General features: G+C 57.1%; 232 protein-coding genes, 2 tRNA genes and 5 pseudogenes (2 of these 239 only partly in view). 108 read left to right on the top strand and 131 right to left on the bottom strand.

What is annotated here, in order from left to right; translation table 11 throughout:
* The 6 genes from RHM56_RS09495 to RHM56_RS09470 form a co-directional block, all read left to right on the top strand.
* Nucleotides 1–496: the final stretch of a sugar ABC transporter ATP-binding protein gene (locus RHM56_RS09495; protein WP_322240823.1), read on the top strand. Its footprint begins 1,070 nt before the window's first position; only the last 496 of its 1,566 coding nucleotides appear in the window; its start codon lies beyond the left edge, outside the window; its stop codon occupies nt 494–496.
* Between the two features lies 1 nt (nt 497).
* The gene (locus RHM56_RS09490; RefSeq protein WP_322241739.1) at nt 498–1,514 is read left to right on the top strand and encodes an ABC transporter permease; all 1,017 of its coding nucleotides are present in this window, start codon (nt 498–500) and stop codon (nt 1,512–1,514) included.
* Between the two features lie 32 nt (nt 1,515–1,546).
* A complete protein-coding gene (locus RHM56_RS09485) occupies nt 1,547–2,602 on the top strand; it encodes a substrate-binding domain-containing protein (protein WP_322240821.1) in 1,056 nt (351 codons plus the stop codon).
* A gap of 128 nt (nt 2,603–2,730) precedes the next feature.
* A complete protein-coding gene (locus tag RHM56_RS09480) occupies nt 2,731–5,115 on the top strand; it encodes a TonB-dependent receptor (protein WP_322240819.1) in 2,385 nt (794 codons plus the stop codon).
* Between the two features lie 120 nt (nt 5,116–5,235).
* The gene (locus RHM56_RS09475; RefSeq protein WP_322240817.1) at nt 5,236–6,606 is read left to right on the top strand and encodes an APC family permease; all 1,371 of its coding nucleotides are present in this window, start codon (nt 5,236–5,238) and stop codon (nt 6,604–6,606) included.
* The gene (locus tag RHM56_RS09470; RefSeq protein WP_322240815.1) at nt 6,603–7,049 is read left to right on the top strand and encodes a DUF3574 domain-containing protein; all 447 of its coding nucleotides are present in this window, start codon (nt 6,603–6,605) and stop codon (nt 7,047–7,049) included. The genes RHM56_RS09475 and RHM56_RS09470 overlap by 4 nt, the downstream gene beginning before the upstream one ends.
* A gap of 3 nt (nt 7,050–7,052) precedes the next feature.
* Here the strand turns inward: RHM56_RS09470 and RHM56_RS09465 are convergent, their stop codons facing one another.
* From RHM56_RS09465 to RHM56_RS09395, 15 genes are all read right to left on the bottom strand, one after another.
* A complete protein-coding gene (locus tag RHM56_RS09465) occupies nt 7,053–7,517 on the bottom strand; it encodes a DUF3574 domain-containing protein (protein ID WP_322240813.1) in 465 nt (154 codons plus the stop codon).
* Nucleotides 7,518–7,774: 257 nt separating this feature from the next.
* Entirely contained in the window at nt 7,775–8,959 is a 1,185-nt protein-coding gene (locus RHM56_RS09460; RefSeq protein WP_322240811.1) for an acetyl-CoA C-acyltransferase, read from the bottom strand.
* 2 nt (nt 8,960–8,961) lie between these two features.
* Entirely contained in the window at nt 8,962–11,088 is a 2,127-nt protein-coding gene (locus RHM56_RS09455) for a 3-hydroxyacyl-CoA dehydrogenase NAD-binding domain-containing protein (protein ID WP_322240809.1), read from the bottom strand.
* 76 nt (nt 11,089–11,164) lie between these two features.
* The gene (locus RHM56_RS09450; RefSeq protein ID WP_322240807.1) at nt 11,165–11,602 is read right to left on the bottom strand and encodes a thioesterase family protein; all 438 of its coding nucleotides are present in this window, start codon (nt 11,600–11,602) and stop codon (nt 11,165–11,167) included.
* A gap of 73 nt (nt 11,603–11,675) precedes the next feature.
* A complete protein-coding gene (locus RHM56_RS09445) occupies nt 11,676–13,178 on the bottom strand; it encodes a 3-hydroxyacyl-CoA dehydrogenase (protein ID WP_322240806.1) in 1,503 nt (500 codons plus the stop codon).
* Nucleotide 13,179: 1 nt separating this feature from the next.
* The gene (locus tag RHM56_RS09440) at nt 13,180–13,965 is read right to left on the bottom strand and encodes an enoyl-CoA hydratase (protein ID WP_322240805.1); all 786 of its coding nucleotides are present in this window, start codon (nt 13,963–13,965) and stop codon (nt 13,180–13,182) included.
* A 67-nt stretch (nt 13,966–14,032) separates the two neighbouring features.
* Nucleotides 14,033–15,295, bottom strand: coding sequence for an MFS transporter (locus RHM56_RS09435; protein ID WP_322240804.1), 1,263 nt, complete (start codon nt 15,293–15,295; stop codon nt 14,033–14,035).
* Between the two features lie 305 nt (nt 15,296–15,600).
* Entirely contained in the window at nt 15,601–16,671 is a 1,071-nt protein-coding gene (locus RHM56_RS09430) for an LLM class flavin-dependent oxidoreductase (protein WP_322240803.1), read from the bottom strand.
* Nucleotides 16,672–16,896: 225 nt separating this feature from the next.
* Nucleotides 16,897–17,691 carry an enoyl-CoA hydratase-related protein gene (locus tag RHM56_RS09425; RefSeq protein WP_322240802.1) on the bottom strand — a complete coding sequence of 265 codons (795 nt, stop codon included), beginning with the start codon at nt 17,689–17,691 and terminating at the stop codon, nt 16,897–16,899.
* Entirely contained in the window at nt 17,682–17,978 is a 297-nt protein-coding gene (locus tag RHM56_RS09420) for an enoyl-CoA hydratase (RefSeq protein ID WP_322240801.1), read from the bottom strand. The genes RHM56_RS09425 and RHM56_RS09420 overlap by 10 nt, the downstream gene beginning before the upstream one ends.
* The gene (locus tag RHM56_RS09415; RefSeq protein WP_322240799.1) at nt 17,975–19,531 is read right to left on the bottom strand and encodes a glucose 1-dehydrogenase; all 1,557 of its coding nucleotides are present in this window, start codon (nt 19,529–19,531) and stop codon (nt 17,975–17,977) included. The genes RHM56_RS09420 and RHM56_RS09415 overlap by 4 nt, the downstream gene beginning before the upstream one ends.
* 22 nt (nt 19,532–19,553) lie before the next feature.
* Nucleotides 19,554–20,105 (bottom strand): flavin reductase family protein, encoded by a 552-nt coding sequence (locus RHM56_RS09410; RefSeq protein WP_322240798.1) that lies wholly within the window; start codon nt 20,103–20,105, stop codon nt 19,554–19,556.
* Between the two features lie 128 nt (nt 20,106–20,233).
* A complete protein-coding gene (locus tag RHM56_RS09405; RefSeq protein ID WP_322240797.1) occupies nt 20,234–22,348 on the bottom strand; it encodes an acetate--CoA ligase family protein in 2,115 nt (704 codons plus the stop codon).
* Nucleotides 22,345–23,259, bottom strand: a complete 915-nt coding sequence (locus RHM56_RS09400) for an SMP-30/gluconolactonase/LRE family protein (protein WP_322240795.1) — start codon at nt 23,257–23,259, stop codon at nt 22,345–22,347. Before RHM56_RS09400 ends, RHM56_RS09405 begins: the two co-directional genes overlap by 4 nt.
* A 174-nt stretch (nt 23,260–23,433) precedes the next feature.
* On the bottom strand, nt 23,434–24,189 hold the full coding sequence (locus RHM56_RS09395; protein WP_322240793.1) for an SDR family oxidoreductase: 756 nt from the start codon (nt 24,187–24,189) through the stop codon (nt 23,434–23,436).
* 164 nt (nt 24,190–24,353) lie between these two features.
* On the opposite strand from RHM56_RS09395, the gene RHM56_RS09390 reads away from it, so the two are divergent.
* Nucleotides 24,354–25,133: an IclR family transcriptional regulator gene (locus tag RHM56_RS09390; RefSeq protein WP_322240792.1), complete on the top strand. Its 780-nt coding sequence runs from the start codon at nt 24,354–24,356 to the stop codon at nt 25,131–25,133.
* 80 nt (nt 25,134–25,213) lie between these two features.
* Here RHM56_RS09390 and RHM56_RS09385 read toward each other — a convergent pair whose 3' ends face one another.
* From RHM56_RS09385 to RHM56_RS09370, 4 genes are read right to left on the bottom strand one after another with little or no spacing between them, the layout of a single operon-like run.
* Complete coding sequence (locus tag RHM56_RS09385) at nt 25,214–26,368, bottom strand: acyl-CoA dehydrogenase family protein (protein ID WP_322240791.1); 1,155 nt, start codon at nt 26,366–26,368, stop codon at nt 25,214–25,216.
* On the bottom strand, nt 26,368–27,144 hold the full coding sequence (locus tag RHM56_RS09380; RefSeq protein WP_322240790.1) for an enoyl-CoA hydratase/isomerase family protein: 777 nt from the start codon (nt 27,142–27,144) through the stop codon (nt 26,368–26,370). Before RHM56_RS09380 ends, RHM56_RS09385 begins: the two co-directional genes overlap by 1 nt.
* 17 nt (nt 27,145–27,161) lie before the next feature.
* Nucleotides 27,162–28,268 carry an acyl-CoA dehydrogenase family protein gene (locus tag RHM56_RS09375; RefSeq protein ID WP_322240789.1) on the bottom strand — a complete coding sequence of 369 codons (1,107 nt, stop codon included), beginning with the start codon at nt 28,266–28,268 and terminating at the stop codon, nt 27,162–27,164.
* Nucleotides 28,246–29,934 (bottom strand): long-chain fatty acid--CoA ligase, encoded by a 1,689-nt coding sequence (locus RHM56_RS09370; protein WP_322240788.1) that lies wholly within the window; start codon nt 29,932–29,934, stop codon nt 28,246–28,248. Before RHM56_RS09370 ends, RHM56_RS09375 begins: the two co-directional genes overlap by 23 nt.
* Before the next feature lie 274 nt (nt 29,935–30,208).
* Between RHM56_RS09370 and RHM56_RS09365 the strand changes: the two genes are divergently transcribed.
* Nucleotides 30,209–30,733 (top strand): nuclear transport factor 2 family protein, encoded by a 525-nt coding sequence (locus tag RHM56_RS09365; RefSeq protein WP_322240786.1) that lies wholly within the window; start codon nt 30,209–30,211, stop codon nt 30,731–30,733.
* A 91-nt stretch (nt 30,734–30,824) separates the two neighbouring features.
* Entirely contained in the window at nt 30,825–32,147 is a 1,323-nt protein-coding gene (locus tag RHM56_RS09360) for an OprD family outer membrane porin (RefSeq protein WP_322240785.1), read from the top strand.
* A gap of 227 nt (nt 32,148–32,374) precedes the next feature.
* Here the strand turns inward: RHM56_RS09360 and RHM56_RS09355 are convergent, their stop codons facing one another.
* From RHM56_RS09355 to RHM56_RS09325, 7 genes are all read right to left on the bottom strand, one after another.
* On the bottom strand, nt 32,375–33,139 hold the full coding sequence (locus RHM56_RS09355) for an SDR family NAD(P)-dependent oxidoreductase (RefSeq protein WP_322240783.1): 765 nt from the start codon (nt 33,137–33,139) through the stop codon (nt 32,375–32,377).
* Between the two features lie 157 nt (nt 33,140–33,296).
* Nucleotides 33,297–34,619, bottom strand: a complete 1,323-nt coding sequence (locus RHM56_RS09350) for an allantoin permease (protein WP_322240782.1) — start codon at nt 34,617–34,619, stop codon at nt 33,297–33,299.
* A 29-nt stretch (nt 34,620–34,648) separates the two neighbouring features.
* Nucleotides 34,649–35,647, bottom strand: coding sequence for a biotin-dependent carboxyltransferase family protein (locus RHM56_RS09345; protein WP_322240780.1), 999 nt, complete (start codon nt 35,645–35,647; stop codon nt 34,649–34,651).
* On the bottom strand, nt 35,644–36,516 hold the full coding sequence (locus RHM56_RS09340; RefSeq protein WP_322240779.1) for an allophanate hydrolase subunit 1: 873 nt from the start codon (nt 36,514–36,516) through the stop codon (nt 35,644–35,646). The genes RHM56_RS09345 and RHM56_RS09340 overlap by 4 nt, the downstream gene beginning before the upstream one ends.
* Nucleotides 36,513–37,886, bottom strand: a complete 1,374-nt coding sequence (locus tag RHM56_RS09335; RefSeq protein WP_322240777.1) for an acetyl-CoA carboxylase biotin carboxylase subunit — start codon at nt 37,884–37,886, stop codon at nt 36,513–36,515. Before RHM56_RS09335 ends, RHM56_RS09340 begins: the two co-directional genes overlap by 4 nt.
* 9 nt (nt 37,887–37,895) lie before the next feature.
* Nucleotides 37,896–38,141 carry an acetyl-CoA carboxylase gene (locus tag RHM56_RS09330; protein ID WP_322240776.1) on the bottom strand — a complete coding sequence of 82 codons (246 nt, stop codon included), beginning with the start codon at nt 38,139–38,141 and terminating at the stop codon, nt 37,896–37,898.
* A gap of 56 nt (nt 38,142–38,197) precedes the next feature.
* Nucleotides 38,198–38,956 carry a 5-oxoprolinase subunit PxpA gene (locus RHM56_RS09325; protein WP_322240774.1) on the bottom strand — a complete coding sequence of 253 codons (759 nt, stop codon included), beginning with the start codon at nt 38,954–38,956 and terminating at the stop codon, nt 38,198–38,200.
* A gap of 125 nt (nt 38,957–39,081) precedes the next feature.
* On the opposite strand from RHM56_RS09325, the gene RHM56_RS09320 reads away from it, so the two are divergent.
* From RHM56_RS09320 to RHM56_RS09310, 3 genes are all read left to right on the top strand, one after another.
* Nucleotides 39,082–39,999 carry a LysR family transcriptional regulator gene (locus tag RHM56_RS09320; protein ID WP_322240772.1) on the top strand — a complete coding sequence of 306 codons (918 nt, stop codon included), beginning with the start codon at nt 39,082–39,084 and terminating at the stop codon, nt 39,997–39,999.
* 276 nt (nt 40,000–40,275) lie between these two features.
* Nucleotides 40,276–41,958 carry a pyridoxal-dependent decarboxylase gene (locus RHM56_RS09315; protein ID WP_322240770.1) on the top strand — a complete coding sequence of 561 codons (1,683 nt, stop codon included), beginning with the start codon at nt 40,276–40,278 and terminating at the stop codon, nt 41,956–41,958.
* Between the two features lie 77 nt (nt 41,959–42,035).
* Nucleotides 42,036–43,160, top strand: coding sequence for a nitrilase-related carbon-nitrogen hydrolase (locus tag RHM56_RS09310; protein ID WP_322240766.1), 1,125 nt, complete (start codon nt 42,036–42,038; stop codon nt 43,158–43,160).
* A gap of 536 nt (nt 43,161–43,696) precedes the next feature.
* Here the strand turns inward: RHM56_RS09310 and RHM56_RS09305 are convergent.
* A complete protein-coding gene (locus RHM56_RS09305) occupies nt 43,697–43,918 on the bottom strand; it encodes a hypothetical protein (protein ID WP_322240764.1) in 222 nt (73 codons plus the stop codon).
* A gap of 352 nt (nt 43,919–44,270) precedes the next feature.
* Nucleotides 44,271–45,167, bottom strand: a complete 897-nt coding sequence (locus tag RHM56_RS09300) for a LysR family transcriptional regulator (RefSeq protein ID WP_322240761.1) — start codon at nt 45,165–45,167, stop codon at nt 44,271–44,273.
* Nucleotides 45,168–45,262: 95 nt separating this feature from the next.
* Here RHM56_RS09300 and RHM56_RS09295 point away from each other — a divergent pair, with 95 nt between their 5' ends.
* The 6 genes and pseudogenes from RHM56_RS09295 to RHM56_RS09270 all read left to right on the top strand — a co-directional run bounded on the left by RHM56_RS09295 (nt 45,263) and on the right by RHM56_RS09270 (nt 53,226).
* The gene (locus tag RHM56_RS09295; RefSeq protein WP_322240757.1) at nt 45,263–46,675 is read left to right on the top strand and encodes an MFS transporter; all 1,413 of its coding nucleotides are present in this window, start codon (nt 45,263–45,265) and stop codon (nt 46,673–46,675) included.
* A 104-nt stretch (nt 46,676–46,779) separates the two neighbouring features.
* Nucleotides 46,780–47,930 (top strand): IS3 family transposase gene (locus RHM56_RS09290; RefSeq protein WP_322238188.1). Its coding sequence is split into 2 segments (ribosomal slippage): nt 46,780–47,023 and nt 47,023–47,930, totalling 1,152 coding nucleotides; the frame shifts between segments, so codons are not numbered across the junction.
* Between the two features lie 18 nt (nt 47,931–47,948).
* Nucleotides 47,949–49,544, top strand: a pseudogene (gene traD / locus RHM56_RS09285) (type IV conjugative transfer system coupling protein TraD); the annotation flags it as partial.
* Between the two features lie 12 nt (nt 49,545–49,556).
* Nucleotides 49,557–50,312, top strand: a complete 756-nt coding sequence (locus RHM56_RS09280) for a TIGR03747 family integrating conjugative element membrane protein (protein ID WP_322240755.1) — start codon at nt 49,557–49,559, stop codon at nt 50,310–50,312.
* Nucleotides 50,313–50,560: 248 nt separating this feature from the next.
* Nucleotides 50,561–52,021, top strand: a complete 1,461-nt coding sequence (locus RHM56_RS09275; RefSeq protein WP_322240753.1) for a DUF2599 domain-containing protein — start codon at nt 50,561–50,563, stop codon at nt 52,019–52,021.
* A gap of 32 nt (nt 52,022–52,053) precedes the next feature.
* Nucleotides 52,054–53,226, top strand: a complete 1,173-nt coding sequence (locus RHM56_RS09270) for a hypothetical protein (protein WP_322240750.1) — start codon at nt 52,054–52,056, stop codon at nt 53,224–53,226.
* A 437-nt stretch (nt 53,227–53,663) separates the two neighbouring features.
* Here RHM56_RS09270 and RHM56_RS25940 read toward each other — a convergent pair.
* Together RHM56_RS25940 and RHM56_RS25935 are read right to left on the bottom strand one after the other, a co-directional pair.
* A pseudogene (locus RHM56_RS25940) lies at nt 53,664–53,855 on the bottom strand (transposase); the annotation flags it as partial.
* Nucleotides 53,836–54,240, bottom strand: a complete 405-nt coding sequence (locus RHM56_RS25935; protein WP_416194909.1) for a helix-turn-helix domain-containing protein — start codon at nt 54,238–54,240, stop codon at nt 53,836–53,838. The gene RHM56_RS25935 and the pseudogene RHM56_RS25940, both read right to left, overlap by 20 nt.
* A 272-nt stretch (nt 54,241–54,512) precedes the next feature.
* On the opposite strand from RHM56_RS25935, the gene RHM56_RS09255 reads away from it, so the two are divergent.
* From RHM56_RS09255 to RHM56_RS09195, 13 genes are all read left to right on the top strand, one after another.
* Nucleotides 54,513–54,824, top strand: a complete 312-nt coding sequence (locus tag RHM56_RS09255; RefSeq protein ID WP_416194894.1) for an RAQPRD family integrative conjugative element protein — start codon at nt 54,513–54,515, stop codon at nt 54,822–54,824.
* On the top strand, nt 54,821–55,060 hold the full coding sequence (locus RHM56_RS09250) for a TIGR03758 family integrating conjugative element protein (protein WP_123749957.1): 240 nt from the start codon (nt 54,821–54,823) through the stop codon (nt 55,058–55,060). Before RHM56_RS09255 ends, RHM56_RS09250 begins: the two co-directional genes overlap by 4 nt.
* Before the next feature lie 18 nt (nt 55,061–55,078).
* Complete coding sequence (locus RHM56_RS09245) at nt 55,079–55,417, top strand: TIGR03745 family integrating conjugative element membrane protein (protein ID WP_322240748.1); 339 nt, start codon at nt 55,079–55,081, stop codon at nt 55,415–55,417.
* 12 nt (nt 55,418–55,429) lie between these two features.
* Entirely contained in the window at nt 55,430–55,810 is a 381-nt protein-coding gene (locus RHM56_RS09240) for a TIGR03750 family conjugal transfer protein (RefSeq protein ID WP_322240744.1), read from the top strand.
* Entirely contained in the window at nt 55,807–56,460 is a 654-nt protein-coding gene (locus tag RHM56_RS09235) for a PFL_4703 family integrating conjugative element protein (RefSeq protein ID WP_322240740.1), read from the top strand. The genes RHM56_RS09240 and RHM56_RS09235 overlap by 4 nt, the downstream gene beginning before the upstream one ends.
* Nucleotides 56,457–57,335: a TIGR03749 family integrating conjugative element protein gene (locus RHM56_RS09230; RefSeq protein WP_322240738.1), complete on the top strand. Its 879-nt coding sequence runs from the start codon at nt 56,457–56,459 to the stop codon at nt 57,333–57,335. Before RHM56_RS09235 ends, RHM56_RS09230 begins: the two co-directional genes overlap by 4 nt.
* Nucleotides 57,325–58,803: a TIGR03752 family integrating conjugative element protein gene (locus RHM56_RS09225; RefSeq protein WP_322240736.1), complete on the top strand. Its 1,479-nt coding sequence runs from the start codon at nt 57,325–57,327 to the stop codon at nt 58,801–58,803. The genes RHM56_RS09230 and RHM56_RS09225 overlap by 11 nt, the downstream gene beginning before the upstream one ends.
* Nucleotides 58,781–59,212 carry a TIGR03751 family conjugal transfer lipoprotein gene (locus tag RHM56_RS09220; protein ID WP_322240733.1) on the top strand — a complete coding sequence of 144 codons (432 nt, stop codon included), beginning with the start codon at nt 58,781–58,783 and terminating at the stop codon, nt 59,210–59,212. The genes RHM56_RS09225 and RHM56_RS09220 overlap by 23 nt, the downstream gene beginning before the upstream one ends.
* The gene (locus RHM56_RS09215; RefSeq protein ID WP_322240731.1) at nt 59,212–62,133 is read left to right on the top strand and encodes a conjugative transfer ATPase; all 2,922 of its coding nucleotides are present in this window, start codon (nt 59,212–59,214) and stop codon (nt 62,131–62,133) included. The genes RHM56_RS09220 and RHM56_RS09215 overlap by 1 nt, the downstream gene beginning before the upstream one ends.
* Nucleotides 62,130–62,423, top strand: coding sequence for a hypothetical protein (locus RHM56_RS09210; RefSeq protein ID WP_322240729.1), 294 nt, complete (start codon nt 62,130–62,132; stop codon nt 62,421–62,423). Before RHM56_RS09215 ends, RHM56_RS09210 begins: the two co-directional genes overlap by 4 nt.
* 38 nt (nt 62,424–62,461) lie before the next feature.
* Nucleotides 62,462–62,722, top strand: coding sequence for a hypothetical protein (locus tag RHM56_RS09205; RefSeq protein ID WP_322240727.1), 261 nt, complete (start codon nt 62,462–62,464; stop codon nt 62,720–62,722).
* On the top strand, nt 62,674–63,639 hold the full coding sequence (locus RHM56_RS09200) for a hypothetical protein (protein WP_322240725.1): 966 nt from the start codon (nt 62,674–62,676) through the stop codon (nt 63,637–63,639). Before RHM56_RS09205 ends, RHM56_RS09200 begins: the two co-directional genes overlap by 49 nt.
* A gap of 401 nt (nt 63,640–64,040) precedes the next feature.
* Nucleotides 64,041–64,313, top strand: a complete 273-nt coding sequence (locus tag RHM56_RS09195) for a DUF3077 domain-containing protein (RefSeq protein WP_322240722.1) — start codon at nt 64,041–64,043, stop codon at nt 64,311–64,313.
* Between the two features lie 65 nt (nt 64,314–64,378).
* Here the strand turns inward: RHM56_RS09195 and RHM56_RS09190 are convergent.
* Nucleotides 64,379–65,215 (bottom strand): annotated as a pseudogene (locus RHM56_RS09190) (DUF4113 domain-containing protein); the annotation flags it as partial.
* A 285-nt stretch (nt 65,216–65,500) separates the two neighbouring features.
* Here RHM56_RS09190 and RHM56_RS09185 point away from each other — a divergent pair.
* Nucleotides 65,501–68,263, top strand: a complete 2,763-nt coding sequence (locus tag RHM56_RS09185; protein ID WP_322240720.1) for an RHS repeat domain-containing protein — start codon at nt 65,501–65,503, stop codon at nt 68,261–68,263.
* Nucleotides 68,264–68,438: 175 nt separating this feature from the next.
* Here RHM56_RS09185 and RHM56_RS09180 read toward each other — a convergent pair.
* Nucleotides 68,439–68,690 (bottom strand): annotated as a pseudogene (locus RHM56_RS09180) (transposase domain-containing protein); the annotation flags it as partial.
* Between the two features lie 211 nt (nt 68,691–68,901).
* On the opposite strand from RHM56_RS09180, the gene RHM56_RS09175 reads away from it, so the two are divergent.
* The 5 genes from RHM56_RS09175 to RHM56_RS09155 are packed head-to-tail and all read left to right on the top strand — an operon-like array spanning nt 68,902 to nt 73,578.
* Nucleotides 68,902–69,333 (top strand): TIGR03757 family integrating conjugative element protein, encoded by a 432-nt coding sequence (locus RHM56_RS09175; protein ID WP_322240717.1) that lies wholly within the window; start codon nt 68,902–68,904, stop codon nt 69,331–69,333.
* A complete protein-coding gene (locus RHM56_RS09170) occupies nt 69,330–70,262 on the top strand; it encodes a TIGR03756 family integrating conjugative element protein (protein WP_322240714.1) in 933 nt (310 codons plus the stop codon). The genes RHM56_RS09175 and RHM56_RS09170 overlap by 4 nt, the downstream gene beginning before the upstream one ends.
* Before the next feature lie 34 nt (nt 70,263–70,296).
* Nucleotides 70,297–71,673 carry an integrating conjugative element protein gene (locus RHM56_RS09165; RefSeq protein WP_322241737.1) on the top strand — a complete coding sequence of 459 codons (1,377 nt, stop codon included), beginning with the start codon at nt 70,297–70,299 and terminating at the stop codon, nt 71,671–71,673.
* Nucleotides 71,666–72,046 carry a hypothetical protein gene (locus tag RHM56_RS09160; protein ID WP_322240712.1) on the top strand — a complete coding sequence of 127 codons (381 nt, stop codon included), beginning with the start codon at nt 71,666–71,668 and terminating at the stop codon, nt 72,044–72,046. The genes RHM56_RS09165 and RHM56_RS09160 overlap by 8 nt, the downstream gene beginning before the upstream one ends.
* Entirely contained in the window at nt 72,043–73,578 is a 1,536-nt protein-coding gene (locus RHM56_RS09155) for a conjugal transfer protein TraG N-terminal domain-containing protein (RefSeq protein ID WP_322240710.1), read from the top strand. Before RHM56_RS09160 ends, RHM56_RS09155 begins: the two co-directional genes overlap by 4 nt.
* Before the next feature lie 28 nt (nt 73,579–73,606).
* Here the strand turns inward: RHM56_RS09155 and RHM56_RS09150 are convergent, their stop codons facing one another.
* Entirely contained in the window at nt 73,607–74,026 is a 420-nt protein-coding gene (locus RHM56_RS09150; RefSeq protein WP_322240707.1) for a hypothetical protein, read from the bottom strand.
* A gap of 422 nt (nt 74,027–74,448) precedes the next feature.
* On the opposite strand from RHM56_RS09150, the gene mobH reads away from it, so the two are divergent.
* Entirely contained in the window at nt 74,449–76,266 is a 1,818-nt protein-coding gene (gene mobH / locus RHM56_RS09145) for a MobH family relaxase (protein ID WP_322240705.1), read from the top strand.
* A 407-nt stretch (nt 76,267–76,673) separates the two neighbouring features.
* Here the strand turns inward: mobH and RHM56_RS09140 are convergent.
* From RHM56_RS09140 to thrS, 9 genes are all read right to left on the bottom strand, one after another.
* Nucleotides 76,674–76,750, bottom strand: a tRNA-Pro gene (locus tag RHM56_RS09140).
* A gap of 89 nt (nt 76,751–76,839) precedes the next feature.
* Nucleotides 76,840–77,196 carry a MerR family transcriptional regulator gene (locus RHM56_RS09135; protein WP_322240703.1) on the bottom strand — a complete coding sequence of 119 codons (357 nt, stop codon included), beginning with the start codon at nt 77,194–77,196 and terminating at the stop codon, nt 76,840–76,842.
* A complete protein-coding gene (ihfA, locus tag RHM56_RS09130) occupies nt 77,177–77,479 on the bottom strand; it encodes an integration host factor subunit alpha (protein ID WP_002553164.1) in 303 nt (100 codons plus the stop codon). Before ihfA ends, RHM56_RS09135 begins: the two co-directional genes overlap by 20 nt.
* A gap of 3 nt (nt 77,480–77,482) precedes the next feature.
* The gene (pheT, locus tag RHM56_RS09125) at nt 77,483–79,861 is read right to left on the bottom strand and encodes a phenylalanine--tRNA ligase subunit beta (protein WP_322240700.1); all 2,379 of its coding nucleotides are present in this window, start codon (nt 79,859–79,861) and stop codon (nt 77,483–77,485) included.
* 26 nt (nt 79,862–79,887) lie between these two features.
* A complete protein-coding gene (pheS, locus tag RHM56_RS09120) occupies nt 79,888–80,904 on the bottom strand; it encodes a phenylalanine--tRNA ligase subunit alpha (RefSeq protein WP_322240698.1) in 1,017 nt (338 codons plus the stop codon).
* Between the two features lie 108 nt (nt 80,905–81,012).
* Nucleotides 81,013–81,369 (bottom strand): 50S ribosomal protein L20, encoded by a 357-nt coding sequence (gene rplT, locus RHM56_RS09115; protein ID WP_003442184.1) that lies wholly within the window; start codon nt 81,367–81,369, stop codon nt 81,013–81,015.
* Between the two features lie 29 nt (nt 81,370–81,398).
* Nucleotides 81,399–81,593, bottom strand: a complete 195-nt coding sequence (gene rpmI / locus RHM56_RS09110; RefSeq protein WP_002553160.1) for a 50S ribosomal protein L35 — start codon at nt 81,591–81,593, stop codon at nt 81,399–81,401.
* 60 nt (nt 81,594–81,653) lie between these two features.
* Entirely contained in the window at nt 81,654–82,205 is a 552-nt protein-coding gene (infC, locus tag RHM56_RS09105; protein WP_169835808.1) for a translation initiation factor IF-3, read from the bottom strand.
* Complete coding sequence (gene thrS, locus RHM56_RS09100) at nt 82,205–84,127, bottom strand: threonine--tRNA ligase (RefSeq protein ID WP_322240696.1); 1,923 nt, start codon at nt 84,125–84,127, stop codon at nt 82,205–82,207. Before thrS ends, infC begins: the two co-directional genes overlap by 1 nt.
* A 363-nt stretch (nt 84,128–84,490) precedes the next feature.
* On the opposite strand from thrS, the gene RHM56_RS09095 reads away from it, so the two are divergent.
* Entirely contained in the window at nt 84,491–84,802 is a 312-nt protein-coding gene (locus RHM56_RS09095; protein WP_322240694.1) for a hypothetical protein, read from the top strand.
* A 280-nt stretch (nt 84,803–85,082) separates the two neighbouring features.
* Nucleotides 85,083–85,295: a cold-shock protein gene (locus tag RHM56_RS09090; protein ID WP_003179963.1), complete on the top strand. Its 213-nt coding sequence runs from the start codon at nt 85,083–85,085 to the stop codon at nt 85,293–85,295.
* 71 nt (nt 85,296–85,366) lie between these two features.
* Here RHM56_RS09090 and RHM56_RS09085 read toward each other — a convergent pair whose 3' ends face one another.
* Together RHM56_RS09085 and RHM56_RS09080 are read right to left on the bottom strand one after the other, a co-directional pair.
* Nucleotides 85,367–85,678 carry an I78 family peptidase inhibitor gene (locus tag RHM56_RS09085; protein WP_322240692.1) on the bottom strand — a complete coding sequence of 104 codons (312 nt, stop codon included), beginning with the start codon at nt 85,676–85,678 and terminating at the stop codon, nt 85,367–85,369.
* 162 nt (nt 85,679–85,840) lie between these two features.
* A complete protein-coding gene (locus tag RHM56_RS09080; RefSeq protein ID WP_322240689.1) occupies nt 85,841–86,146 on the bottom strand; it encodes a hypothetical protein in 306 nt (101 codons plus the stop codon).
* A 162-nt stretch (nt 86,147–86,308) separates the two neighbouring features.
* Here RHM56_RS09080 and RHM56_RS09075 point away from each other — a divergent pair, with 162 nt between their 5' ends.
* The 4 genes from RHM56_RS09075 to RHM56_RS09060 all read left to right on the top strand — a co-directional run bounded on the left by RHM56_RS09075 (nt 86,309) and on the right by RHM56_RS09060 (nt 89,214).
* Entirely contained in the window at nt 86,309–86,509 is a 201-nt protein-coding gene (locus tag RHM56_RS09075; protein ID WP_322240687.1) for a hypothetical protein, read from the top strand.
* Between the two features lie 474 nt (nt 86,510–86,983).
* Nucleotides 86,984–88,063, top strand: a complete 1,080-nt coding sequence (locus RHM56_RS09070) for an asparaginase (protein WP_322240684.1) — start codon at nt 86,984–86,986, stop codon at nt 88,061–88,063.
* A gap of 205 nt (nt 88,064–88,268) precedes the next feature.
* Entirely contained in the window at nt 88,269–88,520 is a 252-nt protein-coding gene (locus RHM56_RS09065; protein ID WP_322240682.1) for a DUF1654 domain-containing protein, read from the top strand.
* 4 nt (nt 88,521–88,524) lie between these two features.
* Nucleotides 88,525–89,214 (top strand): endonuclease I family protein, encoded by a 690-nt coding sequence (locus tag RHM56_RS09060; RefSeq protein ID WP_322240680.1) that lies wholly within the window; start codon nt 88,525–88,527, stop codon nt 89,212–89,214.
* A gap of 105 nt (nt 89,215–89,319) precedes the next feature.
* Here RHM56_RS09060 and RHM56_RS09055 read toward each other — a convergent pair whose 3' ends face one another.
* Complete coding sequence (locus tag RHM56_RS09055; RefSeq protein ID WP_416194893.1) at nt 89,320–89,895, bottom strand: GNAT family N-acetyltransferase; 576 nt, start codon at nt 89,893–89,895, stop codon at nt 89,320–89,322.
* 246 nt (nt 89,896–90,141) lie between these two features.
* On the opposite strand from RHM56_RS09055, the gene RHM56_RS09050 reads away from it, so the two are divergent.
* The 5 genes from RHM56_RS09050 (at nt 90,142) to lpxO (ending at nt 95,468) form a co-directional block, all read left to right on the top strand.
* Nucleotides 90,142–90,855 carry a GntR family transcriptional regulator gene (locus RHM56_RS09050; protein WP_322240678.1) on the top strand — a complete coding sequence of 238 codons (714 nt, stop codon included), beginning with the start codon at nt 90,142–90,144 and terminating at the stop codon, nt 90,853–90,855.
* On the top strand, nt 90,852–91,856 hold the full coding sequence (locus tag RHM56_RS09045) for an ADP-ribosylglycohydrolase family protein (RefSeq protein ID WP_322240676.1): 1,005 nt from the start codon (nt 90,852–90,854) through the stop codon (nt 91,854–91,856). The genes RHM56_RS09050 and RHM56_RS09045 overlap by 4 nt, the downstream gene beginning before the upstream one ends.
* A 92-nt stretch (nt 91,857–91,948) precedes the next feature.
* Nucleotides 91,949–93,412 (top strand): purine-cytosine permease family protein, encoded by a 1,464-nt coding sequence (locus RHM56_RS09040; RefSeq protein ID WP_322240674.1) that lies wholly within the window; start codon nt 91,949–91,951, stop codon nt 93,410–93,412.
* Nucleotides 93,405–94,349, top strand: a complete 945-nt coding sequence (locus tag RHM56_RS09035) for a PfkB family carbohydrate kinase (RefSeq protein WP_322240672.1) — start codon at nt 93,405–93,407, stop codon at nt 94,347–94,349. Before RHM56_RS09040 ends, RHM56_RS09035 begins: the two co-directional genes overlap by 8 nt.
* Nucleotides 94,350–94,568: 219 nt before the next feature.
* On the top strand, nt 94,569–95,468 hold the full coding sequence (gene lpxO, locus RHM56_RS09030; RefSeq protein ID WP_322240670.1) for a lipid A hydroxylase LpxO: 900 nt from the start codon (nt 94,569–94,571) through the stop codon (nt 95,466–95,468).
* 64 nt (nt 95,469–95,532) lie between these two features.
* Here the strand turns inward: lpxO and RHM56_RS09025 are convergent, their stop codons facing one another.
* The 3 genes from RHM56_RS09025 to copC all read right to left on the bottom strand — a co-directional run bounded on the left by RHM56_RS09025 (nt 95,533) and on the right by copC (nt 98,221).
* Entirely contained in the window at nt 95,533–96,903 is a 1,371-nt protein-coding gene (locus RHM56_RS09025) for a gluconate:H+ symporter (protein ID WP_322240669.1), read from the bottom strand.
* Between the two features lie 93 nt (nt 96,904–96,996).
* Nucleotides 96,997–97,842, bottom strand: coding sequence for a copper homeostasis membrane protein CopD (gene copD / locus RHM56_RS09020; protein ID WP_322240666.1), 846 nt, complete (start codon nt 97,840–97,842; stop codon nt 96,997–96,999).
* Between the two features lie 4 nt (nt 97,843–97,846).
* Nucleotides 97,847–98,221: a copper homeostasis periplasmic binding protein CopC gene (gene copC, locus RHM56_RS09015; protein ID WP_322240664.1), complete on the bottom strand. Its 375-nt coding sequence runs from the start codon at nt 98,219–98,221 to the stop codon at nt 97,847–97,849.
* 135 nt (nt 98,222–98,356) lie between these two features.
* On the opposite strand from copC, the gene RHM56_RS09010 reads away from it, so the two are divergent.
* Entirely contained in the window at nt 98,357–98,908 is a 552-nt protein-coding gene (locus RHM56_RS09010) for a histidine phosphatase family protein (RefSeq protein WP_322240662.1), read from the top strand.
* Between the two features lie 236 nt (nt 98,909–99,144).
* Complete coding sequence (locus RHM56_RS09005; RefSeq protein WP_322240660.1) at nt 99,145–99,696, top strand: cysteine hydrolase family protein; 552 nt, start codon at nt 99,145–99,147, stop codon at nt 99,694–99,696.
* On the opposite strand, the gene bkdR is transcribed toward RHM56_RS09005, so the two are convergent.
* On the bottom strand, nt 99,697–100,185 hold the full coding sequence (bkdR, locus tag RHM56_RS09000; protein WP_322240658.1) for a Bkd operon transcriptional regulator BkdR: 489 nt from the start codon (nt 100,183–100,185) through the stop codon (nt 99,697–99,699).
* A gap of 206 nt (nt 100,186–100,391) precedes the next feature.
* On the opposite strand from bkdR, the gene RHM56_RS08995 reads away from it, so the two are divergent.
* From RHM56_RS08995 to lpdA, 4 genes are read left to right on the top strand one after another with little or no spacing between them, the layout of a single operon-like run.
* Entirely contained in the window at nt 100,392–101,624 is a 1,233-nt protein-coding gene (locus tag RHM56_RS08995) for a 3-methyl-2-oxobutanoate dehydrogenase (2-methylpropanoyl-transferring) subunit alpha (protein WP_322240656.1), read from the top strand.
* Nucleotides 101,625–101,628: 4 nt separating this feature from the next.
* Complete coding sequence (locus tag RHM56_RS08990) at nt 101,629–102,684, top strand: alpha-ketoacid dehydrogenase subunit beta (RefSeq protein WP_322240654.1); 1,056 nt, start codon at nt 101,629–101,631, stop codon at nt 102,682–102,684.
* Nucleotides 102,685–103,962, top strand: a complete 1,278-nt coding sequence (locus RHM56_RS08985; RefSeq protein WP_322240652.1) for a dihydrolipoamide acetyltransferase family protein — start codon at nt 102,685–102,687, stop codon at nt 103,960–103,962.
* Nucleotides 103,963–103,964: 2 nt separating this feature from the next.
* Nucleotides 103,965–105,353 (top strand): dihydrolipoyl dehydrogenase, encoded by a 1,389-nt coding sequence (lpdA, locus tag RHM56_RS08980; protein WP_322240650.1) that lies wholly within the window; start codon nt 103,965–103,967, stop codon nt 105,351–105,353.
* 89 nt (nt 105,354–105,442) lie between these two features.
* On the opposite strand, the gene RHM56_RS08975 is transcribed toward lpdA, so the two are convergent.
* On the bottom strand, nt 105,443–107,086 hold the full coding sequence (locus RHM56_RS08975; RefSeq protein ID WP_322240648.1) for an ABC1 kinase family protein: 1,644 nt from the start codon (nt 107,084–107,086) through the stop codon (nt 105,443–105,445).
* 184 nt (nt 107,087–107,270) lie between these two features.
* Here RHM56_RS08975 and RHM56_RS08970 point away from each other — a divergent pair, with 184 nt between their 5' ends.
* Nucleotides 107,271–108,656: a uracil-xanthine permease family protein gene (locus RHM56_RS08970; RefSeq protein ID WP_322240645.1), complete on the top strand. Its 1,386-nt coding sequence runs from the start codon at nt 107,271–107,273 to the stop codon at nt 108,654–108,656.
* Between the two features lie 155 nt (nt 108,657–108,811).
* Entirely contained in the window at nt 108,812–109,072 is a 261-nt protein-coding gene (locus RHM56_RS08965; protein ID WP_322240642.1) for a helix-turn-helix transcriptional regulator, read from the top strand.
* Between the two features lie 9 nt (nt 109,073–109,081).
* Here the strand turns inward: RHM56_RS08965 and RHM56_RS08960 are convergent, their stop codons facing one another.
* The 5 genes from RHM56_RS08960 to RHM56_RS08940 are packed head-to-tail and all read right to left on the bottom strand — an operon-like array spanning nt 109,082 to nt 113,516.
* Nucleotides 109,082–109,849, bottom strand: coding sequence for an ABC transporter permease (locus tag RHM56_RS08960; RefSeq protein ID WP_322240639.1), 768 nt, complete (start codon nt 109,847–109,849; stop codon nt 109,082–109,084).
* Nucleotides 109,846–111,045: an ABC transporter substrate-binding protein gene (locus RHM56_RS08955; protein WP_322240636.1), complete on the bottom strand. Its 1,200-nt coding sequence runs from the start codon at nt 111,043–111,045 to the stop codon at nt 109,846–109,848. Before RHM56_RS08955 ends, RHM56_RS08960 begins: the two co-directional genes overlap by 4 nt.
* Nucleotides 111,011–111,859: an ABC transporter ATP-binding protein gene (locus RHM56_RS08950; protein ID WP_322240634.1), complete on the bottom strand. Its 849-nt coding sequence runs from the start codon at nt 111,857–111,859 to the stop codon at nt 111,011–111,013. The genes RHM56_RS08955 and RHM56_RS08950 overlap by 35 nt, the downstream gene beginning before the upstream one ends.
* Nucleotides 111,856–112,926 carry an acyl-CoA dehydrogenase family protein gene (locus RHM56_RS08945; RefSeq protein ID WP_322240632.1) on the bottom strand — a complete coding sequence of 357 codons (1,071 nt, stop codon included), beginning with the start codon at nt 112,924–112,926 and terminating at the stop codon, nt 111,856–111,858. Before RHM56_RS08945 ends, RHM56_RS08950 begins: the two co-directional genes overlap by 4 nt.
* Before the next feature lie 32 nt (nt 112,927–112,958).
* On the bottom strand, nt 112,959–113,516 hold the full coding sequence (locus RHM56_RS08940; RefSeq protein WP_322240630.1) for a carboxymuconolactone decarboxylase family protein: 558 nt from the start codon (nt 113,514–113,516) through the stop codon (nt 112,959–112,961).
* Between the two features lie 101 nt (nt 113,517–113,617).
* On the opposite strand from RHM56_RS08940, the gene RHM56_RS08935 reads away from it, so the two are divergent.
* Both RHM56_RS08935 and RHM56_RS08930 read left to right on the top strand, forming a co-directional pair.
* Nucleotides 113,618–114,529, top strand: coding sequence for an AraC family transcriptional regulator (locus RHM56_RS08935; protein WP_322240627.1), 912 nt, complete (start codon nt 113,618–113,620; stop codon nt 114,527–114,529).
* Between the two features lie 58 nt (nt 114,530–114,587).
* Nucleotides 114,588–114,923, top strand: a complete 336-nt coding sequence (locus tag RHM56_RS08930; RefSeq protein WP_322240624.1) for a DUF6388 family protein — start codon at nt 114,588–114,590, stop codon at nt 114,921–114,923.
* A 79-nt stretch (nt 114,924–115,002) separates the two neighbouring features.
* Here RHM56_RS08930 and RHM56_RS08925 read toward each other — a convergent pair whose 3' ends face one another.
* Genes RHM56_RS08925 through RHM56_RS08905 form a run of 5 tightly spaced genes read right to left on the bottom strand, consistent with a single transcriptional unit; the run spans nt 115,003 to nt 119,758 of the window.
* On the bottom strand, nt 115,003–115,608 hold the full coding sequence (locus RHM56_RS08925) for an ATP-binding cassette domain-containing protein (RefSeq protein ID WP_322240621.1): 606 nt from the start codon (nt 115,606–115,608) through the stop codon (nt 115,003–115,005).
* Nucleotides 115,601–116,407 (bottom strand): ATP-binding cassette domain-containing protein, encoded by an 807-nt coding sequence (locus tag RHM56_RS08920; RefSeq protein ID WP_322240619.1) that lies wholly within the window; start codon nt 116,405–116,407, stop codon nt 115,601–115,603. The genes RHM56_RS08925 and RHM56_RS08920 overlap by 8 nt, the downstream gene beginning before the upstream one ends.
* Nucleotides 116,407–117,213, bottom strand: a complete 807-nt coding sequence (locus RHM56_RS08915) for an ABC transporter permease (RefSeq protein WP_322240617.1) — start codon at nt 117,211–117,213, stop codon at nt 116,407–116,409. Before RHM56_RS08915 ends, RHM56_RS08920 begins: the two co-directional genes overlap by 1 nt.
* Nucleotides 117,210–118,157, bottom strand: coding sequence for an ABC transporter permease (locus RHM56_RS08910; RefSeq protein ID WP_322240615.1), 948 nt, complete (start codon nt 118,155–118,157; stop codon nt 117,210–117,212). The genes RHM56_RS08915 and RHM56_RS08910 overlap by 4 nt, the downstream gene beginning before the upstream one ends.
* A gap of 20 nt (nt 118,158–118,177) precedes the next feature.
* The gene (locus RHM56_RS08905; protein WP_322240613.1) at nt 118,178–119,758 is read right to left on the bottom strand and encodes an ABC transporter substrate-binding protein; all 1,581 of its coding nucleotides are present in this window, start codon (nt 119,756–119,758) and stop codon (nt 118,178–118,180) included.
* 273 nt (nt 119,759–120,031) lie between these two features.
* Here RHM56_RS08905 and RHM56_RS08900 point away from each other — a divergent pair, with 273 nt between their 5' ends.
* Nucleotides 120,032–120,523 (top strand): hypothetical protein, encoded by a 492-nt coding sequence (locus RHM56_RS08900; RefSeq protein ID WP_322240611.1) that lies wholly within the window; start codon nt 120,032–120,034, stop codon nt 120,521–120,523.
* Here RHM56_RS08900 and RHM56_RS08895 read toward each other — a convergent pair.
* A complete protein-coding gene (locus RHM56_RS08895) occupies nt 120,495–121,277 on the bottom strand; it encodes an HNH endonuclease (RefSeq protein ID WP_322240609.1) in 783 nt (260 codons plus the stop codon). The genes RHM56_RS08900 and RHM56_RS08895 overlap by 29 nt on opposite strands.
* A gap of 102 nt (nt 121,278–121,379) precedes the next feature.
* The gene (locus tag RHM56_RS08890) at nt 121,380–122,270 is read right to left on the bottom strand and encodes a DMT family transporter (protein ID WP_322240606.1); all 891 of its coding nucleotides are present in this window, start codon (nt 122,268–122,270) and stop codon (nt 121,380–121,382) included.
* Between the two features lie 131 nt (nt 122,271–122,401).
* On the opposite strand from RHM56_RS08890, the gene RHM56_RS08885 reads away from it, so the two are divergent.
* Nucleotides 122,402–122,839, top strand: coding sequence for an Lrp/AsnC family transcriptional regulator (locus RHM56_RS08885; RefSeq protein WP_322240604.1), 438 nt, complete (start codon nt 122,402–122,404; stop codon nt 122,837–122,839).
* 22 nt (nt 122,840–122,861) lie between these two features.
* On the opposite strand, the gene RHM56_RS08880 is transcribed toward RHM56_RS08885, so the two are convergent.
* Nucleotides 122,862–124,193, bottom strand: coding sequence for a PLP-dependent aminotransferase family protein (locus RHM56_RS08880; RefSeq protein ID WP_322240601.1), 1,332 nt, complete (start codon nt 124,191–124,193; stop codon nt 122,862–122,864).
* 98 nt (nt 124,194–124,291) lie between these two features.
* Between RHM56_RS08880 and RHM56_RS08875 the strand changes: the two genes are divergently transcribed.
* Entirely contained in the window at nt 124,292–125,188 is an 897-nt protein-coding gene (locus tag RHM56_RS08875; RefSeq protein ID WP_322240598.1) for a DMT family transporter, read from the top strand.
* A gap of 19 nt (nt 125,189–125,207) precedes the next feature.
* Here the strand turns inward: RHM56_RS08875 and RHM56_RS08870 are convergent, their stop codons facing one another.
* Nucleotides 125,208–126,086 (bottom strand): hypothetical protein, encoded by an 879-nt coding sequence (locus RHM56_RS08870; RefSeq protein ID WP_322240596.1) that lies wholly within the window; start codon nt 126,084–126,086, stop codon nt 125,208–125,210.
* A 538-nt stretch (nt 126,087–126,624) separates the two neighbouring features.
* Here RHM56_RS08870 and RHM56_RS08865 point away from each other — a divergent pair.
* Entirely contained in the window at nt 126,625–127,431 is an 807-nt protein-coding gene (locus RHM56_RS08865; protein ID WP_322240595.1) for a lipopolysaccharide biosynthesis protein, read from the top strand.
* Nucleotides 127,432–127,698: 267 nt separating this feature from the next.
* Here the strand turns inward: RHM56_RS08865 and RHM56_RS08860 are convergent, their stop codons facing one another.
* Entirely contained in the window at nt 127,699–128,775 is a 1,077-nt protein-coding gene (locus tag RHM56_RS08860; RefSeq protein WP_322240594.1) for a hypothetical protein, read from the bottom strand.
* Between the two features lie 765 nt (nt 128,776–129,540).
* On the opposite strand from RHM56_RS08860, the gene RHM56_RS08855 reads away from it, so the two are divergent.
* From RHM56_RS08855 to RHM56_RS08840, 4 genes are all read left to right on the top strand, one after another.
* Complete coding sequence (locus RHM56_RS08855; protein ID WP_322240593.1) at nt 129,541–130,062, top strand: 2,4'-dihydroxyacetophenone dioxygenase family protein; 522 nt, start codon at nt 129,541–129,543, stop codon at nt 130,060–130,062.
* Nucleotides 130,063–130,074: 12 nt separating this feature from the next.
* Nucleotides 130,075–130,893: an SDR family NAD(P)-dependent oxidoreductase gene (locus RHM56_RS08850; RefSeq protein ID WP_322240592.1), complete on the top strand. Its 819-nt coding sequence runs from the start codon at nt 130,075–130,077 to the stop codon at nt 130,891–130,893.
* A 10-nt stretch (nt 130,894–130,903) separates the two neighbouring features.
* The gene (locus RHM56_RS08845; RefSeq protein ID WP_322240591.1) at nt 130,904–131,914 is read left to right on the top strand and encodes a zinc-dependent alcohol dehydrogenase; all 1,011 of its coding nucleotides are present in this window, start codon (nt 130,904–130,906) and stop codon (nt 131,912–131,914) included.
* A 63-nt stretch (nt 131,915–131,977) separates the two neighbouring features.
* Entirely contained in the window at nt 131,978–132,361 is a 384-nt protein-coding gene (locus RHM56_RS08840) for a VOC family protein (protein WP_322240590.1), read from the top strand.
* Nucleotides 132,362–132,419: 58 nt separating this feature from the next.
* On the opposite strand, the gene RHM56_RS08835 is transcribed toward RHM56_RS08840, so the two are convergent.
* Together RHM56_RS08835 and RHM56_RS08830 are read right to left on the bottom strand one after the other, a co-directional pair.
* On the bottom strand, nt 132,420–133,712 hold the full coding sequence (locus tag RHM56_RS08835) for a carbohydrate porin (protein WP_322240587.1): 1,293 nt from the start codon (nt 133,710–133,712) through the stop codon (nt 132,420–132,422).
* A gap of 175 nt (nt 133,713–133,887) precedes the next feature.
* Nucleotides 133,888–135,657, bottom strand: coding sequence for a sigma 54-interacting transcriptional regulator (locus RHM56_RS08830; RefSeq protein ID WP_322240586.1), 1,770 nt, complete (start codon nt 135,655–135,657; stop codon nt 133,888–133,890).
* Nucleotides 135,658–135,913: 256 nt separating this feature from the next.
* Between RHM56_RS08830 and RHM56_RS08825 the strand changes: the two genes are divergently transcribed.
* Complete coding sequence (locus tag RHM56_RS08825; protein ID WP_322240583.1) at nt 135,914–137,173, top strand: MFS transporter; 1,260 nt, start codon at nt 135,914–135,916, stop codon at nt 137,171–137,173.
* A gap of 197 nt (nt 137,174–137,370) precedes the next feature.
* Here the strand turns inward: RHM56_RS08825 and RHM56_RS08820 are convergent.
* Nucleotides 137,371–137,556: pseudogene (locus tag RHM56_RS08820) on the bottom strand (late control protein); the annotation flags it as partial.
* Nucleotides 137,557–137,730: 174 nt separating this feature from the next.
* Between RHM56_RS08820 and RHM56_RS25930 the strand changes: the two are divergent.
* Nucleotides 137,731–137,931 (top strand): type II toxin-antitoxin system RelE/ParE family toxin, encoded by a 201-nt coding sequence (locus tag RHM56_RS25930; protein WP_416194891.1) that lies wholly within the window; start codon nt 137,731–137,733, stop codon nt 137,929–137,931.
* On the opposite strand, the gene RHM56_RS08810 is transcribed toward RHM56_RS25930, so the two are convergent.
* The 4 genes from RHM56_RS08810 to RHM56_RS08795 form a co-directional block, all read right to left on the bottom strand.
* The gene (locus RHM56_RS08810) at nt 137,928–138,125 is read right to left on the bottom strand and encodes a tail protein X (RefSeq protein WP_322241735.1); all 198 of its coding nucleotides are present in this window, start codon (nt 138,123–138,125) and stop codon (nt 137,928–137,930) included. The genes RHM56_RS25930 and RHM56_RS08810 overlap by 4 nt on opposite strands.
* A gap of 46 nt (nt 138,126–138,171) precedes the next feature.
* Nucleotides 138,172–138,558 (bottom strand): hypothetical protein, encoded by a 387-nt coding sequence (locus RHM56_RS08805; RefSeq protein ID WP_322240581.1) that lies wholly within the window; start codon nt 138,556–138,558, stop codon nt 138,172–138,174.
* Nucleotides 138,555–139,904, bottom strand: coding sequence for a hypothetical protein (locus RHM56_RS08800; RefSeq protein WP_322240579.1), 1,350 nt, complete (start codon nt 139,902–139,904; stop codon nt 138,555–138,557). The genes RHM56_RS08805 and RHM56_RS08800 overlap by 4 nt, the downstream gene beginning before the upstream one ends.
* A 455-nt stretch (nt 139,905–140,359) precedes the next feature.
* Nucleotides 140,360–140,450 (bottom strand) — tRNA-Ser (locus RHM56_RS08795).
* Between the two features lie 174 nt (nt 140,451–140,624).
* Here RHM56_RS08795 and RHM56_RS08790 point away from each other — a divergent pair.
* From RHM56_RS08790 to RHM56_RS08755, 8 genes are all read left to right on the top strand, one after another.
* Nucleotides 140,625–141,296: a Bax inhibitor-1/YccA family protein gene (locus RHM56_RS08790; protein WP_322240574.1), complete on the top strand. Its 672-nt coding sequence runs from the start codon at nt 140,625–140,627 to the stop codon at nt 141,294–141,296.
* A gap of 111 nt (nt 141,297–141,407) precedes the next feature.
* A complete protein-coding gene (tusD, locus tag RHM56_RS08785; protein ID WP_322240572.1) occupies nt 141,408–141,800 on the top strand; it encodes a sulfurtransferase complex subunit TusD in 393 nt (130 codons plus the stop codon).
* Between the two features lies 1 nt (nt 141,801).
* A complete protein-coding gene (gene tusC / locus RHM56_RS08780) occupies nt 141,802–142,164 on the top strand; it encodes a sulfurtransferase complex subunit TusC (RefSeq protein ID WP_322240571.1) in 363 nt (120 codons plus the stop codon).
* Nucleotides 142,164–142,463, top strand: a complete 300-nt coding sequence (gene tusB, locus RHM56_RS08775; protein ID WP_322240570.1) for a sulfurtransferase complex subunit TusB — start codon at nt 142,164–142,166, stop codon at nt 142,461–142,463. The genes tusC and tusB overlap by 1 nt, the downstream gene beginning before the upstream one ends.
* On the top strand, nt 142,460–142,795 hold the full coding sequence (locus tag RHM56_RS08770) for a TusE/DsrC/DsvC family sulfur relay protein (protein ID WP_322240569.1): 336 nt from the start codon (nt 142,460–142,462) through the stop codon (nt 142,793–142,795). The genes tusB and RHM56_RS08770 overlap by 4 nt, the downstream gene beginning before the upstream one ends.
* 14 nt (nt 142,796–142,809) lie before the next feature.
* Nucleotides 142,810–143,793, top strand: a complete 984-nt coding sequence (locus RHM56_RS08765) for a glycosyl transferase family protein (RefSeq protein WP_416194908.1) — start codon at nt 142,810–142,812, stop codon at nt 143,791–143,793.
* Between the two features lie 88 nt (nt 143,794–143,881).
* On the top strand, nt 143,882–144,874 hold the full coding sequence (locus tag RHM56_RS08760) for a glutathione S-transferase family protein (RefSeq protein WP_322240557.1): 993 nt from the start codon (nt 143,882–143,884) through the stop codon (nt 144,872–144,874).
* A 99-nt stretch (nt 144,875–144,973) separates the two neighbouring features.
* Nucleotides 144,974–145,201: a YheU family protein gene (locus RHM56_RS08755; protein ID WP_322240555.1), complete on the top strand. Its 228-nt coding sequence runs from the start codon at nt 144,974–144,976 to the stop codon at nt 145,199–145,201.
* On the opposite strand, the gene csrA is transcribed toward RHM56_RS08755, so the two are convergent.
* Both csrA and RHM56_RS08745 read right to left on the bottom strand, forming a co-directional pair.
* Nucleotides 145,198–145,401, bottom strand: coding sequence for a carbon storage regulator CsrA (csrA, locus tag RHM56_RS08750; protein WP_322240552.1), 204 nt, complete (start codon nt 145,399–145,401; stop codon nt 145,198–145,200). The genes RHM56_RS08755 and csrA overlap by 4 nt on opposite strands.
* A gap of 175 nt (nt 145,402–145,576) precedes the next feature.
* Nucleotides 145,577–145,909 (bottom strand): YnfA family protein, encoded by a 333-nt coding sequence (locus RHM56_RS08745; protein ID WP_322240549.1) that lies wholly within the window; start codon nt 145,907–145,909, stop codon nt 145,577–145,579.
* A gap of 194 nt (nt 145,910–146,103) precedes the next feature.
* On the opposite strand from RHM56_RS08745, the gene RHM56_RS08740 reads away from it, so the two are divergent.
* On the top strand, nt 146,104–146,256 hold the full coding sequence (locus RHM56_RS08740) for a DUF3309 family protein (RefSeq protein WP_322240546.1): 153 nt from the start codon (nt 146,104–146,106) through the stop codon (nt 146,254–146,256).
* Between the two features lie 67 nt (nt 146,257–146,323).
* Here RHM56_RS08740 and RHM56_RS08735 read toward each other — a convergent pair whose 3' ends face one another.
* From RHM56_RS08735 to RHM56_RS08715, 5 genes are all read right to left on the bottom strand, one after another.
* On the bottom strand, nt 146,324–148,405 hold the full coding sequence (locus RHM56_RS08735; protein ID WP_322240542.1) for an LTA synthase family protein: 2,082 nt from the start codon (nt 148,403–148,405) through the stop codon (nt 146,324–146,326).
* 325 nt (nt 148,406–148,730) lie between these two features.
* Nucleotides 148,731–149,606: a polyamine aminopropyltransferase gene (gene speE, locus RHM56_RS08730; protein WP_322240539.1), complete on the bottom strand. Its 876-nt coding sequence runs from the start codon at nt 149,604–149,606 to the stop codon at nt 148,731–148,733.
* Between the two features lie 206 nt (nt 149,607–149,812).
* A complete protein-coding gene (locus RHM56_RS08725; protein ID WP_019407854.1) occupies nt 149,813–150,004 on the bottom strand; it encodes a PLDc N-terminal domain-containing protein in 192 nt (63 codons plus the stop codon).
* A gap of 84 nt (nt 150,005–150,088) precedes the next feature.
* Nucleotides 150,089–150,619 (bottom strand): hypothetical protein, encoded by a 531-nt coding sequence (locus RHM56_RS08720; RefSeq protein WP_322240534.1) that lies wholly within the window; start codon nt 150,617–150,619, stop codon nt 150,089–150,091.
* Between the two features lie 70 nt (nt 150,620–150,689).
* The gene (locus RHM56_RS08715) at nt 150,690–151,211 is read right to left on the bottom strand and encodes an ankyrin repeat domain-containing protein (protein WP_322240531.1); all 522 of its coding nucleotides are present in this window, start codon (nt 151,209–151,211) and stop codon (nt 150,690–150,692) included.
* A gap of 327 nt (nt 151,212–151,538) precedes the next feature.
* Here RHM56_RS08715 and RHM56_RS08710 point away from each other — a divergent pair, with 327 nt between their 5' ends.
* Nucleotides 151,539–151,817 (top strand): DUF3509 domain-containing protein, encoded by a 279-nt coding sequence (locus RHM56_RS08710; RefSeq protein WP_322240527.1) that lies wholly within the window; start codon nt 151,539–151,541, stop codon nt 151,815–151,817.
* A 130-nt stretch (nt 151,818–151,947) separates the two neighbouring features.
* On the opposite strand, the gene mtnC is transcribed toward RHM56_RS08710, so the two are convergent.
* From mtnC to aroC, 5 genes are all read right to left on the bottom strand, one after another.
* Entirely contained in the window at nt 151,948–152,631 is a 684-nt protein-coding gene (gene mtnC, locus RHM56_RS08705; RefSeq protein WP_322240524.1) for an acireductone synthase, read from the bottom strand.
* Nucleotides 152,632–152,640: 9 nt separating this feature from the next.
* On the bottom strand, nt 152,641–153,186 hold the full coding sequence (locus tag RHM56_RS08700) for an acireductone dioxygenase (protein WP_322240522.1): 546 nt from the start codon (nt 153,184–153,186) through the stop codon (nt 152,641–152,643).
* 103 nt (nt 153,187–153,289) lie between these two features.
* On the bottom strand, nt 153,290–153,910 hold the full coding sequence (locus RHM56_RS08695; RefSeq protein ID WP_322240520.1) for a methylthioribulose 1-phosphate dehydratase: 621 nt from the start codon (nt 153,908–153,910) through the stop codon (nt 153,290–153,292).
* On the bottom strand, nt 153,907–155,055 hold the full coding sequence (locus tag RHM56_RS08690; protein WP_322240518.1) for an MFS transporter: 1,149 nt from the start codon (nt 155,053–155,055) through the stop codon (nt 153,907–153,909). Before RHM56_RS08690 ends, RHM56_RS08695 begins: the two co-directional genes overlap by 4 nt.
* A 34-nt stretch (nt 155,056–155,089) precedes the next feature.
* On the bottom strand, nt 155,090–156,181 hold the full coding sequence (gene aroC, locus RHM56_RS08685) for a chorismate synthase (protein ID WP_322240516.1): 1,092 nt from the start codon (nt 156,179–156,181) through the stop codon (nt 155,090–155,092).
* A 142-nt stretch (nt 156,182–156,323) separates the two neighbouring features.
* Here aroC and RHM56_RS08680 point away from each other — a divergent pair, with 142 nt between their 5' ends.
* Entirely contained in the window at nt 156,324–157,322 is a 999-nt protein-coding gene (locus RHM56_RS08680; protein ID WP_322240515.1) for an alpha/beta hydrolase, read from the top strand.
* A gap of 59 nt (nt 157,323–157,381) precedes the next feature.
* Nucleotides 157,382–158,173 (top strand): hypothetical protein, encoded by a 792-nt coding sequence (locus RHM56_RS08675; RefSeq protein ID WP_322240513.1) that lies wholly within the window; start codon nt 157,382–157,384, stop codon nt 158,171–158,173.
* A gap of 29 nt (nt 158,174–158,202) precedes the next feature.
* Here RHM56_RS08675 and RHM56_RS08670 read toward each other — a convergent pair whose 3' ends face one another.
* Both RHM56_RS08670 and prmB read right to left on the bottom strand, forming a co-directional pair.
* On the bottom strand, nt 158,203–160,083 hold the full coding sequence (locus tag RHM56_RS08670) for a glycoside hydrolase family 3 protein (protein ID WP_322240511.1): 1,881 nt from the start codon (nt 160,081–160,083) through the stop codon (nt 158,203–158,205).
* Between the two features lie 155 nt (nt 160,084–160,238).
* On the bottom strand, nt 160,239–161,147 hold the full coding sequence (gene prmB, locus RHM56_RS08665; RefSeq protein WP_322240509.1) for a 50S ribosomal protein L3 N(5)-glutamine methyltransferase: 909 nt from the start codon (nt 161,145–161,147) through the stop codon (nt 160,239–160,241).
* A 273-nt stretch (nt 161,148–161,420) separates the two neighbouring features.
* Between prmB and RHM56_RS08660 the strand changes: the two genes are divergently transcribed.
* The 5 genes from RHM56_RS08660 to RHM56_RS08640 all read left to right on the top strand — a co-directional run bounded on the left by RHM56_RS08660 (nt 161,421) and on the right by RHM56_RS08640 (nt 164,356).
* A complete protein-coding gene (locus RHM56_RS08660; RefSeq protein WP_322240507.1) occupies nt 161,421–162,011 on the top strand; it encodes a cysteine hydrolase family protein in 591 nt (196 codons plus the stop codon).
* Between the two features lie 148 nt (nt 162,012–162,159).
* Nucleotides 162,160–162,480: a hypothetical protein gene (locus tag RHM56_RS08655; protein ID WP_322240505.1), complete on the top strand. Its 321-nt coding sequence runs from the start codon at nt 162,160–162,162 to the stop codon at nt 162,478–162,480.
* Between the two features lie 63 nt (nt 162,481–162,543).
* Nucleotides 162,544–163,101 carry a Smr/MutS family protein gene (locus RHM56_RS08650; protein WP_322240503.1) on the top strand — a complete coding sequence of 186 codons (558 nt, stop codon included), beginning with the start codon at nt 162,544–162,546 and terminating at the stop codon, nt 163,099–163,101.
* A gap of 77 nt (nt 163,102–163,178) precedes the next feature.
* A complete protein-coding gene (folE, locus tag RHM56_RS08645) occupies nt 163,179–163,724 on the top strand; it encodes a GTP cyclohydrolase I FolE (protein ID WP_003442011.1) in 546 nt (181 codons plus the stop codon).
* Nucleotides 163,725–163,984: 260 nt separating this feature from the next.
* Complete coding sequence (locus RHM56_RS08640; protein ID WP_322240501.1) at nt 163,985–164,356, top strand: glutathione S-transferase N-terminal domain-containing protein; 372 nt, start codon at nt 163,985–163,987, stop codon at nt 164,354–164,356.
* Between the two features lie 65 nt (nt 164,357–164,421).
* Here RHM56_RS08640 and RHM56_RS08635 read toward each other — a convergent pair whose 3' ends face one another.
* Complete coding sequence (locus RHM56_RS08635) at nt 164,422–165,030, bottom strand: glutathione S-transferase family protein (protein WP_322240499.1); 609 nt, start codon at nt 165,028–165,030, stop codon at nt 164,422–164,424.
* A gap of 10 nt (nt 165,031–165,040) precedes the next feature.
* Nucleotides 165,041–166,207 (bottom strand): PLP-dependent aminotransferase family protein, encoded by a 1,167-nt coding sequence (locus RHM56_RS08630; protein WP_322240497.1) that lies wholly within the window; start codon nt 166,205–166,207, stop codon nt 165,041–165,043.
* An 82-nt stretch (nt 166,208–166,289) separates the two neighbouring features.
* Between RHM56_RS08630 and RHM56_RS08625 the strand changes: the two genes are divergently transcribed.
* Both RHM56_RS08625 and RHM56_RS08620 read left to right on the top strand, forming a co-directional pair.
* Nucleotides 166,290–166,724, top strand: a complete 435-nt coding sequence (locus RHM56_RS08625; RefSeq protein WP_322240495.1) for a MarR family winged helix-turn-helix transcriptional regulator — start codon at nt 166,290–166,292, stop codon at nt 166,722–166,724.
* A 93-nt stretch (nt 166,725–166,817) separates the two neighbouring features.
* Nucleotides 166,818–167,444 carry a LysE family translocator gene (locus tag RHM56_RS08620; RefSeq protein ID WP_322240493.1) on the top strand — a complete coding sequence of 209 codons (627 nt, stop codon included), beginning with the start codon at nt 166,818–166,820 and terminating at the stop codon, nt 167,442–167,444.
* Nucleotides 167,445–167,604: 160 nt separating this feature from the next.
* Here RHM56_RS08620 and uraH read toward each other — a convergent pair whose 3' ends face one another.
* The gene (gene uraH, locus RHM56_RS08615) at nt 167,605–167,958 is read right to left on the bottom strand and encodes a hydroxyisourate hydrolase (protein WP_322240491.1); all 354 of its coding nucleotides are present in this window, start codon (nt 167,956–167,958) and stop codon (nt 167,605–167,607) included.
* 376 nt (nt 167,959–168,334) lie between these two features.
* On the opposite strand from uraH, the gene puuE reads away from it, so the two are divergent.
* From puuE to RHM56_RS08575, 8 genes are all read left to right on the top strand, one after another.
* Complete coding sequence (puuE, locus tag RHM56_RS08610) at nt 168,335–169,264, top strand: allantoinase PuuE (protein WP_322240489.1); 930 nt, start codon at nt 168,335–168,337, stop codon at nt 169,262–169,264.
* Nucleotides 169,261–169,776, top strand: coding sequence for a 2-oxo-4-hydroxy-4-carboxy-5-ureidoimidazoline decarboxylase (uraD, locus tag RHM56_RS08605; RefSeq protein WP_322240486.1), 516 nt, complete (start codon nt 169,261–169,263; stop codon nt 169,774–169,776). The genes puuE and uraD overlap by 4 nt, the downstream gene beginning before the upstream one ends.
* A 61-nt stretch (nt 169,777–169,837) precedes the next feature.
* Nucleotides 169,838–170,833: an allantoicase gene (gene alc, locus RHM56_RS08600; protein ID WP_322240483.1), complete on the top strand. Its 996-nt coding sequence runs from the start codon at nt 169,838–169,840 to the stop codon at nt 170,831–170,833.
* 117 nt (nt 170,834–170,950) lie between these two features.
* Entirely contained in the window at nt 170,951–171,487 is a 537-nt protein-coding gene (locus tag RHM56_RS08595) for an ureidoglycolate lyase (protein ID WP_322240481.1), read from the top strand.
* Nucleotides 171,488–171,769: 282 nt separating this feature from the next.
* Entirely contained in the window at nt 171,770–173,056 is a 1,287-nt protein-coding gene (locus RHM56_RS08590; protein ID WP_322240478.1) for a urate hydroxylase PuuD, read from the top strand.
* An 82-nt stretch (nt 173,057–173,138) separates the two neighbouring features.
* Nucleotides 173,139–174,503: a nucleobase:cation symporter-2 family protein gene (locus RHM56_RS08585; protein WP_322240475.1), complete on the top strand. Its 1,365-nt coding sequence runs from the start codon at nt 173,139–173,141 to the stop codon at nt 174,501–174,503.
* Between the two features lie 84 nt (nt 174,504–174,587).
* Entirely contained in the window at nt 174,588–175,373 is a 786-nt protein-coding gene (locus RHM56_RS08580; protein WP_322240472.1) for an outer membrane protein OmpK, read from the top strand.
* A gap of 361 nt (nt 175,374–175,734) precedes the next feature.
* On the top strand, nt 175,735–176,520 hold the full coding sequence (locus RHM56_RS08575) for an outer membrane protein OmpK (RefSeq protein WP_322240470.1): 786 nt from the start codon (nt 175,735–175,737) through the stop codon (nt 176,518–176,520).
* Nucleotides 176,521–176,571: 51 nt separating this feature from the next.
* On the opposite strand, the gene RHM56_RS08570 is transcribed toward RHM56_RS08575, so the two are convergent.
* Nucleotides 176,572–177,174, bottom strand: a complete 603-nt coding sequence (locus tag RHM56_RS08570) for a TetR/AcrR family transcriptional regulator (protein WP_322240467.1) — start codon at nt 177,172–177,174, stop codon at nt 176,572–176,574.
* A gap of 136 nt (nt 177,175–177,310) precedes the next feature.
* On the opposite strand from RHM56_RS08570, the gene RHM56_RS08565 reads away from it, so the two are divergent.
* Nucleotides 177,311–178,516, top strand: coding sequence for an MFS transporter (locus tag RHM56_RS08565; protein WP_322240464.1), 1,206 nt, complete (start codon nt 177,311–177,313; stop codon nt 178,514–178,516).
* On the opposite strand, the gene RHM56_RS08560 is transcribed toward RHM56_RS08565, so the two are convergent.
* Nucleotides 178,513–179,454 (bottom strand): DUF808 domain-containing protein, encoded by a 942-nt coding sequence (locus RHM56_RS08560; protein ID WP_322240461.1) that lies wholly within the window; start codon nt 179,452–179,454, stop codon nt 178,513–178,515. The two genes, RHM56_RS08565 and RHM56_RS08560, sit on opposite strands and share 4 nt — an antisense overlap.
* Nucleotides 179,455–179,587: 133 nt before the next feature.
* On the opposite strand from RHM56_RS08560, the gene RHM56_RS08555 reads away from it, so the two are divergent.
* Complete coding sequence (locus RHM56_RS08555; protein WP_322240458.1) at nt 179,588–180,193, top strand: TetR/AcrR family transcriptional regulator; 606 nt, start codon at nt 179,588–179,590, stop codon at nt 180,191–180,193.
* Nucleotides 180,194–180,288: 95 nt separating this feature from the next.
* Here the strand turns inward: RHM56_RS08555 and RHM56_RS08550 are convergent, their stop codons facing one another.
* Nucleotides 180,289–180,729 carry a heme-binding protein gene (locus tag RHM56_RS08550; protein ID WP_322240456.1) on the bottom strand — a complete coding sequence of 147 codons (441 nt, stop codon included), beginning with the start codon at nt 180,727–180,729 and terminating at the stop codon, nt 180,289–180,291.
* Between the two features lie 268 nt (nt 180,730–180,997).
* Here RHM56_RS08550 and gcl point away from each other — a divergent pair, with 268 nt between their 5' ends.
* The 7 genes from gcl (at nt 180,998) to RHM56_RS08515 (ending at nt 189,761) form a co-directional block, all read left to right on the top strand.
* The gene (gene gcl, locus RHM56_RS08545) at nt 180,998–182,773 is read left to right on the top strand and encodes a glyoxylate carboligase (RefSeq protein WP_322240453.1); all 1,776 of its coding nucleotides are present in this window, start codon (nt 180,998–181,000) and stop codon (nt 182,771–182,773) included.
* A 56-nt stretch (nt 182,774–182,829) separates the two neighbouring features.
* Complete coding sequence (hyi, locus tag RHM56_RS08540; protein WP_322240450.1) at nt 182,830–183,612, top strand: hydroxypyruvate isomerase; 783 nt, start codon at nt 182,830–182,832, stop codon at nt 183,610–183,612.
* Nucleotides 183,613–183,724: 112 nt separating this feature from the next.
* Nucleotides 183,725–184,615, top strand: coding sequence for a 2-hydroxy-3-oxopropionate reductase (locus RHM56_RS08535; protein WP_322240448.1), 891 nt, complete (start codon nt 183,725–183,727; stop codon nt 184,613–184,615).
* Between the two features lie 135 nt (nt 184,616–184,750).
* On the top strand, nt 184,751–185,659 hold the full coding sequence (locus RHM56_RS08530) for an urea transporter (RefSeq protein ID WP_322240446.1): 909 nt from the start codon (nt 184,751–184,753) through the stop codon (nt 185,657–185,659).
* A 39-nt stretch (nt 185,660–185,698) separates the two neighbouring features.
* A complete protein-coding gene (locus tag RHM56_RS08525; RefSeq protein ID WP_322240442.1) occupies nt 185,699–186,520 on the top strand; it encodes an ion transporter in 822 nt (273 codons plus the stop codon).
* 93 nt (nt 186,521–186,613) lie between these two features.
* Nucleotides 186,614–187,609 (top strand): sulfate ABC transporter substrate-binding protein, encoded by a 996-nt coding sequence (locus RHM56_RS08520; RefSeq protein ID WP_322240440.1) that lies wholly within the window; start codon nt 186,614–186,616, stop codon nt 187,607–187,609.
* A 214-nt stretch (nt 187,610–187,823) separates the two neighbouring features.
* Entirely contained in the window at nt 187,824–189,761 is a 1,938-nt protein-coding gene (locus RHM56_RS08515; protein ID WP_322241734.1) for a DNA topoisomerase III, read from the top strand.
* A 15-nt stretch (nt 189,762–189,776) separates the two neighbouring features.
* On the opposite strand, the gene RHM56_RS08510 is transcribed toward RHM56_RS08515, so the two are convergent.
* The 11 genes from RHM56_RS08510 to ccmA form a co-directional block, all read right to left on the bottom strand.
* The gene (locus tag RHM56_RS08510) at nt 189,777–190,619 is read right to left on the bottom strand and encodes a PhzF family phenazine biosynthesis protein (protein ID WP_322240438.1); all 843 of its coding nucleotides are present in this window, start codon (nt 190,617–190,619) and stop codon (nt 189,777–189,779) included.
* Nucleotides 190,620–190,740: 121 nt separating this feature from the next.
* Nucleotides 190,741–191,136 carry a hypothetical protein gene (locus RHM56_RS08505; RefSeq protein WP_322240435.1) on the bottom strand — a complete coding sequence of 132 codons (396 nt, stop codon included), beginning with the start codon at nt 191,134–191,136 and terminating at the stop codon, nt 190,741–190,743.
* 136 nt (nt 191,137–191,272) lie between these two features.
* Nucleotides 191,273–192,475: a c-type cytochrome biogenesis protein CcmI gene (gene ccmI / locus RHM56_RS08500; RefSeq protein WP_322240433.1), complete on the bottom strand. Its 1,203-nt coding sequence runs from the start codon at nt 192,473–192,475 to the stop codon at nt 191,273–191,275.
* Complete coding sequence (locus tag RHM56_RS08495) at nt 192,468–192,944, bottom strand: cytochrome c-type biogenesis protein (protein ID WP_322240431.1); 477 nt, start codon at nt 192,942–192,944, stop codon at nt 192,468–192,470. Before RHM56_RS08495 ends, ccmI begins: the two co-directional genes overlap by 8 nt.
* A complete protein-coding gene (locus RHM56_RS08490; protein WP_322240429.1) occupies nt 192,941–193,477 on the bottom strand; it encodes a DsbE family thiol:disulfide interchange protein in 537 nt (178 codons plus the stop codon). The genes RHM56_RS08495 and RHM56_RS08490 overlap by 4 nt, the downstream gene beginning before the upstream one ends.
* A complete protein-coding gene (locus RHM56_RS08485; protein ID WP_322240427.1) occupies nt 193,474–195,462 on the bottom strand; it encodes a heme lyase CcmF/NrfE family subunit in 1,989 nt (662 codons plus the stop codon). Before RHM56_RS08485 ends, RHM56_RS08490 begins: the two co-directional genes overlap by 4 nt.
* Entirely contained in the window at nt 195,462–195,935 is a 474-nt protein-coding gene (gene ccmE, locus RHM56_RS08480; RefSeq protein WP_322240424.1) for a cytochrome c maturation protein CcmE, read from the bottom strand. Before ccmE ends, RHM56_RS08485 begins: the two co-directional genes overlap by 1 nt.
* On the bottom strand, nt 195,932–196,108 hold the full coding sequence (ccmD, locus tag RHM56_RS08475; RefSeq protein ID WP_322240422.1) for a heme exporter protein CcmD: 177 nt from the start codon (nt 196,106–196,108) through the stop codon (nt 195,932–195,934). Before ccmD ends, ccmE begins: the two co-directional genes overlap by 4 nt.
* On the bottom strand, nt 196,105–196,863 hold the full coding sequence (locus RHM56_RS08470) for a heme ABC transporter permease (protein ID WP_322240420.1): 759 nt from the start codon (nt 196,861–196,863) through the stop codon (nt 196,105–196,107). Before RHM56_RS08470 ends, ccmD begins: the two co-directional genes overlap by 4 nt.
* A 92-nt stretch (nt 196,864–196,955) precedes the next feature.
* Entirely contained in the window at nt 196,956–197,624 is a 669-nt protein-coding gene (ccmB, locus tag RHM56_RS08465; protein ID WP_322240418.1) for a heme exporter protein CcmB, read from the bottom strand.
* Complete coding sequence (gene ccmA / locus RHM56_RS08460) at nt 197,621–198,256, bottom strand: cytochrome c biogenesis heme-transporting ATPase CcmA (protein ID WP_322241733.1); 636 nt, start codon at nt 198,254–198,256, stop codon at nt 197,621–197,623. The genes ccmB and ccmA overlap by 4 nt, the downstream gene beginning before the upstream one ends.
* Before the next feature lie 192 nt (nt 198,257–198,448).
* Between ccmA and RHM56_RS08455 the strand changes: the two genes are divergently transcribed.
* Both RHM56_RS08455 and RHM56_RS08450 read left to right on the top strand, forming a co-directional pair.
* Entirely contained in the window at nt 198,449–200,032 is a 1,584-nt protein-coding gene (locus tag RHM56_RS08455; RefSeq protein WP_322240415.1) for a flagellar hook-length control protein FliK, read from the top strand.
* The gene (locus tag RHM56_RS08450; RefSeq protein WP_322240412.1) at nt 200,029–200,346 is read left to right on the top strand and encodes an EscU/YscU/HrcU family type III secretion system export apparatus switch protein; all 318 of its coding nucleotides are present in this window, start codon (nt 200,029–200,031) and stop codon (nt 200,344–200,346) included. Before RHM56_RS08455 ends, RHM56_RS08450 begins: the two co-directional genes overlap by 4 nt.
* A gap of 9 nt (nt 200,347–200,355) precedes the next feature.
* On the opposite strand, the gene RHM56_RS08445 is transcribed toward RHM56_RS08450, so the two are convergent.
* Together RHM56_RS08445 and RHM56_RS08440 are read right to left on the bottom strand one after the other, a co-directional pair.
* A complete protein-coding gene (locus RHM56_RS08445) occupies nt 200,356–201,648 on the bottom strand; it encodes an amidase (RefSeq protein WP_322240410.1) in 1,293 nt (430 codons plus the stop codon).
* A gap of 368 nt (nt 201,649–202,016) precedes the next feature.
* Nucleotides 202,017–202,865 (bottom strand): NmrA family NAD(P)-binding protein, encoded by an 849-nt coding sequence (locus tag RHM56_RS08440; protein WP_322240408.1) that lies wholly within the window; start codon nt 202,863–202,865, stop codon nt 202,017–202,019.
* Between the two features lie 113 nt (nt 202,866–202,978).
* Here RHM56_RS08440 and RHM56_RS08435 point away from each other — a divergent pair, with 113 nt between their 5' ends.
* The gene (locus RHM56_RS08435; RefSeq protein WP_322240406.1) at nt 202,979–203,899 is read left to right on the top strand and encodes a LysR family transcriptional regulator; all 921 of its coding nucleotides are present in this window, start codon (nt 202,979–202,981) and stop codon (nt 203,897–203,899) included.
* 227 nt (nt 203,900–204,126) lie between these two features.
* Here RHM56_RS08435 and RHM56_RS08430 read toward each other — a convergent pair whose 3' ends face one another.
* From RHM56_RS08430 to RHM56_RS08305, 26 genes are all read right to left on the bottom strand, one after another.
* Complete coding sequence (locus RHM56_RS08430; protein WP_322240404.1) at nt 204,127–204,519, bottom strand: DUF2802 domain-containing protein; 393 nt, start codon at nt 204,517–204,519, stop codon at nt 204,127–204,129.
* Nucleotides 204,520–204,999, bottom strand: a complete 480-nt coding sequence (locus RHM56_RS08425; protein WP_019411563.1) for a chemotaxis protein CheW — start codon at nt 204,997–204,999, stop codon at nt 204,520–204,522.
* Nucleotides 205,000–205,064: 65 nt separating this feature from the next.
* Nucleotides 205,065–205,859: a CheW domain-containing protein gene (locus tag RHM56_RS08420; protein WP_322240402.1), complete on the bottom strand. Its 795-nt coding sequence runs from the start codon at nt 205,857–205,859 to the stop codon at nt 205,065–205,067.
* Between the two features lie 84 nt (nt 205,860–205,943).
* Nucleotides 205,944–206,732: a ParA family protein gene (locus RHM56_RS08415; RefSeq protein ID WP_322240399.1), complete on the bottom strand. Its 789-nt coding sequence runs from the start codon at nt 206,730–206,732 to the stop codon at nt 205,944–205,946.
* 49 nt (nt 206,733–206,781) lie between these two features.
* Nucleotides 206,782–207,672 (bottom strand): flagellar motor protein MotD, encoded by an 891-nt coding sequence (motD, locus tag RHM56_RS08410; protein WP_322240396.1) that lies wholly within the window; start codon nt 207,670–207,672, stop codon nt 206,782–206,784.
* Nucleotides 207,673–207,674: 2 nt separating this feature from the next.
* On the bottom strand, nt 207,675–208,415 hold the full coding sequence (locus tag RHM56_RS08405) for a flagellar motor protein (RefSeq protein ID WP_322240394.1): 741 nt from the start codon (nt 208,413–208,415) through the stop codon (nt 207,675–207,677).
* Nucleotides 208,415–209,557 (bottom strand): chemotaxis response regulator protein-glutamate methylesterase, encoded by a 1,143-nt coding sequence (locus tag RHM56_RS08400; RefSeq protein WP_322240392.1) that lies wholly within the window; start codon nt 209,555–209,557, stop codon nt 208,415–208,417. Before RHM56_RS08400 ends, RHM56_RS08405 begins: the two co-directional genes overlap by 1 nt.
* 49 nt (nt 209,558–209,606) lie before the next feature.
* Complete coding sequence (locus RHM56_RS08395) at nt 209,607–211,832, bottom strand: chemotaxis protein CheA (RefSeq protein WP_322240389.1); 2,226 nt, start codon at nt 211,830–211,832, stop codon at nt 209,607–209,609.
* Between the two features lie 65 nt (nt 211,833–211,897).
* Complete coding sequence (locus RHM56_RS08390) at nt 211,898–212,686, bottom strand: protein phosphatase CheZ (RefSeq protein ID WP_322240386.1); 789 nt, start codon at nt 212,684–212,686, stop codon at nt 211,898–211,900.
* Nucleotides 212,687–212,706: 20 nt separating this feature from the next.
* Nucleotides 212,707–213,078, bottom strand: coding sequence for a chemotaxis response regulator CheY (locus RHM56_RS08385; RefSeq protein WP_162939305.1), 372 nt, complete (start codon nt 213,076–213,078; stop codon nt 212,707–212,709).
* 171 nt (nt 213,079–213,249) lie between these two features.
* A complete protein-coding gene (fliA, locus tag RHM56_RS08380) occupies nt 213,250–213,990 on the bottom strand; it encodes an RNA polymerase sigma factor FliA (RefSeq protein ID WP_019411572.1) in 741 nt (246 codons plus the stop codon).
* Entirely contained in the window at nt 213,990–214,820 is an 831-nt protein-coding gene (gene fleN, locus RHM56_RS08375; protein WP_019411573.1) for a flagellar synthesis regulator FleN, read from the bottom strand. The genes fliA and fleN overlap by 1 nt, the downstream gene beginning before the upstream one ends.
* 116 nt (nt 214,821–214,936) lie before the next feature.
* The gene (gene flhF / locus RHM56_RS08370; protein WP_322240381.1) at nt 214,937–216,250 is read right to left on the bottom strand and encodes a flagellar biosynthesis protein FlhF; all 1,314 of its coding nucleotides are present in this window, start codon (nt 216,248–216,250) and stop codon (nt 214,937–214,939) included.
* 11 nt (nt 216,251–216,261) lie between these two features.
* Nucleotides 216,262–218,391, bottom strand: a complete 2,130-nt coding sequence (gene flhA, locus RHM56_RS08365) for a flagellar biosynthesis protein FlhA (protein WP_322241731.1) — start codon at nt 218,389–218,391, stop codon at nt 216,262–216,264.
* 646 nt (nt 218,392–219,037) lie between these two features.
* Complete coding sequence (locus RHM56_RS08360; protein WP_322240379.1) at nt 219,038–219,607, bottom strand: hypothetical protein; 570 nt, start codon at nt 219,605–219,607, stop codon at nt 219,038–219,040.
* 147 nt (nt 219,608–219,754) lie between these two features.
* Nucleotides 219,755–220,891, bottom strand: a complete 1,137-nt coding sequence (flhB, locus tag RHM56_RS08355; protein WP_322240376.1) for a flagellar biosynthesis protein FlhB — start codon at nt 220,889–220,891, stop codon at nt 219,755–219,757.
* A gap of 2 nt (nt 220,892–220,893) precedes the next feature.
* The gene (fliR, locus tag RHM56_RS08350; RefSeq protein ID WP_019409961.1) at nt 220,894–221,676 is read right to left on the bottom strand and encodes a flagellar biosynthetic protein FliR; all 783 of its coding nucleotides are present in this window, start codon (nt 221,674–221,676) and stop codon (nt 220,894–220,896) included.
* Complete coding sequence (fliQ, locus tag RHM56_RS08345; protein ID WP_019409960.1) at nt 221,677–221,946, bottom strand: flagellar biosynthesis protein FliQ; 270 nt, start codon at nt 221,944–221,946, stop codon at nt 221,677–221,679. It lies immediately after the preceding gene.
* A gap of 3 nt (nt 221,947–221,949) precedes the next feature.
* Nucleotides 221,950–222,693, bottom strand: coding sequence for a flagellar type III secretion system pore protein FliP (gene fliP, locus RHM56_RS08340; protein WP_322240373.1), 744 nt, complete (start codon nt 222,691–222,693; stop codon nt 221,950–221,952).
* On the bottom strand, nt 222,693–223,133 hold the full coding sequence (gene fliO, locus RHM56_RS08335) for a flagellar biosynthetic protein FliO (RefSeq protein WP_322240370.1): 441 nt from the start codon (nt 223,131–223,133) through the stop codon (nt 222,693–222,695). The genes fliP and fliO overlap by 1 nt, the downstream gene beginning before the upstream one ends.
* Nucleotides 223,134–223,598, bottom strand: coding sequence for a flagellar motor switch protein FliN (gene fliN / locus RHM56_RS08330; RefSeq protein WP_322240368.1), 465 nt, complete (start codon nt 223,596–223,598; stop codon nt 223,134–223,136).
* A gap of 57 nt (nt 223,599–223,655) precedes the next feature.
* Complete coding sequence (gene fliM, locus RHM56_RS08325; protein WP_322240366.1) at nt 223,656–224,624, bottom strand: flagellar motor switch protein FliM; 969 nt, start codon at nt 224,622–224,624, stop codon at nt 223,656–223,658.
* A gap of 9 nt (nt 224,625–224,633) precedes the next feature.
* Nucleotides 224,634–225,125: a flagellar basal body-associated protein FliL gene (gene fliL / locus RHM56_RS08320; protein WP_322240364.1), complete on the bottom strand. Its 492-nt coding sequence runs from the start codon at nt 225,123–225,125 to the stop codon at nt 224,634–224,636.
* 150 nt (nt 225,126–225,275) lie between these two features.
* Nucleotides 225,276–226,553: a flagellar hook-length control protein FliK gene (locus RHM56_RS08315; RefSeq protein ID WP_322240362.1), complete on the bottom strand. Its 1,278-nt coding sequence runs from the start codon at nt 226,551–226,553 to the stop codon at nt 225,276–225,278.
* Between the two features lie 75 nt (nt 226,554–226,628).
* Nucleotides 226,629–226,994 carry an Hpt domain-containing protein gene (locus RHM56_RS08310; RefSeq protein WP_322240359.1) on the bottom strand — a complete coding sequence of 122 codons (366 nt, stop codon included), beginning with the start codon at nt 226,992–226,994 and terminating at the stop codon, nt 226,629–226,631.
* 31 nt (nt 226,995–227,025) lie between these two features.
* Nucleotides 227,026–228,083, bottom strand: the 3' portion of a protein-coding gene (locus RHM56_RS08305) for a fused response regulator/phosphatase (protein WP_322240357.1). It continues 658 nt past the right edge of the window; 1,058 of the gene's 1,716 nt are visible here — the last part of the coding sequence; the start codon falls outside the window, past its right edge — the gene reads right to left on this strand; it ends in the stop codon at nt 227,026–227,028.

Below are 228,083 nucleotides of genomic sequence, written 5' to 3'. Positions count from 1 at the left end.
CAAAACCCTGACCCTGCCTTTTTTGCAGCACTTTACCCGCTACGGTTTTATCAACACCCGGCTCGAAGCACAGGCGGCGCAAGACGCCGTGACGGCGCTAGGGGTCAAGACAGCCGGCATCGAATTGCCCATGGAAACGTTGTCCGGTGGCAATCAGCAGAAAGTGGTGCTGGGCCGCTGGCTGCTGGGAAGCGGCCGCGTGTTGATACTTGATGAGCCGTTTCAGGGCGTCGATGTGCGAGCCCGTCGCGAAATCGGCCACTTGCTGCGCAACAGTTGCGATGGCCGGGCGACGCTGGTGATTTGTACCGACGTGGACGAAGCCCTGGAGATCGCTGACAGAATTTTGGTGGTTCGTGAAAATGCGGTGGTCGCTGACTTGCCCCGTGCGGGTCTTGGCCGTGCCACGTTGGTGGCGCAGCTTGTCGGCAACGACGACGCACACCCCTCCCCTTTAGCCACTAATGCAACGCCAAGGAGTAGTGCGCGTGCCTGAATTGATTTCCCCTTTACCCAACCAAACCACCAAGCCACAGCGCTTGCTGAACGCGTTGATCCGTTATGGCCTGTTGCTGGTGCTGGCGTTGATTGTGGTGTTTTTCAGCGTTGCAGAGCCCGCGTTTTTGCGGGTCAGCAACCTGTTTATCATTTTGCAGTCGGTGTCGATCGTGGCCTTGTTGGCCCTTGGCGTCACCCTGACCATGGCCGTTGGCGGCCTGGACCTGTCCATCGGGGCCGTCGCGGCGATGAGCCTGATGATTGCCAGCTACGTGATGGTGGTGCTGGGCTGGGGCGCAGTGCCCGCCGTGCTGGTCAGCCTGGCAGGCGGCGCTTTGGTCGGGCTGTTCAACGGGTGGTTGATCGTCAAGATGCGCGTACCGGACATTCTGGCGACGCTGGGCAGCATGTTTCTGGTGATTGGCGTGCAACTGATTCCCACCGGCGGGCGTTCGATTGCCGTCGGCATGACGCTGCCCAACGGCGAGGAAGCCGAGGGCGTTTTCAGCGCGGCTTTTCTGGCGTTGGGGCGCGGTCGGTTGTGGGACACGGTGCCGGTTCCAGTGTTGGTCACCGCTGTCGCGGCGCTGGCGGTCTGGTTGTTTCTGGAGCGCACCCGTATCGGCCGATTGTTTTATTCCATCGGCGGCAACGAGCAGGCCGCGCACTTGGCGGGCGCCCCGGTGCATCGCTACAAACTGCTGGCGTACGTGCTGTCTTCGTTGTTGGCGTCAGTGGGCGGTTTGCTGCTGGCGGCGCGCCTGGGACGCGGTGATGTCAGTTCCGGAAATGGATTGGTGCTGGATGCACTGGGCGCTGCGCTGATTGGTTTTGCCGTGCTGGGCGCGAAGAAACCCAACGCTTTTGGCACGTTGATCGGCGCGTTACTGGTGGCCACCTTGCTCAATGGATTGACGATGCTTAACGCCCCCTACTACGCCCAGGATTTCGTCAAGGGACTGGTACTGGTGCTGGCGCTGATTTTCACCTTTGGTGTCGGACAGCGCGTGCGCTGATCTGCGACGCCCTCAACTCGCAAGGATCCTCTATGTACTCATCAATCAAAGGCACCCTTAGAAAGTGCCTCACAGGCGTGCTGTTTTCAGGCCTGGCCTTGAATGCCCAAGCCGCAGGTTTAGCGGGCGCACCGGCGCCTTTTGACAAAGGCAACGTGCAGATTGCCATGGTCGGTTATCTGTTCTCCGGTGACTTCCCCGAAGCTTACTTGCAAGGCGTGCAAAAACAGGCCGACGCCCTTGGCGTGAAATTGCGGATTTTCGATGCGCGGCAACAGGCGGCCAGCCAGCGTGAAATGATCGAGCAGGCGATTGATCTGGGCGTCGACGGGATCATCGTGCAATTGGGTCTGGCCGAAACCCTCAAGGATTCAGTCGATAAAGCCATCGCCAAAGGCATCAAAGTGGTGGCGTTTGACGTCGACCTGAAAAACCCGCAGGTGACCCAGGTCGAGCAGGATCACCATGCGCTGGCGCGATTGGCGTTGGAGCAAGCAGTGAAAGACAACGGCACGAAGTTTGATGCGGGCTATGTCTACATCAGCGGCTTTACCCCGATGGAGCTGCGCAATGAAATCTGGACTCAGGTCAAGGCGGACAATCCGGGCATCGTCGAGAAGGCTCGTTTCGGCACCCTGAACCCGCCGATTGCCAACTCGGTCGCTGATCAGGCCAGCGCCGTCTTGCGGGCCAACCCTGGAATCAGCGTGATTTTCGCGCCCTTTGACGAGTTCGCCAAAGGCGCAAAAATCGCCGTTGATGAAGCAGGCAGGGGATCAACAGTCAAAATCTACAGTGCCGACATTTCCACTGCTGACATTCAGATCATGAAAGAGCCCGGCAGCGCCTGGGTTGCCACGGCGGCGGTCAACCCGCAAGTGGCCGGAGCGATCAGTGTGCGCAGTCTGGCAATGCTGATTGCCGGTGAAAATCCAGGGCAAAAGGTACTGGTGCCGCCCACGTTGATTACTCGCCAGCAACTGCTGGATCTGGATGTAAAAAACGTGCGCGATCTGGCGCAAAAAGTCCCTGCGTTCGGTGATACATCAGGTATTGCCACTGCACCCTGGATTCCATTGCCCAAGTAACACACTTCAAACACTCGCACTTAAACACTCTTAAATAATAACGACAGAGCAGTACTGCCCCCGCGCTAATGCCGTTGACTCACGTCTGCGGCACTGGACGTGTATTGGCCGCAGTTCAGGAGTTGTATATGCAAAAAAGTTCACTCTCATTTATCGCTGCAGTGATTTCAACGTTCACTCTGTTACCCGCCCACGCTGACGACGTACCCGCTGGCGCCGACAGTGCTGAGCGCCTGGACACGGTGCTGGTCACCGGTACTCGCGGCAAAGCCCGCACCGTGCTGGACTCGCCCGTGCCGGTGGATGTGCTGACCGCCGCCGACCTGAAGGCTGCCGGTGCCAGCGGCGGAGAGTTGGGGCAGGCGCTGCAGACGTTACTGCCATCGTTCAACTTTCCACGCCAATCCAACTCCGGCGGAGCCGACCACATACGGGCGGCGCAATTGCGCGGCATGAGCCCGGATCAGGTACTGGTGCTGGTCAACGGCAAGCGTCGCCACACATCGGCCGTAGTCAACGACTCGTCGAAGATCGGCCGTGGCACAGCCCCGGTGGACTTCAACTCGATCCCTATCAGCGCCATCAAACGCATTGAAGTGCTGCGCGACGGCGCAGGCGCTCAGTACGGCTCTGACGCGATTGCCGGGGTGATCAATATCATTCTGGATGACGCCCCGGAAGGCGGCGAAGTGTCCACCACCTATGGCGCTTATCACACCCACGAAAACGCGACCGGCAAAACCATTACCGACGGCCAGAGCACGCAAACATCGGCCAAGATCGGCACGCGTTTGGGGGAAGACGGCGGGTTTATTCGCGTGGGCACGGAGTACAAAGATCGCAACCCGACCAACCGCGCAGGTTATGACAGCTTCTCGGACACACCGGGTGAGCGCAACTTTGCCATGGGCGATGGCCTGGCGCGGGATGTGAACGTCTGGTTCAACTCTGAGTTACCACTGGCCGATGGCAAGGCTTACTCTTTCGGGACTTACAACCAGCGGCATACCACAGGCTCGGACTTCTACCGTGAGGCCTACGAGCAGCCGCAGTTTTACCCTAACGGCTACTTGCCTCAGTCGCTCGGCGACAACAAAGACGTGTCCGCTACGATCGGTTTCAAAGGCATGCTGGATGATGACTGGGACTTCGACAGCAGCATCACCCACGGGCGTAACCGCTTCGACGGGTCGACCCAACGCACCCTCAACGTCAGCTTGGGTGCCGACTCGCCGACGCGCTTCAACACCGGCGATTATGAGTTTCGGCAGACCACCACCAACCTGGACTTGAGCCGCGAAGTGCGCCTGGGTGATCGCTCTTTCGTGCTGGCGGTGGGGGGTGAATATCGCTACGAGAACTACCTGACGTTCGCGGGCGACCCCGCCTCTTACTTCGGCGATGGCGCCGATGGTTCCAACGGCCTGCGCCCGAGCGAAGAAGTGAATCTGGATCGCAATGTGTTCGGCACCTACGCCGAATTGTCCGGCGACCTCACCGACCGTTTGTTCGTCGACCTCGCGACGCGCTGGGAGCATTACGACGATGCGGGCAGCAAACTCACCGGCAAACTGAGCGGTCGCTACCGTCTGACCGACCAACTGGCACTGCGCGGTGCGGTGTCCAATAACTTCCGCGCACCGTCGCTGGCTCAAGAAGGTTTCCAGAACACCACCAGCAACTATGGTGACAATGGCGTGCTGACCGATATTCGTACGCTGCCAGTCAACAGCCCTATCGCACGGGCCTTGGGCGCGCAAAAACTGGACCCGGAAACCTCGAAAAACTTCAGTCTGGGGCTGACCGCGCAACTGAATGACCGCTTTGATGCGTCGCTGGATGTGTTCCACATCACCGTCAAAGACCGCATCACCTTGTCTCAGCGCATCGGCAGTGACGCGCTGGAGCAGTACATCCAGGATAATTTCGGCATCGCCGGCGTGCATGATGTGAGCTTCTTCACCAACGCCGCCGACACCAGCACCAACGGTGCCGAGTTGGTGCTGAACTACCACCAGCCATTGTTCGATGGCCAGTTGGGCGTGACCACCGCCTACACCTACAACCACACCCAAGTCACCAAGACCCGTGGCACGCCTTCCCAGCTCTCCGGCCTGGGAATCGGCAGCGATGCACTGGTGGGTGTCGAGGAACGCAACACCCTGACCGACGCCGCCCCACGGGATCGCTTCGTCCTGTCAACCAACTGGTCGAATCAGCACTGGGGGCTGCTGGGACGCTTGACGCGTCAGGGCGAAACCACGCGGGTCTTTGACTTCGGTGATTCGCAGCCGACACAAACCTACGGCGCGGTCTGGCAACTGGACGCTGAGGTGCAATACAAATTCACCCCAGCTTTCGACATCGCGCTGGGTGGTAACAACCTGACCGACAAATACCCGGATCGCTCCAACTCGCAAATCAACTACGGCGGCAACCTGCCGTATGACGTGCTGTCGCCGATAGGCAGCAACGGCGCCTATTACTACACCCGACTTACTTACGCGTTTTAAATCCCGGGCGCACTTCAAACGACTGTAGGAGCGAGCTTGCCTCGCGATCTTTTTAAAGATCAAAAGATCGCGAGACAAGCTCGCTCCTACAGGGGGCGGCTTTTTATTTGGAAAACCTTTATGCGCGAAGACGTTTCTGCCATTGCCGGTGTGCAGCGCCATTTGCCTGTTTTCCAGGCATTGCTGGTCACTCTCGGCATGGTGATTACCACCGATATTTTGAAAACCGCTCCCACCGTGGCACTCAATGTGGGCAGCGATCATTTCTATCTGGTGTGGATTCTCGGCGGACTGATCTCCATGGCCGGTGCCTTGTGCTTTGCAGAGATGGCCACCGCGTTTCCCCATCCGGGCGGTGACTATCATTTTTTGCGCCTGGCCTATGGTGAGCGGGTGGGCATGCTGTTTGCCTGGTCGCGCTTCTCGGTGATGCACACCGGCTGGATCGCGCTGTCGGCCTTTATGTTCGCCGATTATGTAAACGCTGTTGTGCCACTGGGGCCTTACGGTTCCGGGCTGTTTGCAGCCTTGGTGATCGTCGCGCTGGTGCTGCTGAACCTAGTGGGCCGAGAGATTGGCTTTCTCACCCAGACCGCGTTGGTGGTGCTGCTCGCACTGGGCTTTTTGAGCATTGCCGCCGCTGGGGGCTGGCTGGCCTGGAAAGGGTTTGAGCCCGTGGCGCCGAGCGTGCTGGCGGTCCCTGAGCAGACCGGGCTGGCGGGCTTTTCAGCGGCCATGATTTTTGTCTTTCTGGCGTTTGGTGGCTGGAGTGATGCCGCGACGCTGTCGGCCGAAGTACGCGATGGCCGTCGCGGCATGTTCATCGCCATGCTCGGTGCGTTAACGCTGTTGCTGACGATCTATCTGGCGTTGAACTGGGCCTTTATCCAGGGGCTGGGATACGAAGGGCTGGCGGCCAGCGACGCACCGGGTGTCGAACTGCTGAATCGGGCTTTTGGGGCGCCCGGTGTCGGTTTGATTCTGCTGGTGGTGGGCATTTCGGCGATTGCCAGTATCAATTCGACCCTGCTGGTCGGTGCCCGAACCACGTTTGCCGCTGCCCGTCAGGTGCCGCAACTGAGCGGCCTCGCCGTTTGGGACAAGCGCCATGGCGTGCCACGTCGGGCATTGCTGGCCATCGGGGCTGTTTCGCTGTTGCTCGTGTTGTTTGGCAGCTTCTCGCACAGCGGCTTCAACGCCATGGTGGAGTACTTGACCCCGGTCTACTGGCTGTTTCTAAGCCTGAGCACTTTGGCGCTGCTGATCTTGCGACGCCGGTTTCCCGATGCGCCAAGGCCGATCAAGGTGCCGTTGTACCCGTTGTTGCCCCTGCTGTTTTTTGCGCTGTGCCTGTACATGCTTTATTCCAGCGTGGTTTTCGTCGGCTATGGCGCGTTACTGGGTATCGCTGTGCTGGCGCTAGGTGCAGTGCTTCTGGCGTTGCTGGGCCGCACGACCATCACACCTTCAGAGGCTGAGGAGCCGGTATGAAAAAATGGGGAATAGTTGGGTTGTTACTGGCAATTGCCGCACTGATTACAGTCGGCGTTGCGTGGGCAAGCAAACCAACGGCCAGTGACTCACACGGCCGCACAATGTTGCGCTCGGAGCTATACTTCGCCGCAGTTGATCGTCAAGCCTGGGATGAGTTTCTGTCTGAAGAGGTCACGCCCAGGTTTCCTGATGGCTTGAGCTGGTACAAGGTTAATGGACAGTGGCGTGGCCCCTCGGGCAAGCCGGAAAAGTTGCCGTCGCGGATCATGATCCTGATCCACGCCGACAACAGCGCCAATCATGAAGCGCTTGCCACCATCGGACGATTGTTTCAGGAGCGCTTCGGTTTTGCGGTACTGCACGTGCAAAGTCCAGTCAGGGCCAGCGACCCGGACTGGACGGCAGAACGCCTGGATGACAATCGGCAACTGTCACATTGAAACTCAGAAAGAAACCTGTGCTGGCTGGGACAGGCGCAGCACTGACAAATCGCCGGTGATGCGCTTCCAGGCCAGGCGAATGGCTTCGATGTCCTGCCCATGCTGCGCAGTGTCTTCATGCAGAATGACGATCACCTTGGTGCCCAGGCGTTCCGGCTCTTTGGCACCATGGTCGCGCCATTGGCCGTAAGCATCCAGCACGCTGAAACCATCGGGGAAGCGTGGGGTGACTTCCTTGTCCAGAAACGCCCGCCACCGTTCAGGGCTGATGACATCAGCACCGCTGCCACCCAACTTGCCCACTGAAAAATACAACTCAGTGCGAAGCCATTGCGCTTGGGCGGGACGCGTCGGGTCGCCGTGCAGCGATGAACTGGCCGGGTCTTTGGTGTGCACCGCAGGAAGAGGTGCGCTCACGCAGCCGGAAATGGCCAAAAACAGTGCAGCAAACAGAAAACGTGACGGCATGTAGCAACCTTCATCTTGTTTGAAATATTGAGAAAGGCCGACACTATAGAGGCCGTTATCACCGGCCATCCAAGACTAAAAGAAGCTTTTTAAATAGCCGTATGGAATAAGAAAATAGGCCACGCCGACTGACGTTCATCGGTATGCACCGCCGGATGCAGCACCGGGCCGCGTACCTGACTTGCAACAGGCACCCCTCCAAGTACCGAACATTGTGAGGCGCCCAAATCAAATCTGAATGCCAGATCCCATTCTTTTCACAGGACTTCAAATAATCCCGCCGCGCCCATGCCTCCTCCCACGCACATCGTGAGAACCACGTATTTTACGCCCCGACGCTTACCCTCAAGCAGCGCATGCCCCACCATGCGGGCACCGCTCATGCCATAGGGGTGGCCAAGGGCGATGGCGCCGCCATTGACGTTCATCCGCGTGTCGTCGATGCCCAACTGGTCGCGGCAGTAAATGACTTGGCAGGCAAACGCTTCGTTGAGTTCCCACAAGCCGATGTCGTCAACGCGCAGTCCATGCTGTTTGAGCAGTTTGGGCACCGCGTGGACCGGGCCGATGCCCATTTCTTCCGGGGCCAGGCCGACGACGGCAACTCCCCGGTAAAGCCCCAATGGCGTCAGGTTGCGTTGCGCGGCCAGACCCGCATCCATCAGCACACACGCGCTGGCGCCATCCGATAATTGGCTGGCATTGCCAGCCGTAATACTGCCTCCTTCGATAACGGGCCGCAGTGCCGCCAGCCCCTCCAACAGGGTCTGGGGCCGGTTGCATTCGTCGCTCAACAGAGTCACGGGTTCGTGCGTGACAATCCCGGTGGCGGGGTCGGTGACGGCTCGATGCGACATGACGGGCACCATTTCACGGTCAAAGCGTCCTGCCTGTTGCGCCGCTGCCGTTCGCAGTTGTGATTGCAGCGCATAGGCATCTTGAGCTTCGCGACTGACTTGGTAACGCCGGGCCACATACTCTGCGGTCTGTAGCATGGGCATATAGGCATGCACGGCGTTGCGGATAACGTGCGGGTCCTGCTCGGCCATGGCCCATTCCATGTAGCGATTCTGAACCAGGCTGATATGTTCCTGACCGGCTGCCAGCGCCACGTCCATGCCATCAACGATGATTTGTTTTGCGGCGGTTGCAATAGCCATCAAGCCCGAGGCGCATTGACGGTCCAGCGTCTGGCCGCTGACAGTCAGAGGCAAGCCTGCGGCGAGCGCGGCCATGCGCCCCACGTTCCAGCCTGCGGTTCCGGCTGGCATGGCGGTGCCGATAATCAGGTCTTCGATTTCATCGGCTTCGATACCGGCGCGTTCAACGGCAGCCCGGATGGCGTAGCTGGCCATGCTCGGTGCCGTCAAGTGATGGAACGAGCCACGAAAAGCCTTGGCGATGGGGGTACGGGCGGTGGAAAGAATGACGGCTTCGCGCATGTTCAAATGTCCTTGGCGGTGAGCGTTTCGATGCGGGTATGGCCAGCGGCAACCAGACGTTCGAGCAAGGGCGCGGGCTGTAACCACATCTGCCCATAGGCGCCCAGCGCGTCGCGGTAATGCCGGATGCGCTCCAGGATGTGCGCCAGCCCCAGGCTTTCGGCGTAATGCAAAGGCCCGCCGCGCCAGGCCGCAAAACCGTAACCATTGATCCACACCAGGTCGATGTCGCTGCTGCGCTGAGCAATACCTTCGTCAAGCAGTTGAATGCCTTCGTTTATCAACATGAACAGGCAGCGGTCATGCACTTCCTCATTGCTGATCACCCGGCGCACAATGCCCAGCTCGTGAGCGATACGTTCAGCCAGAGGGATGAGCTCGCCGTCTTCGCGCCGCTGGCGACCTTCGTAAAGGTAGAACCCACGGGCAGTCTTCTGGCCATAACGCCCTTGTTCGAAAAGAACGTCGGCGATTCGACAATAACTGCGGTCATGGCCGATCACGTCGCGACGCGATTCGCGTATCAAGTAACTGACGTCAATACCCGCCAGGTCATGCATCGCCAGCACGCCCATCGCCATACCCAAGTCAGTTAGCACCCGGTCGATTTGCGCCACGCTGGCGCCTTCGAGCAGCAACCGATGGGCTTCACGCGAGTAAGGTTCGAGCATGCGATTACCAATGAAACCGAAGCAGACGCCTGAGACCACCGCAACCTTGCCGAGACGTTTGGCAATCGCCAGCATCGTTGCCAAGGTATCAGCCCCAGTGTCACGGCCACGTACCACCTCCAGCAAACGCATAACGCTGGCCGGGCTGAAGAAGTGCAAACCGATCACATCCCCCGGGCGCCGCGTAACGGAGGCAATGGCGTCAATATCCAGGGTCGAGGTGTTACTGGCTAGAATCGCGCCAGGCTTGCAGACCTCGTCCAGCGTCCTGAACACCTGCTGCTTGATTGGCAGACTCTCAAAGACCGCTTCAATGACCAGATCGGCATCCCCGATCTCGGCATAGTCGAGGGTGCCGTGCAGCAGTTCCATGCGCTGCTCCATCTGAGCGGTTGTCAACTTGCCGCGCTGTACGCTGATTTGGTAGTGGCTGCGAATCTGCATCAGGCCATGCTCAAGTGCCTGGGCCTTGAGCTCCAGCAGAGCCACAGGAATGCCCGCATTGGCAAAGCACATGGCGATCCCGCCGCCCATGGTCCCTGCGCCGATAATCGCGACTTTACGGATAAGCCGAATCGGTGTATCGGCGCTGATACCCGGCAACTTTCCAACATTGCGCTCGGCAAAAAACACATGGCGCAAAGCGGCCGACTGGCTCGACGCTTCAAGTGCCTTGAACAGTTCGGCTTCCAGCGCCAGTCCGTCGGTCAAAGGCAGTGTGCAGGCTGCTTCGAGTGCTTTGACGACACTCTGCGGGGCGAGTTGCCCTTGCCAGCGCGACTGCTGAGCCAGGCGATACTGGCTGAAGAAATCATCAGGCAACCCGCTGCCAGGAAAGCGCCATCGCGGTTCTGGAAAGGCCGGGGCATCTCTTTCAAGCAATTCATGGGCGAAGGCACACGCCTCGTGCAGCAAGCTTTGAGCACTTTTGCTCAGGCCATCCAGCAAGCCCAGCTCAAGGGCGTGTCGAGCGTTGATCATTTGCCCACTGATCATCATGTCCAGGGCCGCTTGCACACCGATCAAGCGCGGTAAACGCTGAGTCCCACCAGCACCGGGTATCAACCCCAGTTTGATTTCCGGCAAGCCGAAACAAGCCGTCGGCTCGCCAATGCGATACCCGCAAGCGAGAGCCAACTCCAACCCGCCCCCTAAAGCCACACCCGACAGCGCAGCAATGACGGGTTTGTTCAGTTGTTGCAACCTAAGCAGCAGCGCCCGTAAATGCGGGGCAGCGACAGCACGGGGTGTACCAAACTCGTGAATATCCGCCCCGGCACTAAAAGGCAGGCCCTCACCGTGAATAATGATGGCGTCTACCGCAGGATCGGCGTTGGCACGTTCAAGGGCTTGCAGTAACTCACGGCGCAGGGCTTGGCCCAATGCGTTGACCGGTGCATGGACCAGGCCGATAAGCGCTAGCCGATGCTCTGCGCGATAGTTAATCAAGGCACTCATGGGACCTCCTTTAAAAGGGATGTAACCAGTGGGGCGAGTCCCGCGCCCGGCGATCGCTGCGGGATCAATAGGCGATTCACGCCATCAAGCGGCCCAGTACGTCGCGAATGGACGCTGGGATCGGGACGGGGTCGTTGGCGCTGCGGTCTACATACACATAGGTCATTTGCACAACCGCCGACGCCTGTTGTTCATCGTTGCGAAACAGCGCCAGCTCGTAACGCATGCTGCTGGTCCCCAGATGCGTCACCTTCATGCCCACCGTGATCAGATCGGGAAAAGACACTGAGGCATGGTAGGTACAGCCAGAACTGACCACCACGCCGATCACCGGGCTGCTCATGATGTCCAGCGCTTCATGCTCGATCAGGTAGGCACAGATGGTCGACTCACAGTACGCGTAATAAACCACGTTGTTGACGTGTCCAAAGGCGTCGTTATCGCCCCAGCGCGTCTGGATGGCCGAGAAATGCGAGAAGGCTGAGCGAACGGGACGCTCGGTACGACTGTTCATAGCGTCTCCCGAAAAATCGCGGTAGTTGCACCCGGCCCCATAAGCCGGGCTGGCGTAGTTCGAAACCCCAGGTTCAGCATGCGGACCTCTCAAAACCGAGTGAACAACCCAAGCCAACCCGGCGACGCAACCAAGGGCTGGGACGGTATCGCGGGTCATGGCTGGTGTCGGCCATGCGCTGCACAATGCTCAGCACACGCCCTGCCCCCAATGCATCGCCCCATGCCAGCGGCCCTGAGGGGTAGCCGAGGCCAATTTGCACGGCTCGGTCTATATCGGCGGGAGTGGCAATGCCTTGCTGCGCCATGTCACAGGCCAGGTTGACGATAGACGCCATCACCCGCTGGCAGATAAACCCCAAGCTGTCTTCGATCAGCGACACCCCGACGGCGTCTTTGGCAAAAATGGCCAGGGCAAAATCACACAGGTGCGCATGAGTCACCGGCGTGCGCATCAAGGTGCGATGACGCTCAAGGCCAGGGAGCAGGTCGATGCACAGGGTTCGCGCCGGGTCGGTGCCAAACGCCTGGGCAGCACCGCAGGCATCGTGTCCATAGGGTGCGAGGAGGCACAGCGAATCGGCACCCGGGGTCGAGGCGTTATCCAGCGTAATCCCCTGCGCCCCAAGCCAATTGGCGAGGGCTCGGTGATCATCAGACGTTTCGGCACCGATCCATACCGGGGGATTGCACGATGGATGCACAGCAGGCTGCTGCGCGTCCTCGGCCCGTGGGTAGCGATAAAATCCGCGAGCGCTCTTGCGCCCTAACCGCCCGCCATTGAGCATTTGGCGAGTCAGCACCGAAGGCCGGTAACGCGGATCTTGATAGTACTGCTCAAAGATCGACTCCATGACCGGGTGCGAGACGTCCAGCCCCGTCAGATCAAACAGTTCGAACGGCCCCATGCGAAACCCCATGGCCTCACGCAGCACACGGTCAATAACCTGCACCGGTGCAACACGCTCACCCAGGATGGCCAGCGCTTCGGTGCCATAAGCCCGACCGGCATGGTTGATGACGAAACCCGGCGTATCGTGGCAGCGCACCGGCCAGTGTCCCAGCCGGTTCACCAACGTCATCAACTGCTCAATCACTGCGCTGTCAGTCTCGAGCCCGGCAATGACCTCGACGACTTTCATCAGCGGCACCGGATTGAAGAAGTGCAGCCCTGCAACCCGCGAAGGCCGTTGGCAACCCTGAGCAATGGCCGTTACAGACAGGGATGACGTGTTGCTGGCCAACAGGCAGTCGGCGCGCACAATCTGTTCAAGCGCCTTGAACAAGGCCTGTTTGACATCCAGCTTTTCGACGATGGCTTCGATCACCAAGTCGCAGTCGTGCAGCTCGCCCAGAGCGTCACTGACCTGCAGGTTGGCAAGGGCCTGCGTGACCTCCCCTGGCGTAAGCCGCCCTTTGCCAGCAAGCGTCTCGAACACGTGTGCCAGCCGCTCGCGAGCCGTGTGCGCAGCACCGGCTTGTACGTCATACAAACGCACTTTGAAGCCGGCCTGCGCGCAGAGTTGGGCGATTCCTGCGCCCATGGCGCCTGTGCCGATAACAGCAATGGTGTGCATCTCACTCTCCCTGAAATTGCGCAGATCGTTTTTGCAAAAACGCCTGCGCGCCTTCTTTCTGATCGCGGGTGTCGAACAACAACTGAAATGCTTTGCGCTCAAGCGCCAAAGCTCCCTCCAGCGGCATCTGCGCCCCCAGCAAAGTCACTTCCTTAATCTGCTCCACTGCCAGGCGCGGCAAGCGTGCAATCTCGGCCGCCAGCGCCAACGCGCGCTCAAGCGTTTTATCGTCGTCGACCACTTCACTGAGCATGCCCATGGCCAGTGCTTCTGCGGCACTCACCTGACAACCGCTGAGCAACATGCGCTTGGCCTGGAACTTGCCAACCGCACGAATCAGACGCTGAGTGCCGCCAGCACCAGGCATCAGCCCCAGCTTGACCTCGGGCTGCGCAAATCGCGCCTGACGACCCGCGATGATGATGTCGCAGTGCATCGCCAGCTCGCAGCCACCGCCCAGGGCAAGACCGTTGACGGCTGCAATCACAGGTTTGGGGCATTGGCTGATGGCTTGCCACAGACGTTCGGTGTGGCGCAGGTACATCTGCACGGGCGTGGCATCAGCGAATTCGCGCACGTCTGCACCCGCGACAAAGCACTGCTCGCTTCCGGTCAACACGATTGCTTTGACGGCTTTATCCGCTGCAAGGGCTAAAAATACACGCGCCAGGCATTGCCGCACGTCGAGATTGAGGGCGTTTTTTACGTCAGGACGATGGATCGACACCAGCGCGACACCATCAGATTGAACCGTGGCCGTGACCACATCAGGAACAGGAGTGGACATTCTCAATACCCTGCCATGCCATAAAAAGAAGGAGGGCTGCCCCGGCCGGGACAACCCTGAACAGGCGCTAGACTGCTTCGCCGGGAAGCATGGCCGCCGGTTTGGCCCGTGGCTCACGCAACAGAAAAAACACCACCACGGCGCCGGTCAGCGAGACGCATCCCGCCATCAGAAAAGCGCTGTCGAACTTGCCTGTCTGCTGAACAATAAAACCGGTGACAACTGGCCCGACCATGCCGGCCAAACTGCCGCACAGGTGCAGGAAACCGGTAACAGAGCCCACCGAGTTCTTGTCGACGTTATCCAGTACAACCGACCAGTAGGAGGGCCCTGCGGTGTAGAGCAGAAACAGCGCCATGGACATCAGCCCCACGGCCGCATACAAGGTGGTCACCGAACCGGACAATCCGACACACAACGCCGCACAGCCCAGGCAACTGACCATCACCAACTTGCGTGCCAGCACCGGTTTGCCGGTTTTGCGCAAGACAAAGTCAGAAAGCACTCCACCGAGGATCATGCCGATGAAGCCGACTACCCAGGGAATCACTGTGGCCAGGGCCATTTCCTTGATGTTCAGGCCGTGGGCCTTCATCAAATAGGTAGGGAACCAACTGAGGAAGAAAAACAGGGTGTAGTTGGACGCGAAAAATGCAAACGAAGTGCCGAGAATGGCCGGGTGTTTGATGTATGACCATAGGGATCGACGGGGCTCAACGCCCCCCTTGAGCGACAAGACTTCTTCACGTTTCCATTGCTCGATCTGGGCTTTTTCAGCCTCGGTCACCCGCTTGCTTTTCTCTGGGGCATCGGCCGCCAGGTAGATCCAGAAACAGAGCCAGACAAAGCCAATGGCGGCAATGATGATGAACGACAGACGCCAGCCAAAGGACACCGCCAGATAGCCGACAATCGGCCCGGCAACGGCGCCACCCAAGGGTGATCCAGCGCACACCAGCCCCACCGCTGTAGCCACTTGGCGCCTGGGGAACCAGGCATTGACCATCTTGTTCGCCGCCGCCGATATCGGGCCTTCAGCCATGCCGAAAAGAATGCGCAGGATCAGCATCGACCAAAACCCCGTGGCGATGGCGGTCAGGCCACAGAACACCGACCATAACGCCACCGCCGCGCCCAACACCCACAGCGAACCAAAGCGATCAGCAGCAATGCCCCCGAGAAAGTTGAAGACGGCATAGCCCAGAAAAAAGGCCCCGAAAATAATCCCGAATTGTTCGGGTGACAAATTAAGGTCAGCCTCAACCAGCGGTAAAACAATCGACAGCGCAACGCGGTCCAAATAATTGATGACATATAAAAGCAACAGCAATAAAACAATCACCCACCTAAGATTTTTTATCATTATTTTTATCTCACTGATTGGTGCAGCGCTAATGAAAGACAATATGCCTTTATTATTTAAATCACCGTCACAAACGCCTGCGTCAGGGTCTGTACGAAATGTTTTCGAGCGAAGGTTAGGCAAGGCGAAAACAGGCGAGGAAGCGGAGTTTACGAGTTGTAAATGAGCATTCCGAGCCTGTTTTCAACGCCGCATAACCGAGCGCAGATACATTCCGTACAGAGCCTAAACGCGGACGTGAGGCAATGTTTGCCCACGCCCGCTAATCATTGTCATGCCGGGACAATCGTGCGGCCACTGCTGGCCAATGCCTTATTGACGGCAGGAATGATGGTCTCGCCCCACACCTCGATCTGACGCAGCATGGTTTTCTCGTCAAAGTCGCCCAACTGTGTTTGCACCGCAATTTGATCGGGCTTGAGCACTTCAATTTCTTCCAGCAGTTTGTCGATCACATAATTGACACTGCCAATCGGCATGTTCTTGCGCATTTGCTCGAACGACAGGTCTTTCTCGGTCGGCATTTCCTGCATCAGATAGCCATCGCTGCTTTGCTGGCGGCGTTTCTGCAAGGCTTCGGAAAGGCGTCGCTGGTAGCGGGCGTTGTCCAGATAACTGTTGATTTCGCTTTCGTTGTCGCTGGCAAAGCAGCACCGCAGCAAGGCGACGCGGGCGTCCGTCACCTGCTTGCCCTCGCTCGCGGCAGCGCTTTCAAGGCTCTCGCGCAGGGTTTGCACCGTTTCCAGGCCGTCATGAAAAGCCGTCACGAACAAGTTGTGACCTTCGCGATAAGCACGGGCCATGCTGCGGGGCGAGCCAGCAGCCAGCCAGATTGGCGGCCCGGGCTGCTGCACGGTGCGTACGGAGATGGCCGTAGGCGGGATTTTCAGGTGCTCGCCGTCATGTTCGAAGATCGGCTGTTTAAGGCCTTTTTGCAGAATATCCAGGTACTCGGAAAACACCTGCGGGGCGTTGTTGACATCGACGCCGAAACGTTCGAACTCAAATTGCTGATACCCCGAGCCCACGCCTAGCTCAAGGCGACCATTGGACACAATGTCGGCAAAGCCGATCTCGGACAGCAAGCGTTGCGGCTGATACAGCGGCAGCACGCACACAGCCGTACCCAGGCGGATGGTACGGGTGAGACCGGACAAGGCGGCCACCATCATCAGGGGTGAAGGAACCAGGCTGTAGTTATTGAAATGGTGCTCGGCGAACCAGGCGGTATGGAAGCCCGCTTTCTCGGAAGCAATGGCCTGTTCTATAGAGTGACGAATCACATGTTCTGACGTTTGGTGATAACCGCGCTGAGCGGCAAGGATGAAGGTTCCAAATTCCATGTGCAGGCCCTTTTATAGTTGTTGGTTGCAAAGATGGACAGTATTAAACGGGAACAAAGTGCAACTTATAGTTCAGGCCCGCGCATCAACTTGCGGACGGTTATTCAGTCCGTTAGTTAATGTTATCAATGGGCCTTAATCGTGAAATAAGTCTACGTGAGCCAGGACGGATTACTCCAATGATTAACGGCACTGTCGCGCAGATTCAGATACGTGATAAAGCGTTTAACGACCGATAAAAACCGGTGGTTCCCCGCATAAAAAGGCACTGACACCAATGGCGTAATCAGCGCTGCGCCCTGCATCGCGTTGCAGGTGCGCTTCAAGGGCCAGTTGCTCCTCCAGGGTATGCGTAGCCGACGCTTGGTAAGCCCGCTTGATGGCTGCCATCGAGCCCGGTGCACGTGTCGTCAATTCAACAGTCAGGTTTTCTGCCGTGCTCATCAGTTCCTCAGCCTCGACCACTTGCCAGATCATGCCCCAGGCATGCGCCTGTTCGGCACTCACCGGTTGAGCCAGTAAAGCAATCGCACGGGCGCGGGCATCGCCGATCAGGCGCGGCAAAAACCAGCTGCCGCCAGCGTCCGGCCCAAGACCAAGGCGGGCAAACGCTTGGATAAAGCGCGCCGTTCGCGATGCCAACACAATGTCGCACGCCAGGGCGATATTCGCGCCCGCACCGGCAGCGACACCATTGACCGCGCACACCACCGGTTTTTCAGCACTGCGGATAGCCTGGATGACCGGGTTGTAATGCTCGATCAATGAGGCTCCCAGGTCCGGCAATTGCCCCGGTACCGGCTTTCGCTCATTCAGATCCTGACCTGCACAAAAGCCACGCCCGGCGCCCGTCAGCAAGACAACACGACACGCGCAATCAGCAAATGCCTCTTGCAACGCCGTCAGCAGTGCCTCAAGCATCGGCACAGTGCAGGCATTGAGTTTCTCGGGGCGGTTAAGGGTGATGACGGTATAACCCGCCGCTTTACGCACGTGTACCACTGGGCAAGTCACGTCCATTGGATATGCGCCTTGATCGCCTGCGTGCCGGGCTCGATCCAGCCGTACTTCGCCGCGGCTTCGAGCATCGCCGTAAACCCTGCGTGCCAGTCGGCACTGCCCCGGATGCCGACGGCCTGAATCACTTGAGCTTGATCAATATAAGCATGCTCATCGGGCAGATAACGAACACCGTTAATGACAGGTTTTTCACCGGGTACGCATCCATTGATGCGCAATTTGAAGGCCTTAAAGTCATCCGGCTCGCGCATCGAAAGACCGCTGTCGTTGTTGAACTCAAGAATCATGCGCTGTGCTCCTCATGGCTCAGAATGGCGGCATCCCCTGCATTGCTGAACGCCGTCCAACCGCCATCTACATACAGGGTGGAACCGTTGATATACGACGCCTCGCCAGACGCCAGAAACAGCGCCGCTTCAGCGATGTCTTGCGGCTGGCCGAAGCGCCCCAGCGGAATACGCCGTCGAATCAGGTTGGCATCGATACGCCCGGCAGCCTCCAGCTCGGCAGTGCCCGCGGTGTGTATGTAACCCGGCGCCAGCGTGACGACCCGCACACCTTGCTCAGCCAGTTCGGCGGCTTGGCAGCGGCTGAGCATTTCAAGTCCGGCCTTTGAAGCACCGTAGGCATGACGTGGAGCAAACGGGCGAAACGAATTGATCGACCCCAGGTTGATAATCACAGAACCGTTACCCGACATGCATTTGAGGGCTTCACGGCTGCAGACAAAGGCAGCGGTCAGGTTGGTGTTAAGGATATTCATCAGGTAGTCGCTGCCCTGCTCTTGCGCAGGCATGAACGTGTCGGCAACCGCTGCGTTATTGATCAGCACATCGATGCGCCCGAAGCGTTCGCCGATACGCTCAAAGGCCTCGCACACAGCCTGTTCCGAGCGCAGGTCGAGGCTCATGTCGCCAGCCTCTCGGTCCAGCACAATCACCTGATCACCATGATCGCGAAAGCTGCGCGCAATTTCGGCACCGATTCCCCGACCGCCACCGGTCACCACCACGACCCGCGGCCTCGCCTCACTGACGTCGCGCCGGTTTTCGGCGACTGGCGGCAAAGGGACACTCGGGTGTGCGTCTCCAGGCTGGTTAAAACACGCCCAGCCGCCATCAACGACAAGCTCGGTACCCGTGATGTAGGCCGCACGCGGCGAAGCCAAAAAGCGCACGGCAGCGGCGATTTCATCAGGGCGGGCAAGCCGCCCCATGGGGATTCGCTGGCGGGCGCGGCTCAGGTCAACTTTGCCGTGACGCTCAAGGTCGGCCACCATCGGTGTCATGACATAACCCGGGGCGACAGCCACAACCCGAATCCGCCGATGAGCCCACTCGCATGCCAGAGAGCGGGTCATGCTGAGCACCGCTGCTTTCGACGCGGCGTAAGCATTGCGCCGGGGGTTGGCAATCAGCCCCGCCAGGCTCGCGACGTTGACGATCGCGCCGCCTGTGTCGCCCATATAGCGCGACACTTCACGGGCCATCAGCATGGGGCCGACCGCGTTCACCGCCAATGCCTGCTCAAAACCCGCGACGCTGGTCTGCTCAGTCGATTCCATGGTGGGCCCAACCGCGGCGTTATTGACCAACACATCGATACGCCCGAAGTGGCTGGCAATGCGACCTACCGATTTGACGATTTGCGTTTCACTGCTCAGGTCGCAGGTGAAACCCTGATGCCCGGCGCCCAATTGCATCATCAGCGCATGCAAGGCTTCGCCGTCCCGATCGACCGCCGCCACGCAGTATCCATCAGCGATAAACCCCTCGCATAACGCCCGGCCAATGCCGCCAGCAGCGCCGGTGATGACGACCACTTTTTCTTGTTCTGTCATAGAGCCCCCGTGCACTGGTGCTTCAGTTGGAGGATTCAAGACGACGGAACGAGCCGTCGCGGTAGAGCAAAATGTCCTGGTCCAACGACCGCGTCGCGATAACCCGGCCGATGTAAAGGTTGTGGCTGCCTGAAGAAATGCACGCCTGCACCACACAGTCGAACGTGGCGACGGCACCTTCCAGAATCGGTGCCCCGGTCACCAGTTCGCTCCATTGCGCCCCGGCAAATCGGTCCTCGGGGCACAGCTTGGGGGTTGAAAACAGTCGAGCCACGCCATGCTGAGCATCCGTCAGCATGTTGATTGCAAACGCGCCGCTCTCGGCGATGGTCTTTTCGGCACTGGCATTGCGATTGACGCACACCAACATGGTGGGTGGCTCCATCGACACCGAACAGATCGAGGTAGCCGTCAGGCCATTGCGCAAACTGCCATGGCGGGTCGTGATGATCCCTACCGGCGAAGCGATCTGGCGCATCGATAGCTTGAAGGCTGAAGGGTCGACATGGGTGTTCAACACGTGCGGCGGCAAACATCCGGCGGCCAAGGCGCGTACTTCCTGATCAATAGACATACAGGCAATCTCCGGTTTTTGAGTGTGTCGGGTTCGCGCCAGGCGTGAACCCAATCTGTCTTTTGTGCTCGCCGATGCAATCAATCCAGTGCCCGGCGCAAGCGATTCATCGAGGTGTTAACGCAACGTCAACGGGCTTTACTGGCGGCGGCCACAATCAGCGCGTCCAGGACCAGCAGCCCTTTGCCCTGCTCCAACACCCGCACAGGATTCAGATCGATGCTTTCAATCTGCTCGGCATGACTGGCCGCAAACTGCGACAGCTGTGCCAACAGTGCGGCCAACGCATGGATGTCCGAGGGCGGCGCACCACGAACCCCTTCAAGCAGTGCGAAGCCGCGTATTTCACGGATCATGCGCAACGCCTCAGTAGAATCAAAAGGCGCCACACGGAAGGTCACGTCCTTGAGAACTTCCACAAAAACTCCACCTAGCCCGAACATCACCATTGGCCCCATGACCGGGTCGATGAACACACCGACAATGGTCTCTACTCCGCCGCTGGCCATGGGCGCCAAGGTGATGCCATCGATATGCGCAGCAGGTGCCTTGGCGCGGACGTCGGCGAGCATGCGCACCATGGCGTCACGCACCTCGTGTTCATCCTTGAGGTGCAGCCGAACGCCGCCCACTTCTGTTTTGTGCGGCAGGTCTGCCGAGGAAATTTTCATGACCAAAGGGAACCCCAAATCGCGGGCCACTGAACACGGGTCAGCGCCAGGCGCAATAAGCACCTCGGGCGGGAAAGGAATCCCTGCTCGGGCCAGCAAAGACTTGGCCTCGTGTTCGCTCATGGCACGCTTGGGGATGTCGATGGCGGGCACTTTGGCAGGCGTCACGTGCGTCTGTCGGGCCAGGTCGAAACTCTTGCGAAAACTCACCAGCGCCCCAAGCGCATTGATCAACGCGCTGCCGTCTTCGTATACAAGAAAACCTTGAGACTCATAGCTGCGCACGACCTCGGCAGGTGCGGACAGGGTCAGGCATTTGAGGCACTCGTTATTGTCCCCGATGGCCTTCTGCATAGCTTGGCGCAGCGAGTCCGCGAACGTCGGGCTGGCCGGACCGCTGCCCAGAATGGCGGTAAACAGGTCATAACCGCCTTGGTCGAGCATTGCCCGAATAAACTCGCTCATCAACGGCAAGTCAGTGAGCGCTTGGGCCGTTGCGTCCACCGGATTATTGGGCGAGGCATAGGGCAACAGCGCTTTGAGTGTTTGCTGTGCTTCGGGCGGCATGGGTGTCACGGCCAGCCCGGCGGCTTCAGCATCGTCGGCCATCTGAATGCCGAAACCGCCCGAGAGGGTGAAGATGCCCAACCGATTCCCCCTGATAAAACGCCCGCGAGCAGCCGCATAGGCCACGTCCAGTTGCTCGGCCGTGGTGTGTGCACGGTAGACGCCATATTGGCGCAGAACGGCATCGAACACTGCGTCCGAACCCGCCAGGGCGGCTGTGTGCGAACTCACAGCATGGGCGCCGACAACCGAACGACCGACTTTCATGAAAACAATCGCGACTTCGTTTTTCCGCGCTGTCTCTAGCGCCGCCAAAAAACGCTCACGATTACGGATGCCCTCTGCGTACGCCATGACCACTTTGACGTCCGGCTGCTCAACGACCCAACTGAGGGCTTCGGCCACATCGACATCGCACTCGTTGCCGGTGGTGATCCAGTAGTTGATGCCCAGCCCGCGCTGACGGGCCAAATGTGCCAGATGAGAACCATAGGCGCCACTCTGAGAGACAATGGCCAGCGGCCCCGGCTGCATGAAACTCGCATCGAAGATGGCCGAGAACGTCCCGTAATAGTTGGCTTGCGCATTAAATACGCCAAGGCAGTTGGGACCCAGAATGCGCATCCCCGATTCTCGGGCAATGGCACTTATTTGCTCCTGGACAGCCCGTCCAGCATCGTCGGCTTCTGCAAAGCCCGCTGAGAATACGATCGCCGAGCCGACGCCCTGCTCTGCGCACTCACGCACGGCCTGCAACGTCGCAGCGGCCGGCACTGCCAATAGAGCAACGTCAGGTACTTGCGGCAGACTGGCAATAGAGGGATAGGCTGCCAGGCCCTGAACGCTTTCACGATTGGGGTTGACCGGGTAGACAGCACCGGCGTAACCGCTCTCGCGCAGGTAGCGCAGCGGACGTCCTCCAATGCGCGTGGGGTCTTGCGAGGCGCCGATAAGGGCGATTGAACGAGGGGCCAGCAGTGCTGATAAAGAAGACTGATTGCTCATACGGATACACTCTCAAAGGGTTCAACCGTAACCGGGCACTGCCCAAATCGCGGTTCAGGCAGGCCCTGTACACCCAGTCCATCGATGGCAAACAGGAAACCACCGTCAGGATGGCGAGATATGGCACGACCCGTGCCTGAGTGTTTGATCGACGTGACGTACAGCGTCGACAGATCGGGGCCGCCAAACGCCAGGCATGAAGGCATGTCCGTCGGGGACTTGATCAGGCGGTTCAGAATGCCGTCCGCAGAGAAGCGCGCGATGCGCCCCACCTGAACCAGTGCGACCCAGATATACCCTTGAGCGTCGACCGTCGCGCCATCGGGTCCAGAGCCCAACACTTCGGTTTCGGTGAAGCGTCGCGGCTCAGTCAGGGGCTGGCGCTCATGCCCATATTTATAAGCGCGGATGGTGCGGTCGAGGCTATCGGCGAAGTACATGGTGTCGCCGTCAGGGCTAAAACACAGGGTGTTGGCAATTCGGATACCGTTGGCCAGCATTTCGCCATGGCCATCCACCGAAACCCGATAGAGTGCCCCCTGCGGATCTGCATGGATGCCCATGGAGCCGCACAAGAAACGGCCGAAACGGTCAGTACGACCGTCGTTGAAACGCACGTCAGGGTTGACCGGAAGCGGACGCAGCAAGGGCGTGAATTCACCGCTGTCCAGCGCCATGCGGTAAATCCCGTCGGCCAGGCCGACAATCAGCGTTCGCCCTTGACCCAGGCCGACACAACCGACCATGGACGGTGCTTGCCAATGACTGAAAACACCGCTGGCCGGTTCATAGCGACGAATTAACTTTGAAACACTGTCGACCCAATATAAACATTGGTTCTCACTGTCCCACACCGGACTTTCTCCGAGTAAATCCGGTAATTCGCCAAGTCGCGTAAACGTAATAGGCATGGCATTCCTTATTTACCCCAACTTCAAGGCGAGCGAATGCGTTGCGCCATAACACTGGCACTCATCGTTCTCGCCCTGTTTATCGGGATAACGAGTGTTCTAAAGCCGTTATTAACGGGTGACCTGTTTTAATGTTTTACGCCAGGGACAACCCGCACGTGTACGTGAGCCGAATCAAGAAAACGCGTAAGTCACTCCGCCGTCGACAAACAGCATGTCTCCGGTAATGAAACTCGACTCTTCACTGGCCAGAAATACCGCTGCGTTGGCAATGTCTTCAGGTGTACCCAGGCGCCCTATGGGCATGCGCTGGCGACGGCGCTCCCAGGCAGCCTCATCGACCACCAGATTGGCCCCATCAGTCGGTGTCGGCCCCGGTGCAATGGCGTTGACACGAATGTTGTACGGGCCGAACTCCGCCGAGCCGGAACGAGTCAGGCCCAACACGGCAGACTTGACCGCGCTGTACATGATGCCATTGCGCATAGCGAGCACCGCAGAAGGCGACGCGATATTGATGATGCAACCACCACCCGCATCGGTCATGCCTTTAAGCACCGCCTGATACCCCCAGACAACGCCTTTAAAGCCCACGTCGATCATGCGTCCGATCAACTCTTCGCTCTGTTCTTGCAAAGGTCCGTAACGGTTCCACATGGCGTTATTGACCAGCACGGTGGGCGCGCCAAAGGTTTCAGTCAGGCTACTGACGGCACGCAGCACATCGTCGCGGCGGGCCACATTCCCGATCAAGGCGACGGCACGGCCACCTTGTGCTTCGATGCGTTGCACCGCCTCACGAGCGACGTCTTCTTTAAGATCAAGAATGCCTACCTGTGCGCCTTCACGGGCGAATGCCTCACTGATGGCTGCGCCAATACCCCGTGCGCCCCCAGTCACTAATGCAACTTTGCCGGCCAATCTGCCCATTTTTTTACCTCTTATTATGAGTGGGACTGCATTCAAATCAGCGCTGGGTAGCGCCTTGACAAAACCATCCTGTCATCCGAATCTGTGGCCAACAACAATAACTACATATGTGCGCATGAGTTTCACAGATGTGAAAAAGATCACCGCACAAGGGGGCGTTTTATATGCAACCGTCACAAGTTAAATCCGCCATGCGAGTGCTTGAAATACTTGAGTTTTTTAAACATGTACGGCAACCGCGGGCCATGTCAGAGATCTCCGCAGCCTTGGGTTATCCGCAATCAAGTACAACGGTTTTGCTCAAGACCCTTATTTCCCTGGGCTATCTAAACTTCAATCGCCACGAGCGCCTGTACTTCCCCACGGTAAAGGTCACTTCACTGGGCGAGTGGGTACCGACCACGCTGTTTTCGTCACCCGGTATCCTGGCCGCGATGAACGATGTCCACGCCGAAACCGGCGAATCGGTGTCCATCAACACCAAAAATGATATTTACGTGCAGTACGTTCAAGTCATCCAGTCCGTGCATGCCCTGCGCTTTCAGGTCAACGAAAGTGAATTGCGCCCCATGACGCAGTCGGCCACCGGGTGGATGCTGATGTCGACGATGAGCGACAAGATGCTCGATAACATTATTCGTCGCGCAAACATCGTCACCCAAAAAAACGGCGAGCGTGTCGACTTGCCAACGATGATGGAGAAGGTGCGCAGTATTCGCAGCCAAGGCTATGCCGCCACTGAGAACATTCCCTTCCTAGGCGGCGCCTCTATTTGCGTCTTGCTGCCGGTCACCATTCAGGGCCAGCCGGCAACCCTTGGGCTCGGCGGAGCGGCTGAGCGCATTCGCCATAACTTCGACCACTACCTGCAGATTCTGCAACGTGCAGCCAAGGCCCTGGAGCCGGTGGAAGGATTTCAAACGCCCATTGAAATCGAGCTCTAACCCAGACATGTAAAAGCCCACGCCTGCAGCGACGGGTCCCCCCGTCGCCACAGACGGCGAGCGCTACAGAGTGCGGCGCCCTACCCCGGCAGGTGCAAGACGGCCTTGGCCAGGATATTGCGCTGGATCTCATTGGAACCACCGAATATCGCCGGAGCGCGCGCATCAAGGAACAGATTCATGGCGTCGATCTGCCCCCCCTCGATCAGCAAGTCATCGTTGTATCGCGCCTCTTCTTGCGCCAGGTTCAACATTTCTTCGGTGATGCGCTGGTACAGCTCGGTGGCGAACACTTTCAGCACCGAAACGTCTGCACCCAACTCCCCACCCGACCGTAAAACCTTGGCGTAACGCTCGTAACTGGAGCCCAGGTCATACAGGTCCAGACGCAACTTGGCATAGCGCGACAGAAACGCCGGATCTTCAAACGCCCCACGGTCAGCGGCGAGCCTGTCCAGACGGTCAAGTGCGTATTCGGCGCGCGTGGGTGAGCCCAGGAAGATGCGCTCATGGCCCAAGACCGACTTGGCCAGGGTCCAGCCATTGTTCAGGTCGCCGACCAGGTTGTGCACCGGCACTCGCACATTTTCGAAGAACACCTCACAGAAATCCGCTTCACCGCGCAGGTTTTCTATCGTGCGCACGTCGACACCCGGCGTGCTCATCTCTACCAACAGCACGGATATACCTCGCTGTGGCTTGGCCTCTTTGTCAGTGCGCACCAAGACGAATATCCAGTTGGCGCAGTGGGCCAAGGTGGTCCATATCTTTTGCCCATTGACGATAAAGTGCTCGCCATCAAGAACTGCCGTTGTGCGCAGGCTCGCGAGGTCTGAGCCTGCATTGGGCTCAGAGTAACCCTGGCACCAGATGTGCTCGCCCGAGAGAATTTTGGGCAGGAATTCGGCTTTTTGCGCTTCACTGCCATGGTGAATCAACAGCGGTCCGGTCAGGCCGATGCCATGATCGGGGATGCGCGGGCATCCCAGGCGCCCCCACTCTTCTACATAGATCATGTGCTTAGCCGGCGACAGGCCCATACCGCCGTACTCGCGTGGCCATACGGGCGACAGCCAGCCCTTTTTCGCCAGTGCCTGATACCAGACTTTGACCTCTTCATAGACCGGTCGCTGCTTGCGCAGGTAACGCAGCTCCATCGGGCAGTTCTCCAGCACCCACTCGCGAAACAGAGTACGGAACGCTTCGTCGGGCAAACTATTGCAGTCCAGAGTCATCAGATTGAGTCCTTGAAGATCGGAGCACGTTTTTCCAGGAACGCGCGCATGGCTTCCTTGGAGTCTTCATGGCGGGTCATTTCGACAGTGAGGTTTTGCTCAAATCGGTAACCGTCCTTGAGCCCCATGGTTTCCACAGTGTTGATCGCACGCTTCGCCAACTTCAGCGCCATTGGGCTTTTACTGGCGATTTCACGGGCGATCTGCATAGTTTCATCCATGAGGCTTTCACGCGGCGTGCAGGCTTCAATAATGCCGCGCCGATACAATTCGGCTGCTGTGACGCGATAGCCCGACAACACCATGCGGCGGGTCAAAGAGTGAGGAAACAGGCGCATGGTGTGACGCACGCCACCCATCAGGCCGATGTCGATTTCCGGTAGGCCAAACACCGCATTTTCACTCGCCAGAATAATATCGCAGCACACCGCCAGCCCCATCCCTGCGCCGAGCGCGGGACCGTTGACCGCCGCGATAACTGGCTTGCTCGACTCCATAATGCAAAAACCCACTTCGCGGGTCCGACGCAGATGCCGGTTGGTGTCACCGGGAACGGCACCGATGTTGCCGCGCGATTTGATATCAGCACCCGCAGAAAACACTTTGCCGGCACCAGTAAGGACAATGACCCGTACCTCGGCAAGGTCATTCAGTTCGTCGAAAACCTCGATCAGCTCTTCGGCGAAGTCCCGCGACTGAGCGTTGACCGGTGGGGCGTCCATGGTGACCACTGCAACATGATCGATCACTTCTACTTTGAGTAAATGGTTCTGCATGCTTTTACTCGCGCAGCCTAAGCAGCACGCTCCTCACGAATGAATTGGATACGCAGGCTTTCGGCCTGACCAAGAGTGGCGCCCAGATTGATGGCGCGCTTGAGGTACAGACCGATGTCGCATTCGTCGGTAAACCCCATGGCGCCAAACAGGTGAATGGCCTGGCGCCCGATAAGCGTTGCTGCATCTGCGGCCCTAGCTTTGGCGGCATAAATTGCCAGGCGCGCTTCGCGAGCGCTGCCCTGCTCAATCCGCTCTACGGCGTTAACCACCGCCGAGCAGGCAAACTCTGCTTCGGCCCACAGGTCGACCAAACGGTGCTGGATCACCTGAAAACCAGCGATGGGCTTGCCAAACTGCACGCGGTCGCAGGTGTAGGTGCGGGTCAGATTGAACGCCTGGCTAGCCAGCCCACACAGTTCGGCTGCAAGGGCTGTTCGCGCCAAGTTGATCGCGGTCTCGATCTGCGTGTTCAGTGCACCACGGGCTAACACGCGTTCGGTCTTGACCAAGCAACTGCTGAATTGCAGAGAAGCAATCCGACTGCCATCTACGGCGGGGCGCTCGTGGTGCTCAAGGCCTTCGGCAGCAGACGGCACACTGACCAGCATGTCTTCTTCACCATAACGGGCTAGAACCAGCAAGTCCGTGGCGGATGCCGCGGCGTCAACAAACTCGCAACGCCCGTCGAGCACGATTGCGCCCTCTAGAAGACGTACCGTCAGGCCGGGCTCTGAAACAGCTACAGCAACAATTGCCTCGCCCTGAATCAGCCCAGATGCCAGACGCCGCTGCTCTGCAGATTCAGGTACTGCGGCCAATAACGCGCTGCTGAGCACCGATGCCGTCGCCATGGGTGAAGGGATTAATGCGCGGCCCAAGGCGAAACTAATCACCACTTGCTCACGGATGCCCAGCCCTGCGCCCCCCAGCGTTTCGGGCAGCATCAGGCCGATCCAGCCGGCCTCCACCATTTCTTGCCATTGCTCGCGGTCCAGGTCGGCTTGGCTGCTGCGCAATTGACGCAGGCTCTGTGGCCCGGGACGGCCTTGGGCAAAAGCGGCGACGCTGTCACGTAACATCTCCAGGACACCATCGGCGTCATCCATTATTAGTTGCGGCATTTACATCACTCCGGGTCGGGGCGGCCTCAGGCCGGTCGCTGCTGAATACGAAGGTTTTGAACTGTTCGCGAAGTTGGGCTTTTTGCAGTTTTCCGGTCGCGGTATGGGGCAGTTCTTCGACAAACACCACGTCATCAGGCAACCACCACTTGGCCACTCGAGTGCTGAGAAATGCGAGGAGCTGCGCGCTCGTTACCTCGATACCGGGTCGAGCCACAACCACCAGCAGTGGTCGCTCCTGCCAGCGCGAATGAGCCAGGCCGATGACGGCGGCTTCTTGTACGGCGTGATGGGCGATGGCGGCGTTTTCCAGGTCGATGGAGCTGATCCATTCCCCGCCGGACTTGATGACATCCTTGGAGCGGTCGGTGATTTGTACGTAGCCGTCCTCGTCGATGCTGGCGACGTCACCCGTGGCGAACCAGCCTTCGGCATCCAGCACATCACCCCCTTCGCCTCTGAAGTAGCCCGAGGCGACCCACGGTCCACGGACCTTGAGATGACCTGCCGCCTTGCCGTCACGGGGTAACTGCTCGCCCTGCTCACCGGCGATATGCACTTCGACGCCATAGATGGGGCGGCCCTGCTTGGCGCGAATGGTGATCTGTTCATCAAGCGACAAAGACCGGTGCTTGGGCAGCAGGTTACCGATGGTCCCCAGCGGGCTTGTCTCACTCATGCCCCAGGAGTGAATGGTGGTAACGCCCAGAATGTCATGCAGGCGTTCGATCAAAGCCCGAGGGGCAGCCGAACCGCCGACAAGGACACGTTCCAGCGTCAGCTTTTCGCTGATCAGGTACGGGTTCTCTTCAATGAACTTGAGCAGGCCGAGCCATACGGTCGGAACGCCGATAGACACACTGCAGCGTTCAGCCCGCAGCAAATTGAACAAGCTTTGGCCGTCTAGCCAGGGCCCCGGCAACACCATCTTGGCGCCACACATGGCCGACGCGTAAGGCACACCCCAGGCATTGACGTGAAACAACGGGACAATCAGTAGCACGCTGTCTTGGCTGGACAGTTGCAACCCATCCATCGAGCAGGCAGTAAAGGAATGCAACACCGTGGAGCGATGGCTATACAGCACCCCCTTGGGGTTGCCCGTGGTGCCGGAGGTGTAACACAGCGATGAAGCCCGAGTCTCTTCAAACTGGGGCCACTGGTAATCATCATCCTCGGCCTCGACCAAGTCTTCATAACACAGGCAATTGTCGAGTCCAGGTGGCTTGTGGGCCCGATCAGTCATGACCACGAAAGTGGCTGTCGATAACAATCTGGGGCGCAGTTCAGTGATCAGCTCGGCAAACGTGATATCGAAGAACAGCACTTTGTCTTGAGCATGATTAATGACGTATTCAATCTGCTCCGCGAACAAACGAGGATTGACCGTATTAAGTACGGCGCCCATCCCCGGCACCGCGTAATACAGCTCTAAGTGCCGGTGTGTATTCCAGGCCAGAGAACCTACACAGTCGCCCTCTTCAACGCCCAACTTTATTAATGCCTTGGCCAATTTCAATGCGCGTGAACGGACCGTTTTATAATCGGTTCTAAGTTCAGTTCCCTCACAGGTACGCGATACGATTTCAACCGTAGGGTGATTAAGCGCGGCATGGTCAATCAAGGTGGATATTAATAATTGTCGCTCTTGCATTAAAGCGCGCATGTAACCTCCGGCGTTCGGTTCTCCATATTCCAGGGCATTGTTTTTATCGCCCGAACGTGACTAAACAATCGCGGTACGAGCAGGCCACTGTCAACGCAAACACAGGTTTGATGCACAACATCATGCATGTGAATTTGGGCGCACTGAGCCTGCTGGAAATGCGCAATTCACAGATGTGAATCAACGCGTGCCGTCGACTTGTGCGTTGACGCCTACAGCGCCTGAAAATACAGTCCAGTGACCCGAGACGGGATGACTTGCAGGCACAATCATTATGTCGACGCTCGAACAACTGCTGGACCGCGAAGCCATTCGCGACTGTTTATATCGCTACTGCCGGGGTATCGATTTAGTCGATGAACAGGCGTTGCGATCTGCCTACTGGGAAGACGCCAGCGATTGCCATGGACCCTATAAGGGATCAGCCAGCGGTTTCATTGAATGGGCGCTTAAAGCGTTGGAAAACATGGACCGTAGCGTGCATCAGATCACCAATATCCTGATTGAGCTGCAAGGTGTGTCCGCGGTGGTAGAGTCGAAGTTCAGTGCCTTCCAGCGCGCCCCTGATCAAGAGGGCGTACTGAAACAGGTGGTGATTCTCGGCCGGTATGCCGACCTGTTCGAAAAGCGCGGCAAAGAATGGAAAATTGCCCAACGTACTGTGATTTACGATTGGGTCGATTATCCACTTACTTCATCGCTGAATAATGCGCAACGATTCGGCCAGCGCCAGCCGGTCGGCTCCCGATGGCCGCATGACGAGGTGTATACGTTATTAAATAATAAACACCCTGAATAAAGACGCACTTTATACCCCTGTGCATTAAGGCAGGGCGACACTTAGTAATGCATCATCACTCTTAAAACAAAAACAATAGAACGAGCATTATATGACCCCCAAAGCATTAGGTTTTCCGTTGCTATGCCTCCTCTCGCCCTCCGTAATGGCCAGTGGTTTTGTTGACGACTCGACGCTTAACTTATCCTTGCGCAATGTGTTTTTCACTCACCATTACGCCGATTATTTTTCGCCGACCAATAAGTTGACCAGCAAGTCGCAAGAGTGGGCTCAGGGATTCAGACTGGACTTTGTGTCGGGGTTTACGCCCGGCATGCTTGGAGTGGGTATTGATGCTAAAGGCATGCTGGCAGTCAAACTCGATGGGGGGGCCGGACACCATCAACGGGGCACGATGATCCCCAGTGACGGAGATACCGGAGTCGGCAGTTGGGCCAGGGCTGCCGCCAACGCCAAAATTAAATACTCCAACACCACGGTTTTCAGCGGAAACGCTATCACCCCAAGCATTCCGATACTGGTGTCTGATGACACTCGGGTCCTGCCACAAACCTATCAGGGCTGGAACTTCGTTTCCAAAGACATCGACAACGTCGTCGCCACAGGAGGACGGCTGACTAAAGCTACCGGTCGTTACTCTTCGGATCGGGCCGGGCTGGCGGCCGCAGGCGGTACTGAAGAAAGTGGCGGTTTCAACTATGCAGGCTTTGATTACACGCCCAATAAAAATATCAAGGCACAGTATTATTTTGGCCAACTGGAAGATTACTACAAACAAGATTTCCTCGGCCTGACCGCCAAACATCAGTTCAACCCCAGCCAGTCGCTGCTCGCCGATTTGCGCTATTTCAGAAGCCGCTCGGATGGCAAAAATGGTGATCCCGGCTACCGGATTTCCGGTTATACCAAAGACGGTACCGGTATTATCGACAACACGACTTGGTCAGCCTCACTGACCTACACCCATACCGCCCATTCATTCATGGCCGGTTATCAGAGCGTGTCCGGTAACAGTAATTTTGCAGCGATCATCCCGTCCTCGTTGCCAAACAAAGAAGCCGGAGTCTTCACTTTCTACCTGCAAACCTCGCGTCTTCTGTATGGTTTTACCCGCGCCGGAGAACAAACCACATTCGCTCAATACACGTATGACTTCACCGCGATGGGTGTTCCAGGGCTGATATTTAATACCTCCTACTGGCGCGGCACCGACATCAAACAGAGTAATGCCAGCAATGCTCAGGAATGGGAACGCGATATTGCTTTGCACTACGCGATCCAAAGCGGCCCTGCCAAGGGCCTGGGTATCTCCTATTACAACGCCATCGGCCACAGCACAGCATCGGCCTATGAGTACAACTACCGCAATAGCGAAAACCGCGTGTATGTGAATTACACCATTCCGATTTTCTGAGCCCGCGCACAAGGAACATGCCTTTGTGACCTTAGTGCTCAAGGGTAAGGAAACCCAATCGGACCTCGACATGAGTTGGCGAGCCGCGCTGGCTGTGTGCAACTTCATCGCCGTGATCGGGATTAGTTGACCACTACACACCCACAGTGGATTGGTGGACCTGTCATGGATCAGCAAGCAACAGCCGTTGCGAACCTTGCCTGCTAATCCCTGAAAAGCACAGGACGTTACGCTGTGGTCGAGCCGCCATTGAGGGCAATCACCTGCCCCGTCAGCCAGGACGCTTCGTCCGAACTAAGAAAGGCCACAGCCGCTCCCACATCGTCTGGCGTGCCTGCGCGACCCACAGCCGTGGTGGCCTTAGCGGTTTCGTCATAGCCAAAGTTGTTCATGCATCCCAGCGACAAGGCGTTGGCCGTAACGCCACTGCGCCCGACTTCATGCGCGAGTTGCCGCATAAAGCCCAGTGCGGCCGCTTTAGCGGCGGCGTAATTGCTCAAACCATAGCTGAGCCCGATACGCCAGGATTCGGAGCTGATAATGATGATGCGCCCGTGCTTGCGCTCGCACATGCCTCCCACGACTAACCGGGTCAGGCCCACAATTGCGCGCAAGTTAAGGTCCAGTTGGCGCTCGAAGTCACTATCGTCCAAGTCTTTGAACTGACGCAACGAGTCAGGCATGCCCGGTGGTACGCCAGCGTTATTGACCAAAATATCGATCTCGCCAAACGTCTCGCGAGCAGTCGCGACGATCTGTTCGCGCACCTCGGCCACGGTGATATCGCCCGGCGCGGCGCATACATCCAAACCTTCGGCTTGCAGGGTTTTGGCACTGTTTTCTGCGCGCTCGGCGTAAAAGTCATTAATGACCACTCGTGCGCCTTGTCGGGCCAAGGCGCGGACTATGCCCAAGCCCATGCCTTGGCCCGACCCGGTGACTAGCGCAACACGACCTGACAGATCAAACAATCGCTCAGCAGAACTGTTCATGTAAACCTCTTCTCATTGTGGGCGGGTAGGCCAAGTGCATGAGGGAGATTTTGTGTCGTGAGCTATGGGCTTACCACCTCCGTTCAGACGATGAAAACAGGGGCTCGGGTCTGATCATCAAGGCGACTGAATAGCCGCAGATTCCGAGCCGCCCCCCCTACTCTAGCGACGCCGTGCCTATCCGGCTGCGATGGGACAAAGCCACCTGCAAGGCAAACGCAACAATTGCCGTCAGCGGTGCGCTAAAGCTGCTCAAACCAGCCCCGGCAAACATCAACCCCAGCCCCAGAGCCGTGGCGCCAAACCAGGCCATCAAGCCCGCCGGGTTGAATGCCGGTACCTGCTCGAGCGCTGCCACGTCACTGCGCCCATAAAGAATCTGCGCCAACGCCACGCCTACCCAGGCCACCACAAAAATACCTTGATAGGCCAGGGCCTTGAGCAAATAGCCAAACACATCGGCGAGCATCAAGACGTATACGATCACCCCCACCACCAGCGCCCACATCAGGTAAGAGCCGCGCAGGCCAAAGCGCGCAAAGAATGCCTGCATGTTCAGTGTTGCCAAGTAGTAATTGGCCGTATTGATCCGAGTTTGCGTGGCCCAGACAAACACCAGCCCCCAGAGGCCCATCAACTGCAAAATCGCCAGCACCACCGAGACCTCGCTCAGCGCGCCGTCATGGGGAATGCTGCTGACCAAATAGATGCCCGCCGCACCATTGAGCAGGAATGTCACGGCATAGAACGGCATGCCGAAGTTCCAGCGGCCATGATACTCAGCGTCTTCAGGCTTGCCGAAACGGGCGTAGTCGAAGGTGAACAGCATCAATATCCACACGCCCATATACGCCACAAAACACTCCCACCAGCCGAAAGCACTCGGTGTTGCCGGGCCGAAATCCAGCCATTGCGGCTGGTAGCCATACCGGCTGACCGACAGCCCCACTGCCACCAGCAACCCACCCAGGTATACCGGCAGCAGTACGCCGTTGAACTTGTCCAGCCAGTGCTGCACGCTGCCCAGAATCAGTGGCACGCTGTAGAGAACCACGATCAGCGCAGCCACTGGATACGCCAGTTGCGGGTACAGGTGATTGAATGCCACCGCGATCACCGAGCCTTCGAACACCGCGTAATAAATCGCAGTCGAGAAGAAGATCAACGTCGCCAGACACGCGCCAGTGCTGCCAAACAACAGGCGCGAAAACAAGGCCACCGATAAGCCGCTGCGGATTGCAAAACGGCTGAGCACGCTGTTGACCAGCCCGTAGCTGATCACCGACAACAGCATCCCGATCAGTGCATTGCGCGTGCCGTGGGACAACGCCAGCGACGCACCAACGACGATATAGAACATCGCGCTGCACACCGCCCACCAGGCCATGGTCAGTGACAATCGGCCCGTGCGTGCTTGAGCGGGTACAGGGTGCTGGGTCGGGTCTTGTTCGGTTTGACTCGATTGCGATAACGCTGCCATAGGGGTGAACTCCAAAACGGATCAAGGGTTCAGGCGCGAGCAACCTCCTCCACGCCACAAGGGAACAGCCTGCTCAGACAACTGAGCTTCTTCTTATAGGAACGCCGCGCTTGCAGCGCTTCTTCGAGGGTCACCGCCACAAAGCGGGCTTTCTGGTTGGGTTGCATCTGGCCGATCAAGTCGAGGTCGGCGCTGATCACTGTGCCGATCATCGCGTAGCCGCCGCCAGATACGGCGTCGCGGTGCAACACGATGGGTTCGAGCCCGGCAGGAACCTGAATCGAACCGATCGGGTAGCAACTGTCGACGATGTTTGATGGATCGGAACCGGCGCCGAACGGTTGCTCACGCGGCACAAAGCTCAGCGCACCGGCGCCCTTGAAGCGATAGCCGATGCGGTCGGCCTCCGAGCCGACCGTCCAGGGTTCGGCGAAAAAACGCTGCGCCGCCGCTTCGCTCAAGCGGTGGTAATACAAACCCGGCACCACGCGCAGGGTGATTTCGCCGCCCAAGGATTGGCGCAACGCCATGGGCAGGCTGGCCCCGGCACAGCTGTTGCCGCTGGCCGTGCCCACCGGCAATTGGTCGCCCGCGAGCAAGCGCCGACCCGCAAACCCGCCCAGTGCGCCGAGGGCATAGGTCGAACGGCTGCCAAGCACCACTGGCACATCAATACCGCCAGCCACAGCCACATAGGTGCGAGCGCCTACAGTGGGGAAATCAAAGCGCAGCACTTGCCCGGCCCTCACCGCGAACGCCGTGTCGGCGTGCATTAGCTCACCATCGAGCCGGGCAGTCATGTTCGCGCCACACACGGCCACCAGCGCATCCTGCGTAAACTCCAGCTCCGGCCCCAACAACGTGCATTCAAGCGCTGCCGCCCCAGGAGGGTTACCCACCAGACAATTGGCGGCGCTCAAGGCGTATTGATCGAGCGCGCCGGAAGGCGGAATGCCCAAGTGGTAATAACCTTCGCGGCCCAGGTCCTGCACCGAGGTGGCGAGACCGGGTTTGAGTACCTTGATCATGCCAATACCTCCTGCAGCGTCCTGGGATAACCGACCGGGTCGGCCAGAAATTCATCCAGCGAAAACTCCACTGGCCGCATCCGCAGATCAAAACGCCCTGCCGCCACCTCGGCCACCGCCTGGTCATAGGCTTCGCGATCCATGGGTCTGAACTGCACGATGTCCCCCGGGCGGAAAAACACCATGTGGTCCTTCAGGTACGCCAGCTTTTGTTCAGGGTCGTAGATCGGGGCTGGCGTGACGCCAAACATCTGATACCCCCCGGCGCCACGCACCGAGTAGATACAGCCAAAACAGCCGCCATGGCCGAGGGTCAATTTCGGCGTGTCCGTGCGAGGCCGCAGGTACTTGGGCACTTGCAATTGACGCTCGCGCTCAACCATCTGGAACATGAACGGCAAACCGGCGACAAAACCGACCATCGAGACAAACCACGGCGCACCGCTGTGGGCCGCGATAAAGGCATCGACATCAGCCAGGCCGTTGATTCGTGCAGCGTATTGCAGATCTGTGGCGGTCGGATCCTGATGCCGATCACGAAAACGCATCAGGGTTTCATGGGTCCAGGGGTCGTTGTAAAGCACCGGAATTTCGATGATCCGCGTGTGCAACGTGCGCTCGGCAACTGCTCCGGCCTCGGCATTTTGCACGGCCTGCAGCAAGGCATCAGGGGCAATGCGATCCGGGTCAAAACGAATCTGGAACGATGCGTTGGCCAGACACACATCCAGTACACCATCGAGCGCCAGTTGCTCGACCGCGCGGGTAACTGCCATACCTTTGAAAAACGCTTCAAGGGACATGCTCTCGCTGACTTCGGCAAACAGGTGCTCGTCGGCACCGAAGCTATAACGGATTGGATGGTTCATGCCTTACCCCCGCCACGGCGTTCGGCCAGCCAGGTTTCCAATGTCCCCGTATTGAAATCGGCACGATGTAACCACGGCTGCTGTAACAGTTCGCGATGTAAAGGCAAGGTGCTGGCCATACCGCTCAGGGTGGTCTGTTCCACGGCCTTGAGCGCCCTGGCCAAGGCTTCAGCGCGATCGGCACCCTGCACGATGAGTTTTGCCAGCAACGAATCGTAGTAAGGCGGCACCCGGTAGCCTGCATACAGGTGCGTATCGACACGAATGCCCGCGCCTTGCGGCCAGATCAGTTCCTCAACCCGCCCTGGGCAAGGAAAAAAATCTCGCTCAGGGTCTTCGGCATTCAGGCGCATTTGCAACGCGGCACCCTTGAGCTGGATATCGCTTTGCTTCAACGCCAGAGGCTCGCCACCGGCAATGCGCAACATGGCCTGGACCAGATCGATACCGGTAACCAACTCACTGATCGGGTGCTCGACCTGAATGCGCGTGTTCATCTCGATAAAGAAAAACTCGCCGGTCGTGTCGTCATACAGGTACTCCAGAGTCCCAGCCCCCGTATATCCCAGTGACTCGGCCAAGCGCACGGCGCTGGTGCACAGCGTTTCGCGTTGCTGCGGATCAAGGGCCGGAGATGGCGCCTCTTCGAAGATTTTCTGCCGACGACGTTGCAGCGAGCACTCGCGCTCAAACAGATGCACCGCACGCTGACCATCACCCAGCACCTGCACCTCAATATGCCGGGCCTTGCTGATAAAGCGCTCCAGATACACCCCGCCATTGCCAAACGCAGCTTGAGCTTCGCGCTGGGCCCGAGGGAACTCATCACGCAACTGCGGGGCGTTTTGCGCTAACCGAATCCCGCGCCCGCCACCACCGGCCGAAGCCTTGATCAACAAGGGATAGCCAACGAACTCGGCGGCCTCAAGCGCCGAGTCGACGTCGACCAATTCACCCGGCGAACCCGGCACTACGGGCACGCCAGCGGCTTGCGCAGTACGGCGGGCCTCGGCTTTATCGCCCATGCGCCGGATGGTTTCGGGGCTGGGGCCAACGAAAATCGCACCTGCCGCGACAACCGCCTCAGCGAAATCGGCATTTTCCGAGAGAAAGCCATAACCGGGATGAACCGCATTGGCGCCTGTGACCTTCAAGGCACCGATCAATGCCTCGATACTCAGGTAACTTTTATCCGCCCGCGCCGGGCCCAGCACATGAACTTCATTCGCCAAGCGTGCCGCCAGGGAATCGCGGTCGGCTTCACTGCACGCCGCAACGGTGGGTATCCCCAGCGCGTGGGCGGCGCGGATTATCCGCACGGCAATTTCGCCACGGTTGGCGATCAGTAATTTGCGAATGCCTTGAGTCATGATCTGGCCTCACTCATCGTCAAGAGTGGCAATGACCTGGCCCGACTCAACCGGATCACCGTCTTGCACCAGAAAGGCGCTGAGGCGCCCGGCCGTTCCAGCGGTCAACTCACAAAACTGCTTCATGACTTCAATCAGGCCAATCACCGTGTCGGCACTGACCAGTGCGCCCACCTCGACGAAGCTCGGCAATTCGGGCGAGGCCCTGCGGTAGAACGTTCCGGGCAATTGGGTGATTACAGTGTGTTCGGCCATGTCTGTTTCTCTTGTAATAGTTTTAGAAAGGCAGGCAAAAAATAAAGCTGTGGACTTCAGCGCGGTGCACGAACCCTGATATCGGCCCCCTCGAGTGCACCGCTGATGGCTTGCCCCAACGCCAGAGCCCCCGGCGTATCGCTGTGCAGGCAAATGGAGTCGAACTCGATCGCCAGATCCTCACCTTCAACTGTGCGCACCACGCCCTCCCTGCAGGCACGCAGCACCCGTGCGGCAACCTGCGCCGGATCGTAGGGGCGCACAGCGCGGGTAAAGACAATCGAACCGCTGAGGTCGTAGTCGCGATCAGCATAAAATTCGCGGATAACCGGTTGGCCCAGCTCCATTGCGATCCGCCAGATCACCGAGCCAGGCATGCAATACAGCAACAGCTCCGGCTCCAGGCGCTGCAGGTTTTGCACCAGCAAACGGGCAGCCTCCTCGTCCCGAGCCAAGTGCATGTAGAGCGCACCATGGGGCTTGAGATGTTGCAGGACCACGCCCTGAACGCGAGCCAGCTCACGCAAGGCCCCCAGTTGGTAGAGGATGTCGTCGACCATCTCCTGGGGCGATGCGTGGATATGCCGGCGGCCGAAACCGACCAGATCGCGAAAGCCCGGGTGTGCGCCGATGGCCACACCCCGAAGCTTGGCCTGCTCGACGGTACGGCGCATGGTGCCGGGGTCGCCCGCATGAAAGCCGGTGGCAATATTGGCCGAACTGATCAGTTCCATGAGCGCATTGTCTACACCGTCGCCGAGGGTCCAAGGGCCGAAGCCTTCGCCCATATCCGAGTTGAAATCCACTGTTTGCATGGCAGTTGCTCCTGGCGCTTGTGACCGCATGCACGCTAAATTAGGTTTCTACTGACCCCATGGAAAGTTCTATTAATCGATAGGATGCCTTCTGAAAAACAGATGGCTGTTCGCCCGGAGTGCTCATGTCACTGACCCTGCGCCAGGTTCGCTATTTCGTCGCCACCGCTGAAATAGGGCAAATTTCCCAAGCGGCGATTCACTTGAACATCTCCCAATCGGCGGTGACCACGGCCATCAAGGAACTGGAAAGCACCGTCGGTACCCTGCTGTTCCAGCGCTCGGTGCAGGGCATGAACCTGACCGATGCTGGCCGACATTTTCTGAACCGCGCCTACGTGATTTTGCGTAGCGTCGATGACGCGTTGAACAGTCCCTTGCCTGACATGCGCGCCAGTGGTGTGTTGCGTCTGGCGGCCAGCTACACAGTGATTGGCTACTTCTTGCCGCACCATTTGCAACGGCTCGAACACTGGCACCCGGACGTGACCATCGAAGTGCACGAACAAGAGCGAACCGCCATCGAACAGGGGTTGCTGGATGGGCGATTCGACATGGCCGTAGTCCTTATCGCCAACCTCACCCACCCGGCTATCGTCTCGGAGACACTGTTCAACTCCGAACGCCGCTTGTGGCTGCCCAGCCATCACCCCCTGTGCGAACGCCCGGCGGTCAGCCTGGCCGACGTGGCCAAGGAACCCTACATCCTGCTGACCGTTGACGAAGCGGAACAAAGCGCGATGCGTTACTGGGCGCAGGCACAGCAACAGCCCAATGTGCGGGTGCGCACCAGCTCCGTCGAGGCGGTGCGCAGCATGGTTGCCAATGGCAGCGGCGTGGCGATCCTGTCGGATCTGGTTCACCGCCCCTGGTCACTGGAAGGTAAACGCATCGAAACCCTCACCGTCACCGACAAGGTGACGCCCATGAGCGTGGGTCTGGCGTGGCACCGCGAACGGGCGTTCAGCCCCGCCATGCAGGCGTTTCGTAACTATTTCCACGATGCTTTTTTGGCGCCGCAGCAGATATCGGCGCGGCGTTGAGGATCACTCCACGCCATGGGGTTGATTCGAGGTATGGCCGTATCGTGTTTAACGCCCCCAACAGTCGGCAATCATTACTCTTTTATATATAGTGCGCAATCAAGAGCAGAACTTATTTACGTAAAGAGATAAGCCACAGAGAGCCCGGAAACTTCTGAAGTTAAGTTCCTCCACACTGTACAAATCAACAAGCACGACTGATATAGCAAGCAACTTTTCTCAGCTTGCAGCGCTCGTCGGATATCAGTCTTTGATTTTTATAGGTGGAGTACGAAAATGGAAAAAGAAATCAAATCTTCTCTTGACGGCAAAACAGTCTCTTCTCTCCAATCAACTATAGATGATCATTTGACACCCACCTATGGCCAGAAAGCATTTTCAGTGGCTATACCATCAGATACCCTTCCTGATTTACCCATGAGCCCACAGGCCGCTCAACGTCTTATAAATGATGAACTGGATATGGATGCCAGAAACTCAGCCGATCTGGGCTCATATATAACCGACTATATGGAGCCAGAAATCGACACCATCATCCATGAAACCTTGGGAAAGGTATTTATCGACAAGTCCGAGTATCCATTAACGGCTGAAATAGGTGATCGCGTCGCTCGCATGATTCAGTCTTGGTACCATGGCACACCCGCGACGACCCCCAACGGATTCATTGGCACTCCAACTATTGGTTCTTCAGAAGCGGTGATGCTGGGCATGATTGCCCACCGCTATGCATGGACAAAGTTGTGGCAAGCCAGGAAAAATAAAACCCCCGAAGGCTACCCACAGGGGTATTACCGCAAAGACAAGCCTTTTTTACTTGCAGCACGTGACATCCATACCTGCTGGAATAAATACTGCCTTTATTACAACACTGATGCACTGCTATTTAATCTGGCAGACAACAAATACACGCTCAGTGAAAAAGATGTCCGTGCGTTTCTAAACACTCCCCTTTCAAACCTGCTCGACCCTCCAAACATAAACCCGGAACACCAAGCCCTTGCACAAATGATTATCGAGGCCTGCGACTTTGATCCGATTGAGGATAAAGCCATCCTCGCGTTAAAAACCCCAGCAGAATTGGTATTTGTGGTGGGAACTGTCGTAGGCACAACCTTTACAGGTTCGGCCGATCCGGTTGCAGCCATCAATGATGTTCTGGTGAGTATGAAGTTAAACACATTTGCAGGTACTCAAGACGCCATCGATATTCCCATGCACGTTGATGCGGCCAGTGGTGGATTCTGCCTGCCTTTCTCAAGCCCAGCGCTCTTATGGGATTTCAGGCTGCCGCAGGTTCGTTCCATCAACGTATCCAATCACAAGTTCGGGCTGGTTTACCCTGGAGCCGGAACACTCGTATTCAAAGATGAGCAGGTTGTGGACCCAGCCCTGATCTATAACGTCACCTACTTGGGCGCCGCGTTCAAAGACTTTACCGTCAACTTTTCTCGCGGCAGTGCAATGGTCATTGCGGCCTATTACAACTTGATTCGTTTTGGAAAAAAAGGCTATCAAGACGTCATCGACAACTGCATGTCGAACGCCAAGTATTTTGCCAATTCGATCAATACTGGTCACGGCTCCCAAGACCACCTGCAGACAATCAGCCAAACCGACTTGTTCCCGATCGTGGTGTGGATCGACAAAAGAGCGGCGCCGTTAGCATGGACATTAACGGATCTATCTCAAGAACTTGAAAAGCGCGGATGGAAACTTCCCTCTTATCACCTGCCTTACACCAGCAGCGAAACCCCAGACGGCCCCCTTGCCATGCGCGTAGTTATCCGCCAAGACTTGTCCTATGACAAGCTGAGCATCTTATACCGTGACATTGCCAAGGCAATCAGCACACTGGATGCCAGAGGCGAGCATGTCGACATGCAGAGCCCTGGCATAAAACAACTTTTGCAAGCAGACAGAGAGCATTACACCTATGCAGGGTACCGCGGTTGCTAGCCACTCTTATCAAGTTCTTTTAGTTACTCGCCGCCGATCACCACAGCCGGACAACCGCTGACACTTGGAATATTTCCATGCGAAAAAATAAAAAACTCAAGCCCTATGCTCCAGTGATTCAAACTTATCTACGCGAATTAAATCCTCCTGCAAAAAACAAGGGAGTCCGCTACTCCATTGCGCAAGGCCCTAGCCAGGTAGCTACAGCAAGCTCCGTTAAAGCAGCCATCACATTCAACTTAGAGACCATGAATACCGCTTGCACATTAGCCGCTAAATTTGACGTTCAACTCATCAGTTTCCCTGAACTATTTTTGTCCGGCTATGAACTGAAATCTGCCGACATTGCCGCAGCCGCTGCCCAATACCTGCTTGAGCATAAATTTCATGAAACAGGAGGTCCGATCTCAGCGTTGGCCTTGAAATACAACATGGCGATTGTTTGCCCACTTCCCTATCAAGGTGTCGACCCCACAGGAAATCCCGGTGTATATGATGCCGCGCTGGTATTTGACCATACTGGCACTTTTCTTGGTGTCCAATTCAAAACACACCTGTGGGGCATTGCAGAATATAGCTGGTTTAGAACCCCAACCTATAACATGCAGAAATCCGTTTACGACCCACTCCAAAACCCTTACCGAACATTTGATATAAATGGATTTCCTGTAGGAATTGCCATTTGTTATGACGCCGAATTTCCTGAAGTCGCTCGTTGCTTGGCGCTAAACGGTGCGCTTTTAACTGTATTGCCAACAGCAGCACCCGCCTCAACGCTTCCAGGGCAAACCGAACCCTACCCTGATATTGCTTTGCACTGCATCCCCGCCAACGCACTTCACAATCAAAATTTCTGCAGTTATGGAAACCGTGCTGACTGGGAATATAGCCTTGAAGGTATTGTCCAGACACAGGTATTGCAGTACACCGGCAACAGCATAATCTGCGACCCCTATGGTTCAGCGCTGGTCCAAGCGGTACGCAATGAAGACACCTTGCTCATTGCCGATTGTATTATCTGCGACTTTCCAAGTACGCAACCTCCCGAAACAAGCTACATCATCAACCGCAGGCCTGACCTTTATAACGTATTGACCGAAACCACAGTCCCCTACCCGGCAGGAGAAACTTATACCTACCAGGTGAACCAGAATGATCCCCCTGCCCCAGCCACCCCAAATAAAAATCGTTGTGACCCATAAGCTGTATTAAAACCAACAAACAAGCGAACCTGCACTACAGCGATCTGATTGATGCTTGTAAGCACGCCATAAAGTTCACTTTCCAGCCGAAACCTGATGAGTGATTCTGTGCTCCCGATTTCTTTCAGGAGCCTGCAATCATGATGCAACCCGACCAACTTTGTAAAAGTGGGATTCATGGAGCGCTTACAATTTACCTAAGTAAAACTGACCAATTCTTTGTCACATCAATGGGTATCTGCCTGAGCTACACAAGGTGACTTCGGCAGACACTTACGCAGACCTCACCATTTACAGTGCGTATTCATGTGTCATCGTTGCCACGCAGTTTTAATGTGCCGACGCGTGCGGCACGCCAAACACTTCTCAGATAGTTAGCTGCTAAGTTTTTGGTATTTTATGCTCTGCTTCATGCGGCGTTAAAAACCTGGAGGGATATAACCAGGAACATAAGGAATATTGAGGCACTTCCCATGAAACACTTTCTCATCCTCAACTCTGAAAAGTACTATTTTTTAGCCTTGTTCACCGTCGCTTCAAGTTTGCAGTCCGAGCCATGACCCACTTTCTCGTAATACTCCGTATAGCATGGAAGGAAGATCGGCGACAAACACAGTATTGTTTTTCCCAGTGCCAACACCGTAAATAAGCCACCAATCGCCAATGGGATCCGCTTTATCAGCAAGCGCTGAAGTCGCGGCCGCCAGCAACGACACCAGCACTATGAGAGGTTTATTGATCTTAAATAACGCTGCCATACGCTTACCGCACCTCCCTAGACTAAAGTCCTAAATCAGAGATCCGTTTATATTTAACCAAACACACCACGCCACCACACTCAAATAGCAACTAAAAACCCAACAACTCTCTTGCAATAGGCATTATACATTTTGCACAGAAGATTCTCGCACCCATTGTTTTTAACGAGGCATTCACACTTCAAAGTAAAGCTACAACATCAGTAGCCTCATCATCAATTAGCACACCCGCACTAATAGTCTATAGCCACAGCTTAATCTTAAGTTCCACGTTCAACATAAACATAGTAAGCAGCCATTAAAAATTTTATTACCACAGGAAGAATAAGGGCCCGTGATTGCGCCAGTACGCTCAAAATGCTGGGATAGGGTGTCCCGTCAATAAGTTCTGCCCGTCAAATTCCCGCCCAATCATTTCAACAATGAATCCCATCACGTCGCGCAGCAGCGGCGAATGCCTTAAATCTGCATGCACAACGAGCCAAATCTCGGGACAAAAACATTCCCCCTCAAAAGGCAAACGCTGCAACTGCGGATCGGCGTCGCCAATGAAGATCGGCAAGCCAGCAACACCCACGCCCGTGCGCGCTGCGGCGTGTTGGGTGGTGATATCACTGACCTCACAAGCGATGACTCGGCCTTGAGCAGTATTGACCATCCATTTCTGATGAGGCATGTCGGCCAACCCCTCTTCATAGGTAATGAATGCCCAATCAGCAGGCGTTGCAAGATGTTCGTAGTCGCAGCTGGCATACAGCGCGAACGGCATGGCACCGAGTTTTCGAATGACATTATCGGGCTCGGTTGGACGGTACAGACGTAGGGCGATATCGGCTTCACGACGGACTAGCGATACGCTTTGCGCCTGGCTGACGATGGAGAGCTGCACCAGCGGGTACCGTTGACGAAACAGTCCCAACGTTCCCGCCAGAAAATTGCTGGCCAGCACCGGCGGAGCACTTAGCGTCACGCGCCCCAAGGTCGGTGACTGTTCAGCCCGCACTACCCGCTCTATCGCGAAGGCCTCTGTTTCCATTTCGGTAGCTAACTTAAGGACTTCCAACCCGATCGGGGTCAATCGGCATGAGCGTGGAAGCCGGTCGATAAGTCGCACCTGCAGATCACCTTCCAGCGCACTCAAACGACGGCTGACAGTCGCATGATCGACCTTCAGCGCCCGCGCCGCGCCCGACAAGCTGCCTGCATGAGCAATAGCCAGAAAGATACGGATACTCTCCCAGTCAAACATCTGTGCATTTTCTCCAGTCTGTAGTGCGCATTTGCTGAATTTTCGCACAGAGCGTCACCTCGTACTATACGACCTTCAAACAGGAGGCAGGTGCTATGCCAGCGATTTCCAGCTCTACATCAAGGCTTGTCCAGTTCGCAACGTGCCTAGGTTTTTTCATGGTCCTCATGGACGTCAGTGTGGTCAACGTAGCCTTGCAAGACTTGCGTCTGACCCTTGGTGCAGACATCACCGGCCTGCAGTGGGTGGTCAATGCCTATGCCTTGGTATTCGCCTCACTGCTGCTCTTGGCCGGCACCCTCGCAGACAAGCTGGGAGCCAAGCGCGTATTCATGCTCGGGTATGGCATTTTTTCAATCGCATCACTCGGTTGTGGGTTTGCCCCGAGTCTCGCAACGCTAATTGCCTGGCGCCTGGCTCAGGGAGTGGGTGCAGCGCTGCTGGTACCCACGTCGTTATCGTTGCTTCAGCAGGCATTCGATGATGACGCTGCGCGTAACCGAGCCGTAGGATGGTGGGGAGCTGGAGGAGGTATCGCACTGGCGGCGGGCCCGGTCATTGGCGGTTTGCTTATTTCCTCATATGGCTGGCGCAGTCTGTTTTTCATCAACCTGCCAATCGGACTCATCGGCCTGTGGCTGACCGCTCGGTATGCGCCCAAATCTCCAGTTCAGCCTGATCGAAGCCTCGATATCCCAGGGCAAATCACAGCCATACTGACCTTGGCCTGCTTCACATTTGCCCTGACTCAAGCAAGCCAACTGGGTTTGGCAAGCCCAACGATCTATAGCGCGATGTTGATGTGCGTGATGCTGGGCGGGCTGTTCGTCTGGCTGCAATCACACACTGCGCATCCGATGCTACCCATGACGCTTTTTCGCGATCCAGTATTAAGCAGCGCAGCCATCATCGGCATGCTGGCGAACCTAGTGTTTTACGGCATGGTTTTCGCGCTAAGCCTTTTTTTCCAAACCATCGAGCACTTCTCTCCTAGGCAGGTAGGAATCGCCTTCCTGCCGATGATGGCTGTATTGATGATGATGAATATCCTGGCTGGCAGGCTGGTGGACCGCATACACCGACGAACATTGGCAACCACAGGGCTGTTGATCGCTGCTTTCGGGTATCTACTGATGCTAGCCGCCCTGACTACCCACACCTATGGTTGGTTGGTTGTACCAATGCTGCTTGCCGGCAGCGGCATTGCGCTGACTATTCCTACTGTCACCAGTGCGACGTTGGCGGCCGTATCAGCCCGTCAGGCAGGCATTGCCTCTGGGTTGCTCAATGCAGGTCGACAAGTCGGTGGCATTGTTGGCGTGGCATTGTTCGGTTACTTGATCAGAGGTGAATCACCGCTGGTATTCCTGCCAGGACTCAATCACGCGCTGGTCATTTCGGTTATAGCATTGGTACTGGCGGCAGGCTTGGCATTTACTGGGCTCAGACCAGCAGGAGGCACCAGAATTTGTGGCACCAAATCTGCTGACAAAGACTTATCAGATTAAGCCGAGTGACTTCCGGCGCATGGGTTTAAAAGCGATTCGTCGTGAATCGCCCCGGGTTTCGTAGACACCTCTTTGCCTTAAACTGAGGCCAATTAGGAGGTGCCATGAGCAACCCACGTTATCCCGAAGAATTCAAAATCCAAGCGGTCAATCAAGTGACCGAAAAGCGGCTGCCTGTCGCTGATGTAGCGGCCCGTCTCGGCGTGTCGACGCATAGCCTATATGCCTGGATAAAGCGCTACAGCAAACCTCAAGAAGAACGGCAGCAGGATTACGATCAGCACGCTGAGCTGCGTCGTCTGCGGGCGGAACTCAAGCGCGTCACTGAAGAGCGAGACATATTAAAAAAGGCCGCCGCGTACTTTGCCAAGGAGTGCGGTTGAAGTACGCCTTTATCAAGCAGCATGCGGGCGACTATTCGATTCGACGGCTTTGCCTGACGCTGAAAGTCCATCCCAGCGGTTATTACGCCTGGCTGTCTGAGCCGCAATCGGTACGCGCCAAAGACGACCAGCGACTGCTGGGTTTGATCAAGCATTCCTGGCTGGAGAGCGGCGGCGTTTATGGCTATCGCAAAATCCATGACGATCTGCGCGAGGTCGGTGAAGACTGTGGTCGCCATCGTGTGGCGAGGCTGATGCGTCTTGAAGGGCTGCGCTCTCAGACAGGGTATCGACGTCGCCCTGGAAAGTACGGCGGTAAACCAGCTGTCGCCGCACCCAATTTGCTGAGGCGCCAGTTCGATGTCGTAGAACCCAACAAGGTTTGGGTCACCGACATCACCTACATTCGCACGTATGAAGGCTGGCTGTATTTGGCAGTGGTGCTGGATCTGTTTTCTCGTCAGATCGTTGGCTGGTCAATGAAGTCGCAGATGACCAGTGATTTGGCCATTGATGCATTATTGATGGCGGTTTGGAGGCGAAAACCGAAGCAGGAGGTGATGGTTCACAGCGACCAGGGCAGCCAGTACAGCAGTTCAGATTGGCGCAGTTTTTTGAAAGCGAACAATTTGGTTGCCAGCATGAGTCGCCGAGGCAACTGTCATGACAATGCCGTGGCCGAGAGCTTTTTTCAGCTTCTGAAACGGGAACGGATCAAGCGGAAAATCTACACCACACGGGAAGATGCTCGTAGTGATGTGTTCGATTACATCGAGATGTTCTACAACGCAAAACGCCGTCATGGTTTCAACAATCAGCTGTCGCCGGTAGAGTTTGAAAAGCGTTACGCAATGAGCTTGCAGGGTGTCTAGATAATCCGGGGCGATTCATTGGGCACTACGCGCGTGGGCAAAACGCGTTTGGCCGAGCTGTTTATCACCCAGGATATTCGACGGACCCGGCCTTCAAAGAGAAAGGCCCCTGCCCAGCAAAACCTCGATCGCGAAGTGGTGATTGTCTTCGACCCCAAGGGCGACGCCGACCTGTTAAAGCGCATGTACATCGAATGCAAACGCGCCGGCCGACTCGACGAGTTCTATGTGTTCCATCTGGGCTGGCCAGATTACTCGGCCCGCTATAACGCCGTAGGCCGTTTCGGCCGGATCTCCGAGGTCGCGACCCGAATTGCCGGGCAGTTATCCGGGGAAGGCAACTCTGCAGCATTTCGCGAGTTTGCCTGGCGATTCGTCAATATCATCGCCCGCGCCCTGGTCGCCCTCGGCCGTCGACCCGACTACGAGCAAATCCTCAAACATGTCATCAACATCGACGCGCTGTTCGAGGAGTACGCCAAGAGCTACTTCGCAGAGCATGACCCCAAAGCCTGGCAAACCATCGTCGAAATTGAAGGCAAGATCGATCGCAAAAACCTCAGTTTCGCCATGAAAGACCGCCCGCTGCGCGTGGTCGCACTCGATATGTACCTCACCCAGCAACGCCTGTCGGATCCCGTCATGGACGGCCTGCGCTCAGCCGTACGTTATGACAAAACCTACTTCGACAAGATCGTCGCCAGCCTGCTGCCCCTGTTGGAAAAGCTCACCACCGGGCGCATCGCCGAACTGCTCTCACCCGACTACATGGACCTCAATGACCCACGGCCGATCTTTGACTGGATGCAAGTCATCCGAAAACGCGCAGTGGTGTACGTGGGCCTTGATGCCTTGTCCGATACTGAAGTCGCTGCCGCCGTCGGCAACTCGATGTTCAGCGACCTGGTGTCCGTTGCCGGCCACATCTACAAATTCGGCATCGATGACGGCTTGCCCGGCGCCACCAGCGGCAAGGTCGCGATCAACGTGCATGCCGACGAGTTCAACGAACTGATGGGCGACGAGTTCATCCCCATGATCAACAAAGGCGGCGGCGCGGGCATGCAAGTGACCGCCTACACCCAGACCATGAGCGACATCGAAGCCAAAATCGGCAGCCGCGCCAAGGCTGGCCAAGTCATCGGTAACTTCAACAACCTCTTTATGCTGCGTGTGCGTGAAACCGCCACGGCAGAGCTGCTGACCAACCAATTACCCAAGGTCCAGGTGCTCACCAGCACCACCGCCAGCAGCGCCAACGATGCAATCACCGGTAAGGCCGCCTTCACCTCCACCACCCACGACCAGATCCAAACCGTCAGCGCGCCGATGATCGAACCGGCGCACGTGGTGAGCCTGCCCAAAGGGCAATGCTTTGCGCTGATCGAGGGTGGCAATCTGTGGAAAATCCGCATGCCGTTACCCGCAAGCGATCCCGATGAAGTCATGCCCAAAGACCTCCAGGCGCTGGCTGAAGGCATGCGCAAGGGTGCGAACGGTAACGGCGAGTGGTGGCAAGCACCGGGGTATCACGTACTGAGCGAGTCGCTACCTGATGACTTGATGGACGACTTTCGGCACATCACCCACATAAAACCCAGCGATCAAGCCTAAGGACGTTGAAGCATGGCTGACATCGCCGAGAAACCCCAACAGCAGCAGGAAGGTCAGAAAACCTTTCTGGGCATCCTTTTATCAACCCCCTTCCACTTCCTTGGCGTGATGTTCGGCTCATTACTGGCCGCCATCCTCGTGGAATGGCTGTGCCTGTATTTCTTCTGGCCCGAGGCGGGCTGGAGACATGCCCAGCAAATGTTTGAGCATGAACTGGGCTGGCTGTCACAAGACATGCTCAACAGCATCGTTATTAAAGAGCCCGGACGAACTGCCACTTTGCTAGCCCATACCGTCTACGACTGGCTGATGATCAAAACCGGCCTGCAAGACACCCTCAACGCACTGACCCAATACGCCCGCAATGCCTCACCCCAACAGATCGCGAACTTCGATCTGCGCTACGAAATCGGTCGAGTGATGATCAAACTGCAAGACTACGGCCTGGCCGCGCTCTACACCGTGCTCACCTTCTGCGTACGGATCGTCATCCTGACACTGACCATTCCGCTGTTTGTACTGGCGGGGTTTACCGGATTGGTCGATGGGTTGGTGCGTCGGGATTTGCGAAAATTTGGCTCAGGCCGTGAGTCGAGTTACCTGTACCACAAGGCCCGGGCAATGATTGTTCCGCTGACAGTTGTACCTTGGACGGTTTATCTGGCACTGCCCGTGAGTGTCAGTCCGTTGCTGATTTTAGGGCCTTGTGCAGTGATGTTGGGGGTGGCTGTTTATGTCACCGTTTCGAGTTTTAAGAAGTATCTGTAGTGGTAACGCGCGCATAGATCTGTTTTATTTAGCTCGAAAAAAAGGGCGCTTGCCGTGCGATTACAATTTTTACCACCGAAACGTCAGTGTAAACAGTGCTCTTATACGCCAAATGCAATTAGACCGCGTATGCACCCACCATTTTTCGATCTCCAATCAGCTGCCATCCTAGGGTCTGTACGAAATGTTTTCGAGCGAAGGTTAGGCAAGGCGAAAACTGGCGAGGAAGCGGAGTTTACGGGGTGTAAATGAGTATTCCAAGCCTGTTTTCAACGCGGCATAACCGAGCGAAGATACATTTCGTACAGAGCCTAATCAAAATAAATAAAGTCGATGCTATTCCAAATTTATCTGAGCACCTGTTATTTGTGACAGTATACAAATTATTAGCCCCCCTTTATAACGGTAGTCCAGAGAATAATAAGCCTGCGGGGGCGTTTGCGATGAAGCGAAAAAACATAAAAGGCATTTCATGCGCTGATGATGAAAAATTGAGTATGGGCACTGCGCGTTATTTGTCTATACGCGCATTGAATCTAATAGCGTTAGCCTTGTTGAGCTCTAGTGCTGTGGCGGGTGTAGGGGAGGATGTTGCTGCTGAGATGAAGCGCTATTATATGGCGATTGTAGACTCGTGTGATGGTGGAAAGCTGCCAGCTTATTATTGCTCTGGATTAATGATAAGAGGCACCTCAACCAACCCTAAGTATTACACGTGGAATCCAAGCCCGGACTCTAAAATCAGCGGTGGTGTTTCATTCGAATATTTGCGTGCCGATACAAAGTTTAAAGATCCCGGCGTGAGTAAAATTAAAGGTTTTGTGTTCCAGCCTTATAGTTATTTGAAGCCGGGAATGCAGCGTACTCCTCAAGTCCTGTGTTCTTTCCCCATTGACTCATGGACCAACAATAGAAATGATCTTGGGTGCGGGGACCATTCGGAAACTGTAAGTCGAGAGACCGCCTGCGAACTAAAAAATGTTCATACCGCTGAACAGTGGGTGGCCGACTATCTACAGGTGGGCGCCAATCATAAAGAACAGTGTGGTTTTCGGCATGTAAGTGCTCGTAATGGAGCCGATGGCGTGGCGCAGTTTTATGCCAGTGTGCGAGCAAGATCATTGTTGATGAATGAATCCGCCCAACTAAAAAAAGACACATTTGAAACTCAGAATGAGTTGCGTCTTGCTACGTGGCCAGACGATTCTACGTCACTGCCAATTATGGCGTTTTTTTATGTTGAAGATCCGCACTTTGGAAGTGGGCTGAAATTCGCTCAACATGACCAACAGGATTGGGTTGTCAAGACCGGCCACAACTATGCACCCATCATAAAAATAATTTACCCACCTACCATTAACGATCATGCTGCATTTGTCTTCAATCCAGCCGATCAAGTCGTGTGCCCTAAGTACTTTGATGCTTCGACATGGTCAGAAAAAGATGGCAAATGGTCCTTGGTCGTCACCCCTAGCGCGTGTGGACGAACAGTAGGCACCTTTGACAGTCAAGCGGCCAGCAAAGAGCTTATGGACCTGCACGGCCAAGACAGCCAGTTTAAGGCGCTGCCATCGGGTGATTCCCTGCCTGTGCAAATTAACTGTCTGGCTTCTAATTACCGTGGTAAATCTCGGTGGTATCTGGAACCGTGGCGCTCAGCCCGAGGTTTGACAGAAGCACAAGTATTAGCCGCGGGTTGTAATCCGTAAGCGTCTGATGATACATGAAGGGGGCATTTCGAGTGAACATTCTCCGTCGTAGCTACTTACTTACAGGGGCTCTACTGTTTCTTAATAACTTGAATGCACAGGCAGGCGTTGGGGAAGACACCGTCCGTGAAATTGAGAGCTATTACGACTCGACAGTAGAATACTGCAACACACCTGATAGACCCGCCTATTTGTGTTCAGGGCTAATGATCCGAGGGACATCGACGTCAGGTAAGTTTTTGCCGTGGCAGCCGAGCCCTGGCACTTCGGCAAGGGGGGGAGTCCCTTTTTCTTACTTGCGCAGCGATACTAAATTTGGATTGGCTTGGGGAATAAAAGGGCTTATTTTGGCGCCTACAGATTATAAAAAATTTGGGATGTCAGACTTGCCGGAGGTACTGTGCTCCTTTCCTTTAGATGCCAATACAGCGATGAGGACAGATAAAGGGTGTGGCGATAATGTTGGCACCCCTGTAGAAGAAAAGTCGTGCGAATCTTTTGGCATTACTACCGCTGAACAGTGGGTAAGTCATTTTGGGGATGTGAGTAAAGCGGAGACTAGACAGTGTGGATTTAGGCAAGTTGGAGCGCAGACTATCCAATCGGCGAGTCATTTCTACGCCAGTGTGAAGGCAAAATCGTTAATCAGAGATGGCTTCTTTAATCGGCATAATGAAGTGCTCTTGGGAACATGGAATGATGCTGAAAATTTACCGATTTTAGCCTTCTATTATGTTGACGGGCCTAATCAAATAAGTGGATTGGCAGCGGCCAAAACAGATCAGTGGAATTGGGTGGTCAACGCAGGTCATACATTTACACCGATTGTTAAAGTAACGTTTCCAGACGGCCCACAAAAAGAAGCAAGGTTTACCTTTAATCCGCAGGATCAAGTGACCTGTTCCCAGTACTTCAGCAATATTCGCTGGGTCTTTAAAGATAATGGATGGTCGCTGGCTGTCACCCCCAGCTCCTGCGCTACGAACCTTATCAATCAAGAGTATAAATCCGCAGCCGTTGAGTTGTTGAGACAGTATCGCGACAGCGTCAGGTTTAACCAACAACCTTACGGTGAGTCTTTAGCCGCACAGATCAAATGCCTTTCTCCATACTTCAAAAGCCCACGGGAGTTTTTTTTAGAACCTTGGCGCACTACTAAAGGTATGACCGATGAACAAATCGCCGCTGTTGGGTGTAATCCTTGAGAGACAGTTCAATCTAAACACGTCGTAGTAGGTATCCCTTTTTGGAATGCCTTAAGGAAGGTATTAAGTAGTCAGCGTTTTTTTATGCTTTCGTTCGTAGAGCTTTAAAAGGACGCTGATTATTTCAGAACTTCTCCAGTGTGCTGTTTTCGAAATAAATTACCCATTGACCTGTGATTCCATTGCCTCGCGAGCGCGCTGAATCTTGCTCAATATTTCCTCACCTTTTGCATTCCAGACCTACCGCGTAGGTTGCGCATTTCGCAGGGCAAGGAACACGGTAATCGAAGCTTCTAGGCTCTGTACGAAATGTATCTGCGCTCGGTTATGCGGCGTTGAAAACAGGCTCGGAATGCTCATTTACAACCCGTAAACTCCGCTTCCTCGCCTGTTTTCGCCTTGCCTAACCTTCGCTCGAAAACATTTCGTACAGGCCCTAGTTCACGCACCGAACTGAAATTGCCCTCACGCAAATACACCGTGATATTTCGAAAAAAACGCTCAACCATGTTCATCCACGAACTGGAGGTCGGCGTGAAATGCATATGGAAACGTTTGTGCTTCTCCAGCCACGCTTTCACTTTCGGGTGCTTGTGGGTGGCGTAGTTGTCAGCGATCAAATGCAATTGCTGAAATTCCAGCCGCCCGTGCCATGCTCCGGCAGCTCCATCTAGGTTCACCTATACACGGTTGAGTGACTTGTTCAAGAACACGGCGCACCGCCTCTAGGGGCAGGAAAGGTTTATGGCCTCGACCTGACTTATCGATCAAGCCTTCCAGGCGCTGAGCTAAAAAGCGCTGGCACCAACAAGTGATAACGGAGAGCGAGAAACCGGTCAGTCGGGCAATCTCAACTCGAGTGCGACCTTCGGCCGCCAACAGAATTACCCGCGCTCGACGACCGTCGCGCTGACTGTTGGTGGCCGAACGTACCTGCTCAACTCGGCGTGTTCTTCTGGATTGAGGGTGATCTTTGGGGTATTCACCGGCGCTTCTCCGAACGTTGGATGACACAAGAAATGTAGCCAAGATCGGAAAAGTGTTAATTCGAGAACAGCACACTAGGATGCGCTTCCGGCAATACTCATGGGTAGCCTGATGTTTTTCAAACACCTCATCTACATCGAACAGCAGGAGCAACACCTTCGGAAGAAATCCCTCCCACTCTAAATATGCTTTTCTTGCGGCGCGCACCTCACTGAAATCGGCACTCTGGCGGCAACACGAATTACCAGAGATCAGCCGTGATCCAGTTTCCGCGACCTACTCTCCTCACCTGCCGCCTTTTGCTGACAGGCCTCATCGCAGCTTGCGGGTGCGGCCTGCCGATCGCTCATGCAGTGGCGACCTCCGCCTCTGAACACTCCAATCTGGCCATCATGATTCGCCAGCTCAACGCCCTGGAAGACTCCGCTCGGCGCAGTGCCCAAGTGGCTGACGAGCCGGGCCAGCGCTACTTCTTTGACTATCCACGTTTGGCTGCTGACATCGAGCGTATCCGCCACGGCCTTGAAAACTATCTGACCCCCAGCCGTGCCCAGCCACGCGATCCAGTTGAGCTGTCGGGGAGTTACTCGGCAGAGGGGCGCAAGCCATGAGCATGAGCGGCGCTCAGGCAGCGGCCTTTCAGGCTGCGGGTGGGTTTCCGGCATCCACCAGCTATCTGTTGTTCGTCGGCTTCACCGTGGCGATCAGTTTTCTATGGGGAGCCTGGGCCTTGTGGAGCTGCTACAGGGGGTGGGCCACCGGGAACCTGGATCGCTCTATTGCGGCGCCTTCGGCGGCTCGCATCATTTTGCTCTGCATGATTCTCACCATTTTTGTTCTCAGTTGACCGTATTGGAGTTAGGCCATGCTTCGTCTCTCTACAGCGCCATCCATCGCAATGGGTGCAATCGCCCTGCCCTCATTAGCCATGGCTGGACTGCCTGCAGCTCAACCGCCTTCGCGTGGCGAGGGCATCAACATGATCCAGACGATGCAGAATTACGCTTATGACGGCTTTCTTCTGCTCGGCCTGATCATCTGCGCGGTGATTTTTTGCGGCGTTGCCTGGCATGCCTTCGGCACTTATCACGAGATTCAACTCGGCAAGAAAAAGTGGATGGACCTCGGGGGGACCGCCGCTGTCGGGGTGGCGATTCTGGGTGTGGCCATCTTCCTGGTGACCAAGGCCACCGCCATTCTTTAACGGGTACGGGCCATGACCGAGCTTTTAGATGACGGCACGTTGGTGTTCCTGCCCGGCAGGCTTAACAGCCAGCCCGTGATAATGGGCGGCCTGACCGCCGATGAGATGTGGACCACGCTAGTGCTCAGCATCGCGGCCGGGTTGGTGGTGGGGATTCCCGCCGCGCTCTTGACGCAAATCTGGGCGTTGATCATTGCCGGAGCCATGCTCGGTGCCGTGCTCGGCCTGGGCATTGCCAGCCGTGTACTGCGGCGCATGAAGCGTGGGCGCCCGGACACGTGGGTTTACCGTCAGATGCAATTGGCACTCGCCCGGCATATCCCTGTCTGGAGCAACGCTCGCCTGATCACGCGCGCGGGTGCCTGGACGTGCCATCGCTCGGAGGTCAAATGACGTATCGCAAACGAGTGGATGCTCAACGGGCCCATATCTACAGCCTGCGCCTGGTCATTGGCCTACTGATCACGCTGGGGTTGTACATGGCTTATGGCTGGCAGAGCGCGCCCCGTGATCTGACCATCCACGTTCCCCCCGACCTTCGCTCGGGCAGCACCCGGCTGTGGTGGGACATACCGCCGGAGTCGGTGTATACCTTTGGGCTGTACATCTTTCAGCAGATGAACCGTTGGCCCACAGACGGGGAGACCGATTACGCGGACAACATTGTGCGCTTGGGCGGTTATCTGACACCGAGCTGCAAAGCCTACTTGCAGAAAGATTTTGAACTGCGCCGCAACAGTGGCGAGTTACGCAAACGCGAGCGCGGGGTTTTCGAAATTCCCGGGCGCGGGATCGATGACAAGAAAGAACCCCATGTGCAGCAGAACACCCTAAATGACTGGACCGTGAACCTGGACATCACCGCCGATGAGCATTACGGCGGCGAGCGGGTCAAGCGGGCTTTTGCCCGATACCCGCTGCACATCATTCGCTCAGACATTGACCCTGAAACCAACCCCTTCGGACTCGCATGGGACTGCTACAGCGGCAATCCGCAGCGGATCGAGGTGTCCGAAGACACCGCTCAAACCGGAGGCCAATGATGAAGCGCTTGCTGCTAATGGCCATCTTGCTGGGGAGTTTCAGTGGGTTCAGCCATGCGGTTGAAATCCAGCGCTGGGAGCGTATCCCGCTGGCCTTGCCGTTGATCGTCAGCCAGGAGCGCGTTGTCTTTGTCGATCAAAACGTTCGGGTGGGCATACCCCGTCATCTGGTCGACAAGCTGCGCGTACAAAGCACAGGAGGCACCCTGTACTTACTGGCTAAAGAACCTATCGAGCCGACCCGCCTGCAACTGCAGGACATGACCACCGGCGAGATCATGCTGGTGGACATCATCGCGACGACAGGCCAGCCAGACCAGCCCGCATTGGAACCGATGAAGATTGTGGCCGGTGACACTACGGCCAAGCGTTATGCACAGGCCAGCTCCAGGCCCGAAATCACTCACGCCGCCGCGCAGAACACCGAAGAACACTCGCCACCTGCCCCGCGCGAAACCCCACTACCCGTAGTAATGACGCGCTATGCCGCCCAGATGCTCTACACACCTTTACGCACCGTTGAGCCGGTGCCAGGCATTGCCCAGGTCAACCTCAAACGTCGTCTGGACCTCACTACCCTACTGCCCGTTTTACCCGTTGAAGCCTCAGCCTTGGGGGCTTGGCGGCTCGACGAGTTCTGGGTGACCGCGGTGAAACTGCGCAACACCAGTACCGAGCATTTGGCACTCGACCCGCGTGACCTGATGGGCGATTTCGTCACCGCCACTTTCCAGCATCTCTATCTGGGTGCCAAGGGCAATGCCAGTGACACCACAACGGTGTACCTGGTGACCCGTGGCCATGGCTTGGCCGAATCGTTGTTGCCCGTCACCCTCGGGCAGATCGATCCGAGAGGAGCGCGCCATGAAGAATAATCCGCTGATCAAGTTTCTGGTCATTCCGTTCGCGATTCTGGCGGTTATTGTCCTGGTCAAGCTGGCCAGTGGCGGTGGCTCTCAACCGGGTGATCAAAGCTCAGGCACGCTCACGCTTAATCCGGGCGAGGCCAAAAAACTTGGCGTCGACGGTGATACGCCTGGCGACACGCTGCGCACGATTGTGGCGGAAAGCCGACAACTCAAAGACCAGGTCAGCGATGCGCTGAAGAACAATGACTCACTCAAGCAGCAAAATCTGGAGCTGCAAAAGCGCCTGCAAAACATCGATAAAAATGTCGAAACCAAACTGCAAAATGCGCAGGAAGTCCTGAAACAGGAGTCGCAACGGCAAAACCAAAGCTTCTTTGACACCCTGCAACAGCAATACAGCACCCTGAGTAAAAAACCGGATACCAGCAGTTCTGCTTCTGATTTGCCGATCGGCTTCGGTGTCCATCCGGGTGATGGCCAAGCCTTTCAAGGCGCACCGGGGTTAGACGTGGTCTGGATTGATCCGCAGGACGCAACGCCCGTGGATCTCAATGGCAAACCCATTGCTGCAGGCTCGAACCAAAAAGCCACTGGTTTCAGCTTTCCGACTTCATTTGGCGAAACCCTGGACCGGGGCCAGCACGCATTAAACGCCGGGGCCCAAGCCGTGACGGGCGAACCCTCATCCCAAGACGCCCGCAAACACGTGCGTAAGGTCTACACCCTGCCGCAAAACTCAACCCTGATGGGCTCGGTAGCCATGTCTGCCTTGATCGGCCGGGTGCCCATCGATGGCACGGTCAATGACCCCTTCCCGTTCAAAGTGTTGATCGGCCCAGACAATCTCACCGCCAATGGTATCGACCTGCCCGACGTGGCCGGTGCGGTGGCCAGCGGCACAGCCTCAGGCGATTGGACGTTGTCCTGCGTACGCGGGCAAATCAAAAGCCTGACCTTTGTGTTCAACGACGGCACCGTGCGCACATTGCCGGCTCCGCAAGATGAAGCGACGGGCAACCAGAACAGTAATAACAGCAGCCAGAGCAGTATTCAGGGCGGCTTGGGCTGGATCAGCGATGCCTACGGCATTCCCTGCATCAGCGGCGAACGCAAAAGCAACGCCTCGCAGTACATCGGCTCACAAGTATTGATCACTGCTGCGGGTGCCGGAGCCGCCTCCCTCATCAAGTCGGACGGCAACACCAGTTCGTTCGTGAACCCTCAAACCGGGACGGTCGGCACCGTCGGGATATCGGGCAGTGAGGCGATGAGCAAGATCATCGGCCAAGGCGTCAGCGACGTTTCCGGCTGGGTCAACAAACTCTACGGGCAAGCGTTTGCCGCCGTGTACGTGCAGCCCGGCGCCAAGGTCGCGGTGCACCTGGACCAGCAATTGACCCTCGATTATGAACTCAAGGGCCGCAAGGTCGACTATCGCTCAGGAGCCCGCCATGTCTCGACTGCGCTTGATTAACATCTCGTTGAAATGGGGAACTGGCCTTGCCATTACCCTTCTCGTCTCAGCCTGCTCCACCAGCAAGGACGAGTTGCTGCCCCATGGCGACAACACGATGATGGACGTGTGGGAACAAGGCACCAGCGGATCAAGCACCAGCACCACAGGCCGATTGTTGACCGTTGCCCGACAAACTCTGCGCAGACCTCTGGAGGCTAATCCGGCGGACACATCCCGCTTCACCCGTACCGTTCAAAACGAGATCTACAGCCAGTTCAAGCGCCTGCCCAACCCTGATTTGGTGATGTATGTCTTCCCCCACCTGGCGGGCTCCGACCCGGCGCCCATTCCGGGCTACTCCACCGTGTTCCCGCTGTATCAGCGGGTGCAATACGCCATGCCCGGCGAACGGACGGAGGACTATTGATGGGACCTTGGGAACGTTTTAAAGCGCGCCAAGGCTCAGAGCCTGACCTTAACGACGCTCACACCTCTGAGGCCTGCGAAGCCGCAACTGCACGCTACTTCGAGCGCCTCGCCGAAACGGGCATTCCCTCGCCGGAGGACTGGCGCAACCCCAAGCAAACACCGGCCACCACCGCCGACGTGGCCAAGCTGTACGAGGTAAATGACTCCTTCGTCGACCTGCTGCCCTGGGTGGATTACTTGCCCGCAGAAAAAGCCATGCTGCTGGAAGACGGCGTCTCTCGCGCCGCGTTCTTCGAGTTAACCCCCATCGGCACCGAGGGCCGCGACCCGCAATGGCTACGCAAAGTCCGTGATGCACTGGAAAACGCACTGCAGGACTCTTTTGACGAGCTGGAAACCTCGCCATGGGTCGTCCAGCTCTACGCTCAGGACGAAACCAACTGGGACGATTATTTACAACAACTGCACGACTACGTTCGCCCGCGCGCCAAGGGCACGGCATTCACCGATCTTTATCTGCAGTTGATGCAACAACACCTGGACGCTATCTCCAAACCCGGTGGCCTGTTCGAAGACACCACGGTCAGCAAACTGCCCTGGAGAGGCCAGCAACGCCGCGTGCGGCTGGTGGTGTATCGCCGCATTCAAGGCGCAGATACAGACGTGCGCGGCCAAGCACCCGGCCCGTACCTCAAAATCATCTGCGATCGCCTGACTGGCGGCTTGGCCAACGCTGGCATTCAAAGCCATCGCATGGACGCTCACGCGATCCGCCACTGGCTGATTCACTGGTTCAACCCTCGCCCTGACCATCTGGGGCCCAGCGATGCTGATATTCGTCGTTTTTTCGACCTGGTCTGCCAACCCGTGCCCGGATTGACGGAAGACGAACTACCGCTGGCCAGCGGCACCGACTTCTCGCAAAACCTGTTCTATCGCGAACCGATGTCCGATACCGACAAGGGCTTGTGGTACTTCGACGGCATGCCCCACCGCGCGATCATTCTTGATCGTTTGCGCGATGCCCCAAAGACCGGGCACCTCACCGGCGAAACCCGCAAGGGCGGTGATGCACTGAACGCCTTGTTCGACAAAATGCCGGAGGACACCATTCTGTGCATGACGTTGGTGATCACACCGCAAGACACGCTGGAAAGTCATCTGGAAAAACTGTCGCGCAAAGCCGTGGGCGACACACAAGCCTCCATCATGACCCGTGAGGATGTGGGCACCGCCCGCCAATTGCTTGGCCGTAAACACAAGCTCTACCGGGGCAGCGTGGCATTCTATCTGCGCGGTCGCGACCACGCACAACTGCAAGAGCGCAGCCTGCAGCTCAGCACCGCCCTGCTGGGCGCGGGCATGGAGCCGGTTGAACCCCGCGATGAAGTGGCACCGCTGAACACCTATTTACGCTGGCTACCCGGCAACTTCGACCCCAACCAACGTCGCGCGCTGGACTGGTACACGCAACTGATGTTCGCCCAGCACATTGCCAATCTGGCCCCTGTTTGGGGGCGCGCCACCGGCACCGGCCATCCTGGCCTGGCCTTTTTCAATCGGGGCGGCGCTCCGCTGACTTTTGATCCGCTGAACAAGCTCGATCGGCAAATGAACGCCCACCTGTTCGTGTTCGGCCCAACCGGCGCCGGTAAATCGGCGACCTTGTGCAGCCTTATCAGCCAATTGATTGCGATGTACCGCCCGCGCTTGTTTATTGTCGAAGCCGGTAACAGCTTCGGACTTATCGGCGACCTGGCCAAACGTCTGGGGCTGACCGTCAATCGGGTAAAGCTGAGTCCGGGTTCCGGGGTCAGCCTGGCGCCCTTTGCTGATGCCATACGTCTGGTACTAAGCTCAGACCCGATCAAAGTACTGGCACCTGATGATGTCGAGTCGTCTGACGCCCACACCAGCAGCCAGGATGAGCAACGCGACATTCTGGGCGAACTGGAAATCGCTGCTCGCCTGATGATTACCGGCGGCGAGCCCAAGGAAGAAGAACGCCTGACCCGCGCCGACCGCAGCGCCATCCGCCACAGCATTCTGGCGGCGGCTAAAACCTGCGCCCATGCTGGCCACTCGGTGCTGACCCAAGACATTCGCGACGCACTCAAAGCCGCTGCACAAGTTGAAGACTCACCTGAAATCCGGCGCAATCGCATGCAGGAAATGGCCGAATCCATGGACCTGTTTTGCATGGGCGCCGATGGCGACATTTTCAACCGTGAAGGGACGCCCTGGCCCGAGGCCGACATCACCATTGTCGATCTGGCGACCTATGCGCGAGAGGGCTACAACGCGCAACTGTCGATCGCCTACATCTCGCTGCTCAACACCATCAACAACATGGCCGAGCGCGACCAATACAAAGGCCGCCCCATCGTCAAACTGACCGATGAAGGCCACATCATCACCAAAAACCCGCTGCTCTCACCCTACGTGGTCAAGATCACCAAAATGTGGCGAAAGCTGGGCGCCTGGTTCTGGCTGGCCACCCAAAACGTCGATGACCTGCCGCCTGCGGCCGCACCGATGCTGAACATGATCGAGTGGTGGATCTGCCTGAACATGCCGCCGGATGAAGTGGAAAAAATCTCCAAATTCCGCGAACTGAGCCTCGCGCAAAAAGCCCTGATGCTGTCGGCACGCAAGGAGAGCGGCAAATACACCGAGGGCGTGCTCCTGTCCAAAAGCATGGAAGTGCTGTTCCGCGCGGTACCGCCCAGCCTCTATTTAGCGCTGGCCATGACCGAGCCCGAAGAAAAGAAAGAACGCTACGACGTGATGCAAAGCCTTGGGCTCAACGAACTGGACGCCGCCATCCACATTGCCGCCCGCATCGACCGGCTGCGCGGCATCGAACCTCACAGCATCACCTTCCCTGCCCCCACCACGGCCTTGGAGCCTCCGGTATGAGAACACTCAACACCCTGACCCAGAACTTGATCGAAAGCCTCACACAGTTGCTTCAACAACCGGGTGAAGACGCTTTGCACACTCTCGAAGTCTGCGCCCCCGTGCTGATCGAGCAATTGCAGGAAGTACTCAACCGAGCCGTTGACCGTCGCGATATTCAAGGCCAATTACGGGCTGTGCTTGAGGCGTGGCTGAAAGATCATCCACAAGCATCCGACGCGCAGAGCGCGTTATTTGAAGCGCTGAGCAGACATGGATTGGTGGGCGCGCGCTGCGATGCTTCGGTTTGAAACAGTTTTTAACCAAATAGCGCTCAGGAGAAAGCCCCATGAAAGCCCCCAAAAACCCGACTCAATGCTTGAATTCGATCGCTCAAAAAAACGCTGAAACCCCTGATAAATCAGGCTGCCCCACGTGCGAAGAAGACATGTTTTTCGCGCTTAAAGACGCTCATCACGAGTTTTCACTGCCACTTACCACCTTGTTGCAGTGCCTGCAGCTCGCAGAACACCATGGAGGCGTTCCCACGCTGCCCGTCGAATGGTGGGTGCAATTGCATCAGCGTTACGAACTCAAGCTGAGGATCTGAAGATGGATGTGTATAAAACCAAGGTGGGCCAAACCACCCGTACAAAAATTACAGTGACAAACTTTGAGCGCGACACACTGAAAGAAGCACCCTACTACCAGGCAGGCAAGCCTGGGAAAGGGTCGTTACACTTTGCGGTGTGCCCGGCCTGCGAGAATCCTATCCAGATCCTCGGCCTCTACAAAAAGCTGGCCCACACACCAGACCCCTACGCCAAGCACTACTCAAAGTCAGTGACTTACCTGGCCGAATACGATCATGAGTCGTATGAGTTTTGCCCTTACTCCAACCCCGACCGAAACCCTGACCGCGATGGCCGGAGAACGCCGGGCTCAAAGATCGCTATCAGTATTTTAAATCTGCTGATCAATCACTTTGACCAAGTGATTTACATGATCGAAGAATCGACAGGGATAAAAATCGGCAACGCCTTTGCCGAACGTATGTTGAACAGTTACCGCGATCATCAAGGGCATCTCTACAAAGCTGCGACCCTGCTCAACATCCCGTGGATTTTCGCCTACATGGCCAATGCCAAATCCATCACCCGGCAGCGGGTTCACAACAATCCAGCTCTGCTGAAGGCATTGCGTGAACACCTGCCTGAAGCGCAGATAGATGCCGAGGGTGGCCAGAAAGGCGTCTTAAGACCGAAAAACGATAAAGACTTCCTGAACATCAATGTGAGCTACATCCACCACACCATCACCAGTACCGACAATGTAATCACCGAGACCATGAAAATGGTCGTTTTCACCCAGCGCAAAAAAGTCAACGTGGAGCTGTATGAGCAGGTGATCACCTTTGATCCCGAACACTTCCTGGCGCTTATTAACGTGTCAGAAGACCGGGCTTATCGCCCTCGTAAAAAGGAACTGGTTGCCATGGCCCAGAAAATTCTGGGTGGCAAGCCGTAGGTGCAAAAAATGAGCTGGAGCAGCACATCCGCACGCGGTTGCACTTTAAGGACCTGAGCGTTACCCTTTCGACGTCGCTGCACATCAGCGAACGGGTTTAGCGGCCCGAGTTCATACAGGCGCACAGCGCCCACCATTGCGATAGCAGGCGCTTTTTTTGTGCCCGCCTATCTGTTTATGGCGGCTGTGTGTGGGAGACCTTCGGGTCTGCCGGGGTCCTGTATGCCCGGTCCGCTAACCTGCGCACAGCTGCCACCCATTTTCGTTTAGCGGCGAACCGTGGCAGCTCCTCACATACAGGAGTAATGCCAGATGCACGCTCTCAATCCGTTCAAAATATGCCCGACGAGTACTGTCGACTTGCCCAACGTCCAGCACCTCGATGCGAAACGAGGTGCCCTATGAACGTCTCACCATTGATCAAAACTGTTGGCGGCGCCACATTCGGCAAATGCAACGCAGAGAACCAGCGCCTGTTCAGCGTCATTGCCGGTGTCTCAGGTGAAGAAGCCCTGCAACATGCCTCTTTGCTGTTGAACTGCGTCAACACGCTCTCGTACCTGGGCGCCATGGACGATGGTCACGAAACCATGCGCTGGGCGTCGCACTACCTCAGCGAGATGGCGAAAGCGATCATTGACGACGTGACCTTGGGGCTGCAAGACGTACCGTAACGGTATGAATTTAGCGTCACCCCATGGGCAGCCCCATCGCTACTGGGTGGGGTTGTGTCCTGCTGCTAATGACACGACAGTCGCCACAACTGATCCAGCCGGGTCGTGTAGCTTTGACTCATCATTTCCCTGCGCATACCCCAATCCGGCTTGCTGGGCACACTGGCAGCGCGTAGCGTGCCTCTGCCCCAGCGCGCGTTAATTTGATCCAGAACGGCCATCACCCTGGTCGCCTCTGCGGGTTGATTGACCGCAAACAGATCATCCGAGAACTCGCCCGGTTGCCGTAGATCCATGAGCAAAACCTCAGCCTTGCTGTATTTGAACCCGGGCTGAAAAACATGGGTGAGCGCTTCGACCGCCGCCTTGGTCAACAGGCGCACATCATCGGTCGGGTATGGCAGCGTCACAATCACGCCCTTGGCGTACTTCGCTTCATCCGGATTGAACATGCCGGTGCGAATGCTGACCCTGACTTTCTTGCAGTAGGATTTTTGCGCCCGCAGCTTTTCCGAGGCGCGCATCATGTAGGTGGCCACGGCTTCTTTGATCGGCGCCAGTTCAGTCAGCCTTTTGCCAAACATGCGGCTGCAACAGATTTCCTGCTTGGGAGGGTCCGGCTCATCGAGTTCCAGGCAGGGGGTGCCGGCCAGTTCGCGAGCGGTCTTCTCAATCACCACACTGAATTTTTTGCGCAACGTCCACGGGTCAGCCTTGGCCAGGTCCATCGCCGTTTTGATGCCCATGCCTTCGAGGTGCACGGTCATACGCCGCCCTACTCCCCATACCTCAGACACAGCCGTATTTCGCAGCACCCAGGCGCGCTCAAAGTCACCACACAGATTGACCACGCCTCCCGTGTGCGCCTGCAGGCGCTTGGCCGTATGATTGGCCAGCTTGGCTGGAGAAGGGATGGGCTTGTGCAAATTTGATTAGCATTGGGTACGGCTCTGCGGCAATCGCGGGCGTCCGGTTCGAGGCATGACTTCGAGGTTGTCCAGGCAGAGGGAGTGGTGAATTTAGTTAATTTTGTCTACACCCTCTTAAACAAAGAAGCCTGCCCATGCGCAGTACTGAAACTGCTGTACACCAGAACACCCCGTCGCTCACGGTGCTCGACAACCGCAGTCTGGCGGTGCGCGATATCGCATTTTTATCTACACCCTCTTAAACAAAGGAGCCTACCCATGCGCAGTACTGAAACTACTGTACACCAGAACACCCCGTCGCTCACGGTGCTCGACAACCGCGGTCTGGCGGTGCGCGATATCTCATACCACCGGCATCCCGCTCCCCCGGATGTGATCGGAGAACGTATTACCCGTCACCGGTATGACGCCCGAGGCTTCCTGGCGCAGAGCGTCGACCCGCGCCTGCATGATGCCGGCCTGGTGAATTTCACGTATTTGACCGACCTTGCCGGCAAGGTGCTGCGCACGCAGGGTGCTGACAATGGCACCACTGTGACCCTCAATGACGCCGCCGGCCGGCCCTTTATGGTGGTCTGCAACATCTTCACCGCTGACGACGACACGGAGAACTGGAGTCAGGCTGTAACCCGCACCTTTCAGTACGAGGGGGATGATATGGCAGGCCGCCTGCTGAGTATCACGGAACAGACAGCTGACGGCGTATCCCGTATTACGGAGCGCTTCGTGTATGCCGGCAATACGGAAGCGGAGAAGGACCTGAACCTCACCGGGCAGTGCGTCAGTCACTACGACAGCGCTGGCCTGCTGCAGAGGGACGGTGTCGCACTGACCGACGTGCCGCTGTCGGTCACCCGACGGTTACCGAGCGAGGCAGACAGCCCGGATACTGTCGCTGACTGGCAGGGAGAAAACGCTTCTGCCTGGAACGGCCTGCTGGCCGCAAAGTCCTACACCACCCTGACCACTGCGGATGCGACCGGGGCAGTGCTGACCAACACTGATGCTGCAGGCAATCAGCAGCGCGTGGCGTACGACGTGGCAGGACTGCTGTCGGGAAGTTGGCTGACGGTTAAGGGCGCAACGGAGCAGGTTATTGTCAAATCCCTGACCTGGTCGGCAGCCGGGCAGAAGCTGCGCGAGGAGCACGGCAACGGCGTAGTGACAGCCTACACGTACGAACCGGAAGGGCTTCGCCTGACAGGGATTAAAACGGAGCGTCCGCCCAGCCATGCCTCCGGAGCAAAAGTTCTGCAGGACCTGCGCTATGAGTACGACCCGGTGGGCAACGTGCTCAGCGTGCGCAATGACGCCGAGGAGACCCGCTTCTGGCGCAACCAGAAAGTGGTGCCTGAAAACACATACATCTATGACAGCCTGTACCAACTGGTCAGCGCCTCCGGACGCGAGATGGCGAGTAGCGGCCAGCAGGGCAGCGGCCTTCCTCCCGTATCCTCCTTTGATAATGTCACGTACACGAACTACACCCGTACCTACAGCTACGACAGCGCCGGTAACCTGACGCAGGTACGCCACAGCGCACCTGCAACCGGTAATAACTACACGACAGGCATTACCATCAGCGAACGCAGCAATCGTGGCGTGCTGAGCACACTGACGGAAAACGCGGCGGAGGTGGAAGCTCTGTTCACCGCGGGCGGCCAACAGATACAGCTGCAACCGGGACAACTGCTTGCTTGGACGGCGCGTAACGAGCTGCTGAAGGTGACACCGTTGGTGCGTGACGGCGGGGCGGACGACGGCGAGAGCTACCGCTATGATGCGGGCAGTCAGCGCGTCCTGAAGGTGGGCGTGCAGAAGACGGCTGGCAGCGTGCTGACGCAGCGGGTGCTGTACCTGTCGGGGCTGGAACTAAGAGCGACCACCAGTGGCGACAGGGTGTTGGAGGACCTACAGGTCATAACCGTGGGCGAGGCGGGTCGTGCGCAGGTACGCCTGCTGCACTGGGAGAGCGAGAAACCGGGCGTCAGCAATGACCAGCTGCGTTACAGCTACGACAATCTCATTGGCAGCAGCTGTCTGGAAGTGGACGGCGACGGAAAAGTCATCAGCCAGGAGGAGTACTACCCGTACGGGGGGGCAGCAGTCTGGATAGCGCGTAGCCAGGCTGAGGCCAGCTACAAAACTGTGCGCTACTCAGGCAAGGAGCGGGACGCAACGGGGCTGTTCTACTATGGTTACCGTTACTACCAGCCGTGGGCAGGGCGCTGGCTGAGCGCAGACCCAGCAGGCACGGTGGATGGACTGAACCTGTTCAGAATGTGCAGGAACAATCCAATTAAATATCAAGATGATAATGGGCTAATGCCAAATAATGCTTTAGCCGGAGCTTCAGCCACAACGGACCGGATTGACGATGATATCAATTTAGTTGATAAAATACGCTCTATCTTTTTACCACTACTAAGAGAAATAGCAATTACAGACATTCCATATAGAAATAACAATGGTTTAACGCAGTATAGACACGATGAGAATCATTCGAAAGTAAGGGAGAGAAGAGTTAAAGTCGCCAGAGAACTTGGCATGTCTCTTGGTGACGCAGTAAATGACAGAGAGTTTCAGTTATCACTCGCTAACAGGGTAGCCAACGAGCGTGATGATAAAAACAAATTATTCGGGCAATGCACAGAGATGGCCTATTTATCCGCCAGCAAATTAGAGGAGGTTGCCAGAGATAAAGCGTACAACGTGTTTACTTTCCAACAACCCGATGCAAATCATACTATCACTCTTTTTTCTAAAAATAACTATAAACCAGGTGAAATGATTAATTGGAAGAAGGAAAAATCAAAAGGCAGCTTGGTAGTTGATTTGTGGCAAGGAGTTCTTTCTCCAGATTCTGCATCAGCACTGGTTAACTACTCGCATGATCACCGCTATACAAATAACAATCCCCGCTCAATTGTTCAAGCAAAAATTTGGGGATTTAGCAATGTAGATGACAATAAGAGTGGAAAGGTTAATATGTTCAAAAAATTGCGAAGCCTTCTCAAGTAAGGCAGCAACATACCTTTGAGTGAAAACAAGCTCAATATCAGGCGTTATGGCTATCTGCTTTCCATAGCCACAGCGCCTGACAGCTCAAACTAAACATACATGACTCACCATGCCACGACCTGTTTTCATCGTAAGCGCCTCATAAAGCCCACATACCAAACGATGGGCTTAATGATTACTGTGGCATCTCAGGTGAGCAGTTCCATGCCAGCAAAGCTTCGAAGTGTTCACTCGAAGCCGCCTGTGGCAAGCGCTCCAGTACGTGGCGCAGCCACGTGTACGGCTCCTGGCCGTTGGCTTTACCTGTTTCGACCAAGCTGCAGATCTGCGCACTGGCGGTGGCGCCCTTGGGCGTATCACTGAATAACCATGCCTTGCGACCGATAACAAACGGCTTGATTGCTCCTTCGGCGGTATTGTTGTGTACGCCCTGACAAGGCGTATGAGTGTTGCCGCTGACCGAAAACTGACCCAGTGGGGGGCGGTAAAAATCTTGGACTACCTGGAGGTAGTTCATGTATTCATACGCTTCTCCCATTACTACCAAGAAAACCATCCCCAGTCAGAAACTGTTTTCCTACTGCACCCATTCACTCTTTCCGGCCACATGCTCCTGAGCCCATCTCAGGTACAGCACCATGCCCACCCGCCAAGCCCTCACCCGCATACCGCTTAATGTGGTGCTGCCACTCGCCTTTATATCCATAACCACATTCACCCAAGCCCAAACCTGGGTCATCACCGACCAATCACACCCCATCACCTCCCCCGGCCCAGCCCGAATCATTCTTTTAGACCAGCAACAACACCTCGAATCCGAGCTATCCCGCACTCTCCCCTCAGACCCACACCAAGCCGCCGCGATCATCCAAAGCCGCCTCAACACTGCCTCTGGCAGACGCTTACAAACCGATCTCGCCAAAGCTCAACAAGACCTTACCGGTGCTTGGAGCCTCGGTATCACCATGATCCCTGCGGTCGTTGTTGATCGCCGCTACGTCGTCTACGGCGAGCCGGATGTAGCCAAAGCCTTGGTCCTCATCAACAACGCTAAAGGCCAACCGCAATGAGCCGCTGCCTGCTCCGCCCGCTATCGCTGGCTCTGATCTGTAGCCTGCCCTTCAGCGCCTCTGCATCGATCACTTCAGCAACGATCATTGCCTCGTCGCTGTCGCCTCAATGCCTGGAATACAAGGTGGTTGGCATTTGCTATTGGCTGCTATGCACGACGTTCGGTTGCAAGGTGAAGACGTCGACCAAGGTGCGGCATTACGTGCCGGATGCGGTGGTGTCGGCGTATTCCAATACCGGGGCTAACCCCTGGGTTGAGATGTCGCCTTTGGGGACGCCAACGCCGTTGTCTCAGGCGGGCAATGACGCTACGACCAATCATGTTGCCGAGAACGCGGCGCTCAAGTTCAAAGAAGCGGATGTGATCGGGCATCCGGGTGGAGCTACGTTCAGCCAGTTTGCCAGCGCTTCCGGTTATGCCTGTCAGGGCGCAACGTTGACCTGGGTGCCTTATTTTCTGAGCACGCTCGATCCTATTGCCTGGCGGTATGGAATTCCTGAGGCGGTGTATCCAGAAGCGCTGATCCCCGGTCGACGTGAGGTCGGCAGCATGGCCGCCGCGGATCTTTGGGGCAACGTTTACCCCCGCAGTGGGTTTCTGCAGCAAACCAACGATTACAAGACCGGGGCAGTCATCGCGCAACGCGCCGGTGACATCACTACGCGGACCGGGCAAGTCCATGTCTATTTGCCCATGCAAGCTTCTGCGCGCGACGGTTATTGGCCTGCAGGTGAGCTTATAGAGGGCGATGCCACTACCGGCAAATGGCAGGAGCTGACGCCGACGCTCAGCCAATCGTGTGCCGTATTCCCGCATTCAACACCACAGGTTCAGGCCGAGGACGGTGGTTACGCCTGGGCGCTGTGGCGTCCATACGCCTGCTGCCAACGTCGTGGCCAGACCTTCCTGGGGAGCACGGACTTTTAATGAGCATCCAGACCAACAGCGATCGGAGCACGTCATGAAAATCACTCCTTGGTTGATCGGGGCCCTCTGTAGCCTCTCCAGCGCGACAGCCTGGTGCGCTGACCCTATCAACGCTTCGTCCTCAGGCAGCGTGATCGGGGATGAGGTGCTTTACAGCATCGGAGGCGGCAGCGCGGTCGCTATGGGCAGTGCTGGCAACATGCAGAGCATTCAGGTGGGTGGCGGCTGGAACAACAATCTGGTCTGCGGAAACATGAGCATGACCAACACGCTCGAAAACCAGTTGAACGGGGCTACCGCCGGTTTTCAAAACATCATGTCGACAGTGGTGCAGAACGCTACAGGGGCGGTGGCCTCGCTGCCGGCGTTGATCCTTCAGCGGGCAAATCCGGCGCTGTACAACTTGATCACCAATGGCATCTTGCAGGCCCGCTTGGACTTTGATCGATCCAAATCTACCTGCCGCGCCATTGGCGAGAAGATGGCTGACATCGCAGGCAATCAAATGGGCTGGGGCAAGCTTGCAGAGGGTCAAGCGATGGCCCAGACCATGACGTCCAACACCGATGCGGTCTCGGCCGTCGAGCAAGTCGAGAAGAAAAGCGGCAACGACGGTGTGACATGGGTGGGAGGCAATCGAGCTGGCGGCTCCGGCCAGAAACCGATTCAGATCGTCGGGGATGTAACCAAGGCTGGGTACAACCTGCTGAACAAACGCGCCGCCGACGACACGTCTTCAATCAGCAAAGAAAGCTGCAACAACGGCATGGTCTGCAATGTCTGGTCTTCCCCTCAGGAAACCAGCGCATTTGCCATTCGTGTTCTCGGGGAACAGCAACAACAGACCTGTGACAGCTGCCCTAAAACCGTGACGTCTGCAGGTGTAGGCCTGACACCGCTGATTCAGGAAACCTACGACACCAAGCTCAAAGCCCTTCAAGACTTGCTCACGAACACCAAAAGCATGACGGTGGAGAACCTCAACGCCGCCAGTAGCAATTCATTACCCATCACTCGCGGGGTAATTGTGGCGCTGCGTGATGAACGGGATCAGGACGTGCTGGCTCGCCGACTGGCCTCTGAGGTCGCCTTCTCCGAAGTACTCGAAAAAGCGCTGGTACTGCAGCGAACGCTTTTAGCCGGAAGCCGTGAACCCAACGTCGCGATCAATGATCTGGCGCTGAACGCCGTCAATCAGCAGAAATCGTCTATGCAAGAAGAGATCGACAACCTGCGCACCGAACTCGACCTGCGTCAGCAGCTCGCCAACAACTCACCGATGACGATTATTGCCAGGAGCAGAGCACGAACCGAAAACTCACGGGGCGTGTTAGAGGGTGATACGGAAACGGATCGGCTGAATCAATTGCAGTCACCGTCCAGAATCCAGCGAGGCATTGATAATGAGTGACGCTCAGAACCCTGTCGCTATGCCAAAAGCCTCAAAAATCCGCCGCGTAGTTCGGGGACTTCTCCTGGGCGTGAGCTTCTTGGTAGCTGTGTCCGCATTGGCGGTACTGTTGAATCAGGGCCTATTGGACATGTTTGAAGATGCCCAAGAGTGGGAAGAATGGCGTACAGAGCATTACTGGGCTCTCCTCACATGGCGGATGATGATTTACACCGTAATGACAGTGGCCTGGCTCAAACTCAAGGCTCATCAGCCGAAGTCTGAGCGCTTGAAAAAACGCAAACGCTTTTCCAAGATCGAGCTTCTGGTAGTGGTATTGATTCTGCTGGTTGAGGTCAGCAAGTTTGTGTTCAAGACGGGGAATGTTCTATGACCCTCTACACCAATGACTACCTGGAGTATTACCTCACTCTGGTCGGCTGGATCATCAACAACGGCATCTGGGCAATGATTGCGGACACTGGGTTGTTTGCCCTGCCCATCAGCATCATCGTGATTCGAGAATGGTTAAAGGTACGCGGGGAAGGTGCAGACGAGGGTAACAAAGGCGTGCTCTCTTTAGCCCGGATCGAGACTAACATTTACGTCGGCTATTTCGTTGTAGCGCTGTGCGGAGTGCCAGCGGTCAATGTGAGTTTCGACTCGCTCGCATTCGATCAAAGCAGGTCTCAGCAATGCCAATACAATCTACCTTCACCTACAGAGACTGGCTGGAATAAAACATTCAGCTCTTTAGCCGGAAAAACCGCTCAGATACCTCTGTGGTGGGCCTTTATGCATGCCTTGTCCAAGGCGTTGACGAGCGGTGCTGTCGCGGCTATTCCTTGTGGCACAGACCTACGGCAACTACGGATGGACGTAGATCGCACGCGCATTAACAACCCCTTGCTAGCTCAGGAAGTTGCCGACTTTACTCACGATTGTTATGGCCCTTCTCGCGCTCGACTGTTTATGCGCAACCCCGAAGTGGTGGCCGAGCAAGACAAAATGGGTGCCTTCTCGGACTTGAGTTGGATTGGGTCACGATACTTTCTAAACACCCCCGGCTATTACGACACCGACTACTCCAAAACCCCCAGAACATCCTGGCCCTACAACCCAACGCGAGATGCGGGGTTGCCGCAGGTTACGGGAGGTGGTGGCTATCCAACCTGTAATCAGTGGTGGAGTGACGGCGGGACTGGTTTGAAAGCCCGACTGGTGGATCAAATAGGCCCAGATACACTGACGCAACTAATCGGGTGGGCGAAGTGGATGTCGCCTGAACAAATAAACGAGTCTTTCGTGCGTCAATTGGTCTCCCCTTCAAATCAAGTTCAAGGCGCCGTGTACTCGGACTACGGTGGGCAAATTGATGGGACTATTTGGAACGGCCTGGCCCGGGCAACGGGTACGCTCGGAGTTGCAGTTGGTTCTCTAGGGTACTTCCCGGCAATGGATATGGTTCGCCAGGCTTTGCCAATGGTTATGGCATTTTTGAAAATGGCTATAGTGATTTGTATTCCGTTGGTGCTTATTGTGGGCGCTTATCAACTCAAAGTTGCAATGACAACGTCCGTGATTTTTTTCGCGCTGATTTTCGTAGACTTCTGGTTCCAGTTGGCCCGCTGGGTAGACAGCACAATTTTAGATGCACTCTATGGCTCTGGATCACCACATCTAAGCTTTGATCCGTTGATGGGGTTAAATACCGCCACTCAAGATGCCATATTGAATTTCGTGATGGGGGCGATGTTTATAATTTTACCAATGTTCTGGATAGGTGCACTTGGCTGGGTAGGAGTGAATGCGGGCAATGCCCTCTCAGGTTTGACTGATGGCAGCAAATCCATACAACAAGCTGGAGGAGCAGCAGGAGGACTGGCCCAGAGCGGAATAAAATCAATCACTTCGGGCAAAGAATAGAGGATTAAGGGGCGTCTACTAAACCCCCTCAGTCTTTTTCACTCAAATTAAAATCAGACTCGTGAAACAGCGAGTTATGAATATTTAATTGAGAGTACGGGTCATTATCTAACTCTTCGCCTTGCCAAAGACTATCTGAGCTATTCGCCCTCGAAAGATTAGTGGCGACTGAAGACTGAGAAAATTCAGGACCTTCAGGCCCATCGAGTTGACCAGAATCACTCAACTTCGCCCACAGTGAAAACCCCAAAAAAAACACTGCAATAGTGACTACTGCACCCGCAAGTACACTGCCTGCATAAGCGATTAAAATTGCTATCACCCCGGCAAAGGCAGCTCTTTTCCCCCAACGAAGCGCCACATTCTTATCTACAAGAAAAAAACGCACACCACGCCCCAGGCCATAGCCTAAGCGGCCAGTAAAGCTCTGAGAGGACTGTGTAGTCATGAGCGCTTCTCCTGTGAAGCATTTTCTGGAGGTCTATGAGGCCAGCTATACGCCCAGACAATATCTTTTGCAAGCCGAGCTCAAATGGCCCAAAGGGTTAAATGGCTCTCAAAAGCCAATGGAAAGGTTCCCAAGGGTAAAAGCCCTACCCGAAAGGGCCTTAAGTGCGAAAAGGCATCCTGCCTCCAACGCATCTCTACTACGGGCATTTAAATCCCTCACAGTCAAAACTGAACCTACCGACGCCAAGTCGAGAAGCAGCCTCTATCTGGAAATATTTAGGAACACCAGTATCTGTTCAACATGGGACGTAATGGCATTTTGCCCCTCGAAATGTGATTGGCCGTCAATATTGATTTCTTATTGAGCCACGCCCATCAGATAGAGGAAAAGCCCGCCCATGATTAATAGTGGAGTTGGCCATGCTTTCTTTCTTTCGATGCAGAAAAATCCCACACGAACAGACCGCTCCCCAGAATGGTTTATGGCAACCCGCGTCCAGCCAATCACTGCTTGCACCTTCGCGACGGCAAAAGCTGCTGGAGAACATCTGGCAACGCGCTTCGCTCTCACGCCAACAGTTTGTCGAACTCTACCGACAACCACTGGAGCGTTACGCTGAGTTGGTCCAGCAACTCCCTGCATCGCAAAACCATCACCATGCTTATCCTGGCGGCATGCTCGATCACGGGCTGGAGATCGTCGCCTATGCCTTGAAGATTCGACAGAGCTACTTGCTGCCCATTGGCGCACCACCGGAGTCGCAATCAGCGCAAGCCGAAGCTTGGACAGCCGCGGCTGCCTACGGGGCACTCATTCATGATCTCGGCAAAATTGCGGTCGACCTGCATGTCGAGCTGGAGGACGGAACAACCTGGCACCCTTGGCATGGACCGATCAACCAGCCCTACCGGTTTCGCCATGTGAAGGGGCGCAACTATCACTTGCACGGCGCGGCCGCGGCATTGATCTACTCGCAGATCCTCACTCCAAACATCCTGGACTGGCTCAGCGGTTTTCCTGAAGCATGGTCGCAGCTGATTTTTATCCTCTCGGGTCAGTACGAGCACGCCGGTATTTTGGGTGAGATCGTGGTCAAGGCCGATCAAGCTTCAGTCGCTCAAGAACTGGGAGGCAATCCTGCGCGAGCACTGGATGCACCCAAGCAGTCGTTGCAACGGCAACTGGCTGATGGACTGCGTTACCTGGTACGCGAGACCTACAAGCTCAATCAGCCTGACGGGCCATCTGACGGCTGGCTGACTCAAGACGCCTTGTGGCTGGTCAGCAAACCTATTTCAGACCAGCTTCGAGCCTATCTGCTGACTCAAGGCATTGAAGGCGTACCGACCTCAAACGCGCCGTTTTTCAACATGCTTCAAGACCAAGGGGTCATCCAAACCAACGCGCAAGACAAAGCCATCTGGAAGGCCACGATCGACAACAACAAGGGTTGGCGCAACACCTTCACCTTGCTCAAGCTCTCACCGGCGCTGATATGGAGCGATCCAGGCGACCGGCCACCGGTCTACTTCGGCACGCTGGAGGTTGAGACTGACGCGTCTATCGAGGAGGTTGCGAACAACGAAAGCTGCGTCAAACACAACCTGCCGGCTTTGGTACTCAGCAAGGCAGTACCGCCCGCCTCTGAAGTGTCCCTGCCCGACTTCTGCAGCCCTACTACTGCTCCCCCTGACGATCTTGACGCTCTCATGGCACTGCTGGGAGGCGACGCACAAGCTCTACCGCCACCATCAGATCCTGTTACAACTGAAGCAGAAAACGACGCTGTGGCTCGCGCTCGGGATGCACTAACGACTGAAGTCGCGGACACGGCCACCATCCAGAAGACTCAGCTTGGTCAGGCCTTTATTGACTGGCTCAAAGATGGCCTGCACTCCAGAAAGCTGATCATCAATGATGCCAAGGCACTAGTGCATACCGTATCGGGTACGGCAATGCTGGTCACGCCCGGGATTTTCAAACGGTTTGTGCAGGAGTTCCCAGTCCTGGAGGCTCAGGCAAAAGCTCAGGAACTTAATGCCTGGCAACTGGTTCAGCGCGGCTTTGAGAAGCTCAAGCTCCATCGCAAAACAGAAAACAGCCTCAACATCTGGACGATCAATGTCGTTGGCCCGCGCAGCAGTAAAAAGCTTCGCGGCTACTTGCTCAATGATCCCTCTACACTATTCAGAGAGGTGCCGTTGGACAACGTATACCTTAGCCATGTGATCGGGTGAAAGAGGTGTAAACCTATTTCGGGACTGGACACTCACGACCTCAGAAGCACAACCAGGATCCTGTATTTATCAAGCGCCCGCCCCTTGTTCAGACAGTCCAGAAAAAAGACATCATCTCCTCCCTGTAACGAACTCTCGCATTAACACTTCGGCTATCAACCTATTCGCGATGGCATACAGCGCATGCGCCAGTGCGGCGGCCGGCATGCCGCGCAAGAAGGCTCGCCCCCTTACCCTTACCTTATTCTATGGCCTGCAGATTTTTCCACACTCGGCTCAGCCCGCAATCATTCGGTACCCGGAATCTTTTTCGGGGTGGCTAAAAAACTGTGGGGGTAAATGTGGGGGTATTTTTCCAGGCATGAAAAAGCCCAACGGATTAGGTTGGGCTAAGTCATTGAAAAATATGGTCGGGACGGAGTGATTCGAACACTCGACCCCTAGCACCCCATGCTAGTGCGCTACCGGACTGCGCTACGCCCCGACTAGGCGTTACATCTATGTTGCGGCTTGCTAGAACGTCGAGAAATATACCTTAAGCTTTTGAAATACGAAAGTATTTTAAAGACAGGTTTATTTGCGAAGTACCAGTAAAACGTCCTCCAGCTCGGAGATCGTTTGGCGAATCAGTTGTTTGTATTGCGTGGTGTCATCTTTGGCTTCATCGCCAGACAATCGCTGGCGTGCGCCTCCGATGGTAAAACCTTGATCGTAAAGCAAAGCGCGAATCTGCCGGATCATCAGCACGTCTTGTCGCTGATAATACCGGCGGTTTCCGCGTCGTTTGACGGGGTTAAGCTGAGGAAATTCTTGCTCCCAGTAGCGCAGCACGTGCGGCTTTACCGCACATAACTCGCTAACTTCGCCAATGGCGAAGTAGCGTTTGCCTGGAATCGGCGGGAGCTCGTCGTTATGACTTGGTTCCAGCATAAGCCTCTACTCGGGCCTTCAACTTCTGCCCTGGACGAAAGGTGACCACACGGCGAGCCGTGATCGGGATTTCCTCTCCCGTTTTCGGATTGCGGCCAGGCCGCTGTCGCTTGTCACGCAAATCAAAATTGCCAAAACCTGACAGTTTGACCTGTTCATTGTCTTCAAGAGCGTGCCTGATTTCTTCGAAAAACAACTCCACCAATTCTTTGGCTTCGCGTTTATTCAGGCCCAGCTCTTCATAAAGACGTTCCGCCATTTCAGCTTTCGTCAGAGCCCCCATACGTCACTTCCTTAACGTGGCGTTCAACCTTTTTTCGAGCGAGGTGAGGATATTTTGTGTCGTGGTGTTCACCTCATCGTCATTAAGAGTGCGCGATGGATGCTGCCAGGTCAAGCCAACTGCAAGGCTTTTTCTATGCGGATCAATACCTTTACCCTGGTAAACGTCAAATAGCCTGAGGTCTGTCAGCCATTCACCTGCATTTTCACGGATTACGTTCAGCACATCGCTGGCTGCAACGTCACGATCAGCCAACAATGCCAGGTCACGGCGCACTTCCGGGAAGCGGGACAGCTCGTGGAATTTCGGCATTTTGCCCGAAGCCACTTCTGCCAGTACCAGTTCGAAAAGGAACACAGGACGGTCAAGACCCAGCGTTTTTGCCAGTTCAGGGTGAATCGCACCCACATAACCGACTTCACGCCCATCACGCTCAATACGAGCAGTCTGCCCAGGGTGCAAAGCAGGATGGCTACCCACTACAAAGGTGAACGCATCAAGTGCACCGGCAAAGCCCAACACCGCTTCTACGTCAGCTTTGACGTCAAAGAAGTCGGCAACATCGCGACCTTGTGCCCAGCCTTCTGGCAAGCGGCTACCGCATACTACACCGGCAAGCATTGGCTCTTGCTTCAGACCTTCCAGTTGCCCGACAAAACGCAGACCACTTTCGAAGAGACGGACGCGATCTTGCTGACGGTTGAGGTTGTGCTGCAAGGACTTAACCAGACCCGGCCACAAAGACGCACGCATTGCTGCCATGTCGTTGGAAATTGGATTGGCCAACAATAGAGGCTTAACGCCCGGGCTGAACAATTCGAATTGCTTCGGATCGATAAAACTGTAAGTTATTGCTTCCTGGTAACCACGAGCTACCAGCAGGCGACGCAACTCTGGCAGTTCGCTACGCGCCTCAGTTTTAGCTTGCGGCGCAAGGCGAGCTTGCGGGTAGCGAACCGGCAGACGGTTGTAACCATAAAGGCGAGCCAATTCTTCGATCAAATCAACTTCAAGGCTGATATCGAAACGGTGGCTAGGCACCTCAACACGCCACTGCCCTACCCCGTCAGCGGAAATGTCCAGCCCCAAAGCACTGAGCAGACGCTCGACTTCAGCAGAATCCATTTCTAGGCCGAGCATCTGAGTGATGCGTGCAGCGCGCAAAGTGATGGGTGCAATCGATGGCAGGTACTGCTCGTTAACAGTCTCTACGATTGGACCAGCTTCACCACCGGTGATTTCCAGAAGCAAGCCTGTGGCACGCTCCATGGCTTCACGCGCCAATTTCCAGTCCACACCACGCTCATAGCGATGCGAGGCATCTGTGTGCAGACCATAGGATCGGGCCTTACCCGCTACAGCGATCTGATCAAAGAAAGCACTTTCGAGGAATATATCGCGGGTTTTGATAGAAACACCGCTGTGCTCCCCGCCCATCACACCAGCAATTGCCAAAGCACGGGAGTGGTCAGCAATCACCAATGTGTCGCTACGCAGGGTGACTTCCTGACCGTCGAGCAGTACCAGTTTCTCGCCCTCGTCAGCCATACGCACGCGGATGCCGCCATTAATCTCGGCGAGATCGAATGCGTGCAACGGCTGACCCAACTCAAGCATCACATAGTTTGTGATGTCGACAGCAGCGTCGATGCTACGAACGTCTGCACGACGCAGGCGTTCAACCATCCAGAGAGGCGTCGGGCGTGACAGATCGACGTTGCGGATGACGCGCCCCAGATAACGCGGGCAGGCAGAAGGTGCCAACACCTCAACCGGGCGAACTTCATCGTGTACCGCTGCAACAGCGGCTACTACAGGACGAGTCACTTCTGCGGCGTACAGCGCGCCAACCTCGCGGGCCAAACCTGCCAAAGACAAGCAGTCGCCACGGTTAGGGGTCAGGTCGACCTCAATGCTGGCATCTTCAAGCCCCAGAAACGTGCGAATGTCCTCGCCTACAGGCGCATCGGATGGCAATTCCATCAAGCCATCATTGCCTTCACCAATTTGCAGCTCTGCTTGCGAGCACAGCATGCCATTGGACTCAAGACCACGCAGCTTGGCTTTCTTGATTTTGAAGTCGCCTGGCAGTTCTGCACCGATCATGGCGAATGGAACTTTCAGGCCGGGCCGTACGTTCGGCGCACCGCAAACTACCTGAAAAGTCTCCGAGCCATTGCTGACTTGACACACGCGAAGTTTGTCGGCGTCTGGGTGCTGCTCAGTGCTGAGCACCTCACCCACGACAACGCCGCTGAATACACCGGCGGCCGGCGTTACGCTATCGACCTCAAGACCGGCCATCGACAAACGAGCAACCAGCTCGTCACGACTTACCTGCGGGTTAACCCAACCACGCAGCCATTGTTCACTGAATTTCATCCTGCTCTCCTAAGAATTCGTTACGACTAGCGAAATTGCGCGAGGAACCGCAAGTCGTTGTCGAAGAACAGACGCAAGTCGTTCACGCCGTAACGCAGCATGGCCAGACGTTCAACGCCCATGCCGAAAGCAAAACCCGAGAACTCCTCCGGGTCGATGCCGGACATACGCAGCACGTTCGGATGAACCATGCCGCAGCCCATAACTTCCAGCCAGCCCGTTTGCTTGCATACACGGCAGCCTTTGCCACTACACATCACGCACTCCATATCCACTTCAGCCGAAGGCTCTGTGAACGGGAAGTACGAAGGGCGGAAACGCACGGCCAATTCTTTTTCGAAGAACACTCGCAAAAACTCTTCGATGGTCCCTTTAAGGTCCGAGAAGTTGATATCGCGATCGACCAGCAGGCCTTCAACCTGATGGAACATCGGCGAGTGAGTGATATCGGAGTCGCTACGATACACACGACCCGGACAGACGATGCGGATCGGCGGCTGCTGCGATTCCATGGTGCGGACCTGTACCGGGGAGGTATGGGTGCGCAACAGCATGTTGGCATTGAAATAGAAGGTGTCATGCATCGAACGGGCCGGGTGATGGCCTGGGATGTTGAGCGCCTCAAAGTTGTGATAGTCGTCTTCGACCTCTGGGCCTTCGGCGATGCCGTAGCCAATATGAGTGAAGAACTGTTCGATACGTTCCAGAGTCCGGGTAACCGGATGCAGACCGCCTGAGGTCTGGCCACGGCCAGGCAGGGTCACATCAATAGACTCGGCAGACAGTTTGGCGGCCAGTTCGGCCTCTTCAAACAGCGCCTTGCGTGCATTGAGAACCTCTGTGACACGCTCCTTGGCAACGTTGATCAGGGCTCCCACTTGTGGGCGCTCTTCAGCTGGCAAATTCCCCAAGGTCTTCATCACCTGAGTCAATTCACCTTTTTTGCCAAGGTACTGAACCCGGATTTGCTCCAGGGCATTAATATCTTCAGCGCTTTGCACAGCCTCTAGTGCTTGAGAGACCAGCGCATCCAGGTTTTCCATGTACAGACTCCAGATACAAAATAGGGGAAGAGCTTGAAGGCTCTTCCCCTATTTAAGACGTTTAGCACCTGAGCCCACAGAGGTGAGCACAAGAACTGTCGGGGGTACTTAAGCCAAGGTGGCTTTAGCTTTCTCGACAATCGCAGCAAACGCCGCTTTTTCGTTCACTGCCAGATCAGACAGAACCTTACGGTCGATCTCGATGGAAGCTTTTTTCAGGCCGGCGATGAAACGGCTGTAAGACAGACCGTTGATACGTGCACCAGCGTTGATACGAGCGATCCACAGAGCGCGGAACTGACGTTTTTTCTGACGACGGTCACGGTAGGCGTATTGGCCTGCCTTGATTACCGCTTGCTTGGCAACACGGAATACGCGTGAGCGTGCGCCGTAGTAGCCTTTAGCCAGTTTCAGAATTTTTTTGTGACGTTTACGGGCGACAACGCCACGCTTTACACGAGCCATGAGTTACTTCCTCTAGTCTTAACCAAAAATTAACGAAGGCGCAGCATGCGCTCGACTTTTGCCACGTCGGACGGATGCAGCAAGCTGCTTCCGCGCAGTTGACGCTTACGCTTGGTCGACATTTTGGTCAGGATGTGGCTCTTGAAAGCGTGTTTGTGCTTGATACCGTTAGCAGTTTTCAGAAACCGCTTAGCAGCACCACTTTTAGTCTTCATCTTTGGCATGTTCGGATACTCCGCATTCAGTTGATAAACATAACCGCAAGGCCTGCCGTGCCCTGGTGGTTACTTCTTCTTTTTCGGGGCGATGACCATAATCAGCTGGCGTCCTTCCATCTTAGGATGCTGTTCGACGGTCCCGTATTCGACCAGGTCAGCTTCAACCCGCTTCAACAGTTCCATACCCAGCTCCTGGTGGGCCATCTCACGGCCGCGGAATCGTAACGACACCTTGGCCCTGTCCCCATCACTCAGGAAACGTACCAGGTTGCGCAGTTTTACCTGGTAATCCCCTTCCTCCGTCCCTGGACGAAACTTGATTTCTTTAACCTGGATTTGTTTCTGGTTTTTCTTCGCTGCGGCAATCTGTTTCTTCTTTTCGAAGATCGACTTGCCGTAATCCATCAGCTTACAAACAGGGGGTACTGCATCAGCGGAAATTTCCACCAAATCCAGTTTGGCTTCTTCAGCCTTAAGAAGCGCTTCTTCGATCGGGACAATGCCAAGTTGCTCGCCCTCAGCTCCGATTAACCGAACCTCGCGTGCCGAGATATTCTCGTTGATCGGGGCTTTCGGTGCAGCTCGTTTATCTTGTCTCATTTCACGCTTAATAATAATTACTCCGAATCATGGCGACCACGCCGGGAAACCGCTTGTGCGAGGAATTCAGCGAATTGCGCGACGGGCATCGAGCCCAGGTCAGCACCTTCACGTGTACGCACAGCGACAGTCTGCATCTCGACTTCCCGATCTCCGATAACCAAGAGATAAGGAACCTTGAGCAAAGTATGCTCGCGGATTTTAAAGCCGATCTTTTCATTTCTCAAGTCAGACTTGGCACGAAACCCGCTCTGATTGAGAGTTTTTTCAACCTCAGCGGCAAATTCTGCCTGTTTATCAGTGATATTCATGATCACTGCCTGAGTTGGCGCCAACCACGCGGGGAACGCCCCTTCGTAATGCTCAATCAAAATACCGACAAAGCGCTCGAACGATCCGAGGATCGCGCGGTGCAGCATAACGGGATGCTTGCGGCTGTTGTCTTCAGACACATACTCTGCGCCAAGACGGATCGGCAGGTTAAAATCGAGCTGCAGGGTACCACACTGCCAGACACGACCAAGACAATCTTTTAGAGAAAATTCAATCTTCGGCCCGTAGAAGGCGCCTTCACCCGGCTGCAAGTCATAAGCCAAACCGGCGCTATCAAGAGCTGAAGCCAAGGCACTTTCGGCACGATCCCACAGCTCATCGGAACCTACGCGCTTTTCAGGGCGAGTCGAAAGCTTGAGTTCGATATCTTTAAAACCGAAGTCTGCGTACACATCCAGCGTCAGCTTGATAAAGGCTGCGGACTCGGCCTGCATCTGCTCTTCAGTGCAGAAGATGTGCGCATCGTCTTGCGTAAAGGCGCGAACACGCATGATGCCATGCAAGGCACCCGACGGCTCGTTGCGGTGGCAAGCACCAAATTCAGCCAGACGCAATGGCAGCTCACGATAGCTTTTCAGACCTTGATTAAACACCTGCACGTGACATGGGCAGTTCATCGGTTTGATCGCGTAGTCGCGGCTTTCCGACTCAGTGGTGAACATGTTTTCAGCGTAGTTAGCCCAGTGACCGGACTTTTCCCACAAGCTGCGATCCACGACCTGAGGAGTCTTGATCTCCAGGTAGCCGTTCTCGCGCTGCACTTTACGCATGTACTGCTCAAGCACTTGATACAGGGTCCAGCCATTTGGGTGCCAGAACACCATGCCCGGCGCTTCTTCTTGAGTGTGGAACAGGCCCAGGCGCTTACCGATTTTGCGGTGGTCGCGCTTTTCAGCCTCTTCTATACGCAGGACATAAGCAGCCAACTGCTTCTTGTCAGCCCAGGCAGTGCCGTAAATACGCTGCAACTGCTCGTTTTTGGCATCGCCACGCCAGTAGGCGCCCGACAGCTTGGTCAGCTTGAATGACTTGAGAAAGCGTGTATTCGGGACGTGAGGACCACGACACATGTCAACGTATTCTTCATGGAAGTACAAACCCATGGCCTGTTCGTTCGGCATATCTTCGATCAAACGCAGCTTGTAATCTTCACCACGCTCAGAGAACAGCTCGATCACGTCAGCGCGCGGCGTCACTTTCTTGATGACGTCGTAGTCTTTTTCAATCAACTGCTGCATGCGCTTCTCGATAGCAGCCATGTCATCCGGGGTAAACGGACGCTCATAGGCGATATCGTAGTAAAAGCCTTCGTCAATAACAGGACCGATCACCATTTTGGCTGTCGGGTACAACTGCTTGACTGCATGGCCGACCAAGTGAGCGCAAGAGTGACGAATGATCTCCAGCCCCTCTTCATCCTTGGGCGTAATGATTTGCAAGGTGGCATCATTTTCGATCAGGTCACAGGCATCAACCAGCTTGCCGTTGACTTTGCCAGCTACAGTGGCCTTGGCCAAACCTGCGCCAATTGAAGCAGCGACCTCGGCAACAGAGACCGGGTGATCGAATGAACGTTGACTGCCGTCGGGAAGAGTAATAGTTGGCATGGCGCCTCCTCTCCTAGTGGTGACCCCTACCAAAGGTCACGTGGGTTGGGATGAGCCAGTACGCGATTCGGTGGTCTACCTGCCTCACAGTGGCAGGAGCCTTGCGGCCAACCGGAAACCGAACCAGAGTGACTGGAGTTCAAAACAAAAAGGTTAATGGCTCTGCTTCGCGGCTCAGGGAGCATGCGCTTACAGAAAACTGCCAAGGGCGGCATGCTAACACAGATGCTTAAGCGCTGCCCCTTCCTCTTTTTTTGCGCATAAACAGCCGGCGAATTTTGCTAAATGATGAACTTGAGCTTCATTATTCCCTCAGATAATGAGTGAAATCATTTCGCAATTAACGATCACAAGGAGCATCACATGCGCATGACTCATCTTTTGGCTTTCGCCGCACCACTGGCACTGTTGCTGCCGCTTAGCGCCCAGGCAGCCTGGCCCAAAGAATTGAAAAAGCAGTTCACGGCCCAATGTGTGCCCGCAGCTGAAAAAACCATCGGTGAAAAAGCTGCCAAAGCTCACTGTGCATGTGGCGCCGACAAAATCGAAAAGAGCTTCACCGAGGCCCAAATCCGGACACTGATGAGCCCAGAAGGCGCAAAAAATCCTCAGCTTCAGCAGGACGCTTTGAATGCAATCGCAGAGTGCAAAGTAAGCACTCAACCCAAGAAATAGGGTTTCGCAAGGCAATAAACAAGGTAAAAACGGCCCAAATGCAGCCTTGAACTAAAAAATACGTCTCATTAGTTGCTTTTTTTTAAAGCCTCTTTCGCCCTGAAAGCCCCATAAAACGGGGCTTTCAGGCTTTTTAAACGCCAGACAAAAGCTAACATTACGTCAATCTGAGGCTCAGGGGGGCTCCCAAACCGCACATTTCGACTATGATAGCCAAGTGTGCCCAGTTGGCCTGAGCAGCACAGTACTACTGAAAATATAAGTTTCTTGGAGATACACCATGTCTAATCGCCAAACCGGCACCGTAAAATGGTTCAACGATGAAAAAGGCTTCGGCTTCATCACTCCTCAAGGTGGCGGTGACGACCTGTTCGTACACTTCAAAGCTATCGAAAGCGACGGTTTCAAAAGCCTGAAAGAAGGCCAGACCGTTTCCTTCGTGGCTGAGAAAGGCCAAAAGGGTATGCAAGCTGCACAGGTTCGTCCGGAGTAAATCTCCCGCGAACAAAAAAAACCCCGTCCATGTGACGGGGTTTTTTATGCCTGAAACAACGCTAGGCGTGCTTAGCCGCAGTTAACACGGGTAATGATTGCGTTGTCATCCGCATTAAGATTCAAACGATCAGAGCGGTACTCCAGGGTCATGACGTCGTGTGGCGACAATATGCGGGCGTTCTGAGCACCCGCTTTGATACGGGCTTGCTCCAGCAGATCGGACGATGCCTTCTGGCCAATTGCAAATGCGGCTGCCTTGGCATCGCAACGTGTGTGACCGGCCTCAGCCACAGGCGCTTTAACAGCCTCGCTCGTGCTGCTGCACCCAGACAGCGCTACGACTGCCAACAATGAACCCAATGACACTAGCTTCCAAGACATGAAGCCTCCTTAAGATGAAAAGTCGTAACCTTTGCGACAGCTTTTCCGCACAGAGGTTGCATGGGGTCTGACAGCAAAATCCGATCAGCCCTAGGGTTCAAGATTTTGCCCGACTGAATACACACTTCGCTCACCTAATCGTGAGCAAATATGTACAAACGATTAATAGACATCAATGTAGTCAAATGGCGGATTAGGCCAGTTTTCTTTCAAGGCATTAAAAATCTGCATGAGCCAGACTTCATCACTGGCCGCAATATTACCGACATACCCCGAACCAGCCGCCCATGTCTCAAGCCTGAACAGCAGCCCATCGATATCGACACCGCCCACCACACCTGAGGAAATATAGGCAATACCCTGCTTGGAGACACGCAACTGAGTGTGCACATCATCACTGGCAGAGGCTAATAATTGGCTAACCGCTGAAAGGGTCAAGCTCTCGGGATTTTTTAAATCAATCTGCATGCAGCCCCTCCGACAAAAAACGCTAGTGTGTCATGCAGCAGCGACTTCTTGCGAAAGTTAAGGCACCGAGTGAGCAATGCCATGATTAATTTTGTTCGCCTGATCGTCTCAGGATGACATTTTGCTAAAATCGCGCTTTCGACACCCCTTCATGAGATACCCATGACAACAGTCACCATCGATGCAGATATCAAAGCCAAATGGCCTCAAGGGCAATGTTCCTACAGCCCGGGTAGCCCTGAAGAGCTAGCCATCATCGGCATTGATCTCCTGGTCAAAGAACTGGGTACAGAGGCCGCACGCGCTTTTGTCAGCCAGGTTTTCGAAAAATACAAAGACACCGAAACCTCAAAGCCGGTTTAAGTACCGCACTGCCCGTACGTGCAATTGCTGTGGTGTGCCGCCCCTATCAGGCACACCCTCGGCGTCACTGTAACTGCGCAACCCTCTCGCCTAACTGCAAAATCAACTGCCCGACCGTTGTAAGCGCCGGTTACACATAGCCGCTTTTCTGTACACCATCAAAGCCAATCACCCACTGCTGCTCAGGCACACGGCCATTGAACTCAGGCGCCGCGCGCAAAAGAGCCGTTGGCCAATCGCGACCCGGTCGAACACCCGAACAGAAAACGCCTCTTGCGTTCGGGAATCCGCACAGGCTCAAATCAAGAAAAAACAAACTCAAAATATTTCATTAAAAATCAATTGGTTAATAGCATTACCAATCATTTCTGACTTTGGCATAAATAGTGCTTTTATTTGGCCAGCACGTGCCCTTGGATGGCATGCGCCGCGCCAATCTGTACGTCTGTGCGCTCACCAATAAGAGAGAAAATAATGAAAACATCTGTCTTGAAAGCTATTGTTCCGGGCGCCTTGGCCCTTCTGCTGTCCTTGCCAACTGTTCACGCTCAAGAAGCCGTCACCAAGCCGAATGTGGTCATTCTGGCAACCGGCGGGACCATTGCGGGCGCGGGTGCCAGCGCTGCCAACAGCGCGACTTACACCGCAGCCAAGGTGGGTATCGATCAACTGATCGCTGGCGTTCCGGAGCTGAGTCAATTGGCGAACGTGCGTGGCGAGCAAGTCATGCAAATTGCCTCCGAAAGCATCACCAACGACAACTTGCTGCAATTGGGCCGCCGCGTCGCCGAGCTGGCTGACAGTAAAGATGTCGATGGCATCGTCATCACCCACGGCACCGACACTCTCGAAGAGACCGCTTACTTCCTGAACCTGGTCGAAAAAACCGACAAGCCAATCATCGTTGTCGGCTCCATGCGCCCGGGCACTGCCATGTCCGCTGACGGCATGCTCAACCTGTACAACGCAGTGGCCGTGGCCGGCAGCAAAGACGCTCGCGGCAAAGGCGTGCTGGTGACCATGAACGACGAAATCCAGTCTGGCCGTGATGTCAGCAAAATGATGAACATCAAGACCGAAGCGTTCAAAAGCCCTTGGGGCCCACTGGGCATGGTTGTTGAAGGCAAATCCTACTGGTTCCGCTTGCCTGCCAAGCGTCACACCATGGACTCTGAATTCGACATCAAAAACATCAAAACCCTGCCAAACGTCGGTATCGCCTACTCCTACGGCAACGTAGACGACACGGCCTACAAAGCTCTGGCACAAGCTGGCGCCAAAGCCATCATCCACGTAGGCACAGGCAACGGCTCAGTCTCGTCTCGCGTCGTTCCGACCCTGCAAGAGTTGCGCAAGGACGGTGTACAAATCATTCGCTCCTCCCACGTAAATAACGGCGGCTTCGTACTGCGTAACGCAGAACAGCCTGACGATAAATACGACTGGGTCGTCGCTCATGACCTTAACCCGCAAAAAGCTCGCATCCTGGCCATGGTTGCACTGACCAAAACCCAAGACAGCAAAGAGCTGCAACGGATGTTCTGGGAATACTAAAACCCTCACGCCAAGCGCTGCCCGGCGCTAGGCATCCCACCACTCATTCGCCCGAATGAGTGGTCTATATTGTTGATTTTCCTCTTGTTCGCGCACTAAACCGAAAAAAAGCAGTCCGATCCCGGCAGTGAGAGACATTCAAAGTGTTGCCAAAACTCTCGCAGTTAAATACTGTATGCGCATACAGCTAACCAAGGATCGCATCATGGCTAAAAAAACGGCGAAAGAACCGGCCCTTCCGAGCCCGTACGAAGTTTTCGGCATGCGCATACAAAAAATCATCAGCTCGCCTAAAGCTCAAAAAGACAGAATGGCGGTGCTGGACCGGCAGGAAGGTGATAACCCGGAATTCTGGGAGCGCTTGCTGGAAGAAATTTCCGAAAACGATAACGTCACCATCGCTCACCGTGATTGCGGCGGCGTCAATGTTTTCTGGACCGTACCAGAGGAAGACTGAGTCAATGAGGGTTCGTTTACTGGCATTTGCCAGCCTCTTTACTGTTTTAAGTGCACACGCTGCGGCCCCGCAGACATTCAGCGAAGCAAAAAAAATCGCCTGGAAACTCTACGAGCCCCAATCGACCGAGTTTTACTGCGGCTGCAAATACTCCGGCAACCGCGTTGATCTCAAAGCGTGCGGTTACGTACCGCGCAAAAATGCCAACCGCGCAGCGCGTATCGAGTGGGAACACATTGTTCCTGCCTGGCAGATTGGTCATCAGCGTCAATGCTGGCAAAACGGGGGACGAAAAAATTGCACCCGTAACGACCCGGTCTACAAAGTCGCAGAAGCTGACCTGCACAACCTGGTGCCGAGCATTGGCGAAGTAAACGGCGATCGAAACAACTTCAGTTTTGGCTGGCTGCCGACACAACCAAGCCAATATGGCTCGTGCCTGACTCAAGTCGATTTCAAGGCTAAAAAAGTCATGCCGCGTCCGCGCATCCGCGGAATGATTGCACGCACCTATTTGTACATGAGCAAGCGCTACAACCTGCGTCTCTCCAAACAGGATCAGCAGTTGTACGCCGCCTGGAACAAAACCTACCCGGTCCAAAACTGGGAGCGCCAGCGCAACCAGGCCGTAGCCTGCGTAATGGGTCGCGGTAACGACTTTGTCGGCCCGGTCAATCTGAAGGCCTGCAGCTAGCTCAGCGCCGCTACATGCCCTACTGGCGGTAGGGCATGTAGCAACGCTTGAGGCAGTTGCTTGAGCAATAGCAGCGCGATTAGTTTGCGAGCGAACTCTGCCTCCTCAAAGCGCCAACTGATAACGGATTTCCTCGAGAGATTGTCCGCCTCGCACAATGCTGCGTTTGGAACCGATCTCAGGCTCCAACCCGGCACGGGTGTAAAAGGCAATAGCGCGATGGTTTCCAACGAGCACCCAAAGGGTCACGCGCTCATAGCGCTGCTGCGCGAGATACTTAATGGCCGCCGACCAGAGTGCTCGACCCATTCCGGTGCCCCAATACTCAGCCAGGACATAAATCGCACGAATTTCTCCGGTCCTTTGCGACTCGACATCATCGCGACTGGCGCCGGGAGAAACCCAGCCAACAATCATCCCGTCGATTGAAGCCACAAATACCGGCTCCTTCGCCTCCTCGATAGATTGTCGCCACCAAGCCTCGCGCTGCCCCACAGTGCTGTCGAGCGAGTGCAAATAATCTGCGGGCAATAAATCAGCATAAGCCTGCTGCCAACTGCGCACGTGAATCCTGGCAATCGCGGCAGCGTCATCAGGTTGAGCAACACGAATCAAGGCATCTTCTCCAGAAATATCAATGGTGGCTGGACAGACCAAGAGCGTGAAGTCATGACTCAACACATTGGGTGGTCGCGCAGAGAACGGCAACAGACATCAGCCCGAGTTTTCCCAAAAGACTGACTGTCGATAGTGGGTTCACACCTTCCTTGAACCGGTGGCAAATGTGACATCAACGTCTACGTTTTGCCTCACAAGAGGACTCAGGGGCATTTTCCACGCGTCAAATCGTTTCTGCCGCGCAAATTGATGAGATTTCATGGCGCTCATTTATTGCCGAACTGCCGAGCCTGAGCTATTACTCTCGGGATGATAAAACAAGCTCGATTTAATAAGAAACAACAGGTAGTCAATGAGCTCGTCCGCCAAATCGAAAACGGGCTTATGGAAGACGGCTATGTCTTGCCCGATGAAGATCAACTGGCTCAAGAACTGGGTGTCAATCGCAGCACATTACGCCAGGCGCTGACAGAGCTGGAACGACGCAAGTACATCGCTCGGCGCACCACAGGAGGGTCTGTCGTGACCTTTGACGGCATACCGCTCGATCAAAAAAATGGTTGGGCACAAGCACTGGCCAGTACTGGAGCGCGCATCCACACCGAGCAGCTCAAACTTGAATCCGTCGAACGCCCGGAGTTAACCCTTCGATTTGGCCTAAGCCATTTCATCATGCTGGAACGTCGTCGGCGCCGCAGCGATGGGACGGCCATATCCCTGGAGCGTTCGTTCATGCCAGCCACCGGCGGGCTTGAAGGGTTGCCACGGGTCGGCATGATTGATGACTCGCTCACCATTACGTTGGCTGCGTATGGGTTTATCGGCGATCACGGCGATCAGTGGATTGGCGCCGAACCACTCAACGAAGAAGATGCGCTGTTGCTCGGACGCCCTGTTGGTACGGTATTCCTTAAAACCTTGCGCACCACCTATGACCGGCATGGGCGACTCATGGAGCATGTCGAGAGCTGGCTTGATCCGACACACTTTCGCATGCATCACTCATTTGGAGCCCCGGCATGAAGCTGGCTGAGCGTGCACTCGGCGCCTTTTATGGCCTGGCATTAGGCGATGCATTGGGCATGCCGACGCAGTCCTTTAGCCGAGCGCACATTCTCACCCGCTTTGGTCCGATCACTTGCTTGATAGACGCGCCAGCCGATCAGCCCATCGCCCCCAACATGCCTGGCGGCTCGATCACCGACGACACTGAGCAAGCCATTCTGGTCGCCCAGCTACTGGTGGACGGCAATGGCACTATCGACCCCAACACCCTGGCGCAGCGCCTGATCACCTGGGAAGCCGCGATGCAGGCCAAAGGTTCACAAGACCTTCTGGGGCCGTCAACCAAACGCGCTATCGAAATGATCCTCGCAGGCCACAGCCCCGAAGAGTCCGGGCGTTATGGCACGACTAACGGCGCGGCCATGCGCATCACACCGGTGGGCATAGCCGCCGATATCAGCCAGCCAGAATCATTCATAAAGGCTGTGGTTCAAGCCTGCCAGGTCACTCACAACACCAGTTTGGGCATTGCCAGCGCAGCCGCTGTAGCCGCGGTGATCTCAAGCGGTATCAACGGCAACAAACTGCAACACGCCCTCAATGCGGGCACTGAAATCGCCTACATGGCAGAACACCACGGCCATTGGGTCGCCGGTGGCCGCATCGGCCCGCGCATTCGCTGGGCCAGACAGGCCAGTCATGAATGCAACCCCGATAACCTCGGCGACTTGCTGTACGACGTAATTGGCACTTCAGTCGCGTCTCAAGAGTCGGTGGTGGCCGCCTTTGCCCTTGCGCAACGGGTAGCCAGCGGCAACCTCAGTAGTTTCGATGCGTTGTGCATCGCCGCCGGTATTGGCGGCGACACCGATACCATCGCCGCTATTCTCGGCGCCATGCTCGGCGCGTGTGCTGGCCTGGAGCACTGGCCGAGCGCACTGATCCAGCAAGTCAAAACAGTCAACAACCTGCAATTGGAACCATTGGTACAACAGTTGCTAACGCTACGCAGCGCATAAAACCCCGCGAAGGACCGCAACACGCCAGGACTTACCCAGAGCCCCACCCTCTGTGCCTGGAAAGACAACATCCGCATCAGGAGCAGCGCCCCATGAGCAATCCCAACGCTGGGCACAGTGCCGGGCAACTGGAAACCCGTGGCATAGAACCCGTCCCCGAAAACGAGTGCAATGGCAACCCGCTGCAACTGTTCTGGGTCTGGTTTGCGGCCAACATCAGCATTCTCGGCTTGCCGCTGGGTGCAACGCTGGTGGCCTTTCACCAGTTGGCCATTTGGCAGGTCATCCTCGTTGCGTTGATCGGTGCTGCGGGTTCGTTCGCGGTGGTTGGCGTGATCTCCATCGCCGGACGACGCGGCCGAGCACCAAGTCTGACACTGTCGCGAGCAATCTTTGGTGTGCGCGGCAACATTGGGCCTACGCTGATTTCTCTGATGTCACGCGTCGGCTGGGAAACCGTCAACACCACAACCGCCGCATTTGTACTGCTGGCATTGTGTGCAATCGTGTTTGGCACGCCCACCGACGCTAAAAATGCGCCACTGCTCACCCTGCTCTTTATCGCCATTTTCACCCTGTTGACCCTGTCTGTTTCGGGACTGGGCCACGCCACCTTGCTGGTCATTCAAAAGTGGGCAACCTACCTGTTTGGTGCACTCAACCTGCTGGTCGGCGGTTTTCTGTGCGCCACCATCGACTGGCAGGCCGTGTTCAACACCAATCCAGCGCCGGTCAGTGCCGTGATTATCGGCATCGGGATCATGGCGGCAGGCACCGGGATCGGCTGGGCCAATGCCGGCGCTGACATGTCGCGCTATCAACATCGCAGCGTCAGTGCGACCCAACTGGTAGCCTCTGCGGCTTGGGGCGCAGGCATTCCACTGATCTTGCTGATCACCTTGGGCGGCTTGTTGTCAGTCGGCAACCACGACCTTGCCTCAGCCACCGACCCCATCGCCGCGATCCGTAACATGTTGCCCGCATGGATGGCCGTGCCTTACCTGCTTAGCGCGTTCGGCGGCTTACTGCTGTCCAATCACCTGTCAGTGTATTCAGCGGGGCTCACCACCCTGACCCTAGGGATAAAAATCAAACGGGTGCAGGCCGTTGTCGTCGATATCGTGGCCATTTTCTGTGGTTCCATTTACTTCATGCTGTACGCCGATAGTTTTTATGGCCCCTTCATCACGTTTATTTCACTGACGGCCATTCCGATTACTGCGTGGGTCGCGATCTTTGTCGTCGACCTCATCCATCGCCAGTACTACAGCCCCAAAGACCTGTTGGATGTCAGCCCCAGCTCCTTTTACTGGTACCACGGCGGTATTGAATGGCGGGCTCTGGGTTCCTGGGCGCTGGCCCTGATTCTGGGCTTTTGCTTTACCCGGGTCGGCAGTTCAGACGCCGACTGGTTCGTCGGGCCACTGGCAGATTCGTGGCTGGGCCATAACGGTCTAGGCTGGATCGTGACCTTTGTCGTCGCAGGCGGGTTGTATGCGCTGCTCGGCGGAGCCAAAGACCGCCGACTGGCTGTACCGGGGCCTGCCAATGCCTAGATTGCTGCACACTGGCCAAGTGATCATTGACCTGGTCATGGCCCTCGACACCTTGCCCCATTCCGGCGGCGATGCATTAGCCAAAAGCGCCAGCTTCCACGCCGGGGGCGGCTTCAATACGATGGCGGCCGCACAGCGCAACGGGCTGAAAACCCTTTACCTTGGCCGTCATGGCCGCGGCCAGTTCGGCGATATTGCCCGTCTGGCCATGCAGGCAGAAGGCATTGAGGTCATCCAACCAATTGATCCAGACAAGGACACCGGGCTCTGTGTGGCACTGACCGAAGCCAATGCCGAGCGAACGTTTATTTCCTGCATTGGCGCAGAAGGTGTTCTGTCAAGCGAGGACCTTGCAACGGTGCATGTCGAACCCGACGACTACCTGTATGTCAGCGGCTATAGCCTGCTGCATCCGGGCAAAGCCACATCACTGCTCACTTGGCTATCCGGGCTGGCGCGCAGCGTCCATGTCACCTTCGATCCGGGGCCATTACTGCAAGATATCGACCCCGCCTTGATCAGCGCTTTATTGCCCCGCCTGAACCTCTGGACCAGCAATCGCAGCGAAGCACAAGGCTTCAGCGCCAGCACCACGATTGCCGACGCCCTGCTCGCCCTGAAATCGCGGCTGCCCGGCGACTGCCTGGTGGTGGTCCGCGACGGCCCGCAAGGCTGCTGGATCAACGACGCTCAGGGCCCGCAACTGATTGCCGGTTTCAACGTTAACGCCATCGACAGCAATGGCGCTGGAGACGCTCATGCCGGGGTCATGATTGCCGCGCTCAGTACAGGCTACACGGCGCCGGATGCGGCCAGACGTGCCAATGCGGCAGCTGCTTTGGCCGTCACCCGTTGGGGGCCTGCCACCGCTCCAAATGCCGACGAAATTGACACGTTTATCCAAAGTGCCCGCTCTCAGGCGCAAAAACAGCATTGAAACAGAGCAAAACACACAAAACTTTACTCGCAACCCGACTAAAGACTGTAGGCAAACAGCCATAAATCTGTAGTCAAAAGCTGGAAAACGCTCAGGCTGCTGTTTTAACCTTACGCTTTGGCTCCCTTCCAGTTACACCAGCGCCCGGCAACTCCTACAGGATGTCGGGCCACTTGCGTGCAGGTCGGGCGGCGCTTCTCTTACTGTGTGACGATCCTTTTGAAATTCATCATTATTGCTGTTTACGTTTTATCCATCGCCTATGTTCATCTGCGGGGCAAGGTTCGCCATAAGCTCGGTCGCCAACTGAGTGACCACTCCAGCTTCCTGGCGCCGATCAACTGTTTCTTGTACCTGTTCTCCAAAGTACCCAGCCAACCTTATTTGAAACCAGCTGACTTCCCGCAATTGCAGGTCCTGCAGGACCACTGGCAAGAGATCCGCGAAGAAGCGCGACGCCTGATGCAGGCCGGTGAGATCAAACGCTCCGAACAGCCGAATGACGTGGGTTTCAACTCGTTCTTCAAGAGCGGCTGGAAGCGTTTCTACCTCAAGTGGTACGGCGACAACCACCCTTCCGCCGGAGAACTGTGCCCCCGCACGATTGAATTGCTCAACAGCATCGGCACCATCAAGGCCGCCATGTTTGCCGAGTTGCCGCCCGGCTCAAAGCTGGTTCGTCATCGCGATCCGTACGCGGGCTCGCTGCGTTACCACCTGGGCCTGGACACCCCGAATGACCCTGGCTGCTACATCAATGTCGATGGGCAGAACTACGCCTGGCGTGACGGCGAAGCGGTGATGTTCGACGAAACGTTCATTCATTACGCCGAAAACAGCACCGATAAAAACCGCATCATCCTGTTCTGCGATGTTGAACGGCCGATGCAATACCGCTGGGCAGCAGCCTTCAACCAATGGTTCAGTCGTACCGTCATGGCCTCGGCCAGCTCACCCAACGATGCCAATGATAAAACCGGCGGCCTGAACCGGGCCTTTACCCGGCTGTACACCATTCGCTTGCGCGGCAAAGCGCTTAAAAAACGCAATCGCACACGCTACTACCTGGAAAAATGGGCGATCTTCGGCGGCTTGCTGGCGTTGTTCCTGCTGATCTAGCGCCTTGCAGAAGCGAGCTTGGCTCGCGATTGTTTGATCGTTAAAAAATCGCGAGCGATAGCCTCTAGACCAGTACCTTCCACAGCAACAACGTGCCCACCAACCCCACCACTGAGACGATGGTTTGCAGCACTGACCACACCCACAGTGTCTGTTTCAGCTCCAGGCCAAAGTACTCGCGCACCATCCAGAAACCCGCGTCGTTGACATGGCAAAAGAACACCGACCCCGCCCCGATGGCCAGCGCCACCAATGAGCTTTGAGTGCCCCCGAGCCCGATGATCAATGGCGCCAGAATACCCGCCGTGGTGGTGGTCGCCACTGTTGCCGAACCCGTGGCCTGACGCAACGCCACTGCAATCAACCAGGCCAGTAACACGAATGAAAGGTGCGCCCCGGTGGCTACCTTGCTGATGGTGTCACTGATCCCGGCTTGCAACAGGGTCTCTTTCAGGCCCCCGCCAGCACCAATCGTCAACAACAGCACGGCAATTGGCGCCAGGCTTTTGCGCAGCACGCCGCCCACCTGATCGCGGGCCATGCCGATGGACCAGCCCAGGCAAATTACCGCCGCAATCACCGCCAGCCCCAACGCGATCAACGGCTCACCCAGAAACTTCAAGGTCACGGCCAGCCCACTCTCTGGCGCCATCGCGACCTTGGCCAAGGTGCTGCCAAGCATCAGCAGTACGGGTAACAGAATAATCAGTAACGACACTGCAAACGTCGGCTTGCGCCGGGTCGGTACCTTGGCCGAGAACAGCGCGCCCAGCTCGGCAGGCTCTACCACATGCATGCGTTTGGACAGCCAAATGCCATACAACGGCCCGGCCAGAATCACCGCCGGAATCGCCAGGCTCAGCCCCAACAACATGGTCAACCCCAAATCCGCGTGCAAGGCACTGACTGCAATCAGAGGACCCGGGTGCGGCGGCATCAAGGCGTGCAACGTGGTCATGCCCGCGAGTGCGGGAATGGCGACCTTGAGCAGCGGCTGCCCCGACTGCCGGGCGATCACAAAGATGATCGGTACCATCAGCACCAGCCCCACCTCAAAGAACAACGGCAAGCCCACCACCATCGCCACCAACGCCATCACCCATGGCAACGCACTGCCCTTGGCATGGCGCAGCAAGGTCGAAGCGATTTGATCCGCTGCCCCCGACTCTGCCATCAAGGCGCCAAGCATGGCCCCCAGGGCAATGATGATCCCGGCTTCGCCCAGGATGCTTCCGGCACCTTTGCTGAAGGCCTTGGCGACCATTTCGGGTGGCAGCCCTGCGCCGATCCCGGCGACAAAGGTACCGATCAGAATCGAAAGAAAAGGCGTGAGCTTACAGACACTGATTAAAACGATGATGGCGATAATTGCCAGCAGGCAGCACACGATCAACTGAGTGTCATGTGCCAGCCATAGCGGGTTTGAAAGATCCAACGACGAGCCCTCTCTTTGTATTTATTTGTTACGAGAAGGCTAAATATAACGGATGACAAAACCGGGCTGGATGAAGATTGAGACAGACGCAACTCAGCGTATGACCAACGGCGGCAAGGTCCCGAGCAATGAAACAGCGGCCACAGCCGACACCCCCAAGCACCACTCAAGCGCCACACTGTTGCGTAACACAGCAAAATGACCGGCACGGCTCATCACGAGATTGAACAAGGCCAACAGCAACATCAGCCCGACCAGCACCACCTTGATCAGCAAAATCAGCGCAAAACCTTCAAACAAAGGCGTAGGCCACAGTGCTCCGGTCAGCACCCGTGTATTGATCAGGCCTGTGAGAATGATCCCGGCCACGAGCACAAACCCTATATTGCTGAAGCGCCGCAGCACCGCATCGACCCCAAGCCCCGCAGGACGCGTGAGTACATGCCACAACATCGGCAGGCCGCCCACCCAGGCCCCGACACAGAGCAAATGGATCAACTGATTAAGGATCAGCAACTGCCCCTGCCAACCGTCCAGCATCGCGCCATGTCCGACAGGGGCCAAGGTGGCCAACAACAGAAAACTCAGCACACAGACCACGCTAAAACGGGCAGTAACGTACAACGCCAGCAGTAACAGCCCGTTAAACAGCAAATGCCCTGCCCACACCTGACCAAAAAAAGTGCTGCCCAGCACCAGTTTTAACGTTGCAGGATTCAGAGTGTCATCCCAGCTACCGGCCATTGAATAAGTGGTCAGCAGCAACCAGGCCACACCACTGACCAGCGCCAGCCATGCCAGCCCGCGATAAACGCCGCGCAGTTGTTGCCTCGATTCAGACGGCAACCCCAGCAATAAAGGCCTGAATACCCAGGCCCCGAACAGCAGCAACACCGCGCTGAAATGCACAAAACGACAGACAACCATGGCGCTGAACATCAACTCAGTTGCTCACCGTGAAACGGTATTGACCCGCACTTTTGTGGGTATCTACAGACACCGCGTTCCATTTCACCTCGTACTGACCCGCTGAAAGAGGCTGCTGCGGCGTCACGATCAGTACCTTTTTGTCCGAAGGCTCAGTGTTCACACTGCTCAGTGCGACAGGCGCGCCGTCATGGCTGATGGCTACTTTGGTAAAAGCTTGTTCTACCCCCTCGCTAAACTGTAAACGCAGTTCTTTGACATCAGCGGTGCTGCTATCGGCAGCCGGGGTTGCCTGCTCAAGGTGCGCGTGAGCAAATGCCGCGCTGGCACCCGCCATCAGTGTCACCAAAGCAGCTGTATTGAGGACTTTTTTCAAGAAAGCAGCAGACATCGTGAAGTACCTTGAGATTGGAATACGCGGCAATAATACTCGCCTAATCTCAATTGAGGAGCGCCCACACGCCACCCATGTGGACTCAACGCGTACCCTCTGCGACTGCAGCGCATCACCCGCAAGGATTTGATAATGCCCATTCGTCTCAGCTTTATTTGTCACGCCCGCACGCAAGCCCAGCGCCTGACGCGCTTCGCACTCGATGAGCCGGCAGAGCCCAAAAGCCTGGAAAAAGCGGCGCTCATGGCCTCGGCACTGAAAAAGCCCGTGCGCATTCTTTGCGCCCCTGAAACCCGGACACTTCAAACCGCTCAAGCATTAAGCCGTGAGATTGAAATTGAAATCGTGCCGCAGCTTGAGGATTACGACATGGGCGACTGGAAAGGACAAAGCCTGCCAGACCTGCAACACAGCATTCCTGAGCGACTCACCGAATGGATCAACAATCCCAACGCGGCCCCGCACGGCGGCGAATCGGTACAAGGCCTGTGCCTGCGGGTCGGAACCTGGCTCGACAGCTTTCGCGAAGAAGGCCACTTTGCCGTGGTGACTCACCCCTTCGTCATCCGTGCAGCCATTTTGCATGCCCTGACAGCCAGCACCGCCTCCTTTAACCTGATTGATGTCGAACCCTTGTCGATCGTCGACCTGCGTTATACCGAACGCTGGCGGCTGCGGGTTTGAGCCCAAAACACCGGTCACAGGTGCAACCCAGTGCTTGCGAAGCCTAAACAGATCAGGGCATGATCGCCCCATGAACATGACCGCGCAGTACCTCACCACAACCACGACCACTACCGCCAATGGCGGGCGTGTGCGGGCTGCGTGAGTTGAACTGACGCAGTCAACAAGGCCCCGCCAGTCATGGACGGGGCCTTTTAGTTCCTGCTCCATGCCTGGCATCTATAAGGAGAGAGCGAATGCTCAAGTTGAATGCCAAGCACTGTGCGCTGTTGATTGTCGACATGCAGGTGGGCCTCTTTCGCGGGCCTGAAAAGCCCTACAAAGGCTCGGAGATTCTGGACACAGTCAACCAACTCATCGCATCTGCCCGTCAAGCCTGCGTGCCTGTGTTCGTCGCTCAACACACCGGCCCGAAGGGATCACCCATCGAACCCCAGAGCCCCTTCTGGCAACTGCTGCCGGAACTGGCGATTGATCCGCTGCTCGACACCCTTTTCAACAAGACCCGCCCCAGCTGTTTCCTGGGCACTGAGCTGGCCGAACAATTAAGCCATCGAGGTATTCGCCAGTTGCTGGTGGCCGGTTTGAAAACCCAGTACTGCATCGACACAACATGCCGAGTGGCCGTAGAGCTTGGCTTTGAACCCCTGCTGATTGCAGATGCCCATACCTGTATGGACACCCCGCAGCTATCGGCCGAGCAGATCATCGAGCATCACAATGCGACGCTTGAAGGCGCCTTTGTGACATTGGTCAACAGCGCCGACGTGAACTTCACCGGGCCTTGATCATTCTTCCAGCATCAGCCCGCCCGGCGGCAACGGCAGTGCGGTTTTGTACCGCACTTGCTTGAGGGCAAAGCTGGAACGGATATTGGCCACGCCGGGCACTTTGGTCAGAAAGTCCATCATGAAGCGCTCCAGCGCCTGAATGCTCGGCACCAGCACCCGGATCAGATAATCCGGGTCGCCCGCCATCAAATAGCACTCCATGACTTCCTGGCGATTTGAAATCGCCGCCTCAAAATGTTGCAGCGCCTCTTCGACCTGTTTCTCCAGGCTGACATGAATAAACACGTTGACGTGCAAGCCCAGCATATCGGCATCAAGCAAGGTCACTTGCTCACGAATCAACCCCAGCTCTTCCATCGCCTTGACCCGGTTGAAACACGGCGTCGGTGACAGGTTGACCGAGCGCGCGAGGTCCGCATTGGTGATCCGCGCATTCTGCTGAAGGCTGTTGAGAATCCCTATATCCGTTCGATCTAGCTTGCGCATGAGACAAAAACACCTGTTTTTTATGTTTATGCAGAATTCTTATCCTTATTGACCTCAAAGCACAACGAACTACAGATAAATATTCTTCACTGTCAGGAATATGATTGTTGTAGGACAAGATTTGGCTTTTAAAACAGCCAGATCTTCGCCGTACACCCTAGCTCCCGCGCCTAATAAACACGACAAGATCGAGCGTAGAGAAAGCCATGACCGACTATGCACCGCTGCGCCTGCACGTTCCCGAACCCTCCGGCCGCCCAGGCTGCAAGACCGACTTCAGCTACCTTCGCCTGACCGATGCCGGCCAGGTGCGCAAACCCCCTATCGACGTAGAACCTGCCGACACGGCTGATTTGGCCAGAGGCCTTATTCGCGTGCTCGATGATAAAGGTCGGGCACTTGGCCCGTGGGCCGAAGGCATCTCCAGCGAGGTATTGCGCACCGGCATGCGGGCCATGCTGAAAACGCGGATTTTCGACACCCGGATGGTGGTCGCGCAGCGTCAGAAAAAAATGTCGTTCTACATGCAGAGCCTTGGCGAAGAAGCCATCGGCAGCGCTCAAGCCCTGGCGCTGAACATTGATGACATGTGCTTCCCGACGTACCGCCAACAAAGCATTTTGATGGCTCGTGATGTACCGCTGGTCGACCTGATCTGTCAGTTGCTGTCCAACGAACGCGACCCGCTCAAGGGTCGGCAATTGCCGATCATGTATTCAGTACGCGACTACGGCTTTTTCAGTATCTCCGGCAACCTCGCCACACAATTCATGCAGGCCGTCGGCTGGGGCATGGCCTCGGCGATCAAGGGCGACACCAAAATCGCCTCGGCCTGGATCGGTGACGGCGCAACCGCCGAGTCCGATTTCCACACCGCCCTGACCTTTGCCCACGTGTACCGCGCCCCAGTCATTCTTAACGTGGTGAACAATCAGTGGGCGATTTCGACCTTTCAGGCGATTGCCGGGGGCGAATCCACCACCTTCGCCGGACGTGGCGTAGGTTGCGGCATCGCCTCGCTGCGGGTTGACGGTAACGACTTCATCGCCGTGTACGCGGCCTCGGTCTGGGCGGCAGAACGCGCGCGCCGCAACCTTGGCCCAACGCTGATTGAGTGGGTGACCTACCGCGCAGGCCCGCACTCCACCTCGGACGATCCATCCAAGTACCGTCCGGCCGATGACTGGAGCCACTTCCCGCTGGGCGATCCGATTGCCCGCCTCAAGCAGCACTTGATCGCCACGGGCAACTGGTCAGAAGAAGAGCACGCCGCCGTCAGCGCCGAGCTCGAAGCCGAAATCATTGGCGCGCAAAAAGAAGCCGAACGTTTCGGCACCTTGGCTGGCGGACAAATGCCCAGCGCGGCGACGATTTTTGAGGACGTGTACAAGGACATGCCCGACCACTTGCGTCGGCAACGTCAAGAGTTGGGGTTATAACCAGATGAACGACAACAATAAAATTCAGATGGAGAACGCCGTGAGCACCAGCACCCTGACAATGATCCAGGCCCTGCGCTCGGCCATGGACGTCATGCTTGAGCGCGACGACAACGTGGTGGTGTTCGGTCAGGACGTGGGTTATTTCGGCGGCGTGTTTCGCTGCACCGAAGGCCTGCAAGCCAAGTACGGCAGTTCACGGGTGTTCGACGCCCCAATCTCCGAAAGCGGCATCGTGGGGGCTGCTGTGGGCATGGGCGCTTATGGCCTGCGCCCGGTCGCTGAAATCCAGTTTGCTGACTACTTCTACCCCGCATCCGACCAGATCGTTTCCGAAGCAGCACGCTTGCGCTATCGCTCAGCAGGCGAATTTATCGCTCCAATGACCCTGCGCATGCCCTGCGGCGGCGGCATTTATGGTGGCCAGACCCACAGCCAAAGCCCAGAAGCAATGTTCACTCAGGTCTGCGGCCTGCGCACCGTTATGCCATCCAACCCGTATGACGCCAAAGGCCTGTTGATTGCCGCCATCGAGAACGATGACCCGGTGATCTTCCTAGAGCCAAAACGCCTGTACAACGGCCCGTTCGATGGCCACCACGAGCGCCCGGTGACGCCATGGTCCAAGCACCCGGCCAGCGCCGTACCTGATGGCTATTACACCGTGCCGCTCGATTGCGCCGCCATCGTGCGCCCCGGCACTGAAGTCACCATCTTGACCTACGGCACCACTGTCTACGTGGCCCAGGTAGCGGCCGAAGAAACTGGCATCGACGCTGAAGTCATCGACCTGCGCAGCCTGTGGCCGCTGGACCTGGACGCCATTGTGACCTCCGTGAAAAAAACCCGTCGCTGTGTCGTCGTGCACGAAGCCACCCGCACCTGCGGCTTTGGTGCCGAGCTGATTGCGCTGGTTCAAGAGCATTGCTTCCACTATCTGGAAGCACCGATTGAACGCGTAACCGGCTGGGACACACCTTACCCGCATGCTCAGGAGTGGGCCTACTTCCCCGGTCCTGCACGAGTGGGTGCGGCTTTGCAACGGGTCATGGAGGTTTAAATGGGTACGCACGTTATCAAGATGCCGGACATTGGCGAAGGCATTGCACAAGTCGAGTTGGTGGAGTGGTTTGTCAAAGTCGGTGACATGGTCAGCGAAGATCAGGTGGTGGCCGATGTCATGACTGACAAGGCGACCGTGGACATCCCCTCCCCCGTGGCCGGTCGAGTAATGGCGCTGGGCGGGCAGCCTGGCGAAGTGATGGCCGTGGGCAGCGAGTTGATTCGCATCGAAGTCGAAGGCGCGGGCAATCTGCGTGAAAGTGCTGCGCCTGTGGCGGCTCCAGAACCGGTGGCAGCGCCTAAAGCGGCGCCGCAAGCCCGGGTTGAAGTGGCGATTGTTTCGGCACCGGCCATCAAATCGGCACCCACCCTGCGCGCAACCCCAGTGGCCCGCGAGGCCAACGAACGCCCGCTGGCATCGCCTGCTGTGCGAAAACGCGCCTGGGATGCCGGGATCGAGCTGCGTTTTGTGCAGGGCAGCGGGCCTGCGGGCCGTGTGTTACATGACGACCTCGACGCCTACCTGGCCCAGGACACCAGCACCAGCGCCGCACCTGCCAGCGGTTACGCCAAACGCAACGATGAACAGCAGATCCCGGTGATCGGCCTGCGCCGCAAAATCGCCCAGCGCATGCAAGATGCCAAACGCCGCGCTGCGCACTTCAGCTACGTCGAAGAAATCGACGTCACCGCGCTCGAAGAACTGCGCGCCCAGCTCAATCAGAAATGGGGCGACAGCCGCGGCAAACTGACCTTGCTGCCATTTCTGGTGCGGGCCATGGTTGTGGCCTTGCGCGACTTCCCGCAGATCAACGTGCGCTACGACGACGAAGCGCAAATCATCACCCGCTTTGGCGCCGCCCACATCGGCGTGGCGGCACAAAGCGATGGCGGCCTGATGGTGCCCGTGGTGCGCCACGCCGAAACCCTGACCTTGTGGGGCGCCGCCGATGAAATCGCGCGTTTGGCGAATGCCGTGCGCACTGGCAAGGCGACCCGTGAAGAACTGAGCGGCTCGACCATCACCCTGACCAGCCTAGGTGCGCTGGGCGGGATTGTCAGCACCCCGGTGGTCAACCTGCCCGAAGTCGCGATTATCGGGGTGAACCGCATCGTCGAACGGCCGATGGTGGTTAAAGGCCAGATCGTGATTCGCAAAATGATGAACCTCTCCAGCTCTTTCGACCATCGCGTGGTCGACGGCATGGACGCGGCACAATTTATTCAGGCCATGCGTGGCTTGCTCGAACAACCTGCCACCCTGTTTCTGGAGTGAACATGCAGCCCACTCAACACACCACGCTGCTGATTATCGGCGGCGGCCCTGGCGGCTATGTGGCCGCTATTCGCGCTGGCCAGCTAGGCATTGCGACTATTTTGATCGAAGGCCAGTCGCTGGGCGGCACCTGTCTCAACGTCGGCTGCATCCCGTCCAAGGCGCTGATTCACGTGGCTGAGCAGTTCCACACCACGCAACGCTACAGCACTAATGCGTCGCCATTGGGGATCAAAACCCAGGCACCGACCCTGGACATCGGCCAGAGCGTGCAATGGAAAAACAGCATTGTTGATCGCCTGACCACAGGCGTGGGCGCCTTGCTGAAAAAGCACGGAGTCAAGGTCATTCATGGCTGGGCCAAGATCCTTGATGGCAAGGCGGTCGAAGTCGACGGTCAACGCATCGAGTGCGAGCACCTGTTGCTGGCCACTGGGTCGCAGACTGTCGACCTGCCGATTCTGCCGATTGGCGGCGCAATTATTTCGTCCACCGAAGCCTTGGCTCCGACGGCTATCCCCAAGCGCTTGACCGTGGTGGGCGCCGGTTATATCGGTCTGGAGCTGGGCATCGCCTATCGCAAGCTGGGCGCTGAAGTGACGGTGGTGGAAGCCCGTGACCGAATCTTGCCGACCTACGACAAAGAACTGACGTTGCCAGTGGCCGAATCACTCAAGGCGCTGGGCATCACGTTGTACCTGGAGCACAGCGTTGAAGGCTTCCAGGCCAGCAGCAAAACCCTGTCGATGCGCAATCGCATGGGCGAAAGCCAAACCCTGGAAACCGATCAGGTGCTGGTTTCAGTCGGTCGTCGCCCACGCACCCAGGGCTTCAACCTGGAAACCCTGGCGCTGGGCATGAACGGCCCGGCGATACGCGTCGACAACCGCTGCCAGACCAGCATGCGCAACGTGTGGGCCATTGGTGACCTCACCGGCGAGCCGATGCTCGCGCACCGAGCGATGGCGCAAGGTGAGATGGTGGCCGAGATCATTGCCGGCAAACACCGCGAGTTCAGCCCCACCGCGATTGCGGCCGTGTGCTTCACCGACCCGGAAATTGTCGTGGTCGGCAAAACCCCGGCCGAAGCAGAGGCTGCCGGGCTGGACTTCATCAGCGCCAGCTTTCCGTTCAGTGCCAATGGCCGGGCCATGACCCTGGAATCCAAAAACGGGTTCGTGCGGGTGGTTGCGCGGCGTGACAACCACTTGATCGTGGGCTGGCAAGCCGTGGGCGCCGGGGTTTCGGAATTGTCGACAGCGTTTGGCCAATCGCTGGAAATGGGCGCGTGCCTGGAAGACATCGCGGGCACCATCCACGCGCACCCGACCTTGGGTGAAGCGGTGCAAGAAGCGGCCCTGCGGGCGTTGGGGCATGCGTTGCACTTGTAACGACAGTTACAGCCCCTTGTAGGAGCGAGCTTGTCTCGCGATCTTTTGATGGTTAAAAGATCGCGAGGCAAGCTCGCTCCTACAGATCATTACGGGCCTTTAAACAGGCTCCATAAAAACGCCAGCAAACCTCCCAACGTGGCAATCCCGGCCAACCAGCCGACGGCCGACAAGCCTTGCCACACGGGCCCGGCGGCAGCGATTTGCGGGCCGAAGGCAATCAGCAGCGCGCTGATCAGCAACGCCAGCGACAGTCGGGTCGACGCCAGTCGCAGGGAACGCTCCAGACGCTCCAGCCCCGGCATATCAACCTTAAGGTCGAGCACGCCATGTTTGAGCCGGTGCACCATCAAGCGCGTCAGTTTTGGCAAGTCCGCCAATAACCCTTGCCCCACTTGCAGACCCTCGATGCCTAAGCGCTTGGCGGCCTTCCAGTCGAACTGTTCACGCAGCATTTTCTCGACCGCAGGCTTGGCCGTCGCCACCAGATCAAGGTCCGGGTCCAGTTGGGTCAACACGCCATCAGCGGTGATCAGCGCTTTGAACAACACCAACAAATCCGCGGGCAGTTGCAGGCGGTAATCACGAATCAACCCCAGGAAATCAGTAATCAAGGCGCTCATTTTCAACGGCCCGCCCGTATGGCGCGCCATGTATTCGCGGGCGGCCTGTTCGATCAGCGACAGGTCTTGCACCCGCTCGCCGCTCCAGTCGATCAATACGCCAATCAGGGTCTCGCTGCTGCCCTCGGTCAAGGCCCGCATAAAGCTCATGACTTCGAGCCGACGCCGCTCGTCGAGGCGTCCGACCATACCGAAGTCGATAAAGCCGACACGGTTATCGCTCATTGCCCGCAAGTTGCCGGGGTGCGGGTCGCCATGAAACAGGCCATCTTCGAGCAACATTTTGATAAACGCCTGCGCCCCACGCTGGGCCAGCAGGCTCGGGTCAAGCCCTTGGGCAATCAAGGCGCCACGCGCCAGCGGCGTATAACTCGGCAGAAATGCCTGTACCAGCAAGCGCTGACTGCTGAAAGCCCAGTAAATGCGTGGAATCACGATGTGCGGGGTCTGCGCAAAATGTTGCGCCACGCTGTCGCAGTTTTGCCCTTCCTGGGTGAAGTCCAGCTCTTCGAGCATCGCCCGGGCCAATTGCCGGACCATCTGGCGCGGTTGATACAGCGCCAGCGCCTCGTTCTGCTCAACCAACTGCGCCACGCTTTCAAGCAACTGCAAGTCGGCGGTCATTTGTCTGCGCAAGCCGGGGCGCTGAACTTTGACCACCACGGCTTCGCCGCTGAGCAGGCGCGCTCGATACACCTGCGCCATCGAAGCGGCCGCCAAGGGCTGGGTGTCGAATTCGGCAAAGACCTGATCCAGCGCGCAGCCCAAATCCTCCAGCACCTGCGCCTCCAGCTCAGCCCACGGCAAGGTCGAGGCCTGACTGTGCAAGGCTTGCAACTCATCAACCCACTGCGCCGACAAGATGTCACTGCGGCTCGCCAGTATCTGCCCGCACTTGATAAACGTTGGCCCCAGTGTTTCCAGTGCCATGCGCACCCGTTGCGGGACAGTGGCGGGCAACGACTCGCCGGGCTCGGCATTCACCTCCGCCAGCAAGCGCCCCAAACCGAGCCGGATTAACACATCCTGCGCGCCAAAGCGCACCAGGGTCGCCACAATGTGCTGTAGCCGGCGGTGATGTTTCAAGGCAGTCCAGGTGGGTTCAAGCATGAATAACGTCCTTTTAAAGTGCTGCTGTGTGCCCGTTCGAGCCTTTAACTGCGACAGCAGCAGGCCCTGATCATTCGATTGATTTAAGTTCGCCTGCGCTCACAACGAAAGCCTGTGCAAGCAAACACTGGGCGTGGTGGCCTAACACCAGTAGAATCGCGCTCTTTTTTCCAGGGCGCTCGCCATGACCTCTCCCAACACACCGCATGAAGCCGAGTCCCAGACCAGCGAACTGGTCTTTGGCCTTGAAGATCGTCCCAAGCCGTGGATCGGCTTTCTGGCAGCGCTGCAACACCTGCTGGCCATCATTGTGCCAATCGTCACGCCCGGCCTGCTGATTTGTCAGGCGCTCGGGGTGTCGAGCCGCGACACCAACCTGATCGTGTCGATGTCGCTGGTAATTTCCGGCATCGCCACCTTTGTTCAGTGCAAGCGTTTCGGCCCGTTCGGCGCCGGGCTGTTGATTGTGCAGGGCACCAGTTTCAACTTTGTCGGCCCACTGATCGCAGGCGGCGCGTTGATGGTCAAGCAAGGCACGCCGGTTGAAGGCGTGATGGCAGCGATTTTCGGCGTGGTGATTGCGGGCTCGTTTGTCGAGATGGGTATCTCGCGGGTCTTGCCGTTTGTAAAACGCATGATCACCCCGCTGGTCACCGGGATCGTGGTGCTGATGATTGGCCTGACGCTGATTAAAGTCGGCCTGATCAGCATGGGCGGCGGTTTCAGCGCCATGGCCAACGGCACCTTTGCCAATGGCGAAAACCTGATGCTGTCTGGCGTGGTGCTGGCGATTATTGTGGTCCTCAATCGCATCCCGCTGGTGTGGATGCGCAGTTGCGCCATCGTCATCGCTCTGGCCGTCGGCTACGCGCTGGCGGGCTATCTGGGCCGTCTGGACTTCACCGGCATGCATCAGGCTGAAGTGTTTCAGGTGCCCATGCCCCTGCACTTTGGCTTGGGCTTTTCGTGGGCTTTGTTCATCCCCATGCTGGTGATTTACCTGGTGACTTCGTTGGAAGCGATTGGCGACGTGACCGCCACCAGCAAGGTCTCGCGCCAGCCCGTTGAAGGCCCGGTGTGGATGCAGCGCATCAAGGGCGGCGTATTGGTCAACGGCGCCAACTCGTTGCTGGCGGGCGTGTTCAATACCTTCCCCAGCTCAATTTTTGCTCAGAACAACGGCGTGATTCAGCTGACCGGGATTGCCAGCCGTCATATCGGTGTCTGGATTGCCGGCATGTTGATTCTGCTGGGCCTGTTCCCAAGCGTGGCCGGTGCGATCCAGGCGGTGCCTGAGCCCGTGCTGGGCGGTGCAGCCATGGTGATGTTCGGCGCAGTGGCTGCCTCGGGGATCAATATTTTGGCGAGTATTCACCTAGACCGTCGCGCGCTGCTGATTATTGCCGTGTCGCTGGCCTTGGGCCTCGGTGTGTCGCAAGTGCCTGAGTTCCTGGCCCATATGCCCGCCGCCTTGCGTAACGTGCTGGAGTCCGGTGTGGCCACAGGCGGTATCTGCGCCCTGCTGCTGAACTGGTTCCTGCCAGAAACAGAGAAAAACCCGGCAGCATAAACCGCGCTGGCAGGCAGGATGACGACAACGTCTCCTGCCCCCCTCACAGTAAACGCCCTACATTCTCATGGGCATTTCTGACTCTCACTCTTCCCCTATTTCACTACTTGAATTACTCTTTTTCGTGACATTTTTGGTTGTCTTGGGCCACAGCTATGAGCACATACGGATCACGATTAAGACAAGAACGTCTGCGCCTGAAGCTGACGCAAGAGCGTTTCGCGACAGCCGGTGGTGTCGGGCGCTATGCGCAAAGCTGTTATGAGCGGAACCTGAGTTTGCCCCGCGCAGATTACCTGGCCGCCATCACGTTGATCGGCGCCGACGTGCTGTACATCATCACGCAGCGCCACACGTTGCATTCAGTCGACAACATTTCAACGGTTTCCGAGAACGGCCAACTCACCGAGAGCTAGCCTGCACGTTTATGCATGCACCCAACGCCGGTGCAAGCTGCGTGCGAACGCGTCCAGAGCAAAGCCGAGCAGACCAATCAGCACCACCATGGCCATTAACTCGGAATACGCCAGCCGGTCGCGCGTGTCCAGAATGAAGTAGCCCAGGCCTGCGCTCACCCCGAGCATTTCGCAGGGCACCAGCACGATCCATAGAATTCCGATCGACAGTCGCACCCCCGTCAGCACGTGCCCCAGCACGCCGGGCAAAATCACCCGGCGCATGGTTTCCCAACGGGTAGCGCTCAAGCTACGGCTCAATTGCAGCCAGCGCGGGTCCAACTGACGCACCCCGGCGATGGTGTTGAGCACAATCGGCCACACGGCGGCAAACGTCAGCAAAAAGTAGATAGGTTGATCGCCCACGCCCATCAGCATCACCACCACCGGCATCCACGACAGCGGCGAAATCATGCGTAAAAACTGGAACGCCGGGGTGGTTGCCGCTTCAAGGTTGCGGGAGCCGCCAATCAGCAAACCCAGCGGCACGCCGATCAACAGCGCGAGCAACAGACTGAACACGATCCGCTTCAAACTCACCCAAACGTTGTCGTAAAGCTGCGCACTGCCCAACAGCTCGATCAGGCTGGCGAAGGTGGCCTGCGGCGAGAAACGCGCCGAAAGCCCCTGTGCGCTGCCGAACACTTCAATGCCCAACCACCACAAGAGCAGCAGGCTCAGCAATCCGGCTAAACCGAGCACCCATTGGCGCTTGAGTGAAGGTGTGGGCGTTTTCAAAAGCCAAACTCCTCAGTGCGCGTAAAGCTCTCGGGCAGGCCGAAGGCTTTCAGGCCGCCGACGCTGGCAATGCTGTTTTTGACAAAGCGGTCATCCACCAGATCTTGCGCCACGTGCGCGGGGTCAAGATCAGCCAGAAAACCGTTATCCCCCTGAATCAGCGTGTGCTTGAGGCGCGTCACCAATGCTTCGGTGTAGCTCGGGAAGGGATAAGGCTGAAAGTCGATGCGCTGTTCGTCCCAGTTCGCGTGTTGAATGGCGCCGTCGTTTTCATAGCCCGTACGCTCAGTGGCGGCTGGCGCCAGCACGCGTTGCAATACCTGCGAACTGTGCGGGGTGTAGCGGTTGTCGCCGTCCTTGGCCAGCAACTTGGCCGCCTGCTCGCGGTTGTCGCGGGTCCAGAGCTGCGCCTTGACGATGGCATTCACGACCTTTTGCGACCACTCAGGGCGATTATTCAAGTCGTGCTCGTGCATAAACACCACGCAGCATGCGTGGTTGCGCCACATGTCCCCGGTAAAACGCTGCACGCGACCGACCTTGAGGTCTTCGGCCAGGGCATTGAAAGGCTCTGCCACGATGTAACCGGCAATACGCTGGGTGGCCAGCGCAGGGGGCATGTCCGAAGGCGGCATCACCACCAGGTTGACCTCGTTGGCCGCCAACGGGCTGTTGACCGGGCGCGTGACCGGTTGCAAGCCGTTGTCACGAAACAACTGTTGCACCACCACATTGTGGATCGAGTACCAGAACGGGATCGCCACCGATTGCCCGCCCAGTTGTTTAACCTCGCGAATACCCGGCGCAACGGTCAGCCCCGAGCCCCCGACATGGTTCCAGGCCACGACTTTGGCCGGCACTTTGCTGCCATAGCGGGCCCACACCGTCATCGGCGACAACAGATGAATGACGTTAACCTGCCCCGAGATGAACGCCTCGATCACCTGTGCCCAACTGCGCAATAGCACCGGTCGCTCGGCCTTGATGCCTTCGGCTTCGAACAGGCCATTGTTGTGCGCCACCAGTAATGGCGTGGCGTCGGTGATGGGCAGATAGCCAATGCGTACGGGCGCATCCGGCTCGGCAGCGGCCCGCGCTTGCAGGCTCGCCAGCATTGGCAAGGCGCCTGCCGCAGTCAGCATGGCGCTGAGTTTTAAAATGTCACGTCGTGTGTGAGTGAAGTCGTCCAGGCACATGTTCACGCTCCAGCGAGTCGGGCAAGGGGTCAATAACAGCGTCAGGTGTGCGGCTCGCCCGCCGAAGGGTTTTAAGAATCTCGATGCGTAAAGCGCCCAGTTCATCAATCCGTTCTTCGCGCGGCTGCGCCAGATCAATGCGCCACTCACCCACCGTGTGCGCCGGGCTGTGGCCCAGTAGCAGGATTCGGTCACTGAGTAACAGGGCTTCGTCAATGTCATGGGTGATCAACAGCGCGGCCGTGTTGTGCCGCGCAATCACTTTCAGCAACAGGTGTTGCATGTCGGCGCGGGTCACTTCGTCCAGCGCGCCAAAGGGTTCGTCGAGCAACAGCACGTGAGGTTGGCGCGCCAGGCACCGCGCCAGCGCGACCCGCTGCGCCATGCCGCCAGACAATTGCGCCGGGTATTGACCGCGAGCGTGCTGCAAGCCCACTTCAATAATGGCTTGATCTACCCGGGCCTTGCGCTCGGCGCTGGACACTGTGGGTTGGCGAGCGAAATCCAGGCCAAAAGCCACATTGCTTTCAAGGCTCAGCCACGGCAGCAAACTGGGGTCTTGAAAGGCCACCGCGACCCGTGGGTGCGGCGCCGTCAATGGCTGGCCCAGCACGCTGACGCTGCCGGAATGGGCAGTCTGCAAACCAGCCAGTACCCGCAGCAAGCTGGATTTACCGACGCCGCTGGGGCCGAGCACCGACACCACTTCACCGGGCATCAGTTGCAGGTCAAAGCCTTCCAGCACCGACTGCCACCCCGCGTCACGGGCATAACCCAGCGTGATATGGCGAGCCTCAAGCACCACCGCGTTCATTGCGCGTCGACCCTGGTTTGGCGCTGCAACTCGGCCCGTAACTGCACCAGGCTGGGGGTCACGATGGGCACAAAGGCCGACTCGCGCCAGCGCCGTGCAAATGCGCTGCCGTAAGCACTCAGGTAGGCCTTGCCGCCACTGGCTTGCAGTTCAAATTGCAGCGCACTGGCAGTGGCATCGGCCAAGGCGATGCGGATTTTAAACAACGCCGCAGGGTCCAGTAGAAAACGGCCGTCAAGCAGCCCGGCCTTGAGCGTGGTGACGTGGCCTTCAAGTTCGGCTTGCTGTTCATGCAACAGGTCGAGCAAGCCCGAGCGCGGGCCTTGCAGATGAGCGTGCGCTTCCTTGAGCGAGCGCCGCGCCAAACCAATCGCCATGGCGCACTGCAAGCCCAAGAATGCCGGGCGCACTGCGGGCAAAAACACTTTGGCATTGTCGTGCAGCAACCACGCCTCATCGACCTGAACGGCGTGCAAATCAATGGCCGCAGTATTGCTCGACTGCAAGCCCATCAACGCCAGATCAGCCGAACGCTTCAAGCCCGGCAGCGCATCAGGAATCGCCAACACAAAGGGCGCACCGCCCTCCTCTCGCTCAATCGCAGCGGCAACCACAAACCCGCTTTTGCGCAAATTGGTCACCCAGTGCAAACGCCCCTCCAGGCTCCAGCCATTGGCTTGGGCGCGGGCCCGCACTTGCAGGCCTTCGACACCCGAGAGGAACTTCATGGCGTTCGACAACCCGGTGGCGCCGGCCAGTTGGCCGCTTAACAAATCGGGCAGCAAACGCTCACGCAACGCCGTATTCGGGCTTTGCAGCACGTATTCGATAAAGGCCCGCTGGCCCCAAAACACAAACGCCGACGCCAGCGAGTGGCTAGCGACATTGGCAACCACTTCCAGCGCATCCGCCACCGTGCCGCCGCTGCCGCCCAGTGCCGGGCTGACACCGACCCGCAACACATTGGCCGCCGCCAACTGCGACAAGACGGTCTGCGGGTCGCTGTGACCCAGGTCGAGCGCCTCGGCTTCGGCCTCCAGCCAATGACTCAGTACAGGGTCGAGCATGTAGGTATCTCCTTAAAATCGCAGCGGGCTGATTACTCAGCCTTGGCCCAGCTGTAACGCGCCAGTTCTGGGTTCAGCGGGGTTCGCGCGAAGACGTTGGCAAAGTTGCACAAGGTTGCCAGGCTCACGCCCAGAATCACTTCCAGGGCCTGGCCTTCGGTAAAACCGGCCGCCTGGAAAGCTGCATAGGTGTCGTCACTGACATCGCCGCGGGTGGCAATGACTTCACGGGTGAACGCGGCCAGCGCTTCGAGTCGCTCAACCGGCAATTGGGTCTGCCCACGCAATGCCGTCACCACTTCGTCAGGCAGTTTTGCCTTGTTCTGCGCCACGGCGGTGTGGCCTGCCACACAAAAGTCGCAACCATGGCGGGTGGCCGCAATCAACTGCACCACTTCCCTTTCTGCCAGCGTTAGCTCAGCCTTGCCGTTAAGCGCCGAAACCGTGACATAGGTTTCCAATGCCGCTGGCGCATTGGCTAGAATCCCCAGCAGATTAGGGATAAATCCTGAGTTCTTTTGCGCGTTTTCCAGGAATGCCTTGGCGGCTTGCGGGGCGGTTTCCAGGGTATGAAGGGTGACGCGAGACATGTGGTGACTCCTGCATAAGGTGTCTAAACAGTCTGTTGGTTATAAAAAATTGATTCCATATTCTAAAGTAGCGATTACTTGCTCCTGAGTGTTTCCATTAGATGATTTCGTCGACCCCACTAATCGATTGGTTATTAGAAAGCCTTGAGCTGGATGCCAGCCTGTTTCACGTGGGCCGCTATTGTGGCGGCTGGCACAGCAGCACCGAAGGGTTGGCCCGGGCCAGCTTTCATGTGGTCGTGCAAGGCCAATGTTGGCTGCATGTAGAGGGGCAAACCACGGGCGTGCATCTCAACGCCGGGGATGCGCTGTTTCTGTTGCACGACTTGAAATACCGGCTGTCCAGCGCGCAAGACCCCGGCGTGGCCGCGCAGTTGCCGCGCCAGACCATGCAAGCGCTCGACCACCAGGCAGAAGACGGTGTCGGGTTGGTGTGTGGTTTCTTTCACTTTCAACCGGGGTTGTCGTCGCTGATTATCGAGGCCCTGCCGGACTGGATTATCTTGCGCGCTGACGACCCGTCATCCCACGCGGCGCGGACATTGTTCCAACTGATTCTGGACGAATGCCAACGCAACCCGGCGCCATCTTCGTCATTGCTTGAACGCCTGAGCCACCTGTTGTTCCTGTACGTGCTGCGCCAGCAAGTCGGTGATAACCCGAACTTGGGCGGGTTGGTGGCACTGGCCCGCCAGCCGGTATTTTCCAGTTTGCTGGAGCAACTGATCGAACATCCCGAGCAGCCCTGGACGCTCGAAAGCATGGCCGCCTGCACGGGCATGTCGCGCTCGGCGTTTTTCAAACGCTTTAGTGAGCAGGCCGGGCAATCGCCGGGGCATGTATTGCTGGCGTTGCGCATGCGCCATGCCTGCCAGTTGTTACAAACCGGACACACCGTTGAACACGTGTGTGGGGCGGTCGGGTATCAGTCTATTGCCGCCTTTACCCGGGCGTTTACCAAAGCCATCGGCGTACAGCCGGGCGCTTATCGCAAGCAGCACGAGCGACGCTGAACCCTTTGCTGCGTAAGGTCTACGCTGTGCTTATCGCTTACTGAACATGGAGACCTGTGTGACCGAACCTAACCCTCATCATCAAAAAGCCCTTGATCGTTTTCTTGCCGAACACCCGGAATTGGCTGCTGAACTTGAAAAATTAAATCCACTGGCCGCCCGCGCCGTGGGCCAATCCATGCAGGAATATCGACAAGAGCGCTTGAACGAAGCCTTTGAAGCAGAAGCTGAGCGATTGGGCTTTTTCGCGTGGGAGTTAACGCTGCAATTGACCACCGAAACAGCCGAAGAATTCGAGGCCAAGCGCCTTGAAGTCCACCGTGAAGTGGCACAAATGGCCGCGATGGAATGGGCCGAGTATTGCGATTTGTATGGCCTTGAATATCACGTTTAAAAAACCCTGAATCGCCTGTAGGAGCGAGCTTGCCTCGCGATCTTTTGATCGTTTAAAAGATCGCGAGGCAAGCTCGCTCCTACAGGGCTGACGCCTGCTGGGGCCTCCAGATGCTTGAACAGACTTTGTCCAGCAACGCCGGGTTGTGACTAAACACGATCAGCCCCAACTCCCGGCGCTGGACTTCTTCGAGCAACACTTGCCACACCTGTGCCTGCAGGTGCGCATCCAACTGGGCCGTGACTTCATCTGCGATCAGATAACGCGTACGCGGATCTAGCGCTCTGAGCAACGCGATACGCGCCAGCTCACCCCCCGACAGTTCGTCTGGGCGTCGCATCAACCAGCGCGGGTTCACCGCCAGGCGCTCAAGCCATGCGGCGTCTGGCGACCAGGCGTCACGCAGGCTGTCCCCAGTGGTGCGATAAGGGTTGAAGGTCAGTTCAGGATGCTGCGGCACCAGTTGAATCGGGCAATAGCCCTTCTTGGGCAGCGATTTGCCATCAACGGTGATGCTGCCTGACGTTACCGCCTGCCATTGCGCCAGCACGCGGCCCAAGGTGGTTTTGCCAAAGCCGCTGGGCGCTGAGATACCTTGGCGCTCGCCCGCCCGGACCTGAAACGAGACCGAGTCCCACAAGCGGCGGCCGTCCTGCACGATGGTCAGTTGCCGAACATCAAGCATAGAGCGGACTCTCCACACTGGAGACTCGCCGCGCAAAGAACTGCTGCTCGGGCAGCGCCGCCCACAATGACTGCAACCACGGGCTGCCGCCATGTTCGCGCAGTTCCTGAGCGCTCAACGTTTCGTGCAATTGCCCTTGATGCAACACCGCGATTGTGTCGGCAAAGCGCGCAGCCAGCGCCAGGTCGTGGGTCACCCACAAGATCCCCCGGCCTTGCGTGCAGAAGCCCTTGAGATGGGTCAACAGTTGGCTGGCATGTTCATCGTCCAGCCAGGACGTCACCTCATCCGCCAAAATGTAACGCGCGTGGGTCAAGGCTGCACAACTGGCCAGTACGCGCTTGGCCATACCACCCGACAACTTGCGCGGAAACTCATTCACCACATCAGGCTGCAAGTTGTACCTTTCGAGCTGTTGTGCAACATCGTTCAACCCCAGCGTGACCCCGCTGAGCTGCGCCGCTCGCCTCAATTGCGGCCCTACTTTGATCAGAGGATTCAAGGCGCTGACACCCTGCGGCACATAGCACAGGTTTTTGCCGCGCTGGTCGACCTTGCCAGCCTCACCCAGCCGTTGGCCGTCGAGCACAATGTCGCCATGGCAGCGCATGTTGTCGGGCAATAAACCCAAGGTACTTTGCAGCAGCAAGCTTTTGCCCTCGCCGCTGGAACCCACCAGCGCCACCAACTCGCCGGGGTGGACCTCAAGGGAAATATGGCTCAACAACGGATGCCAGGTTTTGTGGCCCAGCCAGTGGTAGTGAGCGATGTCGATGGCAAACTGGTCAAATTTCAGCATCAGGTCATCCTTATCCACAGTTGCTGCAAAGCCCGGGCGAATTGGTCGAAAACCAGCACCAGGCCCACCAGAATCAGCCCCGGAAAAAACGCCAACCACCAAGCGCCACTGCTCAAATAACGCAGCGCGTCTGCCAGCAGCAACCCCAGTGACGGGTCATGCGGCGCCAGTCCAAAGCCCAAAAAACTCAGTGCCGCCGAGTGCAGCACGGCATGTGGAAACATCAACAACGTGCCAACGATCCACTGCGGCAACAGCAGCGGCAACACGTGATGACGCCAACGATACAACGCGCTGTTGCCCAAGCGATGGGACAGCATCACAAAGTCGGTCTCGCGAATGCGCTGGATTTCAGCCCGCAAAATCAGCGCCAGGCGTGGCCAGTGGGTCAGCGCCACCGCCAAAATCACACCCTGCTTGCCACCGCCCAAGGTGAAACAAATCAGTACCAGCAACAGCAAATGCGGCAGCGCCAGCAGACTGTCGATCAGCCCGCGAATCAGGTAGTCCAGGGTTTTGTTGACGGCGCACAAGCTGGCCGCCAGCATTGCCAGCGCCCCGCTGCTCAGGGCCGCCGTCAGACCGATTTGCAAACTGGTGGTCATACCCTGAAAACAGCGCAGCCACAGGTCACGCCCCAAGCTGTCAGTGCCAAACCAGAACGTTTCAGAAGGCGCCTGACGCCGCGCCAGCAAGTCCATTGGAATGTCGAGGCCGGACACCGAAAAGCCGTAGGCCATCAAGATCAGCAACAGCAGCAACGAGAGGCACAGCCTGAGCAATGCGCGATTAGGGTCGTAGGTCATGATGCACGCGCCGCCCCACGGTTGAGGCGCAGCAACAGCGCGTTGGCGATGCTGTTGCCGGTGAACACCAGCACTGCGCAAAACATCACAATGCCCATCAGCAACGGAATATCACCCCGCAGCCCGGCATCAATCGTGGCCTGCCCCAGCCCCGGATAAGCGAAGACTTTTTCAGCCAGCAATGAGCCGCCCAGCAACTCCCCCACCGATGCAAATTGCAGGCACAGCGCAGGCGTGACGGCGTGGCGCAAAATGTGGAAGTTGATCAGCGGCCACCCCTTGTCGCCTTGGGCCTTGGCGTATCGAATGAACTCGCTGTTCATCACCTCTGCGACCCGAGCGCGGGTGTGTAAAGCGATGTTGCCCACCCCCAGCATGCCCAGCGCTAGCATCGGCAAAATCAGGTGATGCAGTTTGTCGCTCCAGGTGGCGGTTTGAGCGTTACTGCCTGGGGTCCAGGCGCAGCAAATGGGGGCCCAGTTCAGGGTGACGGCAAACAGTGAGAGCAACAGCAGGCCGATCCAGAACGTCGGCAAAGAGGCCAGCACATAGGACACCACGCCGATCAGCCGATCAGGCCAGCGATTGAGGTAACGCCCGGCGGTGAGCCCCAGCGCCAACCCGACAACCCCGGAAAACAGCCACGCTGACAACAGCAGCGCAAACGAGGTGGCGAAACGTTCACCAATCACCTCAGAAACCGGCGCGTTGTACAGCATCGAATAGCCCAAATCGCCCTGTAGCATCTGGCCAAACCAGCGTAGGACGCGTTCCCACAGCGGTAAATCCAGCCCCCAGCGTGCCGCGATCAGCGGGTACTGCTCTGGCGGTACGTGCAATAAATCGTTGCCGATATAGGCCCGAATCGGGTCCACCGGAGAAAAGCTGAGCAAGGTAAAGGTGCCCGCCGCCGTGACCAGCAACAGGCACAGCAAACGCGCCATAAATAGCGCGAGCCCGCGTATCACTTGCAGGTCCACTTCCAGCCATCGAGGCTATTCAAGAGCGACCAGGAGCCGTGGATTTCCGGCGCCCCTTTGCCCAAATCTATGCACTCATCGGCCAGATAGGTGTGCTGAACGTTCAGCAGCCAGGCCCAGGCCGCATCGCCTTTTACCCCAACCCCGGTTTTGCCGTCCCACTCCACTTGCTGCCAAAACGGCACGGCCTGCTGCCAGGTCGGCGCATCCAGCGCCTGCTGCAAATGCTGATCGACCACGGGGTTCTGGTAATACCCGGGGTTGTAGTACTCAACGCCCGCGGCCTTGCTGCTGTAGTGATGATAAAGCTCCATCGGGTCAAGGCTACCCCAGCCGAACAGGGTCGGGTTGGCGTGCATGTTGCGTTCGATGGTTTCCCAACTCCCAGACTTGAGGTCCACGTCGATGCCAATCGGCTTGAGCATCGAACGCACCGCCTGGGCCAAATCGCGGCGCGTTGCATCACCACTGGCGTACCAAAGCGTCACTTTCGCTGGCAGGCCATTCTTCTCACGCACGCCACTGGCCGTTTCAACCCAGCCAGCCTCATCCAGAAGCTGTTTGGCCTTGACCACATCGCCATCCTTGAAGGCCGCATCCGGGTTGTCCCACGGCAAACCTTGCACCCCGGTGTAGGCCGGGATCGCATGCCCTTCGAGAATTTGATCCGCCAACAATTGGCGATTAATCGCGTAGTTGATCGCCTTGCGAATCGCTACATCCGCAGTCACATCGTTACCCACCGGATAACCCTGTGCGTCTTTTTTACCTGACGCGGTGGTAGGCAGCACAATCCCACGGTTTTCAACGCTGGGTCGCACCCATAACTTCATCCCCGCAGCCGGCGTGACGGCCAGCGACGGCGCAATACGCACGATGCCTAACTGCTTGCTTTGAGCGGCCGCAAAAGCACTGTCCTCGTCGAGAAACACAAACACCAGCGTGTCGAAATCGTTTTTATGGCCCGCGTAATACGGGTTGGCCTCAACAATCAGTTGTTGGCCCGGCTGATAGCTGACCAGCCGATAAGGCCCGGCACCAATTGGCTTTTGCGCGTAGGTTTTGGCGTCGTACTGGTCGGCCGAGACAATGCCCAGCGAACCGAGCACGTTGACGAACGTGCTTTGCGGCGCCTTGAGCTGAATACGCACAGTGAGCGGATCAACCTCCTCAGCTTTCAGGAAATTGCCCATGTCGACCTTGCCCCCGCTGGCCGCCGCATTGTTATAGGTGTACGCCACGTCCTTGGCGGTCAGGGGCGAGCCGTCAGAAAATTTAAGGTCGGGCTTGAGCGTCAGGGTCCAGGTTTTGCCATCGTCACTGGCCTGATAATCGCTGAGCAGAAAACCGCTCCAGGACAAGTCTTCGTTCTGCCTCAGCAACGGACTGTGTAACAGCAGATAACTGCCATGACTCCAGCCGAGCATCGGGTCAAACCCCTCGGTGGGCTCATCACCAATGGCCAGTTTCAGCGTGCGTTCCTGCGCTGAAGAAACAGGCGCTGCGAGCACACTCAACACAGCGGCGGCCAACAGGGTATTGCGCATCCATGCAGGCTTTGACATCCATCCTCCTGAAAATAACCAGCCTCTGCGAGGCGCGTGCGTCCATTTACGGGCTCATCAGTAATAGCAGCCGGGTTTTAAATATCCAATTATCCATCTGATTTTTTTAGTATTTCCCGCCCGCGCCGTATCACTCTGTAACACTCTTTCATGTCCGATCATCGACTGGCTCGCGCCTTGCTCGACCGGACAAAGCCCGTCAGAAGGCTTGTGCTATACCCATAGTTACACGTGCTGAGCCACGGCAAACCGCCCCGACTGACAGAGGTCCGCATGTTCAAAGGATTCGCCACTTCGGCCAAAGAAAAAACCGTGCACGCCATCAACGACCTGCCGTCCAACAACATCGAACTGTTCGACTGCTACACCGGCTTGATGCTGGGCCGCCTGTACCGCAACTTCCCGCTGCCCATCACCCTTAGCGGGGAACACTTCATCGACTACAAAGGCCTGGAAGCCAGCAACCGCGAGGGCCTGGAAAAAGAAGAAAACCTGTTCATGGCCACCCTCAAATGGCTGGCCGACGTCGGCTACATCCACTTCGATGGAATGTCAGGCGTTTCGTTTTTTGAAGTCGTCCTTACCAGCAACGGGCTGCTGATACTGCGCGCCTTCGCCGAAGGCAATGACGGCGACCTCACCATTGGCGAAAAGCTTTCGCACTGCGTCCAGGGTGATAACCCACAGGAATTGAGAGCGCTGGTGATACAGGCGTTGAATCTGGGAAGCCAGATAATCAGCCCGATGACGCGGTCGGGGATTTGAACCACGTGCAGTGATCGGCGTGCCACTGAAGGGCTTCAACACTGGGCCTTGCGGATGCCGGGGTTGGCGTCTTTAGTGGCAGGCCTTGGTATTGCGCGTAGTCCGAACCGCTCAGTGCTGGCGCAAGATGAATGAGCTGCGTGCTGGGCTCAATTGCGATCAAGTACAAATCGAACAATGTATGGAGATCGGCGCGAAGCAGTAAGCCGTTCGATACCACATGCGTGTGCTGCCCTTTGTAGGGATGAATATGCGCAGCCTCTAACACTTCAGCCTGATTACAGCCTGTAATCGCGCAGCTCGTGTCATAGGCGGCCAGCAGTTTTTTGCGAAATGCAGATTGACCCCGTCGGCGGACAATGCTCGCGACGACTCGTTTACGAGCATCCTCAACGTTCTTGGGATCAAATACATTTTGTTGTTCAGCTTCGGTCTCGGCAATGGCGAGTTCATGAACGACCGTATCGCCCAAGGGTTGCATATCAAGCATTTCAATTAGCTGAGCCTTAATTGCCGAGCCAATATTTTTTTGGGGCTTTAGGCCTAAGACCCACTTAAGACCTCTCTCCTCGTATATCGCAGAAATATTTTGCATTCTCCGCTCGAAGGCTCCCGCCTTACGGTCAAAGCGTTCAGCTAATCCTCGGTAAATGTGTTTCTTAACAAACTTGATTCCCGCCGCCTGTTTTTCCAACATTTCTCGGTAGGCCTGCACTGACGCCTCAAGCTCCTCATGACTCCAACCGTCTGACATGACCCAATCCCTATGATCTGTGCCTAAGCACGAAAGTAGGGAAATTTACCCGATCAAGTAAGAGACAAGAAATCAATACGAAGGAAATTTAAAAGCATCGCGCTAAATAACCACCCGGCGCCATCCAAACCGCCACCCCAACTGAATCCCTGCTGCCGCCAGCAAAATCGCGGCAACTCCCACCCACTGCTGTATTTCAAGGCGATGCCCGAATGCAAACCAGTCAACGAAGATTGCAGCAATCGGGTAGATGAATGTCAGTGCGCCGAACAGCGCTGTAGGCAGTTTCTGGATTGCGCCGTAGAGAAGTACGTACATCAAGCCGGTGTGAACCACTCCTAGCGTCACTAAAGAACCCCATGCCTGTATGCCACTGGGTAACTCGGTGAAGTTGGCCATGGGGGCCAGCAGCAAGACGCCGGTGCTGACCTGGATCAGCGCGATCAGATGGGGAGGCACGCCCTTGAGCCGCTTGATGATCAAGGCCGCCACGGCGTACATCAGCGCCGCTCCCAGTGCCAAGGCGATGCCCTGGAGGTATGCACTTCCACTCTCGCCTTGCTCGGTGTGGGCGCTGACGATGGCCAGCATGCCTGCGAAAGAAACGGCCAGCCACGCCAGTTTTTGCACGGTGATTTTTTCACCCAGAAACAGCGCCGTCAGGCCGATCAATAGGAACGGCTGCACGTTGTAGACCGCGGTGCTGATGGCAATTGAAGCCCGCGAGAAGGACGCAAACAGCAGCACCCAGTTGGCAACGATGGCGACACCGCTGAGCACAATCAGTAAGAAAATGCGCAGGGTTAATAACCCAGGTCGCAGAAAGCCCATCAATGCACAGACCACCAGCAAGGTCAGCGCACCGAACGCACAGCGCCAAAAAACCACGTCCGGGACTGCCTGCCCGGAGACTAGAACGAGCCAGCCGATAGTGCCGGAGATCAGCATGGCAGCAACCATTTCCAGCGAACCACGTTGCGTCGACTTGTCCATATATGCTCCCCGTTATGTAGGAAACAGTATGGCTATGTCGCCAGACACAGCGCCATAATCCGCGAAAGGTAAACGGGCTGGTGTGCCTTTACTGTTGAGGCATTCTGCCGATTTTGCCTAAGGAGCGAAAAATGACTGACGAGATTGATCAGCTGTTGATTGGCGCGTTAATGGAAGATTCTCGCAAATCCTTGAAAGCGCTCGCGGCCCTCAGCGGTTTGTCGTCGCCCAGCGTCGCGGAGCGGATACGCAAGCTTGAAGAACGCGAGGTGATCAAAGGTTACACGGTGGAGGTGGACCCCAAGGCATTTGGCTATCAACTACAGGCCATTATTCGTATTCGTCCACTTCCTGGCCAGTTGCAGGAAGTGGAGCGTCAGATCCAGAACATTCCTCAGTTCACCGAGTGCGACAAGGTGACAGGCGATGACTGTTTTATCGCCCGTCTGTATGTGCGTTCCATCGAGCAATTGGACACCCTGCTCGACAACCTGAATGCGTACGCTGAAACCAATACCGCCATCATCAAGAAGAGTCCGGTAAAGCGCCGCTTGCCGCCGATGGAGTGAGCGCACGATCGCGCTCGACGCCTTACGAATGCGCGTCAACCACCCACTTCACTTTCGCCAGCCCTTCACGCAGTGATTCCATGTCGACCGACCCCAGCGCCAGCCGGATGGCGCGCGGCACGTGAATCGATGTGGCGAACGGCTGCGCAGACGAGACCGAAACCTGCTCGCGCATAAGTGCCATCACGACTTGCTCGGCCCTGGCATCGTCTGACAAAGGCAGCCAAATAAAGTAGGAAAACGGGTGACGCACAGTGTGCAGCCCTTCCAACAACTCATCCGCGATGATCTGTCTGGCGTGTGCGTCTTTGCGCTTTTGCACCTCCAGGTGCCCCACTGTTCCATCGTCCAGCCACGCGCTGGTGATCGAGGTCATGACGCCTGGCGTATTCCAGGCGGTCACGCGTATCACTCGCTCCAAGGCCGCGATCATATGAGCAGGAGCAGCGATGTAACCGACGCGCAAGCCTGCGGCGACACTTTTAGATAATCCGGACACGTACACGGTGCGTTCCGGTGCCAGTTCCGCTATCGGAGGCGGTGGGTTTTCTACAAGGAAGGCGTAGGCCGCATCCTCAATAATCTGCAGGTCATGCCTGCGCGCAATCGACACCAACTGCTGACGTTGCTCAATGTCCATCACCCAACCCAGCGGGTTGTGCAAGGTCGGCATGCTGTATACGGCGCGGACCGAACGGCTGCGACAGAGGTTTTCGAGAGCGTCGAGATCCGGGCCTCGGTCAGTGGTTGGCACAGGCAGTACTTCCAGGTGCAGTGTTTGCGCAAGTGCTTTGAACCCCGGATAGCTCAATGCATCAACGGCCACCACATCGCCAGGTTTTAACAGCGCCATCAGGACCACCGTCAATCCATGCTGCGCGCCATTAACGATCAATACTTGCTCGGCAGGAACATTCAAGCCCCGCGTCAAAAAGTGCCGCGCCACTGAGGCTCGATCGTGCAGACGTCCGCCATGGGGCTGATAGCGCAACAACGACTCCAGGTCGCCGGACAATGCCAGTTGGCGCAAGGCCGTTCGCAACAAATCGGCCTGCCCCGGCACAGACGGGTAGTTGTAATTGAGGTCCAGCATGCCTGCCGTCACGTCTGGCTGGTCGATCCCGTGTCCCGGCGGCAGCGACGTTTCCCTGACAAAAGTCCCGCGTCCGGTCTCGCCGCTGACCAGCCCCATGGCCTCAAGTTCTGAATACACCCGACTTGCGGTCACCAACGCCAAGCCTTCTGTCGCTGCCAACTGGCGATGTGTGGGCAGGCGCGTGCCCGGCAGCAATCGCCCTGACCGGATGTCAGCGGCAAACGTATCAACCAGCAACTTGTATCGAGAACGCGGCATAGAAGGATGTATCCATGACAATATTTTGATTGTCATCAATCTTCAGCCATAGGATGAGCGCAATGCAATCCTGCCATTAACCTTGAGCGTGAGACCCGATGGAACGTACCTCCAGCCTGCACACCCAATCGACTGAGAAGAATCTTGCCGGTTGGATCAATGGTTTTATCGGTGTCGTGATATTCAGCGCGTCACTGCCCGCGACACGCGTGGCGGTGATGGAGTTTGACCCGGTATTCCTGACCTTTGCCCGAGCCTCCATCGCTGGCATGGTGGCGTTGTGCATTTTGTTGGTACTCAAGGCCAAACGCCCGAGTCCAAGCCAGCGTGTACCCCTGCTGATCGTGGCAGTTGGCGTGGTCGTGGGGTTCCCATTGCTGACCGCATTGGCGCTGCAATACGTGACCTCCGCACATTCCATCGTCTTCCTCGGCATGTTGCCGCTCTCGACGGCAGCCTTTGGCGTGCTGCGCGGGGGTGAGCGTCCGCGGCCGGCATTCTGGCTTTTCTCGACCCTGGGCAGCGCGCTGGTGGTCGCGTTTGCTCTGTCGCAAGGCTTGAGCGCCTCGCCAAAGGGCGACATCCTGATGCTGCTGGCGATTCTGGTGTGCGGCCTGGGCTATGCCGAAGGTGCAAAACTGTCCAGATCATTGGGCGGCTGGCAGGTTATTTGCTGGGCGCTGGTACTGTCATTACCCGTCACAGCCACACTGGCAGTGGTGTTAGCCCCTTCCACTTTTGTGGGTATCAGCATGCCTGCGTGGTTTAGCCTCGCTTATATCTCGCTCTTCAGCATGTTGATCGGTTTTTTCTTCTGGTACCGCGGACTCGCCCAAGGGGGCATTGCCGCTGTGGGGCAACTGCAACTCCTGCAGCCCTTTTTTGGGTTGGCCCTGGCCGCGACTTTTGTGCATGAAACCGTCACTGCCGGCATGTTTGGCATCACCGGCGCGGTGATCGTATGCGTGATTGCAGCGAAGAGGTTTGCGAGATAAAGACACCGAAGCGATGGCTTTACTCGGGTGAAACGACCTTGGCGCGTTGCTCTGAAAACCATTGATAAAGAGGCGGATCAAAGTCCTTGGCTATTTGATCCGCCTCATCAAGCTTTTGTTGAGCGTGTTCTAAATTCCCGAGGCCTTGCTGAGCCTTGCCGTACTCCAACAACAAAAACGCTTTATCAACCTCCTCTGAACCATTAGTTTCAATAACCTTGACGGCCTCTTTAATCACTTCTATGGCAGGTCCCCATTCAGAAAACCGATTAAATACCAATGCACATAAGTACAAGCTTCGTTCGTGATTTATCCATGTCCCACATTGCAACCAAAGCTGTTTACACAGCAAAGCGGCATCAATTGTGACTTGCTTATGAAACGGGTCATCAACCTGCAAACGCGAATCTTCAATTAGTTTTGACACTGTATTGTTTAAAGCGGCCGCCATGCTTTTACCTATCACAAGATTCAGGGGCAAGCTCGGAGATGATGAATATCCACTCAACAGCGTCAGCAAACTCATTATCGGTTCGTCACTGCGCATAAACTGAAGACATAGCAGGCCAACAAGAACTTTTGTCTCAGCCAGACTGGCATTTGCCAAGCGAGCGTATTCAAATTCAGCGATAAACGCGTGCAAAGGATTACCTGAATAATAGGCAGCAACAGATAAAGATTTAAAATACGCCTCTGAATATTCCGACTTATTGGCTATCAGCAAGGCGAAAGCACCCGCCCAATCTGCTAGCGCCTCTCCAACGACATGATTAACCAGCCAAATAAAACTGTTCTTATCCTTTTCTTCCAACTCACTGAATACAATACGTTCTAACAAGGCCCTTGCCAGGACAGGGTTTTCATCATGAATATCCAGCGCCTCATTCAATACCGACACTTCAAACCCCACCTAAACTTAATTTATAAAATCAGCTTCCAAAACTTGTAACTTCACACGCTAGAAGAGAAAAACAGCCTTGTCAACTCAAGGATATAAACAACCAAATCAGGGCGTTAAAATTAATACAGCCCCATTTCAGTGCAGGTGTTTCCAGCAAAACACTTTTGTTGATGCGCGGCCTAAATACCGTGCACAAAAAAAAGTATGCCCATCCATAAGACAGGACTGACAGTCCCTGGTAGCAGGCCGTGGCGCGTCACATCCCAAAATTAGATTTATTAAGTTATGTTAAGAAAACCCTCATTTCTTAACATTTGTGAAAACTTAGGTAAATCTTCTGGAGCCGCTAAAGCGGCAACCTACTCTGTTATGCCCACGGTATGCGGCACAGATGCGGCCAACCTGTATTTGGGCTAACTGACAGAATCTTCACAAATTCAGTCCATTTCCTAAACATATAATGGGCAAGTACTGCATGTGACTTACACATATGGGAGTACCGTTTTTCAGTTTCCGCTCTCGAGGGCTGAAAGCCATGAGCACTATCAGTAAATACCTGCCCATCCCAGAAACTGTTCCGTCAGACCTTTCTGGATGCCGAGATATTGCTGAAGGGGCTGTGTTTATCATTGCTTCTGGCACATCAGCCAAGGATTTCCCTTTGTGTGAATTCCAGCACGTGCCGATGATTGTGGTAAATGGCGCCATTTCGATGTTTCTGAACACGCCAGTCAGCCCTTACTTTTACGTGTGCACTGACTCAGGTTTCTTTACCCAGCAAACCCGGTTATTCCACGCAGCATTGGCGCAAAGCCAAAGAGTCGTGCTGCGAGAAGACTACGCGCAGCACAATATCCCGCTACCTGCTGGCGAGTTTTACGCCTTGAAAAAAGCGCCTAAGCCTACCTGGAAAGACCTGTTCTCAGGGGTTCCCTCCAATCTGATACGCCGCTCCAAACTTCATAAGGGTCGAAACAGCAGCATCGGATTCAGCAAGGATTTGAGCGAGGGCTATTTCGATGCCCGGACGGTCGCCTACCTCGCGTTGCAAGTTGCCTACCATGCGGGCTTCAACAAGGTGTTCCTCGTCGGCGTCGATTTATGCCCTGAAACAGGGCGCTTCTATGAAACAGTCGAGTCTGTGAAATCGCCGTGTGTGCTGGATGAACATTTAGAGTCTCGCATTATCCCGTCATTTGAGTTAATGGCTGAGAAAGTCATAAGCGATGAATTTAGTGTTTATAACTTGTCCACGATTTCCAGGATACCGAGTAGCGTAATTCCTCACATGTCCATTGAAGACGTTAAAAAACTAGTCCCAGCGAAAATATTTAAACGTTAATTCATGATTATTTTTAGTGGACGCGGGTAATCAGCCACTTTTTCAGCATCACGTTCACAACCCGTCACGTGGGTTTTGCGCAGAATAATAATCGTGACGACCATTCAAAACTGAGCGAGTCCAAGAGCACTTCGATATCAAGCCGGATCGGCTCATCGGCGTCTGGGGGGGGTTAATGAGGCAGCGAATTGTTCGCGATCTTTTAAGGCATCAAAAGATCGCGAACACGCTCACTCTTACAGTTCTGACTGCCCCAGGCTCAAGGGATCAGGAAGCAGCTTGCTGCGCTTTAGCCAGAGAGCGGCTGCGAACCCAGTTGAAGCAAATAGCGAGAATCAGGGCGAAACCCACATAGCCCAGTAGTGGATAGACAGTGCCCACCAACTTGCTGAAGCCACCCAAGCTCAAGCCCAAACCTAGGCAGACCGTGACTGCGCTGATCAACTTGAAACGGCTGGTTTCAGGTTTGGCAAAGCGGGCGCTGAATGCAAAGAACATCCCCACTGCTGTGCTGTAGACCATGCAAACCAGTGCCAGCGACATCACCACCGAAAGCATTGGCGAGATACGCCCTGCCAGCGCAAGAGAAGGCATTTCGATGCCTTGCAACTGATTGATGTTGGCAAACAGGCCGATGTTCAGCAGCAAGATCAGCGCCCCCAGACCAAGACCGCCTAGTATGCCGCCGAGTGCGGCAGCTTTGGGTTGTTTGGTCATCCCGCCAATGACTGCCAGCATCGGAAAACCGACAGCAATGTTGAAGGAGGCATACAACAAGGCACCTACAAACCAGTTCCCCGTGACTGTTTCGTTGTTCTCACGTGCAACTGCATCGAGGGTTTCGATGGGGGCGTTGTAACTGAAAATCGAGTACGTGGTGATGATAAGCACCATCGCCAGCAGGAAGGGCATAACCGCGCTGATCAAGTCGATGATGCGCTTCACGTTCATGCACAACGTGGCAATCACCAAGACCATCATCAGCACGCCACCAAACAAGGGAGGCAGGTCGTACTGCTGGGCAAAGATCGAACCGCTGCCGGCCAGCATCACTACGCCGACACCGTACAGGAAGAAAGACAACACCACGTCGACGACCAGGCCGATACGTGCACCGAACAGAATGTAGAGAACCTCCTTGTGCGAACTCGCTTGCATTTTCGAGCTCATTCGAGCGATCTGCATGCCGAGAAAGGCAAACATCAAACCGCTCACCAGAGTGCCGACAACTCCTATAAGCCCATAGCCGGTGAAAAACTGAAGCACCTCCTGGCCAGAGGCAAATCCACCACCAATAACAACGGACATGTAAGCAAGGGCAATCTGGATCGATTGTTTATTCATTAAACTATTTCTCATTCTTAGACTTATTAGATGCATGCAAATAGAGAGGCGGTGATGGCTAATACTTGTCAGTTAATGCACATCCCCTGTGGGAGCGGGCTTGCCCGCGAAAGTATCGGCGCGGTTTAACAGGAAAACCGCATCGCCTGCATCGCTGGCATCGCTGGCATCGCTGGCAAGCCAGACTCCCACAGGTTTCTCGCTGCATTCAAAACAGCGTTCGCTTAACTGACTGGCATTAGGCGGTGATGGCCTCTCATTTCCATGGAGCAACTCGCTTCTGAACAGGTGTCAGGACGCCGCCCGCAGTATAGGAAGTGTCAAGCAGGTTTTTTCACCATATAAAGCCACTTATCCAGTGATAAACAGCATAGAAAACGCTTTAAACATCACAAAACAATTAAACATGTGTAAAAACACAGCATATTCACTTGAAACATTACGAAATAAATAGTTTTTTATGAATCAAGCCCTTAGCGAACACGAGATCAGTCGTGCGATTGAATGAGCAGCACGTCGCCGCCAGCAATTAGGCGCTGTGCTCAGCGTCATGTCCCGATCATTTACAACCTGATGACTTGATCAAGTTTGATCATAAAACTCATCACTTCACGTAAGTCCTGACGACCACTTGCGTTACGGCCCCACCTCCTCCGGCCCAGTAAATACAGGGTTTCCAGCCATTGGCACAGCCTGTGCAAACGGTCTCTGAGCCTGGCTGCGTTTGCGCATCCGTCCTATAAAAAAAATGATCAGAGGCCTCTCATGTCCAATACCGTTAAGCCCAATGTTGTTCAACTGCCCCCTGAACCCCATGCCGCCATCGTTGATCGATACGCCCTGCACGGGGGTCACATTGGCATCGGAGAAAACGAGTCACCCTGGGTGCCATTCGGCGACAGTGCTGCCATCCGCCACCTCAGTTTCGATGTTCGCACCGGCAGCGTTTGCAACATTTTATGGGTCAAGGGTGGCGGTCGCATCGGCACTCACCGACACCGTGCAGCCGTCTCGGCCGTCACGCTTGAGGGCAGTTGGGGCTACTACGAATATGACTGGATTTCCCAACCCGGCAGTTTCGTTTACGAAACGCCAGGCACCGCGCACACCCTCTATTCCGATGACCCTCAGGGCATGAAGGCGCTCTTCTGGATTCACGGCCCCATCGAGTTTTTTGACGAACACGGCAATCACACCGAAACAACCGACGTTTTCTGGTTCATCAACCATTACGTCAATCATTGCGAAAAACATGGCTTGCCAATCAACAAGGCGTTGTTTCTATAAAGGGTGATGAGCATGAAGTTTTGGGAACGATTTGCCGTGGAAGGACTGACTTGCGTGGTCACCGGGGCCGCCAGCGGCATTGGCCTGGCTTACGCCGAAGTCATGGCCGAAGCTGGCGCTCAGGTCACACTGCTGGATATAGATGGTGAGTTATTACACGAGCAAGTGACGCGTCTGGCAGCCCAAGGCCTGGCCGTGCATGGCGAAGTCGTGGACGCCACCGATCGCTCGGCGATGTACGCCTGTTTCGAGCGCATCGCGCAACGCTACGGCCGACTCGATGTGGTGTTCGCCAATGCCGGCATCGATTCCGGCCCAGGTTTTCTCGACAGCGACGGCCAGCGCTGCGCGGAGGGCGCCCTTGAAAACCTTGAGGAAGCCCATTGGGACAAGGTGCTGGCAACCAATCTGACCTCTGTATTCACCACCCTGCGGGCAGCCGTCCGCTTGATGAAACCCAGAGGCTCAGGGCGCATCATCGTCACCACTTCAAACGCTGCGATGATTAACGAAGCTATCGTCGGCACGCCCTACATGCCCGCCAAGGCCGGGGCAGCCTCGCTGGTACGCCAGGCTGCCATGGAGTTGGCCCGCTTCGGCATCAACGTCAATGCAATCGCCCCCGGCCCCTTTGTCACCAATATCGCCGGGGGGCGGCTGCGCAATCCCGCAGACCGTGCCGCATTTGCACTGCGCGTCCCTCAACACCGAATTGCCAGCACCGAAGAGATCAAAGGTCTGGCACTGTTTCTGGCGTCACCGGCCTCCAGCTACGTCACCGGAGCCCAGATCGTGATTGACGGCGGACAAATGCTCGGACGAGTGGATTGAGGAGACCAGGATGCGAGCAATCGTTTTCAAGGCTATGCAACAGCCCTTACAGCTGGCCACCCTACCCGCTCCGACACCTCGGGCCGATGAGGTATTGATTGAGATCTGCCGTTGCGGCATCTGTGGCAGCGACCTGCACATGACGCATGATCCGGCGTTCGCCATTGCGCCAAACACTGTACTCGGCCACGAGTACAGTGGTCGCGTGATCGAATGCGGGCCGCAGGTGAGCGGCCTGCGCGTCGGTGACCAGGTCGCCGTGGCCCCGCTGCGCGGCTGCGGGCAGTGCGCCAGTTGCCGCCAGGGCGAGCCCGCCTGGTGTTCGGATTTCAGCCTGCAAGGCGGTGGTTTTGCCGAGCTTGCCACGGCCAAGGCTCACCAATGCGTGGTGCTCCCATCCAGTATCGGTTTGGCCGACAGCGCACTGGCTGAGCCACTGGCGGTGGCACTGCACGGGGTTATGCGGGCTCGGCTGCGTCCTGGCGCCAAGGTGTTGATCCTGGGGGCAGGTGCCATTGGCTTGGCCGTGGCTTTCTGGGCCCGGCGCCTGGGGGCAGCAAAGGTCTGCATCACTGATCTGGGAGACGGGCAGCGCGAGCGCGCTTTGCACCTTGGCGCCAGCGCCTTTCTGGTGAATGACAGCAGCCTCGAGAAGCGCATTCCCGAAAGCCTCGGAGCGCCCCCCGATATTGTCTTTGAATGCGTCGGCCGCCCGGGGTTGATTGCCCAGGCAATCGAGTACGTGCGCCCTCGCGGCACGATAGTCATCCTGGGTTTGTGTACCGTGGCAGACAGCTTTGTGCCCTTTAAGGCGCTGTCCAAGGAGGTCAACCTGGTGACCTCGGCCTTTTTCAATCTCGACGAATTTCGCGCGGCTATCAACGTACTCGACAGCCCTCAGGCAGTGCCTTTGACCCTGGTCAGCAACACCGTTTCGCTTGCGCAAATGCCGCAGGCCTTTGAAGCGCTGAGGCAACGCACCGATCAATGCAAGGTCATGGTCGCCCCTCAATTTTCCTGATGATTTCAACCTGCCCGCAGCCCTTAGGCGGCGAGCACTCTAAACCTGTGCTGGAGAATCAACATGAGTGTGTACACCCACGTAACAGTCGGCAGTAATGACTTGGCCAAAGCGCGCCAGTTCTATGACATCGTGCTCGGCCAATTAGGCTTGAACAGGCTAATGGATCTGGAAGAAAACGGTTCGATCTGGGGCGATAAAACCCCTGCGTTCTTCGTGCTTCGCCCCGCCAATGGTGCGCCTGCAACCGTTGGCAATGGCGTGACCGTGAGCTTCCAGGCGCCAACTCGCGAAGCCGTCGCAAACTTTCACACGGCGGCCGTCTCCGCTGGCGGTCGCTGCGAAGGACTGCCCGGTCCACGCAGTTGGGCACCGCACGCCTACGCGGCCTATGCACGCGACCCAGACGGCAACAAACTGGCCGTTTATTGCTTTGAACCCGCCTGATTCAGCTTGAATGAATGGCCCACCCCTGCGGCAAGTGCCGCAGGAGTGGGCTCATGCGTTACAGCCCCAATGCCGTACCCAAGTCGTACATCACCTCCAAGGCAATCACCGCACCGTTGCTGCTCACCGGCGCCTGCGGGTTGTAAAAGTTGTCCGGGTTGAAGATGTACTGCACGCTGGGCTCCAGGGCCAAGTGGCGAGTCACCTGCCAATGGGTGTTGAGCTCAACCCGCGACACACCGCGTCGCGTACGCTCGTTCTCTCCCGTCGCCAGCAAGCGCGCCTGCTCCTGCCACTGCGCCTGACGAGTGCCAAGACGCAAATAGCTGGCCTTTAAATTGATACTGTCTTGAGGCCGATTAAAAGGCCCCAACCGGGTGATACCCACCTCGGCAAAATGCTCAAACGGTTGCATGTCATCGGCGCTCCACGACCAAGAACCGAACCATTGCCAGGCTTTTTCCGGCACTCCCACATCGCCCTCGCGTGCCAAGGTTTGACGAAACTTGAACAGCAATCCACTGCTGCCCCGACGCGTCTTGCCATCAAGCGGATCGGTCTGCTCGGCGCTGTTATAAAAGCCATTGAGCTCATAGTGGTAGGCATAGGGCGTCTGGTCGAAGCCCTGTTCTGCGCCCCATCCAGCCAATACCGAGACGCCGCTGGCATCGCCCGGATCCCAATCAAAACCTTTGGTGTCCTTGAAGTAATGCTGAGGGTTGGACTCGAACACGCCCGCATGCACATAACGCCCCTGATCGGCTCGATAGCGCGAGTACAAGCCCCAACTGCCATAAGGGAACGGCAAGATACCCGTGGAGTTGTCGATGACAGGGTCGTTGCAGGTCACTACGTTGTTGCAGTTGGACATGTAGAAGTGCTGCTTGGCATTGCTACGGCCCGCAACCAGCTCAAGACGGTCTTGCAGCAGACGCTGATTCCAGGTGAATCGCGCCAGATAACCGGAATCGATGTCGTTGTGCATCGGCGCCCCGGCAAAAAAGCTCCCGGCCTTGCCCTGCCAACTGTCCTGCGACGGCTGGCCTTCGCCCCGCATCCACGGAAAGAACACGTACTGAAAAGACACTGAAGCCCCCTCGATACCGGCCAATTTGGCCATGTCCATCTCGGCGCCAGCGAACACGTTGCCGCTGTTGCCATACCGATAGGGCTGCGGGCCGGTGTTCAGGTTCTTCACCGAGAGATTCCAGACCTGCAGGTTGAGTTTGATCGCATCCTCAGGTACCAGGGGCTCAGCCATTAACGAGGTGCTGGCAAGGGACAGGAGTAATGCAGACAGAGGGGTAAGGCAAATCCCGGACACGTGCATGCCGCGCTGCTTAGCAATCATGATGCTCTCTCTATTGTTGTCATTATCAAGAGCGGCCATCCGGCCGCGAGAGCTACATCGCAAAGGCTATGCCAGCACTGGCAGCCACCGGCAACGCCTGTAAACGCGGGCGCGCGGTGACCTTTGAGGCGCAAAGCATTTGATCAATTCAATCGGTTTTGATCATCCTCAATGATCAAGCTAAACCATAGGTCTTGAGCCGATACGCCAGTTGCGGTCGGGTCACGCCTAATTGCCGCGCAGCCGCCGAGAGGTTGCCCGCGCAAGCCTGCAGCACGTGCCGGTAATGCTCCACTTGCTGGCACTGGATCGATTGCTTGAGCTGCGACATCGGTGATGCGTTCAGATCCAATTCGGTCACGCTGGCCTGAGGCGATGACACGCCCAAGCTCCCGTCGCCGCCTATGCTCAAGCCGGGGCGCGGTGCCTGCTCGCCGTTGGGGAACAGGTGCTGAGTTCGAACAGACGCGTTGTTGGGGGCCGCAATGACACCTCGCTCCACCAGATTTTGCAGCTCGCGTATGTTGCCGGGGTAATCGTGATTGAGCAGGGCCTCAACGGCTTGCGCGCTGAAACCGGTCACCTGCTTGCCATGCAGCTTGGTGAAGTGCTTGAAGAAATGCTCCATCAGCAACGGAATGTCATCACGACGCTCTCGCAGCGGCGGTAGATGGATGGGAAAGACATTGAGTCGGAAAAACAGATCCTCGCGAAAGGTGCCTTGAGCGATAGCGGCACGCAGGTTGATGTTAGTGGCCGCAACCACCCGCAGATCAACCTTGATGGGCTTGCTCCCCCCTACCCGCTCAATCTCCCCCTCTTGCAGGGCACGCAACAGCTTGCTTTGCGCACTCAAGCTCAATGCCTGGATTTCATCGAGAAACAGCGTCCCACCCGAAGCGCGTTCAAATCGCCCGGCCCGGCCTTGGGTCGCCCCCGTGTAAGCCCCCTTTTCGGCACCGAACAACTCGGCCTCCAATAGACTCTCCGGCAGCGAAGCACAATTGACCGCCACCAAAGGCTGATCAGCCCGCGGGCTAAGTCGGTGCAAGCATTTGGCAAATACTTCCTTGCCGACACCTGACTCACCGCTAAAAAGCACTGTGGCACGAGTAGGTGCAACCTGAGCGATCTGGTGGCGCGCTACGCTGAATGCCGCCGAGATGCCCACCATGTCGTCCTGCACCGGCAGGCTGCTGATGGTGGTGGTCGCGGTGGTGCTGGCAGGTTGTGGCGCGTCACTCTCCGTTGAGGACCAGATCGAGTTCATCCGTATGAAATGGGCGGGATCCCAATAACGTTGGGCTTCGCTGTGTTCATGGTGGGGCAGTCGGTCGGCGGTATCACCGACAATTCGACAGATGTTGCCACCTGCGGCAACACATTCCACTTCGCGGTACACCACCAGTTTGCCAATAAACGCGCTGGCATAACCGGCAGCGTAACCCAGGGTCATCCAGCAGACCGCCTCGTCACCAATACCGTAATGCGCAATATGCTCGTGGGCTTCGCGAGAGTCATGCCACAGGTATTCGCCGTGAAAATGGCCCTTCTCGATATTCAGATCCAGGTCGACCGTTTCCACTCGCACCATGCCTTGCAGGGCATGCAGGCGACCGCCGGCAATGAACGAACTGCGCTCGTCGCCGCCAGGCCAACGCTTGCGCACCAAGGCGGCATCTTGAGTGCCTGCGGAATAACCGATACGCATCAACATGCGCTTGGCACCCTCATGGCCAACACTCTCGATCAATTCCTGGCGCAGTGCTCCCAGTGCCGTGGAGTGCAGCATGACCATGCTCTGATCATCCAGCCAGATACGCGCATCCTCATCGGAAAAGCGCAGAAATCGGCGAAGGTCTGCGGGTGTTGGCGCGCAGGTTTCGTAGCCTTGTACGGGGCGAGCAGGCTGATCATGGGTAACGATCTGGGGCGAGCGATTCATGCAATCTCCTAATTATTTTTGTTTTCCACCGCACGTGGTCGTGAAGGGAATCGGAGGCATCGGATTTGATCATCAATTTTTCCCACCTTCATCAACAAAGATCAAGGCAGACACTTCGGTTGGTTTTTGAAAATCCTTTTAATTCAACAGCTTATTTAATTAAACGGGCGCTGGCCTGCCCTTTGCTATGTCATTGCCGGCTGAGCCGCAACCAGCATCAGTCAACCCATAACAATAATCATGCCGGAGATTCACCATGCGCCGCTGGTTCTCTCATTATGAAAACCGTCTGTTGTTTGTTCTTAGCCTGAGCTTTGGCTTTGTTTTCTTTGATCGCAATGCCATGAGTTTCCTGGCGCCCTTTGTGGCGCAAGACCTAAATCTGAGCAACACCCAGATCGGCCTGCTGGTGTCGGCACTTTCCCTTACCTGGGCCCTGTCGGGCTACCTGCTGGGCGCCCAGTCAGACCGCAGCGGTCGTCGTAAACCGTACCTGCTGATAGCGGTCATTGTCTTTTCAGCCTGCTCATTCATCTCTGGCCTCGCCGGTTCATTCTTCATGTTATTGGCCGCACGTTTGTTGATGGGGGTGGCCGAGGGGCCCATTCTGCCCATCTCGCAAACATTGATGGTCATGAACTCGACCCCGAAAAGACGGGGCCAGAACATGGGCATCATGCAGAACTTCGGCAGTAACCTGCTGGGCTCGTGCATTGCCCCGCTGGTGCTCGTGGCGATCGCCAGCCATTACGACTGGCGACTGGCTTTCTTCGTCGCGGGCATCCCCGGATTGATCGCCGCCTGGTTGATCTGGAAGTACGTAAAAGAGCCCAAAGCCATCATCGCCCCTGTCGCAGCAACGATGACTGCCCCTGTCAGTGGCACGCTGCGTGATCTGCTGCGCTATCGCAACGTTTGGCTGAGCATGCTGATTGCCTGTTTTTATGTGGCGTGGATGGTGCTGGGCTGGGCCTTTATGCCGGTGTACTACATGAACGAACGCCATTTCAGCTCAACTGACATGGGTATTCTGATGAGCGTACTGGGTGCCAGCGCGACGATCTGCAGCTACATCGTGCCCGCACTGTCAGACCGCTTGGGACGCCGAACCGTGGTCGTCGTGTTTTCCTTGATCGGAGCGCTCACACCGTTGGCGGCCCTGTACTTCGACGGGCCTTTCTGGATGCTCTGCCTGATTCTTTTTCTGACCTGGTCAGCCAGCGGAGTAGCGCCTATTTTTATGGCCACCATCCCTTCCGAAACAGTGCCCGCACACCGCATCGCTGCTTGCGTGGGCCTGGTAATGGGCATGGGGGAAATCGTCGGGGGCGTTCTAAGCCCGGTCGCTGGCGGGTGGCTGGCTGACATCGCAGGGCTGAGCGCTCCTCTGATGTTGCAAGCCGCCTGTGCGGTGGTCGTAGCCCTGTTAGGCCTAGGGCTGCACGAAACTGCCCCATTGCGAGCCAAGCACCCACAGCAGGTCGGACTAACGGTCAAAGATGCCACGCTTCCCTGAAAGGGATAGCTCATCCTTTCGCCCGTGATGAATAACAACCAAGGGAAAGACATGTCGGTCTACTCAATGACCTACGACAGTCATCGCGCGGCTTGAAGTCAGCAGCAGATGCGGATAATCCGCTGCTGACCCGCAGCCCTTCACGGGTTCAGGAATTTGGTGACAGCGCTGGCGAACAATTCTGGCTGATCAAGCATGAGAAAGATTTCGATGCTGGACCCGCGATTTGGCAAGGATACGGCGCTATCACGGTCATCGATACGCAGTTCGAAGTCGCCTGACTCCATGCCGGGTTTGTCCGTAGTGCGCAGCAACAGCAGATGGTCATTGATCAACGAAGTAATGTCAGCGCCGTCTGCAACGATGCGAAAGGTGGGTGTCATAAATGCTCCAGACGACAAAAGCCCCGCACAAAGCAGGGTGTAAAAGGCAAAACGGCTGCATTGCGGGCAGCCTGTGAGTATTCGCCTGAAGCCGTGGAGCAATTGATGGCGCTCTAACGATTTATAGCCACGGCGGCCTCTCCTGAAGTTGCCAAACGCTACACCGACGCCATCGTGACCTATTGCGAAGAGTTGAGAACGTTTCCCCTGCGAGGAAATCAACGCGACGATATACGCCCAGGTCTGCGAATAACCAACTATCGCAAGCGGGCCGTGATTGCTTTTGCCGTTGATGGCAAGCAGATTTTTATCATTGGCATTTATTACGGCGGGCAAGATTTTGAGACTGCCTTGCTAATTGAGTCCGATGACTAACTCCACAACATAACCCCCTCCTCACTCGCCCCCACCACATCCGGCAAGTGAATCACCACCCCGGACTGATACGGTTGCACTTCATCTGCCAGCCCTTGGTGGGCATCGAGCACGGCTTCGACCGTGCTGTTGAGGTGGCCGTAGCCAATGGTCAGGCCCAGCGGCAGGAGCTGGATGCCGATGCTGCGCAGGATGGATCGCGCCTTTGAGGGTGATGCGTTCGCTGCCAATGAATGAAAGTTACTCAAGCCAGCCAATGGTTTTACCAACAAGCCACAGTACGAAACCCGAGCTAAGCAGCACTATCCCTGCCCATTGTAAAATCACCAATTTGCGCTTGAGCAGCATGGGGAAAGTGCTTAAATCATCAACGCTAACGCGCCCGCGCTTGACGTAAAAACCGGGAAAAGTAACGACCCCTGCAATACTGCCTACAAGCAGCAATTTACCCCAAGGACCGCCTTGTCTTAATTGGTTTAAATTCGTAATAACAGAACTCCTTTCAAGATGTCGCAACATCAAATCCATTTTTGTATAGGCAATGCGAAGCGCAATGCCTATCCAGGCAAATACGCCGAGAAGCACTGCGCCACAAAGATAGCCGAAGAAAAATTCAGCAGTACTCACTTAGTGTACTCATAAATAACTTCGCCAGTTTTTTCACCAAGAGATCCAAATACTTCACCTCCAGCATAAGATCCAGCCCCTACCACCAACACGCCACAGACCAATGGTCCAACACCAACAGTTGGCACGGCTAGAGCTAAACATATCCCGGCGACGGCTGGGGCTGTTAAAAGTGCACCCGCTACTACACCACCTCCAATCCCACCGGCAAAACTACCAACTTCAGTAAACTTAACTCTCTTGCAAGCCTCAGTATTACCCGCCGCACAGACATCTTGAACCTTCATGTACGAGACACCGCCGCCTATACCTGTACCCACCCAACCACCGAGTTTGAGATACTTAGCAGCCTTGGACACGCCTTCAATATGGGTGGCATATCCCGGTATTTGATCTGCGCCACCCGCCACCGTCCAGCGATGGACCAGACTTCGTGTGGAAATTCCAAGCGCACTTTTTAAATTCGGATGGTCAGGAAACCCTATGCCCTTACGGGTTAAAGCGGTCAGGTTCGTATTGAGTTGTGCCAGCAGACGCTTGCGTTCCGCAAAAAACGCTGGCGAACGCAGATGTCCATCCGCTTGGAACGAACGAACGTGTAACGCTTCGACCTCTTTAAAAAGTTTTGATACATCATCCAGGTTCTTGGCAAACATCGCCTCGCCAATACCTATTGCCGTTGCACCCTGGCCGAAAAAAGTTTCGATTTCAGCACGGTGCCTGACCATGAAATCAGCATCTTCCGGGCTAAGCGCGTTAACTGCTTCATTAGCTTTGGCGGCGGCCGCCATCAATATCGCTTCTTCGCGGGTGCATTGCAGGTTGTTGGGATCGCTTAACACGATCATCGAACCCGCATTTACAGCGTTCAGCCCAGGGTTGAGTGCGTCAAACTTGTTCATCACAGCGGGGTATTGCGACGAGAACAACGTAGCCTTTAACAAATCGACTGTCGTACTTTTGGGAACGACATAGAAGCCTGGCTCTTGCAGTGGTGGCCTAAAGTCTGACTTTGAAACCGGAAGTGGTTCTCTCTCCCGCTCAACGGGGCTATGAAAACTGCCAGGCCAGCCTCGGCCAGTAATGTGCGCATATTTATTGAAGATATCATCGCTTAACGGGCTGAAGGGCTCAGCTTTAACCAGTAATAAGTCTCCTTTCTCAACAGCTGCAACGATCTCTTTGTGAGTCATCGGCTCGCCGTACGGATTATTACCAGAAAAGTTCAGGGTATTGAAAGGTGAGGGCAAAGCATCATCGACGATACGTTCCGCAAAGAAAGGCGCCTCTATATGGCTGAGACTAATTCCGAGGCGTTCGCGATCTTCTCGGCGAATAAGGTGCATGCAGTACTTCCTTAATTAAAGAATCGACCGCGTCGGTCTATCGCGGGGCAATCCATTGAAGTGCGCGGACTGTATCGGCCAATTCTGCTAAAGATCTGTCAGACCTTTCCCTTAATTGAGAAGGCTTGATCTATTTCATGCTCAGGCATTTAAAAAAACGCGGCCGATTGCAGCCATTAACCCCACAACAGGGAGCCAGGTTCGTGCGCGCACATGATCAGACTCTCGCACCCAACCCAAGATCGATGAAAGCCAATGAAACAGGGACTTTCTCAAGTGTGAAGTTGATGACGTGATGGCTTTCTGGTGCGCAGTAGAAAGCAGTAGCGCGAAATTGGCTGGCTACTTGCTAGTGATTTTGGGTTTCAGGAGCACGGACGCGCGCGCAGGGAGGAGAGCAATATCGGGGCACAAAAAAGGGCCTAGATCGCTCTAGGCCCTGATTTTATTGAGTTTGGCGGGAAACCAGGGATTCGAACCCTGGGTACGCTATTAACGTACGCCGGTTTTCAAGACCGGTGCATTCAACCACTCTGCCAATTTCCCGGATGCTGCTGATGTTAGGTATGTAGCGTGTAACCACTCGGCCACACCCCCTAACGTTGTTGCGGGCGCCATAATACCCGAATGAAACACGTTGTCAAACTCTCTTGATCGCTTGTTTCAGAGCCTCTGCTATGATCTTTGCTACTTAACATTTCAAACCACAGGAGTTTCGCCATGCGCGAACAGGATTACGCAGTTAATAGCAGCGTGCAGGCCGAGCAGCTAGAGGTTAGCCGCGTCCTGCGCAACACTTACGGTTTACTGGCACTCACTCTCGCTTTCAGCGGTGTGATGGCTTATGTCGCGCAGCAGATGCGTGTCGGTTATCCCAATATTTTCGTGGTGCTGATCGGCTTTTACGGGCTGTTCTTCCTGACCAACAAGCTGCGCGATTCGGCTTGGGGTCTGGTGTCTGCCTTTGCCCTGACCGGTTTTATGGGCTTTTTGCTGGGCCCAATCCTTAACCGCTACCTGGGCATGCAGGGCGGCGCTGAGGTGGTTAGTTCGGCATTTGCCATGACGGCTCTGGTGTTTGGTGGCCTGTCTGCTTATGTGCTGATCACTCGCAAGGACATGAGCTTCCTGGGTGGTTTCATCACTGCGGGCTTTTTTGTCCTGCTGGGCGCTACGCTGGCAAGTTTCTTCTTTCAGGTCAGCGGCCTGCAACTGGCTATCAGCGCTGGCTTCGTGCTGTTTTCTTCGGTCTGCATCTTGTTCCAGACCAGCGCCATTATTCATGGCGGCGAGCGTAACTACATCATGGCTACCATCAGCCTGTATGTATCGATCTACAACCTGTTCATCAGCTTGCTGCAGATTTTCGGCATCATGAGCCGCGACGACTGATTGACAATCGCGACACAAAAGCCCGCTTCGGCGGGCTTTTTGTTGCCCGCGGCAAGCATCTTTAGGCATCTGGCTTTATCATTGCCGCAGATTTGCTGACAGAGCCCCACCATGAAATTTGCCATTGCCCTTTATTCAGCGGCCCATGCGCCCTCCTCTCGCCGCGCTCTGCGTTTTGCCGAGGCAGCGTTGGCGAGCGGTCACGAAATTGTGCGGCTGTTCTTTTATCAAGACGGTGTTCACAGCGCTTCGAGCAATGTCGTCACGCCACAAGATGAGCAAGACCTCGCGCAACAGTGGGCTGCGTTTGTGAGCCACAACCAGCTTGATGGTGTGGTGTGTATTGCCGCAGCTCTGCGCCGCGGGGTGCTGGACGAGGACGAATCTGCGCGCTATCAGCGTTCGGCAGTCAATTTGAAAGCGCCGTGGGAATTGTCTGGCCTGGGGCAGTTACACGACGCTATTCAATCAGCTGATCGACTGATCTGCTTCGGAGGGCCTTGAGATGCCTAAGTCGCTATTGATTATCAGCCGTCAGGCTCCCTGGTCGGGCCCAAGTGCTAAAGAAGCGCTAGACATTGTGCTGGCGGGCGGCGCATTTGATTTGCCGATTGGCCTGATGTTCATGGACGACGGCGTGTTTCAGCTTGTGCCAAAACAAAACGCCACCGCACTGCAACAAAAGAACCTCATGGCCAATCTGCAAGCCTTGTCGATGTTTGGGGTTGATGAGGTGTATGCCTGTCACCACAGTTTGGCCGAGCGTGGGATTTCGACCACAGGTCTGGCCGTAGATGACGTAGAAACACTGTCAGCAGATGGCGTTCGCATCCTTATTGACCGTTTTGATCAAGTGATTACCCTCTGATGTCTACCCTACACGTCCTGAGTCATTCACCCTTTTCAGACACGCGTCTAGGCAGCTGCTTACGCATACTGAGCACTAAAGACGCGCTGTTGCTCTGCGGCGATGCGGTCTACGCTTTACAGCCTCAGAGCAGCATTCTTAAAGGCCTTGAAGAACAGAGCGACACACTCACGCTCTTTGTCCTCGAAGAGGACCTGCTAGCGCGCAGCATTGAATGCCCGCCGTGGGCAACCTGCGTTGACTATCCAGGCTTCGTCGAACTGTCGATTCGCTATGACAAGGTCAACAGCTGGCTATGAATACGCTCCCCCTCGACGGTAAAGAAATAGCGCTGGATAAAGACGGCTATTTGCTCGACCTCAATGACTGGTCTGCCGAGGTGGCTGAAGCCTTGGCGGCACAGGCACACATTGAGTTAAGCCCCGACCACTGGGAAATCCTTGAACTGCTGCGCAGCTTTTATCAGGAGTTCGAGCTATCGCCAGCGACGCGTCCGCTGATCAAGTACACAGCGCTCAAGCTGGGGCCTGAGAAAGGCAACAGCATGCACCTCAACCGCCTGTTCAATGGCACTCCTGCCAAACTCGCCGCCAAGCTGGCGGGCCTGCCAAAGCCAACCAATTGCCTATGAATATTGCGTCTGCATTGACCCTCGAAACACCGGCTGAACACCCTTTCGCGCAGTTCGTGCGCATTTTGGGCAAGGGCAAACGTGGCGCCCGCAATCTGACCCGCGAAGAAGCTCGTGAGGCGATGGGCATTCTGCTTGACGAAAAGGCTGAGGATACGCAACTGGGCGCTTTCCTGATGTTGCTACGACATAAGGAAGAAAGCCCCGAGGAATTGGCAGGCTTCACCGAGGCCGTGCGTGAGCGTCTGACAGCGCCCGAGATCAATGTCGACATTGACTGGCCAACTTACGCAGGTAAAAAGCGCCACTTGCCTTGGTATCTGCTGGCCGCCAAATGCCTTGCGCAAAATGGTGTGCGTATTTTGATGCACGGGGGCGGAGCCCACACAGCTGGGCGACTGTACAGCGAGCAGTTGCTTGGCGAACTGGCTATCCCGCTGTGCCGCGACTGGCAAAGTGTTGAAGCCGCGCTAGAGACTGGTAATCTGGCATTCATTCCACTGCAGGATTGGGCCCCCCAACTGCAGCGCATGATTGATTTGCGCAACACCCTTGGCCTGCGCTCGCCGATTCACTCATTAGCCCGCATTCTGAACCCGCTCGGCGCGCGTTGCGGCCTGCAGAGCATCTTCCATCCTGGCTACCAGAGCGTGCACCGTGAGGCCAGCGGCTTGCTGGGCGACACCAGCATTGTGGTCAAAGGCGATGGCGGCGAAATCGAAATCAACCCCGACTCAGCCAGCCATCTGTATGGCACGACGGCAGGCGTCAGTTGGGACGAAGAGTGGCCTGCACTGTCCGCTCAGCGCCATGTGAAGCCTGCTTCGCTTGATCCCGAACACCTTAAAGCACTGTGGCGTGGCGAGGTTGAGGACAGTTACCCGCAACTGGCCTTGCTCTCGACCATGGCCCTGGCGTTACGCGGGCTGGGTACGCCGCGAGAGCAAGCGTTCGAATTGGCTCAGCGTTATTGGGACAATCGCAACAAATCGATTTAATCGATCGTTAAAGCCCACGTTTTGCGCTATTCGTTCGAACTCAGGCCTTTAGACTGGACGCCAAAGCAAAACGACCGAGGAGCAGTCTATGGGCCTGTTGATTAATGGACGCTGGCATGATCAGTGGTACGAAAGCAAAGACGGCAGCTTCCAGCGCGAGCAGGCACAGCGTCGCAACTGGGTAACTGCCGACGGCTTGGCCGGACCAACAGGTACAGACGGCTTTGCAGCGCAAGCAGGTCGCTACCACCTGTACGTCTCTCTCGCCTGCCCGTGGGCCCACCGCACCTTGATCGCTCGTAAACTCAAAGGCCTCGAATCGCTGATCGACGTCTCAGTGGTCAGTTGGTTAATGCTGGAAAACGGCTGGACCTTCGACAAAGCCTTTGGCTCGACAGGTGACCGCCTGAACGAACTGAGCTTTTTGCATCAGCGTTACACTCGGGACACACCTGACTACAGCGGCCGCGTCACCGTCCCCGTGCTTTGGGACACGCAACGCCAGTGCATCGTCAGTAACGAGTCCGCAGACATCATTCGCATGTTCAACAGTGCTTTCAATGAGCTGACCGGCAACACGCTGGACTTTTACCCCCAAGAGCTGACTGCTGAAGTCGATCGCTGGAATGACAGCATTTACCCCGCACTCAACAACGGGGTCTATCGTGCCGGGTTTGCCACGTCACAGCCTGCTTATGAACAAGCATTTACGGATGTATTCCGTGAACTTGAGCATCTGGAAACTCACTTGGCACAGCATCGTTACCTTGCTGGCGAGCACCTGACCGAAGCCGACGTACGACTATTCACCACCTTGATTCGGTTTGATGCGGTGTACTACAGCCACTTCAAATGCAACGAGCGCCGCATCGCCGACTATCCAAACCTCTCCAACTGGTTGCGCGAGCTTTACCAGTGGCCGGGCGTGGCCCAAACCGTGGACGTTACCCACATCAAAGGCCACTACTACGCCAGCCACCGCACGATCAACCCTACAGGCATCATCCCCAAAGGTCCGGCCCTGGATTTCACCACCCCTCATGATCGTGGCCGACTGGCAGGCAGCGGTATCTGGCAATAGTGCCTGCGTGGATAAAATCAATGCGGGTACGACGCTACAGGACTAGCCGCACGCGCGTCAGGCCAGTAGCATCGCCCGCACTGTTTACGAGAGTTTGCCATGCTAATCCCTTACGACCAGCTTGAACCTGACACCCTCACCCGCCTGATTGAAGACTTTGTCAGTCGTGATGGCACCGACAATGGCGATGACACATCTCAAGAGACGCGCGTCCTGCGTGTCCGCCAAGCCCTGAGCAAAGGGCAGGCCGTTATTTTCTTCGACCTTGAAAGCCAGCAATGCCAGTTGATGCCTAAACACGCCGTGCCAAAAGAGTTGTTTGATTAACGCTTAACAAGGGGCTCGATAGTCAAACGCCCGGCATGCTGGTTTTTTATCCGGTCATAAACTTCAGCCCGGTGAACACTGACACTCTTGGGGGCTTCAATGCCCAATCGAACATGGCTGCCATTTACGCCAATCACTCTCACGGTAATGTCTTCGCCAATTGAAAAGTGTTCGCCGACTACGCGCTTCAATACCTGCATGGCTTTCATCCTCTGGGGTGGGTGGCCACAAAGACTGAACCGCGCAAAATGCTACTTCAATCCCTACAAATCAATTCATCCAAAGCCTACATATTTGAGTCTTTATTCCTACAAGCAAAAATTAAAAATCCTACATATCGGCTGCCGAATACGCGCCTTCAAAGGTAAAAATCTGTCATGACGTTGAAAAACGTGGCCCTAACAAGATAATCGTTGCGCCAATCAGACACAGCCCGAGGCCAATCCAGTCGGAACCCAGCGGCCGAACACGCTCTACAACCGCCAGCCAGGCGATGGACGTCACGATGTAAATTCCGCCATAGGCCGCATACGCCCGCCCTGCATAAGCCGCTTCAACCTTGGTCAAGAGCAAGGCAAATACTGCGAGGCTCAAGACTGCGGGCACCACCCACCACGCACTCTTGCCTTGACGCAACCACATCCAGAACCCGTAACACCCAGCGATCTCAAACAGTGCTGCCAAAAAAAACCAAACATAATTAAGCATGCGATACGTCCTTCGATAGGCAAGCGCGCCACCCTACCCGCGTGCTAATGACCAGGCAAGGTCCAACTATTTGATGAATAAAAATTGAATTTTTCTTGCACGGAACAAGTCGGACTTTATAAGAGCGCACCGACCGTGATTAAAACACCCACTGGACGCCGCGCATTCTGGAATAACTCAATGAGGAAATAGTCATGACCCTGATTCTTCTGATCGTCCTGATCTTGCTGCTGGTGGGCGGACTGCCTGTCTTTCCTCACTCAAAAAGCTGGGGTTATGGTCCGTCCGGCATTATCGGTACCGTACTAATTGTGCTGTTGATATTGGTCTTGCTCGGCAAAATCTAGCGCTGCGAAACGTTATTGCCTCCAATAAAAAAGAGACCCTAAGGTCTCTTTTTTATTGAACGATGACTTACTTTGGATCGGCTACACCCGCCGTGTTATCCAGCAAGCTTTTGGTCGCCGTCTGCAAGAAAGCTTCGAGCTTCTTTTTAAGCTCCGCTTCGTCTGGCGAATCGGTCACTACTTTAGCTGATGGATTAGCACCGAGGTTGTACTGCCAAACCTTGGGAGGCATATCTTTAGGCTGAACCAACAGATGATCGCCATTGATGATGGCCACCGTCTGATCATTACCCGATGGCTTGATCACGCCTGTGCCCTTGTCGCCTTCCGGCAAGTTCAGCAGGTCGCGGCCCCAGCATTGCTGACGGAACTCACCACCCAGACGGCCCATGATAGTCGGGACAACGTCGATTTGAGTGCCCACGGTGTCAACCCGTGCGCCAAACTTCTCCTGGATGCCCGGCCCGATCAACAGCAACGGAACGTTAAAGCGCCCAAGGTCCATTTCAGAGATCTGTTGCTCGTTACCAAAACCGTGGTCACCGACCACCACAAACAAGGTTTCCTTGAAGTACGGTTCTTTACGCGCTTTCTCGAAGAACTGACCCAATGCCCAGTCCGAATAACGCATCGCAGTCAAATGCTCGTTCAACGACCCGCGATCGGTCACAGGCTCAACCGGCAATGGAGTCGGCAAGGCGTACGGCGTGTGGTTGGACAGGGTTTGCAGCAACGCATAGAACGGCTCTTTGCCTTCGCGTTTCTTCAACTCTTCGAGGCCACGGTTGAACATGTCCTGGTCGGACACGCCCCACGTAGGATCGGAGAACACCGGGTTCACGAAATCGTTGCGACCAACGAAGTTAGTCATGCCCTGGTTACTGAAGAAACCTGACTGGTTGTCCCAGGCGAAATCACCGTTGTACACATACACGTCGTCAAACTTGCGCGCACTCAGCAGTTCCGGCAGGCCGGACAGCTTGTGGCTGCCTTCCGGGGTTTGCATCAGGTATTCAAAACCTGGCAGGTTCGGGAAGCACGCCATGGTGGCGAACATGCCTTGGTGGGTATGCGTGCCGTTGGAGAAGAAGCGCTCAAACAGCAAGCCTTCTTTAGACAGGTTGTCGAAGTAGGGCGTGACATTCCCGGGACGACCCAGCGCGCCCACTGAATGGCCAGCAAAGCTTTCCATCAGGATGACGACAACGTTCTTGATCGGCAGGGTTTTTTCCGCGGGTGGCGTCGTATCACGACGTACAGCTGCGGTGTCCGGATCGACCAGTTTGTCGTGCTCGGTCAACAGCATGTCACGCACGACCTGTTGAGCTTCAGGCTGCTGCAGCGTGGCCTTCCAGATATTGCTGCGCTCGTCCGAGAAACGGCTTTTCGCCGCTGCAATCAGCGACAAGGAACCATTAAGCCCCAATTGGTTAGCGAAGTTGGAGTCCGTTGTGTAGGCATCGCCCCAACGCAGTGGAGGACCTTGGCGCAGAGTGCCGCGAGCGGCGACCACACACACCAGCAACAGCACCACAAACACCGCAGTACGCGCATACCACGGCGCTACAGCGCCTTTGGTGCCAGCAGCAGCGGCCGCAGTTGTCTGCGAGCGGGTCAAGCGATCGGCACCTTTGAAGGCAAAATACAGAATTACCGTGCCCACGGCCCAGGCCAGCAGATAACGCACAACCGGGAAGCCGTACCAGAGCATGCTCATGACGGTTTTCGGGTCTTCCTTCACGTATTGGAAGACCAGCCCGTTGAGGCGCTGGTGGAACTCACGATAGAAGTCCATTTCCATCAGGCCCAAAAACAGCGCCAGACTGGAAGCCGCTGTCAGCCAGAAGCGCATGACACCACGCCACTTCATGGCGTGCGCACTGAGCAGCGCCAGCAGCAAAGGAATACTGAGGTAAACCACGATACGCAGGTCAAAGCGCAGGCCGTTGGCGAATGCTTCAAGGAACGTCGAGGCCGGGGTATCGAGGATCATTTCCCGGTTGTAAACCAGCAATGCCACCCGCAACAGGGTAAACATCAGCATCATGATCAAGGCACTGAGCAGCGTAAACGCCAGATGCGATTTGACGGTCGGTTGCAACAGACGCGAGGCAGCGTTCTGTTGTCTTAGGGCGTCCGGGTTTGCCATGTCGTTGTAGGACCCATTGGTTCAAGTTGAAGTGGCTTTCTGTACATGAGCAGCACCTGCGCTGATAGGCGCACGTGCCAAGTTGTCATGCGCGGGCGAGCAAATGATGCACGATCATCGGTGTTTTTCCACTGATGCCGCACCATTTAACACCCAAAGTTTGGCTCTGCGTTTATCTGAAAACTCCAGACAAGTGCCTTTATAAAAGCTGTAGAGCCGAAATTCTGCATGCAAATTGTCTTAAACAGCACGTGAAAATTTCGTGCACAGCATATTTTGAAACATAAGAAAGGGCCTTTCGGCCCTTGCTTATTGTTACGACATTTTAGCTGTTGCTTGGTTTGTTGATGGCCTGCAAAACGTATTGCGGCAAAGCAAAAGCACCCATGTGTACTTCCGGATTGTAGTAACGGGTCACGATGCCACTGCCGGCGAAACGCTGACGCAGGGTTTCAAGTGGCAACTTGCGGTACTCGCTATTCGTCGAGCCCCAGGCAAACGTCATCGCGCCGCCGATGTAAGTTGGAACGGCCGCTTGATAGAAGTGCCAGTCGGCGAACAGGCTGCGCATGCGCCCGGCGGTGGTTTGGACTTCTTGTAATTGCATGAACGGCGTGCCGTTCTGCGTCACCAATACGCCGCCTTCATTCAGGCAGCGGTGGCACGCTTGATAGAAATTTTCAGAGAACAGCACTTCACCCGGCCCAATCGGGTCGGTGGAGTCAGAAATGATCACGTCGAACTTTTCTTCGGTGGTCGCGACAAAACGCATGCCGTCATCGATCACCAGATTCAGGCGCGGATCGTCGTAGGCACCTTTGGAGTGGTTGGGCAGGAACGCTTTGCACATATCTACCACCGTGCCGTCGATCTCGACCATGGTGATGTGCTCGATACCAGAGTGCTTGGTCACTTCACGCAACATGCCGCCGTCGCCACCGCCAATGATCAGCACACGCTTGACCGTGCCGTGCGCCAGAATCGGCACATGGGTCAGCATCTCGTGGTAGATGAACTCGTCCTTTTCCGTGGTCTGAATCACGCCATCCAGCGCCATGACCCGGCCCATCACTGGGTTTTCGAAAATCACCAGATGCTGGTGCTCGGTGCGTACTTCATGCAGCAACTTGTCCATGCGAAAACGCTGGCCATAGCCTTCGTAAAGGGTTTCGAGATAGTCGGTGTTAAGCACTTCGGTCATGGGAAGTCCCCTTGAATGCTGGTGGCAACGGACGGTCACCCGCCCATGATCGACAGCCGAGCCGTTTGCCACTGTCGCGGCACGCGGGTTCAACTGCCCAAGAAAGGCGCGCATTCTACGTCGACGAGCATGACAGGTCGAACCTTGACGCTGACAAACTCAGCGGACGGAGACAATTAAGCCGTCACAGCCCGCTGATTGATGGCTTAAATGCGGACATTGCCCCGCGGTCCGGCAATGGCCCAGATGATCAGCCCCAGCACCGGCAAGAAGATAATCAACAGCACCCAAAGGATTTTCATCCCGGTTTCAGAGCCGCTTTTGAGCACATTAATAATGGCCCAGATATCCAGCGCCAGAATAATCAGGCCAATCAGGCCGTTAAACGTCGAACCCATGATGATGCTCCCGAGTGAGTGCGTGTTCACTTAGGATAGCCAGCCTCAGCAAGGGTTCCGTTTTTTATTGCAGGCGCGACACCATCAAACGTGGACGGCTACTTTCAAAGCTTCCAGCGAAGGGGCGGCACTGATACCGACTTCAGCGCACAACTCCAGCACGCGAGGGACGTCCTGGCCATAGACCAGCACCAGTTGAATCTCGTCGTCCAATGGCTGGCTCAGGTTCATCAGTACATAGCCGCCCTTTTCAGGGTTCATGCTGCCCATCTGGATCTGGATGCGGTTAAGTGCAGTCAACGCTTCGGTCTTGGCCAGCTGTTTAGGCTTGATATTGAAGGCTACGCCCGGGCCAAACGAGGCGACGATCTGCGCAAACAGATCCATGTACGTGTCGGCCTGAAACAAAACAGTTTCCGGCAAGCTGCCGATGACCACCCACTCGCCCAACGGAATAGGAAAGGTATCGTCGTAGTTGATGTCTGGGTTAGCAGCCAGAAAACCATCCTGATCGGCGTAAGCCTGAGCCGCTTCATCAGCGATTTTTGCGATTTCGTCGTCGCCCATGCACCCAGAGCTGATTTTGCTGATGAGTTCAACGAGAGTGTTTTTCATGGGCAGGCCTGTCACAAGGAAAATTGAGGGCGCGCAGGATATATCAATTGCGCGCCTCAAGGGCATGCAATCAGCCCAACATATCGACGCTGTCGGTTGCACCCATAGTCCTGGCTGCATCCAGCGCGGTGATGCCATTCGCATCCTTGGCTTTCGGATCGGCACCTTTGCTGACCAGGTACTCAATGATTTTGGTGCGATTAAACATCGCCGCCATCATCAACGCGGTACGCCCATCAAATGAAGCGCCTTCAACTTCTGCTCCCCCTTCAACCAAAGCTTTGACCATTTCCAGATCGCCTTTGAACGCAGCTCCGGCAATCGGGCTTTGGCCATTGTCATTGCGAATTTCGGGGTCAGCCTTGTGTTCGAACAACACCTTAACGGCATCGACATGCCCGTGATAACTGGCCAGCATCAACAAGGTATCGCCCTTGTGATTGCGCAAATTAACGGGCAAACCTTTACTCAGCAAAGCCGCCAGCATCGCCGCGTCGCCTTCGCGAGCCTTGTTGAACACCTGCTCGGCAAAGTCGGCCGCTTGCTCGGGGGTCATCTGCCGCTGTTGATCTGCTGGCTTGTCGTCTGACATGTGAGGCTCCACGTTGGCTACAAAAAAAACATAGTTTCGTGAGAGCGGCCCACTGTGTCATCCCTTTTTTGCTCAACAGATCCATAGAGACAATCAATCAACAAGCTTCAGCAGGGTAAACATCCGCACAATACGCGACGCCGCTACAGCACAAGTGGGCAAAATGCAGGATGCACGATGGCCATTCATGCAAAATGCACGAGAAGCATATTTACGTAAAATTATAAGATATTGATTTATAAGGATTTTATAAAAATCCGATGATGGCACAATCGCTGCAATCTCTACTCCATGCAAGCCCTTCATGAGCTAATGGAGCTGAATCACATGAGCCTGATCCAAGAAAAATTCGCCTCTCTGTTCTCGAACCACACCGTCACCGTAAAACCTCGCCCGGATGGCGGCGTATTGCTGACGCTGCGTGACAGCGAAGGTACACAGACCCAACGCTCTATTTCTTACGCGCAATTGCACACAGCAGAACAACTGACATGGGTGATCAGCGCCATTCGTCGCGACCTGGCTGGCACTGCCAGTGAATTGCCATCGATCTCCCTGCTGCAAAGCCAGCACCGCTTTGCCCTGCCGACTTATCACAGCCGCTGAAAGGCCCTGTGGGAGCTGCCGAAGGCTGCGATCTTTTGACATTGACGACCTGTGTCGTAGATGAAAAGAGCGCAGCCTTCGTGCCTTGTCAGCGCCTACGAGGCATTCATCTCAGCGCAACCTGCGTGAACTAAACAGAAGTTGGGCCTATGTCGGCAAAACTGCTGACCGTAGCATGCCCACGCAACTCCCCGCCTTCTCGCGCCAGGCCGCAGGTTTGCATGCCGGCTTCTTTCGCCGCATCCAGCTCCTCGACGATGTCCGATAAAAACAGGATGTTGCTCGCCGGGCAGCCAATCGCTTCGCTAATGTGTCGATACGACTGCGCTTCGCGCTTGGGCCCCGAAGTGGTATCGAAATAGCCCCTGAACAGCGGGGTCAAATCGCCCGCCTCAGAGCAGCCAAAGATCAATTGCTGAGCCTGGATCGAACCCGACGAATACACGTATAAGTCGTACCCCTGCTCATGCCAGGCCTTGAGCGCACTCACCGCATCCGGGTACACGTGCCCTTTCAGCTCGCCAGCCTCATAACCCTGCTTCCAGATCATGCCCTGCAACGCTTTAAGCGGCGTGGCCTTGCGGTCTTCGGCAATCCACTGCTGAAGGATCTCGATCACCCGCTCAACGTCCGCCTCGGGCTCCCCACTGTCCAGACGTACCGCGCCTAGCTGCTTCGCGACTTCCGGATCTTCAGCGTGCGCGCGAACAAACTCGGGCAGGTGTTTGGCCGCATACGGAAACAACACGTCAAACACAAAGCTGACAGCGCTGGTGGTGCCTTCAATATCGGTCAGGATAGCTTTGATCGGCATACAGGTTCCTTAGTCTTCGAGGCGCGGAAAACGGTTGGCGATGTCTTCGCCGGTAAAGTTCGCGACCCAGCCCTCAGGGTTGTTGAACAACCGGATAGCCACAAAATGCGGGTGTTCGCCCATGTCAAACCAGTGCGGGGTGCCGGCGGGGACGGAGATCAGGTCGTTTTTTTCGCACAGCACCGCGTAAACAAAATCACCTATGTGCAAAGTAAACAGCCCACGGCCCGCGACAAAGAAACGGACTTCATCTTCGCCATGACGATGTTCATCAAGGAACTTGGCGCGCAACTCGGCTTTTTGCGGGTGGTCACTGTTAAGGCTGATCACGTCGACCGTGACATAACCGTGCTCAGTCATAAGTCGGTCGATCTGAACCCGATAGGCGCTGATCACTTCGTCTTGGCTCGCCCCCGGCTGAATAGGGGTGGCCGCCTGCCAGCGATCAAAGCGCACGCCTTGTTCGGCCAGTGTGGAGGCGATGTCATCAAAGTGAGTCAACACCTTGTTGGGTAAGTCCGGGCTCGATACGTGGTAAACGGACAGGCTGCTCATGGGGCGTAATTCCTCGGCTTCGGCGTGCACTTTCGGTGTTTTCCAAACCGTTCAGGCAGACCGTTTAAATCAGGCGGTGAGCTTCTTCGCAGTGAAGTCAGCGTTAACGGTTGAGCACAGCGCGAGTTTTCAACTCGCATTCAAACAAGAACTCGAAAGCCTCGATCTGACGCAGAGCATCACTCATGCGAGCGCCCCAGGTGTAGAGGCCGTGGCCGCGAATTAAATAACCCGCACAATCGGGGTGCGCATCCAGCCAAGGCTGAACCTTGGCTGCCAGGCGCTCGATGTCCTGGTCATTGTCAAAAATCGGCACACGCACTGTCGACTCGTGGGTCGAGACGCCACTGAAGGCTTTTTGCAATTCGTAATCTTCAAACTCGATGCTCTCGCCCGGCGTCAAACGCGACAGTACCGTGGCATTCACCGAATGGGTGTGCAACACCGCGCCGATCTCCGGGCGCCAGCTGTAAAGCTGTGTGTGCAGCAACGTCTCGGCCGAAGGTTTTTTACCCGGTTCCAGGCTGTTGCCTGACAAATCGGTAGCCAGTACATCATCAAGGCCCAACTGGCCCTTGTGCTTGCCCGAAACTGTCAGCAGCGCTTGGGTGGCTGACAGCCGGGCCGAGTAATTGCTGCTGGTGGCTGGCGACCAGCCACGACCATATAAAAAGCGCCCGGCTTCAATGATTTCCAGGCTCAAGTGTTCACGGGTAAGGCTCATGCCCTGTCCTCTTGCAATCGAGTTGCGATGATAACGGCTGCAGCCAGCGCTGCGAGGCTTGCCATACTAAAGGTGATAGTCGGACCAAGTGTGTTCCAGCTGTAACCGGCATAAAGTGCACCGGCCGCGCCGCCGACTCCTGCCAGGGTGGCATACAGCGCTTGCCCCTGCCCTTGCTGGCCGGGGCCAAAACTACGTTGCACGAAGCTCATGGCAGACGCGTGAAAGCTGCCGAAGGTTGCAGCATGCATCAGTTGCGCCAGCAGCAATACCCACAGGTACTCAGCAAAAGACCCCAGCAATAGCCAGCGCAAGGCGGCCAACGCAAAGCTGGCCATCAATACGCGGCGCACCGAAAACTTCAGCAGAATGCGGCGCATGGCCAAAAACATCAGCACCTCAGCCACCACCCCCAAGGCCCACAGCATGCCGATCACACCTCGGCTGTAACCCAGGCTCTCAAGGTGCAAGGTGATGAAGGTGTAATACGGGCCATGGCTCATTTGCATGAGCGCGACGGTGACATAAAACGCCAGCACACCGGGGCTGAGCAGTTGCTTTATAAAGCCACCCTCGTGGGATTTGCGCCCCAGTCTCGCGGGCTGGGCATTGGGCACCCACAGGCTGCACAACACAATCCCGGCCATGATCACGACCAGCGCCACCGGGTAGATGTCCAGGCTCAGCCACTCAAACAGGCGGCCCAGAATCACCACCGTGATGATGAAGCCGATCGAGCCCCACAAGCGCACCTGGCTGTAACGCTCGGGTTGTTCACGCAGATGGGCAAAGGTGATGACTTCAAACTGCGGCAACACTGCGTGCCAGAAAAACGCATGCAGCGCCATGACCAGCGCCAGCCAGGCGTAGCTCTTGCTGATAAAAATCAGGCTGAAACCGAGCAAGGTGCAGAGCGCGCCCAGCCTCACAATCAGCAGGCGCTTGCCGGTGTAGTCCCCCAGCCAGCCCCACAGGTTGGGGGCCACGCAGCGCATCAGCATCGGGATGGCCACCAACTCGCCAATCCGTGCACTGGAGAAACCGAGATGATGGAAGTACAGCGCCAGAAAAGGCGCTGTAGCACCGAGCAAGGCGAAGTAGAAAAGATAGAACCCCGACAATCGCCAGTAGGGAAGAGGCGCCATCGTTGTCAGACCATAGCGCTCAACAACCCCTGAATCACAATTGCCCCAACACAGGCGTACTCACGCGCACGTCGGCATTTTGTCCGCGATGGCGCAGCAGGTGATCCATCAGCACGATCGCCATCATGGCTTCAGCAATCGGCGTGGCACGAATGCCGACACACGGGTCATGGCGACCTTTGGTGATGACATCCACCGGGTTGCCGTTCACATCAATCGAACGGCCCGGTGTGGTGATGCTCGACGTCGGTTTGAGCGCCAGGTGCGCAACAATCGGCTGCCCCGAAGAAATACCGCCCAGAATGCCGCCCGCGTTATTGCTGAGGAAACCTTCTGGTGTCAGCTCATCACGGTGTTCTGTGCCGCGCTGGGCAACGCTGGCAAAACCGGCGCCGATCTCGATGCCCTTGACCGCGTTGATGCTCATCAGTGCATGCGCCAGTTCGGCGTCCAGACGGTCAAAAATCGGCTCGCCCAGCCCCGGAATCACACCCTCGGCGACGACGGTGATTTTGGCACCGACCGAATCCTGATCGCGGCGCAGTTGATCCATGTAGGCCTCAAGTTCTGGCACCTTGTCTGGGTCCGGGCTGAAAAAGGCGTTTTCTTCGACCGAGTCCCAGGTTTTGAACGGGATTTCAATCGGCCCCAACTGGCTCATGTAGCCACGAATCACAATGCCCTGGGTCGCCAGATACTTTTTGGCGATGGCGCCTGCCGCTACACGCATTGCAGTTTCACGTGCAGAACTGCGCCCGCCTCCGCGATAATCGCGCTCGCCGTATTTATGGTGATAGGTGTAGTCAGCGTGGGCAGGACGGAACAAATCCTTGATGGCCGAGTAGTCCTTGGACTTCTGGTCAGTGTTGCGGATCAGCAAGCCAATGGCACAACCGGTCGTGCGACCTTCAAACACGCCCGACAGGATTTCGACTTCGTCGGCTTCCTGACGCTGCGTGGTGTGGCGGCTCGTGCCCGGTTTGCGGCGGTCCAGGTCACGCTGCAAGTCTTCAAGAGACAGCTCCAGGCCAGGCGGACAGCCATCTACAATGGCGACCAACGCCGGGCCATGGCTTTCGCCAGCGGTGGTGACAGTGAACAGCTTGCCGTAGGTATTGCCGGACATTCAGGGCGCTCCGTGAAAATCAGCCTATAAACTAAGCTTGGATAACTAAGCGCGCCAGTATACGCAGGCTGCCTCTGTAGTTCATCCTCCAACCTTACTCATCCGGTTTTGTGCAACCGGCACTTCAAACAATGATGGCGTAATGATGCTGCGAATACTCCTCCTCGTTCTAACCCTGTTCGGTACTCAGGCCTTTGCGGCCCCACAGTCCAATGTATTGCTGCGCCCCATTGAGCTGGACACCGGCTCGGGCACGCTTTACGGCTCGCTGGTACTGCCCAAGAGTGACAAACCGGTGCCGGTGGTGCTGCTAATTGCAGGCTCCGGGCCAACTGATCGTGATGGCAACAACTCCCAAGGAGGACGCAACGACAGCCTGAAAAAGCTGGCCTGGCGCTTGGCACAAAACAACATTGCCAGCGTACGCTTTGACAAACGCGGCATTGCGCATAGCCTGGCTGCCGCGCCAGACGAACGTACACTGACTCTCGACCAATACGTCGACGACGCCGTGGCATGGGGCAACAAGCTCAAAAGCGACCCGCGCTTCAGCAAAGTGTTTTTGCTGGGCCACAGTGAAGGTGCGCTTGTCGCCACCCTCGCTGCACCGCGCATCAATGCTGCCGGGGTCATCTCCATTGCAGGCACCGGACGCCCGGTCGGCCAAGTACTGCGCGAGCAGTTGCAACGCAACAACCTGCCCCCCGCCTTGCTCAAGCGCAGCTTTGAGCTGATCAGCAGCCTTGAAGCGGGTCAGGCTGATGACAATGTACCTTCTGAGCTTCAGGTGGTATTTCGCCCCAGCGTGCAGCCTTACTTGATCAGTTTGCTGCGTGTTAACCCTGCTGCCGCGTTTAGTGCACTGAAGATGCCCGCCATGATTATTCAGGGCACCCACGACATTCAGGTCGACGTCAAAGATGCGCGCCTGCTCAAGGCGGCCAAACCGGATGCAGCGCTCACCTTGGTACATGGCATGAACCATGTGATGCGCATCGTGCCCATGGACATGAAACGCCAGATATTGTCCTACAACGACCCCAACCAGCGCCTGGCGGGGGAAGTCGGTGATCGAATTGTGCGTTTCATCGCAAAAGTGAACGCCGCTCAACCCTCCAGTCCTACGCATAACGGCCGATAAGTCATTGTCGGCTGCCTTGATTTGGCCGACATATCGGGCTTGCACAGGATTCAGCCGTTATGAGCGACACCCCATCACAACCCGCCGGCTCTGAAGAGCCGGCAACGCCCGAGGCGCTCCCGCGGCCTTGGGCTGACGTGCAACCCGAGCATTTCAGGATGCTGCGGCTGGCCCCTCTGCAAACAGACCGCAGCACCGGCGCGCGCCCCTTGCGCTTTGTGCAATTGGGCTATGCCGAGCGCCATAACAAAGAGCTCAGCTTGCTGCGCCTGAGCATCGAGTTGCCCGGTCAACACGTGCACAAAGAACAGAACCAACTCGATATCTGGCTCGACCATGCTGAAAAACGCGTCAGCATCAATCCCGAGCGCGGCCTATTGGTAGACCCCTTGAATCGTGGCATCGGACGCTTTCTGATGGCTCGAGGCGTGCAATGGGCGCAAAAAAAAGCCTCGCGCTATCGTTTTGAAAGCCTGGACCTGCCCACCAAGGACGCTTTAAGCGAAGACATGCGCTTGCGCCGCGACCATTGCTTGCGCACGCAGGGATTTGACGTGGTCTATGAAGATGCCCTGCATCGCAAGGCGCGCATTGAAGCGGGGGTAATAGGGGATTTGTACACCACCTGGAACAGCGACAAAATCCAGTTCATCGAGATTCTCGACGCCGCTCAGATGCTCCAGCAAGCCGAACAGCACTTGCAGGAGAAAGAACTGAAGCTGCGCGAAAAAGACGAAAAAATCAGCAAGTACCAGCGCGAAGACACGGGTTTGCGCTTCACCATCACCTGCCTCGTCGCTTTCGCGGTGTTTCAGGCAGGGCTGCTGATCTGGATTGCGACCCATCGTTGATCGCATCACCAGCAGCCGCTGCGGGTCACTCAAGGCATGGGGTAATCGAGGCCAAAGCCTCGCGCATATCGTAAGGGTCCCGGCGCACCCTCTTCGCCAGGCGCATAAATGGCTACGGGCAAACGCCCCACAGGTGCCTGGCGCCCCAGCATCACATCCACGGCAACGGGCAGAGATGGCCCACGCAAACCCGCGTCATAACCATGGGACGAATAGGTGGCCAGAGTGGCATCGGCCAGGTCGTCAACGTTCACCACGTCATAGGGCGAACGCAGAGACAGGTGAATGGCCGACTTGTTGCGCGCCTTGGCGTACTCCAGCGCAAAGCGCATCCATTGCAACTTACTGTGCGGCCCCTCGGCCTGTGGATCGCCATTGCGCACAACCGCACTGACCCGAGTTGACGCCGTCCCGAGGATCACCGTGTCTGCCCCATCAAGCGCCTGCTGAAGTTCAGCCCAGGACAAGGCTCCCAGCACTGCGCTGCTCAGCAGCATCACCGGATAACCGTTCTCGACAAAGCGTCGGCGAATGGCCTCTGCCTGCTCGCGCAGAGGCATCAGGATAAAAATGCGCTTGCACTGCCCCTGCAGCGGCAAGATCGCGCATTGATTACGGATCAAGGTGATGGATTTGGCAGTGATGGACTGCTCAATCGCCCGGTGCGCCGGGCTGCCGATCACGCTCAATTCCGGTTGCGGCCGGCCTGAGGGTTGCGCGGTGATGCCGTTGCGCAGCTTTAACAACACGATACGCAACACCGACTCATCCAGTTCCTGGTGATCTATCTCGCCCTCCTCGACGGCCGCCGCCACCCGATCAATCAGTTCCGGCAGCACGTGCCGCTGGCTGGCCGTACGAAATTCAGTAGGCATCAGTGCAATGTCGACATCTGCCTTGAAGGCCTTGATCGTCGCGTCGGCCTGTTCAAAGAACTGGGCAATGGCCTTCATGTCCATGGCATCAGTCACGGTCACGCCCTGAAAACCGAACTCGCCCCGCAGAATGTCGTGCTGGATTTTGCGCGACATGGTCGCCGGCGCAATCATTTGCTCGCCGGAGCGGGTAGACACTGTGGTGCTGTCGAGTGACGGGTATTGAATATGCGCGGTCATGATCATTTCAGGCGCTTCGCCCGCCACAATCGCCTGCTGATAAGGAGCCAAGTCGATTGCGTAGGCGTCTTCACGGCACTTGCTCACCACCGGCAAACCATAGTGCGAGTCGGTCGCGGTGTCGCCATGCCCCGGAAAATGCTTGAACGCCCCGATCACACCCTGGCTGGCCATGCCTTGCAGCGTGCGACGGCCCAAAAGGCTGATGGCCTGTGCATCGTCGCCATAAGCCCGCACGTTGATCACCGGGTTGAGCGGATTGCTGTTGACGTCGACCACCGGGGCAAAATTCAGGTTAAAGCCCAGGGCGGCGATTTCTGCCCCCAGCACCACGCCCTGGTCATAGGCCAATTGGTCATTGCCAGTAGCCTCATAAGCCGCACCCAACGCCATATTGCCGGGGAACACCGTGGATTGGGTACGCGGCAAACGAAAGACCGTTCCGCCCTCTTCATCCACCCCCACCAACAAGCCAAGCTCGCTGGTCAATGGCGGTACTCCGCGCAAATGATCGATCAGCAATCGGGTTTGCTCAAGGGTGCGCAGATTGTCAGAAAACAAAATGACCCCACCAATGGCGTTGTCGCGCAAAGCGTCGCCAATTTCCGTATTGAACTCGGTCATGCCCAACACGCAGAGCGGCTGCTCTTCCGGGCACCAGTAGCGCAACGCGATTATTATTTTCTGGCCGATTTTTTCGCGCAGGGTCATCCCTGCGACGATACGTCGAGCGCGCTCTTCCAGGGTTTCAAGGGGAACGGAACGGGGTAGATCGTTGATATCGTTTTTAGCCATGACGAATACTCGTAACATCGGATTACGGGCATCAAGTCAGGCAGGCACTGGATGAAATGCCTGCCCACCGTGGTTAACTCAACGCCCAACAGATCCCGAATGTATCGAGTTTTGGCTCATCGAAACGTGCAGAGATATTGCAGAATTTGTAGCGCTTAGATTCGCTCAGAAAACAGCGTTTTATGCGTACGACATTGCTCTGCTGTCAGCATAAACACGCCGTGTCCGCCGCGTTCAAACTCAAGCCAGGCAAAGTCAACTTCCGGGTACAACGCTTCAACATGAACCTGGCTGTTGCCCACTTCAACAATCAACAACCCTTTCTCGGTCAGGTGATCTGCGGCTTCTGCCAGCATCCGGCGAACCAGGTTCAAACCATCATCGCCACACGCCAGACCCAACTCTGGTTCGTGCTGATATTCGGCTGGCATATCGGCAAAATCTTCAGCATCGACATACGGCGGGTTGGACACGATCAGGTCGAAACGCTGGCCCGGCAAGCCGTCAAAACCGTCGCCTTGCACCGTGTAAACGCGCTCATCAACACCATGACGCTCGATGTTCTGGTTGGCCACTTCAAGCGCTTCATACGACAGATCGGCCAGTACTACTTCGGCATTCTGGAACTCATACGCGCAGGCAATACCGATGCAACCCGAACCCGTGCACAGGTCGAGAATGCGTGCAGGTTCAGCCGCCAGCCAGGGTTCAAAACGGTTTTCGATCAGTTCACCAATCGGTGAACGCGGAATCAACACGCGCTCATCAACAATAAACGACATGCCACAGAACCAGGCTTCGCCCAACAGATAAGCCGTCGGTACGCGCTCTTCAATCCGACGTTTTAGCAAATGTTGCAGGTTAACCAATTCATCGTCTTCAAGACGGCAATCGAGGTAGCTGTCCGCAATTTCCCAAGGCAGGTTCAATGCCCCCAGCACCAGTTGACGGGCTTCGTCCCAGGCGTTGTCGGTACCATGCCCGAAGAACAGATCTTCCCCATGAAAGTGGCTAACGGCCCAGCGAATATGGTCGCGCAATGTGCGCAGGCGGGAAGTGATCAACGGTCTTACTCCTCAAAATCGACCGGTGATTCTAACAGCCAAATTCTGACGCGGCTAAAGTTGTGCCCGGCGGTCAAAAAAACGCCCTTATCCAGCACGCCTCGTGCACTCCAAAAATCTGAATAACGCTCCGTTTCGTAGGTTTACTCGCTCGACCGATCGTCCTTGACATCGCTGTAGGCCAACAACGGCGTGGCTTACACGACTGGCCATTCACATAAACGCTCTGCCAGTGGAGAATGTCGCAAAAGCCCCACTCAAAGGAGCCCCCGAATGTCCGCTTTAAAGACGATGTTTCAACTCACTGGCCGTGGTTATGCCGCCGCTAATTTGAGCAATGCCAGCCTGCTGATCATCGATGCGCAAAAGGAATACCTGAGCGGCCCGCTGGCCCTGTCCGGTATAGACGCAGCGACCGCCAACATTGCCCTTCTGCTCGAAGCCGCCCGCAAGGCAAAACGCCCGGTGATCCATATTCGCCACCTGGGCACCGTTGGTGGCATGTTCGACCCGCAAGGCCCACGAGGTGAGTTCATCGCAGGGCTTGAGCCAATTGCCGATGAAGTCACCATTGAAAAGCGCATGCCCAATGCCTTCAACGACACCCGCCTGCGAGTTACATTGGAGGCACAGGGTCACCTGGATTTGATCGTCTGCGGCTTCATGAGCCACTCCAGCGTCAGCACCACTGTGCGTGCAGCCAAAGATTACGGCTTCCGCTGCACCCTGGTCGAAGACGCTTGCGCCACCCGGGACCTGCCGACGCCTGACGGCATCATCAAAGCAGCAGATGTGCAAAGAACCGAGATGGCGATCATGAACGACAACTTCGCCACCCTGACCCTGACTAAAAATCTGATTTGATCTGATCCTGTTGCTGACAGGCGGCTTGCTCAAACCGCCTGTCTGGACTCCTTCTTCCCTGCATGTGAAGTTCCGGTTTCAGAGCACTTCAGGAACAACCTCCCAATGTTCCTGTCGAAGGGCCGATACCCTATAAGGAAAGATCGGAATGAAGATCTCCGATGGTTTTGATGCACGACGCTTGCGTCCCAAAGAACACCGAAACTGGCGCGCGCGTTTTGCTCTGGCCTTTGCCGCCCTGCTGACATTGATGGGCGTGTTGTTACTGCTGGCAGGCGCCAGTAGCCTGATTGGCCACCCAAGCACCTTGGGGGAACTCAATAACAGCACCACAGGTGCTGCGCTGGTTCTGGTTATCGGCCTGCTGGTCAGTTGGCTGGGCATATGGCTGTGGCGTCGTTGTCGACGCCGGATGCGCCAGCCGTTTGGCTTGAACATCGCCCCACACCTGATGAAAAAGCGCGACTGAGGCACATCCGCCGCCCGATTGTCGTCGACTTGGGTAAACTGTGCGCCCTTCGCGGAGGCTGACATGCAAGACGACGACTTTTCCCTGTTCAAAAACGAAATTCGCGGCGTTAAGCCGATCAAGCATGATCGCGCTGACACCGGCAAACCCAAAGCGGACCGCGCACAGATGGCCACACTGCGCCAAAACGCTACCGTGCGTAGCAATGCGACGATCATTGACGGTCTGTCAGACCAGTTCGTGATTGATGTCGGCCCCGAAGATCAATTGCATTGGGCCCGCGATGGCGTGCAAGAAAGCCAGATGCGCAAGCTCAAGCTGGGGCAGATCGGTTTCGAGGGCAGCCTGGACTTGCACGGCATGACCGTCGAAAAGGCCCGAGAAACCCTGTGGGAGTTCCTCAGCGAAGCCACCCGCCTTGAAGTGCGCTGCGTGCGCGTCACCCACGGCAAGGCTGTGCGGCTGGACGGCAAGCGCCCCATGATCAAAAGCCACGTCAACACCTGGTTGCGCCAACATTCACAGGTGCTGGGGTTCTGCTCGTGCCAAGCCAAACATGGGGGTGCTGGCGCCGTTTACGTGATGCTTAAACGCACCATGATGGAAGGCCGCGACGAGTAACCGCGCATCGCCCCACTTGCAGCGCCGTGCCAGCCCCCGTACCCTTGCTCTTTGCGAAAAATCCCACAGGTAGATTAATGTCCCTGGAACAAAACTATACGGCGATCCTCGGCCAACTCGGTGAAGACGTTTCCCGTGAAGGCCTGCTGGACACGCCAAAGCGTGCCGCCAAAGCCATGCAGTACCTTTGCCGCGGTTATGAGCAGACCCTCGAAGAAGTCACCAACGGTGCCTTGTTCAGCTCTGACAACAGCGAAATGGTGCTGGTCAAGGACATCGAGCTGTACTCGTTGTGCGAACACCACCTGCTGCCGTTTATCGGCAAGGCGCACGTTGCCTACATTCCAAGCGGCAAAGTGTTGGGCTTGTCAAAAGTCGCACGCATTGTCGACATGTACGCCCGCCGCCTGCAGATTCAGGAAAACCTGAGCCGCCAGATCGCCGACGCCGTGATGCAAGTGACCGGTGCTTTGGGCGTTGCAGTGGTGATTGAAGCCAAACACATGTGCATGATGATGCGCGGTGTCGAGAAGCAAAACTCGTCGATGATCACTTCAGTGATGCTGGGCGAATTCCGTGAAAACGCGGCAACGCGCAGCGAGTTTCTCAGCCTGATCAAGTAATACAGGCACAAAAAAACCGGCGTTCATCGTAATGCCAGTCAGTTAACGCATCTCCCCTGTGGGAGTTGGCTTGCCAGCGATGGCCTCGACGCGGTTAAACAGAAAAACCGCGTCGTCTGCATCGCTGGCAAGCCAGGCTCCCACAGGTTAAACAGCGTTCGCTTAACTGACTGGCATTACGCGTTCATCGCCGGTTTTTTTTCGCCTGGCAATTTCAGGTAAGCTGCGCCCCTTCTTTACTTGCCCATGAGGCTTTTACCGTGGTTATCAAAGCGCTTCGCATCGGCCTGGGTCAGTTGATCATCGCGGGCGACTTCATTACTCGCCCCAGCAAAAAACAGCGCCCTGCTGCTGCCCAGGCACAGGTTGATCAGGCGGCTAAAAACCTGACCCTGTACCAGTTCCATGCGTGCCCGTTCTGCGTCAAAACCCGCCGCAACCTGCGCCGTCTGAACGTTCCGGTGGCCCTGCGTGACGCCAAGAACAACGAACAGGACCGCCAGACATTGCTGGAACAAGGCGGCAAGATCAAAGTCCCTTGCCTGCGCATTGAAGAAGACGGCAAGACCACCTGGATGTACGACTCCAAGGTGATCATTGATTACTTGAACCAGCGATTTGCCAACGTTTAAGCCCACATAGTCCTGTAGTCGCTGACAAGGAACGCAGGCTGCGATCAGCTGCGCAGCAGTCACACCTAAGTCAGCGACAGCATCCCGACATACCGCGGACGGCTCGCCACCCGTTCCAGCCAAGCCTGAATCCCCGGATAACCACTCAGATCAAAACCGCCTTGATGCGCCACGTGGGTGTAGGCATACAGCGTCACATCGGCAATCGAGAAGTGCTCACCCACCAAATACGGGGTTCGCAGAAGCTGCTGCTCCATCACGTCCAGCGCCTTGTAACCACGCTTTTGCAACTTGCGGTATTCCTCAAGACGCTCCTCAGGCAACCCTAGATAGAACTGGATAAACCGCGCCACCGCGATATAAGGCTCATGGCTGTATTGCTCAAAAAACTGCCATTGCAGCACTTGGGTGCGCAGGCGCGGCTCCGTCGGCAGGTATTCGCTGCTGTCCGCCAGGTAGTTGAGAATCGCGTTGGACTCCCACAAGCACGTGCCATCTTCCAGCTCCAGAACCGGCACTTTGCCGTTCGGATTTTTCGCGAGGAATTCCGGGGTTTCGGTCTCACCCTTCAAAATGTCCACCGACTGCCACTGATACTCAAGCCCGAGCAAATGCAGCATCAGCTTGATTTTGTAGCAATTTCCCGAGTTGTAATCGCCGTAAACCTTGAGCATCGCGCCCCCCTTAAGCAGCCTGTGCGGCTTGTGCTTGACGAATAACAGTAGCCAGACGTTTCAGACCTTCATGCAGACGCTCTGGATCGATGTGGCTGAAGTTCAGACGCAGACTACCCAGGTTCTGGTCCGGGTTGGCGAAGAACGGTTCGCCCGGCATGAACGCGACGTTTTGCGCCAGCGCAGGCTTGAGCAAGGTACGGGTATCCAGCGGCTGTTTAAGTGTCAGCCAGAAAAACAGCCCGCCCTGCGGGACGTTCCAGTCAGCCAAGTCAGAAAAGTGCTCTTCCAGCGCCAACTGGAAACCATCCCGGCGCGCACGGTAGAAATCACGCAACTCGGCCAGGTGGCGGGACATTTTTTCAGTGCCAATCCACTGCAACGCCTGCCACTGCCCCACGCGATTGGTGTGCAAGTCTGCCGATTGCTTTAGACGCAACAAGTGCGGGAACAAGTCCGGGCTGGCAATCAGAAAGCCAACACGCAGGCCCGGCAACAGGGTCTTGGACACGGTGCCGGTGTAAATCCAACTGGCTTTTTTCAGGCTGCTGACGATCGGCGTCGCGCTGGCGCCATCGAAGTTCAGTTCGCGGTACGGCTCGTCTTCAATCAGGGTCACGCCGAACTCGTCCAGCAACGCGGCCACAGCATCCCGCTTGGTTTCGCTGTAACGCACGCCAGACGGGTTCTGGAACGTAGGGATCAGGTAGATAAATGCCGGACGGTGCTTTTCCAGCTGTACGCGCAGCGCGGCCAAATCCGGGCCATCAGCCTGCAACGGGAAGGTCAGGCACTGCGCGCCAAACAGCTGGAAAATCTGCAACGCCGCCAGGTAGGTCGGCGCTTCGAGCATGATTTCTGTGCCTTTGTCGATGTACAGCTTGGCCGCCAGGTCGAGCGCCTGCTGCGAACCGCTGAGCACCATTACCTGGCTCGCGTCGCAGTTCACACCCAGCGCACGGGCCTCTGCGGCCAGTACTTCACGCAGGGCCGGCTCGCCTTCGCTCATGCCGTATTGGCCCATCGAGACCGGCATGTCGGTCCAGTCGACTTTGGGCAGCATGGCTTCAGCCGGTAGACCGCCTGCAAAAGACATGACTTCCGGACGCTGGGCCGCTGCCAGAATTTCACGAATCAAAGAACTTTTAAGGCGGGAAACACGTTCGGAGAAGGCCATACAGATCACCGGTAGCAGAAGTCATTGGAAATAAGTCAAACTGGTTGACCGAAATTACGCCGCGAAGCCTAGATACGTCAATATGCTTGACCTTAAAAATCCAACCACCCAGCGCGCCGCCATGCAGGCCTTCTTCTTTGGCTACCAAGCGTTTACCGCCAAAGCAGATGAGATGCTGGCCCGCCGCGGTCTGAGCCGGGTGCATCAGCGCATCGTTTTTTTTATCGCCCACTACCCCGGAGTCAGCGTGACAGAATTGCTGACGCTGCTCGGCGTGAGCAAGCAGGCGCTCAACACGCCGTTGCGCCAATTGATCGAAATGAACCTGGTGCTCAGCGTGGCGCCCGAAACCGATAAACGTAAACGCCTGCTGGAGTTAACTGCCGACGGCGTTCGTTTTGAAGCCAGCCTGCGCCGCGAGCAGGTCAAGCTGTTGCAACGGGTGTTCGCTCAAGCAGGCGAAGAAGCCGTCAACGGCTGGCTGGCGATTAATCAGGCGCTAGGGCAAAGCCGCTGAAACTTAAAACAATACTTGCTTTATTTGTATACAAACGCATAAATCAGCAGACCCCGGCACTGTATCGGGAGGCGCGTGTACATGGAGGAAGTGATGAGTCTCGAAACCTGGCTGCTGTTCAGCAGCGCGGCATTGGTAGTGATCCTGATACCCGGACCACTGTCGTTATTGATGATCAGCAACAGCCTGAACTACGGCCTGCGCCGTTCTTACCCGGCTTTTTTGGGCGGTGTCATTGCCTCGATTTGCTTGCTCAGCGCCTCCGCACTGGGCTTGGGCGCGTTGCTGCTGGCATCGGAGCAGTTGTTCAGCGCCCTGAAAATCGTCGGTGCGCTGTACCTGTTCTACCTGGCGTGGCAAAGCTGGAAGCAATCGCGCCAGCCGGCAACGGCAGCAAAAGTGCCCGAAGCCGCACCAAAACCGCGCTTCAGCGCCCTGTTTGGGCGCGCTTTTGTGCTCGGCGCCAGCAACCCGAAAGACATTTTGTTCTTCGCCGCGTTCTTGCCGCAGTTTCTTAACCCCGACCAACCCTTCCTGGGGCAACTGCTGGTGATGATCGCCACCTGGACCGTGCTCGACCTGCTGTGCAAGCTGGCCTACGGTCTTGGCGCGCACGGCGCAGCGAATTACCTGCGCAGTGGCAAGGGCCAGAGCTGGTTCAACCGAATCAGCGCCGGTCTGTTTGGCGTGGCAGGCACCGCCTCGTTGTTGAGCCGCTAAATAGCCTCAACCCCGTAGGAGCGAGCTTGCCTCGCGATCTTTTAAAGATCAAAAGATCGCGAGGCAAGCTCGCTCCTACGGGGTTTTACTCAAACGCCAGGCAAAAAAAGCCCGCAGTGTGAGCGGGCGAAAATCTACCACGGTGCGCAGTGCTTAAACCCTAACTTCCACGATACGTCGAATAGCTGTACGGCGAGATCAGCAGCGGCACATGGTAGTGATCCTGCTCGGCACTGATCCCGAAACGCAGCACCACCACGTCCAGAAACGCCGGCTCCGGCAGCTTCACACCCCGCGCGCGATAGTAATCACCCGCCTCGAATTGCAACTGGTAAACCCCGGAACGGTAGTCATCACCCTGCAACAGCGGCGCGTCGCAGCGACCATCGCTGTTAGTCAACGCACTCCCTACCAGCGTCAGTTGTGAACCCTCTACCCGATACAACTCGACCTTGATCGAGCTTCCAGGGCAGCCGTGTGCGGCATCTAAAACGTGCGTAGTCAAACGTCCCATTGGTTCTGCGACCTCCCCGACCTCGGTGAATAAATACGGCCGCTGTGCTCTTTTGGCGCGCCAAAAGTCACAGCGAAGCGAAGATTAAGACACTTATCACAAAAATTGTACACAATTAAAAACGCAATTTTACCCAGCCCACGAACCACGTGGCCTAGACAACATTCCCCCTGAAAGCCACAGCTTTTCTAGACTTTATGTTCAGAAGCTGACTAATCAGGCAAGTTTCTTGCAGGTACCTTTTCAGCACAAGGCATGATAAAAATGCACAAATTCAGGGTTACAAAGACATTATAAAGTTGTATACAATCAGGCCATCGCAGTGACGCCAGGTGTGGCCAGTCGACTGTTAACACCCACAATAAGGAAGACTGTAGTGAGCGCTGACTACCCACGCGACCTGATTGGTTACGGTCCCAACCCTCCTCATCCGCATTGGCCGGACAACGCCCGCATCGCTCTGTCTTTCGTACTCAATTACGAAGAAGGCGGTGAGCGCAACATCCTCCATGGCGACAAAGAATCTGAATCCTTCCTGTCGGAAATGGTGTCGGCGCAGCCGCTGCAAGGTGAGCGCAACATGAGCATGGAGTCTCTCTATGAATACGGTAGCCGCGCTGGCGTGTGGCGCGTGCTCAAGTTGTTCCAGGAATTCGACATCCCGCTCACGGTGTTTGCCGTGGCCATGGCTGCGCAACGCCATCCCGATGTGATCCGCGCCATGGTCGCCGCCGGGCATGAGATTTGCAGCCACGGCTATCGCTGGATTGACTACCAGTACATGGACGAGGCGCTGGAGCGTGAGCACATGCTCGAAGCCATCCGCATCCTCACCGACATCAGCGGCGAACGGCCGCTGGGCTGGTACACCGGCCGCACCGGCCCCAATACCCGGCGGCTGGTGATGGAAGAAGGCGGCTTTTTGTATGACAGCGACACCTATGACGACGACCTGCCCTACTGGGAACCGAATAACCCGACAGGCAAGCCGCATCTGGTGATTCCTTACACCCTGGACACCAATGACATGCGCTTCAGCCAAGTGCAGGGTTTTAACACCGGCGAGCAGTTTTTCCAGTACCTCAAGGACGCTTTCGATGTGCTGTACGCCGAAGGCGCAGAGTCGCCGAAAATGCTATCCATCGGCCTGCATTGCCGCCTCATTGGCCGCCCTGCGCGTCTCGCCGCCCTCAAGCGCTTCATTGAATACGCCAAGGGTCACGAGCAGGTGTGGTTCACCCGCCGCGTGGACATCGCCCGTCACTGGCACGCCACCCACCCTTTTGTTGCAGAGACCGACCAATGAGCGCCTTCAAGACCCTCAAGCCTTCAGCCATGAGCCGTGAAGCGTTTGTCGAAGCTTTTGCCGATATTTACGAACACTCGCCCTGGGTCGCCGAAAAGGCTTACGACCTGGGCCTGGATGCCAGCGTCGATCAGATCGAAACCTTGCACCAGCGCATGAGTGACATTTTATTGAGCGCCGATCACAACAGCCAACTGGGGCTGATCAACGCTCACCCGGACCTGGCGGGCAAAGCTGCCGTACAGGGCCACCTGACCGAAGCCAGCACCCATGAACAAGCTGGCGCCGGTATTCACCACTGCACGGAAGAAGAGTTTCAGCGCTTCACCGAGCTGAATGAGGCCTACAAAGCCACGTTCAAGTTTCCCTTCATCATGGCGGTAAAAGGCAGCGACCGGCACCAGATCCTTGCCGCGTTCGAGACTCGTATCCACAACCCGGCAGACGTCGAGTTCAAATGCGCGTTGGCAGAAATCAACAAAATAGCCCTGTTCCGATTACTCCAGCTCTAAGCCGAGCCGGCACCTGCCGGTGACGCATCTCCAGCCACTTATTTAAAGGCAGACCAGAAGAATGAAAGCTTACGCCGTACCTTTCGAGAAGTTCGTCAACTTGGCCGACGCCCGTCTTGGCACCAAAATTATTTCGGTGACCGATGACTGGTTCGCAGACGCCAACCGCCTGTTCCAGCCGACCCCGGCCGTATGGAAGGAGGGCGTTTTCGATGACAACGGCAAGTGGATGGACGGCTGGGAGTCGCGCCGCAAGCGCTTTGAAGGCTATGACAGTGCTGTCATCCGCCTCGGCGTTCCGGGCTCAATCAAGGGCGTCGACATCGACACTTCATTCTTCACCGGCAACTTTCCGCCGTCTGCCTCGCTTGAAGCCTGCTTTTTGGCTGAAGGTGAACCCAACGAGAAAACTCAGTGGGTTGAGGTGCTGTCCGCCGTCGAGTTGCAAGGTAACAGCCATCACTACCACGAGATCAGCAATGATCAGGCGTTCAGCCACCTGCGTTTCAACATCTACCCGGACGGCGGCGTAGCACGTCTGCGCGTGTACGGCGTGCCGTTCCGTGACTGGTCGGCCGTGGGCGACAACGAACAGGTCGATCTGGCAGCCGCTCTGAATGGTGGCCGTGCCCTCGCCTGCTCCGACGAACACTTCGGGCGCATGAGCAACATCCTCAACCCGGGCCGTGGCATCAACATGGGCGATGGCTGGGAAACAGCACGTCGTCGTACACCCGGCAACGATTGGGTCATCGTCGCGCTGGGGCATGCTGGCGAGATTGAACAGATCATCGTCGACACCCTGCACTTCAAGGGCAACTACCCGGACAGCTGCTCGATTCAAGGCGCGTTCGTCAAAGGCGGCACCGACAGCCAGATCGAAACCCAGAGCCTGTTCTGGCGTGAATTGCTGCCGAGCCAAAAACTTGAAATGCACGCCGAGCACAGCTTCAGCGAGCAGATCAAAGCCCTTGGCCCGATCACCCACATTCGTCTCAACCTGTTCCCGGACGGCGGTGTAAGCCGCCTGCGTGTACTGGGCAAGGTCGCTAAATAAGGGGAAAACCCATCGCGGGCAAGCCCGGCTCCCACAGGGAATCATTGCAATGTGGGAGCGGGCTTGCCCGCGATAGCAATACAACAAACACCACAGAATTCAGATAAGAAGACCACCATGCGCACATTGCAGATTGAACCGCTGACCAAAGAAGCCTTCGCCCCGTTCGGTGACGTGATTGAAACCGATGGCAGCGACCACTTCATGATCAATAACGGTTCAACCATGCGTTTTCATCGTCTGGCCGAGGTCGAAACGGCGACGCCAGAAGACAAAGCGATCATCAGCATTTTCCGCGCCGATGCGCAGGACATGCCCTTGACCGTGTGCATGCTGGAGCGCCATCCGCTGGGCAGCCAGGCTTTTATCCCGCTGCTCGGCAACCCCTTTCTGATCGTGGTCGCGCCCGTTGGCGATGAACCTGTATCAGGCTTGGTCCGCGCCTTTGTCAGTAATGGCAGGCAGGGCATTAATTACCATCGCGGCGTCTGGCACCACCCGGTGCTGACGATCGAAAAGCGGGATGACTTCCTGGTGGTTGATCGCAGTGGTGCAGGCAATAACTGCGATGAGCATTTCTTTAAAGAGGATGAGCAATTGATCCTAGGGTCTGTTGACGTTTCATTGCGAGCCGCGTCGCTGGGTCAAATTTAGCCAGGCAAGGCGCAGGACGAAGGGAATGGTTGTTCCCTTCACAAGTCCTGCAACGCAGCCTGGCTAAATTTGACACGCGACCCCAAGGGACGAAAGCCCACGTGGCGCAGGGCGGCGTTGCTCGAAGCTTATTGGGAACAACCAAACTACGCTTCTCGCGCCTTGCCCTGCACCACGTGGACTTACGTCGCGGCCGCAATGAAACATCAACAGACCCTAGCCCCCACCAATAAGAGAAGGTCTGCTCATTCACTCAAGAGTGACAGGCGAGAGGTAAAGACTGTGGAAGCACATCTGATGGAATGGCTGAATCTGAGCGTGCGCTGGATTCATATGATTACCGGTGTGGCCTGGATTGGCGCGTCGTTTTATTTTGTCTGGCTTGAGAACAACCTCAATCGGGCCAACCCCAAAGACGGTTTGGCCGGCGATTTATGGGCCATTCACGGGGGAGGTATTTACCACCTCGAAAAATACAAGCTGGCCCCACCGACCATGCCGGACAACCTGCACTGGTTCAAATGGGAAGCCTATTTCACCTGGATGTCAGGCATCGCCCTGCTGTGCCTGGTGTTTTACTTCAACCCGGCGCTGTATCTGATTGCTCCAGGCTCTACCCTGAGCGGCCCTGAAGCCGTCGCCATCGGCATTGGTTCGTTGATTGCCGGCTGGTTTGTTTACGACTTTCTGTGCGACTCCGCCTTGGGCAAACGCCCGGCGCTGCTCGGTTTCATCCTGTTTGTGCTGCTGGTCGCCGCCGCCTTCGGCCTGAGCAAAGTGTTCAGTGGCCGCGGTGCGTATCTGCATGTCGGGGCCATTATCGGCACCATCATGGTCGGTAACGTATTCCGTATCATCATGCCCGCCCAGCGCGCATTGGTGGCCGCCATCAAAGAAGGCCGCTCGCCCGATCCGGCATTGCCAGCCAAAGGCCTGCTGCGCTCGCGTCACAACAACTACTTCACCTTGCCCGTGCTGTTCATCATGATCAGCAACCACTTCCCGAGCACCTACGGCAGCCAATACAACTGGCTGATCCTGGCCGGAATTGCGGTGCTGGCGGTCTTGGTTCGCCACTACTTCAACACCCGCCATGACAGCCATAAATATGCCTGGACCCTACCGGTCGCGGCATTGGGCATGGTCTGTCTGGCGTATGTCACCGGACCAAAACCCGTGTCCACGGCACCTGAAACGGCCAAGGTCATCAAGTACCAACCGCTTCCGGAAACCGCACTGGGCGGTGTGAAGGCCGCCGATGCCCCAGCTCCGGCTCCGGCTCCGGCTCCAGCAACGCCTGTGGCCAGTGTTGATTTCGAAAAAGTCCATGTCGTGATCCAGGAACGCTGCACCGTCTGCCATTCCGCTACACCGAGCAGCCCGCTGTTCAGCGCGGCCCCGGCCGGCGTGATGTTCGACACCGAGCAGCAAATCCAGCTGATGGCCCCGCGGATTCAGGCCCAGGCCGTCGCCAGCCAGATCATGCCGCTGGGCAATATCACCCAAATGACCCAACAAGAACGCGACCTGATTGGCGCATGGATCAACGCAGGAGCCCAAACCAACTGATACGAACGCGGTGTGGCCGCGCCGTGGGCGGCCACACAACCACACCATTAGCTCACAACAATAAAAAAGACCGAGGTGTTGCATGTCCGATTTAACCGAACCGCGCATACCCGCCGTGACCGCACCACCGCCCATCCAGCGGCTGCCGTTGATGCAATTGATTCTGGTTGGTTTACAGCATGTCTTGCTGATGTACGGCGGCGCTGTTGCCGTACCGCTGATCATTGGACAAGCCGCCGGTCTGAGTCGTGAGGAGATCGCGTTTCTGATCAACGCCGACCTGTTGGTGGCGGGGATCGCAACCATCGTCCAATCCATGGGTATCGGTCCCATGGGCATTCGCATGCCGGTCATGATGGGTGCCAGTTTTGCCGCCGTGGGCAGCATGGTGGCGATGGCTGGCATGCCCGGCATCGGCATGACCGGCATTTTCGGCGCCACCATTGCCGCCGGTTTCTTCGGGATGATCATCGCGCCCTTCATGTCCAAGGTCGTGCGCTTTTTCCCGCCTCTGGTCACCGGCACGGTGATTACCTCCATCGGCCTGTCGCTGTTTCCAGTCGCGGTGAACTGGGCAGGCGGCGGTAGCGCAGCTGAGCAGTTTGGCTCACCGATTTACCTGTTTATTGCGGCCTTGGTGCTGGCCACCATTTTGCTGATCAATCGCTTCATGCGCGGTTTCTGGGTCAACATTTCCGTGCTGATCGGCATGGCGCTCGGTTATGTCTTGTCTGGCGCCATTGGCATGGTCAACCTTCAGGGCATTGGCCTGGCGCCGTGGTTTCAGATCGTCACACCGCTGCACTTCGGCATGCCTGAATTTCACCTCGCGCCCATCCTCTCGATGTGCCTGGTGGTGGTGATCATTTTTGTCGAGTCCACCGGGATGTTCCTGGCGCTGGGCAAAATCACCGGCCAGGAAGTCACCCCGCGCATGCTGCGTCGCGGCTTGCTGTGCGATGCCGGGGCGTCGTTTGTGGCGGGTTTTTTCAACACCTTCACCCACTCCTCATTTGCTCAGAACATCGGCCTGGTGCAAATGACCGGCGTGCGTTGCCGTTCCGTGACCATCATGGCCGGAGCCTTCCTGATCACGCTCAGCCTGCTGCCTAAAGCGGCGTACTTGGTGGCTTCGATTCCGCCCGCCGTACTGGGTGGTGCGGCGATTGCCATGTTCGGCATGGTCGCGGCCACGGGGATCAAAATCCTCCAGGAGGCCGACATTGCCGACCGCCGCAACCAACTGCTGGTGGCCGTGAGCATCGGCATGGGCCTGATCCCGGTGGTGCGCCCAGAGTTCTTCGCACACCTGCCCTTGTGGATGGGCCCGATCACCCACAGCGGGATTGCCATGGCAGCCGTCAGCGCCGTGTCACTGAACCTGCTGTTCAACGTACTGGGTGGCGCCGAGCGCGCCGCTATGAGCGGTCACGTGCATCAGCACTGATCCTCCCGTGGGAGCGGGCTTGCCCGCTCCCACAGGTCAGGTATTCGCCTCACACTCAAACAATAATAAAAAAGGATGTCACCCATGCACTGCAAACACTGGGGCGTCACGCTCGCGGGTGGGTTTTTGGCTGCCAGTCAGGCCATGGCCGGTGATCTGTTTTTGTGGCAAACCAATAGCCTCACCTACTTGTACGGCAAGAACTTCGCGATCAATCCGTCGATCCAGCAAACCGTCACCTTTGAACATGCCGACAAATGGAAATACGGCGACAACTTTCTGTTTGTCGACCGCATTTTCTACAACGGCAAAGAGGACCCCAACAAAGGGCCGCACACGTACTACGGCGAGTTCAGCCCGCGCTTGTCGTTCGGCAAGATCTTCAATCAAAAGCTTGAGTACGGCCCGATCAAGGACGTGCTGCTGGCGATGACCTACGAGTACGGCGAAGGCGACAGCGAGGCGTATCTGATCGGCCCGGGCTTTGATCTGGCGGTACCTGGCTTTAATTACTTCACCCTCAATTTCTATCGCCGCCACACCGAAGGGCCGCGCCCTGGCACGGGCGTATGGCAGATAACCCCGTCGTTCTCCTACACCCTTCCCATGGGCCGCTCCAACGTGCTGATCGATGGCTATATGGATTGGGTGGTCGACAACGACCAGAACTCACACGGCACCTATCACGCCAACCTGCACTTCAATCCACAGATCAAATATGACCTGGGCAAAGCCCTGAATCTGGGTGATAAACAGCTCTATGTCGGCATTGAATACAGCTATTGGAAAGACAAATACGGCATCGACAGCAGCAGCCGTTTAGACACCCACCAAAACACCGCCAGCGCCTTGATCAAAGTCCACTTTTAAACCTGAACACCGTGCGTGCCCCGTCATTGCCAGCCCTGCGCAATGACGGGGCACTTGAGTGCCAGCCTCAGAGCCAGTATTCTCCGCGGCCGCTCAAAGATGGGCGCTGTTTTAAAGCTGACTTTGAAGCCAACTTTACGCGTTTAAACCAAGCGTTTACGACCTGCATCAGTCTCTTGCCACTCAACTACCAAACGGCAGTTGAGCGCTGTTTTTTGGCCGCAGGACACGCATGGCCCAACACTTGCTTTACGCATTAAAGCTGACCAAAAAGGCAAGTTTTAAAACAAAAGAACCAAGGGCCAAACAGAGCACCGCGTTCTTATTCATGCAGATTTTTTTAAAATTTTGGAGTAACCGAATGAAGCGCATTCTTACCGGCCTGATGCTTGCGGGGAGCTTGCTGGGCGGGTCAACGGCAGCCGCCGAAGACTTGCTGCAATGGCAAACCAACAGCCTGACGTACTTGTATGGCAAGGACTTCCAGGTGAATCCAAAGATTCAACAGACCCTGACCTTCGAGCACGCTGACAGCTGGAAATACGGTGATAACTTCTTCTTCCTCGACCGTATTTTTTACAACGGCAAAGAAGACGGAAGCCTCGGCCCTAATACCTACTACGGCGAGTTCACCCCGCGCTTATCGTTCGGCAAAATCTTCGACCAGAAGTTTGAGTTTGGCCCGATCAAAGACGTATTGCTGGCCCTGACTTACGAGTTTGGTGAAGGCGACTCTGATTCTTACTTGATCGGCCCGGGTTTCGACCTGAATGTTCCAGGCTTCGACTTCTTCCAATTGAACTTCTACAAGCGTTACCCAGAAGGCAATCGTGCGGGCCGTGGCGTTTGGCAGATTACCCCGGTGTGGTCGTACACCCTGCCGATGGGTAAATCCGACGTGGTCATCGACGGCTACATGGACTGGGTGGTCGACAACGACCAAAACGCCCGCGGCACGTATCACGCCAACCTGCACTTCAACCCACAGATCAAATATGACTTGGGCAAGGCACTGAACTGGGGCGCCAAGCAGTTGTATGTCGGTATCGAATACGACTACTGGAAAAACAAATACGGCATCGAAGACAGCGGTTCTTTCAAAACCACTCAGGACACCGCAAGCCTGTTGGTCAAGTACCACTTCTGATACGCCTATAAGCCTCGCGATCATTTAAAAGATCGCGAGGCACGCTCGCTCCTACAGGGGCTGAGGCGCCAGCAGCAACCCCCGCAGCATCACGTCCAGACTGCCCAGCGCCGCCGTCAGACGCTGCGGCGGGTTCTCGGCTTCGGCGATCCAGAACGACGCATCCATCAAGCCGCCCTGAATCAAATGTGCCAACGCCTCAGGGTCGGCGCGTTGAATCACCTGCGTGTCCATCAAGCCTTGCAGAATGACCCCGACCGAAGCTTTGCACTCCGACTGGCTGCTCTGTAAATACTCCGAGCCCAGCACCGAGGGGGCATCGCGCAAGATGATGCGCTGTACTTCGACTTGCAGCGACATTTCCAGATACAGCCGACACTGCGCCTGAAACCCTTCCCAAGGGCTCGGGGCTTGCGCAAACACCTGCGCCAATTGCGCATCCAGTTCGCCATCGATCTGCCTCGCCACCGCCTGCAACAAGCCCTTCTTGTCACCAAAGTGGTGATACAACGCCCCACGGGTCAGCCCGACAGAGGCCGTCAATTCATCCATTGAAGTCTGCGCATAACCGATCGAGCCGAACGCCTGGCGCGCAGCATCCAACAGCTTGCCACGGGTTTGTTCAATCATCTGCGACCGCGCTTTGGGCGCCATGTGTGCCACCTTTTTTTAAGATACGCGGCGTATGTTAATTGACATACGCCGCGTATGCGTATATTTCTACATACGCCGCGTATGTGATACCGAGCGAAACCCGCTCCCACCACGCCTCAATTGTTCCGGAGCTTGTATGGCTAACCCTTATCGCGAGATTTTCAGCGCCCCCGGCACCAAAGCCTTTTGCGCCGCTGGCCTGATCGCACGTATGCCCGTCTCCATGGCGGGTATCGGCATCATCACCATGCTCGCGCAGTTGCACGGCTCGTATTGGCTGGCCGGTGCCGTGGCGGCGACCTTCGCCCTGACAATGGCGCTGCTGGCGCCGCAAATCTCCCGGGCCGTTGATCGTTACGGCCAAGGCCGCGTCTTGCCGGGTGCCGCCGCCATCGGCGTGTGCGCCATGTTCGCGTTGCTGCTGTGCAGCCATCTAGAAGCACCCGACTGGACGCTGTTCGTATGCGCCGCCCTTGCCGGGTGCATGCCCAGCATGCCTGCCATGGTCCGCGCCCGCTGGAGCGAGCTGTATCGCGGTTCGCCCAAACTGCACACTGCCTTCGCCTTCGAATCGGTGCTCGATGAAGTGTGTTTTATCGTCGGGCCGCCCATTTCAGTGGGCCTCAGCGTGGCGCTGTTTCCTCAGGCCGGACCGCTCGTGGCGGCGATCTTCATGGCCGTGGGGGTAACCGCGTTTGTGCTGCAACGCGAAACCGAGCCGCCGGTGCACCCACGCACGCTGGAAAATAACGGCACCGTATTGCGCCAGGGCGCCGTGCTGGTGTTGGTGATGGCGCTGCTGGGGCTGGGCACCATTGTGGGCACCGTCGACGTGGTCAGCGTGGCCTTTGCCCAGCATCAGGGCCAACCCGCCGCCGCGAGCATTGTGCTGTCGGTCTACGCGCTGGGCTCCTGCATCGCCGGGCTGGCCTTCGGCATGCTCAAGCTGAACATGCCGTTGCCCAGACTCTTCCTGTTGGGTGCGCTGGCCACAGCCATCACCATGGTGCCGCTGATGTGGGCCAACAGCATCATCACCCTGGCCGCCGCCATGTTTGTAGCCGGACTGTTCTTCGCCCCGACGCTGATTACTGCGATGGCGCTGGTGGAAAACATCGTCGCACCGGCCAAGCTGACCGAAGGCCTGACCTGGATGATTACCGGCCTGGGCATCGGCGTGGCCCTCGGCGCCGTGGTCGGCGGCTGGGTGATCGATGCTTACGGCGCACCGGCCGGGTTCAACGTGTCGATGGCGGCAGGTCTGAGCATGCTGCTGTTTGCCGTGTTGGGCTATCGCCTGCTGCAAAACAGCACATCAGCCCACCCCAGCGCGTTGGCCTAACGTTTCACGGCGTGCCAGATCTTGCTTGCAACACTGACCGCCGCCAACACCACTGCGCCAGCAACGATGCCGGCCACGGCGTTAAGCAAGGTCGGCACAATCACCGACACCGCGCCCAGCCACGGCGTGGTGTTTTGCGCAACGCCTTCGATCCAGTGGTGCACCACCGGCACGCCGTGGGTCAGAATCCCGCCGCCTACCAAAAACATCGCGGCGGTCCCGATCACCGTCAGGCTTTTCATCATGTAAGGTGCGGCATTTAACACGCCGCGCCCGAAGCTGCGCTGAAGGCGTCGCCAGGCGCCCTCTCCGGTCTTCTGACTCAAGTACAGCCCACCGTCATCCAGCTTGACGATCCCCGCGACCACCCCATACACGCCGATGGTCATCACAATCGCGATACCGGACAACACCACCACCTGCTGCATCAACGGCGCCTCAGCCACGGTGCCCAAGGTGATGGCAATGATCTCGGCCGACAAAATAAAGTCAGTGCGCACCGCGCCCTTGATTTTGTCTTTCTCAAACGCCGCCAAGTCGACCTCTGAACTGGCGGCGGCTTCTTGCAGGGCTTTGCGCTCAGTCTGAGCGCTTTCCTTGCTGTGCAAAAATTTGTGCGCCAGCTTCTCAAAGCCCTCGAAACACAAGAACGCACCGCCCACCATCAGCAACGGCGTGACCGCCCACGGCACAAACGCGCTGATCGCCAAGGCTGCGGGCACCAAAATGAGCTTGTTGCGAAACGAGCCTTTGGCCACCGCCCAGACCACCGGCAACTCGCGTTCAGCGCGTACGCCCGATACCTGCTGCGCATTGAGCGCCAGATCATCGCCCAGCACCCCGGCCGTCTTTTTCGCGGCCATTTTGGTCATTAACGCGACGTCATCGAGCACGGCGGCAATATCGTCGAGCAACATCAGCAAACTGCTGCCTGCCATGGGGGAATATTCCTTGAAGTGTGAATGGGCCTAAGCATAGCGTGCGTCTGCCCATAAGCTGCAATCTTGAGCCGTCCGCAAACCCGGTGCTACCATGCCCGACCGCCACAACAGGCAAGGAAATACCCGGTTTATGAGCAGTATCCGCGAGCGTAATAAAGAACTGATTTTGCGAGCCGCCAGCGAAGAGTTCGCTGACAAGGGCTTCGCCGCCAGCAAAACCAGCGACATCGCGGCCAAAGCAGGGGTCCCAAAACCCAATGTCTATTACTACTTCAAGTCCAAAGAGAACCTGTACCGCGAAGTGCTCGAAAGCATCATCGAGCCGATACTGCGCGTCTCGACGCCGTTCAACGCCGACGGCGAGCCGAACGAAGTACTGAGTAACTACATCCGCTCCAAAATCCTGATTTCACGTGAACTGCCGTTTGCCTCAAAGGTATTCGCCAGCGAAATCATGCACGGCGCTCCGCACCTGAGTGAAAAACAAGTTGAGATGCTCAACGCCCAAGCCAAGCACAACATCACCTGCATCCAGACCTGGATCGACCGTGGACAAATCGCCCCGATCGATCCGCACCACCTGATGTTCAGCATCTGGGCCGCGACCCAGACCTACGCCGACTTCGACTGGCAAATCTCCGCCATCACCGGCAAGGCCAAGCTCGACGACAGCGACTACGAAGCCGCGACCCAAACCATCATTCGGCTGGTGCTCAAGGGCTGTGCCCCGGATTGACTCCTGGCGCAAAACCGTAGGAGCGAGCTTGCCTCGCGATCTTTTGAAGGCCTGAAAAGATCGCGAGACAAGCTCGCTCCTACAGAAAAACGTGATTAAACCGCCACCCCCGCATCCGCCCGCAACCCTAGCCCTTCTACCGCGCTGATCGCACATTGCTCATCAATGTCCGAGGTGTCGCCGCTGATGCCAATTGCACCGACCACAGTGCCTTGATCATCACGAATCAACACGCCACCCGGCGCAGGCACAACATCGCCCTGCCCCATCCCGTTGAGTGCCGCGAAAAACGCCGGGCGCTGCTGTGCGTCCAGCGCCAACAAGCGCGAGCCTTTACCCAAGGCAATCGCGCCCCAAGCTTTGCCAATCGCAATGTTGGGCCGCAACAGGCTCGCGCCGTCTTCACGCTGCAAGGCCAGTAAATACCCGCCCGCGTCGAGCACCGCCACTGTCAGCGGTGATGCATTGATCTGCCGACCCGCGCTGAGGGCTTGAGCGGTCAGGTTTAAAGCGTCTTTCAAGGTTAAAGCACTCATGGTTGCCGTCCTTATTTTGTTATTGGAAAGCCTGATGCGCGCCTGTATCAGGCGGCTCGAATGAGACCAATAGAACACAATAAATACATTATTTGTATACAATTTTCCGCACAACCAAATCAAAACTTGACCCGAAAGGCCTGTATAGAGGCCTTTTCACCTTCTATCACCCGATCAAATAAAACCGATTGACCTGCACACCAGAGCATGAATACACTCGCCCCACAGCCACTTGTATACAATTATAAAACGTAAGAGGCACAATCAAATGAGCAAAATGAGAGCAATCGAAGCCGCCGTGTTGGTGATGCGTCGCGAAGGTGTCGACACTGCCTTTGGTATTCCAGGCGCCGCCATCAACCCGCTGTATTCAGCCCTGCAGAATGTGGGCGGCATCGATCACGTCCTTGCTCGCCACGTGGAAGGCGCCTCGCACATGGCCGAGGGTTACACCCGCACCAAAGCCGGCAATATTGGCGTGTGCATCGGCACTTCCGGCCCAGCGGGCACTGACATGGTGACCGGGCTTTACAGCGCCTCTGCCGACTCGATCCCGATTCTGTGCATCACCGGCCAAGCCCCTCGGGCGCGCATGCACAAAGAAGACTTCCAGGCCGTCGACATCACCAGCATCGTCAAACCCGTGACCAAATGGGCGACTACTGTGCTCGAACCGGGCCAGGTACCGTATGCGTTCCAGAAAGCCTTTTTTGAGATGCGCTCCGGTCGCCCCGGCCCAGTGCTGATCGACCTGCCGTTTGATGTGCAAATGGCTGAAATCGAGTTCGACATCGACGCTTACGAGCCGTTGCCGCTGGCCAAGCCTTCAGCCACGCGGGTCCAGGTTGAAAAAGCCCTGGCCATGCTTGATCAGGCCGAGCGCCCGCTGCTGGTCAGCGGCGGTGGCGTGATCAACGCCGACGCCAGCGACCTGCTGGTGGAGTTTGCCGAATTGACCGGTATTCCAGTGATCCCGACCCTGATGGGCTGGGGCACGATTGCCGACGATCACCCGCTGATGGTGGGCATGGTTGGCCTGCAAACCTCGCACCGCTATGGCAACGCCACCCTGCTCAAATCCGACGTGGTGCTGGGTATCGGCAACCGCTGGGCCAACCGCCACACCGGCTCGGTTGAGGTGTACACCGAAGGCCGCAGGTTCATTCACGTCGACATTGAGCCCACGCAAATCGGCCGCGTGTTCACCCCGGATCTGGGCATCGTTTCCGACGCAGGCTCTGCACTCAAGGTGTTCCTGGAAGTGGCCCGCGAATGGAGAGCCGCCGGCAAACTGAAAAACCGCAGCGCCTGGCTGCAAGACTGCCAGCAACGCAAAGCCACCCTGCACCGCAAGACTCACTTCGACACTGTGCCGGTCAAGCCGCAACGCGTGTACGAAGAGATGAACCAGGTCTTCGGCAAAGACACCTGTTATGTCAGCACCATCGGTTTGTCGCAGATTGCCGGTGCGCAGTTCCTGCACGTTTACAAGCCTCGGCACTGGATCAACTGTGGTCAGGCCGGGCCTCTGGGCTGGACCATTCCGGCCGCACTGGGTGTGGTCAAAGCCGACCCGAGCCGCAATGTGGTGGCTTTGTCGGGCGACTATGACTTCCAGTTCATGATCGAAGAACTGGCCGTTGGCGCACAGTTCAACCTGCCGTATATCCACGTGGTCGTGAACAACTCCTACCTGGGCCTGATCCGTCAGGCACAGCGCGGATTCGAAATGGACTACTGCGTACAGCTGTCTTTCGACAACCTCAACGCCCCGGAACTCAACGGGTATGGCGTCGACCACGTCGCCGTGGCGCAAGGCCTGGGCTGCAAGGCATTGCGCGTCTTTGAGCCGGATCAAATTCAGCCCGCACTGCGCAAGGCTCAAGAACTGATCAAAGAATTCCGCGTACCGGTGGTCGTGGAGATTATTCTGGAGCGCGTGACCAATATTTCGATGGGCACCGAAATCAACGCCGTCAACGAATTTGAAGATCTGGCGCTGGTGGGTAACGATGCACCGACCGCTATTTCAATGCTCGATTAACGGATTAGCCCTTCCCCTCTCCCACAGGGAGAGGGCACCCAAAGCAGGAGTTCACCATGCCGCGTTTTGCTGCCAACCTGTCCATGCTGTTCACCGAACAGGATTTCCTTGTCCGTTTTCAAGCGGCTGCCAATGCTGGTTTCCACGGCGTTGAATACCTGTTTCCTTACGAGTACAGCTCCGCCGAAATCAAGGCGCATCTGGATGCCAACAAACTGACCCAAGTGCTGTTCAACCTGCCCGCCGGTGATTGGGCCAAGGGTGAGCGCGGCATTGCCTGCCACCCGGATCGGGTTGAAGAATTCCACGCTGGCGTCGATTTGGCCATCGCCTACGCGCAAGTCCTGGGCAACACTCAAATCAACTGCCTGGCCGGCATTCGCCCACAAGGCGTAGACGACGCGACGGTCGAAAGAACCTTTGTGAGCAACCTCAAATACGCCGCCGACAAACTGCAAGCGGTGGGCATCAAGCTGGTGATGGAAGCGATCAACACCCGCGACATTCCGGGCTTCTATCTCAATAACACCCAGCAAGCGCTGGCGATTCAGGACAAGGTCGGCAGCGCCAACCTGTTCCTGCAATACGACATCTACCACATGCAAATCATGGAAGGCGACCTGGCGCGCACGATGCAGACGCACCTGCCGCAGATCAACCACATCCAACTGGCCGACAACCCCGGGCGCCATGAGCCGGGCACTGGCGAGATCAACTACCGATTCCTGTTCGAGCACCTGGACCGCATCGGCTATCAGGGTTGGGTGGGTTGCGAGTACAAGCCGCTGACCAGCACCGAAGCCGGGCTGGGATGGCTTAAAACGCATAACGCGGTGTAAGGATTTTCTGTAGGAGCGAGCTTGCCTCGCGATCTTTTAAAAGATCAAAAGATCGCGAGGCAAGCTCGCTCCTACAGAGGCTGACTATTAAATAAAAACAAGAGGATTTGTCATGGCTAAAATCGGATTTATCGGCACCGGAATCATGGGTTCGCCTATGGCCAGCAACTTGCAAAAAGCCGGGCACAGCCTGTTCCTGTCCACCCACCACGGCGCAGCTCCGGCCGATCTGGTGGCCGCAGGTGCCATCGCGCTGGCCAGCCCGAAAGAAGTCGCCCAGGAAGCCGAATTCATCATCGTCATGGTGCCCGACACCCCACAGGTCGATGACGTGCTGTTTCGCGAAGACGGCATCGCAGCGGGCCTGAGCCCGAACAAAGTGGTGATCGACATGAGTTCGATCTCCCCGACCGCGACCAAGGCCTTCGCTGAAAAGATCAACGCCAAGGGCGCGCAATACCTCGACGCTCCAGTCTCTGGCGGCGAAGTCGGGGCCAAGGCCGGCACCTTAAGCATCATGGTCGGCGGCGACGAAAAAACCTTCGCCCGCGCCCTGCCCCTGCTGCAAAGCATGGGTAAAAACATCACCCTGGTGGGCGGCAATGGCGATGGTCAAACCGCCAAAGTGGCCAACCAGATCATCGTTGCGCTGAACATTCAGGCCGTTGCCGAAGCCCTGGTGTTTGCCGCTAAAAACGGCGCCGACCCCGCCAAAGTGCGTGAAGCACTGATGGGCGGCTTCGCTTCGTCGAAGATTCTCGAAGTGCATGGCGAGCGCATGATCAAAGGCACCTTCGACCCAGGCTTCCGTATCAGCCTGCACCAGAAAGACCTCAACCTGGCACTGGCGGGCGCCCGTGAACTGGGGATCAACCTGCCCAACACCGCCAACGCCCAACAAGTGTTCAGCACCTGCGCCGCCATCGGCGGCAGCAACTGGGACCACTCGGCGCTGATCAAAGGCCTGGAACACATGGCCAACTTCTCTATCCGCGACCAATAACCTCTCCTCGCAACATGGTGTAGTCGCTGACGAAGAATGAGGCTGCGATGGGCAGCGAAGCGGCCCCTGACGGCGGTCCTGCGGCCCGCATTGCAGCCTTCGTACCTTGGCAGCGACTACGTGTCAGGAGTTTCCATGCGTTCATCCTCACTCAGCCCAATCTGCCCCGATTGGGCCACCGCCCTGTGCACGGGTTTCAGTCAGATTTTCCTGCAACGTCATCCGCTCTGCGGCGTTTTGTGCCTGCTGGCCATTCTGATCAGCGCCCCCACGCTGCTCGGCGGCGCATTGCTCGGCGCTGTCGCCGGTTTGCTGACCGCGCAACGACGCGGCTATGCGAAAACCGAGCGCCAGGCCGGGCTCTACAGTTACAACGGCGTGTTGCTGGGGCTACTGCTGAGCCATCAACTGCCATGGTCCGCCATGCTGCCGTTGCTGATCATCACCAGCGCCGGGCTCAGCAGCATGCTAGTTCATCAATGGCTCAAGCGGTCCACCCAGCCCCAAAGCCTGTTGATCTATACCGCGCCATTTGTGGGCCTGGGCTGGCTGCTGCTCAGCCTGCACCCCTTGCCCGCGCAGCCCGAACAGCTACACGCAATCAACAGCTTCACCCTGGTTACAGCACTGTTTAAAGGCATCGGCCAGGTCATGCTGCTGCAACACCCGGTCGCCGGGTTACTGATTGTGCTCGGCCTGTGGCTAAGCAGTTGGCGCGCCGCCGTGTGGGCGCTTATCGGCTCATTGGCGGGGCTTTTGTTCAGCCTCTACCAGCACGACACCAGTGCTGCGCTCAGCGGGCTGGCGGGATACAACCCGGCGCTGGCCGCATTGGCCTTGAGCCAGCAACGCCGTGGCGTCTGGCTGCCGCTCAGCGGTATCGTCCTTACATTGCTGCTGATGCCGGTCTTCAAGGCTTTAGGGATGCCTCCATTGACCGCCCCGTTTGTGCTCGGTTGCTGGCTGATCGTCAGCGGTGTACGGCTGTTCAGACCTCAACCCGTTGCAGATGACAAGCAAAGCCGGTTGCGCATCGAGCGTTAATACCCGAATCTTCTGACATTCTGGATTCGAGCAACCTACATGAATAATCAGGATTGGCGTCAGCGCCTGTACGTGATGGTCTTTCAGTCCGACACGCCAGCCGGACGCCGCTTTGATACCACGCTGTTGCTGATCATCATGGCGAGCCTGGTGGTTGTGATACTGGACAGCATCAACAGTATTCACCGCAACTACGCCGATCTGTTGGCGTACATCGAGTGGGGCTTCACCTTTGTGTTTGCGGTCGAATACGGCCTGCGCCTGTACTGCTCGCCCAAACCCCTGCGCTACGCCTTCAGCTTTTACGGGCTGGTGGACGTGCTGGCCATCGTGCCGGGGATTCTGGCCATTTATTACAGCGACGCACAGTACCTGCTGATCATCCGAATTATCCGCATGCTGCGCATTTTCCGGATTCTCAAACTGGTGCCGTACCTGAGCCAGGCCAACTACCTGCTCTCGGCCTTGCGCGGCAGCAAACAGAAAATCATCGTATTTTTAGTCGGTGTCTCCACCTTGGTGACTGTGTTCGGCACCTTGATGTACGTGGTCGAAGGCCCGGAAAACGGCTTTACCAGCATCCCGGTCAGCATCTATTGGGCCATCGTCACGCTGACCACAGTGGGTTATGGCGACATCGTGCCGAAAACAATCCCCGGGCAAATCCTCTCGGCCATGGTGATGATCACCGGCTATTCGATCATCGCCGTGCCCACCGGGATTTTTACCGCCGAACTGGCCAATGCCATGCGCGGTGAGAAACTCAAGCACGACTGCCCGACCTGCAAGAAAGACCAGCACGAACCCTCGGCGTCTTTTTGCTCGCGCTGCGGCAATGCACTATTTACCAAAAACGTATAACCAAAGTGCTTTTTAATCTTTTAAGGACTATGCGCCACCCGCTATAGTCGGTGGCAAATTGCCCCTATTGCTCCCTATAACAAGGAATACGCAGTGAAAAAACTCTTTAGCGCCTCCGTATTGGCCGCCGGCCTTGTCCTCAGCAGCTTCGCGCACGCGGACACCACGTTGCTGAACGTGTCCTACGACGTTATGCGCGACTTCTATAAAGACTACAACGCTGCTTTCCAGAAACACTGGCAAGCCGAACACAATGACAAAATCAACGTACAGATGTCGTTTGGCGGCTCCAGCAAACAAGCGCGTTCGGTGATCGATGGCCTCAAGGCTGATGTGATCACCATGAACATGGCCACCGACATCAACGCCTTGGCCGATAACGGCCAACTGGTACCAGAGAACTGGGTGACCCGCCTGCCAAACAACAGTGCACCGTTCACCTCAGCCACCGTGTTTATTGTCCGTAAAGGCAATCCGAAAGCCCTGAACGACTGGCCAGATCTGCTCAAGGACGGCGTGCAAGTGATCGTGCCCAACCCGAAAACCTCGGGTAACGGCCGCTACACCTTCCTCTCGGCCTGGGGTTATGTGCTGAAAAATGGCGGCGACGAAACCAAGGCCAAAGACTTTGTCGGCAAGCTCTTCAAACAAGCCCCCGTACTGGACACCGGCGGCCGTGCCGCCACCACCACCTTCATGACCAACCAGATCGGCGACGTGCTGGTGACCTTCGAAAACGAAGCTGAAATGATCGCCCGCGAATTCGGCCGTGACCAATTCGAAGTGATCTACCCAAGCGTATCGGCTGAAGCCGAGCCGCCGGTCAGCGTGGTTGACAAAGTGGTCGACAAAAAAGGCACCCGTGCGGCAGCCGATGAATACCTGAAATACCTGTGGTCGCCAGAAGGCCAGGAAATTGCCGCCAACAACTACCTGCGCCCACGCGACAAGGCGGTATTGGCCAAGTACAACGACCGCTTCCCGAAAGTCGACTTCCTGTCGGTTGAAAAAACCTTCGGTGACTGGCGCGACGTGCAGAAAAAGTACTTCAACGATGGCGGTGTATTCGACCAGATCTACAACCAGTAATGTTGCATGTGTAGCCGCTGCCGAGGAACGAGGCTGCGATAAGGGCCGCAGGACCTTCTCTTTCTGAGGGTCGCTACGCAACCCATCGCAGCCTTCGGCAGCGGCTACAATCCCTGCATGCACGACCTGTACAAAAACACAGTAAAAAAACTTGCTCTCCAGCCAATGACTGCCCATGCTGCACCTCTTCTGCGAAGCACGAATGAGTGAAGCTATGCGGCTGTTTCTGTGTGAAAAACCCTCCCAGGCCAAAGATATTGCAGCCGTGCTCGGTGCCAGCCGACGCGGTGATGGCTGCTGGGTGGGGCCTGCTGCCACGGTGACGTGGTGCATCGGCCACCTGCTCGAAACCGCCCCGCCAGACGCCTACGACGAACGCTACAAGCGTTGGGTGCTGGCCGACCTGCCGATCGTCCCTGACAAATGGAAGATGCGGGTCAAACCCAAAACCGCCAGCCAGTTCAAAGCGGTCAAGCGACTGCTCGGCGAAGCCAGTGAACTGGTCATCGCGACCGACGCCGACCGCGAAGGTGAAATGATCGCCCGCGAACTGGTCGAACACTGCCGCTATCGCGGGCCCATCCAGCGCCTGTGGCTGTCAGCCCTGGACGACGCGTCGATTCGCAAGGCCCTGGGCGCTCTCAAGCCTGGTGCAGAAACCTTCAACCTCTACCACTCCGCCCTGGGGCGCTCGCGGGCCGACTGGCTGATTGGCATGAACATGAGTCGCCTGTTTACCTTGCTTGGGCGCCAATCAGGCTATCAAGGCGTGTTGCCCGTTGGCCGAGTGCAAACGCCGACCCTGCGTCTCGTGGTCGACCGCGATCGCAGCATCAGCGACTTTGTGCCGGTGGCGTATTGGGCAATTGACGTGCAGCTCAACCACGACAACCAGTTGTTCACCGCGCAATGGCGGGCCGACCCCGACACCTGCGACGATCAGGACCGCTGCCTCAATCAGGCCCATGCACAACAGGCCGCCACGGCGATCAACAACGCCAGCCATGCCAGGGTCAGCACACTGCGCACCGAGCGCATGCGCGAAGTCGCGCCATTGCCATTCGACCTCGGCACCCTGCAAGAAGTGTGTTCAAAAAAGCTCGGCCTCGGCGCGCAAGAAACCCTCGACGTCGCCCAAGCACTGTACGAAACCTATAAAGTCGTGACCTATCCGCGCAGCGATTGCGGCTACCTGCCACAAAGCCAGCACGCCGAAGCGGCCTCCATTCTGGCGGCCTTGCGCCAGGCCGACCCAAGCCTTGCGCCGTTGGCCGAACATCTCGACCCGCAACGCCGCTCGCGGGCATGGAACGACGCCAAAGTCAGCGCTCACCACGGCATCATCCCCACCGCCGCCGCAAAAAACCTCGAACGCCTGAGCGGCAAACACCGCGCTGTTTACACCTTGATTCGTGCCCGTTACCTGGCGCAGTTTCTGCCCAACCACGAATACGACCGCACCCAGGCCGACTTCGATTGCGCTGGCCAGCACGTGCGCGCCGTCGGCAAACAAATCGTCCAGCCGGGCTGGAAACGCGCCCTGCCCGAAGCCCTGGCCCCGGCCAAAGGCCGCGAAGCCCCGGCGCCACAACCCTTGCCGATACTGCGTGAAGGGCTCGACTGCGCGATTGCCAACGTCCACCTCAAAGACCTGTGGACCCAACCGCCCAAACCCTTTACCGAAGGCGACCTGATCAAAGCGATGAAAAACGTCGCCAAACTGGTCCAAGACCCGCTGCTCAAACAAAAACTCAAAGACACCACCGGCATTGGCACCGAAGCCACGCGCGCGGGGATTATTCAGGGTTTGCTTGATCGCGGTTATCTCAGCAAAAACGGCAAGGCACTGGCGGCCACAGCACCGGCTTTCAGCCTGATCGACGCCGTGCCCCGCGCCATCGCCGACCCAGGCACCACCGCTATCTGGGAACAAGCGCTGGACATGGTGCAAAGCGGCGAAATGAGCCTCGACATCTTCGTCGCCAAACAAGCCGCCTGGATGAGCAAACACATCGAGCGCTGCAGCGGCCTGCGCCTGACCATCAGCGGCCCGGCCAGCCCGGCGGGTGTGGCACCCGCCTGGAAGAAAAAACGCAAAAGCCCCGCGGGCAAGCCCAAGGCCAAGCGTGTGACCAAGGCTAAAAGTGCCTGAGTAATCAGGCGTCGATCAAAGGCTCAAAGACCCCGAAATGCAGGTCACCGCGGCGCCACCCACCCAAATATCCTGGCCGATCTGCTCAATAAAAACCCGCCCGGCACGGCCCATGGCAGTGCCTTGGCTGACGACATAGCGCGCCGGGGCCAGCCCGTCGGCGATCAACCACTGCGCCAACCCCGCGTTCAGACTGCCAGTGACCGGGTCTTCAGACATGCCGTCGCCCGCCACAAACGCACGCACCTCAAACTGCGCCTCTTGGCCATCACGCTCGGGCGTCCAAGGCGCAACGACGCCCAAGGCCAGGCCCTGTAGCTGGGAGTAGTCGGGGTTTAACGCCAGTACCTGCTCACGATCACGCAGCAGCACTGCCACCCAACCCGGGCCGTTGTCGACCCAGCGCGCTTGCAGGACGTCTTGCCGCTCAATTCGTAAACCTGCGCATACGCGCTGCAACAACGCGTCCTCAACAGCCCCGGAGCGCAGCAGCGGCGGCGCAGTAAAAGCCAGTTGCTCGCCGTTGCGGCGAAGGGTGATCAGGCCTACGCCGCACTCTTGAATGATCGCTTCACCACGCGGCTTGCCACCGGCTTGCAGCCAGGCATGGCAACTGCCCAGCGTCGGGTGCCCGGCAAAGGGGAGCTCTCTGAGCGTGGTAAAAATGCGCAGACGGTAATCCGCCTCGGGGTTTTGCGGTTTGAGTACAAAGGTGGTTTCACTGAGGTTGGTCCAACGCGCAAAGTCGGCCATTTGCTCATCGGTCAAACTGTCGGCATCCAACACCACAGCCACCGGGTTGCCTTTAAGGGCAACGGTGCTGAAAACGTCGACTTGCTTGAATTCAAATTGGCTCATGCCAGGCTCCCGATCGCGGTCAATTAGAGCCGGGATATTCCTCTGTAGGAACGAGCTTGTCTCGCGATCTTTTGATCTTTTAAAAGATCGCAAGACGGTGCACCCGTATCGGCGCTTGGCGCTACTTGAACTGCCGACTCAAGCCCGGCGGCACGCCGCTGATGTCGGTGTCTTCCCACGGCCCGCGCGGACTGATCGAGCGGCTCCAGCCGTTGTCCCAGCGGTAGTAGGTGCGCTGGCGATAGAAAATGTTGTTCTGGTCATCCAGCACATACACCCCCAGGCGCGCATCCCAGTGGCTCGGGCCACCGGGCGGCGGCGCGAAGGTGGCCGAGGTGCGCGGCAACGGTTTTGGCGGTTGCGGGATGGGCATGTCCGGTAGCGGCTTGCCAGAAGGCTGAGGCGCCGGGATCGGGCTGGGTGCTGAGGGCGTGGTGGATTCGTAAGGCTGATGAACCGCGCAAGCACTCAGGCCGACGGCCAGACTAAGCAGGGTGATACGAGCAAGTGCGGCCATAACGGGTTCTCATGTAAGTCGTAAGGACCTGTGGGAGCGGGCTCGCCCGCGATGCAAGCGACGCGGTGTACCTGTAACACCTTGTCGATCCCATCGCGGGCAAGCCCGCTCCCACAGAATCAAGCCCGTGATGAATTTATTTATCCGGGCTGTCGATGGTCAGCTGTTGCAGCGTTTGGGTGCTGTTGGCCAACGGTTTGCTGCGCCCTACCCATTCACCAGCTGTCGGTTGGCCAGCACGGGAGATGCGCGCAACCAGTTGGACTTCGGGAAAGTTAGACAGTTTCAATTGCGGCATCATTGCGTCGGCATCGCCCAGCTCCACAGTGATGGGCAGGTCGGCCACAGTGACGCGCTTGACCGCCAGCGGCGCGGGTGGGCCAGACATCGCACGGGCAAAGATGAAGACGCTGTCACCCGGTAATACGCTGGCTTTGACCGCGTCAGCCACATCCACGCTGACTTTGATCGACGTCTCGGCTCTAGCCGCAGGCGCGGCTTCAACCTTGCCGCCGCTGGCGAGCAACTGTTCACGGGCGCGCTCAATGCCGCCTTGCAAGGCGTCGCGAGACGGATCGCCTGCGGGCAATTGCTGCAACAGTCGGTCCCAATAAGTGATTGCCTCCTGATAGCGCTTGCCCTCAAATGCCGCGATACCGAGCAGGCCAAGGCTGGTGACTTCGTTGGGGTCAGCTTTCAGGGCTTCATCAGTCAACGCCTGGGTCTTGTCGCTCCACTTTTTATTGTCGGCAAAGTACTGGGCCTGCGCCCACTGCCCCAACAACTCAGGCTGACGTCCGGCCAGTGCAACAGCCCGCTCAAAGACTTTCGCCGCATCGGCAGAGCGGTTTTGCGCCATGTAGGCGCGACCCAGAAAGTACCAGCTCTCGGCCGAGTCCGGCTGCGCAGCGGCGGCACGCTCAAGGCGCGAGATCATCTCTTCGAGCGAGTGCGGCGGTGTCGCGAATTCGTGGGTCAGCTCAACCTTGTCACTCGCACCAAAGTGCACATACAGGCCCAGGCCCAGGACCGGCACCAGGATCGCAGCCAAAATCGGCACCGCTTTGCCAAGGTTGGAGGTTCGTGACGGCGCCACGCCTTCGGTGTCCGCCAGCAGTTCACGGGCGGCTTCAGCGCGTCCTGCCTCCAGTTGCTCAGCGGTCAATACGCCGTCTTCACGCTGGGCCTGCAATTGGGCCACGCGTTCTTGGTACAGCGCCACGTTCAAGGCGGTGCGGTCTTCTTCGCGCTGGGCACGACGACCGCGCACTACCGGAATCAGCAAAAAGCTGAGGGCGATCAGTAGCAGCAAGCCTGCTGCGAGCCAGAAATCAATCATCTTTGGTTTTATCCAGCAAGGTATCGAGGCGCTGACGCTCCTCGGCAGAAAGTGTGTCCGAACCTGCGGCAGGTTCTGTACGACGGCGGCGCCCGACAATTACCCCGATCACCACCAACCCCCCCACCAGCAAGGCCAGCGGACCAAACCACAGCACGGCGGTTTTGCTAGTCAAGGCCGGTTTGTAGCGCACAAAGTCGCCGTAGCGATCGACCATAAAGTCGATGATCTGCTGGTTGTCCTTGCCCTCGCCCAGCATGCGGAAAATCTCGCGACGCAGGTCGGTGGCGATCGGCGCATTGGAATCAGCGATGTCCTGATTCTGGCATTTGGGGCAACGCAGTTCCTGAGTCAGTTCACGAAAGCGCGCACGTTCGGCGTCATTGGCAAACTCATAGGTGTCGATGGCCGCGTGGGCCACGCCCGTGAGCGTCAAGCCGAAAGCAACGGCCGCTAACCAGCGCTTCATGGCTTGGCCTCGTCGACCAGTGCCTGGTATTTGCCCGCCAGTTGCTCGCGCCACACACGCTCGTCGATCACCCCGACAAATTTGTGGCGAATGATGCCTTGGCTGTCGATCAAAAAGGTTTCCGGAGCGCCGTACACGCCCAGGTTCAGGCCCAGAGAGCCTGCTTCATCGTTGATGTCCAACTGATACGGATTGTGGAACTCCGTGAGCCACTTTTTGGCGTCGGCATTGATGTCCTTGTAGTTGACGCCGTAGATCACCACGCCCTGCTCGGCCAGTCTGGTCAGCACCGGGTGCTCGACTTTGCACGAGACACACCACGTGGCCCAGACGTTAACCAGCGCCGGCTTGCCCTTGAGGTTGGCTTCGGTCAGGGTTTTGTCACCCTCAACCGACGGCAGGCTGAACGCCGGAAATGGCTTGCCGATCATTGTCGACGGCAACTCGGTCGGGTCCAGGTACAAGCCTTTGTAGAGAAACCCTGCCATGCCCAAAAACACCACCAGCGGGACCAGCATTAGCCAGCGTCTCATGCGGTTTCTCCTGTCATGCCCAGCGCGTCGCGCACGCGGGTTTTAACCTTGACCCGGTAACGCCGATCCAGCGCCGCCAGCACCCCCCCGAATCCGGTGAGCAAACCGCCAAACCAGATCCAGCGCACAAAGGGCTTAACGTGCACCCGGACCGCCCAAGCGCCATTTTCCAAGGGTTCACCGAGCGCCACGTACAAGTCGCGGGTGAAACCGGCGTCAATCCCTGCTTCGGTCATCATTGAGCTTTGCACCGTGTACAAGCGTTTTTCCGGATGCAGCACGCTGACTTCCTTGCCATTGCGAATGACGCGCACGGTGCCTTTGTCTGACGTGAAATTCGGCCCTTCAAAATGCGTGGCCCCTTCAAAAATGAACTGGTAACCCGCCAGTTCCATCGACTCGCCCGGTGCCAGACGCAGGTCGCGCTCAGCACTGTTCTGGCTCGACAACACCACGCCCAGCGCGCACACCGCGATGCCCAAGTGCGCAATCTGCATGCCCCAATAGCTGCGGGTCAGGCTGCGCAGGCCTTTGACCAGGCCTTTGTGGCGGGTTTTGTCGCCGATGTCGCGCACCCCGGCCAGCAACACCCAGGCCGCCAACATAAAGGTGGTCATCACGGCCCAGTTGAAGTCCCCATAGGCCACACCGGCAATCGCCGACAGCGCAGCGCTGCCGAGCAGCACCGGGGTCAGCATGCCCAGCAGCCACTTGATCGGCGTGTCTTTCCAGCGCACCAGCACACCCACGGCCATCACCACCATGAGCAAGCCCATCAGCGGGATAAACAGCGCGTTGAAGTACGGCGGCCCGACCGACATTTTGGCGCCGCTGAGGGCGTCCAGAATCAGCGGGTACAAGGTGCCAAGCAGAATCATCGACGCGGCCACGACCAGAATCAGGTTGTTGCCCAGCAGCAACGTCTCACGCGACCACAGGTTAAAACCGACATGGCTTTTGACCACCGGCGCACGCAGCGCAAACAGCGTGAGCGAGCCACCGACCACGAACAGCAGGAAGATCAAGATAAACACGCCGCGCTCAGGGTCCGAGGCGAACGCGTGCACCGACGTCAGCACCCCGGAGCGCACCAGGAACGTTCCGAGCAGGCTCAACGAAAAGGCGGCAATGGCCAGCAACACCGTCCAGCTTTTAAACACCCCGCGTTTTTCCGTCACGGCCAGCGAGTGAATCAGCGCCGTGCCGACCAGCCATGGCATGAAGGACGCGTTTTCCACCGGGTCCCAGAACCACCAACCACCCCAGCCAAGCTCGTAATACGCCCACCACGAACCCAACGTGATACCGATGCCGAGAAAGGCCCACGCCACGAGGGTCCAGGGGCGCGACCAACGCGCCCACGCGGCATCCAGCCGACCACCGAGCAAGGCCGCAATGGCGAAGGCAAAGGCCACCGAGAAACCGACATAGCCCATGTACAGCATCGGCGGGTGAACGATCAGACCGATGTCTTGCAACAGTGGGTTAAGGTCATTGCCATCGGCAGGCATTTGCGGAAGCAAGCGTACGAACGGGTTGGAGGTCAGAATCAGAAACAGCAAAAAGCCGACGCTGATCATGCCCATGATCGACAGCACCCGTGCCAGCATCACTTGCGGCAACTGGCGCGAGAAGACCGACACCGCGAAGGTCCAGCCGCCCAGAATCATGGCCCACAACAGCAACGACCCCTCGTGGGCGCCCCATACGGCGCTGAACTTGTAGTACCACGGCAGCGCGCTGTTGGAGTTGCTGGCGACGTACGCCACCGAGAAGTCATCGGCCATAAAGGCGTAGGTCAGGCAACCGAAGGCAAACAGCAAAAAGGCGAACTGACCCCAGGCCGCCGGTTGCGCCAGGCTCATCCACAATTTGTCGCCGCGCCAGGCGCCGAGCAACGGCACGATGGCCTGCACGATGGCAAAGCACAGCGCCAAAATCATGGCCAAGTGGCCCAATTCGGGAATAAACAGTCCAGACGTCATCACTTGACCTCGTTAGCCGGTACAGATTCGACCGGTGCAGGCGCAGACTGGCCACTCTCTTTGAGCGCCTTGGTCACTTCGGGCGGCATGTATTTTTCGTCATGCTTGGCCAGCACTTCATCGGCCACCACTACCCCGTTGGCGTTGAGCTTGCCCAGCGCGACGATGCCCTGCCCTTCACGAAACAGGTCCGGCAAGATGCCGCGGTATTGAATGGTCACTGCCTTGTTGAAGTCAGTGACCACGAACTGAACGTCCAGCGAGTCGCCCGAGCGCTTCAGCGAACCGGCTTCTACCATGCCGCCTGCGCGAATCCGGGTATCAAGTGGCGCTTCGCCATTGGCGATCTGGGTCGGGGTGTAGAACAAGTTGATGTTCTGCTGCAAGGCGCTCAGGGCCAACGCGACGGCGGCGCCGATGCCCACCAGAATCGCCAGGATGATGATCAAACGTTTTTTACGCAGCGGATTCACTTCGAATTCTCCCGACGCAGACGGCGCGCCTCTTGTTGCAAATAACGTCGGCGCGCCGCCAGCGGCAGCGCCACGTTTAACGCCAGCACCGCCAGGCAAATGCCATAGGCCGACCAGACATACAAGCCGTGATGGCCCATGGCGACAAAGTCGCTGAACGAAGCAAAACTCATCGCCTTCCCTCCAGCGCTTTTAACACTTGCGCTTTGGCCCAACTGCTGCGCGCCTCGCGCTTGAGCAGGTCCAGGCGCATGCGCAGCAACAGCACGGCGCCAAAGAAGCAATAGAAACCGAGCACGGTGAGCAGCAACGGCAGCCACATTTCCACCGGCATCGCGGGCTTTTCGGTGAGGGTGAAGGTCGCGCCCTGGTGCAGGGTGTTCCACCACTCCACCGAGTATTTGATGATCGGGATGTTGATCACGCCAACAATCGCCAGTACCGCGCAGGCCTTGGCTGCGCTGTCGCGATTAGTGATGGCATTGCCCAGGGCAATCAGGCCGAAGTACAGAAACAGCAAAATGAGCATGGAGGTCAGGCGTGCATCCCACACCCACCACGAGCCCCAGGTCGGTTTGCCCCAGATGGCGCCGGTAACCAGCGCCACGGCGGTCATCCAGGCACCGATGGGCGCGGCGCATTGCAGCGCGACGTCAGCGATTTTCATCTTCCAGACCAGCCCCACCACCCCGCACACCGCCAGCATCACGTAGCAGGACTGCGCCAGCATGGCCGCCGGCACATGGATGTAGATGATCCGAAAGCTGTTGCCTTGCTGATAGTCCGGCGGCGCAAACGCCAAGCCCCAGACCACCCCGCTGACAATCAGCAGTACGGCGGCACTGCTCAACCAGGGCAGCAAGCGCCCGCTGATGGCATAGAACCATTTGGGCGAGCCGAGTTTGTGAAACCAAGTCCAGTTCATCACGCTGTTTCCATCACGGTGCTTTGACGCGGCCTGCAAAGGTCGTTATCAAAACGCGGGTCTTTACTGGCCCTTGTGGGGCCAGACCTCATTATTCATTCGCCGACGCTGATTTTCAGGCCGGCCGCTATAGCAAAAGGTGTCAGGGTGACTGCCAGGGCCGTCAGGCTTGCCAGCCATAACAGATAACCGGTTGCGGGCATGCCTTGTAATGCCGCTTGCAAGGCGCCGCTGCCAAGAATCAGCACCGGGATATACAAGGGCAGAATCAGCAACGCCAGCAGCAAGCCACCGCGTTTAAGCCCCACCGTCAGCGCGGCGCCCACGGCACCGAGCAAACTCAGCACCGGCGTGCCGAGCAATAACGACATCAGCAACACCGGCAAACAGGCCACCGGCAATCCCAGCATCAGCGCCAGCAATGGCGACAAAATCACCAGAGCCAGCCCGGAAAACGCCCAGTGTGCCAGTACCTTGGCCAACACCAGTAGTGGCAAAGGGTGCGGCGAAAGGACCCACTGTTCCAGTGATCCGTCTTCGAAATCACTGCGAAAAAGCCCGTCCAGCGAGAGCAGAACCGATAAAAGCGCGGCCACCCAGAGCAAGCCAGGCGACAAGGTTTGCAACAATTGAGTCTCGGGGCCCACGGCCAGCGGAAACATGGCGATCACTATCGCGAAAAACACCAGCGGGTTCGCCAATTCGGCCGGACGCCGACACAACAAACGCGCTTCACGCGCCAGCAATGATGCAAACACACTCATACGGCCCAGCGCCCCAGGTCAAGATCGCGATAACCGGCAGGCACCCGGGTCAACGTATGGTGAGTGGTCAGCACCACAGTGCCACCCAACTCGCAGTGGCGGGCCAAATGTTCTTCAAGTTGCGCGACGCCTTGTTTATCCAGTGCTGTAAACGGCTCGTCGAGAATCCACAGCGCCGGGCTGTCCAGGTGCAGACGAGCCAGCGCCACACGCCGTTGCTGCCCGGCCGACAAGGTGTGACACGGCACATCTTCAAAGCCCTTTAGACCGACAGCAGCCAGCGCATCCCAAATCGCTTCGCGGCTTGCGGGGCGATGCAGGGCACAAAGCCAACTGAGGTTTTCTTCGGCGGTGAGCAAGTCCTTGATCCCGGCCGCATGACCGATCCACAGCACGTTATTGGCCAACTCAGCGCGCTGCTCACTCAGCGCGCGCCCATTCAGGCGTATTTCGCCCGCTGTCGGCTGCATCAGGCCCGCCAACAAACGCAGCAGGCTGGTTTTGCCACTGCCGTTGGGGCCGCTGATCTGTAGCATGTCGCAGGGGCTCAGTCGCAATTCGAGATTTTCGAACAACAAACGCCAGTCACGCTCACAGGCGAGCGCTACGGCTTCTAGAAGAGGACTGGTCACGTAATTGAGGCCTTCACGGTTCAAGTCGGCGCGGGCGTGGCCGTTAAAGTGATGCAGCATAAATGCATTTACGGCCTGTATAAGAGAGCTGGATCAAAGAATTGTGTTGTTTTTCAAGCCCCTTGACCAACGGGGCAGCATTATACATGCCATGTCCTACTCTAAAGAGGGCAATTTCGACAGGTTGTGACGATGAAAAGCGATATGAGTATTCCACCCATCCCACAAGCTGCGCCCACCAACGTACGCCCCAGCGCTGTCAGCGGTGACGTGCTCAAACTGCTGCAACCATTGGATGGCCTGATCGGACCCGGCCAGAGTGCTCAAGCGCAAGTCGTGTCGCTCAAGCAAGGCGATGCCGTGTTTCAACTGCTGCTCAAGTTGACCCTCGACAGCGGCCAGCAGACTCACGTGCAGGTTAACAGCAACCAGCCCTTGCCTCTGGGCACGCTACTGTCGGTGACGCAACCGTCGCCTGGCAACCTCGCGATTAGCCTGCAACACGCCTTGAGCAGCAGTGCCGCCACCCTCTCCCGCCTTGATCCGCAACAATTGCCGACGGGGACGCTGCTGCAAGGCAAGGTACTGAGCACTCAAGCGTTGCCGCAGGCGGCTGGGCAACCCGCGATCTATCGCTCACTGGTGACCCTGCTGAACAGCGCCTTGAGCGGCAGTACCCTGAGCGTCGACAGCCCACGACCTTTGCGCGTCGACAGTTTGCTGACCGCGCACGTGCAAGGCAGCCAGACCTTGAACTTCGTACCGCTCAGCGGCCGCCAAGACCAATTGGCCATTGCCCAGCAACTGGCAACCCAGCAAGCCCGCCAAGGCTCGCTCGACGGGTTGTTGAGCGCCCTGCAAAAACTCCCGCCCAGCGACAGCATGCCCGACGCGTTGCGAGCCACTATCGACAAGTTGTTGGGCGGCTTGCCTACCCCCCAACAACTGAGCAACCCCAGCACTTTAAGCAGCGCCCTACTCAACAGTGGGGCATTTCTGGAAGCCAAGCTGCTCGGTGGACAGTTGCAGGCGTTGGCCCCAGACATGAAAGCCACCTTGTTGCGGCTGATTGCGCAAATCCTCCCTGGGGTCCCGGCCAACTCCAGCTTCAACCCCGGTGTCGCCGCCAGCACCCAGGCGCAAGCGCTGCCGACCTTTGTGCGCAATGCGTTGGGCGTGCTTGGCCAGGTCAGCGCCAAACCACAGCCGGGCGGTTTTCCGCTGCCGCCGCGCCTGCTGCAACATGGCGAAGGCGAAGGCGAAGGCGAAGATAGCCTGGAAAACCTGCTCAAACTCGCCGCCGCCGCCATTTCGCGCCTGCAAAGCCATCAACTGGCGAGTCTGGAGCAAAGCGGGCGCACCGCAGACGGCAATCTGCTGACCACCTGGCAGCTGGAAATCCCCCTGCGCAACGCCCACGACATCGTGCCGCTGCAGGTCAAATTCCAACGTGAAGAACCGCCCGAGCAAGGGCCGGAAGACAAACGCGAACACCGCGAAACCAAGGATCAACTGTGGCGCGTCGAACTGGCTTTCGACCTGGCGCCCTTGGGGCCGCTGCATGTGCAGGCGCAACTGATTCGTGGCAGCCTGTCCGGGCAATTGTGGGCACAACGCAGCTTCACGGCCGAACTGATTGCCAGCCAACTGGGCGTGCTGCGTGAACGTTTGAATGAGGCAGGCCTGAGCGTCACTGACCTCGACTGCCACCAAGGCACCCCGCCCCACAGCGGCCCTGCCAAACTTGAACAGCGCTGGGTCGACGACACCGCATGAACACACCTTCCGAACCGCGTCAGGCCATTGCCCTTAAATACGACGGAAAACAGGCACCCACCTTGACGGCCAAAGGCGACGACGCCCTGGCCGAAGCCATCCTTAAATTGGCCCGCGAATACGAAGTGCCTATTTATGAGAATGCCGAACTGGTCAGGTTACTGGCCCGCATGGAATTGGGCGACAGCATCCCGCAGGAGCTGTACCGAACACTGGCCGAAATTATTGCCTTTGCCTGGCAGCTCAAAGGCAAGTTTCCGGTGGGCTTTGACCCGGATGCCGAGCCAGTGGAGCGCGACATCACGCCGTTGTAACGCCTGCCATCAGCGTATTAAGCAGGCGCCGTTCAGTGCATGGTCCACGTGCATTGCCGCGTCCAGCAGTTGGCTGTCGCTGCGATAATCACCCACCACTTGCAAACCTATGGGTAGCTCTCCCGGCGCTCTGGGCAAAGGAATGTTGATCTGCGGCAAGCCGAATGCCATCCAGAATTTGCAAAAATCAGAAGGCCCTGTGGCCTCCAGCCCCAAGGGCGCGACCATGCCGCATGTAGCCCCGAGCATGGCGTCAAAAGGGGCGAACAGTGCTTTAAGTATCGGGGCCAGTGCGGCCAAGCGGGCTTTAGCGGCCGTTTCCTGCTCCCACGTGGTCTGCTGAGCCCGCTCAATCATGGCCATTACCTGCGGGCTGAGTGACTCGGGGCTCGATTGCCATTCTTTGGCCAGCGAGCGGGCCCCCTCGCAATCGTTGATCAACAGATGGTCGTCAAACACGCCGACAAACTCATCCGGCAGGACGACTTGCGTCACCCTGTGCCCCGCCGCGCTTAATACATCGAGTGACGCCAGCAGTGCGTCGGCCACCGGCGGTTCAATGTCGCCCCAACGTGCCGTGCGGCAAAATCCAAACGTTCTGCGCCCACTCGCCGGCTGGGTGGTTGTCAGCCCAGGAATCAACACCCGCGCGATTAAAGCCAGATCCCCCACAGAACGCCCATACCAGCCCAACGTGTCAAAACTCGGCGCCAGCGGCTTGATCCCTTCCAGAGAGACCAGCCCGTAGGACGGTTTAAATGCATACAACCCGCAGTACGACGCAGGCTTGAGCAGCGAACCTGCAGTCTGCGTGCCCAACGCCACAGGAAAAAAACCTGCCGCCATACCCGCAGCAGAACCCGCGCTGGAACTGCCGGGTGTTCTACTCAGGTCAAGTGGGTTACGCGTCGGCCCGGTCTGCATATAGGCAAACTCGGTGGTGTGGGTCTTGCCCATGATCACCGCGCCTGCCTGGCGCAGCAGAGCTACCACGTGAGCATCGCGCGATGGCCGGTTGTCTTGATAAAGCGGGGAGTAAAAACACGTGGGATGGTCGTGGGTATCAATGATGTCCTTGACGCCAACCGGCACACCCGCCAGCAAACCCTTGAGTGCGGGTCCTTTCAACTCCACCACTTGCTTGTTCAGTGCGGCGGGGTCCAGTGAAACAAATGCCTGGATTTCAGCTTCGCGGGCGTTTGTTTGTGCCAAAAAATGCTCAGCCACTTCGCGGGGACTGATACGCGCAGTGCGCACCTGCTCAGCAATCAAAGTGGCATCGGCGGTATCTAGAAGGCTCATCTTTGTGTCCAACCCTTGGCTTTATTGTTGTTAAACGGCATACACCAATGCCCAGTCCACAAACCCTTTGACCTCAATGGAATTGCCCGACGGATCGATGCCGCGACCAAATCGTGAACGTGGTAGGCGAAATGAAATAGCGATTTCAAATCAAGCGCCACAGTCGGATGCGGCCACATGATCAGGACGGAAATCATGCCGCGCCAAACTCGAAACAGATAGCCTGTTATTTTTTACCTGAGCGAAACAAATTTTTATGGATACCGCTACCTGAGAAGCCTGATCGCAGTGATCGAGTGCGGATCCGTAGATGCTCGGTGGCCTGTTTGCTGCGCGACAACACAGCGTCTAAAACGGAGCGGCAGCTTCTACGGCAAAAGTGTCCTCAGCACGGTTTCAAGCACAACCTGCCCTTTGCGCGGCGTGCCCTCAAACTCAATCCAGCCTTCGTTAAAGCCATCGATCATTTGCATGCGTGGCAACGGGTTGCGCATGCCCTGAGCCGTAAACAACGCCTGCCAACGTTCACGAGGCACGGTCTCCATGCTCACGGGCTTGCCGAGCAACCGGGCGAACGTCTCGGCAATCTGATTCGGCGTCACGCGCTGAACGCCTTCAAGTTCAACCACGCGCTGCCCTTGCCATACATCCTGCAAAAGTTCGGCAGCCACCCGGCCAACATCCGCCGTGGCAATCATCGGCACGGGCTTGTCCAGTGGTTGCAAGAAGCTTGGAATCACCCCGTGCTCAATCGCTGGAGCAACATCCCACAAGGCGTTTTCCATAAACCAGCCGGGGCGCAAAAACGCCACGGGCGTGTCCAGTGTGCCCACCGCCTGCTCAAGCAATTGCAACTGGTTAAGCAGATTAGGTTGAGTCGCCTGCACACCGATGGTCGACAGACAGACCACCTTACCCGGCTTGGCGTATTCGAGCGCCTGACGAATATTCTCGACGATCAAGCGCGCCTCGGGAAACCCCGGGAGCGGGTCGAAGTTGGATGGCAGCATGATGAACACCCCGTCTACACCCGTGAAAGCCTGCGCCATGGCTTGGGCGTCGTCGACGTCGGCCAGCGCCACTTCACACCCCAGTTGCGCCCAAGGCAGGCCCTTTTCGGTGCTGCGAACCACTGCCCGCACCGACTGCCCGGCACCGAGCAAAGTCCGGGCAACGGCGCCACCCACCTTCCCGGTAATGCCTGTAACTGCGTACATATGCGTTTCTCCTCAACTCAAACAACGGCTGTTGTGTGAGCTGAATTATCCAGCCCAAGAACCTCGTTCTTCGATAGCATCAGTGTCAATGCACACATGACAAGGAATCATCAATGAGCTTCGATCCGGGATTGGCCAGCGGCATGGGCGTGTTGAGTGCTGTGGTCGACAGTGGCAGCTTTGCCAAAGCGGCCGACAGCCTGGACATCACGCCTTCAGGCGTGAGCCGGGCCATCTCCCGACTGGAGAAACGCTTGGGCATTCGCCTGTTCGACCGCACCACACGGTCGGTGCAACTGACCGACGAAGGGCGGCGGTTTTACCAGGAAGTCGCCCCGTTGCTGGCTGGCCTCGAAGACGCAGCCAACTCGGCGGCAGACAGCGCGCTGACCGTACGCGGACGTTTGCGGGTCAATATCGACCCGTATTTTTCAAGACAGGTGCTCGGCCCCGCGCTGGGCGAATTCATGAGCCGCCACCCGCAATTGCAGTTGGACTTGCACACCAAGGATCAACTGGGCGATCTGGTAGCAGACGGCTTTGACCTGGCCATTCGTTTCGGCTATCCGCAATCGTCATCACTGGTTGCGCGCAAGCTGATGGAAGTCAGGGTGTTAACCGTCGCGGCACCGGCCTATTTCGAGCGCCATGGCCGCCCTCTGACCCCTCGCGATCTGGAGGATGGCCAGCACGTATGCATCGATTTTCGCGACACGCAGACCGGGCGGCCTTTTGCGTGGGAGTTTCATCGAGGCGCAGAAAAGATCATCGTGCAGACCGACGGTCGACTGATCATCAACGATGCCAGCACCTTGTACAGCGCCTGCGAACACGGTCACGCGGTGGCGCAGATGCTTGATTTGGGGCTGACGCCAGCACTCAAGGACGGCCGCTTGGTGGACGTGTTTGCGGACTGGCCAGATGAGCGATTTCCGCTGTACGCCTTCTATCCATCGCGCCATTTACCGGCGGCCAAGGTGCGAGCGTTTTTGGCGTTTGTGGGGGAATTGTGTGAGAGAGCGAGCTTGCCTTAATGCCAGTCAGTTAACACATATACCCTGTGGGAGCGGGCTTGCCCGCGAGGGTATCGGCGCGGTTTAACAGGGAAACCGCACCGCCTGCATCGCTGGCAAGCCAAGCTCCCACAGGTTTCTGGCTGCGTTTAATAACTGACGTGCATTAGGGTTTGCCTCGCGATCTTTTAAAAGATCTAAAGACCGCAGCCTGCGGCAGCTTCCTACACCGGTAGTCGTATGAAGCATTAACCCTTATGCATCTTGCTCATCAACTCGGCCTCAGCCTGGGTCAATCCACACGATTGGGTCAGTTCGTCGACGCTGGCCCCCATGCCCACCAACCGCGCGGCCTGATCAAACGACAGGCTGGTCGGGTCGCGCTGTTCCAGGCGGGTCAGTTTTTCAGGCAGGGGCGCAACGACAGAGCGCATTTCGTGCAGTTCTTCGCCCATTTGCACGTTGCCGTTCTGGTAGGTGTCCAGGCGGCGGCTGAGTTCTTTGAGGCGGCGATCGCGCTGTGCATCGGCCACGGCCTGCTGCGCCGCTGCCACGCGCTGTTTGCGCACGTAAGTGACGAACGCATACAGACTGGCTGCCCACAGCAGCCCCAGGACGATTACCGCCACCTCAAGGATCAATCAGATGTTCTCCAGGTCCGACCATTCTTCTTCGGTCATCATTTTGTCCAGCTCAACCAGAATCAGCAGTTCGCCGTTCTTGTTGCAGACGCCCTGGATAAACTTGGCCGACTCGTCGTTGCCCACGTTGGGGGCCGTTTCGATTTCAGACTGACGCAGGTAAACCACTTCCGCCACGCTGTCGACCAGAATTCCGACCACTTGCTTGTCGGCTTCGATGATGACGATGCGCGAATTATCGCTGATGTCGGCAGGGTTCAAGCCAAAACGCTGACGGGTGTCGATGACCGTTACCACGTTGCCGCGCAGGTTGATGATGCCCAGCACATAGGCGGGCGCACCCGGCACCGGGGCAATTTCGGTGTAGCGCAGCACTTCCTGCACTTGCATCACGTTGATGCCGTAGGTCTCGTTGTCCAGCTTGAAGGTGACCCATTGCAGGATCGGATCTTCGGAACCCTGTGCGGCTGATTGTTTCATTCCCCAAACCCCTGACTAAAAACCATAACGGTGTGTGCTGTCTGACCGCGCTCAAGGCCGGTCGCTTATGTGTCTGCTTGATGGGCTGCGATGTGTCTGGCGCCACCACTGGCGATCAATTCCGCCAATTCGGCGACGTCCAGCAAGGCACACATGTGCTCGATCACAGTGCCCGCGAGCCAAGGACGTTGCCCGCGATGGGAGCGCCATTTGATCTGGTTAGGGTCCAGCCGTAACGAGCGGCTGACCTGATGCACTGCCAGCCCCCACTCATAACCCTGGACCGAAATGACGTATTGCAGCCCTTCGCGAAAATCGTCGCGGTAGCGGTCAGGCATCACCCAACGGGCCGTGTCGAGTACGTTGAGCTTGCCGCTCTGGCTTGGCAGAATGCCCAAAAACCATTCTGGCTGGCCAAACAACGGGGTCAATTCACGGCCTTCGAGCGAGTAAATCGAGCCCAGGCACACCAGCGGCACAGCCAGTGTCAGCCCGGCAACGTCGAACAATAAGCACTCGAACGGTTCGCTCGCCCACGCAGGGCGCCCGTCATCCCGAACCGGCAAACGTGTACCCGACGCGCTCGCATGATGTGCTTCAACCCGAGGCGGCACCCATAACTCGGCAGTCGGGATCACCGCTGACAGTGCCAGTGGCACCGCCAGTTCTACCGGAGCTGCGCGGGCATCACGCACCTGCTCTTCGAGCACGGCAGCGGCGAAATCCTCCAGCGCTTCAGACTCGGGCTCAGCCAGCGGGACTTCATCCAGTACCTCTGCCGTGGCATCAAACAGCAAGGTGTCCAGGTAAGACTGCAACGCCACTTGCGGGCTCGTGGACAGCGCGACCGGTTGCTTCATAAAGTGCCCCACTCAACGCTGAGGCGACAAAAACCAGTCAGGGTTCTCGGCCGCTCAACACAGGTACTTGGATGCCCGCCCATCTCACACCGCCTGCGGTGAAAGTTGCTGGGTCAACATATGTTTGAGCAAGGCGCGGTACGCAATCGTGCCACGGCTTTTGGTGTCGAACTGCGAAGGTGTCAGCCCTGCCCGGCTCGCATCACGCAAACGCGTGTCGACCGGAATAAAGCCTTGCCACAGCGTTTCGGGGTGCGAGTCACGCAACACCCGCAAGGTGCTCATTGAGGCTTGGGTACGGCGATCGAACAAGGTCGGCACGATGCAGAACGGCAACGCCTGCTGGCGCGAGCGGTTGATCATCGCCAGGGTATTGACCATGCGCTCCAGCCCCATCAGCGCCAGGTGTTCGGTTTGCACCGGGATCACCAACTGCTGACTGGCCGCCAATGCATTGACCATCAGCACACCCAGCAAGGGCGGACTGTCGATGATCGCGTAGTCGTAGTCTTGCCACAGTTGGGCCAAGGCACGGGCGATCACCAGCCCCAAACCGCTTTGCCCCGGCGATTGGCGCTCCAGGGTGGCCAGCGCAGTGCTGGCCGGCAACAAGGCAATCTGCTCGTTGCTGGTGGGCAACAGCAGTTGCGCGGTCAGGCCTTCCGGTACCTGGCCCTTGTGCAAAAACAGGTCGTAATTACTGTGTTCAAGGGCGTCCGGGTCATAACCGAAATAACTGGTCATGGAACCGTGCGGGTCGAGATCGACCACGACCACGCGCTTGCCCGCCTCAGCCAGCAAACCGGCCAGTGCGATGGATGTGGTGGTCTTGCCGACTCCACCTTTTTGATTAGCTACTGCCCAGACTCTCATTCAGTTGTTCCTCCCGGCTGTACTGTGCCGGCCGAGAATTGACATGCACTTATAGGGACGGTGACGGGGAATTGACACCATTCCCACGAACCAGCGGCGTTGTATGCGGCGGTGCAGTTTGTGTGCCAGCCCGCTTCAGGGCCGCATCCGGTGTTGCCTTGGCGGTACCGCTGCCCGTCAGACTGCGGCGTACTTCCAGATTGCGGGACACCACCAGCACCACTCGACGGTTAAGCGCACGCCCCTCGGGCGTGGCGTTATTGGCCACCGGCTGAAACTCGCCGTACCCCACCGACGCCATGCGTGCAGGGTTCACACCTTGCATCGCCATCATGCGCACAATGCTGGCCGAACGCGCCGAGGACAGCTCCCAGTTGGTGGGATATTGCACCGTGCGGATCGGCAAATTATCCGTAAACCCTTCGACATGAATCGGGTTGTCAAAAGGCTTCAGGATCGCCGCCACCTTGTCGATGATGCTGAACGCCAGATCGCTGGGCATCGCATCGCCACTGCCGAACAGCAGGCTGGAATTGAGTTCGATCTCGACCCACAACTCGTTGCCGCTCACGGTCATCTGGTGGGAGGCAATCAAATCGCCAAAGCTTTGGGTAATGTCATTGGCAATGGCTTTAAGCGGGTCATCCGGAATCTGTCCCAGGCCGGCATCCGTCTGTTCACTGTCTTTGATCAGCGGCTCGGCAGGCTTGCTGGTCAGCGGCCGTTCTTCGCCTATCGGAATGGGCTTGATGCTGCGCTCGCTGTCGTTGAACACCCCGACCAGCGCCTGGGAAACCACCTTGTATTTGCCTTCATTGATCGACGAAATCGAGTACATGACCACAAAAAAAGCAAACAGCAAGGTGATGAAGTCCGCGTAGGACACCAGCCAGCGTTCGTGATTGACGTGCTCTTCGACAGCGCGACGACGACGGCTCATGGTTATCCCGTAAACCCTTGAAGCTTGAGTTCGATGGCCCGCGGGTTCTCGCCTTCGGCAATGGAGAGGATGCCTTCGAGCAGCATTTCGCGGTACAGCGATTGCCGCGTGGCAATGCCCTTGAGCTTGCTGGCAACCGGCAGCAACACCAGGTTGGCACTGGCCACCCCGTAAATGGTTGCGACAAAGGCCACGGCAATCCCGCTGCCCAACTGGGTCGGGTCTGCCAGGTTGCCCATCACATGAATCAAGCCCATGACGGCACCAATGATGCCGATGGTGGGCGCATAGCCGCCCATGCATTCAAAGACTTTGGCCGCTTCGATGTCGCGGCTTTCCTGGGTCATGTAATCGACCTCCAGCACGCTGCGAATGGCCTCGGGCTCAACCCCGTCGACCAGCAACTGCAAGCCTTTGCGCGCATAACTGTCGGGCTCGGCGTCGGCCACGCCTTCAAGCCCGAGCAAGCCTTCCTTGCGCGCCGTGAGGCTCCAGTTGACGACCCGGTCGACGCCGCCAGCCATGTCGATATGCGGCGGAAACAGAATCCAGCCCACGGTCTGTATGGCCCGCTTGAAGGCGCTCATGGGGGACTGCAACAAAGCCGCGCCGATAGTCCCGCCGAGTACGATCAGCGCTGCCGGACCGTTAGCCAGGGCGCCAAAATGCCCGCCTTCCAGATAGTTGCCGCCAATAATCGCGACAAAGGCCATGATGATTCCGATCAGGCTGAGGACGTCCATTAATGGCAGGCCTCGATCAGATGCCGACCCATGTCGTCGAGGCTGTATACCGCGTCCGCCAGACCGGCTTTAACAATGGCCATCGGCATGCCGTAAATCACACAGCTCGCTTCATCTTGCGCCCACACCTGACTGCCGCCCTGTTTGAGCAGACGCGCGCCCTCGCGGCCGTCCGCGCCCATGCCCGTCAAAACCACCGCCAAAACTTTGTCACCATAAGACTTGGCCGCAGAGCCGAAGGTGATATCGACACACGGCTTGTAGTTCAAACGCTCATCGCCTGGCAGGATCCTGACCGTGCCTCGGCCGTCGATCATCATTTGCTTGCCGCCAGGGGCCAGCAACGCCAGACCTGGACGCAAGGTGTCACCGTCTTCAGCCTCTTTGACGCTGATGCGGCACAGTTTGTCCAGACGCTCGGCAAACGCTTTGGTGAACGCCGCTGGCATGTGCTGCACCAGCACGATAGGCGCCGGAAAGTTACCCGGCAATTGGGTCAGTACCCGCTGCAACGCCACCGGGCCGCCCGTCGAGGTGCCAATGGCCAGCAGCTTGTAGGGCTTTCGTTTAGGCGCGGGTGAATGGGCGACTGGCGCCGGTGCCGCGCGGCTGGCAATCGGTGGGATCCGCACAGGCGCTGGCGCGGGAGCTGGCGCCGCAAAACCACCGAGCGCCGGACGACTGACCGGCGCAGGTGCTGGAACAGGCACTGGCGTCGGCGCGTTGTAGCTGGGCACGCGACGATTGCTGCGCGAAATGCTGTGTACTTTTTCGCACAGCATTTGTTTGACTTTGTCGGGGTTGCGCGAGATGTCTTCGAAGTTTTTCGGCAGGAAGTCCACGGCCCCAGCGTCCAGCGCATCGAGTGTTACCCGGGCGCCTTCGTGGGTCAGCGAAGAAAACATCAACACCGGCGTCGGACAGCGCTGCATGATGTGGCGCACAGCGGTGATGCCGTCCATCAACGGCATTTCGTAGTCCATGGTGATGACGTCAGGCTTGAGCAGCAGCGCCTGATCAATGGCTTCCTTGCCATTGGTGGCGGTGCCGATCACCTGAATCGTCGGGTCAGCGGACAGAATTTCCGAGACACGGCGGCGGAAAAAACCAGAATCGTCCACCACCAGGACCTTGACTACCATAAACACTCCGTTAGGCGGCTTGGGGCACCAGCGCCCCGCGCAACCAGAATCAAATACGCCGAGAGGCGTAGTGCTTGAGCATGCTCGGCACATCCAGGATCAAGGCAATACGACCGTCACCGGTAATGGTGGCGCCTGACATGCCAGGCGTGCCCTGAAGCATTTTGCCCAACGGTTTGATGACCACTTCTTCCTGGCCAACCAGTTGATCAACCACAAAGCCGATGCGCTGGGTGCCCACCGACAGAATCACCACATGCCCTTCGCGCTGTTCTTCATGTACCGCCGAAGCCACCAGCCAACGCTTGAGGTAGAACAACGGCAGCGCTTTATCGCGCACGATCACCACTTCCTGGCCATCGACCACGTTGGTACGCGACAAGTCCAGGTGAAAGATTTCGTTGACGTTGACCAGCGGAAAAGCAAACGCCTGATTGCCCAGCATCACCATCAGCGTCGGCATGATCGCCAGGGTCAGCGGCACCTTGATCACAATCTTCGAGCCCTTGCCCAGGGTCGACTCAATGGCCAGCGAACCGTTGAGCTGGGCGATTTTGGTTTTCACCACGTCCATGCCCACGCCACGGCCAGACACGTCGGAAATCTCGGTTTTGGTCGAGAAACCAGGCGCAAAAATCAGGTTGTAGCAGTCGTTCTCGCTCAGGCGGTCGGCGGCGTCTTTGTCCATCAAGCCTTTTTTGACAGCAATGGCGCGCAGCACATTGGCGTCCATGCCTTTGCCGTCATCCGAGATCGACAGCAGAATATGGTCGCCTTCCTGCTCGGCCGACAGAATCACTCGCCCGCAACGCTGCTTGCCAGCGGCTTCACGTTCTTCCGGGGTTTCGCAGCCATGGTCGACCGCGTTACGCACCAAGTGCACCAACGGATCGGCCAGCGCCTCGACCAGGTTTTTGTCGAGGTCGGTTTCTTCGCCCACCAGTTCCAGGCTGATTTCTTTTTTCAGTTGGCGCGCCAAATCGCGAACCAGACGCGGGAAGCGACCGAAGACTTTTTTGATCGGCTGCATCCGGGTCTTCATCACCGAGGTTTGCAAGTCGGCGGTGACCACATCCAGGTTTGACAGTGCCTTGGCCATGGCTTCGTCGTGACTGTTGAGCCCCAGGCGCACCAGACGATTACGCACCAGCACCAGCTCACCCACCATGTTCATGATTTCGTCGAGCCGTGCGGTATCGACCCGCACAGTGGTTTCGGCCTCGGAGGCGGTCGGTTTTTCCGCGGGAGGAGCCGTTGCACGGGCTGGCGCAGAACGCGGTGCTGCAGCGCTGGCGTCGGGCTTACTCGCGACTGGCGCGGCAACCGCCGCTGGCGTCGAGGCTATCGCCGCCGCAACAGCCGGGCTTTGGGCCGAGAACTTGCCTTTGCCGTGCAGTTCGTCGAGCAACGCTTCAAATTCGTGATCGCTGATGTGATCCGGGTGGGTCTGCGGGGCCAGCTCAGTCGGCCCGGCAGCCACCTCTGCTGGCGCCGTTGCAACGGCGTCGAGGGCATCGGCACTGAACGAGCCCTTGCCATGCAACTGATCGAGCAAGGCTTCAAATTCGTCGTCAGTGATTTCATTGCTGGCCGCCACCGGCTCAGCCGGGGCAACACCCGGCGTGGCACGGGAAACGGCATCCGGGGAGAACTGCCCCTTGCCATGCAATTGGTCGAGCAATGACTCGAACTCGGCATCGCTGATTTCGTCATTGAGCGAGGCGACGTCAGTGGCCTGAGCCCCTTCTGCGGCGTCGGCCTTGACGGCATTCAACGAGTCGAGCAGCAGCTCAAATTCGTTGTCGGTGATGTCGACGATGTCGTTGCTTGGCGTGGCCGCCGCTACCGCTGCCACCGGCTCCGGTACAGCTGGCGCCTGGGTCGCAGCGGGTTCGGCCAGTCGTGCCAGCGCCGCCAGCAGCGCCGGAGTGGCCGCAGTGATCGGGCTGCGCTCGCGCACTTGCGCAAACATTGCGTTGACCGCGTCCAGCGCCTCAAGCACCACGTCCATCAGCTCCGAGTCGACGCCGCGCTCACCCTTGCGCAAGATGTCGAAGACGTTTTCGGCAATGTGGCAGCACTCGACCAGCTCATTGAGCTGAAGGAAACCGGCGCCCCCTTTTACAGTGTGAAATCCGCGAAAAATAGCATTGAGCAAGTCGGCATCATCCGGTCGGCTTTCCAGCTCGACCAGTTGTTCGGACAGCAACTCTAAAATTTCGCCGGCTTCAACCAGAAAATCCTGAAGGATTTCTTCATCGGCGCCGAAGCTCATGTACGTGCTCCTTGAAGTAGGGACTTTCAGCGCCGGACAACTGCGCCCGCACGCCTACTCAAGACCTAGAAACCTAAACTGGACAACAAATCGTCAACATCATCCTGGCCGGATACGACGTCACTACGCTTATCGGCATGAATCTGCGGACCTTCACCCTTAGCCGGGTTTTTTTGCGCATTATTTTCAGCACGCAGCGCATCGCGGTCATGTTCGATCCCGGCGAAACGATCTACCTGACTGGCCATCAGCACCAGTTTGAGCAAATTGCGCTCAACGTCCGTGACCAACTGCGTGACGCGCTTGATCACCTGACCCGTGAGGTCCTGGTAATCCTGGGCCAGCAGAATGTCAGTCAGATTACTGGAGACAATCTGCTGCTCGGCTTCGCTTCGCGTCAAAAAACTGTCAACCCGATGGGCCAGCTCACGGAACTCTTGTGCACCGACTTCACGGCGCATGAAGCGCCCCCAGTCAGCACTCAAGGCTTTGGCTTCCTGACCCAGACCATTGACCAGCGGCGTACAGTTCTCGACCAGATCCATGGTTCGATTGGCGGCGGCTTCGGTCAGCTTTACAACATAAGCCAAACGTTCAGTGGCATCCGTGATCTGCGACACTTCTTCGGCGCGCGGCATGGTCGGATCAATATGAAAATCGACTATTGCGCTGTGTAATTCGCGCGTCAGCTTGCCGACTTCCCGGTACAGGCCGCGATCTCGGGTCTGGTTGAGCTCATGAATCAATTGCACGGCGTCGCCAAACTGGCCCTTTTCGAGGCTTTCGACCAGTTCGTGAGCATGTTTTTTGAGGGTCGACTCAAACTCGCCCGTTGTTGAATCTTTCTGCTCCATTGCGCCCCCCAGGGAACCGTTCAACCGATGCGTTCGAAGATCTTTTCGATCTTGTCTTTGAGTGCGATAGCGGTGAACGGCTTGACCACATAGCCGTTCACGCCGGCTTGGGCGGCTTCAATGATCTGCTCACGCTTGGCTTCGGCAGTCACCATCAGCACGGGCAAATGCTTGAGTTTTTCGTCCGCTCGCACATGGCGCAGCAGTTCGATACCGGTCATGCCAGGCATGTTCCAGTCCGTCACCAAAAAGTCGATGTGACCCAGATTGAGGATCGGAAGCGCAGTCGTGCCGTCATCCGCCTCGACCGTGTTGGTGAACCCGAGGTCACGCAACAGGTTTTTAATGATCCGCCTCATCGTTGAAAAGTCATCAACGATGAGGATTTTCATATTCTTGTCCAATTCGACCTCCAAGCAGTCTTAAACGCACTTCATCTCTGAAGGCGCCATTCAATCAATTCGGCATTCATTACCTGTAGGAGCGAGCTTGCCTCGCGATCTTTTGCTTTTAAAGATCAAAAGATCGCGAGGCAAGCTCGCTCCTACAGGGAAACTACGTGATCAGTGCGCTCGCCACTGCCCCAGACGCGCTCGCAATCGTGCGGCGCACTGGCTGTGCAACTGGCTGACGCGCGACTCGCTCACCCCCAGCACCTCACCGATTTCCTTGAGGTTGAGCTCTTCGTCGTAGTACAGCGCCAGCACCAGCCGTTCGCGCTCCGGCAACAAGCTGATCGCTTCGGCCAGCGCGGCCTGAAAGCGTTCATCCTCCAGGTCTCGCGATGGCTCAAGATGAGCACTGGCGCCATCCTCGTGCAGCCCTTCGTGTTCGCCGTCCTGCAACAGGTCGTCGAAACTGAACAGGCGGCTGCCCAGGGTGTCGTTCAAGATGGCGTAATAATCATCAAGACTTAACTTAAGTTCGGCCGCAACTTCGTGATCTTTAGCGTCACACCCGGTTTTAGCTTCAATTACCCGAATGGCGTCACTGACCATGCGTGTGTTGCGGTGCACCGAACGCGGCGCCCAGTCACCCTTGCGCACTTCATCGAGCATGGCGCCACGGATGCGGATACCCGCGTAGGTCTCAAAACTCGCGCCCTTGGTGGCGTCGTATTTGCTCGACACTTCAAGCAGGCCGATCATGCCCGCCTGGATCAGGTCGTCGACCTGCACGCTGGCGGGCAAACGCGCCAGCAGGTGATACGCAATGCGCTTGACCAGCGGCGCGTAGCGCTCAATCAGCTCATATTGGCTGTCACGCGACGGCTTGCTGTACATGCGATAGCCGCTGGCAGTCATTAGACCCGTCCCCCACCCGCTTGCTGTACCAAGCGCTCGACAAAAAATTCCAGATGACCCCGCGGATTAGCCGGCAGCGGCCAGGTGTCCACCTTCTGGGCAATGGCCTTGAACGCCAGCGAACACTTGGAACGCGGGAAGGCTTCGTACACCGCACGCTGCTTTTGCACAGCCTTGCGTACACATTCGTCGTAGGGCACGGCGCCGACGTATTGCAGGGCCACGTCCAGGAAGCGGTCAGTCACTTTGGTCAGTTTGGCGAACAGGTTGCGCCCTTCCTGAGGGCTCTGGGCCATGTTCGCCAGAACCCGGAAGCGGTTCATGCCGTAGTCACGGTTGAGCAGCTTGATCAAGGCATAGGCATCGGTGATCGAGGTCGGCTCGTCGCACACCACGAGCAGCACTTCCTGGGCGGCGCGCACAAAACTCACCACCGATTCGCCAATCCCGGCGGCGGTGTCGATGACCAGCACATCCAGGTTATCGCTCAGATCGCTGAAGGCCTGAATCAGACCGGCGTGTTGCGCGGGGCTCAGGTGCACCATGCTCTGGGTGCCCGAAGCTGCTGGCACGATGCGGATCCCGCCGGGGCCCTGGAGCAAGACATCACGCAGCTCACAACGCCCCTCGACCACATCGGCCAGGGTAAATTTGGGGGTCAGTCCCAGCAGGACATCGACATTCGCCAACCCGAGGTCGGCGTCCATCAACATGACGCGCCGACCCATTTCGGCCAATGCGATGGACAAATTGACTGACACGTTAGTTTTACCGACGCCACCCTTGCCGCCGGTCACTGCGATCACCTGTACGGGATGCATGCTGCCCATGATCTTTTTTTACCTTGTCTTACTTAGACGCGGCTACAGAGACTGCTGCGTGTTCCCCAGGAACAACACCGTGCAGACCATCAATGTAGGTACATTGCAACGTAATCATCACTGCCTCAGCCAACCCGTTTGGGCGGGCTGTGGTAGATATCAGCGAACATATCGGCCATGGCTTCTTCGCTGGGTTCTTCCTGCATTTGCACGCTGACGGCCCGGCTCACCAATTGGTGACGACGCGGCAAGTGGAGATCGTCGGGGATCCGTGGACCGTCCGTGAGATACGCCACCGGCAGCGCGTGCCCGATTGCCAGGCTCAACACCTCGCCCAGACTCGCCGTTTCATCCAGCTTGGTCAGAATGCAACCCGCCAGCCCGCAGCGCTTGTAACTGAGATAAGCCGCCGCCAGCACTTGTTTCTGGCTGGTCGTGGCCAGCACCAGGTAGTTGCGCGCCTTGATCCCGCGCCCCGCGAGGCTGTCGAGTTGCAGGCGTAATGCCGGGTCGCTGGCTTGCAGGCCTGCGGTATCAACCAGCACCACGCGCTTGCGCACCAGCGGCTCAAGGGTTTGGCCCAACGACTGGCCGGGGGCCACGTGGGTCACCGGTACATTCAGAATGCGCCCCAGGGTTTTAAGCTGCTCCTGGGCGCCGATACGAAAGCTGTCCATGCTCACCAATGCGATATTTTGCGCGCCGTACTTGAGTACATAGCGCGCCGCCAGCTTAGCCAGCGTTGTGGTTTTGCCCATGCCTGCGGGACCGACCATCGCGATCACACCGCCCTCTTCCAGCGGCTCCAGCTCCGGGGTTGTAATCATGCGCGCCAGGTACGCCAGCAACATCCGCCAGGCCTGACGCGGCTCATCTATCTGGGCCACTTGCGCCAACAAATCGCGTGACAACGGACCGGACAATCCGATGCGCTGCAAACGGCGCCACAAGTTGGCCTGTTCGGGCCTTGAGCCTTGCAGCTGGTTCCAGGCCAGCGAGCCCAGTTGCACTTCGAGCAACTCGCGCAGGCCATTGAGCTCATTGCGCATGTTGTCGAAAGCACGCTGGTCAATCGACGGCGCAGGCGCGGCCAGCGGGCGCGGAGGCTCAACCAGCGTGGGCTCAATCAACGGTTCGGCGGCAGTCAGCGGCAAGCCTGCGAACAACTGACGGCTGGCCTCGGCATCGCCCTCGCCGCGCAAACTCAACTCAGCCTGGGCCGACACAATCTTCGATTGGGTCTTGCGCAGCTCTTCTTCCAGTTCAACGTTCGGCACCCTGGGGGCCAGCGCGGACAATTTGTAGTCCAGGGCCGCAGTCAGCTCAACCCCGCCAGCGATCCGGCGATTGCCAATAATGGCGGCATCAGCCCCCAACTCGTCACGAATGAGTTTCATGGCCTGACGCATGTCGGCGGCGAAAAATCGCTTCACTTGCATAAATCAAACCCTCAGCCGTTAGGGCCAACTGTCGCAACGATCGTCACTTGCTTGTTGTCAGGAATTTCCTGGTACGCCAGCACGTGCAGGTTCGGCACCGCCAAACGGCCAAACCGCGAAAGCATCGCGCGTACCGGGCCGGCCACCAGCAGGATCACTGGATTGCCTTGCATTTCCTGACGCTGAGCCGCGTCGATCAACGAACGCTGAAGCTTTTCAGCCATGCTGGGCTCCAGCAAAACACCGTCTTCCTGACCTTGACCTGCCTTCTGCAAACTATTGAGCAATATTTGTTCCAACCTGGGCTCCAAGGTGATCACAGGCAGCTCAGACTCAACGCCGACAATGCTTTGCACGATGGCGCGGGACAAGCCGACCCGCACAGCGGCAACCAAAGCGGCAGTATCTTGACTCTTATGGGCATTGTTCGCGACCGCCTCGGCAATGCTGCGTATATCGCGTACCGGCACCTGTTCGGCCAGCAGCGCCTGCAAGACCTTGAGCAACTGCGACAGGCTCAAGACGCCGGGCACCAACTCTTCGGCCAATTTAGGTGAAGACTTGGCCAGCAACTGCATCAATTGCTGGACTTCTTCATGGCCAATCAACTCATGGGAGTGCTTGTACAGAATCTGATTCAGGTGCGTCGCCACGACCGTACTGGCATCGACCACTGTGTAGCCCAGCGATTGCGCCTGACTGCGCTGGCTGACTTCGATCCACACCGCTTCCAGGCCAAAGGCCGGGTCTTTGGCGGTAATCCCGTTAAGGGTGCCGAACACCTGCCCGGGGTTAATCGCCAGCTCGCGGTCCGGGTAAATCTCGGCCTCGGCCAGAATCACCCCCATCAGGGTCAGGCGGTAAGCGCTGGGCGCCAAATCGAGGTTGTCGCGGATGTGCACGGTCGGCATCAGAAAGCCCAAGTCCTGGGACAGCTTTTTACGCACACCCTTAATCCGCGCCAGCAACTGCCCACCCTGATTGCGGTCCACCAGCGGGATCAGGCGATAGCCCACTTCCAGCCCGATCATGTCGATGGGCGTGACGTCATCCCAACCCAGCTCTTTGGTTTCCTGAGCGCGGGCTGGCGAAGGCAGCAGCTCTTGCTGGCGCTGCACCTCTTGCAGGGCCTGCACCTTGACCACGTTCTGTTTTTTCCACATCAGGTAAGCAGCACCACCGGCAACAGCGGCCAGGCTGAGAAACGAGAAGTGCGGCATGCCCGGCACAATGCCCATCACGGCCATCAAGCCAGCCGATACCGCCAGCGCCTTGGGCGAGGCGAACATCTGACGATTGATCTGCTTGCCCATGTCTTCGGAGCCCGAAGCACGGGTCACCATGATCGCGGCGGCAGTCGACAACAGCAGCGACGGCAATTGCGCCACCAGACCGTCACCGATGGTCAGCAAGGCGTACACCTTACCGGCTTCGCTGAAACTCATGCCGTGCTGGAAAATACCCACCGCCATGCCGCCGATCAGGTTGATAAACAGAATCAACAGACCGGCGATAGCGTCACCGCGCACGAACTTGCTGGCACCGTCCATAGAGCCGTAGAACTCAGCCTCTTGGGCGACTTCCTGGCGGCGCAGCTTGGCCTGGTTTTGATCGATCAAGCCGGCGTTAAGGTCAGCGTCGATTGCCATTTGCTTGCCGGGCATGGCGTCAAGGGTGAAACGCGCGCTGACCTCGGAAATACGCCCGGCACCTTTGGTCACCACCACAAAGTTGATGATCATCAAAATCGCGAACACCACGATACCGACCACGTAGTTGCCGCCGATCACCACCTCACCGAATGCCTGAATCACCTTACCGGCAGCGGCGTGGCCCTCTTGACCGTGGAGCATCACCACTCGGGTTGAAGCCACGTTGAGCGCCAGGCGCATGAGCGTCGCGACCAGCAAGATGGTCGGGAACACCGCGAAATCAAGGGGCCGCAGCGCGTAGACGCACACCAGCAACACCACGATCGACAGCGCAATGTTGAAGGTAAAAAACACATCCAGCAGGAATGCCGGGATGGGCAGCATCATCATTGCCAGCATCACCAGCAGCAACAGCGGCACGCCTAACTGCCCCTGACCCAAACCGGCCAGACCGTTGCGTGCGGTGTTGATTAACTGAGAGCGATCCAATGACATGCCTAAACCTTTAGCAAACTTTTGACGCCAGATGCGCCGTGAGGCCTGCCACTGCAAGAAGCCTTCCAACTTTGGCAAGTGGCCATACACGAACCGCTTAGCCGTTGCCGAACGATGGTAAATCCTGAGAACCCGATTTAATTGAAGGACGGCGACAGTCTGCTTGCGACGGCTACGCAGCCATCGCGCAGCTACATTTATGTACTCAATGGCACTTTTAACAACGACGTGTAGCCGCTGCCGAAGGCTGCGATCTGGCGCGCCAGCGGCAGTGCTTTTTAATGGTTTACGTACATATCCGTTGGATGTATGAAGGCTTTTTACGGGTTCCGCCCTTACGGCGGCTCACTTTTGGCAAACAGCCCCAAAAGTAAGCAAAAGGTCCTTGCCCCCACGTACGGCCATCGCTGCGCTCAGGTTCCCTCGCTCCGGTCCCGCTCCGTGGGCACGCTGCGACGGGCCTTCCATGGCCCAGCGCAGCTCTCCCGGCATCCATGCCGGTCAACCCACTACGCGAAACCTACACTCGGCCTCCCGAAGGGGCGGGTAGATCAAGATCAAAAAACCAGATCAAAAACCAGATCAAAAACCAGATCACATGCCAGATCAAAACCGGGGTCACGGCTGGCTGGCCTGCACGCTAATTCCAGCGCCATTCACCCAAATCAATCACCAGGCACGCGCTGCTGCTGGACCCAAACACTACGTCTATCTTGCGATTGGGCTCGTAGCGTTCTGACCCGCGCCCACCTATCAAAATTTCACCACAACGCTGATCACGTGTATGGGGATTGTCTTCCCACACCGGCACGCTGTCCAACTGCAACTGGCGCACCAGTTTGTAAAGGATGAAACTGCGCACGCAGCGCCCATTGATGCCCTCAAAACTCAACGATTTGCGCAAAAACGACAGAATGGAATCACGCTCTTTGTAGCAGCGTTCCATGATTGCCCCGTAATACTGCTCGCGACCACAGCTGTGCGGCACTGTGGGCAGCGAAATCACCGCCAGCAAATTTGAGCCCTCAGTGCTGAACCCCACGATGTGGCGGCCCTTCAACTGATCCAGCCAAAAGATCGCAAACGTACCGTCAAGCGCAGGAAACTTCGGGAATAACCCCTCAAGGTCAACATGGGCGCTGTCTCGCGTATCGCTCAACGCACAGGTTCTGACCGAACCGTCGGGAATAAGGGTTAACTCGATAGACATCGCGCATCTCCGTTGCCTGCACACACCAAAATGACACTCGCTGTCATCAGTTAAGCAGGTTTACGAAAAGCCTCTACTGTCAGAAATAACAGTCCACGACCCAATAGCTACCGCTTATCAGGTCGATGCGTCCGGCCGCGGCCCTCACTATTCATCGCGCCGTAAATCCGGCGGAATCGGTACATCTTTCAGCGGATCAGGCCGTTTGCCCTTCCCCGCCTGGTGCTGACGAATCTGATACACGTACGCCAATACCTGCGCCACGGCCAGGTACAAGCCCGCCGGGATTTCCTGTTCAAGCTCGGTGGAGTGGTAGATCGAGCGCGCCAGCGCCGGGGACTCCAACAGCAGGATGTTGTGCTTGGCGCCGATTTCTCGAATCTTCAGCGCCAGAAAGTCGCTGCCTTTGGCCAGCAACATCGGCGCCCCGCCCTTCTCCGGGTCGTATTTGAGGGCCACGGCGTAATGCGTCGGGTTGGTGATGATGACGTCTGCGTCCGGGATGGCGCTCATCATGCGGCGCTGGGACATTTCGCGCTGCACCTGACGAATACGCTGTTTAACCTCAGGTCGACCTTCCTGGTCTTTGTGTTCGTCGCGGATTTCCTGCTTGGTCATCAGCAGTTTTTTGTGGCTTTCCCAGAGCTGCACGGGCACGTCGACGGCGGCGATCAGGATCAAGCCGCAGGCCATCCATAAAGCGCTCCAGCCGACCACTTGCAGGCTGTGGATCACCGCCAGCTCCAGGGGCTCATGGGCGATGCGCAGCAGGTCGTCGATGTCGGATTTCAACACCAGCAACGCCACGATCAGGATGATGAAAAACTTGGCCAGCGCCTTGAGCAGTTCAACCAGGGCCTTGGCCGAGAACATGCGCTTGATCCCCGCCGCCGGGTTCATGCGGCTGAATTTGGGCGCCAGGCTGCCCGCGGCAAACAACCAGCCGCCAAGGGCGATGGGCCCCACGATGGCAGCGATCAACAAAGTGATCAGCACCGGCTGTACGGCGATCAGGGCGACTTTGCCCGAGTGCAGTAGATACGCGCCCATGGAGTCGGTGTTAAGCAGTGTTTCGCGGCTGATGCTGAAGTTGTAGCGCATCAGCTCCATCATGTCTTCGGCCAGAGCGCCGCCAAATATCAGGAGTCCGGCTGAGCCCGCCAGCATGATGGCCAAGGTGTTGAGTTCTTTAGAGCGTGCGATTTCGCCCTTTTCCCTGGAGTCTTTTTTTCGTTTCTCCGTGGGGTCTTCTGTTTTATCGGCACCGCTCTCACTTTCTGCCATGGCTATTTCGCCTGTGCCAGTTCACGTAAAAACTGCAAAGCCTCGGAGGCCAGCGGTTGATACTGATTGAGGATGTCGGCCATGCCGATCCACAAGATCACCATGCCCAGCACCAAGGTCAGCGGAAAACCAATGGCGAAGATATTCAGTTGCGGCGCGGCGCGGGTCATGACGCCAAAGGCGATGTTGACCACCAGCAAAGCGGTGATGGCAGGCAATACCAGCAGCAATGCGGCCCCCAGCACCCAGCCCAGTTTGTTGGCGATTTCCCAATAGTGGTTGGTCAGCAGCCCGCCACCGACCGGCAAGGTGGTGAAGCTTTCGGTGAGCACTTCAAACACCACCAGATGCCCGTTCATGGACAAGAACAGCAGGCTCACCAGCATGGTGAAGAACTGCCCGATCACGGCCACGTTGACGCCGTTGGCCGGGTCGACCATGGACGCGAAGCCCATGCCCATCTGGATCGCGACGATTTGCCCGGCCACCACGAACGCCTGGAAAAACAGCTGCAATGAGAACCCAAGCAACGCACCGATGATGATTTGTTCGGCAATCAGCATCAGCCCGCTGAGGTCCAGCGGGTTGACTGTGGGCAGCGGCGGCAGGCTGGGCAGGATCGCTAGGGTGATCGCCAACGACAGAAACAGCTTGATGCGCTTGGGCACCAGGGTCGTGCCGATGATCGGCATGGTGGTCAGCAGTGCGCCTACCCGGAACAGCGGCAGCATAAAGCTGGCGACCCAGGTACTGATCTGCGCGTCCGTCAGGGCCAGCAGCGACATTTAGCCGATCAACTGCGGAATGCTGCCGTACAACTGCAGGATGTATTCCATAAAGGTTTGCACCAACCAGGGTCCGGCCACGATCAAGGTGATCAGCATCACCAGCAAACGCGGCAAAAAGCTCAGGGTCTGTTCGTTGATTTGGGTGGCCGCCTGAAACATCGCCACCAGCAACCCCACCAGCAAACTGGGGATCACCAGCACCGCAACCATCATCGTGGTCAGCCACAACGCACTGCGAAACAGGTCAACCGCGACTTCTGGGGTCATGGTTCAGACTCCGCCGAAACTGCTGGCCAGGGTGCCGATAATCAGCGCCCAACCATCGACCAATACAAACAGCATGATTTTGAACGGCAACGAGATGATCAGCGGCGAGAGCATCATCATGCCCATGGCCATCAGCACACTGGCCACGACCAGGTCGATGATCAGGAACGGGATGAAGATCATGAAGCCGATCTGGAACGCGGTTTTCAGCTCGGAGGTGACAAACGCCGGCACCAGAATGGTCAGCGGCGCCGCGTCGGGCGTCGGGATGTCTGTGCGCTTGGACAAACGCATAAACAGCTCAAGGTCGCTGGTGCGGGTCTGCGCCAGCATAAAATCCTTGATCGGGCCTTCGGCTTTGAGAATCGCGTCCTGGGCCGTGAGTTTTTCCGCGAGGTACGGTTGCAAGGCGTTTTGATTCACCTTGTCGAACACCGGCGCCATGATGAACATCGTCAAGAACAGCGCCATGCCGGTCAGGATCTGGTTGGACGGGGTTTGTTGCAGGCCCAGCGCCTGACGCAAGATCGAGAACACGATGATGATCCGCGTAAAGCTGGTCATCAGCATCACGAACGCCGGGATAAAGCTCAGGGCGGTCATGATCAGCAAAATTTGCAGGCTGACCGAATACTCTTGCTGGCCGTTGGCCCCGGTGCCCAGGGTGATCGCCGGAATCGACAGCGGGTCAGCCCCGAATGCTGCAGGTGCGAGCAACGCCAACAACAGCGCAACAACTAAACGCATTACGGCTTGTCCTTTTGCTGACCGAGTATTTCCATCAATCGCTTGGCGAACTCCGGGGTTGCCGGCTCTGAGTTGCCCGGCACCGAGACAGGCTCTTTGAGCACGTGCAGCGGCGTGATACGGCCCGGTGTAAGGCCAAGCAGGATTTGCTCATTGCCCACTTGCACCAGCACCAGTCGGTCACGCGTGCCCAGCGCCCGTGAGCCGATCAACTCAATAACCTGCCCGTGGCGCGGCCCGGTTTGCTGAACCCGGCGCAGCAGCCAGGCCAAGGCAAAGATCAACCCCAGCACCAGCAACAAGCCCAGCACCAATTGCGTCAACTGCCCACCCAGGCTGCTGCCAGCCACCGGCGCAACGGCCGTGGCTGCGCTGGTCACCGGTTCTGCCGCCAGCACGCTCAAAGGTAACGCCAGGAAACCGCCGAGAACCCATTTCATTCAGCGAAGCTTCTTGATGCGTTCGCTTGGGCTGATCACGTCGGTCAGACGGATGCCAAACTTTTCGTTGACCACGACCACTTCACCATGAGCAATCAAGGTGCCGTTGACCAGCACGTCCAGCGGCTCACCGGCCAGACGATCCAGCTCGATCACCGAGCCCTGGTTGAGTTGCAGCAGGTTGCGAATGTTGATGTCGGTGCTGCCCACTTCCATGGAGATCGACACCGGAATGTCCAGAATCACGTCCAGGTTGGGACCGTCCAGCGAGACCGGGTCGTTATTGCGCGGCACGCTGCCGAACTCTTCCATCGGCAAACGATTGGAAGCAGGCTTTTTGGCAGCATCGGCGGCCAGCAGTGCGTCAATATCGGCCTGGCCAACATCGCCGGTTTCTTCCAGCGCTGCTGCCCATTCATCAGCCAGCGCCTGGTCAGCAGCAGTTGTATCGTGTTCGTTAGCCATCGGGTGTCCTCGGCGAGCAGTGAATCATTAGCACAGCAAATATGTGTGGCCCAGCGCTTAGCGCCGAACGATGGGCTCGACCACTTGCAAGGCAAGGTTGCCTTTGTGCGAGCCCAGTTTGACCTTGAAGGCGGGCACGCCATTGGCGCGCATCACCAATTCGTCCTGCAATTCGATCGGGATCACGTCCCCAGGCGCCATGTGCAAAATATCGCGCAGGCGCAATTGACGCCGGGCGACGGTGGCGCTCAACGGCACGCTGACGTCCAGCACGTCTTCGCGCAGGGCCTTGCTCCAGCGTTCGTCTTGATCGTCCAGATCGGACTGGAAACCGGCATCGAGCATTTCACGCACGGGCTCGATCATCGAATACGGCATGGTCACGTGCAGGTCGCCGCCACCGCCATCGAGTTCGATGTGAAAGGTCGAGACCACAATGGCTTCGCTAGGGCCGACGATGTTGGCCATGGCCGGGTTCACTTCCGAGTTGATGTACTCGAAATTGACCTCCATGATCGCCTGCCAGGCTTCCTTCAAGTCGATGAAGGCTTGCTCCAGCACCATGCGCACAACCCGCAACTCAGTGGGGGTGAATTCGCGGCCTTCGATCTTGGCGTGACGGCCGTCGCCGCCGAAGAAGTTGTCCACCAGCTTGAACACCAGCTTGGCGTCGAGGATGAACAGCGCGGTGCCGCGCAACGGCTTGATCTTGACCAGATTGAGGCTGGTGGGCACGTACAGCGAGTGCACGTACTCGCCGAACTTCATCACTTGCACCCCGCCCACTGCCACGTCGGCCGAGCGGCGCAGCATGTTGAACATGCTGATGCGGGTGTAACGGGCGAAACGCTCGTTGATCATTTCCAGGGTCGGCATGCGGCCCCGGACAATCCGGTCCTGACTGGTCAGGTCGTAACTTTTGACGCTACCGGGCTCGGCGGCGGCTTCGGCCTGTACCAGACCGTCATCGACGCCATGCAACAGCGCGTCAATTTCATCCTGGGACAGCAGGTCTTGCACGGCCATGTCGTGGTCCTACTGCAATACGAAGTTAGTAAAGAGCGCTTGATCAATGACCACTTTGCCGAGTTCTTTTTGCGCGACTTCCTGCACGCTGGCAGTGGTTTTCTGACGCAACATTTCCTGGCCCACGGGGGTCGCCAGGCTGTCAAAGGTCTGTCCGGAAAAGAGCATGACCAGATTGTTGCGGATCACCGGCATATGCACCTTGAGTGCATTGAGGTCATTTTGATCACGCGCCTGCAAGGTGACACTCACCTGCAGATAGCGCTGGCGGCCGTTGTCATTGAAATTGACGACAAAGGCAGGAGGCAGCGGCTCGTAAATGGCGGCGGGCTTGGCGCTGGATTCAGCCACCGGCGGCGGCGCGCTTTTGTCGCCGCTCATGAAGTACCAGGTGGCCCCCACAGACACGCCGATGGCCAGCAGTACGCCCACGACGATCAGGATAATCAGCTTGAGTTTGCCTTTGTCGGCGGGATCTTTTACTGCGTCGCTCGTCGCCATGCCAATAATCCGTCACTTTGGGGTTTTCACAGGTGCATGACTAGGCAGAGCAAGTGTTATGCCATGTAGTGGCGAGCTTGCCTCACGATCTTGTAAAAGATCAAAAGATCGCGAGGCAAGCTCGCTCCTACAGGGGGGTGGCGTGCGGGGTCAGGCGTAGTAGTCCACGGCGCTGGAGCCCAGCACGATGCTTGGGGCTACAGGCTCAGGCACCGCGACAGAGACGTCCTCTTCACCACCACTTTGGAGCCGCTGGCCAGTGGAACGGCCTTGAGCGTGCTGCTCCTGGCCTTGGCCCTGCCAACTGCGCGATGGGTCCGACACGTTAACGTCGACCTGGTTCATGCCCTGCTGGGCCAGCATGTCACGCAGGCGGTGCATCTGGCTGTCCAGCGCTTCTCGCACGCCCGCGTGACCGCTTATGAAATTGACTTGCGCCGACTGGTCGGCCGCCATGTTGACCCGAATATCCAGCCGCCCCAGCTCTGCTGGCTCCAGTTGGATGTCGGCCGATTTGAGGTTGGCGCTGGACAGGTACATCACGCGATTGACCACTTCCTCGGTCCAGCCACTCTGGTGCATCGCCAACGGCTGGTTAACCGGCAACGCATTGGCCGTTTTTGGAACGGCGGCTTGAGTCAGAGCAGCCAGGCGATTGGCGAAGTCATCGACCCGAGTGTCGCTGGACGCGCTTTTCAGGTCTTTCAGCCCCTCGTCAACCAAGCCCTTGAACGCCTTCTCGCCGCCTTCACCACCGGTGGACCCATCGGCTTTCGGATCGATCAGCATGGCGATACCGCTCGGCTGACCTTGGGCCGTCGAGGTCGAATTATCTGACTGAACGTTCTTGGCCGCCGACTGACTGCTGGCAGACACATGACCACCCTGCTCCATCGCCAATCGCACCGCTGGCATGTCATCCAGCGGGTCTGCCTGCGGGTCAAAACTGTCATCCGCCTCTACGGCAGGCGATGGCTGGGTTTGCGCCGCGATGGCGGCGGCAGCCAATTGCGCAGACTGAATGTCAGGTTGTGCAGGCACCGTGGGCGGCGGGACTTCGGCAACAGGAGGTGCTGAGGGCGCTACTGCCGTGGACGCAGGCACATCGGCAGCCGATTGGGATTCGTCAGGCTTGAGCGGTTTGTCATGCGGATCGGTGTCTTTGCTCTTGCCAGCAGGCAAGTGTTTGCCGCTATCGGCAATGCCTGGAGGGCTTTGCTCGGCGCTGTCATTGACTGCTTCATGCTTGGCGCCAGCCTTGCGGCTCGTGTCAGCGGACGGGGCATCAGACGCTTTGGCATAGACCTTGGAAAAATGCTCAGCCCCTGACTTTGCAGGCCCGACGTCGGGCTGTGCAGCGTTGGCCACCGTTGCTTTGGACGCAGCAACAGCAGGTGTCTGGAGTAACGGATTGGCGGCGAGTGGCATTGGCAAAGTCTCCGCTGTACGGCTGGCATAGGTACAGATCAAAGAGACAGAGCAAGGTTCGGGCCAGCTTTAACGTCAGTTCCGCGGGACGTAACTGGAAACGATTACCCGCTGGCGCTCAGCACGATAAAGTTGGCGGACCATTTGATATTCATCATTAATTTCGCTGACCAGCTCTTTGATGTCCGCCAACTGCTTCTTTTGCGCACGTTCTTCGAGCTGACCGCACAACAACGCCAGGCGGGTGGCGCCCATGTTGCTGCTGCTGCCTTTGAAGCTGTGCGCAACCAGAGTCAGGTCGCGGACTTCCTGGACATTGTGCAATTGGTCGATACGTTCTTCGGAATCTGAGAGAAAGGTGTCCAGCAGGTCTGCAAACCCCCCTTCCATCACCTCGCGCAACGAACTGATGACTTGCTCATCCATATGAATATCAGACACTTGTTCACTCCTTGATCAAGAATGTGGCGGATTATGCCAGAGCCTCCCATGAAAACTCTACGGTCGACTTTCGACCCTCGTCGGACCAACGCGCTGCCGGGCACAGTTGGCGTACCAGATTTAGCCCGCGCCCCGACAAACGATCACGCTCAAGCGGCCTGGCCAGCATCTTGGCGACATCAAAGCCTTGGCCACTGTCTTCAACGTCAAGCGCCAGCCGCCCACCCCTCGGGCCTGGCATCACCTGCATCGAAACACGCACGAAACCACTTTGTAGCTTAGCCAAGCGCTGATTGCGCAATTGGTAATATCTTGTAAAACCTTCGGCGTCACGCTTGAGCTGAGAATCGAGCCCCAGTACGCCATGCTCCAGCGCATTACTGTACAGCTCGGACAAGACAGAATGAATCACCGCCCCTTGCGCACGCAGCCCGTGGACTTCCATCAGCAAGTGCAGCAAATAAGGCAGCGGATTGAATTGTTGCAGCGTTGAGGCACGAAACTCAAAACTGGCCGACCAGTCGAGCGGGCTGCATTGACCGCTGTCGGTGTAAAGCATGACCGGCATGCCCGGATGCTCCGGCAGTTGCGAGGTGATCTGCACCATGCTCACGTCATCGCGCGTGCAGCCCTGAAAATCACGCAGGGCTTGCTCTACCTCGTCGATCAAGTGCTGCGGCTCGCGATTGGCCTCCAGCACGCGCTGCAACCGTTCCACGCCAAACAACTGGTCATCCGGGCCGCTGGTCTCTGTGACCCCATCGGTGAGTAAAAACAATTGATCACCGGGGAGCATCGGCAAGACCTGCGTCGAATGGTCAAACGCCTTGGCCTTCAAGACCCCCAATGGCAAATGTTGCGAGGTCAGCGTGATGCGTTGCCCCGCAGCCCTTGCTTGCAGATAGCCATCGGGCATGCCGCCACTCCACACCTCGACGCTACGTCGCGCCGCACTGACGCACACCAGCGTGGCACAGCAGAACATGTCGACGGGCAGGATACGTTTGAGCTTGGCATTCATTTCACGCAGCATTTCGCCCAGGCCGTAGCCCTTGGCCGTCATGCTGTAGAACACTTCCGACAGCGGCA

The sequence above is a fragment of the Pseudomonas sp. CCC3.1 genome, assembly GCF_034347405.1.
GTDB lineage: Bacteria > Pseudomonadota > Gammaproteobacteria > Pseudomonadales > Pseudomonadaceae > Aquipseudomonas.
The sequence above is the reverse complement of the archived record's forward strand: the minus strand, read 5'-3'. Positions and strand labels throughout refer to the sequence as shown.

Bases quoted from the DNA above. Each gene is read 5' to 3' on its own strand.
- RHM56_RS09050 (WP_322240678.1), top strand. From the start codon at position 90,142: ATGATAAAACAAGCTCGATTTAATAAGAAACAACAGGTAGTCAATGAG.
- RHM56_RS08925 (WP_322240621.1), bottom strand. From the start codon at position 115,608: ATGCTTGATGTTCGGCAACTGACCATCGTGCAGGACGGCCGCCGCTTG.
- RHM56_RS08755 (WP_322240555.1), top strand. From the start codon at position 144,974: ATGCTAATCCCTTACGACCAGCTTGAACCTGACACCCTCACCCGCCTG.
- uraH (WP_322240491.1), bottom strand. From the start codon at position 167,958: ATGGGACGTTTGACTACGCACGTTTTAGATGCCGCACACGGCTGCCCT.
- RHM56_RS09240 (WP_322240744.1), top strand. From the start codon at position 55,430: ATGACCGAGCTTTTAGATGACGGCACGTTGGTGTTCCTGCCCGGCAGG.
- alc (WP_322240483.1), top strand. From the start codon at position 169,838: ATGAAAGCTTACGCCGTACCTTTCGAGAAGTTCGTCAACTTGGCCGAC.
- fliN (WP_322240368.1), bottom strand. From the start codon at position 223,598: ATGGCTAACGAACACGATACAACTGCTGCTGACCAGGCGCTGGCTGAT.
- speE (WP_322240539.1), bottom strand. From the start codon at position 149,606: ATGACCGAAGTGCTTAACACCGACTATCTCGAAACCCTTTACGAAGGC.
- RHM56_RS09165 (WP_322241737.1), top strand. From the start codon at position 70,297: ATGAAAATCACTCCTTGGTTGATCGGGGCCCTCTGTAGCCTCTCCAGC.
- RHM56_RS08580 (WP_322240472.1), top strand. From the start codon at position 174,588: ATGCACTGCAAACACTGGGGCGTCACGCTCGCGGGTGGGTTTTTGGCT.
- tusB (WP_322240570.1), top strand. From the start codon at position 142,164: ATGTCTACCCTACACGTCCTGAGTCATTCACCCTTTTCAGACACGCGT.
- RHM56_RS09475 (WP_322240817.1), top strand. From the start codon at position 5,236: ATGCGCGAAGACGTTTCTGCCATTGCCGGTGTGCAGCGCCATTTGCCT.
- RHM56_RS08690 (WP_322240518.1), bottom strand. From the start codon at position 155,055: ATGGCGCCTCTTCCCTACTGGCGATTGTCGGGGTTCTATCTTTTCTAC.
- RHM56_RS08985 (WP_322240652.1), top strand. From the start codon at position 102,685: ATGGGTACGCACGTTATCAAGATGCCGGACATTGGCGAAGGCATTGCA.
- RHM56_RS09425 (WP_322240802.1), bottom strand. From the start codon at position 17,691: ATGGACGTGACTTGCCCAGTGGTACACGTGCGTAAAGCGGCGGGTTAT.
- RHM56_RS08485 (WP_322240427.1), bottom strand. From the start codon at position 195,462: ATGACGTCTGGACTGTTTATTCCCGAATTGGGCCACTTGGCCATGATT.
- RHM56_RS08455 (WP_322240415.1), top strand. From the start codon at position 198,449: ATGAAAAGCGATATGAGTATTCCACCCATCCCACAAGCTGCGCCCACC.
- RHM56_RS09245 (WP_322240748.1), top strand. From the start codon at position 55,079: ATGCTTCGTCTCTCTACAGCGCCATCCATCGCAATGGGTGCAATCGCC.
- RHM56_RS08700 (WP_322240522.1), bottom strand. From the start codon at position 153,186: ATGAGCAGCCTGTCCGTTTACCACGTATCGAGCCCGGACTTACCCAAC.
- RHM56_RS08490 (WP_322240429.1), bottom strand. From the start codon at position 193,477: ATGAGACGCTGGCTAATGCTGGTCCCGCTGGTGGTGTTTTTGGGCATG.
- RHM56_RS09300 (WP_322240761.1), bottom strand. From the start codon at position 45,167: ATGTTTGACTGGGAGAGTATCCGTATCTTTCTGGCTATTGCTCATGCA.
- fliL (WP_322240364.1), bottom strand. From the start codon at position 225,125: ATGGCGACGAGCGACGCAGTAAAAGATCCCGCCGACAAAGGCAAACTC.
- RHM56_RS08910 (WP_322240615.1), bottom strand. From the start codon at position 118,157: ATGGCGCGTTTGCTGTGCCTGTTGCTGGTCACGGCGGCGGGCACCTTT.
- RHM56_RS09075 (WP_322240687.1), top strand. From the start codon at position 86,309: ATGACAACAGTCACCATCGATGCAGATATCAAAGCCAAATGGCCTCAA.
- RHM56_RS09420 (WP_322240801.1), bottom strand. From the start codon at position 17,978: ATGATTCTTGAGTTCAACAACGACAGCGGTCTTTCGATGCGCGAGCCG.
- fleN (WP_019411573.1), bottom strand. From the start codon at position 214,820: ATGGGCAGCATGCATCCCGTACAGGTGATCGCAGTGACCGGCGGCAAG.
- RHM56_RS09225 (WP_322240736.1), top strand. From the start codon at position 57,325: ATGAAGAATAATCCGCTGATCAAGTTTCTGGTCATTCCGTTCGCGATT.
- RHM56_RS08855 (WP_322240593.1), top strand. From the start codon at position 129,541: ATGTCCAATACCGTTAAGCCCAATGTTGTTCAACTGCCCCCTGAACCC.
- RHM56_RS09155 (WP_322240710.1), top strand. From the start codon at position 72,043: ATGACCCTCTACACCAATGACTACCTGGAGTATTACCTCACTCTGGTC.
- pheT (WP_322240700.1), bottom strand. From the start codon at position 79,861: ATGAAATTCAGTGAACAATGGCTGCGTGGTTGGGTTAACCCGCAGGTA.
- RHM56_RS08835 (WP_322240587.1), bottom strand. From the start codon at position 133,712: ATGATTGCTAAGCAGCGCGGCATGCACGTGTCCGGGATTTGCCTTACC.
- RHM56_RS08440 (WP_322240408.1), bottom strand. From the start codon at position 202,865: ATGTACGCAGTTACAGGCATTACCGGGAAGGTGGGTGGCGCCGTTGCC.
- RHM56_RS08650 (WP_322240503.1), top strand. From the start codon at position 162,544: ATGCAAGACGACGACTTTTCCCTGTTCAAAAACGAAATTCGCGGCGTT.
- fliQ (WP_019409960.1), bottom strand. From the start codon at position 221,946: ATGACCCCAGAAGTCGCGGTTGACCTGTTTCGCAGTGCGTTGTGGCTG.
- RHM56_RS08445 (WP_322240410.1), bottom strand. From the start codon at position 201,648: ATGAGCCTTCTAGATACCGCCGATGCCACTTTGATTGCTGAGCAGGTG.
- RHM56_RS08905 (WP_322240613.1), bottom strand. From the start codon at position 119,758: ATGTCAAAGCCTGCATGGATGCGCAATACCCTGTTGGCCGCCGCTGTG.
- RHM56_RS08840 (WP_322240590.1), top strand. From the start codon at position 131,978: ATGAGTGTGTACACCCACGTAACAGTCGGCAGTAATGACTTGGCCAAA.
- RHM56_RS09170 (WP_322240714.1), top strand. From the start codon at position 69,330: ATGAGCCGCTGCCTGCTCCGCCCGCTATCGCTGGCTCTGATCTGTAGC.
- RHM56_RS09390 (WP_322240792.1), top strand. From the start codon at position 24,354: ATGCAACCGTCACAAGTTAAATCCGCCATGCGAGTGCTTGAAATACTT.
- RHM56_RS08420 (WP_322240402.1), bottom strand. From the start codon at position 205,859: ATGAAGCAACCGGTCGCGCTGTCCACGAGCCCGCAAGTGGCGTTGCAG.
- RHM56_RS09070 (WP_322240684.1), top strand. From the start codon at position 86,984: ATGAAAACATCTGTCTTGAAAGCTATTGTTCCGGGCGCCTTGGCCCTT.
- RHM56_RS08570 (WP_322240467.1), bottom strand. From the start codon at position 177,174: ATGGCGCCCAAAGCGCGGTCGCAGATGATTGAACAAACCCGTGGCAAG.
- fliA (WP_019411572.1), bottom strand. From the start codon at position 213,990: ATGACTGCCAGCGGCTATCGCATGTACAGCAAGCCGTCGCGTGACAGC.
- RHM56_RS09470 (WP_322240815.1), top strand. From the start codon at position 6,603: ATGAAAAAATGGGGAATAGTTGGGTTGTTACTGGCAATTGCCGCACTG.
- RHM56_RS09345 (WP_322240780.1), bottom strand. From the start codon at position 35,647: ATGATCAAGGTACTCAAACCCGGTCTCGCCACCTCGGTGCAGGACCTG.
- RHM56_RS08395 (WP_322240389.1), bottom strand. From the start codon at position 211,832: ATGAGCTTCGGCGCCGATGAAGAAATCCTTCAGGATTTTCTGGTTGAA.
- RHM56_RS08745 (WP_322240549.1), bottom strand. From the start codon at position 145,909: ATGCTTAATTATGTTTGGTTTTTTTTGGCAGCACTGTTTGAGATCGCT.
- RHM56_RS08715 (WP_322240531.1), bottom strand. From the start codon at position 151,211: ATGTCAGACGACAAGCCAGCAGATCAACAGCGGCAGATGACCCCCGAG.
- RHM56_RS08880 (WP_322240601.1), bottom strand. From the start codon at position 124,193: ATGCCGCGTTCTCGATACAAGTTGCTGGTTGATACGTTTGCCGCTGAC.
- RHM56_RS08595 (WP_322240481.1), top strand. From the start codon at position 170,951: ATGCGCACATTGCAGATTGAACCGCTGACCAAAGAAGCCTTCGCCCCG.
- RHM56_RS08675 (WP_322240513.1), top strand. From the start codon at position 157,382: ATGAGCGACACCCCATCACAACCCGCCGGCTCTGAAGAGCCGGCAACG.
- RHM56_RS09360 (WP_322240785.1), top strand. From the start codon at position 30,825: ATGACCCCCAAAGCATTAGGTTTTCCGTTGCTATGCCTCCTCTCGCCC.
- RHM56_RS09460 (WP_322240811.1), bottom strand. From the start codon at position 8,959: ATGCGCGAAGCCGTCATTCTTTCCACCGCCCGTACCCCCATCGCCAAG.
- RHM56_RS08680 (WP_322240515.1), top strand. From the start codon at position 156,324: ATGATGCTGCGAATACTCCTCCTCGTTCTAACCCTGTTCGGTACTCAG.
- RHM56_RS08735 (WP_322240542.1), bottom strand. From the start codon at position 148,405: ATGGCAAACCCGGACGCCCTAAGACAACAGAACGCTGCCTCGCGTCTG.
- RHM56_RS09060 (WP_322240680.1), top strand. From the start codon at position 88,525: ATGAGGGTTCGTTTACTGGCATTTGCCAGCCTCTTTACTGTTTTAAGT.
- ccmB (WP_322240418.1), bottom strand. From the start codon at position 197,624: ATGAGTGTGTTTGCATCATTGCTGGCGCGTGAAGCGCGTTTGTTGTGT.
- RHM56_RS09305 (WP_322240764.1), bottom strand. From the start codon at position 43,918: ATGGCAGCGTTATTTAAGATCAATAAACCTCTCATAGTGCTGGTGTCG.
- RHM56_RS08915 (WP_322240617.1), bottom strand. From the start codon at position 117,213: ATGACCTACGACCCTAATCGCGCATTGCTCAGGCTGTGCCTCTCGTTG.
- mobH (WP_322240705.1), top strand. From the start codon at position 74,449: ATGCTTTCTTTCTTTCGATGCAGAAAAATCCCACACGAACAGACCGCT.
- RHM56_RS08935 (WP_322240627.1), top strand. From the start codon at position 113,618: ATGATTTCGTCGACCCCACTAATCGATTGGTTATTAGAAAGCCTTGAG.
- mtnC (WP_322240524.1), bottom strand. From the start codon at position 152,631: ATGCCGATCAAAGCTATCCTGACCGATATTGAAGGCACCACCAGCGCT.
- RHM56_RS08875 (WP_322240598.1), top strand. From the start codon at position 124,292: ATGGAACGTACCTCCAGCCTGCACACCCAATCGACTGAGAAGAATCTT.
- RHM56_RS09370 (WP_322240788.1), bottom strand. From the start codon at position 29,934: ATGCGCGCTTTAATGCAAGAGCGACAATTATTAATATCCACCTTGATT.
- fliP (WP_322240373.1), bottom strand. From the start codon at position 222,693: ATGCGTTTAGTTGTTGCGCTGTTGTTGGCGTTGCTCGCACCTGCAGCA.
- flhB (WP_322240376.1), bottom strand. From the start codon at position 220,891: ATGGCAGAAAGTGAGAGCGGTGCCGATAAAACAGAAGACCCCACGGAG.
- RHM56_RS08635 (WP_322240499.1), bottom strand. From the start codon at position 165,030: ATGCTCAAGGTTTACGGCGATTACAACTCGGGAAATTGCTACAAAATC.
- RHM56_RS08360 (WP_322240379.1), bottom strand. From the start codon at position 219,607: ATGTCTATCGAGTTAACCCTTATTCCCGACGGTTCGGTCAGAACCTGT.
- thrS (WP_322240696.1), bottom strand. From the start codon at position 84,127: ATGCCAACTATTACTCTTCCCGACGGCAGTCAACGTTCATTCGATCAC.
- RHM56_RS08995 (WP_322240656.1), top strand. From the start codon at position 100,392: ATGACCGACTATGCACCGCTGCGCCTGCACGTTCCCGAACCCTCCGGC.
- RHM56_RS09005 (WP_322240660.1), top strand. From the start codon at position 99,145: ATGCTCAAGTTGAATGCCAAGCACTGTGCGCTGTTGATTGTCGACATG.
- ccmD (WP_322240422.1), bottom strand. From the start codon at position 196,108: ATGAGTTTTGCTTCGTTCAGCGACTTTGTCGCCATGGGCCATCACGGC.
- RHM56_RS08510 (WP_322240438.1), bottom strand. From the start codon at position 190,619: ATGAGCCAATTTGAATTCAAGCAAGTCGACGTTTTCAGCACCGTTGCC.
- RHM56_RS08950 (WP_322240634.1), bottom strand. From the start codon at position 111,859: ATGAACGCGGTGGTGCTTGAGGCTCGCCATATCACGCTGGGTTATGCC.
- RHM56_RS08850 (WP_322240592.1), top strand. From the start codon at position 130,075: ATGAAGTTTTGGGAACGATTTGCCGTGGAAGGACTGACTTGCGTGGTC.
- RHM56_RS09295 (WP_322240757.1), top strand. From the start codon at position 45,263: ATGCCAGCGATTTCCAGCTCTACATCAAGGCTTGTCCAGTTCGCAACG.
- RHM56_RS09215 (WP_322240731.1), top strand. From the start codon at position 59,212: ATGGGACCTTGGGAACGTTTTAAAGCGCGCCAAGGCTCAGAGCCTGAC.
- RHM56_RS08405 (WP_322240394.1), bottom strand. From the start codon at position 208,415: ATGGACGTCCTCAGCCTGATCGGAATCATCATGGCCTTTGTCGCGATT.
- RHM56_RS08940 (WP_322240630.1), bottom strand. From the start codon at position 113,516: ATGTCTCGCGTCACCCTTCATACCCTGGAAACCGCCCCGCAAGCCGCC.
- csrA (WP_322240552.1), bottom strand. From the start codon at position 145,401: ATGCAGGTATTGAAGCGCGTAGTCGGCGAACACTTTTCAATTGGCGAA.
- RHM56_RS08535 (WP_322240448.1), top strand. From the start codon at position 183,725: ATGGCTAAAATCGGATTTATCGGCACCGGAATCATGGGTTCGCCTATG.
- fliO (WP_322240370.1), bottom strand. From the start codon at position 223,133: ATGAAATGGGTTCTCGGCGGTTTCCTGGCGTTACCTTTGAGCGTGCTG.
- RHM56_RS09405 (WP_322240797.1), bottom strand. From the start codon at position 22,348: ATGAGCAATCAGTCTTCTTTATCAGCACTGCTGGCCCCTCGTTCAATC.
- RHM56_RS09090 (WP_003179963.1), top strand. From the start codon at position 85,083: ATGTCTAATCGCCAAACCGGCACCGTAAAATGGTTCAACGATGAAAAA.
- motD (WP_322240396.1), bottom strand. From the start codon at position 207,672: ATGAGCCGTCGTCGTCGCGCTGTCGAAGAGCACGTCAATCACGAACGC.
- uraD (WP_322240486.1), top strand. From the start codon at position 169,261: ATGAGCGCCTTCAAGACCCTCAAGCCTTCAGCCATGAGCCGTGAAGCG.
- RHM56_RS08695 (WP_322240520.1), bottom strand. From the start codon at position 153,910: ATGAGCCTTACCCGTGAACACTTGAGCCTGGAAATCATTGAAGCCGGG.
- RHM56_RS08390 (WP_322240386.1), bottom strand. From the start codon at position 212,686: ATGGAGCAGAAAGATTCAACAACGGGCGAGTTTGAGTCGACCCTCAAA.
- RHM56_RS09315 (WP_322240770.1), top strand. From the start codon at position 40,276: ATGGAAAAAGAAATCAAATCTTCTCTTGACGGCAAAACAGTCTCTTCT.
- RHM56_RS08415 (WP_322240399.1), bottom strand. From the start codon at position 206,732: ATGAGAGTCTGGGCAGTAGCTAATCAAAAAGGTGGAGTCGGCAAGACC.
- RHM56_RS09010 (WP_322240662.1), top strand. From the start codon at position 98,357: ATGCCCATTCGTCTCAGCTTTATTTGTCACGCCCGCACGCAAGCCCAG.
- RHM56_RS09310 (WP_322240766.1), top strand. From the start codon at position 42,036: ATGCGAAAAAATAAAAAACTCAAGCCCTATGCTCCAGTGATTCAAACT.
- RHM56_RS09325 (WP_322240774.1), bottom strand. From the start codon at position 38,956: ATGCAAACAGTGGATTTCAACTCGGATATGGGCGAAGGCTTCGGCCCT.
- tusC (WP_322240571.1), top strand. From the start codon at position 141,802: ATGCCTAAGTCGCTATTGATTATCAGCCGTCAGGCTCCCTGGTCGGGC.
- RHM56_RS08830 (WP_322240586.1), bottom strand. From the start codon at position 135,657: ATGAATCGCTCGCCCCAGATCGTTACCCATGATCAGCCTGCTCGCCCC.
- RHM56_RS09335 (WP_322240777.1), bottom strand. From the start codon at position 37,886: ATGACTCAAGGCATTCGCAAATTACTGATCGCCAACCGTGGCGAAATT.
- RHM56_RS09150 (WP_322240707.1), bottom strand. From the start codon at position 74,026: ATGACTACACAGTCCTCTCAGAGCTTTACTGGCCGCTTAGGCTATGGC.
- RHM56_RS09085 (WP_322240692.1), bottom strand. From the start codon at position 85,678: ATGTCTTGGAAGCTAGTGTCATTGGGTTCATTGTTGGCAGTCGTAGCG.
- RHM56_RS08425 (WP_019411563.1), bottom strand. From the start codon at position 204,999: ATGAAACAATCAGCCGCACAGGGTTCCGAAGATCCGATCCTGCAATGG.
- RHM56_RS09410 (WP_322240798.1), bottom strand. From the start codon at position 20,105: ATGTCTATTGATCAGGAAGTACGCGCCTTGGCCGCCGGATGTTTGCCG.
- RHM56_RS09035 (WP_322240672.1), top strand. From the start codon at position 93,405: ATGCCTAGATTGCTGCACACTGGCCAAGTGATCATTGACCTGGTCATG.
- RHM56_RS09205 (WP_322240727.1), top strand. From the start codon at position 62,462: ATGAAAGCCCCCAAAAACCCGACTCAATGCTTGAATTCGATCGCTCAA.
- RHM56_RS08800 (WP_322240579.1), bottom strand. From the start codon at position 139,904: ATGCACCTTATTCGCCGAGAAGATCGCGAACGCCTCGGAATTAGTCTC.
- RHM56_RS09485 (WP_322240821.1), top strand. From the start codon at position 1,547: ATGTACTCATCAATCAAAGGCACCCTTAGAAAGTGCCTCACAGGCGTG.
- RHM56_RS08740 (WP_322240546.1), top strand. From the start codon at position 146,104: ATGACCCTGATTCTTCTGATCGTCCTGATCTTGCTGCTGGTGGGCGGA.
- pheS (WP_322240698.1), bottom strand. From the start codon at position 80,904: ATGGAAAACCTGGATGCGCTGGTCTCTCAAGCACTAGAGGCTGTGCAA.
- copD (WP_322240666.1), bottom strand. From the start codon at position 97,842: ATGTTCAGCGCCATGGTTGTCTGTCGTTTTGTGCATTTCAGCGCGGTG.
- RHM56_RS09275 (WP_322240753.1), top strand. From the start codon at position 50,561: ATGAGTATTCCAAGCCTGTTTTCAACGCGGCATAACCGAGCGAAGATA.
- ccmI (WP_322240433.1), bottom strand. From the start codon at position 192,475: ATGATTGATTTCTGGCTCGCAGCAGGCTTGCTGCTACTGATCGCCCTC.
- RHM56_RS09250 (WP_123749957.1), top strand. From the start codon at position 54,821: ATGAGCATGAGCGGCGCTCAGGCAGCGGCCTTTCAGGCTGCGGGTGGG.
- RHM56_RS08955 (WP_322240636.1), bottom strand. From the start codon at position 111,045: ATGTGCCTGGACGACTTCACTCACACACGACGTGACATTTTAAAACTC.
- RHM56_RS09330 (WP_322240776.1), bottom strand. From the start codon at position 38,141: ATGGCCGAACACACTGTAATCACCCAATTGCCCGGAACGTTCTACCGC.
- RHM56_RS09480 (WP_322240819.1), top strand. From the start codon at position 2,731: ATGCAAAAAAGTTCACTCTCATTTATCGCTGCAGTGATTTCAACGTTC.
- RHM56_RS09280 (WP_322240755.1), top strand. From the start codon at position 49,557: ATGGCTGACATCGCCGAGAAACCCCAACAGCAGCAGGAAGGTCAGAAA.
- RHM56_RS09340 (WP_322240779.1), bottom strand. From the start codon at position 36,516: ATGAACCATCCAATCCGTTATAGCTTCGGTGCCGACGAGCACCTGTTT.
- RHM56_RS08770 (WP_322240569.1), top strand. From the start codon at position 142,460: ATGAATACGCTCCCCCTCGACGGTAAAGAAATAGCGCTGGATAAAGAC.
- RHM56_RS09235 (WP_322240740.1), top strand. From the start codon at position 55,807: ATGACGTATCGCAAACGAGTGGATGCTCAACGGGCCCATATCTACAGC.
- RHM56_RS08945 (WP_322240632.1), bottom strand. From the start codon at position 112,926: ATGCTCGACCCTGTACTGAGTCATTGGCTGGAGGCCGAAGCCGAGGCG.
- RHM56_RS09230 (WP_322240738.1), top strand. From the start codon at position 56,457: ATGATGAAGCGCTTGCTGCTAATGGCCATCTTGCTGGGGAGTTTCAGT.
- RHM56_RS08975 (WP_322240648.1), bottom strand. From the start codon at position 107,086: ATGCTTGAACCCACCTGGACTGCCTTGAAACATCACCGCCGGCTACAG.
- RHM56_RS08860 (WP_322240594.1), bottom strand. From the start codon at position 128,775: ATGAATAAACAATCGATCCAGATTGCCCTTGCTTACATGTCCGTTGTT.
- RHM56_RS08885 (WP_322240604.1), top strand. From the start codon at position 122,402: ATGACTGACGAGATTGATCAGCTGTTGATTGGCGCGTTAATGGAAGAT.
- fliM (WP_322240366.1), bottom strand. From the start codon at position 224,624: ATGGCCGTGCAAGACCTGCTGTCCCAGGATGAAATTGACGCGCTGTTG.
- RHM56_RS08845 (WP_322240591.1), top strand. From the start codon at position 130,904: ATGCGAGCAATCGTTTTCAAGGCTATGCAACAGCCCTTACAGCTGGCC.
- RHM56_RS09065 (WP_322240682.1), top strand. From the start codon at position 88,269: ATGGCTAAAAAAACGGCGAAAGAACCGGCCCTTCCGAGCCCGTACGAA.
- RHM56_RS08515 (WP_322241734.1), top strand. From the start codon at position 187,824: ATGCGGCTGTTTCTGTGTGAAAAACCCTCCCAGGCCAAAGATATTGCA.
- fliR (WP_019409961.1), bottom strand. From the start codon at position 221,676: ATGTCGCTGCTGGCCCTGACGGACGCGCAGATCAGTACCTGGGTCGCC.
- RHM56_RS09465 (WP_322240813.1), bottom strand. From the start codon at position 7,517: ATGCCGTCACGTTTTCTGTTTGCTGCACTGTTTTTGGCCATTTCCGGC.
- RHM56_RS08895 (WP_322240609.1), bottom strand. From the start codon at position 121,277: ATGTCAGACGGTTGGAGTCATGAGGAGCTTGAGGCGTCAGTGCAGGCC.
- RHM56_RS08900 (WP_322240611.1), top strand. From the start codon at position 120,032: ATGTTCAAAGGATTCGCCACTTCGGCCAAAGAAAAAACCGTGCACGCC.
- folE (WP_003442011.1), top strand. From the start codon at position 163,179: ATGTCCCTGGAACAAAACTATACGGCGATCCTCGGCCAACTCGGTGAA.
- RHM56_RS08565 (WP_322240464.1), top strand. From the start codon at position 177,311: ATGGCTAACCCTTATCGCGAGATTTTCAGCGCCCCCGGCACCAAAGCC.
- RHM56_RS09380 (WP_322240790.1), bottom strand. From the start codon at position 27,144: ATGCAGAACCATTTACTCAAAGTAGAAGTGATCGATCATGTTGCAGTG.
- rpmI (WP_002553160.1), bottom strand. From the start codon at position 81,593: ATGCCAAAGATGAAGACTAAAAGTGGTGCTGCTAAGCGGTTTCTGAAA.
- RHM56_RS08385 (WP_162939305.1), bottom strand. From the start codon at position 213,078: ATGAAAATCCTCATCGTTGATGACTTTTCAACGATGAGGCGGATCATT.
- RHM56_RS09080 (WP_322240689.1), bottom strand. From the start codon at position 86,146: ATGCAGATTGATTTAAAAAATCCCGAGAGCTTGACCCTTTCAGCGGTT.
- RHM56_RS08920 (WP_322240619.1), bottom strand. From the start codon at position 116,407: ATGCTGAAATTTGACCAGTTTGCCATCGACATCGCTCACTACCACTGG.
- RHM56_RS08315 (WP_322240362.1), bottom strand. From the start codon at position 226,553: ATGCCACTCGCCGCCAATCCGTTACTCCAGACACCTGCTGTTGCTGCG.
- RHM56_RS08725 (WP_019407854.1), bottom strand. From the start codon at position 150,004: ATGGGTTCGACGTTTAACGGCCTGATTGGCCTGATTATTCTGGCGCTG.
- bkdR (WP_322240658.1), bottom strand. From the start codon at position 100,185: ATGCGCAAGCTAGATCGAACGGATATAGGGATTCTCAACAGCCTTCAG.
- RHM56_RS09400 (WP_322240795.1), bottom strand. From the start codon at position 23,259: ATGCCTATTACGTTTACGCGACTTGGCGAATTACCGGATTTACTCGGA.
- RHM56_RS08890 (WP_322240606.1), bottom strand. From the start codon at position 122,270: ATGGACAAGTCGACGCAACGTGGTTCGCTGGAAATGGTTGCTGCCATG.
- RHM56_RS08495 (WP_322240431.1), bottom strand. From the start codon at position 192,944: ATGAAGCGCTGGTTAGCGGCCGTTGCTTTCGGCTTGACGCTCACGGGC.
- RHM56_RS08990 (WP_322240654.1), top strand. From the start codon at position 101,629: ATGAACGACAACAATAAAATTCAGATGGAGAACGCCGTGAGCACCAGC.
- RHM56_RS08670 (WP_322240511.1), bottom strand. From the start codon at position 160,083: ATGGCTAAAAACGATATCAACGATCTACCCCGTTCCGTTCCCCTTGAA.
- gcl (WP_322240453.1), top strand. From the start codon at position 180,998: ATGAGCAAAATGAGAGCAATCGAAGCCGCCGTGTTGGTGATGCGTCGC.
- RHM56_RS08970 (WP_322240645.1), top strand. From the start codon at position 107,271: ATGACCTCTCCCAACACACCGCATGAAGCCGAGTCCCAGACCAGCGAA.
- RHM56_RS08400 (WP_322240392.1), bottom strand. From the start codon at position 209,557: ATGGTAGTCAAGGTCCTGGTGGTGGACGATTCTGGTTTTTTCCGCCGC.
- RHM56_RS09320 (WP_322240772.1), top strand. From the start codon at position 39,082: ATGTCACTGACCCTGCGCCAGGTTCGCTATTTCGTCGCCACCGCTGAA.
- RHM56_RS08575 (WP_322240470.1), top strand. From the start codon at position 175,735: ATGAAGCGCATTCTTACCGGCCTGATGCTTGCGGGGAGCTTGCTGGGC.
- RHM56_RS08550 (WP_322240456.1), bottom strand. From the start codon at position 180,729: ATGAGTGCTTTAACCTTGAAAGACGCTTTAAACCTGACCGCTCAAGCC.
- RHM56_RS08560 (WP_322240461.1), bottom strand. From the start codon at position 179,454: ATGGCAGGCAGCAGTTTGCTGATGTTGCTCGACGATATTGCCGCCGTG.
- lpdA (WP_322240650.1), top strand. From the start codon at position 103,965: ATGCAGCCCACTCAACACACCACGCTGCTGATTATCGGCGGCGGCCCT.
- RHM56_RS09040 (WP_322240674.1), top strand. From the start codon at position 91,949: ATGAGCAATCCCAACGCTGGGCACAGTGCCGGGCAACTGGAAACCCGT.
- RHM56_RS09355 (WP_322240783.1), bottom strand. From the start codon at position 33,139: ATGAACAGTTCTGCTGAGCGATTGTTTGATCTGTCAGGTCGTGTTGCG.
- RHM56_RS08660 (WP_322240507.1), top strand. From the start codon at position 161,421: ATGTCCGCTTTAAAGACGATGTTTCAACTCACTGGCCGTGGTTATGCC.
- RHM56_RS08525 (WP_322240442.1), top strand. From the start codon at position 185,699: ATGAATAATCAGGATTGGCGTCAGCGCCTGTACGTGATGGTCTTTCAG.
- RHM56_RS08965 (WP_322240642.1), top strand. From the start codon at position 108,812: ATGAGCACATACGGATCACGATTAAGACAAGAACGTCTGCGCCTGAAG.
- RHM56_RS09160 (WP_322240712.1), top strand. From the start codon at position 71,666: ATGAGTGACGCTCAGAACCCTGTCGCTATGCCAAAAGCCTCAAAAATC.
- RHM56_RS09375 (WP_322240789.1), bottom strand. From the start codon at position 28,268: ATGCCGCAACTAATAATGGATGACGCCGATGGTGTCCTGGAGATGTTA.
- rplT (WP_003442184.1), bottom strand. From the start codon at position 81,369: ATGGCTCGTGTAAAGCGTGGCGTTGTCGCCCGTAAACGTCACAAAAAA.
- tusD (WP_322240572.1), top strand. From the start codon at position 141,408: ATGAAATTTGCCATTGCCCTTTATTCAGCGGCCCATGCGCCCTCCTCT.
- RHM56_RS09095 (WP_322240694.1), top strand. From the start codon at position 84,491: ATGCGCATGACTCATCTTTTGGCTTTCGCCGCACCACTGGCACTGTTG.
- RHM56_RS08585 (WP_322240475.1), top strand. From the start codon at position 173,139: ATGTCCGATTTAACCGAACCGCGCATACCCGCCGTGACCGCACCACCG.
- aroC (WP_322240516.1), bottom strand. From the start codon at position 156,181: ATGTCCGGCAATACCTACGGCAAGCTGTTCACTGTCACCACCGCTGGC.
- RHM56_RS09175 (WP_322240717.1), top strand. From the start codon at position 68,902: ATGCCCACCCGCCAAGCCCTCACCCGCATACCGCTTAATGTGGTGCTG.
- RHM56_RS09210 (WP_322240729.1), top strand. From the start codon at position 62,130: ATGAGAACACTCAACACCCTGACCCAGAACTTGATCGAAAGCCTCACA.
- ihfA (WP_002553164.1), bottom strand. From the start codon at position 77,479: ATGGGGGCTCTGACGAAAGCTGAAATGGCGGAACGTCTTTATGAAGAG.
- RHM56_RS09430 (WP_322240803.1), bottom strand. From the start codon at position 16,671: ATGGAATTTGGAACCTTCATCCTTGCCGCTCAGCGCGGTTATCACCAA.
- RHM56_RS09395 (WP_322240793.1), bottom strand. From the start codon at position 24,189: ATGGGCAGATTGGCCGGCAAAGTTGCATTAGTGACTGGGGGCGCACGG.
- RHM56_RS08630 (WP_322240497.1), bottom strand. From the start codon at position 166,207: ATGGCCTTCTCCGAACGTGTTTCCCGCCTTAAAAGTTCTTTGATTCGT.
- RHM56_RS09350 (WP_322240782.1), bottom strand. From the start codon at position 34,619: ATGGCAGCGTTATCGCAATCGAGTCAAACCGAACAAGACCCGACCCAG.
- RHM56_RS08530 (WP_322240446.1), top strand. From the start codon at position 184,751: ATGCGTTCATCCTCACTCAGCCCAATCTGCCCCGATTGGGCCACCGCC.
- flhF (WP_322240381.1), bottom strand. From the start codon at position 216,250: ATGCAAGTGAAGCGATTTTTCGCCGCCGACATGCGTCAGGCCATGAAA.
- RHM56_RS09450 (WP_322240807.1), bottom strand. From the start codon at position 11,602: ATGAACAGTCGTACCGAGCGTCCCGTTCGCTCAGCCTTCTCGCATTTC.
- RHM56_RS08505 (WP_322240435.1), bottom strand. From the start codon at position 191,136: ATGGCCGCACTTGCTCGTATCACCCTGCTTAGTCTGGCCGTCGGCCTG.
- hyi (WP_322240450.1), top strand. From the start codon at position 182,830: ATGCCGCGTTTTGCTGCCAACCTGTCCATGCTGTTCACCGAACAGGAT.
- RHM56_RS09365 (WP_322240786.1), top strand. From the start codon at position 30,209: ATGTCGACGCTCGAACAACTGCTGGACCGCGAAGCCATTCGCGACTGT.
- RHM56_RS09415 (WP_322240799.1), bottom strand. From the start codon at position 19,531: ATGACAGAACAAGAAAAAGTGGTCGTCATCACCGGCGCTGCTGGCGGC.
- RHM56_RS08625 (WP_322240495.1), top strand. From the start codon at position 166,290: ATGCTTGACCTTAAAAATCCAACCACCCAGCGCGCCGCCATGCAGGCC.
- RHM56_RS08825 (WP_322240583.1), top strand. From the start codon at position 135,914: ATGCGCCGCTGGTTCTCTCATTATGAAAACCGTCTGTTGTTTGTTCTT.
- RHM56_RS09045 (WP_322240676.1), top strand. From the start codon at position 90,852: ATGAAGCTGGCTGAGCGTGCACTCGGCGCCTTTTATGGCCTGGCATTA.
- RHM56_RS09185 (WP_322240720.1), top strand. From the start codon at position 65,501: ATGCGCAGTACTGAAACTACTGTACACCAGAACACCCCGTCGCTCACG.
- RHM56_RS08620 (WP_322240493.1), top strand. From the start codon at position 166,818: ATGAGTCTCGAAACCTGGCTGCTGTTCAGCAGCGCGGCATTGGTAGTG.
- RHM56_RS08720 (WP_322240534.1), bottom strand. From the start codon at position 150,619: ATGAAAAACACTCTCGTTGAACTCATCAGCAAAATCAGCTCTGGGTGC.
- RHM56_RS09445 (WP_322240806.1), bottom strand. From the start codon at position 13,178: ATGCACACCATTGCTGTTATCGGCACAGGCGCCATGGGCGCAGGAATC.
- RHM56_RS09220 (WP_322240733.1), top strand. From the start codon at position 58,781: ATGTCTCGACTGCGCTTGATTAACATCTCGTTGAAATGGGGAACTGGC.
- RHM56_RS09440 (WP_322240805.1), bottom strand. From the start codon at position 13,965: ATGTCCACTCCTGTTCCTGATGTGGTCACGGCCACGGTTCAATCTGAT.
- RHM56_RS08655 (WP_322240505.1), top strand. From the start codon at position 162,160: ATGAAGATCTCCGATGGTTTTGATGCACGACGCTTGCGTCCCAAAGAA.
- RHM56_RS08710 (WP_322240527.1), top strand. From the start codon at position 151,539: ATGAGCCTGATCCAAGAAAAATTCGCCTCTCTGTTCTCGAACCACACC.
- RHM56_RS08760 (WP_322240557.1), top strand. From the start codon at position 143,882: ATGGGCCTGTTGATTAATGGACGCTGGCATGATCAGTGGTACGAAAGC.
- RHM56_RS09455 (WP_322240809.1), bottom strand. From the start codon at position 11,088: ATGAGTGCCTTGATTAACTATCGCGCAGAGCATCGGCTAGCGCTTATC.
- RHM56_RS09385 (WP_322240791.1), bottom strand. From the start codon at position 26,368: ATGACTCTGGACTGCAATAGTTTGCCCGACGAAGCGTTCCGTACTCTG.
- RHM56_RS09135 (WP_322240703.1), bottom strand. From the start codon at position 77,196: ATGCTGGAACCAAGTCATAACGACGAGCTCCCGCCGATTCCAGGCAAA.
- RHM56_RS08790 (WP_322240574.1), top strand. From the start codon at position 140,625: ATGCGCGAACAGGATTACGCAGTTAATAGCAGCGTGCAGGCCGAGCAG.
- RHM56_RS08865 (WP_322240595.1), top strand. From the start codon at position 126,625: ATGAGCACTATCAGTAAATACCTGCCCATCCCAGAAACTGTTCCGTCA.
- RHM56_RS09200 (WP_322240725.1), top strand. From the start codon at position 62,674: ATGGTGGGTGCAATTGCATCAGCGTTACGAACTCAAGCTGAGGATCTG.
- RHM56_RS08435 (WP_322240406.1), top strand. From the start codon at position 202,979: ATGAGCTTCGATCCGGGATTGGCCAGCGGCATGGGCGTGTTGAGTGCT.
- RHM56_RS08555 (WP_322240458.1), top strand. From the start codon at position 179,588: ATGAGCAGTATCCGCGAGCGTAATAAAGAACTGATTTTGCGAGCCGCC.
- RHM56_RS09195 (WP_322240722.1), top strand. From the start codon at position 64,041: ATGAACGTCTCACCATTGATCAAAACTGTTGGCGGCGCCACATTCGGC.
- RHM56_RS08450 (WP_322240412.1), top strand. From the start codon at position 200,029: ATGAACACACCTTCCGAACCGCGTCAGGCCATTGCCCTTAAATACGAC.
- copC (WP_322240664.1), bottom strand. From the start codon at position 98,221: ATGTCTGCTGCTTTCTTGAAAAAAGTCCTCAATACAGCTGCTTTGGTG.